The sequence below is a fragment of the Microbaculum marinisediminis genome, from assembly GCF_025397915.1.
GTDB lineage: Bacteria > Pseudomonadota > Alphaproteobacteria > Rhizobiales > Tepidamorphaceae > Microbaculum > Microbaculum marinisediminis.
Genome location: NZ_JALIDZ010000008.1, coordinates 56,346 through 285,905, shown reverse-complemented (window position 1 = coordinate 285,905; position 229,560 = coordinate 56,346). Strand labels below are relative to the sequence as shown.

At 66.5% G+C, this 229,560-nt stretch carries 205 protein-coding genes (1 of these 205 cut by a window edge); 122 read left to right on the top strand and 83 right to left on the bottom strand.

Annotation, left to right across the window (positions count from 1 at the left end; genetic code table 11):
- Window positions 1-30 precede the first annotated feature (30 nt).
- Both MUB46_RS18255 and MUB46_RS18250 read right to left on the bottom strand, forming a co-directional pair.
- Window positions 31-1,104: an ABC transporter substrate-binding protein gene (locus MUB46_RS18255; protein ID WP_261617385.1), complete on the bottom strand. Its 1,074-nt coding sequence runs from the start codon at window positions 1,102-1,104 to the stop codon at window positions 31-33.
- 43 nt (window positions 1,105-1,147) lie between these two features.
- Window positions 1,148-2,236 carry an ABC transporter ATP-binding protein gene (locus MUB46_RS18250; RefSeq protein WP_261617384.1) on the bottom strand — a complete coding sequence of 363 codons (1,089 nt, stop codon included), beginning with the start codon at window positions 2,234-2,236 and terminating at the stop codon, window positions 1,148-1,150.
- On the opposite strand from MUB46_RS18250, the gene MUB46_RS18245 reads away from it, so the two are divergent.
- Window positions 2,199-3,110 (top strand): TetR/AcrR family transcriptional regulator, encoded by a 912-nt coding sequence (locus MUB46_RS18245; protein ID WP_261617383.1) that lies wholly within the window; start codon window positions 2,199-2,201, stop codon window positions 3,108-3,110. The two genes, MUB46_RS18250 and MUB46_RS18245, sit on opposite strands and share 38 nt — an antisense overlap.
- Window positions 3,111-3,264: 154 nt before the next feature.
- A complete protein-coding gene (locus MUB46_RS18240; protein WP_261617382.1) occupies window positions 3,265-5,352 on the top strand; it encodes an ATP-dependent helicase in 2,088 nt (695 codons plus the stop codon).
- 58 nt (window positions 5,353-5,410) lie between these two features.
- Here MUB46_RS18240 and MUB46_RS18235 read toward each other — a convergent pair whose 3' ends face one another.
- Window positions 5,411-6,598: a DUF5624 domain-containing protein gene (locus tag MUB46_RS18235; RefSeq protein WP_261617381.1), complete on the bottom strand. Its 1,188-nt coding sequence runs from the start codon at window positions 6,596-6,598 to the stop codon at window positions 5,411-5,413.
- A 111-nt stretch (window positions 6,599-6,709) separates the two neighbouring features.
- A complete protein-coding gene (locus tag MUB46_RS18230; protein ID WP_261617380.1) occupies window positions 6,710-7,741 on the bottom strand; it encodes a ligand-gated ion channel in 1,032 nt (343 codons plus the stop codon).
- Window positions 7,742-8,028: 287 nt separating this feature from the next.
- Between MUB46_RS18230 and MUB46_RS18225 the strand changes: the two genes are divergently transcribed.
- On the top strand, window positions 8,029-8,721 hold the full coding sequence (locus MUB46_RS18225) for a substrate-binding domain-containing protein (RefSeq protein ID WP_261617379.1): 693 nt from the start codon (window positions 8,029-8,031) through the stop codon (window positions 8,719-8,721).
- Window positions 8,722-8,777: 56 nt separating this feature from the next.
- Here the strand turns inward: MUB46_RS18225 and MUB46_RS18220 are convergent, their stop codons facing one another.
- The 8 genes from MUB46_RS18220 to MUB46_RS18185 form a co-directional block, all read right to left on the bottom strand.
- The gene (locus MUB46_RS18220) at window positions 8,778-9,305 is read right to left on the bottom strand and encodes a hypothetical protein (RefSeq protein WP_261617378.1); all 528 of its coding nucleotides are present in this window, start codon (window positions 9,303-9,305) and stop codon (window positions 8,778-8,780) included.
- A gap of 28 nt (window positions 9,306-9,333) precedes the next feature.
- Window positions 9,334-11,475 (bottom strand): cation:dicarboxylate symporter family transporter, encoded by a 2,142-nt coding sequence (locus MUB46_RS18215; protein ID WP_261617377.1) that lies wholly within the window; start codon window positions 11,473-11,475, stop codon window positions 9,334-9,336.
- A 113-nt stretch (window positions 11,476-11,588) separates the two neighbouring features.
- Entirely contained in the window at window positions 11,589-12,620 is a 1,032-nt protein-coding gene (locus tag MUB46_RS18210) for a TAXI family TRAP transporter solute-binding subunit (protein ID WP_261617376.1), read from the bottom strand.
- Between the two features lie 123 nt (window positions 12,621-12,743).
- Window positions 12,744-14,387, bottom strand: coding sequence for a hypothetical protein (locus MUB46_RS18205; protein ID WP_261617375.1), 1,644 nt, complete (start codon window positions 14,385-14,387; stop codon window positions 12,744-12,746).
- Window positions 14,384-17,446, bottom strand: a complete 3,063-nt coding sequence (locus tag MUB46_RS18200) for a PEP/pyruvate-binding domain-containing protein (RefSeq protein WP_261617374.1) — start codon at window positions 17,444-17,446, stop codon at window positions 14,384-14,386. The genes MUB46_RS18205 and MUB46_RS18200 overlap by 4 nt, the downstream gene beginning before the upstream one ends.
- 207 nt (window positions 17,447-17,653) lie before the next feature.
- The gene (locus MUB46_RS18195) at window positions 17,654-19,732 is read right to left on the bottom strand and encodes a M13 family metallopeptidase (RefSeq protein ID WP_261617373.1); all 2,079 of its coding nucleotides are present in this window, start codon (window positions 19,730-19,732) and stop codon (window positions 17,654-17,656) included.
- Between the two features lie 29 nt (window positions 19,733-19,761).
- A complete protein-coding gene (locus MUB46_RS18190; RefSeq protein ID WP_261617372.1) occupies window positions 19,762-20,547 on the bottom strand; it encodes a CPBP family intramembrane glutamic endopeptidase in 786 nt (261 codons plus the stop codon).
- Between the two features lie 82 nt (window positions 20,548-20,629).
- The gene (locus MUB46_RS18185; protein ID WP_261617371.1) at window positions 20,630-21,562 is read right to left on the bottom strand and encodes an SH3 domain-containing protein; all 933 of its coding nucleotides are present in this window, start codon (window positions 21,560-21,562) and stop codon (window positions 20,630-20,632) included.
- Between the two features lie 288 nt (window positions 21,563-21,850).
- Here MUB46_RS18185 and MUB46_RS18180 point away from each other — a divergent pair, with 288 nt between their 5' ends.
- Complete coding sequence (locus MUB46_RS18180) at window positions 21,851-22,804, top strand: helix-turn-helix domain-containing protein (RefSeq protein ID WP_261617370.1); 954 nt, start codon at window positions 21,851-21,853, stop codon at window positions 22,802-22,804.
- Between the two features lie 134 nt (window positions 22,805-22,938).
- Window positions 22,939-23,484: a lipoprotein gene (locus MUB46_RS18175; RefSeq protein ID WP_261617369.1), complete on the top strand. Its 546-nt coding sequence runs from the start codon at window positions 22,939-22,941 to the stop codon at window positions 23,482-23,484.
- Window positions 23,485-23,512: 28 nt separating this feature from the next.
- Here the strand turns inward: MUB46_RS18175 and MUB46_RS18170 are convergent, their stop codons facing one another.
- Genes MUB46_RS18170 through dsbD form a run of 3 tightly spaced genes read right to left on the bottom strand, consistent with a single transcriptional unit; the run spans window position 23,513 to window position 26,846 of the window.
- Entirely contained in the window at window positions 23,513-24,118 is a 606-nt protein-coding gene (locus MUB46_RS18170) for a DsbA family protein (protein ID WP_261617394.1), read from the bottom strand.
- Window positions 24,119-24,135: 17 nt separating this feature from the next.
- Window positions 24,136-24,942 (bottom strand): TlpA disulfide reductase family protein, encoded by an 807-nt coding sequence (locus MUB46_RS18165; RefSeq protein WP_261617368.1) that lies wholly within the window; start codon window positions 24,940-24,942, stop codon window positions 24,136-24,138.
- A complete protein-coding gene (gene dsbD / locus MUB46_RS18160) occupies window positions 24,939-26,846 on the bottom strand; it encodes a protein-disulfide reductase DsbD (RefSeq protein ID WP_261617367.1) in 1,908 nt (635 codons plus the stop codon). The genes MUB46_RS18165 and dsbD overlap by 4 nt, the downstream gene beginning before the upstream one ends.
- 126 nt (window positions 26,847-26,972) lie before the next feature.
- Here dsbD and MUB46_RS18155 point away from each other — a divergent pair, with 126 nt between their 5' ends.
- From MUB46_RS18155 to MUB46_RS18145, 3 genes are all read left to right on the top strand, one after another.
- Entirely contained in the window at window positions 26,973-27,740 is a 768-nt protein-coding gene (locus MUB46_RS18155) for a L,D-transpeptidase (protein ID WP_425256284.1), read from the top strand.
- A gap of 67 nt (window positions 27,741-27,807) precedes the next feature.
- The gene (locus MUB46_RS18150) at window positions 27,808-28,473 is read left to right on the top strand and encodes a response regulator (RefSeq protein ID WP_261617366.1); all 666 of its coding nucleotides are present in this window, start codon (window positions 27,808-27,810) and stop codon (window positions 28,471-28,473) included.
- On the top strand, window positions 28,470-29,828 hold the full coding sequence (locus MUB46_RS18145) for an ATP-binding protein (protein WP_261617365.1): 1,359 nt from the start codon (window positions 28,470-28,472) through the stop codon (window positions 29,826-29,828). Before MUB46_RS18150 ends, MUB46_RS18145 begins: the two co-directional genes overlap by 4 nt.
- Window positions 29,829-29,929: 101 nt before the next feature.
- Here the strand turns inward: MUB46_RS18145 and MUB46_RS18140 are convergent, their stop codons facing one another.
- From MUB46_RS18140 to MUB46_RS18095, 10 genes are all read right to left on the bottom strand, one after another.
- A complete protein-coding gene (locus tag MUB46_RS18140) occupies window positions 29,930-31,315 on the bottom strand; it encodes an aspartate aminotransferase family protein (RefSeq protein ID WP_261617364.1) in 1,386 nt (461 codons plus the stop codon).
- The gene (locus MUB46_RS18135) at window positions 31,281-32,861 is read right to left on the bottom strand and encodes a M81 family metallopeptidase (protein ID WP_261617363.1); all 1,581 of its coding nucleotides are present in this window, start codon (window positions 32,859-32,861) and stop codon (window positions 31,281-31,283) included. The genes MUB46_RS18140 and MUB46_RS18135 overlap by 35 nt, the downstream gene beginning before the upstream one ends.
- Complete coding sequence (locus MUB46_RS18130) at window positions 32,858-34,378, bottom strand: aldehyde dehydrogenase family protein (RefSeq protein WP_261617362.1); 1,521 nt, start codon at window positions 34,376-34,378, stop codon at window positions 32,858-32,860. Before MUB46_RS18130 ends, MUB46_RS18135 begins: the two co-directional genes overlap by 4 nt.
- The gene (locus MUB46_RS18125) at window positions 34,375-35,151 is read right to left on the bottom strand and encodes an ABC transporter permease (protein ID WP_261617361.1); all 777 of its coding nucleotides are present in this window, start codon (window positions 35,149-35,151) and stop codon (window positions 34,375-34,377) included. Before MUB46_RS18125 ends, MUB46_RS18130 begins: the two co-directional genes overlap by 4 nt.
- Entirely contained in the window at window positions 35,148-35,846 is a 699-nt protein-coding gene (locus MUB46_RS18120) for an ABC transporter permease (protein ID WP_261617360.1), read from the bottom strand. Before MUB46_RS18120 ends, MUB46_RS18125 begins: the two co-directional genes overlap by 4 nt.
- A gap of 85 nt (window positions 35,847-35,931) precedes the next feature.
- A complete protein-coding gene (locus MUB46_RS18115; protein WP_261617359.1) occupies window positions 35,932-36,711 on the bottom strand; it encodes a transporter substrate-binding domain-containing protein in 780 nt (259 codons plus the stop codon).
- 38 nt (window positions 36,712-36,749) lie between these two features.
- The gene (locus tag MUB46_RS18110) at window positions 36,750-37,529 is read right to left on the bottom strand and encodes an ABC transporter ATP-binding protein (protein WP_261617358.1); all 780 of its coding nucleotides are present in this window, start codon (window positions 37,527-37,529) and stop codon (window positions 36,750-36,752) included.
- Window positions 37,530-37,686: 157 nt separating this feature from the next.
- Complete coding sequence (locus MUB46_RS18105) at window positions 37,687-38,484, bottom strand: IclR family transcriptional regulator domain-containing protein (RefSeq protein ID WP_261617357.1); 798 nt, start codon at window positions 38,482-38,484, stop codon at window positions 37,687-37,689.
- 60 nt (window positions 38,485-38,544) lie between these two features.
- Window positions 38,545-40,161 carry a phytoene desaturase family protein gene (locus MUB46_RS18100; RefSeq protein WP_261617356.1) on the bottom strand — a complete coding sequence of 539 codons (1,617 nt, stop codon included), beginning with the start codon at window positions 40,159-40,161 and terminating at the stop codon, window positions 38,545-38,547.
- Between the two features lie 18 nt (window positions 40,162-40,179).
- On the bottom strand, window positions 40,180-41,670 hold the full coding sequence (locus MUB46_RS18095; RefSeq protein ID WP_261617392.1) for a M81 family metallopeptidase: 1,491 nt from the start codon (window positions 41,668-41,670) through the stop codon (window positions 40,180-40,182).
- Between the two features lie 170 nt (window positions 41,671-41,840).
- Here MUB46_RS18095 and MUB46_RS18090 point away from each other — a divergent pair, with 170 nt between their 5' ends.
- The 4 genes from MUB46_RS18090 (at window position 41,841) to MUB46_RS18075 (ending at window position 46,358) form a co-directional block, all read left to right on the top strand.
- On the top strand, window positions 41,841-43,163 hold the full coding sequence (locus tag MUB46_RS18090; protein ID WP_261617355.1) for an aspartate aminotransferase family protein: 1,323 nt from the start codon (window positions 41,841-41,843) through the stop codon (window positions 43,161-43,163).
- 155 nt (window positions 43,164-43,318) lie between these two features.
- The gene (locus tag MUB46_RS18085; RefSeq protein ID WP_261617354.1) at window positions 43,319-44,107 is read left to right on the top strand and encodes an enoyl-CoA hydratase; all 789 of its coding nucleotides are present in this window, start codon (window positions 43,319-43,321) and stop codon (window positions 44,105-44,107) included.
- 14 nt (window positions 44,108-44,121) lie between these two features.
- Window positions 44,122-45,315, top strand: a complete 1,194-nt coding sequence (locus MUB46_RS18080) for an acyl-CoA dehydrogenase family protein (protein ID WP_261617353.1) — start codon at window positions 44,122-44,124, stop codon at window positions 45,313-45,315.
- Window positions 45,316-45,350: 35 nt separating this feature from the next.
- A complete protein-coding gene (locus tag MUB46_RS18075) occupies window positions 45,351-46,358 on the top strand; it encodes an acyl-CoA dehydrogenase family protein (RefSeq protein ID WP_261617352.1) in 1,008 nt (335 codons plus the stop codon).
- Window positions 46,359-46,388: 30 nt separating this feature from the next.
- Here MUB46_RS18075 and MUB46_RS18070 read toward each other — a convergent pair whose 3' ends face one another.
- Complete coding sequence (locus MUB46_RS18070) at window positions 46,389-47,162, bottom strand: IclR family transcriptional regulator (RefSeq protein WP_261617351.1); 774 nt, start codon at window positions 47,160-47,162, stop codon at window positions 46,389-46,391.
- A 451-nt stretch (window positions 47,163-47,613) separates the two neighbouring features.
- On the opposite strand from MUB46_RS18070, the gene MUB46_RS18065 reads away from it, so the two are divergent.
- From MUB46_RS18065 to MUB46_RS18025, 9 genes are all read left to right on the top strand, one after another.
- A complete protein-coding gene (locus MUB46_RS18065) occupies window positions 47,614-48,672 on the top strand; it encodes an ABC transporter substrate-binding protein (protein WP_261617350.1) in 1,059 nt (352 codons plus the stop codon).
- A gap of 145 nt (window positions 48,673-48,817) precedes the next feature.
- Window positions 48,818-49,936, top strand: coding sequence for an ABC transporter ATP-binding protein (locus MUB46_RS18060; RefSeq protein WP_261617349.1), 1,119 nt, complete (start codon window positions 48,818-48,820; stop codon window positions 49,934-49,936).
- Window positions 49,933-51,660, top strand: coding sequence for an ABC transporter permease (locus tag MUB46_RS18055; protein ID WP_261617348.1), 1,728 nt, complete (start codon window positions 49,933-49,935; stop codon window positions 51,658-51,660). Before MUB46_RS18060 ends, MUB46_RS18055 begins: the two co-directional genes overlap by 4 nt.
- 114 nt (window positions 51,661-51,774) lie before the next feature.
- Window positions 51,775-53,193, top strand: a complete 1,419-nt coding sequence (locus tag MUB46_RS18050; RefSeq protein WP_261617347.1) for a phenylacetate--CoA ligase family protein — start codon at window positions 51,775-51,777, stop codon at window positions 53,191-53,193.
- 14 nt (window positions 53,194-53,207) lie between these two features.
- Complete coding sequence (locus MUB46_RS18045; RefSeq protein ID WP_261617346.1) at window positions 53,208-54,002, top strand: CoA transferase subunit A; 795 nt, start codon at window positions 53,208-53,210, stop codon at window positions 54,000-54,002.
- Window positions 54,002-54,835, top strand: coding sequence for a CoA-transferase (locus tag MUB46_RS18040; protein WP_261617345.1), 834 nt, complete (start codon window positions 54,002-54,004; stop codon window positions 54,833-54,835). The genes MUB46_RS18045 and MUB46_RS18040 overlap by 1 nt, the downstream gene beginning before the upstream one ends.
- Window positions 54,836-54,847: 12 nt before the next feature.
- The gene (locus tag MUB46_RS18035; RefSeq protein WP_425256283.1) at window positions 54,848-56,596 is read left to right on the top strand and encodes an acetolactate synthase catalytic subunit; all 1,749 of its coding nucleotides are present in this window, start codon (window positions 54,848-54,850) and stop codon (window positions 56,594-56,596) included.
- A gap of 37 nt (window positions 56,597-56,633) precedes the next feature.
- Window positions 56,634-57,818 (top strand): acetyl-CoA C-acyltransferase, encoded by a 1,185-nt coding sequence (locus MUB46_RS18030; protein ID WP_261617344.1) that lies wholly within the window; start codon window positions 56,634-56,636, stop codon window positions 57,816-57,818.
- A gap of 53 nt (window positions 57,819-57,871) precedes the next feature.
- Window positions 57,872-58,633, top strand: a complete 762-nt coding sequence (locus MUB46_RS18025) for a TetR/AcrR family transcriptional regulator (RefSeq protein ID WP_261617343.1) — start codon at window positions 57,872-57,874, stop codon at window positions 58,631-58,633.
- A 73-nt stretch (window positions 58,634-58,706) separates the two neighbouring features.
- On the opposite strand, the gene MUB46_RS18020 is transcribed toward MUB46_RS18025, so the two are convergent.
- Genes MUB46_RS18020 through MUB46_RS18010 form a run of 3 tightly spaced genes read right to left on the bottom strand, consistent with a single transcriptional unit; the run spans window position 58,707 to window position 61,674 of the window.
- Entirely contained in the window at window positions 58,707-60,065 is a 1,359-nt protein-coding gene (locus MUB46_RS18020; protein WP_261617342.1) for a TRAP transporter large permease, read from the bottom strand.
- Window positions 60,062-60,601 (bottom strand): TRAP transporter small permease subunit, encoded by a 540-nt coding sequence (locus MUB46_RS18015; protein ID WP_261617341.1) that lies wholly within the window; start codon window positions 60,599-60,601, stop codon window positions 60,062-60,064. Before MUB46_RS18015 ends, MUB46_RS18020 begins: the two co-directional genes overlap by 4 nt.
- A gap of 32 nt (window positions 60,602-60,633) precedes the next feature.
- Window positions 60,634-61,674 carry a TRAP transporter substrate-binding protein gene (locus MUB46_RS18010; RefSeq protein WP_261617340.1) on the bottom strand — a complete coding sequence of 347 codons (1,041 nt, stop codon included), beginning with the start codon at window positions 61,672-61,674 and terminating at the stop codon, window positions 60,634-60,636.
- 221 nt (window positions 61,675-61,895) lie between these two features.
- On the opposite strand from MUB46_RS18010, the gene MUB46_RS18005 reads away from it, so the two are divergent.
- Window positions 61,896-62,660: an SDR family NAD(P)-dependent oxidoreductase gene (locus MUB46_RS18005; protein ID WP_261617339.1), complete on the top strand. Its 765-nt coding sequence runs from the start codon at window positions 61,896-61,898 to the stop codon at window positions 62,658-62,660.
- Window positions 62,661-62,669: 9 nt separating this feature from the next.
- Here MUB46_RS18005 and MUB46_RS18000 read toward each other — a convergent pair whose 3' ends face one another.
- Window positions 62,670-63,206, bottom strand: coding sequence for a winged helix DNA-binding protein (locus MUB46_RS18000; protein ID WP_261617338.1), 537 nt, complete (start codon window positions 63,204-63,206; stop codon window positions 62,670-62,672).
- Between the two features lie 65 nt (window positions 63,207-63,271).
- Between MUB46_RS18000 and MUB46_RS17995 the strand changes: the two genes are divergently transcribed.
- The 3 genes from MUB46_RS17995 to MUB46_RS17985 are packed head-to-tail and all read left to right on the top strand — an operon-like array spanning window position 63,272 to window position 67,400.
- Window positions 63,272-64,957: an AMP-binding protein gene (locus MUB46_RS17995; RefSeq protein ID WP_261617337.1), complete on the top strand. Its 1,686-nt coding sequence runs from the start codon at window positions 63,272-63,274 to the stop codon at window positions 64,955-64,957.
- Window positions 64,954-66,123, top strand: coding sequence for a thiolase family protein (locus MUB46_RS17990; RefSeq protein WP_261617336.1), 1,170 nt, complete (start codon window positions 64,954-64,956; stop codon window positions 66,121-66,123). Before MUB46_RS17995 ends, MUB46_RS17990 begins: the two co-directional genes overlap by 4 nt.
- Window positions 66,090-67,400: an SDR family NAD(P)-dependent oxidoreductase gene (locus MUB46_RS17985; protein ID WP_261617335.1), complete on the top strand. Its 1,311-nt coding sequence runs from the start codon at window positions 66,090-66,092 to the stop codon at window positions 67,398-67,400. The genes MUB46_RS17990 and MUB46_RS17985 overlap by 34 nt, the downstream gene beginning before the upstream one ends.
- A 53-nt stretch (window positions 67,401-67,453) precedes the next feature.
- Here the strand turns inward: MUB46_RS17985 and MUB46_RS17980 are convergent, their stop codons facing one another.
- Window positions 67,454-68,191, bottom strand: a complete 738-nt coding sequence (locus MUB46_RS17980; RefSeq protein WP_261617334.1) for a LuxR C-terminal-related transcriptional regulator — start codon at window positions 68,189-68,191, stop codon at window positions 67,454-67,456.
- A gap of 580 nt (window positions 68,192-68,771) precedes the next feature.
- On the opposite strand from MUB46_RS17980, the gene MUB46_RS17975 reads away from it, so the two are divergent.
- The 4 genes from MUB46_RS17975 (at window position 68,772) to MUB46_RS17960 (ending at window position 71,940) form a co-directional block, all read left to right on the top strand.
- Window positions 68,772-70,013 carry an acyl-CoA dehydrogenase family protein gene (locus tag MUB46_RS17975; protein ID WP_261617333.1) on the top strand — a complete coding sequence of 414 codons (1,242 nt, stop codon included), beginning with the start codon at window positions 68,772-68,774 and terminating at the stop codon, window positions 70,011-70,013.
- Between the two features lie 4 nt (window positions 70,014-70,017).
- A complete protein-coding gene (locus tag MUB46_RS17970; RefSeq protein ID WP_261617332.1) occupies window positions 70,018-70,596 on the top strand; it encodes an NAD(P)H-dependent oxidoreductase in 579 nt (192 codons plus the stop codon).
- 34 nt (window positions 70,597-70,630) lie between these two features.
- Window positions 70,631-71,434 carry an alpha/beta fold hydrolase gene (locus MUB46_RS17965; RefSeq protein ID WP_261617331.1) on the top strand — a complete coding sequence of 268 codons (804 nt, stop codon included), beginning with the start codon at window positions 70,631-70,633 and terminating at the stop codon, window positions 71,432-71,434.
- A 62-nt stretch (window positions 71,435-71,496) separates the two neighbouring features.
- Entirely contained in the window at window positions 71,497-71,940 is a 444-nt protein-coding gene (locus MUB46_RS17960) for a cupin domain-containing protein (RefSeq protein WP_261617330.1), read from the top strand.
- A 253-nt stretch (window positions 71,941-72,193) separates the two neighbouring features.
- Here MUB46_RS17960 and MUB46_RS17955 read toward each other — a convergent pair whose 3' ends face one another.
- Complete coding sequence (locus MUB46_RS17955; protein WP_261617329.1) at window positions 72,194-72,706, bottom strand: MarR family transcriptional regulator; 513 nt, start codon at window positions 72,704-72,706, stop codon at window positions 72,194-72,196.
- Between the two features lie 204 nt (window positions 72,707-72,910).
- On the opposite strand from MUB46_RS17955, the gene MUB46_RS17950 reads away from it, so the two are divergent.
- From MUB46_RS17950 to MUB46_RS17910, 9 genes are read left to right on the top strand one after another with little or no spacing between them, the layout of a single operon-like run.
- The gene (locus tag MUB46_RS17950) at window positions 72,911-73,558 is read left to right on the top strand and encodes a cysteine hydrolase family protein (RefSeq protein WP_261617328.1); all 648 of its coding nucleotides are present in this window, start codon (window positions 72,911-72,913) and stop codon (window positions 73,556-73,558) included.
- A 24-nt stretch (window positions 73,559-73,582) separates the two neighbouring features.
- A complete protein-coding gene (locus tag MUB46_RS17945) occupies window positions 73,583-74,755 on the top strand; it encodes a substrate-binding protein (protein WP_261617327.1) in 1,173 nt (390 codons plus the stop codon).
- A 3-nt stretch (window positions 74,756-74,758) separates the two neighbouring features.
- Complete coding sequence (locus MUB46_RS17940; protein WP_261617326.1) at window positions 74,759-75,520, top strand: ABC transporter ATP-binding protein; 762 nt, start codon at window positions 74,759-74,761, stop codon at window positions 75,518-75,520.
- Window positions 75,513-76,220 carry an ABC transporter ATP-binding protein gene (locus tag MUB46_RS17935; RefSeq protein WP_261617325.1) on the top strand — a complete coding sequence of 236 codons (708 nt, stop codon included), beginning with the start codon at window positions 75,513-75,515 and terminating at the stop codon, window positions 76,218-76,220. Before MUB46_RS17940 ends, MUB46_RS17935 begins: the two co-directional genes overlap by 8 nt.
- Window positions 76,221-76,231: 11 nt before the next feature.
- Window positions 76,232-77,077 carry a branched-chain amino acid ABC transporter permease gene (locus MUB46_RS17930; protein ID WP_261617324.1) on the top strand — a complete coding sequence of 282 codons (846 nt, stop codon included), beginning with the start codon at window positions 76,232-76,234 and terminating at the stop codon, window positions 77,075-77,077.
- A complete protein-coding gene (locus tag MUB46_RS17925) occupies window positions 77,074-78,069 on the top strand; it encodes a branched-chain amino acid ABC transporter permease (RefSeq protein ID WP_261617323.1) in 996 nt (331 codons plus the stop codon). The genes MUB46_RS17930 and MUB46_RS17925 overlap by 4 nt, the downstream gene beginning before the upstream one ends.
- 5 nt (window positions 78,070-78,074) lie before the next feature.
- Complete coding sequence (locus MUB46_RS17920) at window positions 78,075-78,656, top strand: amino acid synthesis family protein (protein WP_261617322.1); 582 nt, start codon at window positions 78,075-78,077, stop codon at window positions 78,654-78,656.
- Complete coding sequence (locus tag MUB46_RS17915) at window positions 78,653-79,237, top strand: amino acid synthesis family protein (protein WP_261617321.1); 585 nt, start codon at window positions 78,653-78,655, stop codon at window positions 79,235-79,237. The genes MUB46_RS17920 and MUB46_RS17915 overlap by 4 nt, the downstream gene beginning before the upstream one ends.
- A 23-nt stretch (window positions 79,238-79,260) precedes the next feature.
- Window positions 79,261-80,439, top strand: a complete 1,179-nt coding sequence (locus tag MUB46_RS17910; protein WP_261617320.1) for an amidohydrolase family protein — start codon at window positions 79,261-79,263, stop codon at window positions 80,437-80,439.
- 205 nt (window positions 80,440-80,644) lie between these two features.
- On the opposite strand, the gene MUB46_RS17905 is transcribed toward MUB46_RS17910, so the two are convergent.
- From MUB46_RS17905 to MUB46_RS17880, 6 genes are all read right to left on the bottom strand, one after another.
- Window positions 80,645-81,967, bottom strand: a complete 1,323-nt coding sequence (locus MUB46_RS17905; RefSeq protein ID WP_261617319.1) for an aspartate aminotransferase family protein — start codon at window positions 81,965-81,967, stop codon at window positions 80,645-80,647.
- A 35-nt stretch (window positions 81,968-82,002) separates the two neighbouring features.
- Window positions 82,003-83,043 carry a C-terminal binding protein gene (locus MUB46_RS17900; protein WP_261617318.1) on the bottom strand — a complete coding sequence of 347 codons (1,041 nt, stop codon included), beginning with the start codon at window positions 83,041-83,043 and terminating at the stop codon, window positions 82,003-82,005.
- Between the two features lie 21 nt (window positions 83,044-83,064).
- Window positions 83,065-84,351, bottom strand: a complete 1,287-nt coding sequence (locus MUB46_RS17895; protein WP_261617317.1) for a TRAP transporter large permease — start codon at window positions 84,349-84,351, stop codon at window positions 83,065-83,067.
- Window positions 84,348-84,839: a TRAP transporter small permease gene (locus MUB46_RS17890; RefSeq protein ID WP_261617316.1), complete on the bottom strand. Its 492-nt coding sequence runs from the start codon at window positions 84,837-84,839 to the stop codon at window positions 84,348-84,350. Before MUB46_RS17890 ends, MUB46_RS17895 begins: the two co-directional genes overlap by 4 nt.
- Window positions 84,840-84,905: 66 nt before the next feature.
- Entirely contained in the window at window positions 84,906-85,934 is a 1,029-nt protein-coding gene (locus MUB46_RS17885) for a TRAP transporter substrate-binding protein (RefSeq protein ID WP_261617315.1), read from the bottom strand.
- A 73-nt stretch (window positions 85,935-86,007) separates the two neighbouring features.
- Window positions 86,008-86,673 (bottom strand): RraA family protein, encoded by a 666-nt coding sequence (locus tag MUB46_RS17880; RefSeq protein WP_261617314.1) that lies wholly within the window; start codon window positions 86,671-86,673, stop codon window positions 86,008-86,010.
- An 85-nt stretch (window positions 86,674-86,758) separates the two neighbouring features.
- On the opposite strand from MUB46_RS17880, the gene MUB46_RS17875 reads away from it, so the two are divergent.
- Window positions 86,759-87,796, top strand: a complete 1,038-nt coding sequence (locus MUB46_RS17875) for a LacI family DNA-binding transcriptional regulator (protein WP_261617313.1) — start codon at window positions 86,759-86,761, stop codon at window positions 87,794-87,796.
- Window positions 87,797-87,885: 89 nt separating this feature from the next.
- Here MUB46_RS17875 and MUB46_RS17870 read toward each other — a convergent pair whose 3' ends face one another.
- From MUB46_RS17870 to MUB46_RS17860, 3 genes are all read right to left on the bottom strand, one after another.
- A complete protein-coding gene (locus tag MUB46_RS17870) occupies window positions 87,886-88,578 on the bottom strand; it encodes a fumarylacetoacetate hydrolase family protein (RefSeq protein ID WP_261617312.1) in 693 nt (230 codons plus the stop codon).
- 197 nt (window positions 88,579-88,775) lie between these two features.
- The gene (locus MUB46_RS17865; RefSeq protein WP_261617311.1) at window positions 88,776-89,531 is read right to left on the bottom strand and encodes an HpcH/HpaI aldolase family protein; all 756 of its coding nucleotides are present in this window, start codon (window positions 89,529-89,531) and stop codon (window positions 88,776-88,778) included.
- On the bottom strand, window positions 89,528-90,259 hold the full coding sequence (locus MUB46_RS17860; protein ID WP_261617310.1) for a GntR family transcriptional regulator: 732 nt from the start codon (window positions 90,257-90,259) through the stop codon (window positions 89,528-89,530). The genes MUB46_RS17865 and MUB46_RS17860 overlap by 4 nt, the downstream gene beginning before the upstream one ends.
- A 252-nt stretch (window positions 90,260-90,511) precedes the next feature.
- Between MUB46_RS17860 and MUB46_RS17855 the strand changes: the two genes are divergently transcribed.
- The 5 genes from MUB46_RS17855 to MUB46_RS17835 all read left to right on the top strand — a co-directional run bounded on the left by MUB46_RS17855 (window position 90,512) and on the right by MUB46_RS17835 (window position 97,293).
- Window positions 90,512-92,047 (top strand): ABC transporter substrate-binding protein, encoded by a 1,536-nt coding sequence (locus MUB46_RS17855; RefSeq protein WP_261617309.1) that lies wholly within the window; start codon window positions 90,512-90,514, stop codon window positions 92,045-92,047.
- Between the two features lie 250 nt (window positions 92,048-92,297).
- Window positions 92,298-93,308, top strand: coding sequence for an ABC transporter permease (locus MUB46_RS17850; RefSeq protein ID WP_261617308.1), 1,011 nt, complete (start codon window positions 92,298-92,300; stop codon window positions 93,306-93,308).
- Window positions 93,309-93,316: 8 nt separating this feature from the next.
- Window positions 93,317-94,174 carry an ABC transporter permease gene (locus MUB46_RS17845; RefSeq protein WP_261617307.1) on the top strand — a complete coding sequence of 286 codons (858 nt, stop codon included), beginning with the start codon at window positions 93,317-93,319 and terminating at the stop codon, window positions 94,172-94,174.
- Window position 94,175: 1 nt separating this feature from the next.
- On the top strand, window positions 94,176-96,020 hold the full coding sequence (locus tag MUB46_RS17840) for an ABC transporter ATP-binding protein (protein WP_261617306.1): 1,845 nt from the start codon (window positions 94,176-94,178) through the stop codon (window positions 96,018-96,020).
- A gap of 79 nt (window positions 96,021-96,099) precedes the next feature.
- Window positions 96,100-97,293, top strand: coding sequence for an alpha-hydroxy acid oxidase (locus tag MUB46_RS17835; RefSeq protein WP_261617305.1), 1,194 nt, complete (start codon window positions 96,100-96,102; stop codon window positions 97,291-97,293).
- Here MUB46_RS17835 and MUB46_RS17830 read toward each other — a convergent pair.
- Complete coding sequence (locus MUB46_RS17830) at window positions 97,287-98,072, bottom strand: GntR family transcriptional regulator (RefSeq protein ID WP_261617304.1); 786 nt, start codon at window positions 98,070-98,072, stop codon at window positions 97,287-97,289. The genes MUB46_RS17835 and MUB46_RS17830 overlap by 7 nt on opposite strands.
- Window positions 98,073-98,202: 130 nt before the next feature.
- On the opposite strand from MUB46_RS17830, the gene MUB46_RS17825 reads away from it, so the two are divergent.
- Window positions 98,203-98,757, top strand: a complete 555-nt coding sequence (locus MUB46_RS17825; protein ID WP_261617303.1) for an NAD(P)H-dependent oxidoreductase — start codon at window positions 98,203-98,205, stop codon at window positions 98,755-98,757.
- A 100-nt stretch (window positions 98,758-98,857) separates the two neighbouring features.
- On the top strand, window positions 98,858-100,165 hold the full coding sequence (locus MUB46_RS17820; RefSeq protein ID WP_261617302.1) for an LLM class flavin-dependent oxidoreductase: 1,308 nt from the start codon (window positions 98,858-98,860) through the stop codon (window positions 100,163-100,165).
- A 302-nt stretch (window positions 100,166-100,467) separates the two neighbouring features.
- On the opposite strand, the gene MUB46_RS17815 is transcribed toward MUB46_RS17820, so the two are convergent.
- From MUB46_RS17815 to atpD, 10 genes are all read right to left on the bottom strand, one after another.
- Window positions 100,468-101,046 (bottom strand): hypothetical protein, encoded by a 579-nt coding sequence (locus MUB46_RS17815; protein WP_261617301.1) that lies wholly within the window; start codon window positions 101,044-101,046, stop codon window positions 100,468-100,470.
- Between the two features lie 283 nt (window positions 101,047-101,329).
- Window positions 101,330-102,205, bottom strand: a complete 876-nt coding sequence (locus MUB46_RS17810; protein ID WP_261617300.1) for a F0F1 ATP synthase subunit gamma — start codon at window positions 102,203-102,205, stop codon at window positions 101,330-101,332.
- Window positions 102,202-103,752: a F0F1 ATP synthase subunit alpha gene (locus tag MUB46_RS17805; protein ID WP_261617299.1), complete on the bottom strand. Its 1,551-nt coding sequence runs from the start codon at window positions 103,750-103,752 to the stop codon at window positions 102,202-102,204. Before MUB46_RS17805 ends, MUB46_RS17810 begins: the two co-directional genes overlap by 4 nt.
- Complete coding sequence (locus tag MUB46_RS17800; protein ID WP_261617298.1) at window positions 103,733-104,482, bottom strand: F0F1 ATP synthase subunit delta; 750 nt, start codon at window positions 104,480-104,482, stop codon at window positions 103,733-103,735. Before MUB46_RS17800 ends, MUB46_RS17805 begins: the two co-directional genes overlap by 20 nt.
- 13 nt (window positions 104,483-104,495) lie before the next feature.
- On the bottom strand, window positions 104,496-104,741 hold the full coding sequence (locus MUB46_RS17795; RefSeq protein ID WP_261617297.1) for a F0F1 ATP synthase subunit C: 246 nt from the start codon (window positions 104,739-104,741) through the stop codon (window positions 104,496-104,498).
- Entirely contained in the window at window positions 104,738-105,445 is a 708-nt protein-coding gene (locus MUB46_RS17790) for a F0F1 ATP synthase subunit A (protein WP_261617296.1), read from the bottom strand. The genes MUB46_RS17795 and MUB46_RS17790 overlap by 4 nt, the downstream gene beginning before the upstream one ends.
- Window positions 105,442-105,726 carry an ATP synthase subunit I gene (locus MUB46_RS17785; RefSeq protein ID WP_261617295.1) on the bottom strand — a complete coding sequence of 95 codons (285 nt, stop codon included), beginning with the start codon at window positions 105,724-105,726 and terminating at the stop codon, window positions 105,442-105,444. Before MUB46_RS17785 ends, MUB46_RS17790 begins: the two co-directional genes overlap by 4 nt.
- Window positions 105,723-106,013, bottom strand: coding sequence for an AtpZ/AtpI family protein (locus MUB46_RS17780; protein WP_261617294.1), 291 nt, complete (start codon window positions 106,011-106,013; stop codon window positions 105,723-105,725). Before MUB46_RS17780 ends, MUB46_RS17785 begins: the two co-directional genes overlap by 4 nt.
- Entirely contained in the window at window positions 106,010-106,477 is a 468-nt protein-coding gene (locus tag MUB46_RS17775; RefSeq protein WP_261617293.1) for a F0F1 ATP synthase subunit epsilon, read from the bottom strand. The genes MUB46_RS17780 and MUB46_RS17775 overlap by 4 nt, the downstream gene beginning before the upstream one ends.
- Window positions 106,474-107,922 carry a F0F1 ATP synthase subunit beta gene (gene atpD, locus MUB46_RS17770; protein WP_261617292.1) on the bottom strand — a complete coding sequence of 483 codons (1,449 nt, stop codon included), beginning with the start codon at window positions 107,920-107,922 and terminating at the stop codon, window positions 106,474-106,476. Before atpD ends, MUB46_RS17775 begins: the two co-directional genes overlap by 4 nt.
- Before the next feature lie 417 nt (window positions 107,923-108,339).
- On the opposite strand from atpD, the gene MUB46_RS17765 reads away from it, so the two are divergent.
- From MUB46_RS17765 to MUB46_RS17725, 9 genes are all read left to right on the top strand, one after another.
- Entirely contained in the window at window positions 108,340-110,139 is a 1,800-nt protein-coding gene (locus MUB46_RS17765; RefSeq protein WP_261617291.1) for an adenylate/guanylate cyclase domain-containing protein, read from the top strand.
- 50 nt (window positions 110,140-110,189) lie between these two features.
- The gene (locus MUB46_RS17760; protein WP_261617290.1) at window positions 110,190-111,419 is read left to right on the top strand and encodes a phosphatase PAP2 family protein; all 1,230 of its coding nucleotides are present in this window, start codon (window positions 110,190-110,192) and stop codon (window positions 111,417-111,419) included.
- A gap of 33 nt (window positions 111,420-111,452) precedes the next feature.
- Window positions 111,453-113,498: a S8/S53 family peptidase gene (locus MUB46_RS17755; protein WP_261617289.1), complete on the top strand. Its 2,046-nt coding sequence runs from the start codon at window positions 111,453-111,455 to the stop codon at window positions 113,496-113,498.
- Window positions 113,499-113,740: 242 nt separating this feature from the next.
- Complete coding sequence (locus tag MUB46_RS17750) at window positions 113,741-114,553, top strand: alpha/beta hydrolase (protein ID WP_261617288.1); 813 nt, start codon at window positions 113,741-113,743, stop codon at window positions 114,551-114,553.
- 72 nt (window positions 114,554-114,625) lie between these two features.
- Window positions 114,626-115,660: a TRAP transporter substrate-binding protein gene (locus MUB46_RS17745; protein WP_261617287.1), complete on the top strand. Its 1,035-nt coding sequence runs from the start codon at window positions 114,626-114,628 to the stop codon at window positions 115,658-115,660.
- 81 nt (window positions 115,661-115,741) lie between these two features.
- Complete coding sequence (locus MUB46_RS17740) at window positions 115,742-116,203, top strand: TRAP transporter small permease (protein ID WP_261617286.1); 462 nt, start codon at window positions 115,742-115,744, stop codon at window positions 116,201-116,203.
- Window positions 116,196-117,482, top strand: a complete 1,287-nt coding sequence (locus MUB46_RS17735; RefSeq protein WP_261617285.1) for a TRAP transporter large permease — start codon at window positions 116,196-116,198, stop codon at window positions 117,480-117,482. The genes MUB46_RS17740 and MUB46_RS17735 overlap by 8 nt, the downstream gene beginning before the upstream one ends.
- A 29-nt stretch (window positions 117,483-117,511) precedes the next feature.
- Complete coding sequence (locus tag MUB46_RS17730) at window positions 117,512-119,227, top strand: thiamine pyrophosphate-requiring protein (protein WP_261617284.1); 1,716 nt, start codon at window positions 117,512-117,514, stop codon at window positions 119,225-119,227.
- Between the two features lie 19 nt (window positions 119,228-119,246).
- Entirely contained in the window at window positions 119,247-120,689 is a 1,443-nt protein-coding gene (locus MUB46_RS17725) for an aldehyde dehydrogenase family protein (RefSeq protein ID WP_261617283.1), read from the top strand.
- A 99-nt stretch (window positions 120,690-120,788) separates the two neighbouring features.
- Here MUB46_RS17725 and MUB46_RS17720 read toward each other — a convergent pair whose 3' ends face one another.
- Together MUB46_RS17720 and MUB46_RS17715 are read right to left on the bottom strand one after the other, a co-directional pair.
- On the bottom strand, window positions 120,789-121,472 hold the full coding sequence (locus MUB46_RS17720) for a helix-turn-helix transcriptional regulator (RefSeq protein ID WP_261617282.1): 684 nt from the start codon (window positions 121,470-121,472) through the stop codon (window positions 120,789-120,791).
- Between the two features lie 375 nt (window positions 121,473-121,847).
- Window positions 121,848-122,591: a response regulator transcription factor gene (locus MUB46_RS17715; RefSeq protein WP_261617281.1), complete on the bottom strand. Its 744-nt coding sequence runs from the start codon at window positions 122,589-122,591 to the stop codon at window positions 121,848-121,850.
- Between the two features lie 300 nt (window positions 122,592-122,891).
- Between MUB46_RS17715 and MUB46_RS17710 the strand changes: the two genes are divergently transcribed.
- The 3 genes from MUB46_RS17710 to MUB46_RS17700 all read left to right on the top strand — a co-directional run bounded on the left by MUB46_RS17710 (window position 122,892) and on the right by MUB46_RS17700 (window position 126,801).
- Entirely contained in the window at window positions 122,892-123,446 is a 555-nt protein-coding gene (locus MUB46_RS17710) for a hypothetical protein (RefSeq protein ID WP_261617280.1), read from the top strand.
- A gap of 54 nt (window positions 123,447-123,500) precedes the next feature.
- Window positions 123,501-123,920 carry a universal stress protein gene (locus MUB46_RS17705; RefSeq protein ID WP_261617279.1) on the top strand — a complete coding sequence of 140 codons (420 nt, stop codon included), beginning with the start codon at window positions 123,501-123,503 and terminating at the stop codon, window positions 123,918-123,920.
- A gap of 172 nt (window positions 123,921-124,092) precedes the next feature.
- Window positions 124,093-126,801: a cation-transporting P-type ATPase gene (locus tag MUB46_RS17700; protein ID WP_261617278.1), complete on the top strand. Its 2,709-nt coding sequence runs from the start codon at window positions 124,093-124,095 to the stop codon at window positions 126,799-126,801.
- A gap of 76 nt (window positions 126,802-126,877) precedes the next feature.
- On the opposite strand, the gene MUB46_RS17695 is transcribed toward MUB46_RS17700, so the two are convergent.
- The 4 genes from MUB46_RS17695 to MUB46_RS17680 are packed head-to-tail and all read right to left on the bottom strand — an operon-like array spanning window position 126,878 to window position 130,653.
- The gene (locus MUB46_RS17695; protein ID WP_261617277.1) at window positions 126,878-127,870 is read right to left on the bottom strand and encodes a CapA family protein; all 993 of its coding nucleotides are present in this window, start codon (window positions 127,868-127,870) and stop codon (window positions 126,878-126,880) included.
- A gap of 4 nt (window positions 127,871-127,874) precedes the next feature.
- The gene (locus MUB46_RS17690) at window positions 127,875-129,101 is read right to left on the bottom strand and encodes an aminotransferase class I/II-fold pyridoxal phosphate-dependent enzyme (protein ID WP_261617276.1); all 1,227 of its coding nucleotides are present in this window, start codon (window positions 129,099-129,101) and stop codon (window positions 127,875-127,877) included.
- A 19-nt stretch (window positions 129,102-129,120) separates the two neighbouring features.
- Window positions 129,121-130,119, bottom strand: a complete 999-nt coding sequence (locus tag MUB46_RS17685) for an L-threonine 3-dehydrogenase (RefSeq protein ID WP_261617275.1) — start codon at window positions 130,117-130,119, stop codon at window positions 129,121-129,123.
- Between the two features lie 39 nt (window positions 130,120-130,158).
- Entirely contained in the window at window positions 130,159-130,653 is a 495-nt protein-coding gene (locus tag MUB46_RS17680) for a potassium channel family protein (protein WP_261617274.1), read from the bottom strand.
- A 187-nt stretch (window positions 130,654-130,840) separates the two neighbouring features.
- Between MUB46_RS17680 and MUB46_RS17675 the strand changes: the two genes are divergently transcribed.
- The 3 genes from MUB46_RS17675 (at window position 130,841) to MUB46_RS17665 (ending at window position 132,821) form a co-directional block, all read left to right on the top strand.
- Window positions 130,841-131,476 (top strand): carboxymuconolactone decarboxylase family protein, encoded by a 636-nt coding sequence (locus MUB46_RS17675; protein WP_261617273.1) that lies wholly within the window; start codon window positions 130,841-130,843, stop codon window positions 131,474-131,476.
- Window positions 131,476-132,174, top strand: a complete 699-nt coding sequence (locus MUB46_RS17670) for a CBS domain-containing protein (protein WP_261617272.1) — start codon at window positions 131,476-131,478, stop codon at window positions 132,172-132,174. Before MUB46_RS17675 ends, MUB46_RS17670 begins: the two co-directional genes overlap by 1 nt.
- 119 nt (window positions 132,175-132,293) lie before the next feature.
- The gene (locus MUB46_RS17665; protein WP_261617271.1) at window positions 132,294-132,821 is read left to right on the top strand and encodes a cytochrome c; all 528 of its coding nucleotides are present in this window, start codon (window positions 132,294-132,296) and stop codon (window positions 132,819-132,821) included.
- Window positions 132,822-132,868: 47 nt separating this feature from the next.
- Here MUB46_RS17665 and MUB46_RS17660 read toward each other — a convergent pair whose 3' ends face one another.
- Both MUB46_RS17660 and dctP read right to left on the bottom strand, forming a co-directional pair.
- Window positions 132,869-134,818, bottom strand: coding sequence for a TRAP transporter large permease (locus MUB46_RS17660; protein ID WP_261617270.1), 1,950 nt, complete (start codon window positions 134,816-134,818; stop codon window positions 132,869-132,871).
- Between the two features lie 152 nt (window positions 134,819-134,970).
- Entirely contained in the window at window positions 134,971-136,011 is a 1,041-nt protein-coding gene (dctP, locus tag MUB46_RS17655) for a TRAP transporter substrate-binding protein DctP (protein ID WP_261617269.1), read from the bottom strand.
- A gap of 1,236 nt (window positions 136,012-137,247) precedes the next feature.
- On the opposite strand from dctP, the gene MUB46_RS17650 reads away from it, so the two are divergent.
- The 7 genes from MUB46_RS17650 (at window position 137,248) to MUB46_RS17620 (ending at window position 144,983) form a co-directional block, all read left to right on the top strand.
- A complete protein-coding gene (locus tag MUB46_RS17650) occupies window positions 137,248-138,348 on the top strand; it encodes an acyl-CoA dehydrogenase family protein (RefSeq protein ID WP_261617268.1) in 1,101 nt (366 codons plus the stop codon).
- Window positions 138,349-138,374: 26 nt separating this feature from the next.
- Window positions 138,375-139,616, top strand: a complete 1,242-nt coding sequence (locus MUB46_RS17645; RefSeq protein ID WP_261617267.1) for an acyl-CoA dehydrogenase family protein — start codon at window positions 138,375-138,377, stop codon at window positions 139,614-139,616.
- Window positions 139,617-139,625: 9 nt separating this feature from the next.
- Window positions 139,626-140,735 (top strand): CaiB/BaiF CoA transferase family protein, encoded by a 1,110-nt coding sequence (locus tag MUB46_RS17640; RefSeq protein WP_315902759.1) that lies wholly within the window; start codon window positions 139,626-139,628, stop codon window positions 140,733-140,735.
- 58 nt (window positions 140,736-140,793) lie between these two features.
- Window positions 140,794-142,077 carry a CoA transferase gene (locus MUB46_RS17635; RefSeq protein ID WP_261617266.1) on the top strand — a complete coding sequence of 428 codons (1,284 nt, stop codon included), beginning with the start codon at window positions 140,794-140,796 and terminating at the stop codon, window positions 142,075-142,077.
- Entirely contained in the window at window positions 142,077-143,297 is a 1,221-nt protein-coding gene (locus MUB46_RS17630; RefSeq protein WP_261617265.1) for a CaiB/BaiF CoA transferase family protein, read from the top strand. The genes MUB46_RS17635 and MUB46_RS17630 overlap by 1 nt, the downstream gene beginning before the upstream one ends.
- Before the next feature lie 23 nt (window positions 143,298-143,320).
- Complete coding sequence (locus tag MUB46_RS17625) at window positions 143,321-144,202, top strand: enoyl-CoA hydratase-related protein (protein WP_261617264.1); 882 nt, start codon at window positions 143,321-143,323, stop codon at window positions 144,200-144,202.
- A gap of 352 nt (window positions 144,203-144,554) precedes the next feature.
- Complete coding sequence (locus MUB46_RS17620; protein WP_261617263.1) at window positions 144,555-144,983, top strand: MarR family winged helix-turn-helix transcriptional regulator; 429 nt, start codon at window positions 144,555-144,557, stop codon at window positions 144,981-144,983.
- A 163-nt stretch (window positions 144,984-145,146) separates the two neighbouring features.
- Here MUB46_RS17620 and MUB46_RS17615 read toward each other — a convergent pair whose 3' ends face one another.
- A complete protein-coding gene (locus MUB46_RS17615; RefSeq protein WP_261617262.1) occupies window positions 145,147-146,640 on the bottom strand; it encodes a tripartite tricarboxylate transporter permease in 1,494 nt (497 codons plus the stop codon).
- A 4-nt stretch (window positions 146,641-146,644) separates the two neighbouring features.
- Window positions 146,645-147,139, bottom strand: a complete 495-nt coding sequence (locus MUB46_RS17610) for a tripartite tricarboxylate transporter TctB family protein (protein ID WP_261617261.1) — start codon at window positions 147,137-147,139, stop codon at window positions 146,645-146,647.
- A 230-nt stretch (window positions 147,140-147,369) separates the two neighbouring features.
- Here MUB46_RS17610 and MUB46_RS17605 point away from each other — a divergent pair, with 230 nt between their 5' ends.
- Window positions 147,370-148,302 (top strand): isocitrate lyase/PEP mutase family protein, encoded by a 933-nt coding sequence (locus MUB46_RS17605; RefSeq protein WP_261617260.1) that lies wholly within the window; start codon window positions 147,370-147,372, stop codon window positions 148,300-148,302.
- A 30-nt stretch (window positions 148,303-148,332) separates the two neighbouring features.
- On the top strand, window positions 148,333-149,289 hold the full coding sequence (locus MUB46_RS17600; RefSeq protein WP_261617259.1) for a tripartite tricarboxylate transporter substrate binding protein: 957 nt from the start codon (window positions 148,333-148,335) through the stop codon (window positions 149,287-149,289).
- Window positions 149,290-149,334: 45 nt separating this feature from the next.
- On the opposite strand, the gene MUB46_RS17595 is transcribed toward MUB46_RS17600, so the two are convergent.
- Window positions 149,335-149,976 carry a GntR family transcriptional regulator gene (locus tag MUB46_RS17595; RefSeq protein WP_261617258.1) on the bottom strand — a complete coding sequence of 214 codons (642 nt, stop codon included), beginning with the start codon at window positions 149,974-149,976 and terminating at the stop codon, window positions 149,335-149,337.
- A 170-nt stretch (window positions 149,977-150,146) separates the two neighbouring features.
- Between MUB46_RS17595 and acnA the strand changes: the two genes are divergently transcribed.
- The 4 genes from acnA to MUB46_RS17575 are packed head-to-tail and all read left to right on the top strand — an operon-like array spanning window position 150,147 to window position 155,365.
- Window positions 150,147-152,870 carry an aconitate hydratase AcnA gene (gene acnA / locus MUB46_RS17590; RefSeq protein WP_261617257.1) on the top strand — a complete coding sequence of 908 codons (2,724 nt, stop codon included), beginning with the start codon at window positions 150,147-150,149 and terminating at the stop codon, window positions 152,868-152,870.
- On the top strand, window positions 152,864-153,283 hold the full coding sequence (locus MUB46_RS17585; RefSeq protein WP_261617256.1) for a nuclear transport factor 2 family protein: 420 nt from the start codon (window positions 152,864-152,866) through the stop codon (window positions 153,281-153,283). The genes acnA and MUB46_RS17585 overlap by 7 nt, the downstream gene beginning before the upstream one ends.
- Window positions 153,280-154,635, top strand: a complete 1,356-nt coding sequence (locus tag MUB46_RS17580) for a dihydroorotase (protein WP_261617255.1) — start codon at window positions 153,280-153,282, stop codon at window positions 154,633-154,635. The genes MUB46_RS17585 and MUB46_RS17580 overlap by 4 nt, the downstream gene beginning before the upstream one ends.
- Window positions 154,636-154,648: 13 nt before the next feature.
- Complete coding sequence (locus MUB46_RS17575; RefSeq protein ID WP_261617254.1) at window positions 154,649-155,365, top strand: isochorismatase family protein; 717 nt, start codon at window positions 154,649-154,651, stop codon at window positions 155,363-155,365.
- A gap of 95 nt (window positions 155,366-155,460) precedes the next feature.
- Here the strand turns inward: MUB46_RS17575 and MUB46_RS17570 are convergent, their stop codons facing one another.
- Complete coding sequence (locus tag MUB46_RS17570; RefSeq protein WP_261617253.1) at window positions 155,461-156,024, bottom strand: tautomerase family protein; 564 nt, start codon at window positions 156,022-156,024, stop codon at window positions 155,461-155,463.
- A gap of 138 nt (window positions 156,025-156,162) precedes the next feature.
- On the opposite strand from MUB46_RS17570, the gene MUB46_RS17565 reads away from it, so the two are divergent.
- The 13 genes from MUB46_RS17565 (at window position 156,163) to MUB46_RS17505 (ending at window position 170,188) form a co-directional block, all read left to right on the top strand.
- Window positions 156,163-157,029 carry a GntR family transcriptional regulator gene (locus MUB46_RS17565; RefSeq protein ID WP_261617252.1) on the top strand — a complete coding sequence of 289 codons (867 nt, stop codon included), beginning with the start codon at window positions 156,163-156,165 and terminating at the stop codon, window positions 157,027-157,029.
- Between the two features lie 31 nt (window positions 157,030-157,060).
- A complete protein-coding gene (locus MUB46_RS17560; RefSeq protein ID WP_261617251.1) occupies window positions 157,061-158,296 on the top strand; it encodes an ABC transporter substrate-binding protein in 1,236 nt (411 codons plus the stop codon).
- Between the two features lie 126 nt (window positions 158,297-158,422).
- Window positions 158,423-159,295 carry a branched-chain amino acid ABC transporter permease gene (locus tag MUB46_RS17555; RefSeq protein WP_261617250.1) on the top strand — a complete coding sequence of 291 codons (873 nt, stop codon included), beginning with the start codon at window positions 158,423-158,425 and terminating at the stop codon, window positions 159,293-159,295.
- Entirely contained in the window at window positions 159,292-160,263 is a 972-nt protein-coding gene (locus MUB46_RS17550; protein ID WP_261617249.1) for a branched-chain amino acid ABC transporter permease, read from the top strand. Before MUB46_RS17555 ends, MUB46_RS17550 begins: the two co-directional genes overlap by 4 nt.
- Entirely contained in the window at window positions 160,260-161,006 is a 747-nt protein-coding gene (locus MUB46_RS17545; RefSeq protein ID WP_261617248.1) for an ABC transporter ATP-binding protein, read from the top strand. The genes MUB46_RS17550 and MUB46_RS17545 overlap by 4 nt, the downstream gene beginning before the upstream one ends.
- Window positions 160,999-161,700 carry an ABC transporter ATP-binding protein gene (locus tag MUB46_RS17540; RefSeq protein ID WP_261617247.1) on the top strand — a complete coding sequence of 234 codons (702 nt, stop codon included), beginning with the start codon at window positions 160,999-161,001 and terminating at the stop codon, window positions 161,698-161,700. The genes MUB46_RS17545 and MUB46_RS17540 overlap by 8 nt, the downstream gene beginning before the upstream one ends.
- Before the next feature lie 3 nt (window positions 161,701-161,703).
- Window positions 161,704-162,981 carry a 3-isopropylmalate dehydratase large subunit gene (locus MUB46_RS17535; RefSeq protein WP_261617246.1) on the top strand — a complete coding sequence of 426 codons (1,278 nt, stop codon included), beginning with the start codon at window positions 161,704-161,706 and terminating at the stop codon, window positions 162,979-162,981.
- Window positions 162,978-163,502, top strand: coding sequence for a LeuD/DmdB family oxidoreductase small subunit (locus MUB46_RS17530; RefSeq protein ID WP_261617245.1), 525 nt, complete (start codon window positions 162,978-162,980; stop codon window positions 163,500-163,502). Before MUB46_RS17535 ends, MUB46_RS17530 begins: the two co-directional genes overlap by 4 nt.
- Entirely contained in the window at window positions 163,499-164,368 is an 870-nt protein-coding gene (locus tag MUB46_RS17525) for an isocitrate lyase/PEP mutase family protein (protein ID WP_261617244.1), read from the top strand. The genes MUB46_RS17530 and MUB46_RS17525 overlap by 4 nt, the downstream gene beginning before the upstream one ends.
- Window positions 164,365-166,104 carry a hydantoinase B/oxoprolinase family protein gene (locus MUB46_RS17520; RefSeq protein ID WP_261617243.1) on the top strand — a complete coding sequence of 580 codons (1,740 nt, stop codon included), beginning with the start codon at window positions 164,365-164,367 and terminating at the stop codon, window positions 166,102-166,104. The genes MUB46_RS17525 and MUB46_RS17520 overlap by 4 nt, the downstream gene beginning before the upstream one ends.
- The gene (locus tag MUB46_RS17515) at window positions 166,101-168,167 is read left to right on the top strand and encodes a hydantoinase/oxoprolinase family protein (protein ID WP_261617242.1); all 2,067 of its coding nucleotides are present in this window, start codon (window positions 166,101-166,103) and stop codon (window positions 168,165-168,167) included. The genes MUB46_RS17520 and MUB46_RS17515 overlap by 4 nt, the downstream gene beginning before the upstream one ends.
- The gene (locus MUB46_RS17510; RefSeq protein WP_261617241.1) at window positions 168,160-168,774 is read left to right on the top strand and encodes a cysteine hydrolase family protein; all 615 of its coding nucleotides are present in this window, start codon (window positions 168,160-168,162) and stop codon (window positions 168,772-168,774) included. Before MUB46_RS17515 ends, MUB46_RS17510 begins: the two co-directional genes overlap by 8 nt.
- Window positions 168,775-168,778: 4 nt before the next feature.
- Window positions 168,779-170,188: an FAD-dependent oxidoreductase gene (locus tag MUB46_RS17505; protein ID WP_261617240.1), complete on the top strand. Its 1,410-nt coding sequence runs from the start codon at window positions 168,779-168,781 to the stop codon at window positions 170,186-170,188.
- Between the two features lie 39 nt (window positions 170,189-170,227).
- Here MUB46_RS17505 and MUB46_RS17500 read toward each other — a convergent pair whose 3' ends face one another.
- Window positions 170,228-171,310, bottom strand: coding sequence for an AI-2E family transporter (locus MUB46_RS17500; RefSeq protein ID WP_261617239.1), 1,083 nt, complete (start codon window positions 171,308-171,310; stop codon window positions 170,228-170,230).
- Window positions 171,311-171,666: 356 nt separating this feature from the next.
- Here MUB46_RS17500 and MUB46_RS17495 point away from each other — a divergent pair, with 356 nt between their 5' ends.
- Window positions 171,667-171,864 carry a CsbD family protein gene (locus MUB46_RS17495; RefSeq protein WP_261617238.1) on the top strand — a complete coding sequence of 66 codons (198 nt, stop codon included), beginning with the start codon at window positions 171,667-171,669 and terminating at the stop codon, window positions 171,862-171,864.
- A gap of 257 nt (window positions 171,865-172,121) precedes the next feature.
- Here MUB46_RS17495 and MUB46_RS17490 read toward each other — a convergent pair whose 3' ends face one another.
- The gene (locus MUB46_RS17490) at window positions 172,122-172,772 is read right to left on the bottom strand and encodes a Crp/Fnr family transcriptional regulator (protein ID WP_261617237.1); all 651 of its coding nucleotides are present in this window, start codon (window positions 172,770-172,772) and stop codon (window positions 172,122-172,124) included.
- A 234-nt stretch (window positions 172,773-173,006) separates the two neighbouring features.
- On the opposite strand from MUB46_RS17490, the gene MUB46_RS17485 reads away from it, so the two are divergent.
- Both MUB46_RS17485 and MUB46_RS17480 read left to right on the top strand, forming a co-directional pair.
- Window positions 173,007-173,426, top strand: a complete 420-nt coding sequence (locus MUB46_RS17485) for a hypothetical protein (RefSeq protein WP_261617236.1) — start codon at window positions 173,007-173,009, stop codon at window positions 173,424-173,426.
- A gap of 114 nt (window positions 173,427-173,540) precedes the next feature.
- Window positions 173,541-175,400 (top strand): sensor histidine kinase, encoded by a 1,860-nt coding sequence (locus MUB46_RS17480; protein ID WP_261617235.1) that lies wholly within the window; start codon window positions 173,541-173,543, stop codon window positions 175,398-175,400.
- Here the strand turns inward: MUB46_RS17480 and MUB46_RS17475 are convergent.
- The 5 genes from MUB46_RS17475 to MUB46_RS17455 form a co-directional block, all read right to left on the bottom strand.
- Window positions 175,378-176,691: a DUF2254 domain-containing protein gene (locus tag MUB46_RS17475; protein WP_261617234.1), complete on the bottom strand. Its 1,314-nt coding sequence runs from the start codon at window positions 176,689-176,691 to the stop codon at window positions 175,378-175,380. The two genes, MUB46_RS17480 and MUB46_RS17475, sit on opposite strands and share 23 nt — an antisense overlap.
- Window positions 176,667-177,035 carry a response regulator gene (locus tag MUB46_RS17470; RefSeq protein ID WP_261617233.1) on the bottom strand — a complete coding sequence of 123 codons (369 nt, stop codon included), beginning with the start codon at window positions 177,033-177,035 and terminating at the stop codon, window positions 176,667-176,669. Before MUB46_RS17470 ends, MUB46_RS17475 begins: the two co-directional genes overlap by 25 nt.
- Entirely contained in the window at window positions 177,032-179,020 is a 1,989-nt protein-coding gene (locus MUB46_RS17465; protein ID WP_261617232.1) for an HWE histidine kinase domain-containing protein, read from the bottom strand. Before MUB46_RS17465 ends, MUB46_RS17470 begins: the two co-directional genes overlap by 4 nt.
- A gap of 94 nt (window positions 179,021-179,114) precedes the next feature.
- Complete coding sequence (locus tag MUB46_RS17460) at window positions 179,115-179,666, bottom strand: sigma-70 family RNA polymerase sigma factor (protein WP_261617231.1); 552 nt, start codon at window positions 179,664-179,666, stop codon at window positions 179,115-179,117.
- Window positions 179,663-179,941, bottom strand: a complete 279-nt coding sequence (locus tag MUB46_RS17455; protein ID WP_261617230.1) for a NepR family anti-sigma factor — start codon at window positions 179,939-179,941, stop codon at window positions 179,663-179,665. The genes MUB46_RS17460 and MUB46_RS17455 overlap by 4 nt, the downstream gene beginning before the upstream one ends.
- A gap of 174 nt (window positions 179,942-180,115) precedes the next feature.
- Here MUB46_RS17455 and MUB46_RS17450 point away from each other — a divergent pair, with 174 nt between their 5' ends.
- The 13 genes from MUB46_RS17450 (at window position 180,116) to MUB46_RS17390 (ending at window position 191,976) form a co-directional block, all read left to right on the top strand.
- Window positions 180,116-180,916, top strand: coding sequence for a response regulator (locus tag MUB46_RS17450; protein WP_261617229.1), 801 nt, complete (start codon window positions 180,116-180,118; stop codon window positions 180,914-180,916).
- A 145-nt stretch (window positions 180,917-181,061) separates the two neighbouring features.
- On the top strand, window positions 181,062-181,226 hold the full coding sequence (locus MUB46_RS17445) for a DUF1328 domain-containing protein (protein ID WP_261617228.1): 165 nt from the start codon (window positions 181,062-181,064) through the stop codon (window positions 181,224-181,226).
- Between the two features lie 206 nt (window positions 181,227-181,432).
- Window positions 181,433-181,945 (top strand): Dps family protein, encoded by a 513-nt coding sequence (locus tag MUB46_RS17440; protein ID WP_261617227.1) that lies wholly within the window; start codon window positions 181,433-181,435, stop codon window positions 181,943-181,945.
- Between the two features lie 109 nt (window positions 181,946-182,054).
- Entirely contained in the window at window positions 182,055-182,195 is a 141-nt protein-coding gene (locus tag MUB46_RS17435; protein ID WP_261617226.1) for a hypothetical protein, read from the top strand.
- Window positions 182,196-182,208: 13 nt separating this feature from the next.
- Window positions 182,209-182,409 (top strand): PLDc N-terminal domain-containing protein, encoded by a 201-nt coding sequence (locus MUB46_RS17430; protein WP_261617225.1) that lies wholly within the window; start codon window positions 182,209-182,211, stop codon window positions 182,407-182,409.
- Between the two features lie 10 nt (window positions 182,410-182,419).
- On the top strand, window positions 182,420-182,656 hold the full coding sequence (locus MUB46_RS17425) for a hypothetical protein (protein WP_261617224.1): 237 nt from the start codon (window positions 182,420-182,422) through the stop codon (window positions 182,654-182,656).
- Window positions 182,657-183,256: 600 nt separating this feature from the next.
- Window positions 183,257-185,461 (top strand): NosR/NirI family protein, encoded by a 2,205-nt coding sequence (locus MUB46_RS17420; protein WP_261617223.1) that lies wholly within the window; start codon window positions 183,257-183,259, stop codon window positions 185,459-185,461.
- Window positions 185,462-185,497: 36 nt separating this feature from the next.
- Complete coding sequence (gene nosZ, locus MUB46_RS17415; protein ID WP_261617222.1) at window positions 185,498-187,432, top strand: TAT-dependent nitrous-oxide reductase; 1,935 nt, start codon at window positions 185,498-185,500, stop codon at window positions 187,430-187,432.
- Window positions 187,433-187,435: 3 nt separating this feature from the next.
- Window positions 187,436-188,704, top strand: coding sequence for a nitrous oxide reductase family maturation protein NosD (locus tag MUB46_RS17410; protein WP_261617221.1), 1,269 nt, complete (start codon window positions 187,436-187,438; stop codon window positions 188,702-188,704).
- Complete coding sequence (locus tag MUB46_RS17405) at window positions 188,701-189,609, top strand: ABC transporter ATP-binding protein (RefSeq protein ID WP_261617220.1); 909 nt, start codon at window positions 188,701-188,703, stop codon at window positions 189,607-189,609. The genes MUB46_RS17410 and MUB46_RS17405 overlap by 4 nt, the downstream gene beginning before the upstream one ends.
- Window positions 189,606-190,436 (top strand): ABC transporter permease, encoded by an 831-nt coding sequence (locus MUB46_RS17400; protein WP_261617219.1) that lies wholly within the window; start codon window positions 189,606-189,608, stop codon window positions 190,434-190,436. Before MUB46_RS17405 ends, MUB46_RS17400 begins: the two co-directional genes overlap by 4 nt.
- Window positions 190,433-190,966, top strand: a complete 534-nt coding sequence (locus tag MUB46_RS17395; RefSeq protein ID WP_261617218.1) for a nitrous oxide reductase accessory protein NosL — start codon at window positions 190,433-190,435, stop codon at window positions 190,964-190,966. The genes MUB46_RS17400 and MUB46_RS17395 overlap by 4 nt, the downstream gene beginning before the upstream one ends.
- Window positions 190,967-190,995: 29 nt before the next feature.
- A complete protein-coding gene (locus MUB46_RS17390; RefSeq protein ID WP_261617217.1) occupies window positions 190,996-191,976 on the top strand; it encodes an FAD:protein FMN transferase in 981 nt (326 codons plus the stop codon).
- Between the two features lie 38 nt (window positions 191,977-192,014).
- On the opposite strand, the gene MUB46_RS17385 is transcribed toward MUB46_RS17390, so the two are convergent.
- Window positions 192,015-192,704, bottom strand: coding sequence for a Crp/Fnr family transcriptional regulator (locus MUB46_RS17385; RefSeq protein WP_261617216.1), 690 nt, complete (start codon window positions 192,702-192,704; stop codon window positions 192,015-192,017).
- Between the two features lie 305 nt (window positions 192,705-193,009).
- Between MUB46_RS17385 and MUB46_RS17380 the strand changes: the two genes are divergently transcribed.
- The 3 genes from MUB46_RS17380 to MUB46_RS17370 are packed head-to-tail and all read left to right on the top strand — an operon-like array spanning window position 193,010 to window position 194,497.
- A complete protein-coding gene (locus MUB46_RS17380; protein ID WP_261617215.1) occupies window positions 193,010-193,489 on the top strand; it encodes a group III truncated hemoglobin in 480 nt (159 codons plus the stop codon).
- A gap of 10 nt (window positions 193,490-193,499) precedes the next feature.
- Entirely contained in the window at window positions 193,500-194,186 is a 687-nt protein-coding gene (locus tag MUB46_RS17375) for a 5-formyltetrahydrofolate cyclo-ligase (protein WP_261617214.1), read from the top strand.
- Window positions 194,183-194,497 (top strand): DUF6522 family protein, encoded by a 315-nt coding sequence (locus MUB46_RS17370; RefSeq protein ID WP_261617213.1) that lies wholly within the window; start codon window positions 194,183-194,185, stop codon window positions 194,495-194,497. The genes MUB46_RS17375 and MUB46_RS17370 overlap by 4 nt, the downstream gene beginning before the upstream one ends.
- Window positions 194,498-194,557: 60 nt before the next feature.
- On the opposite strand, the gene MUB46_RS17365 is transcribed toward MUB46_RS17370, so the two are convergent.
- From MUB46_RS17365 to MUB46_RS17320, 10 genes are all read right to left on the bottom strand, one after another.
- A complete protein-coding gene (locus MUB46_RS17365) occupies window positions 194,558-195,490 on the bottom strand; it encodes a hypothetical protein (protein WP_261617212.1) in 933 nt (310 codons plus the stop codon).
- A 116-nt stretch (window positions 195,491-195,606) separates the two neighbouring features.
- Entirely contained in the window at window positions 195,607-196,920 is a 1,314-nt protein-coding gene (locus MUB46_RS17360; RefSeq protein WP_261617211.1) for a TRAP transporter large permease, read from the bottom strand.
- 10 nt (window positions 196,921-196,930) lie between these two features.
- Entirely contained in the window at window positions 196,931-197,464 is a 534-nt protein-coding gene (locus MUB46_RS17355) for a TRAP transporter small permease (protein ID WP_261617210.1), read from the bottom strand.
- 64 nt (window positions 197,465-197,528) lie between these two features.
- Window positions 197,529-198,503, bottom strand: coding sequence for a TRAP transporter substrate-binding protein (locus MUB46_RS17350; protein ID WP_261617209.1), 975 nt, complete (start codon window positions 198,501-198,503; stop codon window positions 197,529-197,531).
- A gap of 229 nt (window positions 198,504-198,732) precedes the next feature.
- Entirely contained in the window at window positions 198,733-199,698 is a 966-nt protein-coding gene (locus MUB46_RS17345; protein WP_261617208.1) for a peptide ABC transporter ATP-binding protein, read from the bottom strand.
- Window positions 199,695-200,705, bottom strand: coding sequence for an ABC transporter ATP-binding protein (locus MUB46_RS17340; protein WP_261617207.1), 1,011 nt, complete (start codon window positions 200,703-200,705; stop codon window positions 199,695-199,697). Before MUB46_RS17340 ends, MUB46_RS17345 begins: the two co-directional genes overlap by 4 nt.
- A gap of 5 nt (window positions 200,706-200,710) precedes the next feature.
- Window positions 200,711-201,607, bottom strand: a complete 897-nt coding sequence (locus tag MUB46_RS17335) for an ABC transporter permease subunit (RefSeq protein ID WP_261617206.1) — start codon at window positions 201,605-201,607, stop codon at window positions 200,711-200,713.
- Window positions 201,608-201,610: 3 nt separating this feature from the next.
- Complete coding sequence (locus MUB46_RS17330) at window positions 201,611-202,621, bottom strand: ABC transporter permease subunit (RefSeq protein WP_261617389.1); 1,011 nt, start codon at window positions 202,619-202,621, stop codon at window positions 201,611-201,613.
- Window positions 202,622-202,901: 280 nt separating this feature from the next.
- Entirely contained in the window at window positions 202,902-204,494 is a 1,593-nt protein-coding gene (locus MUB46_RS17325; protein WP_261617205.1) for an ABC transporter substrate-binding protein, read from the bottom strand.
- Between the two features lie 437 nt (window positions 204,495-204,931).
- On the bottom strand, window positions 204,932-205,630 hold the full coding sequence (locus tag MUB46_RS17320; RefSeq protein ID WP_261617204.1) for a cyclic nucleotide-binding domain-containing protein: 699 nt from the start codon (window positions 205,628-205,630) through the stop codon (window positions 204,932-204,934).
- 272 nt (window positions 205,631-205,902) lie between these two features.
- Here MUB46_RS17320 and MUB46_RS17315 point away from each other — a divergent pair, with 272 nt between their 5' ends.
- The 9 genes from MUB46_RS17315 to MUB46_RS17275 are packed head-to-tail and all read left to right on the top strand — an operon-like array spanning window position 205,903 to window position 218,378.
- Window positions 205,903-208,638 (top strand): nitrate/nitrite transporter, encoded by a 2,736-nt coding sequence (locus MUB46_RS17315; protein ID WP_315902758.1) that lies wholly within the window; start codon window positions 205,903-205,905, stop codon window positions 208,636-208,638.
- A 16-nt stretch (window positions 208,639-208,654) separates the two neighbouring features.
- A complete protein-coding gene (locus MUB46_RS17310) occupies window positions 208,655-212,395 on the top strand; it encodes a nitrate reductase subunit alpha (RefSeq protein ID WP_261617203.1) in 3,741 nt (1,246 codons plus the stop codon).
- Entirely contained in the window at window positions 212,392-213,918 is a 1,527-nt protein-coding gene (narH, locus tag MUB46_RS17305) for a nitrate reductase subunit beta (protein WP_261617202.1), read from the top strand. Before MUB46_RS17310 ends, narH begins: the two co-directional genes overlap by 4 nt.
- On the top strand, window positions 213,918-214,673 hold the full coding sequence (gene narJ / locus MUB46_RS17300; RefSeq protein WP_261617201.1) for a nitrate reductase molybdenum cofactor assembly chaperone: 756 nt from the start codon (window positions 213,918-213,920) through the stop codon (window positions 214,671-214,673). Before narH ends, narJ begins: the two co-directional genes overlap by 1 nt.
- A gap of 15 nt (window positions 214,674-214,688) precedes the next feature.
- Window positions 214,689-215,396 (top strand): respiratory nitrate reductase subunit gamma, encoded by a 708-nt coding sequence (gene narI, locus MUB46_RS17295; protein ID WP_261617200.1) that lies wholly within the window; start codon window positions 214,689-214,691, stop codon window positions 215,394-215,396.
- 4 nt (window positions 215,397-215,400) lie between these two features.
- Window positions 215,401-216,240: a peptidylprolyl isomerase gene (locus MUB46_RS17290; protein WP_261617199.1), complete on the top strand. Its 840-nt coding sequence runs from the start codon at window positions 215,401-215,403 to the stop codon at window positions 216,238-216,240.
- Between the two features lie 20 nt (window positions 216,241-216,260).
- Entirely contained in the window at window positions 216,261-216,551 is a 291-nt protein-coding gene (locus tag MUB46_RS17285; RefSeq protein ID WP_261617198.1) for a hypothetical protein, read from the top strand.
- A complete protein-coding gene (locus MUB46_RS17280) occupies window positions 216,548-217,123 on the top strand; it encodes a hemerythrin domain-containing protein (RefSeq protein WP_261617197.1) in 576 nt (191 codons plus the stop codon). The genes MUB46_RS17285 and MUB46_RS17280 overlap by 4 nt, the downstream gene beginning before the upstream one ends.
- 49 nt (window positions 217,124-217,172) lie before the next feature.
- The gene (locus MUB46_RS17275; RefSeq protein WP_261617196.1) at window positions 217,173-218,378 is read left to right on the top strand and encodes an NnrS family protein; all 1,206 of its coding nucleotides are present in this window, start codon (window positions 217,173-217,175) and stop codon (window positions 218,376-218,378) included.
- Window positions 218,379-218,391: 13 nt separating this feature from the next.
- Here MUB46_RS17275 and MUB46_RS17270 read toward each other — a convergent pair whose 3' ends face one another.
- Window positions 218,392-219,153 (bottom strand): DeoR/GlpR family DNA-binding transcription regulator, encoded by a 762-nt coding sequence (locus tag MUB46_RS17270; protein ID WP_261617195.1) that lies wholly within the window; start codon window positions 219,151-219,153, stop codon window positions 218,392-218,394.
- 278 nt (window positions 219,154-219,431) lie between these two features.
- Between MUB46_RS17270 and MUB46_RS17265 the strand changes: the two genes are divergently transcribed.
- From MUB46_RS17265 to MUB46_RS17235, 7 genes are all read left to right on the top strand, one after another.
- Complete coding sequence (locus MUB46_RS17265) at window positions 219,432-220,391, top strand: ABC transporter substrate-binding protein (protein WP_261617194.1); 960 nt, start codon at window positions 219,432-219,434, stop codon at window positions 220,389-220,391.
- Between the two features lie 172 nt (window positions 220,392-220,563).
- Entirely contained in the window at window positions 220,564-221,619 is a 1,056-nt protein-coding gene (locus tag MUB46_RS17260) for a quaternary amine ABC transporter ATP-binding protein (protein WP_261617193.1), read from the top strand.
- A 49-nt stretch (window positions 221,620-221,668) separates the two neighbouring features.
- Entirely contained in the window at window positions 221,669-223,663 is a 1,995-nt protein-coding gene (locus MUB46_RS17255; protein WP_425256285.1) for an ABC transporter permease, read from the top strand.
- Window positions 223,664-223,671: 8 nt separating this feature from the next.
- On the top strand, window positions 223,672-224,547 hold the full coding sequence (locus tag MUB46_RS17250) for a choline/ethanolamine kinase family protein (protein ID WP_261617191.1): 876 nt from the start codon (window positions 223,672-223,674) through the stop codon (window positions 224,545-224,547).
- Window positions 224,548-224,648: 101 nt separating this feature from the next.
- Window positions 224,649-227,096 carry a GcvT family protein gene (locus tag MUB46_RS17245; RefSeq protein ID WP_261617190.1) on the top strand — a complete coding sequence of 816 codons (2,448 nt, stop codon included), beginning with the start codon at window positions 224,649-224,651 and terminating at the stop codon, window positions 227,094-227,096.
- A gap of 1 nt (window position 227,097) precedes the next feature.
- Window positions 227,098-229,512, top strand: coding sequence for a GcvT family protein (locus MUB46_RS17240; RefSeq protein WP_261617189.1), 2,415 nt, complete (start codon window positions 227,098-227,100; stop codon window positions 229,510-229,512).
- A 16-nt stretch (window positions 229,513-229,528) separates the two neighbouring features.
- Window positions 229,529-229,560, top strand: partial view of a choline kinase family protein gene (locus tag MUB46_RS17235; RefSeq protein ID WP_261617188.1) — the 5' end (the start) only. 892 nt of this gene lie beyond the right edge of the window; only the first 32 of its 924 coding nucleotides appear in the window; the start codon lies at window positions 229,529-229,531; its stop codon lies off the right edge, out of view.

Below are 229,560 nucleotides of genomic sequence, written 5' to 3'. Positions count from 1 at the left end.
GGCGCGCACGGCGCGCCGCCGTCGGTTCGCTTACTGGAGCAGCCACTCGCTCCAGCGTTCCTGGATCTTGTCGATGTTGTCGGCCCAGAACTGCTCGTTGGCCTCGAACTGCATTTCGGCGTTCGCAGGGGACGTCGGCATGGTGGCGACGAGTTCGGCAGGCATGCCGTCGAAGAGGCCGGGCGAGAAGTTCGGGTAGGGCAGCACCTTCAGGTATTCCCGCTCGAGGTCGGCTCGGGTGGTGCGGATGGCGACGTACTTGTTTGCGGCTTCCTTGTTGACGGCGCCTTTCGGAATGCCGACGTGCGAGAGGTGCAGCGCACCGCCGTTCCAGACGATCTCCGCGGGAATTCCGGAGTCCTGAAGCTTGTTCACGCGTCCGTTGTAGGTTGTCGAGTAGAACACCTCTCCGTCGGACAGGAGCTGCACCGATTGGGCGCCGGATTCCCACCAGACCGGGATGTGCTCGCGGATCTCGTCAAGCTTGTCGAACGCGCGATCGAGCCCTTCCTCGGTGGACAGGACGTCGTAGAGGTCTGCCTTGCCGACACCGTCGGCGAGCAGGGCGAATTCGAGATTGTACTGCGGCCTGGCATTGAGCGACCGCGGCCCGGGGAATGTCTCGACGTCCCAGAAGTCCGCCCAGGACTCCATCTTCTTGCCTTCGGGGTTCTTGTCGAGGCGCTGCACGAGCACCGTCGAGTAGCTCGCCCCGACGACGCCGAATTCCTTGCGAGCGGCGGCCGGCAGCTTGTTGTCGGGATCGACGATGGAATAGTCGATCGGCTCGAGCAGACCCTTTCCGACTGCGATCGGGTAGTCGGAGGCGGAGATTTCCGAAACGTCCCAGACGGTCTTTCCGGCCTTCACCATCGCCTCGATCTCGGCGATGCGCTTGCCTTCGGCGGACACCTGCCTGGCGGTCCAGCCGGTCTCCTTCTCGAACGCCGGAATGAAGATCTCGGCGGTGGCTTCGGCCACGACGCCCCCGGACCCGCTGATGACGAGAGTCTTTTCCTGCGCATGGGCAGGAAGCGTGAACGCGGCCAAGCCCAGGGCTAGGCCCAGGCCCCCGCGTGAAATTCGGCCAAGTCGGATACTCATTGTCTTCTCCCTTTTTCGTTTGACGGTCCGGGCGGACCGCCGGTCAGTCCTGTTCGGGTGCGCTCTCCCCCGTGACGACGAGCGCGTCCTCGAACCGGAATCCGATTGCGACGTCAGCACCGCGGCTCAGCATCGGTGCGTCGGGTCCCCTGTGTTCCTGGAAAAAGATGCGGACACCGTTGGCGGTGGCCGCCTCGTACTGAACGATGTCGCCGAGAAAGAGCGTTTCCTCGATGCGTACCGGGAAGGCGTGCGCGTTGGCCGTTCCCGGCTCCATCCGATGGAGCTTCTCGGGACGGATGCTGATCCGCGCCGGTGTCGCGGAGATCCTGGCGATCGCACCGGCGGGCAATGCGCCGCCGGTCTCCTCGACCCGCAGATCGTCCCCGGCGCCGGGCGTCAGCGTGAGGATGTTGGTCTTGCCTATGAACTCGGCGACGTAGCGGCTTTGCGGGAAGTCATAAATCCGTTCCGGCGTGTCGACCTGCGCGATGTGGCCGCCGCCCATCACGACGATCCGGTCCGAGAGCACAAGCGCCTCGCCCTGGTCGTGGGTGACGAACACGATCGTGCAGCCAAGCTGGGCGTGATAGCGCTTGATCTCGAGCTGCATCGCTTCGCGCAGCTTGAGATCGAGAGCGCCGAGCGGTTCGTCCATCAGCAGGACCGGCGGTTCGAACACGACGGCGCGGGCGAAGGCGACGCGCTGGCGCTGGCCGCCCGACAATTCCCTGGGCATGCGGCCGCCGAGCTCGGAGAGCCGCACCATCTCCAGGCTCTGCTCGACCTTTCGGCGGATCTCCGCCGCCGGCGCCTTGCGCAGGCGCAGCGGGAACGCGACGTTCTCGTAGACCGTCATGTGCGGGAACAGCGAATAGCTCTGGAACACCATGCCGAGCTGGCGCTTCTCGGGCGGCAGCGCGGCAACGGACTGCCCGGCGATCAGCACGTCGCCGCTGGTGGCATCGGTGAAGCCGGCGAGGACGTTCAGGGCCGTACTCTTGCCCGATCCGCTTGGCCCGAGGAAGGTGACGAACTCGCCGGGGGCTATATCGAGATCGAAGTCCGACAGAGCCGTCACCGAGCCGTATTGCTTGCTGACATTGCGAAAGCTGACTGCGGCACCGGCCATTCAATCCATTCCCCCATTTGTGTCGGCCCGGCTCTTAACGGCGGCGGTTTATGACACTAGCGTCATATATGACATTGATGTCAATTACGGACCGTGTCAAGTTGGTGTGATGAACAACGATGCCGATTCTCAGTCATTCCATCTCGCGACGGTTCTGGCCGAGCGCGTGAAGGCGGCTGCCCGCGCGCCGAAGCGCACACGGACTCGCCTGGGCTTGCTTGCCGCGACGGCCGCCGAGATGGAGATCGCCGGCTATCACGGTCTGACGACCAACGGGATCGTCGACCGGGCGGGGCTCGCGCGCGGCACGTTCTACCTCTATTTCGCCAACCGCGCCGAGGCGGCCTTTGCCGTCATCCGCGCCTTCAATGCCCTGATGCGTCGCAAGCGCCCGCGGGGAGGCAAGGCCCTCCCGCCATTCGACGCGATCTACCGGATGAATCTCTTCTACGTGGACTGTTACTGGCGCAACGCGGTCCTGCTCGCCGGGAAGGAAGCGCTGATGCGGGACAAGCCGGAGATGGCCCGCGAACGCGACTTCCTGAACCATCGTTGGGCGCGCGCGATCCTCCGCGATCTCGTCCAGCGAACCGGCGCGAGCGGTTCGGTTGGAAACGATCCGTCCGCCGTGCTCGCTGTCCGCATCGTCATCGCGATGGCGGATGAAATTCTCCGCGAGGCCTATATCTACAGGACCCCGCTTCTGGAGCCCCTGACCAGGGATCGCGATCAGTTCGCCAGGGTTCTGAGTTTCGTCTGGTATCGCGCGGTGTTCGGGTGCGACCCCAAGGGAGTCGAGGCGCCGCTTCCGAGCATCGCGAACTTGTTCGAGACGGTGTCCTCCGCGGGGTACTCGGCAGCGCCGCGGCGCTAGGTCGACCTACAGTGTGGGCTTTGTAGTCCGGCGTCTTGACGCAAACGGCGGTCAAGCTGCCCGCTGCCTCGCAGGCCCGGGCGATCCGTTCGAACCGGCGCCGCCCATGCGAAGGCAATTGCGGAAACCCGCCGGCCCGTGCTTGCTGGCAAGCATGTCACCGGCAAGTGATTCGGCCCCGATCGCGCACATCGACTATCTGGATGGATTGAATCCGGATCAGCGTCGTGCGGTCGAGCACGGACAGGACGCCTCCGCGATCCCGGGGCCATTGCTGGTTATCGCCGGTGCGGGCTCGGGCAAGACCAACACCCTGGCCCACCGCGTGGCGCACCTTCTGGTCCGCGGCACCGATCCGCGCCGGATCCTGCTGATGACCTTCACCCGCCGCGCCGCCGCCGAGATGACGCGCCGTGCCGAGGCGATCGCCGCGAAGGCCCTGGGAGCGAACGCCGCAGCGCTTGCCGGCGGCCTCGAGTGGGCCGGCACCTTCCATGGCGTCGGCGCCAGGCTGCTGCGCGAGTACGCCCACACCATTGGGCTCGACCCGGCCTTCACCATCCACGACCGCAGCGACTCCGCCGACCTGATGAACCTGGTCCGCCACGAGATGGGGTTTTCCAGGACCGAGAAGCGGTTTCCGGCGAAGGCGACCTGCCTCGCGATCTACTCGCGCACCGTCAACGCCAAGGCGGGACTCGACGAGATCGTCGTGCGGTATTTTCCCTGGTGCGCCTCGTGGCAGGAGGAGCTGCAGGCTCTGTTCGCCGCCTATGTCGAGGCCAAGCAGGCGCAGGGCGTTCTCGACTACGACGACCTGCTGTTGTGGTGGGCGCAGATGATGACCGTGCCGGAGCTGGCCGCCGACATCGGCGCGCGCTTCGACCACGTGCTTGTCGACGAGTACCAGGACACGAACGGCCTGCAGGCATCGATCCTGCTCGCGCTGAAGCCCGAGGGCAGCGGCCTCACGGTCGTCGGCGACGATGCCCAGTCGATCTATTCGTTCCGATCCGCGGACGTGCGCAACATCCTCGACTTTCCGGGTCACTTCACCCCGCCCGCGCGCCTGGTGACGCTCGAGCAGAACTACCGCTCGACCCGACCGATCCTCGCCGCCGCCAATGCCGTGATCGATCTTGCCGAAGAGCGCTTCACAAAGAATCTCTGGTCGCAACGCGGCAGTGGCGACCGCCCGTCGATCGTCTGCGTTCGCGACGAGACCGACCAGGCCCGTTTCGTGGTGGAGCGGATCCTGGAAAACCGGGAGAGCGGAACGCTACTCAAGTCACAGGCGGTCCTGTTCCGTGCGTCGCATCACAGCGGGCCCCTCGAGGTCGAATTGACCAGCCGCAATATCCCGTTCGTGAAGTTCGGCGGGCTGAAGTTTCTCGAAGCCGCGCATATCAAGGATGTGCTCTCGGTGCTGCGCTTCGCCGAGAACCCGCGTGACCGTATCGCCGGCTTCAGGGTGCTGCAGCTGATACCCGGCATCGGCCCGGCGAACGCATCCCGAATCCTGGAAGACATGGCGAGCGGCGTCGGAACCTTGCCGGCGGAACCGCCGCTGCGGGTTTCTCCCGAGGACTGGCGGCCCTTCGTCGACCTGATGGGCGGGCTTCGGGCCGGGCGTGTCGCATGGCCTGCCGACCTGGAGGAGGCGCGGCGCTGGTATCAACCCCATCTGGATCGGCTCTACGAGGACGCAAGCGTCCGGATGACCGACCTGGTCCAGCTCCAGCAGATCGCCACCGGCTATCCCTCGCGCGAGCGCTTCCTCACCGAACTGACGCTTGATCCGCCGCAGGCGACAAGTGACCTGGCCGATGCGCCGATGCTGGACGAGGACTACCTGATACTCTCGACAATCCATTCGGCGAAGGGGCAGGAATGGAAGTCCGTCTTCGTGCTCAATACCGTCGACGGATGCATTCCCTCCGACCTGGGTGTCGGATCCAAGGACGAGACCGAAGAGGAACGACGGCTGCTCTACGTAGCCATGACGCGCGCGCGCGACAGCCTCGACCTGATCGTACCGCAGCGGTTCTACACGTCCGGTCAGTCCGGGCGCGGCGATCGCCACGTCTACGCCGGCCGCACGCGGTTCATCCCCGATACGATCCTCGAGCACTTCACCATGACGGCATGGCCGGTCGCGGAGGAGACCGGCGGGACGAATTCGCCGATAACCAAGCCGATCGATATCGGCGAACGCATGCGGTCCATGTGGGCGCAGCGGTAGAACCGGGCGCGTGTGCAGCCAACCAGGCGACATCTTCGCTCAGCACGGTAGCCGTGCATCAGCCGCGTGGATCGTGTTTCCCGGGATAGGCAATGTTGGATAGACCCGGGATCTCGACCAATTCCGGGCGGCAATCGTGTTCGCACAGCCTGTCGATCACATAGTCGGCGACGCAGTTCGATATCAGTTGCCTCGGATCCTCGAGAACGAACCGCAGTCGACTGACGAAGGCGAACATGTCCAAAGGCGACGTGACCGGCGGCAGCTCGCTCACGGTTTCGGTCGCGCGATTAATCGCTGCGCCCGCGCGCGGCGTGAACGCGTAACGCGGATAGGTCTCGAACATGCGCGAGGCGAGCCGGACGTTCGCATATGTGTTGTACCAGATCGTCCGATAGTGCTGTTCGATGTCGTGCCATGGGTCGTCGCCGCCATCGCTCGCGGGAGCGAGATCGGGTGCGTGCGGCACGATGTAGAGCCTTTCGGAGGGAAGCCGCCCCTCGCTCGCACGCGACAGCAGGTGGCACATGTTGTTGCTCGACCAGGTCAATCCGGCGGTCGGACGTCCGGACTGCCCGACGATCAGGACCTTGAGCTGTTCCCAAGGCAGCGCCTGCGCGCGGAGCCACTGGATCATCCGGGTACTGATGTCTAGGGCGGTCAGGCAGAACGTCGCGATCATCACGTGGTTGAACGGGACGGGGGGCGCGCCGGATGCGGTCGCCTCGAGATAGTGGTCGCGCAGGTGGTCGAAGGTGAACGGTGACCGGTCGGCCAACGCCGTTTGCAGATAGTCCGATGTCATCGTGCAGGCATAATCGACGAGATCCACGATTTCGGTTTCGAAGCCTGCCCACGCGTCGACCGCTAAGGTGTCGCGCCAGAGCGCAAGCGTGTTCGCCTCCTTCACGACACGCAGCTGATCGGCAAGTCGCCGCGCATCGGCCCGCCATGTCGCGCTTTCGGGATCGAGTTCTCGCATCCGGACCAGCGCCGCGACGGCGGGACCGAGATGCGATATCGCGGCCATTTCCACGAACCCGCGGGTGCTCAGCCGGAAGCTCTCGACGACAGGAGGGTGATTGTCGCCGGAGAAGACAGCGATATCGGTGCCGGATACGACAAGGAGCTCGCCCGGTACATTGCCGATCTCGGCTGCCTGGGTGAGATGGCTGCCAATGCTGTCGCTGTCGGCCGTGTAGGTCTTGAAGAGCTGCACGAATTCGGGCGACTGCGTGACGGCCACGGTGGTTCCCTCCTCGATCCGGTCCAGGCGATGCCGCTTCGATAGTGCCGTGCATCGATCCGCGTTGTCACGCGAATACGCGGTGCGGCGTCGCACCGCCGCGCCTGGCGCTTAGATCAGGATGAACGTCCATATGGCGACGAGGGCGGTCGGAAAGAGCCAGCGACAGACGTGGTCGAGCCTCAGCGCGCTCTCCGTCTTTCCCTTGACGATCAGAACCGACGTCATTGTCGCCTCGACCAGGGATCCGAACACCAGGATCGTCGAGCCCAGGATCAACTGATCCAGAAGCGTGAAGTAACTGAGTTTCGGCAGCATGCTCGTCATCGCGAACTGGAAGGCGATCAGCGTCAGCATCGAGGTCGCGGCGAGCCCGATCTGCGGCCCGAAGCGCTCCGGCTCGATCCAGAAAACGGCAAAGGACATAAGGACGATCAGCAGCAACGGCAGCATGACCTTCCAGACGAAATACTGCCCGTTCCGGCTCGCGAGGATGTCGACGTAGAGCACGGAATAGGTGGTGTTGAACTCCGGAACAATTTCTTCGGCCACCGTCGTTTCGACGCCGTTGATCGACCAGTCGGGGATGTTCAGCAGCGCCGCCAGCCCGCCGAACTGTGGGTCCAGCCGGATCTGGACCCGGTCGGCCGGGTACTCCAGCATCGCGATCCTGATCCGCATCCGGTGGCTGTCGAAGGGAAAGTCGCGAAGGTTGTGGTAGGTCGCTACCGAGCCGAAGAAGCGCTGGTAGTACTCGACGTTGCCACTTGACTGAATATGGACTTGGTCGGCTCCGAACTCGCCGCGTGAGCGCCGGAGCTGGTTCGAGTTCAGAACGTCGGTCACGGGAAACCAGACCAGCGACCGGTGTAGCCGACATCCGCCAAGCCTCGCGAGGCGGGGGTCTCGCCAGGTTTTCCGGAGTATGAAGTCGCCTTCGAGAGACTGCCCCACGTCGTCGATCGCGGTGACGTCGGCGACCAGTATTCCGACCGTGATCACGATCGGTGCGCCCGCCCCGTCGGGCGCCATATCGGGATGATAGTCGGCTGGAAGGGCGCAGTTCTGCGCTTGCGCGGCCGCCAGGGGAAGCGCGGCGATAAAGACAAGCGTGAACAGACCGAAGGCGAGGATCCGGTTCAACGTCCCCTCCGGATTTCAGCCATCGCAACGCAACGCGTAGCCGAGAGCCAGATTCCGCACGGCTAGTTGGCGGCACCGCCGGACGATTTTCAAGTGCGATCTATGGCGCGGACGGATCTTCCGTTCGGTCGCTAATGGTTACGATTGCGCTCGAATCCGCTCCGATCAGCCGCCTATGCATTGATTTACGTGCGATGGCGACCGGCCTACGATCAGCCGACGCCGGTAGCAACCGAATTGCCGGCGAGGGGGCTCGGTTCCATAGGCTTCCGGGGGAAAGAACGCGGATGGCGAACGGGCTGCGCATCTTCGTGCCGGTGGCGATCCAGGCACTCATGGACCGTCTCAGGCCGCGCCTGGAGGCGACGGCGGGGCAGGCGCTGACACCGCTCGTCGACCTGAACCCTGTGATCCCCGAACGGATCGCCGCTGGAGAGGCATTCGATATCGGCCTGACCAATCCGCCCTATGTGGAGGCGCTGGTGGCGGCTGGCCGCGTCGACGGCGCGAGCCATCGGCCCTTCGGCCGGGTGCCGCTCGCCATTGGTCGCAGGGCTGGCACGGGCGAGTCGGTCCCGACCGGCGTGGCGGAGATCGCGGCGTTGCTCAGCGGTGCGGACAGCATCGGCTATACCGGCGCAGGGACGAGCGGGCGGACCTATCTCAACGTCATGGCGCGGCTCGGCCTGTCGGAGACGCTGGCGCCGCGCGGCCGGCCGATGGGGGCAGGCGAGCCGGTGGCCTCGGTCGTGGTGGGCGACACCGAACTCGCCGTGGCGCCGCTGACCACGATCCTGTCGAGCCCGGGCATCGGCGTCGCCGCCATCTTTCCGGACGCGCTCGGCGCGCACATCGACATGTCCGTCTTCCTGAGCCCCATGCCCGGGGCAGGCGCGGCCGCGGTTCTGGAGCGTCTGACAGGACCGGAACTCGATGCCGAGCTCGCGGCGGCAGGGGTGGTTCGGTTTGCGTTCGACTGACGGGAGATCGGACGACCCCTGGCGGCGCGCGCACGGAGTCGGGGGTGTCCGGGCCGCTATTTCTCGGGTGCGGTCAGGCGCTGGCCCTCGAAGCTGAAGGTCTCCAGGACCTCTCCGGGGTCGGATATCGGGTCGGCTGCTTCCAGGTCACCGGCCTCGGAGAACCGCAGCGAAATCGTGCCCGAGATTGCACCGTTCGTCGTATCCAGGCTTCCCTGATAGTCGACCCGGCCGAAGTTCGATCCGGCGCTTCCAGGCGGCGTCGTGAAGTTCAAGGAGGTCGCGGAGAAGGCGATGCCTCCAGCCTCGCCGGCACCGCACGACCATGCGCCCTGGCCGGCGGAGAACGGGTCGTAGACGCCGGTCTGGCCGCCCTGCCGGGAATCCGTCACCAGCAGGCTTCCCCCAGGCGCGAAGGTGACGATGCCGCGTGAGGCGAACACCCCTTCGATATCGGTGATCGTCGTCACGTAGGTCCCGGGCAGCAATCGGCAGTCGATCGGCTCCGCGGCGGCGGGCAGGGCCGCCGATGCGGCTGCGGCCAGTGTTACGGCGGACAATAGCATCCGGCTCAGGTGCTGCATTCGCGTGTCCTCCCCGCTCGCTCGGCTTTCAGTCGGTCCATTGCAGGACGTCGCGAACGACGCTCCAGCGCGGCATGGTCGGCTTCGCCCCCCTGCCGAGGATCCAGTACTCGTAAAGCCGGCGAAGCGTTCCATCGTTTCGCTTGAGTTGCAACCATGTCCCGATATCCGCGGCGATCTGCGTGTCGGCCCGGGCGAACAGGATCGCGATCGATGCGGATGTCTCGTCGTCGCGGGGGTCGATGACGGCGAATTCGGGATGGATCAGCGTCCAGGCGGATCCGCCCTCGGCCGTCGTCACCAACGCGTCCATGCGCTCCGGCGGTCCCTCGAAGAACTGGCTTTCGGACCACAATTCGACGATGCGCGCCTCTGGCAGGATCTGCCGGATATAGTAGCCGAAGTAGCTGCCTGTCTTGATCCCGAGCACAAGGCCGTCGCCGGCGCCCAGCGCCGCCATGCTGGCGAAATCGCCGCGCTCGTGGTCCGCGCTCACGAAGGCCAGGTTCACGTTCAGGTAGGGCTGGCTGTAGGTTGCATCCTCATAGACCCCGACATTCACCGGGATACCCGACACGGCGACGTCGAAGTGATCCTCGCGGAGCTGATCGACCAGCGTCAGGGCATTGATGGGCACGAACTCCAGTTCGAGACCCAGGTCCCGGGCCAGGCGATGGGCGAGATCGATGTCGTGGCCGACAAGGTCGCCGCGCGCGTTGTAGTACGAGAATGGCAGGTTGTCGGGGTCGAAGCCGATGCGGATGCGACGGCGGCGCTCGATGCGTTCCATCGGCGATTCGCCGGCAAGCAGGGCGTCGGTGTTCGGCCCGCTGACGGGCAGGATCGTGAACGGGCTGCGCTCCTGCATCAGGTTCATCTGGGCGATGACGTTCTCCCGGCTGAGGAAATCATCGAAGAGCCGGCTCAGGGTCAGATGGGTTGCCCCGACGGTTACGACCGTTGCCGCCAGACAAAGCACCGCCGTCCCCGCGATCCCGGCGCGTCTGAACACCAGGAGGCCGCTCATGGCGCAGGTCGTCAGCGACGTGAAGGCCAGCAGATGCGCCGCGCCGAGCATGTCGCTGAGCGGCCCGGCGACCGCGCTCGACATCAGGAACAGCCGGAAGATGTCGGCGGGAATCTCCTGCAGGTCCAGGAGGAACGGGATCGTGACCGTCACCTTGCCGAAGCTCAGGAAGAGGCCCGACGTCGCGAACGGTATGTAGTCGGCGGCGTCCATCGGCCGGCCGTAGAACCAGGCGGCAAAGGGTATGAAGATCAGCGTCACGATCTTGCCGAGATGGGGAAACGGGTAGGCAAGCGGAATGACGAGGTCGGCGGCGTGTTCGAGCTCCTGGCGGCTCGGCCGGGCGCCCGATGATCCCAGACGGTCCACCAGTCGCTTCTGGCTCTCCACCAGCAACGGGATCACGGCGAAAACGCTTCCGATCGCGAGCGCGGTGATCAGTACGTTGCCCTGCGTCGCGATGATATCGCCGTAGCGGAACGGCGTGACGGCCGAGACGATCAGCGGAAGCAGCACGAAGACAAGCAGGACCACCGCCGCGCCATAGATCACGAAATAGGCCTGAAGCCGGCCGAACTCCTCCAGCGTGATGGTCCCCGCCGCGCTGGCCGCGATCGCGAACACGCCGATCGGGCTCAGTCGGGTCACGTAGTTGCTGACGCGCCCCAGCGTGTCATTCAGCGTCTTGAACAGGGCGACGATCTCGGTCTTGTTCGGCGACTGCATCAGCGCGAAGCCGACGAGAATGCAGAACACCACGACGGCGGGGACGAAATTCTCCGACAGGGACCGGAACGGGTTCGATGGAACGAATATCTCCACGAAATCGAACTCGCGCGGCGGCGCGATCAGGCTGGTGCTGAAGAACGATCCCGAGGGCAGTACGGGCAACGCGCTGGCCAGCAGGGCAAGGGTCGCAAATCCGACGCCCCAGAGCACGAACAGGACCGCGAAGCTGATCAGCGCGAGCCTCTTGCTCTGGTCGATGGTCAGGCTGCCGATATTGCCGATGACCGAGCAGATGATGAACGGAAGCACCGTCATCTGCAGGAGGCCGACATAGACATCGCCCACCACGCGAAGCGGGGAGGCGATCTCGCCGAGAAAGATGCCGGTGCCGATGCCGAGCAGGAGCGCCAGCAAGATGCGTTGGAAGGGCGAGAGCGGCGCGCCGGTCCGCGGTGTCTCTCGCGATTGCGATCGTGCAGGCGCTGTCGGGCGTTGGTCCACCGGCGCCTCGCTTCAGGGTCTGGTCGTCATCGCCAGCCGCGCTCCGTGAAATAGGCCATCGCGCCGTCGTGGACGGGCGCGCCAAGACCTTCGGTGGCCATTTCGCGCGGTTGCAGCGATTCAAGAGACGGGTGGGCCGAACGCAGCAGCGGCAATTCCTCGAAGACTGCGGCCACGACATCGCGCACGACGTCGGCCGGCACCGCCTCCCGCGTCACGAGCCCGGCCCGTACGCCGACCGAGGGCGTCGGGTCGTGGATCCCCGGATAGACATTCGCGGGAATGACGATTTCGGTCAGGTCGGCGGTACCTGCCAGCCAGTCCTCGATCTCCGGCCCCTGCAGCGGCAACAGTCGGGCCCCGCAGCGGTTCGTCGCGTCGAGGACGCTTGGGGTCGGAACGGCGCTCACCGTAACGAAGGCGTCCAGCCGACCCGAGCACAGGGCGTCGGCGTCCAGCTCCATGGAAAACGTCTCGGCCATCGTTCCCTCGTCCAGCGACGCGCCGTAGGCTTCGACCAGTTCGTTGGTGAGCAAGCGGGTGCCCGACCCGCGATTGCCGGAATTTATGTGCCGTTCGGACAGGTCCTGCACGCGTTCGATGTCGGAGCCTCGTGGCAGCACGACCTGGAGAATTTCGGGTTGAAGCGAGAGAACCGACCGCAGGTCCGGAACGCTCTTCACGCGCTGGGGATCGATCCCTTCAACCGCGGCACGCTGATCGTTGGCCTGCACGATGGCGAAGGTGAACGCGCCGGACGCGACCTGCCGGACGTTAAAGACGGATCCTCCCGACGGCCCGGCGCGGCAAATGGTGACGATCCTGTCGCCTCTGTCGGCACGCCGTTTCGCCGCCCGGTTGACGGCCTCGCAGATCGCCTGGCCGGCGGCGTAGTAGACACCGGACGGGGAGCCGGTGCCCAACGTGATGAAACGGTGCTGGACCTGATCGCCGGCCGGGCGCGCAGGCGCGACCACCGGCACGGACAAACATGACAGTACAAGTGCGATGCAGGTGCGGAAGGGAGATGCCTGACCGAAGGATCCGTGACGTCTCATCCGGTGCGACATGTGGCGGCTCACCCGCGCGGCCGATGTCCGCCGAGATGCGGCGGCAGCGCGCGGCACGCCGCCCGGCCATGTGGCCGGCGCGGGTGCCGGGGGGGTCGGCAAAGCGGTCTCTCAGTCGAGGAACAGGGTCTTGGCATTCGCATCATACCCGATACCGAGACGCCGCAATTCGCGATTGAATTCCATCCCCGGCCGCGAGTCGAACGCGGCCGGCTTGAGCTGGTAGAACTGGATGGAGCCCGGCTCGAAGGGCGCCTCGTACAGGGGCACGTTGTCCAGCGAGCCGACTTCGTCGGCCTTCTTCAACCCTTCGAAGCGGCAGACGGGCACCGTCTTGAGGGCAGCGCCGCCATCGTCGGTGTAGACGACGTTGTCGCCATAGAGCCAGGCGTAGAAATCCTCCCGATTGTTCGGGCTGTACGCCTCGGTCGGCTCGTGCTTCTCGCTCTTGTAGGCGTGGAAATAGGCGACCCCCATGACCTCCTGCTGCCCGTCGCCGTCGATATCGAACACGTCGTAGCATTGGGGCAGGTTCCGGAAGACCGGGATCCCCGACAGCCCGTCGGATGTCGAGGGAAGGGCGTTGCGGAATTCGCTCATCTGGCCTGAGTCCATCCGCGTGCAGCCATGCGAGGCCGGCCCCCGGCTCACCAGCCAGAGCTGCTGATAGGGCTTGTCCGGGGTCACCTCTCCCGGCACGTTCCGCCACTGTTCAGGCAGAAAGCTGGTGCCCGCCGGCGTGCGGACGCCGGCATTGTGGAAGGCGTTGTAGTAGATGCCGCCGGCCGGCTGATAGGCGAGCAGGGGGATGAACCCGTAACCCGGGTTGGACGACAGGTAGTCCACCATTCCGGTGATGCCGCGCCCCTTGTCGCGTTCCGTCATCGGCCAGACGCCGGTTACGCCGAAGTCGGGCAGTTTGCCGTAGGCGGTATTCTTGTAGGCCTGCGCCGTGCCGACCGGATAGATCGCGGTGAACTCGATGGCGACGATGTGATCGTCGACGATCGCATACTGGCCGTTCTTCGCCATATCCAGAAACGCGAGGGCCGCATCGCGAAACCCTGGCGTGTCTGGGCCCGCCTTGGCTTCCTCTACAGCCCTGTCCAACGCCTGGTCGGCCTCGCCACTCAGTGTGAAGAGGTTCATGCGTCCGGGCAGCAGTGCGTTCGCCGCATCGAGGCGTCCCGAAGCATTCGACAGGTCTGCGCCGGAGAGGTAGGTGTGCCATTCGCCGAGGACGCGGGTCAGGGACATGCGAATCCGGAAGATGCGGCCCGGGTTCAGCCTCTCCATGACTTCGAGGGACGCCTCCCGATATTCGTTCGGCGCCAGGCTCTCGCGCGCCGCCAGAACGGAGCCCGCGCCCGCTTCGTTCATCTGCGAGACGAACCGTTCGAACGACCGGTTGGTGGTGAGTTCTATGACGCCTTTCTCCACCAGGGCTTCGATGGTGGTTCGGCGCAGTGCCAGATCGTCCAGGTAGGTATCGATCTCGGCATCCCCGAGGACGAGGGTAAACCGGGTCTGATTGCCCCGGGACAGCTCGATATGCGCCCGGTCCGGGTCCTGCGACTTCGGCGCGAAACCGGCGTAGAACGAAGGCTCGTACCAGTAGAACCAGATGCCCGGGGCGGGCTTGGAGCCGTCCCAGACGACCTTCCCTTCCGCCGGCGCCGTCAGCACCGGGATCGACAGGATGGCCGCGATCCCGACCGATGCGACGGCCTGCGCGAAACAGCGTGGAACGATCATTGGGGAACCTCGTCGAAGGCGACGGTCTCCGACACGCTGGGGGGCGTATCGTCCAGTCGCGACAGGGCGGGAAGATTGGCGACTTCGTCGGAGCCGATGAACGGACGTGTCTGAAACAGCCACAGCTTGCCGTCGGCGAAGCCGTATTCGATATCCCAGGGCCTCGGCGTTCCCGCGGCATTCAGGGTCGGCTCCAGGGACGCTTCGATCTTTCGGGCCGCGTCGGAGAGCGCGGCCACTTCCTCGTCGCTCAGGACATGTTCCCGTCCGGTGGACGCGATCACGTCGACGCCCCCTTCGGGCTTCAGCATGCGGCGGGTCGGCGACTTGAACATGGTGACCAGCTCGATGCCGTAGGCCGACCACAACAGCGTCTCGGCGGGCGTTCCGTCCACCGCCCCGCCGACGCCTTCCGACGTCGCCATCAGGATCGCGTCGGGATCACCGGAATTGATGTCCGCCGTGATCGCGACGCCGGATTTCTCGGACGGAACCGACTCCAGGATGATGACCGAGGGAAGGACCCACTCGGGATCGTCGATCAACGTCTGCCGCCAGGAAAACGAGCGGTAGCGGAAGGGCGAGGCCCAGACCTCCTTGACCCCGGCGTAGATGTCGTCGAGCGAGACGAGATTAAAGATGGTCAGGTTCAGGCCTGCTCCGTTGAAATTCTCCATGTCCTCGACATTGGTGTCGCTTCTGACAAAGCATCCGACCGTCATCGATGGGTCGTTCGGATCCAGCAGGCCCTGCTTGTCCAGTTCGGTGGCGATTGCCGCCTTCAGGCCTTCGTCGAGGGGCGTATCGATGATCGAGGCCACGATGACGTCGAGCCGCGGCTTGATCCAGTCCGACAGGTCCTTTTCGCCCAGTCCGCTCGGGATCATCTCGCCGAAGAATTGGGCATAGGTCGCGCGCACGAAGTCCGGCAGCGGTTGGCCCGGCTCGGCGATGTCCTTGCCCGCCAGGTTCTCGGGCACGGACACGCGTGCGCGCCTGTAATGTTCGTAATAGACGCCGAAGGGCAGGACGACGCCGCGTGCCACGTTATCGGGGAACAGGTGCTTGAGTTCCCCCAGGAATGCCGCCTTCGGCCCGCTCAGGATGCCCGAGTCCTTGCGGCGCAGGCTGGTGAGGGGCACGGGCGCCGTGACGGAGAGGTCGAGCCGGTCCTTGTCGATGTGGAGCTTTCCGGTTCCGCCGGCATCTGCCAGTTCGCCGTCGTCGTCGCGGGAGACATTGGCGGTGTATTCCGCGAGCACGTCCTTTTCCAGGTCGGTCATGTCGGCGGAGTTCTTGAGGATGACCCTGCCGTTGGGCGTCACCGCGTAGAACACGTCCTGCTGCGCCAGCGCGGCGACCGTATCGAACGGCTGCTTCGCCGCGACGGCGTTGGGAATCCCCAGCGCGCGCGCCAGGAGCTGGACGTGGCTCACCACGTTGCCTTCGCCCTGGGTGAGGATTCCGGCCGTCGGCTGGAGGTCTTCCGGGGTCGCCGCGAGCGCAACCAGCTCGGATCGGGAATAGCTGCCGCTTTCCGGGTTCAGGAGCAGCGGACCGACGGCGAGCCCGGGATTGAGGGCGCGGACGCCGCCGGTGACTTCTGTTCCCGCCAGCTCGTGTCGGACGGCCCCGAGCCCGACCGCGAAGTCGGACACGTCCTGGTGGGCGTCGGCGTAGAGCAGCAGCGGCGATCCCCTGACGATGTCGTCGGGCAGACGGCCGACCTCCGGCATCAGGTGCAGCCACTGGGACCACACTTCCGCGAAGGCGAGGACCGCGCTGTTCTGCGCCCATTCCACCACGCGGGCGGCAAGGGCCATACGGTGCTTGAGTTCGGCCCGTGGCACCGTGCCGCCCTCCAGCCCGCCTTCCAGGAGCAGGATTTGGAGGTTGTTCGAGGCTGACGCCCGCTCGCGCGACGACAGGAGGCCGACGCCGTAGGCGCCGTCCACCAGGGCCCGCATCATCGCAATCGTCTGCCCGATCGACATCTTGCCGTCGTCCCGCAGGCGGGATCCCTCGCTCTGCATGACGGCCGAGGCGACGATGTTCAGATCGATCGCGCGGCGCCGGTCGCCCGGCGAAAGCGTTCCGTCGGCCACCGCCTCGCGGGTGACGCGCATCATTTCGCCGAGCGCGGCCATGGTCTCGACTCCGTCGCTCGCCGCGGCCCGTACGGAAAGATTGGTCAGCAACTGCATGATGCGCTGGTTTTCGATCGCGCCGATATCGTTATCGAGCGCAGCAACGTCGAGCGAGGTGAGCGTCCGGATCTCGGCGATGAGCTCGTCGGTCAGTGCCTGGGTGCGCGCGTTGGCGCGGTTGTCGCGGTAGTCCTCCAGTATCGGGATGAGGGAGGCTGAGACCTGATTGTGCACCGCGTCGCGGAGCGGCTTGAAACCGCCGTCGATTCCCTGGATGCGCGACGCCATGTTGCGCACTTCCTGCATCTTGCCGAAGCCGCCGCGGGAAAAGTGTCGTTTCTGCAGTTCGTAGGCGAGCAGGAAATGGCGGAAATCGTTGTAGTCTTCCGCGGCGAGGAAGCGCTCGTAGAAATCGCGCTTGGCGACGATCTCGTATTCCGCACCGGACAGGCCGCCATACTGGCGCATCTGCGACAGCTTGTTCTCCGGCGACGTGTCGATGACGTAGCGTTCGAGAATGTAGCCGCGGACCAGGTCGAAGTGGTCGGCGATACGGTCCCATTCGTAGAGATCGCGCGAGAAGATGTTGGCGACGTAGACGCCGTCCGTCTCCAGATCCCTGCCCCAGTCCGCCTTGAACGCGGCACAGAACAGCGTCTCGTCGCCGCAGATGTTGCGGATCTCTCCGCTCTGGGTCAGGAGCGGTGCGCTGCGGCCGTCGTTGCAGACGCATGTATTCGGGCCAAACGGTCCCTTTATCTTCTGGCGGCTGATGGACCAGGCCTGGTCCAGACGCTCGGTCACGTCAGGCGCGAGCTTCTGTGCCTCGAACCCGGCGGCGGGGCCCTCCGGTGCCGCCAGGCCGATCGTCGCGACGAGGCAGGCCGCCATAACACCGGGAATCTTGCTCACTACCATCGTCGTCTCAATTCCAGTGGCTTTCTGGCATCGTCACGCGAACGGTTCGCCGCCGCGGCCGATGATGGCCGCAACCGGATCGTTGCGAGACGGCTTGAATACGGGGCGACCGCGCGCCGGCTAACAACTTATGCAGCCTAGAACGGCAGCGGATCGTCGGGCAAGCCGAAGCGGAGCGCGCTGCCTGTCCGACCGGCGGGATCACCAGGCACGCACCCGCTTCTCGGGCGGCAGCCACATGGGATCGCCGTCCTCGATTCCGAAGGCCTCGTAGAAGGCATCGACGTGCTGAAGCGCTGCGGTGGCGCGGTAGTTGTTCGGCGGATGCTCGTTGGTCGTGACCTGGTTCGTGACGTAGGCGTCGGTGGTCTTCTCCGTCCAGAGCTGCGTCCACGCGATAAAGCACCGCTGCTGGGGCGTGTATCCGTCGATCTCGACGTTCTGCTCGGGATGGTCCTGCAGCCAGGTCGTCAGGGCGTCATAGGCGAAGTTGATGCCGCCGACATCGGCCATGTTCTCGCCGACGGTCTGGGCGCCGCGGACGTTGAGGCCGGGCAACGCCTCGTAGGCGTCGGCTTGTTCGACCAGCTTCCGCGCTTCGGCGGCGAAGGCGGCCTCGTCCTCGGCGGTCCACCAATTGCGCAAGTTGCCCTTGGCGTCGTAGTTGCGGCCCTGGCTGTCGAAGCCATGCGTCATCTCGTGGCCCAGGACCGCGCCCAGCCGGCAGAACCACACTGGCGCATCCATCTCCGGCTGGAACACTGGTGACTGAAGGAAGGCGGCGGGCACCTGGAAGCCGTTTTCCGCGGGGATGTAGGCAGCGTTGATGACTTCGGGCAGGGTCGACGGTGCGCTGAACGGGTCGTGCTTCACCGGTCCCGCGAAATCGGCGACCGTTCGTTGCCAGTCGAAGCGCGCGATGTTGGTCAGATTGGCAACCGGATCGCTGCCGATCTCGACACCGGAAAAGTCGATCCACGCATCGGGGTACCCGACCTTGAAGTAGAGCGCCTCGGCCTTTTCCAGAGCCTCGGTTCGTGTGGCGTCGGTCAGCCAGACACGGGTCGGGATACGGGCAAGGAACGCGGCGCGGACGAGCTCGATCACCTGTGCCGCCCTTTCGCGCTGGGCCTTGGAAAAATGCGTGTCGACGTAGACCTGCCCCAGCGGCTGACCCAGGCTTTCCGTCGTCAGGGCCAGCGCCTTCTCTTCGCGGGTGGGCTCGATCTCGACGCCGGTCATCGCCACCCGGAACGCCTGGCTGGGTGCCTCGAAGTCCGTGCTCAGCACATTGGAGAACTGGTGGATCAGCCGGTAGGACAGGTAGTCGCGGATGTCCTGCATGTCGTGATCGCGCAGGACCTGCGAGAGCACCGGAAAGTAGCGGGGCATATAGAGCACGATCGTCTCAGGCTTCGAGAAGCCGAGGCTTTCGATGAACAGCGTCAGGTCGAGGTCCGGGATCTGCGACTGCAGCTCTGCGACGCTCATCGGGTGATAGCGGTTGCGCGGATCGATCCGCTCGGCCGGCGTTGGCTCGCCGGCGTGAATTTCCACCTCCAGCGCATCGATCATCCCGGCCAGGTCCGCCTCGCGCCCGGGGGCGTATCCCGCCACTTTCAGCGTGCCGGCGATATAGGCGCGATAGGCTTCCCGCTGAGGCGCGTGCTCGTGCTGGTCGTAGACAGAGGCCAGCAGCCGCTTCAGGGCGAGGCTACCGCCCACTGCGACGAGCGCGTAGCGTGTGTTGTCGGCCGCATCGGCGCTTGGGACGATGGCGGCGAGCGGAGGAAAGCCGGCCGTCTCGGTCCAGTGCGCGAGATACCGCACGAGATCGTCATTGCCGTCGATCGCGGCGATGGCATCGAGTTCAGCGCGTATGGGGTCCATTCCGGCGGCATCGCGGGCGGCGGTATCCATGTAGGCGGCGTAGAAGGCGCCGACCTGCTGCGCGGGGCTTCCCTTCGGGGCCGTTGCCGCCGCGTCGGCCGCCTTGGCCAGTGTTTCGCGCATTTGCGCGCCCAACCGCTCCTGCATCACGGCGGCCATTCCGAAAGCGGCGAGCTTTGCCGGCCGTTCGACGCGATCGATCCAGCCGCCCGCGGCGAAACGCTGGAAGTCCACCCGCGGATCCGCCGTGAGGTCCATATTCTGCACCGAGAATTCCAGCGCATCGGGACCGCTTTGCGGCACCGCGCCGTCCTGCGCGACCGCGATGACCGGCACCAGCGCCAATCCTGCGGCACAAGAGACGAGCCGGCTGGCTGCCTGCGTCTTCATGCTTCCATCCTCCGTACTCAGTGACGAAATCATGGTTCGTGCACCGTTGCGGCGCCGAGGATCGTGATCCCGAAGAAGATCCAGTCATTCAGGATATGCGCGCCGGCCGAGACCAGCAGGTTCTTGGTCATGAGGTAGGGGAGCAGCAGCACGATCCGCGCCACGCCCACGCCCATGAGCGTCTGGAGCAGGTTCCAGTCGTAGGTCGGCAGGTGTTCGGCGGCGAACAGGATCGCCACGACGAGTGTCGCGATCACGATCGCGGTCCTGCGGCTCATGCCGCCCCGCCCGCACAGCCAGTACAGGAGGGCCAGAAACGGCAGAATGGACATCACCTCTTCGCCGACAAGCTGTATTCCCGTCAAAGCGAAGAAGGCCAGGCGGTCGGTTCCGGCCAGTTGGCTTGCGTCTGCGATCGCCGAATTCGCCGTGGTGTCGATCAGCCTGACCGTGATCTGGCCGACGATCAGGGTGACCACGAGGTTCAACAGGGCAAATCCGGCCATCAGCGCGAAATCCATGGCTTTCAGCGGCCGGAAAAGCGCTGTCCAATGCCGGCCGGCGACGATCGCCAACGCCGTCAGCGGGATCGCGGAATAGAGGAGCGCGAGCAGGAATCGCGAGGGTGTCCCGCTCATCAGTCGGGGCCCCTGCGTGAGAACGAGGAACCCCAGGGCAACGCCGGCGAGCACGACCAGCCAGCCGCCGGTCGAAATCCCGACGGGCCGGCCCCGGTAGAACGGAAAATCGTCGTTGGGCCGTTCCAGCCAACCGAACCGCTCCGAACCGGCGGGCGATGTCTGTGTACCGGTCATCCGGGTACCTTGCCTATGCCACGGCCTGTGGCTGCGTATCGAGATCGCAATCGCCCGCGATCCGTTGGTGAGCGCATCCTCGCTATCGGAACCGCACGTAGCCGCCCGAGCCGCTCATGGTGCTGAAGGTCAACAGATAGCCGTCGCTTCTGGCGCCCAGGATCGCGCTTCCGGTTGCGCCATTGGTGCAGTTGATGGGGGTACTCATCGACTGGCGACTGCCTGGTGCCGCATCGAAGGAACCCGTGCAGGTGAAGCCGTCCTGCGAGGCCGAGATGATCACCGCATAGGTCCGGCCGTTTCGGGAGATGATCTGTCCCGTGGTCGATCCGCCACCGGTGACGGCTCCGAAGCCGCGCATATCTATCGTCCCGCCGGCGCCGCCTCCTTCGGCCGAACCGCCGCCCTGCTCCCGCAAGTATCGGGCAACCGCGTCGTCGGAGCGGCCGCGTTGCGATGTCGAGCAGCTTCCGCCCGACTGGATCCGCCCGCCGCGCGGGTTGTAGAGGATGGTGCAGCCCGAGGCCCAGCGTACTTCGATCTCGCCGGTGCTGCGGACGGCAAGTTCCGGTACCGTCGAGCCGCCGCTGCCGCCGCCTACGGTTCCGCCGCCACCGGTCTCGCGCAGATAGTGGCCGCTAACCCAGCCACGAAGGGCACCGTCGCGGGTCTCCACCTCGCACCAGCGTGTGCTGCCGGTCATGCGGCATCCGAGATTGCGAAAAACCTGACCGTTTTGCGCGCGTGCAATCACCGGGTTCGATGTCCCCGGTCCGCTGCGTACGTTCAGCGTGTCGCCTGCCGGTACACCGGTCACAGCCCAGAAGTCGGGCCCGTCGGCTTCTGCCAGGATCGTCGCCCCGCCGGCGCGGCCCTGCGCCACCGACTCGGCATTCGGTGGCGGGGTCGCATCGGTGTCTGCGGTGGCGAAGCTACGTGTCGTCACTCCCTGAACCGACAGTATGACCATCGAGATCCAGAGGGCCGAGGCAGCTATCAGGCGAACAGGGCCCATCTCGATTTCCTCGCATCGCGCTTTGCCCCCCATCGAACCGAAAAGCCAAGTCAGCAAACCAACTCAACACTAGGCCAGGTCAGACCTCCGGCAATCCGATTTGCGAAACCAATTTGTCCGCTTTGCGTAGGTTGGGCCGACAGGCCCCACGCAATTCCGGCCGATCACTGCGATCGGCACCGGATTTGTTGACGTCCATGATGCCAGCGAGCACTATGGTTTAGCGGCTAAGTTAATGGCGGCCGCAAGACGAAACGATCGTCTTCTTGTTTTGGGAGCGCGCGAGACTTGCGGCTGATCACGCGAGATTGCTCCGATCGGAGCGCGAGACCAGACTGGCAGCCTCCGCGCCTGTTCAGCCATGTCGAGCGGTTTGATTTCACGAACCGGCGCGAACACCTGATTGTTCGGTCCGTCCCCGTTGGCCCGCGCGGGTTCCGCGTTGTGGAGATCACCTCGTCGGGCCATCAATCCATGACGATGGAGTTCACCCGGACAGTCATCGTTTTTCCGATGACGGGAAAGCTCGAATGCACCGTCGGTCACAAGACGATACGCGCGGCGCGCGGCGATGCGGTGATGTTCGGGCCGATACGGCGGAAGACGACCGTGCATCCCGATGAGACGGGAACCTATCGGTCGCTATCGATCATTTCACCTGCGGCGGAAGACGGCAGGAGCGACGGACGCCGCACGAACAGCGCGCTCGCTGCCGGTGAGTGGAAGCTGCGCCGGGATCCCGAGGCGCTGGGGCCGATAATGGCCTTTCTCGACTACATGTTTACGGACCTCGCATCCGCGTCTTCCGTGCTCGCATCGAACCGGGTGCTCGCCGCCGCCGAGATCCTGATCAGCGGATATTTCGATCAACTCCTGCAGGGGCAGGTCGGAGGTGCCGCGAACGGTGCCGCGCTTTCGAGAAAGCAGGTCAGCACGGCCCGAGCGTACATGGTTGCGCACTATGCCGACCCGATATCGGTTTCGGACATCGCGAAGGCTTGCGACGTCAGTGTCCGGAATCTGCAGGCGACGTTCAAGTCGGTCGTCGGTCTGTCTCCGCGCCAGGTTCTCACCGCAATCAGACTGGAGCGTGCACGGCATGCGCTCGAACGGGCGACCGGCGGCGCATCGGTCGCCGATGCTGCTCTTGGCGCCGGTTTCTGCCATCTCGGTCGATTCTCGAAGACGTACCGCGCGACATACGGGGAGCTGCCGTCCGAGACTTTGCGCAAATCAAGATGAGGCCTGGATCGCGTCTCGCATTCCGAGCAACGCGGCCAAGGGCCGCGCTCGCTTCGCCGGCCCCTACGGGTTCGACGGCCGCGGGCACAGAGGGGCAACAGACAGTGAGTTCGAGTCGAGAGAGGAGACGACGGATGAAAAGGTCAATTGTCATAGCCTTTGCCGCGATTGCGCTCGCCGGGTGCCAGAGCGACACGACCGGCACGGCGCCGGTGGCGACTGCGACGAATGCGGCGGACCTGTCGGATCTGGTCGGCGCCAGGGGCTCGTCGGGGGAGATGGCGCTGCAGTCGCGCGGCTATGAACTCGCCCGCACCCAGGGCCTGACGGCGTTCTGGTGGAACAGCGCGTCGGGCACCTGCGCCCGCGTGGTTACCGGCGACGGGCGCTATCAGACGGTCGATACCGTGGCGCCGGCGGATTGTGGCCAGTCGGGCGGCGCGCCGGCCACGGCGACGGCTACGGCCGGCGGTCCGCCGGCGGACATCGCGGACATGGTCGGGGCCAAGGGCGGCCAGGCGGAGATGGGTCTCAACGCCCGCGGCTATGAGCTTGCCCGGACCAAGGGTCTGACGGCGTTCTGGTGGAATGCGTCGACGAGCACCTGTGCGCAGATCGTGACGTCGGACGGCCGCTACAAGACGATCAATTCGGTGGCGCCGAACAATTGCGGATCGTAGCGCGAGGCGCCGTCCGGGCGGCGAAGGCTCAGCTTTCGCGCGCCGCGGCGATGGCCTCGATCATGGCGGCTCTGTCTATCGCCCCGCGGTAGATCTTCGTGCCGACGATATAGACCGGCGTGCCGCTGAAGCCGAAGGCTCTCGCCTGGCTGGTGTTGCGGGCGAGAATGCCGTCGACGCGCGGCCGGTCCTTCTCGTAGCGGCCGTATAGCACGGCGGCATCGAGGCCGGCGTCCGCCAATGTCTCGTCGACCTCGTCCCGCGACAGGCGCGCCGGCGTGGCCATCAGGGCGTTGAGAGCCGTCTCGTAGTCTTCGCCGGCGGCAAGGACGAGGTTCGCCGCGTAGACCGAGGCGCCACCGAAGATCGGCCAGTCCTTCATGACCAGGCGAACCTTGCCGTCCTCGCGGACGAGGTCGAGGAGATCGCGGTGACCGCGCTTGCAGTAGGGGCACTGGTAGTCGAAATATTCCGCGATCGTAACGTCGCCGACGAGGTTTCCCAGTACCGGGATTTCGGAGTCGAACAGAACTTCCTGGACGCTCGGGTAGGCCTGCGCGTGCGACAGCGAGGGCAGCAGCATGGCCGCCGTTCCCGCCGCCGTGGTCTTCAGCATCTGTCTGCGGTTCATGATGGTACTCCGTTTTCGGTTCAATCCTGCCGGTCCCGCATCCTGGCGATACGGTCCATGAGCACCTCGCGCGAGATCTCGCCGAGATGGGCGTGGGACAGCGTTCCCTCGGCGTCCAGGAAGAGCGTGGCCGGCAGGCCGCGCGCGGCGTAGTGCCGGGCCAGCGCGCCGGAGCGGTCGAGCAGGACGGTCTCGAGCGAGATCCCGGCATCCGCCAGGTAGCGCCGGACCTGGTCGGCGGTCTCGCCCTGGTTGGCAAAGACGAAGCCGACGCCGTCGGTCGTGGCGGCGACGTCGGCCATCATCGGCATTTCGCGCCGGCAGGGCGGGCACCAGGTGGCCCAGAGATTGATCACCTGCGGCGTGCCGCGGCCGGCAAGGAAGCTGTGGTCCGCGCCGGAAAGCGTTTCGAACGTCTCCGTGGGCAGCGCGATCGCCCTGGTGCCGCCGACGAGCTGTGAGGTGGTGTTCCAGACGATGAAGGCCGCGGCAAGCGAGGCGAGGGCCCAGGCGCGCTGGCGATTGGTCCGCAGCACCAGGAGGACGCTGAGCGCGATGGCGGCAAGGCCCGCCGGCCAGTAGAACCCGCCCTGCCACAGCGCGAAGGCGCGCAGGGGCTCGTCGGCGAAGCTGCGCCAGTTGATCGCCACGTGGCCGAGCCGGGCGGCCGCGATTCCGCCGATCAACACCCACCAGGTCCAGGCATCGAAGCGGCGGTCGATCCGACGCGCGATCACCCCCGCCACGAGGATGAAGACAAGGGCGCCGAGAACCACCGCGAAGCGGTCCGCGGCAAGGACGAGCGGCCCGAGCGAGACGGCGTTCATCGACCGGCCTCGCCGAGGCGTTCGGCCGACCGCGTCAGCCGGGCGACGGTGACGTCGCCGACGAGCCGGGTGTCCGGCACCTCGCGCGCCTGGGCGTCGAAGAACAGCATGGTCGGGGGGCCGGCCACGTTCAGCTGTTCCATCAGCGCCGTGTTCGTCGCGTTGACGTCGGTGAGATCGGCCTTCACGAGCTGGAACCCCGACAGGCCGCGCCTGACGGCGTCGTCGGGCAGGACGGAGCGCTCGATGGTGAAGCAGGTCACGCACCAGTCGGCGGTGACGTAGACCATCGTCGGCCTGCCGTCGGCGGACGCCAGCCGCGCGCGCAGGTCGTCGGCGGACAGGACGGTGGCGAAGTTCAGGGGCTGCGTGGCCGGTGCGGTGCCGCCGCGTTGTGCGAACGGCGCGAGCGGCTTCAGCGGATCTGTCGCTCCCGACGTCGCGCCGACCATCAGGATTGCCCCGTAGATCGACGCCACCGCGCCGGCGGCGCGCGTTGCGGCCAGCACCGAACCGGCCGGCAGACGGGCCGTGAACGCGAAGCTCGCCAGGGCAATGAGCAGGATGGACCACAGGGCGAGGTCGAGGCCGGTCGGCAGCAGCGGCGTCGCCATCCAGATCGCGGTCGCAAGGAAACCGAAGCCGAACACGCAGTTCACGCTTTCCATCCAGGCGCCGGCCCGCGGCATTACCCGGCCGCCGAGCGTTCCCATGATGATCAGGGGGATGCCTTTGCCGAGGGCCAGACCGAACAGCGCCGCGGCGCCGAGCGCGACATCGGCGGTCTGGGCGATGTAGAGGAGCGCGCCCGCCAGCGGGGCGGTCACGCAGGGGCCGACGATCAGCGCGGACGAGAAGCCCAGCGCCGCCGCCGCGCGTTTCGATCCGCGTTTCGACCCATTCTGGCCGCCGGTGCGAGCCGCCACCCAATTCGTCCAGCGGGCCGGGAGCTGGAGCCTGAACAGCCCGAACATGGACAAGGCCAGCACGACGAACAACGCCGCCAGCACGCCGACCGTCACCGGGGATTGCAGGGCCAGTTGCAGGTTCCGGCCGGACCATCCGGCGATGGCGCCGAGGATCGCGAAGGCGGAGGCCAGTCCGGCGACGTAGACGGCGGACAGCGTGAAGCCGCGGCGCGCCGTCAGTCCTTCGCCCTCCCGGCCCAGCGCCGCCGCGAGGATCGGGTACATCGGGAAAACGCACGGCGTGAAGGCGAGCAGCAGGCCGAAGAGCGGGAACATGGCGAGCACCATGAGGGTGCCGCCGTCTCCCAGGAGCGACTGGATGAGGCCGGGGTCGTCCGCCAGCGCGAAGCCGGCCGCGGCCGCCGTGTCCTGTCGGGTGGCCTCATCGGCCGGGTCGGGCGCCATGCTCCACGCGACGTCGGGCGATGCCGCAGGGGAGGAAAGGCCGGAGGAAAGGCCGAAAGCCCGCCCGGGACCCGGGCGCGCCGCCGGATTGGAGACCGCCAGCGTGGCGACGTCGATGCGGCGGGTTTCGGGCATGTAGCAGATGCCGCCGTCCTGGCAGCCCTGATAGCCGATCTCGACCTCTCCGTCGCCGGGGTCGGCGACGATGGCCTCGGCCCGTTCGAGATAGATCTCCGTCTGCCCGAAGGTCGGGTCGTCCTTGCGGACGCCCGGGGGCGTTTCAATGGCAAGCGGCGCGCCGTCGGCGGCGCGGGCCGCGATCTGCTCGCGGTAAAGGTAGTAGCCGCTGGCAATGTCCCATCTCACCACGATGGCGCCGGCGTCACCGCGCGACACTTCGAGGGCGAATGCCTCGTCGGCGGGCAACGGCGTTCCCGGCGATGCCGCCGAAGGAGCGGCCGTCCAAATCGCGGTTGCGGCAGCTACCGCCAGCGCCAGCGGTCCGATCGCGGCCAGAATCGCCTTTTTCATCACCTCCGCCTCGCAACGTGTCCGATCACAAATCCGTTCGCGCCGTCTGCTGAGGGGCGCAGCTTAAGGCAGCCTTAAGCTTGAGGCGGTTCGGAGCGCGTCAGAGAAAACTAAAGAGGTAGCGAGATGACGCAGGATGCCAAGGACCCGGCGATCATGGGGCAGGCCGGCCTGGTGGAGGCCGGACGGACCGGAGCGACAATCGGCCGGCGCGCGTTCCTGTTGGGCGGGGGCGCGCTCGTGGTTTCGGGATGCGTCGCGTCCCCGGCCAAGCCGCCGTCGGCCGATGTCGCGCTGGCGGCGCCGACCAGGCCCTTAAGGCCGCCGATGTACGACGCCGTACCGACCGAGCCGTTTCCGATTCCCGCGGTCGACGTCGCCGAGATGGACCAGCGGTTCTGGCGCGCGGATGTCGACTACGCGATGTCCTACGCCCCCGGCACGGTCGTCGTCGATACGCCGAACCGGTATCTCTACCACGTCAAGGAGAACGGCCGTGCCACCCGCTATGGTATCGGTGTCGGCAGAGAGGGCTTCTCCTGGTCCGGGCGGGCGATCGTCGCCTACAAGCGCGAATGGCCGCGCTGGACCCCGCCGGACGAGATGGTGGCGCGTCAGCCGGAACTGGAACCGTACAGCATCGCCAATGGCGGCATGGACCCCGGCCTCAAGAATCCACTCGGGGCGCGCTCGCTCTATATCCACGAGGGCGGCAGGGACACGCTGTATCGGGTTCATGGTACGCCGGAGGCCTGGAGCATCGGCAAGGCCGTGTCGTCCGGGTGCATCCGCCTCGTCAACCAGGACATCATCCATCTGCATGGGGAAGTCCGGGACGGCAGCCCGATCGTCGTGATCCCCGATCCGTCGATGGGGCATCTGCTGGTCGGATAGCGGTCTGACGGCCGGGCCGTTAGGATGAAGACAGGGTGGTGCATGTCACTCCCTTGGAGATCACTCAATGAGGATTCTCGTCGTCGAGGACGACACCATGCTGCTCGACGGCCTCACCGTGGGGCTCGGGCTGAGCGGTTTCACGGTCGATGGGGTCGCGACCTGCGAGGACGCGCGGATCGCGCTCGAGACGCAGCCCTATGATGCCGTGGTGCTCGACCTGATGCTGCCGGACGGATCGGGCCTGGATGTCCTGTCCGCGCTGCGACAGCGCAAGGACGGCACTCCGGTGGTGCTGCTGACGGCGCGCGACCAGGTGGCCGACCGCATCGCCGGGCTCGACGCCGGGGCCGACGATTATGTCGGCAAGCCGTTCGATCTGGACGAACTGGCGGCGCGCGTGCGGGCCGTGGCGCGGCGGGGATCGGGCCGCTCGACGCCGACGCTCGAGTGGCGCGGCGTGATCCTCGACCCGGCGCGGCAGGAGGCGACGGTCGACGGAAACGTGTTGCCTCTCACCCGGCGCGAATTCGGCGTGCTGCGCGCGCTGATGGAGCGTCCGGGCGTCACGGTATCGCGCGCGGCCCTCGAGGAGACGCTCTACGGCTGGCAGGAGCAGGTGGAGAGCAACGCCGTGGAGGTGCACATCCATCATCTGCGCGCGAAGCTCGGGACGGATTTCATTCGCACGGTGCGCGGCCTCGGATACCGCCTGTCGGAGGAAGCGCCGTGAGGTCCATACGCGCGCGGCTGCTGGCGATCCTGCTCGGGTCGACCGGGCTGGTCTGGGTGCTGGCGGTGATCTGGATCTATCTGGGGACGCAGGCCGAGGTCGAGCGCGTTCTCGACGCCCGGCTGATGGAAGCCGCGCGGATGGTGAACTCGCTTCTGACGGACCAGCGGATCGAGCTGGCCGCAGCGGATGCCGACGGAAACCGGCCCGCGGTTTCGTTCGAGTTCAGCTCACCGCCCTATGAACGGCAGCTGTCCTGCCAGATCTGGTCTCTCGACGGGACGCTCGTGGGGCGGTCCGAGCACGCCCCTGAAGGGCGTCTGACGGAGGCGGTCGACGGGTTCTCCGAAACGGTCGTGGGCGACGAGACCTGGCGCGTCTACACGATCGAGAATCCCATTCTCGGCGTTCGCGTCATGGTCGGTGACAGCATCAGCATCCGCGACCGGCTGGTGAGCGACGTGATCACGGGCCTGGTGGTGCCGGCCGCGCTGATCCTGCCGTTCCTCGCGACCGCGATCTGGCTCAGCGTCAGGCGCGGAATGGCGCCGCTGAATGCGATGGCCGATGCCCTGTCGTCACGCCCCGCCAACGATCTGCGCCCGCTGCCGGACAGCGATCTGCCGCAGGAGATCGCGCCGGCGGTCCGCGCCCTCAATGGCCTGTTCACGCGCGTCGCCGACGCCCGGGACCGCGAGAAGACCTTCACCGCCTTCGCGGCGCACGAGCTGCAGACGCCCCTGGCGGGCCTCAAGACGCAGGCCCAGGTCGCGCTTGCCAGCGGCGACGGCGATGTCCATGCGAATGCGCTTCGCCAGATATCGACCGGTGTGGATCGCACCTCGCGTCTGGTCAAGCAGCTGCTCGATCTCGTCGCCGTGGAGGCCGAGGGGCAGGCGCGCGGAACCGTTGCCGGCCGGCCGATGGACATCGTCGAACGGATCGTGGTCGAGCTGCCGCCCGCGGCGTCCGGCAGGGTCGAGGTCGCGGACGGCGGGGCGGATCTGGAAGCGTCCCTGGACCCGATCCTGCTCACGCTTGCCCTACGCAATCTCATCGAGAACGCGATTAACCATTCACCCGATGGCGCAAAGGTCGTCGTGCACTTGTGCGAAACCGACGGTGGCGTCGACATCGTCGTCGAGGACACCGGGCCGGGGATGCCCGAGAACGAACTGCCAAGGGCCGCGGACCGTTTCTTTCGCGGTCGCGCATCCGCCGGCGCGGGAAGCGGACTGGGCCTGGCCATCGCCAAGGAGGCGGCGGACCGCATGGGGGGCGCGCTGCATCTGGAGAACCGCCAGCCGCACGGGCTCAGGGCCGTGCTGTCGCTGCGGGCGAAGGGCGCGCCGTAAGGCCGGCGACGGCGATGCCGCCGCCGGGTTGACGCATCAGGCCTGCCGCTCGAGGAGCCGTGCCGGCCTCCCGCTTCCGCGGGGCCGTGCCGGGACGCCGGTCAGAGCGCCTGGTCGATGGAGCGCCGCAGGATCGCGACAAGTTCGTCGACCTCGGCGCGCGTGATCACCAGCGGCGGCGAGAACACGAGGCAGTCGCGCACCGCGCGCGTCACCAGGCCGTTCTCGAAGCAGGCGTTGCGTACCGGCGTCGCCATGCTGCCGACCGGCTCGACCGGGGCGCGGCCGGTCTTGTCGCGGGTGAGTTCGACGGCGGCCATCAGCCCGACGCCGCGCACCTCGCCCACCAGCGGATGGTCGAGCAGGGTCGCGAGCCGCTCCTGGAAATAGGGGCCGATGTCATCGCCGACATAGTCGACGATGCCCTCGCGTTTCATGATGGCGATGTTCTCGCGGGCGACGGCGGCGGCGACGGGATGGCCGGAATAGGTGTAGCCGTGCGGGAAGCGGCCCGGGGCGTCGAACACGACCTCCGCGACGGCGTCGTGGACGACGCTGGCCGAGATCGGCAGGTAGCCGGAAGACATGCCCTTGGCGATCGTCATGATGTCGGGGGCGATGTCGAAGGTCTGGCTGCCGAACCATCGTCCGGTGCGGCCGAAGCCGCAGATGACCTCGTCAACGATCAGCAGAATGCCGTATTTCCGGCAGATGCGCTGGACCTCGGCCCAATAGGTCGCGGGCGGGACGATGACGCCGCCGGCACCCTGCACCGGCTCGCCGATGAAGGCGGCGACGCGCTCCGGTCCGACCGCGCGGATCGTCTCCTCGAGACCCCGCGCCGCCTCGATGCCGAATTCGTCGGCGGACAGGTCGCCGCCATTCGCCCACCAGAACGGGGCCGGCGCGTGGACGATGTCGGGAATGGGGACGCCCGGGATGTCGTGCATGCTCTCCAGCCCCGTCAGGCTGGCCGCGGCGATGGTGCTGCCGTGATAGGCGAGCTTGCGGCTGACGATGACGGTGCGCTGGGGCTCGCCGCGCTTCTGCCAGTAGCTGCGCGCGATCCGGATGTTGGTGTCGTTCGCCTCGGAGCCGGAATTGGAGAAGAAGACGCGGTTGAGCCCTTCCGGCGTCAGGGCCGCCAGCTCCTCGGCGAGCAGGACGGTCTCCGGCATCGTCGTCTTGAAGAAGCTGTTGTAGTAGGGCAGCTCGTTCATCTGCCGGGCGGCGACCTCGGCCAGTTCGCGGCGGCCGTAGCCGATGTTCACGCACCACAGGCCGCCCATGCCGTCGAGCAGGCGCTGGCCGTCGGTGTCGGTCAGGTGGCAGCCCTGGGCCGACGCGATGACGCGCGCCCCGCCTTCCTGCCGCAGTTCGCCGTGATCGGTGAACGGGTGGAGATGGTGCGCCAGGTCGAGCGCCTTGAGCGTGGCGGTCGCGGGGACGGGATCATTCCTCAGATCGGGATGCGGTGTCGAAGACATGAGCGTTTTCCAGCTTGCGGGACGGGTCCACGGGGGTCAGGGGCCAGACGGATCTGTCTATACGGCGATAGGGGATGTGCGACAGCCGCATCGTGGCGATGCCGCCGGCGTCGACGAGCACGACGCCGCGGGCGATCGGGCCGAAGGCGGCGCGCAGATGGTTGCGGCTCTTCAGGCCGATGGTGCGCAACGAGGCGGGTTCGATGCCCACCGTCCGGAACAGGTTCAGGTCGGTGACGGCGAGCGCGCGGCTGGCGACGACGATGCGCAGGCCGCAGGCTTCCAGAACCGCCATCGCGCCCATGTCGACGGTGAGGCCCCGCAGCATCGGCCCCTCGCATTCGAAGCAGCCGTCATGCAGGCGCGCGACCCTGACGCGGATAGCGAGCGGCGGGCCGATTTCCGGCGCATGCCGGCCGCCGAGCGACAGGTCGAGCGTCGCCCCCTCTCCGGCCTCCGCCGCAAGGCGCACCGCCTCGGGATCGGCAAGTGTCGCGAACGCGGCGTTCTCCAGCTCCGCCTCGACCATCGCCCGCAGCAGATTGGGGGAATCGCCGTAGGCGCCACCGGCGGGATTGTCGGCGAAATCGACCAGCAGGAGCGGCCGCGCGTCGTCGCTGTCCCGTTTCGCAAGGGCGATCGCGTCGGCGACCCCGGGGAAATCGAGCTGGGTCTGCGCTCGGCTCTCCCACAGGCGTTCGGCCAGGTCGCGCGCGAACGGCGCTGGATCTACTGGTGTCGGGGCGGTCGCTGTATCGGTGCGTACGGTCACGACCGCCGCCGGGCCGGCCTCGGCGACGTCGGACCAGGGGAAGCCGATCGTCAGGCCCGCCGAAACGACGCCGGGATGTCCCGCGATCTCGCTTGCGCGGGCAAGCAGCGCGTTCATCGGACCGGGCGGGTTGGTGCGGCCGTGATCGGCGGCGTCCAGCATCGGCGGGCGGGCGAGCACGCTTCGGGTCAGCCGGCCGCTGCCGGGCCGCCGCGCCGCCTCCATCAGGGCGTCCAGGGCCGCGGCGGCGTCGATCGCGCAGTCGGCGTGGTCGATGTGCGGATAGGTCCGATAGGGAAAGAAGGCGTCGGCGGCCGCGACCATCCGCGTGGAGACGTTGGCGTGCATGTCGAGCGTGGCGACGATGGGAACGCGGGCCCCGTGCCGTAGGCGCAGGGCGTCCAGCAGCTCGCCTTCGGGATCGAGGCTGTCCTCGGTGACCATGGCGCCGTGGAGCGCCAGCGCGACGCCGTCGAACGGGCCTTCGATATCCAGGAGCCGTGCCTTGAGCGCCGCCCAGTCGGACGCCTCCAGCGGTCCGGACGGGCCGCAGGCCGCGGCGACGGCGACGACGACGTCCCAGCCGTGCAGGTCCGCGGCGCGCAGCAGGCCGCCGATCTCGGTCGCCGTGCCGGCGAGCCGTGCCCGCGCCGCGTCGGTACCGTACAGGAGGTAGCGCCCGGCGAAATCGGCAAGGCGGGTAGGAATGGCATTGAAGGTGTTCGTCTCATGCAGGATGGCACCGGCAAGGACGCGTTTCCGCTTGAGGCTCATGACCGTGCCGAAAGGTCCACCCAGACGCTCTTGCGGTGGGTCACGTTGTCGAAGGCATGCAGGGACTTGTCGCGGCTGGTGCCGGAGGCCTTGGTGCCGCCGAAGGGCACGGTGATGTCGCCGACCCTGAGGGTGTTGATCCAGACGAAGCCGGTATCGAGCCGGCTTTCGGCGTCCAGCGCCTTGGCGATGTCCCGCGTCCAGATCGCGGCGGCCAGGCCGTAGTCGCTGTCGTTGGCGATGTCGATCGCCTGGTCCATGGTCTCCGCGTCGATGACGCTGAGGACGGGGCCGAAGATCTCCTCGCGCGCGATGGTCATGGCGTTGTCGACCCCGGCGAACAGGGTGGGGTGGATACAGGTGTCCGGCGAAAGGCCGTCCGGCGCGAGGCCGTCACCGGTGAGCCGGGTCGCGCCTTGCGCGAGACCCGCCTCGATATAGCCGCGCACCCGCGCGGCATGTTCGGCCGAGACCATCGCGCCGAACCGGGTCTCGGGCGACAACGGGTCCCCGGGCACGAACGACCGCGTCAGCGCGGTCAGCTTTTCCAGGAACGCATCGCGGATCGGCGTCTGAAGGATCAGGCGCGTTCCCGCGTTGCAGATCTGCCCCTGGTTCTGGAAGGCGCCCATGGCGCTCGCCTCGACGGCACGGTCGAGATCGGGGCAGTCGGCGAGCACGATGTTCGCCGACTTGCCGCCGCACTCCAGGCTCACCTTCTTCATGTTCGACTGGCCGGCATAGGTCAGCAGCAGCTTGCCGACGGCGGTGGAGCCGGTGAACGTGAGAGCGGCGACATCGGCGTGCAGTGCCAGCGCCTTGCCGGCTTCGGGGCCGATGCCGGGGACGACGTTGAAGACGCCGTCGGGCAGGCCGGCCGCGCTTGCCAGCGCACCGAGCCGGAGGGCGCTCAGCGGCGACAGCTCCGACGGCTTCAGGACCACGCTGTTGCCGGCCGCCAGCGCCGGCGCGATCTTGGTCATCGCGGTGACCAGCGGGAAGTTCCAGGGCACGATCGCGGCGACCACCCCGACCGGCCTGCGGCGGACCATGGCGAGCGTTCCCGACGCGGTCGGCGCGATCTCGTCGTAGAGCTTGTCGGTCGTCTCGGCGAACCAGCGCAGGCAGCGCACGGCGGCGGGCACGTCGATCGACAGGCTGTCGCGGATCGGTTTGCCCATGTCGAGGGTCTCGAGCAGGGCGAACGTGTCGGAGTCGGCCTCGATGAGGTCTGCGAAGCGCAAGAGGGTGGCCTTGCGGGCCGCCGGCGCGGCAGCCGACCAGCGGCCGGAGGCGAACGCCCGCGCCGCTGCGGCAACCGCATCGTCCACGTCCGCCGCGCCGCAGGCGGCGACCTCGGCGACGATCGCGCCGGTGGCCGGATTGACGGTGGCGAAGGTGGCGCCGGAGCGGGCGGGGCGATGGTCTCCATCGATGAAGGCCAAGGTCTGCGGTGCCAGGGCGCGCGCCTCGGCATGCCAGTCCTTGCCGGAGGCGGGGTGATGGGGAGCGTTCATTTCGTCTTGCCGGATGCAACGGGAAGGGGGTGGTCAGGGGGAAGGGATTGGTCGGGAACGGGCTGATCTGGAAGGGGGACGGCCGTGGGCGGCTGACGGCGGTCTCCCGACAGGAGGTATTCGATGACCTTGAAGGCGCGGGTGACCACGAAGGTCATCGCGAGATAGATCAGCGCGGCCATGGAGAGCAGCTCGACCGGCATGTAGTTCACCGAGCTGATGGTGCGCGCGACACCGGTAAGATCGAGCAGGGTGACGGTGCTGGCGAGCGAGCTCGCCTTGATCAGCAGGATCACCTCGTTGCCATAGGCCGGCAGGCCGATGCGGACCGCCTGCGGCATGACGATGCGGCGCAGGCGGGTCAGGCGCGACATGCCGATTGCCATCGCCGCCTCGATCTGGCCGCGGGGGACGGCCTGGATGGCGCCGCGCACGATCTCGGCGCTGTAGGCGGCGGTGTTCAGCGAAAAGGCGATCAGCGCGCACCAGAACGGTTCGCGCAGGATGACCCAGAGCGCGCTGTCCCGCACGGCGGAGAACTGCGACAGGCCGTAGTAGATCAGGAAGATCTGCACCAGCAGCGGCGTGCCGCGAAAGAAGAAGACGAAGCCGTAGGCGGGCAGCCACAGGAGCGGGGACCGCGACAGGCGCGCCAGCGCCACCAGGACCGCGATCACGAAGCCGATGACCACGGCGAGCCCGACCAGCTGGAGGGTCAGCCCGGCACCGCCCAGAAGGGCCGGGATGCTGTCGATCATGACGCTGATATTCATGCCGCGTCCATCGGCTGGTTGCCGCGCGCGGCCCGCTGCTCCAGCGCCTGCAGCACGAGCATGCTGACGATGGTCATGGCGAGGTAGATGAACGCGGCGGCGAGGAAGAAGGTGAACGGCTGGCGGGTGAAGCCGACGGCGTACTCGGTCTTGCGCATCAGTTCCTCCAGGCCGATGACGGACACCAGCGCGGTCTCCTTGAGGATGACGAGGAAGATGTTGCCGAGGCCGGGAAGGGCGATCCGCCAGACCTGCGGCAGCGAAATGCGGCGAAAGGTCAGCCAACGCCCCATGCCGAGCGCCCGGGCGGCGTCGATCTGACCCTTCGGAATCGACTGGAACGCGCCGCGGAACACCTCGGTGGCATAGGCGCCGAAGGCCAGCGACAGGGCGAAGACGCCGGCGACGAAGGCATTGAGTTCGATGTGCTGTTCGTGGCCGAACGACCGGGCGATCTCGTTGACCAGCCGGATGCCGCCGAAATAGATCAAGAGGATGAGCACCAGCGCCGGCACGCCGCGGACGATGGTCGTGTACGCGTCGCCGACGATCTGTGCGGTACGGCTCGAGGACAGCTTCATCATCGCCACGACGATGCCGATGAGAACGCCGAAGAACGCGCTGAAGAGCGCGACCTGGATGGTCATCAGCGCGCCTTGGGCGAGCATGGGGCCGAAGCCCTGCAGGTCAGGCATGAGGCGGTCCTCGGCGGTTGTCTGGGAGCGGCTGGCGCAGCGACGCGACCGGCGCGATGGCGCGGTCGCGTCGCTGTTTCCCGCCTTACTCGGCCGGCTTCATGCTGAAGGGGAAGAAGCCGTCGTTGATCTCGTCGTAGACGCCATTCTCCTTGATCGTGGCGAGCGCGGCATCGAGCTTGGCCAGAAGCTCCTCGTCGCTCTTGCGCACGGCGATGCCGGCGCCCTTGCCGAGGATATCGGGATCGAGCATGGCCTCGCCCTTCATCTCGAACGGCTTGCCATCCTCGGACTCCAGCCAGCGCGACAGGGCGATGCGCTGGGCGATCACGCCGTCGATACGGCCGGTCACGAGGTCGAGATTGTGGTTCTCGACCTTGTCGTAGAGGCGCACGCTCGCGTCCGGGAAACGGCTGTCGATCAGCGCGGCGTAGGTGCTGGCGCGCTGCACGCCGATGGACTTGCCGGCGAGGCTCTCGGCGGTCGGCTCGAGGTCGGAGTCCTTGGGAGCGACGAGAACGGCGCCGGCCTGGTAGTAGGGCTCGGTAAAGTTCACGGCTTCCAGGCGGGCCGGCGTGATCGACATGCTGGCCACGATGACGTCGTACTGGCCGGCATTCAGTCCGGCGATCATGCCGTCCCAGGCCTGGGCGGAGATCGTGCACTCGACTTTCATCTCGGCGCACAGGGCCTTGGCGATCTCGACGTCGAAGCCCTGGAGTTCGCCGTTCGCGTCGACGAAGTTGAAGGGCGGGTAGGCGCCTTCGGTGGCGATGCGCAGCGGCTCGGCCTGGACCGCGGCGGCGGTGAGGCCGACGCCACAGGCGGCGACGATCGACAGAAGCGATTTCCTCAACTTGGACATTCCATTTCTCTCCGGTTGGTTTGTTGGCGTTGTGGTGTTCAGGCGTCCGCGTAGGACTGTCTGACGAACTGCCGGCAGCGCTCCGAGCGCGGATTGTCGAAGACCTGGGCCGGCGTTCCTTCCTCCTCGACGCGCCCCTGATCCAGGAAGACGACCTTCGAGGAAACCTCGCGCGCGAAGCGCATCTCGTGGGTGACGATGATCATGGTGCGATGCTCCTCGGCGAGCGCGCGCATGACACGCAGCACCTCGCCGACCAGCTCGGGGTCGAGCGCGGACGTGGGCTCGTCGAAGAGCAGGACGTCGGGCTCCATCGCCAGCGCGCGGGCGATCGCCGCCCGCTGCTGCTGCCCGCCCGAGAGATGGCTGGGATAGTGATTGCGCTTGTCGTGGATCCCGACCTTCTCGAGCAGCGCCGCGGCCTTCTCGATGGCTTCGCTGCGCTTCATGCCGAGCACATGCACCGGCCCCTCGATCAGGTTCTCGATGACGGTGAGGTGGGACCAGAGGTTGAAGCTCTGGAACACCATTCCGACGCGGCGTCGGATGCGGTCGGCCTGCTTGTTGTCGATCCTGCCCTTCGGACCGACCCGCAGCGCCTCGCCGTAGACGCGGATCGTGCCGGAATCGTACCGCTCCAGCAGATTGATGCAGCGCAGGAACGTGCTCTTGCCCGAGCCGCTGGAGCCGATGATCGAGATCACGTCGCCCTTTTCGGCGCGGAGCGAAATCCCCTTCAGCACTTCCAGCGTGTCGAAGCGCTTGTGGAGGTCTTCCACGACAATCGGCGTGTCGGCTTCGGGCGTTTCGATGGTCATGCGGGTCCCCTCGTTCCGCATCGTATCGCGATCTGATATGTTCGCCTAGCGGTCAATGGTTCACTATACGTACACCGTAAAAAGGATGAGCGGGGCTGTCAAGCGCACGGCGGTGCGCTTCGGCGCCGGGGCTTGGAGCCGGCGGACGGCGTGCTGATCAGGGTTTGGAGCGGATCGCGAACTCGATTTCGCTGGCCGCGTCGCGGAGGATCGGCAGCAGGTGCGTGGTCAGGCTTTCCATGGTGTGCCGGGTCGCCGGCACGCCCATGTTGATGGCGGCAATGATCTTGCCGTCGCGCCCGCGCACCGGGACGGCGATGGAGCGGATGCCGATCTCGAGCTGGCCGTCGGCGGTGCAGTATCCGTCGGACCTGCCCTGCACGATGATGTCGCGCAGCTTGCGCTTGTCGGTCACCGTCTGCGGCGTGACCGGGCGGATCTCCACCGTGTCCAGCAGCGCGTCGAGCTCGGCATCGGACAGACCGCCGAGCAGCACGCGGCCGAGCGACGTGGACGTGGCCGGGTATCGGTTGCCCAGGGCGATGCTGATCGACATCATCCGATTGGCCGTGTGGCGCGCCACGTAGACCAGCTCGGTGCCGTCGAGCACGCCCATGGAGCAGGGCTCGCCGGCCTTCTTGGCCGCCGCTTCGAGTATAGGATTCGCGATATCGATGAACGAGAAGGAGCTGAAATAGGCCATGCCCAGCTCCAGCACGCGCGGACGCAGGCGGTATTCGCGCCCGTCGAAGCTCGCGTACTCCAGCGTGACCAGGGTCTTCAGGAAACGGCCGGCGGCGGCGCGCGGCAGCCCGGTCTTGCGCGCCACGTCGCTCAGCGTCATGGCAGGGGTGAAGCGGTCGAAGGCCTTGATGACGCTGAGCCCGCGCGCCAGAGAGCGGACGAAATCGGCGCTGTTGTCCGATGGCGCGGCAGCGCTGTCATCTTCGGCCATGGCGGGGTCTCCGAGAATCGTTATCCGACGGTCCTCGTTATCATGGCGCCCGCATGTTCGCTAGGTGAACTCCCGTCGCCGCTTGAGGATTTCCCGCGCCGCGTTCATACCGGGAAGGCCGGTGACGCCGCCGCCGGGATGGGTGCCCGATCCGCACTGGAACAGTCCCCGTATCGGGCTCGTGTAGGCGGCATGGCCGGCGGCCGGCCTGAGGCTGAAGAGCTGGTCGAGATGCATCTCTCCGTGAAAGATGTCGCCGCCGACCAGCCCGTATTCGGTTTCCAGGTCCAGCGGTGTTAGCGCCGAGTAGCCGAGCACCGACCCGGGGAAGTTCGGCGCGTAGTCGCCAATCGTGTCGATCACCAGTCTGGCGACCTCGTCGCGATGGTCGTCCCAGCTCCGGCCGTCGGGGAGGTCGGGATTGAAATGCTGGCAGAAGAGGCCGGCGATATGGGCGCCGTCCGGCGCGAGCTCGGGCTCGATGGTCGTGGGGATGCACATCGAGATCACGGGGCGGCGCGACCATCCCTGGTGCCGCGCGTCGTCGTAGGCGCGCTCGAGATAGTCGAGTGACGGCGCGATGGCGATGGTGCCGGTGTGATGGGCCTGCAGGTCGCGTCCCGGCCGCGCGGTGAAGTCGGGCAGTTCCGACAGCGCGACGTTCATCCGGAAGGTCCCCGAGCGACAGCGCCAGTTGCGCAGCCTACGCACGAACGTGCTGTCGAGCGTGCTGGTGTCCAGCATCTCGAGAAACAGCAGGCGGGGATTGACGCTCGACGCCACGATCGGCGCGCGCAGGACGGTTCCGTCGTGCAGGGTGACCCCCGCGGCACGGCCCTTCTCGACGATGACCTCGCGAACGCCGTCGCCGAGCCAGACGTCGCCGCCGCGCGCTTCCAGCGATGCCTGCATCGCCTGGGTGATGCCGCCCATGCCGCCGCGCGGCTGGCCCCACTTGCCGCGCTTGCCGTTGACCTCGCCGAAGACGTGATGAAGCAGCACATAGGCGGAGCCGATGGCGTAGGGGCTGGCCATGTTGCCGACCAGGCCCTTGAAGCCGTAGACGCCCTTGAAGGCCTCGTTGTCGAACCGCTCGTTCAGGAAATCGGCAAGGCTCTTCAGCATGAGCGCGGCGAAATCGGCGCGCTGCTTGGGCGAGAGGTGGCGCAGGTGCAGCCCGACCCTGCCGGTCTGCAGCAGCTGGCCCCAGCCGCCCGTCATTTCCGGCGGCCGTTCGCGCGCGACTGCGCGCATGACCGTGGCGGCGACATCGAGAAGACTGGACAGCTCGGCATAGGCGTCGGCGTCGGAGGGACTGGTGTGCGCCAGCTGGTCCATGATGCCGGCCTTGTCGGTGGTCAGCTCGATGGAACCGCCGTCGGGCAGGACGCTGAGCGTTCCTCCGGTCCGTTCCAGAATCTCCAGACCATGACGGTGCAGCTCCAGGTCGGCGATCACCTCGGGCGCCAGCAGGCCGACGAGATAGGAGCAGGAGGAGTTGCGGAAACCGGGGTGAAATTCCTCCGTGACGCAGGCGCCGCCGACGATGTGCCGGCGCTCCACGACCGCCACCTTCATGCCGGCCTTGGCGAGATAGCCTGCGCAGGTCAGGCCGTTGTGTCCGCCGCCGATGATGACGGCGTCATAGGTGTGGTTCCCGGGAGACGGGGTGTTCATGGCGGGCTGGGCTCGCTGTCAGGATGGGACGAGGAAGTGCGGGGGGACGTGCCGATAAGGCAGACGGGTCAGGTCTGTGGGGGCGGGGCCGGGGGTCTCGACGTCGACGATCGCGCCGCACAGGTGCTCGAAGCTCGCGCGGAAATGGTTCTTGGCCTTCGCGCAGAACAGCGCGATGTCGCCAAGGTCGATCCCGTGCAGGGCGCACCATGCCGGATCGTTGACGCTCTGCGGCGTCTCGCCGACGACCACCGAAATGTTGCCCGACCGCAGCAGCACGGTGCGCCCGATCGCCTCCGGCCGGCCGTATTCCATCGGGCCGGTGTTGGAAAAGCGCCCGTCGGTGAGCCGGACGATCTCGCCTTCGAAGGCAACGGGCGGACCGAACGCGTCGCTCAGCCGGCCGCCGAGGGTGACGTGCAGCGTCGTCCCGGGGCCCGCGGCGTGGGCCCTGGCGACGAGCTCCGGGTCGTAGAAACTGGCGAAGAGTGCGGGCCACGGCGGCCGCATGTCGACCAGGGCCTGGAACAGGCCGGGGGTATCGCAGGCACCGCCCGAAAGCGGGTTGTCGGCGTTCTCCAGCACGGCGACCGGCCAAGGCGTGCCGCGATCCAGCAGGTCGCGGGCGTGCTGTAGGCCGCGCGCTGCATCGGGTAGCGTCGACAGGAAGTCGGCGTGGCGGCGCTTGAGCTCCGCCGCGACCTCCCGCGCGGCCGCATGCGCGTCCAGGCCGGACGCCTCGCCTTCGTCGCGATAGCACACGGTCACCGAGGATGAGGTCCACGGGGTATCGGCATAGGCGAAGCCGCCGAACACGGTGATGTCTTGCAGGCCTCGCGCCGTCTCGGTCTCCGCCGCGAGGCGTACCAGCGCGCCCATCGGATCGCCTGCCGTGCGCATGGCGTGGCTCAGCGGCAGCATCGGCACGGGCAGGATCAGGGATTTCAGCCGCTCGCCGCCCCGCGCCATGCGATCGAGCAGGCCGAGGGCCTTTGCCGCCGTCTGTGCCATGTCGACATGCGGATAGGTCTTGTAGCCGACGATGATATCGGCGCATTCGGCGATCCGCGGGTCGAGGCAGGCATGCATGTCGAAGGTGACCGCGACGGGCACGTGCGGTCCGACCGCTGCGCGGACGCGCTCGAGAAGCGTGTAGTCGGGGCCGAGGTCCTCCGTTCCGGCGATGGCGCCGTGCAGCGAGATGTAGACCGCGTCCCAGGGGCCGTCGGAGATCCCCTGGACGATCTCGTGGATAATCGCATCCAGGGCCGCCTGCTCGACCGGGCCGCCCGGCATGGCGGAGGTGCAGCGCAGGAAGGTCCCGTCCCACGACGGATTGGCTTCCAGAAAGGCAACGGCTGCGCCCATTTCCGTCGCGGTGCCGCGGAAAACGTTGCGCGCTTTCGGCCCGGCCTGCCACTCGCGCAGGTGAAATCTGTCCAGTCCCGTCGGGATGGGGGAAAACGCACTGGCCTCGTGCCAGAGCCGCGCAATCGCCAGACGCCGCATCGGGCTCACGCTCGTCTTTCTTGGTGTCCGCCACAGCGAAGCCGGCCGCTTTGTGGCGATGGTTGTCCGTTCAGTGAATTTATGTTCACTATGCGGATGACCCTAATGGCGAACCCGCGTCACTGTCAATCGGCGCCGGCGTCGCCATGCCATTTCTGCGAGCCCTTGCGATGAGCCACGTCTTCCACCGTTCCGCCCGTTCCGTCCCGCCTCTCGCCCTGTCCGCCGAGGGCAGCTTCATCCTGGGCGCCGATGGCCGGCGCTATCTGGATGCCTGCGGCGGCGCGGCGGTCTCCTGCATCGGCCATGGCCGCGACGAGGTTGCGGAGGCGATCGCGGCGCAGGCGCGCGGGCTCGCCTATGCGCACACGGGCTTCTTCACCAGCGCGCCGGCCGAGGAACTGGCGGACCTTCTGGTCGCGGGCGCGCCCGCGGGCATCGACAAGGTCTACTTCGTGCTGAGCGGGTCCGAGGCGGTCGAGACGGCGCTGAAGATGGCGCACCAGTATCACCGCGAGCGTGGCGAGCCCGCACGCCGGCATGTGATCAGCCGTTGGCAGAGCTACCATGGCAACACGCTGGGCGCGCTTGCGGCCGGCGGCAATCGCGGCCGCCGGACGGCCTATCAGGATCTTCTGGTCGAGATGCATCATATCCCGCCCTGCTATCCCTATCGCGGGATGGCGCAGGGCGAGAGCGCCGAGGAGTACGGCCGGCGGGCCGCCGACGACCTGGAACGGGCGATCCTGGACATCGGTCCGGAGACGGTGTCGGCCTTCATCGCCGAGACCGTCGTGGGGGCGACTCTCGGCGCGGTCGCGCCCGCGCCGGGGTATTTTTCCCGGATACGGGAGATCTGCGATCGCTACGGCGTGCTGTTGATCCTCGACGAGGTGATGTGCGGCATGGGGCGGACCGGCCATCTGCACGCCTGTCTCGCCGAAGGGGTGGCGCCCGATGTGATGACGCTCGCCAAGGGATTGGGCGCGGGCTACCTGCCGCTCGGCGCGGTCTTGGTGTCGGGCCGGGTACATCAGGCGTTCGCGGACGGATCGGGCGGCTTTCTGCATGGCCAGACCTTCTGCGGCCATCCGGTGGCTTGCGCCGGTGCGCTGGCGACGCAGACGATCGTGCGCCGCGAGGGCCTGGTGGAGTGTGTGCGGGCGGAGGAACCGTTCCTGGAGGGCCTTCTGCGGGATGCCTTCGCACAGCATCCGCATGTCGGGGACATTCGCGGGCGCGGATATTTCTGGGCGCTCGAACTGGTCGAGGACCGGGACAGCAAGGCCCCGTTTCCGGCCGGCGCGCGCCTAGCCGCGCGCGTCAAGGCCGAGGCGCAGCAACTGGGCCTGCTCTGCTACCCGGGTTCGGGCACCGTCGACGGCCAGGTCGGCGACCATGTGCTGCTGGCGCCGCCATACACGGCCACGCGCGGTGAGCTGGAACAGATGGTGTCGTTGCTCGGCGAGACCTTCGATACGGTTTTCGACTAAGCGCCGGCTGGATCGGAGCGGGCTCCCGGCGATCAGGTCGCCGCGGCTCTTCCATATGGTGGAAACCTGCGGGCGGCCGGTCACTATTGCCGCGCTACACGGATGGCTACAGTCCTTCGAACAATTCCTGTTTCGAAGACTTGCGAGCCAGAAGCGTGTTCCAGAACATCGAATATCGTATCGACGGCGCCGTCGCCTACATCCTTCACGCGCGCCCGGAAGCGCGTAACGCCGAAAGCAGGACCCTGCTGGACGAGCTGGACGCCGCGCTGGCGAAGGCGGTCGAGGACAGCACGGTGCGGGTCATCGTCATCGGCGGCCAGGGAGATCATTTCTCCGCCGGGCACGATCTCAAGGAAGCTGAACGCGAACGGCAGGATTTCACCGTCGAACAGCGCTGGGCCTACGAGGAGCAGCGCTATTTCGACTACGCGCTCCGCATTTGGGATTGTCCCAAGCCGACGATCGCGCGGGTTCAAGGCGCCTGCATCGCAGGCGGGTTCATGGTCGCCAACATGTGCGACCTGGTGGTGGCGTCCGACGATGCGTTCTTCTGCGATCCGGTGACCCGCACGATGTCGGCGGCCGCCGTCGAGGTGCTCATTCACCCCTGGGTAATGGGGATGCGGCGCGCCAAGGAGTTCCTCTACACGGGCGAACGGATGCCGGCTGCCGAGGCCCATGCGATAGGGATGGTGAACCACGTCTATCCGCGGGCCGACCTGGACGCCCAGACGCACGCTCTCGCCGAAAAGATCGCGGCGGCGCCGCCGTTTGCGGTCAAGCTCGTCAAGCGGTCGCTGAACCGGACCTTCGATGCGCAGGGTTTCCGGACAGCGCTCTCGGCGCATTTCGACGCGCATCAGCTGTCGCACGTGTCCGATGAATTCGCGCGCATGCGCGGCGACGGCCTGTCCGGGGCGATCGGCCGGGGCAAGTCGTGATGCCGGTTGCTGCGATGACGCGCGGTCCCGGGTTTCTCCGCGAGACCGGCGACGAGGCCTTCCGCGCCGGCCTGCGCGACTGGCTCGCCGCCGCGCTGCCGGTCGCCGCCGGCGATCGGCTGGGAACCGCCGATCTGCACGGCCTCGCCTTCCGCCGGGAATGGGAAGATCACCTCTGCAGGTCCGGGCTTTCCGGTCTGGGGTGGCCGGAGGCGCTGGGCGGCCACGCTCTGTCCCTGACGCGCCAGGCGATCTTCCACGAGGAGTGCGCGCGGGCCGGGACACCCCTGCCGGTCAACATGATCGGCCACGGGATCGTCGCGCCGACGCTGATCGACTACGGTAGCGCGGACCAGAAACAACGTTATCTGCCACGGATCCTGTCCAACTCCGAGATCTGGTGCCAGGGCTATTCCGAGCCGGGGGCGGGGTCTGATCTCGCCGCGCTGGCCACAAGGGCGGAACGACGCGATGATGTCTATGTCCTGAACGGGCAGAAGATCTGGACGAGCTTCGCCGATATCGCCGACCGGTGTCTGCTGCTGGCGCGGACCGGTGGCGGCGAGTCGCCACGCGCGGGAATATCCGTGCTGCTCGTCGACATGCGCCTGCCCGGCATTACGGTCCGTCCCATACGCCAGATAACCGGCGAGGCGGACTACAACGAGGTCTTCTTCGATGATGTCGAAGTGCCGGCCGATTGTCTTCTCGGCGAGGAGAATGGCGGCTGGCGCATCGCCATGGCGGCGGCGAACTACGAACGCAGCACCTACTTCGTTCCGCGCATCGTGAGGATGCAGGCAGAGCTCGACGCGCTCGTTCTGCTTGCCGCCGGAACGTTCCGGCACGGGCAGCGCCTGATAGACGATCCCGCGGTCCGCTCGACGGTCACCGATCTGAGCCTGAACGTCCAGGCGCTTCGACTGTATGCGGACCGCATCCTCGAGATGGCCGAGCAGGGCGTGCCCCCGGGCGTCGACGGCTCTTCGGTCAAGCTCCTGTGGAGCGAAAATCACCAGCGTCTCCTGGATCTGGCGATGGATATCCTCGGCCCCGATGTCGTCCTTGGCCCGCAGGAACGGTCGGCGCCGGCGGAAGGGCGCTGGAACCGCGACTACCTCTGGACGCGGGCCGAGACGATTCTCGCCGGAACCTCGGAAATCCACCGCAACATCATTGCCGAACGTGGGCTGGGGCTGCCGCGATGACTACCGAAGCACATACGACCGCGTTTGCCGACCCGATGCTGCGGGAGGCGGTCGACAGCGCCCTCGCCAACGTCGTCCTGACACCCGCCGAACCGGATCCGCAGGCGTTGTCCCGCCGGCACTGGTCGCTGGCCGCCGAAATGGGGTGGACCGCAGCCGATATCGACGAGGCGCACGGGGGGCTTGGCCTCGGGCTCGCCTACATCGCTGACATCTGCGAGTCGGCCGGTCGGCACCTGTTTTGCGGGCCGTTCGCCGAAACCGCCGTCCTCCTGCCCTCTGTGGCGCGGGAGGTCGAAACCCTGTCTGCACTGCTTCCAGGCGTTGCCGCGGGCGACGTGCGGGTCGCCTATGCGGAAGCCAGCATACCCGACGGCAGCGGCGGGTCCGTCTCGTTCGCGCCCGTCGAACACGCGCTTCAGGCGACGCATCTGGCCGTGATCGAGGAAAGCGGCGGCGAACTGCGTGTGCTCATCACGGATCTCGATGGCGCGGAGATCAGTCCGCTGCAGTCCATGGATCTGTCGGTTTCCGTGGCGCGAGTCGTCCTCCCGGATCCTTCCCGATGCCCGCCGATCACACTTGGCGCGGAGGCCACGCGCCGGGTCCTTTCGGCAATGCACATTGCCGTCGGCGCGGACCTGCTGGGGGTCGGAGAAGCCGCGCTCGCGCGTACGGTCGAGCACGTGTCGAGCCGCAAGCAGTTCGGCAGGCCGATCGGTGCGTTTCAGGCGCTGAAACACCGTCTGGCCGATGTGCACACAGCGTTGCGCACGGCACGGCTGGCGCTCGCGCACGGCGTTGGCGATGGGGCGACGTTCCAGGATACGCGGGCCGCGCGGACGCTTGCCGCGGACGCCGCCATGCGGGCGACCGCAACCGCGATCCAGCTGCATGGCGGATCCGGGTTCTCCTGGGAGCTCGATCTGCATCTGTTCTTGAAGCGCGCCCGGCGGTTGAACGCGCGGACCGGTGGGACGAACCGCCTTCGCGCGTCGGCCGGGAACGATTACATCGAACGGACGATCGCCGCGCGCGCGTGATCGTCCGGCGTCTTCGGCGACCGTCTCCGCTCAGGCGCGGGCCATCATGTACCCGTTGGCCAGATCCCGTACCAAGGCGACGGTGGCGCTGCGTCGCGGCTCCGCGAACTCTGTCGCCGGTATTGCACAGGATATCGCCGTCGCGGGCGTGCTCGCCTCCGCGGGCAGGGCGAGGCCGAAGCCGACGATGCCCGGCGTCACCGGGCTGCGCCGGATCACGTAGCCGTTGCACCTGGCGGCCTCCAGGTGTTCTCGGAAGTTGCTTCCCGTCGTTCGCACGAACCGCGCATAGACCGGCTTGTTCGCGGCAATGATCCGTTCGGCTTCGTCTTCCGGAAGGGCGGCGAGAAGCGCCATTCCGCCGACCCCGGCGCCCAACGGTAACCGGGCGCCGACGGGCAGTGTGGTGCCTTTTTCCGGCGAAGCCGCCTCGACCCTGTCGATGCACACGCAATCCAGGCCGCTGCGCATGGACAGATAGATGGTCGCGTCCGTTCGCGCGGCGATATCCTCGATCAACGGCCGGAAGCGTTCCGCCTCGCCGGTGGCCTGGTTGGCCGACAACCCGAGCTCATAGGCGAATCTGCCAAGCGTGTAGCGATGGGCGGTGTGGTCCTGGGCGACGAGGCCGTGGTCGGCGAGCCGCTTCAGGATGCGCCGGACGGTCGGCGCGGGCAGTTCGGATTCCCGGGACAGGTCGGTCAGCCGCGCGCCCTTCGGGCAATAGGTGGCAACGAGCCGCATCAGCAAGACCGTCCTGTCGATCATCTGGGTGCCCTGGGCCGGTGTCGCCTGCACGTTCATTGGTGTCATCCTCCCTAAGCCGCGAAGCCGTCTGGTACCGCGTCACGACCGACCGGCCGTTCGCACGTGGGTTCGTTTCCGCACAAGGCATTCATACCGGCGAAATGCCGGAGTTTCCGCCTACGCGAAGGCCTGCGGACAGGCGCCTTCGCCATTGACCGAACTGCGCGTTATCGTACAATGTGTCGAAAGATCGATGCAAACGTCGAATCTTTTGCGCGCTCTCCCGTCCAGGCGGAACCGCTGTGAACAGAGTGTTAGTTGCCTTGGGGTGCGCGGAATTGCGTATTCCCGACGCATGTCTTTTGTTCGCTAGGCAATGTGTTCCATATCATGGAGTGTAAAATCGTATATCGCGATATTTCCGCTTTATGGATGTGCTTCCTTATAAGATAAGACTTGAAGTCTGGTGTTTGATGATCCGTTTGATTCCAATAAATGGGAGGAATACATGAGCCGATCTTACGCCTCGATCCGGGGCGCCGTCGCGGTGTCCGCGCTTGCACTCGCCGCGCTGTCCGTTCCCGCAGCGGCGGAAACCTTCGAGGAAATCCTTGAGGGCGCGAAAAACGAAGGGCAGCTCTTCGTTCTCGTCTCCAGTCCCGGCAAGCCCGAGACCCATACGGCCGTCGCGAAGGCCTTCAACGAGCGGTTCGGTCTCAACACCAGGATCGAATGGACCGCGACCAGCCCGGTACAGACTGGCTCGAAGCTGATCGCGGAGCAGGGTGGTGCCGGTTTCGCCGATGTCGTCGGTTCCGGCGGAAACCAGGAAATTTCGGTTCTGTTCGACCGCGACATCCTGAAGCCCTATCCCTGGGTCGAGACGTTCGGGGGCGAGCTCGAAGGTATCGGCGATGCGGTCGACCCGGTCATCGACGACATCAAGGGCGCCGGTTTGGTGATCGCCCATAACGCCTACGGTCTGGGGTGGAATCCGGACCTGATCTCGGAAGACGAGCTTCCCAAGTCCTACGCCGACCTGATGACCCCGGAATGGAAGGGACGGTTTGCGGTCAACGCGTTCTCGCTCAATCCGGTCGACTACTACTCCTTCGCGATCGGCGACGACAAGGCGATCGAAATGGCCGAGGGCATACTCGCCAACGAGCCGATCCTGGAGCGCGGAACCGGAGCGGTGACCCGGGCGATCTCCGTCGGTCAGGCGCCGGTCGGCATTTCGTCCTTTCATCAGGCCGGTCGCGTCGACAACGTGAACTTCAAGCTGTTCGAGGATTACCTGCCGATGGGGTCGCTGCATATCTATGTGCCCGAGAATGCGCCCAATCCCAACACCGCGCGCCTGTTCGCGGCCTGGTTAGCCACGGAAGGCCTCAAGGTCGTGAACGAGAACGAGCCACTGCCGCGTATCGGTGCGGGAACCGCGCTCGACGGGATGGTAGAGGCCTTCAATGCCGGCGGCGGCGAGATCCTGTCCGAACGGTCCCTGGAAGACACGGCGAACGCTCGGGCCCTGCGCAAGGCGATTGCCGAGAAGATGACCCAGTAAGTCGCCCCAATCCCGTCGCGCGCCTGTCCAAACTGCTTCCAGGGGCGCGCGACGGTACTCTGCCTATGTCGGCCTATGCCGGCAGGTTTCGCGCCACCGCGACCACGCCTGAACCAGGCTCGACCGGATCCTCGACGGTAATCTGATGCTCAAAATCGACAGTCTCAGGAAGGTCTTCCCCGGAAGCGAGGGGCGCGCGCCGACCAAAGCGCTCGACGGCGTCTCCTTCACGGTCGAGGAGGGTGCCTTCTTCACGCTCCTGGGCCCCAGTGGCTGCGGCAAGACGACAACGCTTCAGTGCATTGCGGGGCTCGAGGCGCCCGACAGCGGAACGATCCGCATGGGCGACACGGTGGTTTTCTCCGGTAGCGAACGCATACTGATTCCATCGAACAAGCGGCGACTCGGCATGGTGTTCCAGTCCTATGCGATCTGGCCGCACATGAGCGTGTTCGACAACGTCGCGTTCCCCCTGGTGCACGGATCCAGGCGGCCGCCAATGGCGGAGGTCAGGCGGGAAGTCGCCAAGGCGCTGGAGATGGTCGAGCTCGGGCATCTGTCCGACCGGCCGGCGCCGATGCTCAGCGGCGGTCAACAGCAGCGCGTGGCGCTTGCCAGGGCCCTGGTGCACCAGCCGCGCCTGCTGCTTCTCGACGAGCCCCTTTCCAATCTCGATGCCAAGTTGCGCGATACGATGCGTACCGAAATCCGCAATCTGGTAAAATCCGTCGGTATCACCACCCTGTTCGTCACCCACGATCAGGTCGAGGCCGTCGGCATGTCGGACCAGATAGTGCTGATGCGCGGCGGCTCCATCGTCCAGCAGGGGACGCCGCGCGAAATCTACCTGCATCCCAACAGCGTTTTCACAGCCGACTTCATGGGCCGCAGCAATCTCGTACCGGGCCGCGTCATGGCCGGCGGTTCGACGGGCCGTATCGAGGTTCCGTTCGGCGAACTCGCCGGTACAGTCGCATCGGGCCTGCAAGCCGGCGATCGCGCGGTGGCCGTTATCCGACCGCAAGCGGTGGAGCTGCTGAGCGAAGCGGACTCCACGTCACGCGAAAACTGTTTCTCCGCGCGCATCACCTCGCTGAGTTTCCTGGGTGATGTCGTGGAAACCGAAATCGATGCCGGCGGACAGAAGCTGGTGCTGATGCTCAATCCGTATGCGGGCTACGAACCGGGGCAGGAGATTTTTCTGCATGTCCCCGCTGACCGATGCGCGATCGTCCCTGCCGATACCACGGAGCAGAGCCAGTGACGGACGTCCCTGTTCAGGGCGGCGTGAAGCCGGCAACAGGATGGAACCAGCAGAAGATCACGCTGTCGATCCTGCTGCTCGTTGTCGGCATTCTGGTTCTCGGCCCGGTCCTGATCCTCATCCGTGCGTCGTTCGCCCCGGCGGGAACCATGCCGCTGGAGACGTGGCAGTTCAGCCTCGAGCACTACCGGGAACTGTTCAACAGCCCGACCACGTGGAAGCTTGTCGGCAACACCATGGTCTACGCGCTGTTCTCGATGGCGATCGGCGTGTCGATCGCCACCGGTATGGCCTGGTGTACCGAGCGCACGAACATGCCGGGCCGCTCGCTGGTGCGGATCCTGATGTTTTCGTGGATGGCGGTGCCGGCACTGGTCGTCGGCTTCGGCTGGATCCTCCTTATCAATCCGGGCAACGGCTTTCTCAATGTGCTCTACCGCGAGCTGTTCGCCGTGCGCGGGGTCCTGTTTCCGCTCTATTCATTCTGGGCGCTGACCATCATCACGGCCTTCGCGGTTGTGCCGACCGCCTACGTCATGATCTCCGGTCTGCTGCGCAACATGGACCCGCAGCTCGAGCAGGCCGCGCGGGTTCATGGTGGCCGGGCCTGGACGGTCATCCGCCACATAACCCTGCCGCTGCTCGTCCCGGGTCTGTTCTCGATCGGCATCTACATGTTCATGGCGGTCGTGCAGACATTCGACCTGCCGCTGATCATCGGCCTGACCGCCCGTTTCCCGGTGCTTTCGACGCGCGTCTATCTGCTGTCGTCGCCGGACAACGGGCTGCCGAACTACGGATTTGCGGCGACCTTCGGCGTGCTCCTTCTGGTCATCGCGCTGGGGTTGATGTGGGCGTATATGCGGTCGACGCGCGTTGGCGAGAAGTTCCGCGTCGTCTCCGGCAAGGCCTTCCGGCCGCGCCGTATCGCGCTTGGCGGCTGGAAGCCGGTCGCGATCGGCTTCGTGTTCTCCTACTGCCTGGTCATGGCACTGCCGTTGATGATGTTGTTGTGGGTCAGCCTCAACACGACCTTCGTCATGCCGAGCTTCGATGCGCTGTCCGGGCTGTCGCTCGACGTGTACCGCCGCGTGATCGCCAATCCGGTGATCATGCGGGCGGCGATCAACACCATCGTGCTGGTCGTGACCAGCGCCACGGTCGTGATGGTCCTGTCGACCCTGATCGGCTGGTTTACCACGCGATCGGGAAGCCGGATCGGCAGGGCGCTCGACGCGCTGTCGTTCGCGCCGATGGCCATTCCGCCGATTGTCCTGGTGCTGGCGATCGTGCTGATTTACCTGCGAACACCCGTCTACGGCACGATCTGGGTCATTGTAATCGCCCATTCGACCGTCTTCCTGGCGTTCGGCGTGCGGACCATGAGCTCCGCTCTGATCCAGCTGCACACCGAGTTGCAGGACGCGGCCCTGGTCAGCGGCGCGAGCTGGCTGACGTCGCTGCGCACCGTGGTGCTGCCACTCGTCTGGCCGCAGTTCGTCAATGGCTGGCTGTGGGTCTTCGCCCACAGTGCCCGCGATCTCACGGCGCCGCTGATGCTCTTGTCGACGACCAATGTCGTCGCCGCGTCGGCGCTGTGGAACATGTGGCAGTTCCCCGATCTACCGGGAACCGCCGCCCTATCGATCATGCTGATGCTGGCTCTCCTCGCGATCGTCGTGCCGTTCCAGATCTATACGGCGCGCCGGCTGGAATCCCGCTAGCCGCATGACCGACCCGTCAATCAGGACCGGACGACAATCCGGCCCCCGACTTCCGAGAAGTGAGGCGCCCCGCGCGCCGTGCAAGGACCGGCCCGGCCGGCAATGGATGCGACCGTGACGTTGGAAAAACCACACTACTACTGGCAATCCCTGGACTGGGCGGCGTTGACCAAGGCCTATCCCCCGCCGGGGCTGTTCGAGACGACCACCGGGCGCATGTCCGCCGACGAGATGCGGGCGCTTCAGAGCGCACGTTTCCTCGAGCGCGTCGCCGATGCCTGGAAGCTGCCCTTCTATCGCGATCGCTGGCGCGCCGTCGGCCTCGAGCCCGGCGACATCCGCAGCATCGACGACATAGAGAAGATCCCGGTCTTCACCAGCGACGATCTCAAGACCGCGATCGAAAGCGCGCCACCGTTCGGCAGCCACCAGCCCGGCTCACCGGAGTATCTGAGCGAGGCGCACGTGCGGATCCTGACCAGCGGCGGCACGACCGGCCTACCGCGGGTTACACTGTTCGACGCGCATGCGCTGGAAGTGCAGGGCATCCAGAGCGCGCGGGCGTTCTGGGCGCAGGGTCTGCGCCCCTCGGACATCATTCAGATCACCTATACGAACTCGCTGGCCAACGCGGCCTGGTGCACGCTCCAGGGCGCGTTCCACTGGATCGGCGCGATCCCGATGACGACCGGATCCGGAAACGTCACGTCGAGCGAACGGCAGCTCCAGTACGCCAAGGCATGGGGGACGACTGCCTGGTTCACCCGCGCTGAGTATCTGGCCCGTCTCACGGAGGTCGCGCGCGACACCGGATTCGACCTGCATCAGCTCAAGACCCGGCAGATCCACTCGCACATCGGACCGGATGCCGACGGCACGCGCCGCAAACGTCTCGAAGAGGCGTGGAACGCGCCCGTCTATGACAACTACGGCACCCACGAAATCGGCGAAATCGCCTTCGAGTGCCGCGAAAAGGCGGGGATGCATATCAGCGAGGACACGGTCTACATCGAGATCACCGACATCGCGTCGGGCAAGGCGCTGCCGCTCGGTGAAACCGGCAATCTGATCGCGACCAGCCTGTATCGCAGCGCTCCGCCGATCATCCGCTTCAACATGCGGGACCTTCTGGCGGTCTATCCGCGCGAGGAATGCGGCTGCGGGCTGTGCACCCATAAGCTTTCCAACTTCCGGGGGCGCAGCGACGAGATGGTGAAGCTGCGCGGCACCAACGTCTACCCGCTGGCCTGCATGGAAGCGGTCTCGCGCGATCCGCGCGCCAACGGCGAATACATCTGCGTCGTCTCGAACGAGGGCGAGGGGCTTTCGCTGCGCGAGAAGTTCGTCGTCCGCGTCGAACGCAAGTCGACCGACGTCGATGCGGAGGTGTTCCGGGCCGACATGGAGGCCGCGCTGCATCGCGACCTCGGCGTCCGCGTCGACGTCGAGATCGCCGATCCGGGAACGCTCGCGATCCACACCGGGCTTGGCGCCCAGAACAAGACCAAACGCCTCCTGGACTTGAGAAAGTGAAGAAGACGGACACCATGAGCAAACGCATTGATCTTCAGGAGATGGTCTCCTCGATCGGCAACGACGACCTGATTGGGTTTGGCGGCGGCGGGCTGCAGCGCAAACCGATCGCAGCGGCCGCGGCGATCGCGCGGTCCGATCTTGAGGACCTGGAAATCGCCTCCTTCCTCGGCGGTCCCGAGGTGGACCTGCTGATCGGTATGGGCAAGGTCCGGCGGCTGCATTTCTCCTTCGTCGGATTCGATCTCTTCGGGCTGGCGCCCAATTTCCGCGCCGCCCGTCAGGCCGGCGAGCTTGAGGCCGTCGAGTATTCCGAGGGCCTGATGATGACGGCCTACGAGGCCGCGGCGAAGCGGCTTCCGTTCCTGCCGTCGCGCTTCGGCCTGGGCACCGATCTGCTGACGACTGCGACCAATGTCTTCCAGCCGATGGCCTGTCCCCTGACCGGCGAACAGCTGCTCGCGGTGCCGCCGCTCGCCCCGGACGTGGCCATCGTGCACGTCAATGAGGCGGATGCCTCGGGCAATGCCCTCATTCACGGCGACTCCTTCGCCGACATGCTGCTGATCCAGGCGGCGTCGCGCGTCATTCTCACAGCGGAGAAGATCGTCGACGAGATCCCCGGCGAGCGCCGTGGCCGGTCGACCTTCATTTCGCGGCTGTGGGTGGATGCCGTCGTCGAGGCGCCGCGCGGCGGCGGCTTCTCGGCGGTCTTCCCCGACTACCGCTTCGACCTGCCGAAAGTCCTCGAATACCAGAAGAACGCCACCGACCATGCCTGGCTCAGCGAACACCTAGCGAGTGCCTGATGACTGATACAAACTATACGCTCGAAGAACTCATCATCGCCCGCATGTCGAAGGAGTACCGCGACAGCGGCCTCGGCGTCGGCGCGACGATCCTCGGGGATCTGTCCGCGCGTCTGGCCAAGACGCTGTACGCACCGAACCTGTTCCTGACGACGGCCTCGCGCGCGGCGGCAGACCCGGACGTCCACGCCAAGTCCCTGTCCGAGGAATGGACGCTCGACGCGACCGCAAAGATGGCGCTCGACTGGGAGCAGATGTTCCGGATGATCGCGCAGCAGAAGCTGCAGATCTGGATCGGCGCGGTCCAGATCGACCGGAGAGGGGCTTCCAACATCTCGGTCATCGGCGACTGGCGCAAGCCGCGTGCGCAGTTCATCGGCGCGCGGGGAATCCCGGACGACCTCTGGGGTTGCGAACGGCTGAACTTCCATATTCGCACACAGTCTCCACGTACGTTCGTCGAGAAGGTCGATTTTGTCTGCGGCTTCGGCCAGACGCCGGATCTCGGAGAGCAGATCATGCGTCCCGCGGCGCCCGGAATGGTCGTCTCGGATCTCGGCGTCTTCGATTACGGCGGCCCCGACGGGACCATGCGCGTGGTTTCGCTCCATCCTGGCGTGTCCTTCGAGACGGTGCAGGAGCGGACCGGCTTCGAGCTTCCCGATCCCGGCAAGGACGTTCCGGTCACCGCTGTCCCGACGCCGGAAGAACTTCACGTGATCCGCGAGGTCATCGACCCCAACGGATTGCGTCGCCTCGACAGCGCGACCGCGAGCCCGAAGCTGATGCTGGAGCTCTGGGAGCAGGAGCTTAAGGCCGCCGAAGCGGCCTAGAGGGAAACCGTCTTGCTTGTAGCCGACAACGTCACGACCGACCGGCATCGTGCCATTGCAGACAATGCGAACTCGGGCGGACATGCGTTCGCCCGGGCGTTCGCCCGGCACGGCGTCACCGTCGCGTTCGGCCAGAGCATCCCCTCTCTGTTCCATCTGGTGGCGCCGTCGCACGGCATCACGCAGGCGGTCTACCGGACGGAGCACGCCGGCGGCGCGATGGCGGACGCCTATGCGCGGATCACCAACCGCGTTGCGCTCGTCACCGCCCAGAACGGGCCGGCGGCAACGCTTCTGGTCGCCCCGCTCGCGGAAGCGCTGAAGGCCTCGATCCCTGTGATCGCGTTGGTGCAGGAGGTGACCGCCGACATGGCCGACCGCAACGCGTTCCAGGAGCTCGATCACCGTTCGCTGTTCGCCGGCGTCGCCAAGTGGGTGCGCCGGGTAGACGATGCCGATCGGATCGACGACTACGTAGACATGGCGGTGACTGCGGCCACGACCGGGCGACCCGGTCCGGCCGTGCTGCTCGTGCCCGGCAACGTCCTGGCCGCCGGCGTGCGGTCGGAGCCGATCCGGCGTGTCGCCCTCGGCGGCTTTCCGCTCGACCGGTGCGCGCCCGACGCCGCAGCCGTCCGGCGCGCTGCCGAACTGATCGCGAATGCCCGGCGGCCGTTGGTGATCGCCGGCGGCGGGGTGCATCTGTCGCAGGCGCACGCGGTGCTGGCGGACCTCCAGCAGCGGTTCCATCTGCCCGTGGCGACCACGCCGATGGGCAAGGGGGCCGTATCCGAGGATCACCCGCTGTCGCTCGGGGTCGTCGGCTATTTCATGGGCGAGGGCGCGCGGACCGAGCATCTGCACGATTTCGTCAGAGATGCCGATGTCATTCTGCTGGTCGGCAACCGCACGAACCAGAACGGCACCAATTCCTGGCGGCTGTATCCGCGCGAGGCCCGCTATATCCACCTCGACGTCGACGGCGAGGAGATCGGCCGCAACTATGAAGCCGAACGGCTCGTCGGCGACGCCCGATCGGGGCTCGAAGCGCTCGCCGGCGCGCTCGACGGGATGGATCTCACGGTCCGAAGCAAAAGCCGCACCGGCTTCGAGGCGGAGATCGGCAACGCCGTCGGTCAGTTCCGCGACCGGCTCCCCGGCCATCTCGAGACGACCGCCAGTCCGGTGCGGCCGGAGCGGGTGATGCTGGAGCTGGACAAGCGTCTGAGCCCGGATGCAACCGTTGTGTCGGACGCGAGCTATGCCTCCGTGTGGACCGGCAACTTCCTGACCGCCCGCAGGCCGGGAATGCGGTTTCTGTCGCCACGTGGCCTCGCGGGCCTTGGATGGGGGCTGCCGATGGCGATCGGGGCCAAGCTTGGCCGTCCCGAGGCGCCAGTGGTCTGCGTGACCGGCGACGGCGGATTCGCCCATTGCTGGGCCGAACTCGAGACGGCTGTCAGGCTGTCGCTTTCCGTCACGGTCATTGTCCTGAACAACCAGATCCTCGGATATCAGAAGGACGCCGAGGATGTCCTGTTCGGGGCGCATACCGAGGCCTGCCATTTCGCGCCGGTCGATCACGCAGCGATTGCAAGGGCTTGCGGCGCGCGGGGCATTCGCGCGGAAACGCCCGGCGATGTCGCCGACGCGATTGCGGACGCATTGGCCGCGACCGGCCCGACCGTGATCGACGTCGTTACCGACCCGAGCGCCCGACCGCCGATCACGCTGTATCGCGGCCGCTTCACCGATTCCTGACCCAGTACTCAGAGTTCAGACAGAAGGCATACCCGACATGAAAGACGCCGCCATCGTTTCAATCGCCCGTACGCCGGTGGGGCGCGCGTATCGCGGCGCGTTTAACGACACGCACGGCGCGGATCTCGCCGGCCATGCGATTTCCGTCGCGGTGCAGCGGGCCGGCGTTGCGCCGGATGAGGTCGAGGATGTGATTCTCGGCTGCGCCATGCAGGAAGGCACGACCGGTTACAATATCGCGCGCCAGGCCGCGATCCGCGCCGGGCTGCCGGTATCGGTCGCTGCCGCCACGCTGAACCGTTTCTGTGCTTCCGGCCTGTCGGCCATCGCGGCGGCGGCCAATGCGGTGCGCACCGGAGAGGTTTCGGTCGCTGTCGCCGGCGGGGTCGAATCGATCAGCCTCGTGCAGAACAAGCATAAGAATAACTATCGGCGCGAGAACGCCTGGCTGCTGGAGAACAAACCGAGCATCTACATGCCGATGCTGGAGACCGCCGAGAACGTCGCCAGCCGATATGGCGTTTCTCGGGACGCGCAGGACGCGTACGCGGCAAACAGTCAGAAGCGCGCAGTCGAGGCGATTGAAGCGGGCCGCTTCGACCGGGAGATCGCTCCACTGGAAACCTTCAAGATCGTCGAGGACAAGGAAACCAGCGAACGCCGGACCGAGATTGTCAAGCTCATGAACGACGAGGGCGTCCGGACCGGCACGACGGTCGAGAAGCTCGCCGGACTGAAGCCGGTGCACTCCGAGACGGGAACCGTCACGGCCGGCAATGCGTCGCAGTTGTCCGATGGCGCCGCCGCGGTGGTCGTGATGGACGCCGATCTGGCGGCGCGTCGCGGCATCAGCCCACTGGCGCTGTTCCGGGGCTTCGCCAATGTCGGCTGCGAGCCCGACGAAATGGGCGTCGGTCCGGTCTTCGCGGTGCCGAAACTGCTTGAACGTTTCGATCTGTCAACGGACGATATCGGCCTCTGGGAGCTGAACGAGGCGTTTGCATCGCAGACGCTCTATTGCCGGGATCGTCTCGGAATAGATCCGCAGCGGTTCAACGTCGATGGTGGCGCGATCGCAGTCGGTCACCCCTACGGCATGAGCGGCGCACGCCTGGCGATGCACGCAATCTCCGAGGGTGCTCGACGCAAGGAAAAACTGGCGGTAGTAACGATGTGCGTGGGGGCGGGAATGGGCTCCGCCGGACTGCTGGAAATTGTATGACAGAACCCGGGTAGCGGCGCCTCGCTGTTGCGGGTGCAGGAGAGGAACTAAGCGTGGCGGACAAGGCAGCCAAACCGTCCAGGCCGGAAAACAAACCCGCGCGCGGTTCCGCGAAACCCAAGCGGAGTGGCAACAATGTCCGCAAGGAGCTCGTGCGTCAGCAGATGCTGGAGAAATCCGCCGAACTGTTCTGCGCCAACGGGTTCGCCAAGACCAGCATCAACGACATCGCCGACTCGCTGTCGCTGAAACGCTCGTCCGTCTATCACTACTTCCAGAACAAGGAAGAGATCATCCGGGAGCTTTTCCTGGAGGAGTACGAGCGGCGCTGCTCCGAGCTCACCGCCCTGTTCGAGCGGAAGAACCTGACGGCGCTCGATCGGCTCGTTCTGGCGGTTGAGGGCGCGATCACCCAACGGCTCAGGGGGGGGAGCCGTTTCATGGTGTTCGACCGCCTCGAGGCCGAGGCGCCCGCGGAGCTGCGGATCAGCTACAATCGCAGCCGGAGACAGATCCTCGACCTCTACACCCGCCTCATCTCGGACGGCATCGAGACCAAGGAGTTCCGGTCGGTCGATCCGCAGCTGACCGCCTTCGCGGTCATCGGCATGTCCAACTGGACCGCGCTCTGGTATTCGCCGAGCGGCCGGATGACGCCGAACGAGGTCGCGACGACCCTCGTCAACCTGCTGGTCCGCGGGATCGAATTCCGTGACGGCGACCGGGACCAACCGGGTTCACTGGCGATGGCCATACGGTATCTGCGCGAGGACCTGGAGGGGCTGGAACGGCTGGCGGCTCAGGACAACGAGTAGCGGCCTCTCCGGAAACTGATCGGCACGGGCGGACCCGGGCGCTGCGAATGGACGCGGCTTGCGAACCGCGCGGTCAGTAGGCGATTTCCGGCAGCCACAGGGCGATCTGCGGAAAGAACCAGACGAGCGCCAGGCCGATCAGCTGCAGGATGACGAAGGGGATGATGCCACGGTAGACCTGTCCGGTCGTCACCTCGGCGGGCGCCGCGCTCTTGACGTAGAACAGCGCCATGCCCACCGGCGGTGTCAGGAACGACGTCTGCAGGCAGATGGCCATCAACATCGCGACCCAGACCGGATCGAAGCCGAAGGAGACGACCACGGGGATGGTGAGCGGCGCGATGATCAGCACGATCTCCATCCAGTCGAGGACGAAGCCGAGCAGGAACACCGTCAGCAGCACGACGGCCAGGATGCCTTCCGGCGGGAAGGGCAGCGCCGACAGCGATCCCTCGATGACTTCGTCGCCGCCGTAGCCGCGCAGGACGACCGAAAAGCAGCTTGCGCCGAAGATCAGGGCGAACAGGAACGCCGTGGTGCGGCCGGTGGCCTCGCTGACCTCCCGCAGGGTGGTCCAGGTCAGCCGGCGGTCGATCGCCGCCAGGATGGTCGCGCCGAGCGCGCCGACACCGGAGGCTTCGGTCGGCGAGGCAATGCCGAAGAAGATCGAGCCGAGCACGGCGAGCATCAGTGCGACGGGAGGGGCCAGCGCGCGCAGCAGTTCGTAGGCCGCGCCCGTGGTGTCGTCGCCCGCGTCCTCGGGAATGGCCCGCGCACGTGGCGCGGCCGACGGCCGCAGCGTGGCCACCGCGACGATATAGACCGTGTAGAGCAGCGCCAGCATCGCGCCAGGGATCACCGCCGCCATGAACAGGTCGCCGACCGACAGGCGCAACTGGTCGCCCATCACGATCAGCATGATCGACGGCGGGATCAGGATTCCGAGACAGCCGGAGGCGGCGACCGTGCCGAGGCTGAGCGGAATGTCGTATCCGGCCCGGTTCAGCGCGGGCAGCGCGACGGTGGCCAGCAGAATGACGGAGGCGCCGATGATGCCGGTCGACGCCGCCAGCACGAGCCCGATCATGACGACGGCGAGGCCGAGGCCGCCGGGCACGGTGCGCATGATGCGCGACATCGCGGCCAGCAATCGCTCGGCGACGCCGGACCGTTCCAGCATGTAGCCCATGAACACGAACATCGCGATCGGGACGAGGCTGTAGTTGGACAGCGTCGCGAATATCCGGTCGGTGGCGAAGCCGATGAAGTTCGTGCCCGCCAGAACCTTGATGCCGAACAGCGGCAGGACGTCGCCCAGGAGCGCGAACAGCACGCCGACGCCGCCCAGGACGAAGGCCACCGGATAGCCGGCGAACAGGCCCGCCGCGAAGGCGGCGAACATCGCGATGACGAAGATGACGTCCTGGGTCACGTGTCGGCTTTCTGGCGCGATACGCGCGGCGGCGCGTTGAGAACGCGGAGGCTGCGCAGGATCGCGGCGATGCCCTGGAGGCCGAGCAGCACGAAGCCGGCGAACAGCACGAACTTGATGACGTAGCGCGCCGGCAGGCCGCTGGGCATCGGCGAGCCCTCGCCGATCGAATAGGAATAGGCGAAGTTGCCCCAAGCAAACCAGGCGACGCCGATCACGAAGGGCAGCAGCAGCACCAGTCCGCCGATCAGTTCGATCCAGGCCTTGCGCCGGGTGGAGAACCGCGCGTGCCAGACGTCGACGCGCACATGGGCGTCATCGCGATAGGCATAGGCCAGGCAGCCCAGCACGACGATGGCGTTGATGTGCCACTGAAGCTCCTCGAATTCGACGAAGCCGAGGTCGAAGCCGTAGCGCAGGCCAACGTTGAGAACGATGACCGCCATGAGCAGCGGAAGCAGAAGCGACGACGCGCGCCCGACCGGAACGGTCACCCGGTCGATCAGGCTGGCGATGCGGGAGAGCGCGCGCGTCATGGTCGGATCCTAGCGGATTCGGGGCAGCGACATCAGTTCGAACGTGTGTCCGACCAGTCGGCGTTGCCGGCGCGGTAGGCCTGCAGCGACTCCCAGACGCGCTTGAAGTTCTCGTCCTTGTCGGCCTGTTCCTGCATCACCTCACCGGTGGCCGTGCGGAACTCCTCGATCAGCGCGGGCGGGAACTGCCGCACCTCGACACCGTTCGCCTTGAAGGCGGTCACGGCTTCCGCGTTCTCGCGGAAGGTCGAGGTGACGCCCCACAGCATCGTCTCGCGGCAGGTCAGCTCGATCAGCGCGCGCTGCGCGTCGCTCATGCTGTCCCACTTGGCCTTGTTGACGATCAGTTCGTTGATCGCGGCCGGCTGGTGCCAGCCCGGCAGGTAGTAGTTCTTCACGATGTTGTCGAAGCCGATCACCTTGTCGATCGCCGGCATGGAGAATTCCGTGCCGTCGATGACGCCGCGCTCGAGGTTCGGATAGATGTCGCCGCCGGACAGGAGAACCACCGAGGCGCCCATCTTCTTCATCACCTCGCCGGCCAGGCCCGCGAAGCGCAGCTTCATGCCCTCCAGGTCGGCTTTCGACTCGATCGGGGTCTTGTACCAGCCACCGGCTTCCGGCTCCATCAGGCCGCAGGGGATCGTCACGACGCCCTGCTGGCCATAGATGTCGCGCCAGATGTCCAGGCCGCCGCCGTTGTAGATCCAGCCGATGTATTCGATCGCGTTCGGGCCGAACGGCACGCCGCCGAACAGCTGGACCGCCGGGAACTTGCCGGCCACGTAGAGCGGGCTGGTGTAGCCGGCATCGAGGGTGCCGCGCTGCACGGCGTCGAAGATCTCGAGCGTCGGGACCAGCTTGCCGGCGCCGTAGAGGTCGACCTCAAGCGACCCGCCGGAGGCGGCATTGATCGTGTCCGTGAAATGCTGGGCGTCGCGGCCGCTGGCCGGCAGGGTGAGCGGCCAGGCGCTCTGCACCGTCAGGCTCGCGGTCTCCTGGGCCAGAAGCGGCGTCGAAATCAGGCCGGCCATCGCGACAGCGAGCCCGGCGGTTTTCATGGTGCGGATCATGGTTCCTCTCTAGCGTGTTCGATCCGGTCTGGCGGATGGCCAAAGACCGCGTATCTCTCTGGGTGTCTCTCTGGCAGGCTGTCGTCCAATCGGACAAGCTCCTCCCTGCCGGCGGACGCTGCCAATTTTCATATCATAATTTAACTTTTGACAAGTGGATTTTGTTCGGTAATTTTTTCAATGAGTTTTCGATAAGCCCGCAAGACCGAGGGTGCCCGCTCGTGAGCGAATCACATTCCGCCGTAGCCTTGGTTACGGGTGCCGCCGGCGACATCGGCCGCGCCTGCTCTGCCGCGCTTGCAGGCGCCGGACACCGGGTGGCGTCGGCGGACCTGGCGTTCGGCACGGCCGAGGCGCGGGAGGGAGCGGCAGGCGGTGTGGCCGGGCGATACGCCATGGATGTCGCCGGCGAAACGTCGGTCGAGTCCGTCTTCGCGGCCGTGGAGGCCGATCTCGGTCCGGTCTCCATCCTGGTCTGCTGCGCCGGCATCATGGCCGAGGGCAAGGACGCCGCGCCCACCATCGCCGACCTGTCGGTGGAGACGTGGGACCGCATTCATTCCGTCAATGCGCGCGGGACGTTCCTCTGCGTTCGCGAGATGCTGCGCCGGCGCGCGCGGGTTTCCGTTGCGGACGGACGGATCGTCACGTTTTCCTCCGCGGCCGCGCAGCTCGGTGGCTACCGTGGGGATGCCTGCTACGTCTCCTCCAAGGCGGCCATTCTCGGCTTCACCAAGATCGCCGCGCGGCAGGCCGCCGATCTCGGGATCACGGTGAACTGCGTCGCCGCCGGTCCCGTCGAGACGGGCATGTTTCACCGCGCGATGTCCCCGGACGCGGTTCCGGGGCTGGTCGAGAAGATCCCGCTGGGGCGCGTCGGCCGACCGGACGACGTGGCGGACGCGGTTCTGTACCTGACAAGCAAATCGGCCGGCTGGGTGACGGGGGCGACCCTCGACGTCAACGGCGGCTACCGGATGCAGTAGGCGATGCACTCAGGGCTGACGACTCATCACCATGTCGCTCGATTGATCGTAGAGCCCGATCATGACGTGCATCTGCATGATCAAGTCATCGAGGTCGCGCGACGAGGGGGCGACGTGCTGGAACAGGCGCAGCAGCACCTCGCGCCGCTTGCGCAGGTAGGCGTCGACGATCCGGCTGCCGTCCTCGGAGACCGAGTAGGTCATGTTCTTGCGCGAACTGCCCTGCTTCTCGATGAGCCCGAGCTGGCTGAGTTTCTTCAGCCCGTACTGGATGTTGGGGAGGTCGTCGCGATGCAGCAGCCGCGATATCTCCATCAGTCCCTTCGGATTGCCGTTCATGTGAATGGCGTGGAGCACCGAAGCCTCGGTGCTGGAGAGGCCGACGTCGGACACGGCGTCGAGGCAGTCGCGGCGCCAGCGCGCGAAGGCGGATCCGAGATGCCAGATCGCGTACTCGAACTCGGAGAACTTGGTTTCGTAGTCTTGCGGTGCGGCCGCGGCCGTCTCGTCGTCACGTCCGCCGCAGGCTTTTCGGGTGTCGGCCATACCCAATCCAATCTTCAAAGAAAGCACGTGCACTGAATCCTATGGCGCTGGAACAAGAAGCAACCATGATCGAAAGTCAACGCGGATCGCCCGACGGAATGCCGGACCGGAGCGGAAGCGCAGCGGTGGACGGCAGCGTCTACGCCCTGCTGCTCAGGCAGGCCGCCCGCTTCGCCGACCATGATCTGTTCGTCCTGCCGGAAGCGGTCCGCAGATTGTGGGATTTCGACCGGAAAGCCTGGTCCTACGCCGACACGCTGGCCCGGGTCGATGCCCTGGCGAACGCCTATCGCGAGTCCGGCTACGGCGTCGGACACCGGGTCGCCCTGTTGCTGGAGAACCGGCCGACGCATTTCTTTCACTGGCTGGCGCTCAACGCGATCGGCGCGAGCGTGGTTCCGGTCAACCCGGACTACACCCACGATGAACTGGTCTACCTGCTGAGCCACAGCGAGGCGGTTCTGCTGGTCTGTCTGCGATCGCGTCTCGACCAGGCCAGGCCGGCGGCCGAAGAGGTTGGCGTCGCGATCGTCGACGCGGCATCCGACACGCTGCCACGCTGTCCCGTGCCGGCGCAGGCGGGCGAGGTCGGCGAAGACAGCGAGTGCGCGCTCGTCTACACCTCCGGAACCACCGGACAGCCGAAGGGCTGCCTGCTGTCCAACGGCTACTTCCTGGGCTGGAGCGAGTGGTACACCGCGCAGGGCGGCCTGATCTCCCTGCGCGACGGCGAAGAACGGCTGATGACGCCGTTGCCGACGTTCCACGTGAACGCCATGGGCAACTCGTTCATGGGGATGCTCGGGTCCGGCGGCGCCCAGGTGATCGTCGACCGGTTCCATCCGCGAACCTGGTGGGAGATGGCGATCGAGACGCGGGCCACCTGCTTCCATTACCTCGGGGTGATGCCCGCCATCCTGCTCGCGGTGCCGCCGTCCGATCTCGATCGGTCGCACGGCTTCCGGTTCGGCATGGGCGGCGGCGTGCATCCCGACCACCACGGCGCCTTCGAGGCGCGGTTCGGTGTGCCGTTGCTGGAAGGCTGGGCGATGACGGAGACCGGCGCGGCCGGAATTCTGTGCGCCATGGAGGAGCCCCGCCATGTCGGCGCGCGCTGCCTCGGCCGGGCCGAGCGCGCCGGACCGCCAACCGAAATGCGGATCGTGGACGACGCTGGACATGACGTTCCAGACGGCACGCCGGGGGAACTGGTGCTACGGGCGCGCGGCGCGGATCCGAGGCGGCGCTTCTTCTCCGGATACCTCAAGAACGAGGCGGCGACCGCCGAGGTGTGGAGTGGCGGCTGGCTGCATACCGGCGATATCATGCGCCGAGGCGACGACGGCTGCCTCTATTTCGTCGACCGCAAGAAAAACATCATCCGGCGCTCGGGCGAGAACATCGCGGCCATCGAGGTCGAAGCCGCGATCGTCTCCCATCCCGCGGTTGCGCAGGTCGCCGTCGTCGCCGTTTCCGATCCGCTACGCGACGAGGAGGTGCTCGCGGCGATCGTTCTGGCTGAGGGCGCGGACAAGAGCGAGACGACGGCCCGCAGCATCTTCGATCACTGCGGCGCCCAGCTCGCCTACTACAAGCTGCCCGGCTACGTCGCCTTCGTCGACCGGCTGCCGACGACGTCGACGCAGAAGATCCGCAAGTCCGATCTTGGCGCGCTGGCCGAAACGCCGCTGGAGCAGCCGGATTGCCATGACCTGCGCGAGGCCAAACAGCAGATGCGGGCGCGGCGATGAGCGGGCGGCGTCAGGGCTACGACGGTGTCGTGCTCGCCGTTCCGGTAACGGTGCCTTACGAACGGTTCTCGATTCACGGCGCGCACCGGTTCTTCGGCCGGCTGATGCGCGGTCTGGTCGAGCAATCGGGCCTGCCGAAGGAGCGGATCGACGGCGTGTGCGCCGCGAGCTTCTCGCTGGCACCGGACAATGCGATCGGGCTCGTCGAGCGGCTCGGGCTGTCGACGCGCTGGCTCGACACGATCCCGCTTGGCGGCGTCAGCGGAATCGTGGCGTTGCGGCGGGCGGCGCGCGCGGTCCAGTGCGGTGATGCCGACATCGTCGCCTGCATTGCCGGGGAGACGAACCAGACCGATTCCTTCCGCCGCGGCACCGCCACGTTCAGCCAATCCGCGCAGGATGCCGTCTATCCGTATGCGTCGGGCGGGCCGAATGCGAGTTTCGCGTTCCTGACCGACAATTACATGCGCACCTACGGGGCGAAGGCGGAGGACTTCGGCCGCGTCTGCGTCGCGCAGCGCGACAACGCGACGGCCTATCCGCACGCCCTGTTCCGCACACCGTTGACGCTGGCGGATTATCTCGACGGTCCGATGGTCGCCGATCCGATCCGCCTCTACGACTGCGTGATGCCCTGCGCAGGCGCGGAAGGGTTTCTGGTCATGACCGAGGAGACGGCCCGCGATGAGGGATTGCCCTACGTTCGTCTGCTCGCCGCCATCGAACGGCACAACGCCTTCGCCGACGATCCGATCCAGGAGCGCGGCGGCTGGGCGAAAGACGGCGACGCGCTGTTCGCGCAATCCGGTGTGGGCCGCGACGCGATCGACTTCTTCCAGACCTATGACGACTACCCGGTAATCACGATGCTTCAGTTCGAAGACCTCGGGTTCTGCGGCAAGGGCGAAGCGAAGGACTTCGTCCGCCAGCACGACCTGACCGTTTCGGGATCCTTCCCCGTCAACACGTCCGGCGGCCAACTGTCTGTCGGCCAGGCCGGCGCGGCCGGCGGGTTCCTCGGCCTGGTCGAAGCGATCCGGCAGCTTACCGGCGAGACCCTCGGTGCCGCGGTGGCGGAGGCGCGCGTCGGCCTCGTCAGCGGCTTCGGTATGATCAACTACGACCGCGGCCTTTGTGCCGGCGCGGCGATCCTGGCGGCAGCGTGATCATGCGTGCGAGCCCTTTCCACCGTTCCGCAAGCGTCAAGCAGCCGGCCCCACAAGACGCCGGCAGTCGCGCCGGCGACGCGCCGGACCCGACACCGCAGCCGACCGTTCCGCCGCTCGCGCGCAGCCGTATCGGCCTCGGCTTTACTGCCGCAGCCGCCGAGGGGCGGCTGGCCATGCAGGTGTGCCAGGAGTGCGGCACGGTGCAGTACCCGGCGCGTGAAATCTGCACCGCCTGTCTGTCGGAAGCGCTCGAATGGCGCGAGCAGGCGGGGGCGGGGACGATACTCGCGTCCACCGTCGTGCGGCGGCCCTATGAGCTTTATTTCCGCGAGCGGGCGCCGTGGCGGACGGGCCTCGTCCGGCTCGACTGCGGCGTCACCGTGGTCGCGTTTCTGCACGGCGCCTGTCCCGAACCGCAGGGACGGGTGCGGGTGCGCGCGCAGCTCGACCGCGCCGGCCAGGGGATACTGGTCGCTCTACCCGAAAAGGATGATCCGGACATGGCGGACGATGCTTTGTTGCGCGAACTCTCGAATACGCCGAAGGGCCGGAGGGTTCTCGTAACCGACGCGGCCACCCCGCTGGGGGCTGCGATGGTGGCCGAACTGGTATCGGCCGGAGCGGCGCATGTGTGGGCCGGCGTCGCGTCCGAGAAGGACGGTGCCGTTGAATCCTTCGCCGGTTCGGGGTCTGTAACGGCGGTGCCGTTGGATGTCACGAAGCCGGACACGGTCGACGCGCTTGCCGGCCGGATTGGCGGCGAGGTCGATATCCTTATCAATACCGCCGAGTATCACGATACCGGATCGGGGCTGCCGGATCCGGCCCGTGCCGCCGCCGAAATGGAGACCAATTATTTCGGGCTCCTGCGTCTCTCCCAGGCGTTCGCCCCGGCTATGCGTGCGCGCGGCGCCGACACGCCCGTCAACGCGGTCGCGTGGGTGAACGTCCTGTCGGTCTTCGCGCTATCGAACTATCCGGCGCACGGAACGTTCTCGGCCTCGAAGGCGGCCGCCCTGTCGCTTGCGCAGACACTGCGGGCCGAGATGCGCCCCGCCGGGCTGCGCGTCGTGAACGTATTTCCCGGTCCGCTCGACGATCTGCCGAACCAGCTCGAACTGCCACCGAAGATCGCGCCGGGAAAGCTGGCGAAATCGATTGTGTCCGCCCTGGAGAAAGGGATCGAGGACCTTTATCCCGACCCGATCGCGCGCGAGTGGTACGCGCGCTGGCGCAGCGATCCCAAGGTCCTCGAGCGCGAACTGACGGGATAGCGCGCCGCGCCTTCCTCCTGCCGGGCAGGGCGTGACGCGCCGTGACGATGGCGCTACTGAACGGCCACCGTGCTCAGCAGCAGGGCGGCAAGTTCGGTGCGGTTCTGCGCGCCGAACCGGCGGCACAGGTTCGTCACGTGTTCCTTGACCGTCTGATCCGAGATCCCGAGCTGTCGGGCGATCATCTTGTTTGTCTGCCCCTTGCACACCAGCCGTGCGACCTGCGCCGAGCGGGGCGGGAGCGTGGCCAACAGCCGTCCTCCCGGCGCGAGGGGCGGCAATCCGGGGGCGGCAGGCTCCGCGGCCGTTTCGAGGTCGAGCCGGCCGTTGTGGACGAGATTTTCAAGAGCCAGCGAGCAGGCACGGCAGAGCATACTCATCTGTTGTTTGACGAGTGGCGTGTATGGCCGGCCCGCTTCGCGTGTCGCGGTGTAGAACACGCCGACGACCGCGTCGTCGCAGCGTAGCGGCCCGCACATGTTGCTGCGGAATCCCCAGAACCGGAGCAGTTCGTAGGTCAGGCTGTTGCGCCAGGACTGGGTACCGTACAGCGTCATCCCGTCGAGTACGCCGGCGCCATCGAGAATACTGTCGACGAAAGGGTCGGCCAAACCGAGTTCGCGCTCGTAGTCCTCCAGGAACCCGTCCGGCGTGTCGCTGCCGAAGATGAGATTCGGCTTGTCGGGGCTCAGCAGGTAGAGCCCGATCGTGCGGGATCCGCTGAGCCTGCCGATCGCGCGCCGGCAGGCCTCGCCAAGCACCTCGATGCTGCGGCTCTCGGCGATCGACATGATACTGTCGGCCAGCATCCCTTCCGCAGTCGCGCCGTACGCCTGAACTCGTGGCATTGCCCCCCCCTCCCGAGACCCAGAACCGCCAAGGGACGGCCTCGGCGGCGCTTAAAAAACTCTGCCGCCGGGATGCGGCTCCCCCCGTTCCCTCAGAAGGATCCCATCAGCCACGCCGCAGGGTCAAGCCGCAAACCGGGTTGGCCCGGTCATCGAATACACTCTACCCAACGTAGCGCAGAATAACGGTGTGTTTCCCGGGAACTGTACCCCCCCAAGCGGGGGGATTGTTGTCTCTCGGTCTCGCCCCGAGCATTGGCGCGCATAACCGACTGGACGGCGTCGGAGCCGGGACCCCGCCGAGCGGGCAACCCGGCCCACTGGATGCGCCGGCCGGCAGGAGGAAAACAGCGAAACGGCCGTACCGCCGCCGCGCCTCGATGGCGCGGCGCACATGGACGGCGTGTCCGCACTACCCGCCTCCTGCCGATCCAGATCAGTTCACGCCATCGCCGGCGCGCCAGACGGCGCGGGGCGCGTGTTCGAACCGACGTACGGAAAACCGTCAGGAGGAATTCCACCCATGAGTCTGTCCCTCGCTCCCAACGAAAACGCACCCAACGACAACGGAAGCGGACTTACGATCGCCGACTTTCATGCGCGTGTAGATGCGTTGCTGCCCTTGATCGAAGAGAAGGCCAACGAGGCCGAGGAACTCGGCCACATGAGCGACGAGGTGGTCGCCGCGCTGCGCGAGTCCGGTATCTACACGATGATGTTCCCGAAGGCCGTCGGCGGGGCGGAGGTCACGCCCTTCGAGGCGTTGACCGTCTTCGAGCGCCTGTCCTACGCGCATGCCTCCGCCGGCTGGTGCTCCATGGTCAACAACATGGAAGGCATGACGATGGCCATCTACATCGAAGACGAGGGCGTCGAAACGGTCTTCAAGAACGGTCCCGACATCACTATCGCCGGCAACGGCGTGCCGCGCGGCTTCGCCCGCCCGGTCGACGGCGGCTATATGATCAAGGGCAACTGGGCCTACGGCAGCGCCATTCATCACGCCGAATGGATCCACACCGGCTGCTTCATCACCGACGATGCCGGCAAAATGGTGATACAGCCGAACGGCCAGCCCAAGATCATCATCTGCCACCACCCGCGCTCGACCATCAGACTGCTCGGCAACTGGGACGTGCTCGGCCTGCGCGCCACCGGCAGCTTCGACTACACGATCGCGGATGCCGAGGAGCTCTTCGTTCCCCACTACATGACCTATGATTTCGATATCGGCGCGCCGCTTCGCGGCGGTCCCCAGGGCGTGCTCGGCCTTGCCGGTTACAGTGCCCTGGGCCATACCTGCTGGGCGCTCGGCGTCGGCCGCCGGATGCTCGACGAACTGATCAAGGTGATCGTCCAGCGCACCGACGCATTCGGCAAGTCGTCGGACAGCGCGAGCTTCAGGTTCCAGTTCGCGCAAGCCGAGGCCAAATTCCGGGCTGCTCGCGCCCTTGCCTACGAGAGCTGGCGGAGCGTGTCGGATACCTGCGTCTCTGGCGAAAAGCCGACGCAGCACCAACTGACGATGGTGAAGCTGACGCTCCGCCACATCCATGACGTCATCTCCGATGTCGCCACGTTCGCCCACCGGTCGGCTCGCGGCGCGTCGCTGCACAACACGCCGATGCAGCGCTTCTACCGCGACGTCCACTCCGGCACCCAGCACATCCTGATGGCGGATCAGATCTTCGAGGAGTGCGGCCGCGCCCTCATGGGTCTGACAGATCCGGACGCGCAGTGGACCGTGTTCGGCGTGGCCGACTGAAATCGTGCCTTCGGATAGGAACCGCCGGGCCGCGGCCGGCGACGCGTGCGTCGTCGGTTTCTGCGGCACAAGCTGGCGACCGGCCAAGGCGCGTACTCTCGTCGAGGCGGTCGCCGGCGACCTCGCGTCGCGCCACGGGATCGGGCTCGATATCCTCGATCTCGTGGACGCGGGCCCCGGCATTGGGGCCTTCTCGCGCGACGGCCTGGGCGCGGACGCGCTTCGGGTCGTCGAGGCGATCGAAGCCGCCGACGCCCTGGTGATCGGCGCTCCCGTCTTCCAGGGATCGTATCCGGGGCTCTTCAAGCACGTCTTCGATCTGGTGCGGCCGGATGCGCTGAAGAACAGGCCCGTCCTGCTGACCGCCTGCGGCGGCGGCCTGCGCCATTCGCTGATGGTGGAGCACCAGCTCCGCCCGCTGTTCGGCTTCTTCGAAGCCAGCACCGTATCGACCGCGGTCTACGCGGGCGCGGCGGAGTTCACGGACGGGCGGCTCGTCTCCCCCGCGGTGCATGCCCGCATCGCCGACGCGGCCGACCAGTTCGCCGCGCACCTGAAGAGCCGAAGCGCCGTGGCGGCGTGACACGGAACACGGAACACCCAAGGAAACCCAAACCATGAGCGAAAGCGAACCGAACGCGGACCCGAACATGAGCGGCTTCGACCGCAAGGCCTATGACATCAACGGAGTCGAAACCGTCGTCCTGTCGATCGGCAGCGGGCCGGTCCTGGTGTTCCTGCACGGCACGGGCACCTTCACCGGCTTCGAGGTGGCGCGGCAGTGGGCGGCGACGCACACGGTGCTGATCCCCTATCACCCGGGGTTCGGCGAGTCGGGTGACGACCCGTCGCTGACGTCGATCGAGGACTATGTCCTGCATTACGCCGACCTGTTCGACGCGTTGGACCTGTCGGGTTTCGACCTCGCCGGGTTCTCCCTCGGCGGTTGGATCGCGGCGGAGTTCGCCATCCGCCAGCCGGAGCGGATCCGGCGGCTCGTCCTCGTCGGGCCCGCGGGTCTGGTCGATGAGGAGACCCCGGCGCCGGACCTGTTCTCGATCGCACCGCCGGAGCTGCCGGCCTATCTGGCCCACGATCCGGCTGCGGCGCTGAAGTACTTCCCGGCGACGCCGGATCCCGATTTCGACGCCCGTCTCGGCCGCGAGGTCGGTGCGGTGGCGACGATCCTCGGCGGCAATCCACAGGGCAACCCGAAACTCGCCCGGTGGGCGCACCGGATTGCGATGCCGACCCTGCTGCTGTGGGGCGCGGAGGATCGGCTGCGGCCCGCCGGCCAGAGCCGGACCTGGCTGACGCTGCTGCCCGACGCACGTCTCGAACTCGTCCCCGCGACCGGACATCTCGTGTTCGAGGAGACGCCGGCCGCCGGCCGGATCGTCACCGACTTCCTGGCCGGTTGATCCGGCGCCTTTCAGCGCGGCCCGGATGACCGGGCCCAATCAAAAACGGAGGAGTGCCTACCATGATCGAAATGCCCGCCGGGATAACGGCTGCCGAAGATGCCTTCGACGACACCGTCTGGGAGATCCTCGGACAGACCTACAGCCTCAAGCAGGTGTCGCCGGATTCGATGGCCTGGCATGCCAACTTTCCGCCCGGCACCTTCGTGCCGCCGCACGTCCACCCGACGCAGGACGAGTTCGTCTATGTGCTGTCCGGCCGCTACGACCTCTGGCTCGACGGCAAGGAGTTCGTCGCCAACGCCGGAGACCTGGTCCGCATGCCGAAGGGACTTGCGCACGGCATCTTCAACAAGTCCGATGCCGATGCGACGAGCCTGTTCTGGGTCGCGCCGACGCGGTCGCTGAAGGAACTGTTCGAGCGCATTCACAACGTGCCGGATCCCGCCGAGGTCGTCCGGATCGCGGCCGAGCACGAGGTCGATTTCCTGCCGCCGCCCGCCTGAGTGACGTCCGGGGCGTCACGGGGGCGGCCGACGCCGCCCTCGAGGCGTCGCGGTTGGCGTGGGTACGGGTGGCCCCGGGGCGCGCGAGCCCAACCTGATCCTTAACAGGGCTGCGTGTTCGCGACGCCGCTTTGCGCGCAGCGGCATCCGGATTCGCCCGTGAATTTTCGGCTCGCGGCGCGCCGCTCGGGCTTCGCTGGCGTCTCTCGGTCGCGATGGAAGGCGCGGTGTGATCGGGGCTCGGCGGTGAAGCCTAGAGTCCCGCGCACATCTTCTTGAGCAACGTCTTCAGCCGCTTCAGCTCGTTCTCCGACAGGCCGGTGGAGATGAACTCCCCGATCCTGTTGCCGTGTTCGGTCAGATGGTCGGCCAGTTCCTCGCCCTCGGGCGAGAGGTAGGCGCTGCGCGATCGCTTGTCCCTCGGATTGACCTTCACCTGAACCAGCCCGCGCCTGGAAAGCCGGGTGATCATCGAAGCAAGCGTCGGCATGTCGATCGAGGTGAAGTCCGACAGGGCGCTGAATGACGTGCCGGGAAACCTGTGGATCGTCGTCAGGACGGCGAACTGCGTCGTCGTAAGATTCTCGATCTCAAGCACATGCGCGACATACCGGTTGAACCGGCTTACCGCGACCTGGTTCGTGGTCCGCAGGAGGAAGCCGATATTCTCCCGCAGGTCGTATTCCACGACATCATCGAGGCGCGTATCGCCTTCGCGGGACTCCGGCGGCCGGCTTTCCCGATGCGCGTCGAGGGATTCCGTCATCGCCCTATCACTTCCGGTTTCTACGAATAAGTTCGTCTACGTCATAGTATGTGGTGCGAGATGATGGTGCAACAAGCATAAGTATCTAATCGATTTGCGATTCTCGTTTTCGTTCCGAAATTTTTAGTTCGTGTACGAAATAATATTTGACTTGAGTCCGTGTCCGCCCCTAGCCTGTTTCCACAAGCAGGAGGGAGGGCTGAGATGGACGCATTCTCTGCGAAACGGAGCGGTCAGACCGGGATGGACATCGTCCCGGAGAATACCGCGGTCCTGATCGTCGACATGTTGCGGGATTTCTGCGATCCGGCCGGCGCGATGCCGCTGGGCGGCGCGGACCAGCTCTATCCGATCCAGAACGCGATCGTGTCGGCGGCGCGGTCGGCGGGCGCGATGGTCGGCTGGGTCGTGGACGCCCATCGCCCGGGCCTGCGTCGGGACCGAGAATTCCTGAAGCGCACGCCGCATTGCATCGAAGGCACCGCCGGAGTCGAGGTGATGCCCCAGCTCGACCGGCAGCCCGAGGACTTCACCTTCCTCAAACGTCGTTTCAGCGCGTTCTTCGCGACCGACCTCGACCTGACGCTCAAGGACAACCTGATCGACACCGTGATCGTCTTCGGCGTCGTCACCAATATCTGCGTCCGGTCCACCGTCCACGACGCGTTCTTCAACGGCTACCGGGTGATCGTTCCGCACGATGCCTGTGCCGCGACCGGGCCGCGGGAACAGGCTTCGTCGCTCTACGATATCGCAACCCATTTCGGCACCGTCACCGATGCCGCGGCCGTACAGGCCGCGTTCCGGGACGGGGCCCTGATCACTTCTCTTCCCGAATTCGAGACGAACTGAACATAACATCAAGGGAGAACGGACATGAACAGCAAGGCCAAGGGACTAACCCGCCGCGACGCGCTGGCGCTTGGCGGTGCGGCCGCGGTGGCGCTCGCGACGCCGGCGCTGGCACAGAGCGCCCCCATCCGGGTGGGTGTGCTGCAGCCGATGACGGGCGGGCTCGACGCGTTGGGCGCGCAGGGCACCAACGGCGCGATGATGGCGCTTCTCGATGCCAACGAGGCAGGCGGTGTGAACGGCCGGATGTTCGAGATCGTGAAGGCCGATACGGCCACCGATCCGAAGACCAGCGTCGAGCGGGCGAACGACCTCATCCGGCGCGAGAAGGTCTCGGCCATCATCGGGCCGGTGACCAGCGCCAACCGCGACGCGATGCGGCCGACCATCGAGCGGGCTAAGATGCCGCTGCTCTACGCGACCGACTACGAAGGCGGCGTCTGCTCGCGCTACGTCACCTGCTACAGCGCGCTGCCCGACCACTGGGTCGTGCCGATCGTCAAGTTCGCCAACGAGAACATCGGCGACAGCTTCTATCTCGTAGGCTCGGACTACATCTGGCCGCGCAAGATGAACGAGGCATTCGTCGGCGAAGTCGACAAGCTCGGCGGCACCGTCGCCGGCGAGGAGTACACCCCGTGGGGCGCGAAGGACTACACCGCGACGCTCCGCAAGATCCGCGATGCGGGCGTGAAGACGGTGGTGGTCACGATCGCAGGCGCCGATGCTGTCACCTTCGTCAAGCAGTTCTTCGCCGCCGGGATGAACAAAGATATCCGGATGATCTTCTTCGGGTTCTCCGAGAACTACCTGGCCGGCCTGTCGGCCGAGGAGAGCGACGGGATCATCGCACCGACGAACTTCACGTCGTCGCTGACGTCGGACGATGCCGAACATCTGAAGAAACTGGTCAGCGCCCGGTTCGGCGACGATGCCATCGTCAGCAACACGGTCGATGCGCACTGGACGCTGACGCGGATGTATATCGAGGCGATCCGGCGGGCCGGCGGCGACGACAAGGAAGCCGTGACCGACGCGATGGTCGATCAGCTCATCCGCTCCGGCAATGGCGAGGTCTATCTGCGCCCCAGCGACCGGCACACGGACCTGAACGTTCTGATCGTCGAGGCCCGGGGCGGAAAGATGGAGACGCTGGTCGATCTCGGCCGGATCTCCGCTGCGAACCAGTGCGGATAAGCGGTGTCTGCACCTAGACCCCTACTGAGTGTGCAGGGACTGGCCAAGCGCTTCGGCGGCGTGGTCGCCCTGGTGGACATCTCGTTCGAGATCGAGGCCGGGTCCCTGCACACGATCCTCGGACCGAACGGCTGCGGCAAGACGACCCTGTTCAACCTGATCGACGGATCGCTGAAGCCGACGGCCGGACAGATCGTCTTCGATGGCGAACGGATCGACGGCGAGGCGCCGCACCGGATCGCCCGCCGCGGAATTGCCCGCAAGTTCCAGGTCCCAGGGGTCTTCAACGAACTCTCCGTCGCGCAGAATCTCGAAATCGCGCTGGCGCGGGTCGGGGGCGGATACTCGGTATCGGCGCTCGTCACGGCTCGTCCGGACCGAGACCGGCGCGACCAACTGGCCGACCTCGCCGGCCTGACCGACAAGCTGGGATACAAGGTTTCCGAGATCGCCCATGGCGAACGCCAGCGGCTGGAGATCGCGATGCTTCTGGCGGGAGACGTGCGGCTTCTGCTGCTCGACGAGCCCACGGCCGGCATGTCGGTCACGGAAACCGAATCCATCGCCCATCTCGCGCGCCGGCTGTCGGAGGAGCGCAAGCTGGCGGTCCTGGCGGTCGAGCATGACCTCAGTTTCGTGCGCGCCCTCGGCGCGCCGGTGCTGGTCGCGAACGAGGGGCGGATCATCGCACGCGGCGACTATGAGGAAATCCGCAAGGACCCGCGGGTGATCCAGTCCTATCTCGGGATGGCTGCCGATGCTTGACATCAAGGATCTTTGCGCCGGCTATCCCAGCGGCGGCCGCGTGCTCGAGAATCTCAGCCTCTCGGTGCCCCAGGGGGCCATCGTCGCGGTACTTGGCCGCAACGGCATGGGCAAGACCACGCTGTTGCGCACGATCTGCGGGCTGATCCGCAGCAGCGACGGGGAAATCAGGCTCAATGGCACCGACATCGCCGGAAAGCATGCCTATCAGCGGGCGCGGCTGGGGGTCGGGTTCGTCCCGCAGGGGCGTGAGGTCTTCGAGGAATTCACCGTCGCCGAGAACCTGACCGCAGGGCGCATCGCGAAGCCGGGTTTCTCGGCCGGAGTTCCCGCCCACCTGCTCGAGATGTTTCCGATCCTGGCCGAGCGGGCGAAACAGAAGGCGGGCAGTCTTTCGGGCGGACAGCAGCAGCAGCTGGCGATCGCGCGCGCCCTTGCCGGCGAACCTCGCCTGTTGCTGCTGGACGAACCGTCCGAGGGCATTCAGCCTTCGATCGTCGCGGATATCGCCGCGAAGCTGAGGGACATCGTCGGCTCGACCGGGCTGACGGTGCTCATGGCCGAGCAAAACCTCGAGATGGTCGCCGCCTGCGCCGATACGGTCGCCTTCATCGACCACGGCGCGATCAAGGAAAGCGGGATCGACGCCGCCGGAATCCGCTCGGACCACGAGCGGCACGCGAAGTACCTCTCGATCTGAAGGGGCGCGCAGTGGAATTCATCCTCGACACACTCAACTACTTCTCGGTCCTGATGCTGGTCGTCCTGGGGCTGGTGGTGATCTTCGGGCTCATGAACGTCATCAACATGGCCCATGGCGAGTTCCTGCTGATCGGCGCCTACACGGTGGTCGCGGCAACCGGCGCGGGGCTCAACTTCTGGGTCGGGCTGCTGCTGGCTCCGTTGGTCGCCGCGCTTGTCGGGCTGATCGTCGAAGTGCTGGTGGTCCAGCGGATCTATCACCGCTTCCTCGACACTATCCTGGCCACATGGGGCATTTCGCTCGTCCTGAAGCAATCGGTCATTCTGATCTTCGGTCCGACGGCGCAAAGCGTGCCCAATCCTCTGCCCGGGTCGATGTCGGTGTTCGGCGTCGACTATCCGCGCATGCGCGTGGTGATCATCGTCGCCGCGATATCCCTGTCGGTCGCGCTCTACCTCGCGCTGTTCCGCAGCAATATCGGCCTGAAGCTGCGCACGGTCATCGCCAACCGGGACATCGCCGCCGCGCTCGGCCTCAACACCCGCGCGATGGATCGGGCGAGCTTCAGCCTCGGTGTTGCGCTGGCCGGCTTCGCCGGCGCGATCATGGCGCCGGTGATGAGCGTCGATCCGCAAATGGGCGTCGGCTTCCTGATCCCCTCCTTCCTCGCGATCCTCCTCGGCGGCGTGAACTCGCTGATCGGAGCGGTCGTCGGCGTCGGCGCGATCTCGGGAGCGACCAACTTCATCAGCGTCTGGCTGTCGCAGGCCGACACGCAGATCATCGTGTTCCTTCTGGCGATGGTGGTCATCCGGTTCTTCCCCGAAGGCATCCTCAAAGGGAGGAAGAAATGACCGCGGTGCGCCGTCACGGGCTCTTTCTCACGATCGCGATCTGGCTCGTGCTGCTGCTGGCGGGGCTGGTCGTCGACGAATGGGTGCTGGCCCTTCTCGCGACCTATTTCGCCTACGGGATCTTCGCCATGGGCCTGAGCCTGATCTGGGGGCAGGCCGGTGTGCTGAGCTTCGGACAGGCGATCTTCTTCGGTGCCGGCGCCTACAGTTTCGCGCTCGTCACCCTGGGAATGCTGCCGTGGTTGGGCGATTCCATTGCCATGGGGTTCCTCCTGGCGCTGGCGGTGCCGACGCTGCTGTCGGGCCTCGTCGCATGGGTGACGTTTGCCGGCCGCGGCCTTTCGGGCGCGCATTTCGCCATCGTCACGCTCTGCGCCGCCGCCGTTGCCGAAACCGCCGTTACGCGGGCCGACTTCCTGGGCGGCTACAACGGGCTCTTCGGTGTTCCGCCGATGATGATCGGCGGGGAAATGCTCGAAGTGAGCGCGCAGTACTTCATCATGCTCCTGGTGGCTCTGGGCGTATTCGCCGTGCTCAGCCTGATCATCCGATCGCCCTACGGGACGCTTCTGCAGGCGATCCGCGAAGATGAAAACCGCGTGGCCCATCTGGGCTACGACACCAGGTGGCTGAAGTCGGTCGCCTTCATCATCGCAGGCGCCCTGTCGGGTCTGGCCGGCGCCCTTTTCGCGATGCAGTTCGGCTTCGTCTCGCCGTCGCTCGTCGGCTTCGCGCTCAGCACCCAGGTGCTGATCTGGGTGGCGGTCGGCGGCCGCTCGGTGCTGATGGCGGCCTTTCTCGGCGCACTCATCGTCCCGGGGGCCGAGAACACCCTGTCGAACATCCTGGGCGATATCTGGCTGCTGCTGATCGGTGCGTTGTTCGTGTTGGCGGTCGTTGCGTCGCGCAACGGTGTTCTCGGCGCGCTCCTGCGGCTGCCCGACCCTGAGCGGTTCGGCAGAAACGCCGATTCCGAAACTCAGAAAGGCTAGAGGACATGGCAAAGGTCCAACCCCGCAAGATCCTGATCGCGGTCGAGGAGATCTACCACGAAGGCGGTCCGGTCGCGGAAACACCGCTTTTGCGCGGGGCGATCATGGCGGTGATCAAGAACCCCTTCGCCGGACGCTACGAGCCGGACATCCAGTGGTTCATGGAAGACCTCAAGCCCCTGGGCCGGGAGATGGCCTCTCGCCTGGTCGAGCGGCTTGGTGGCGCGGAGGCCATCGAAGCGTATGGCAAGGCGGCCCTGATCGGCGAGAACGGCGAGTTGGAGCATGGGGCGCTTTGGCATGCCCCCGGCGGCTATGCGATGCGCGAGACCCTGGGCGATGCCAAGGCGATCGTTCCCTCGTCGAAGAAGGTCGTGGGGGTCGGAGGGCGGCTCGACGTGCCGGTCACCCACATCAACGCGTCATACGTGCGCAGCCACTTCGACTCCATGGAGGTGTCGATCAACGATGCGCCGCGGGCGGACGAGATGGCGCTGGTGCTGGTGATGACCACCGGTCCGCGGATTCATTCCCGCTCTGGCGGGCTCGAGGCATGGGACATCAAGGGAGAGGACGGACTGAAATGAAGGCCAGGATCCGCAAGATCGCCGTACATGTCGAGGAAACCCATATCGAGATGGGTCGCGAAATCTCCCCTCCCACGCGCAAGGCCGTTGCCGCCGCGGTGATCGCGAATCCCTTCGCCGGCGCCTATCAGGAGGATCTCTCGGAGCTGATGGACATTGGTGCCGAGCTCGGAGAGCTTCTGGGCAACCGCTGCGTCGCGGCGCTGGGGATTAAACCGTCCGAGGCCGAGAGCTTCGGCAAGGCCGCGATGGTCGGCGAAGCCGGAGAGCTGGAGCACGCGGCCGCCATCCTGCACCCGAAACTTGGCGCGCCGCTGCGCAAGGCGGTGGAGAAGGGAGCGTCGCTGGTCCCCTCATCGAAGAAGATGGGCAGCCCGGGACAGGTGCTCGACGTGCCGTTGGGCCACAAGGACGCCGCCTATGTCCGCAGCCATTTCGACGGGGTCGAGATTTCGCTCAACGATGCGCCGCGCGCCGGAGAAATCCTGGTCGCCGTCGCCGTAACCGACAGCGGTCGCCCGCTGCCCCGCGTCGGCGGTCTCACCGCGGCCGAAGCCGAGGGCAAGGACGGGTTGCGCTGAGCCAGGACGTCAAGAAAACACCCATGACCGATACACCAACCAAACTCGTCATCCGCAATATCGGCCTGATCCTTTCGGGCAAGCTGGAAGAGCCGATCCATGATGGTGATTGCCTGATCGCCATCGACGGCCGGATCAGCGCCTGGGGGTACGAAAAGGACCTCGACACCGAGGGCGCGACCACGGCGATCGACGCCAATGGCGTCGCCCTCTGCCCGGGCCTGATCGACAGCCACGTTCATCCCGTCGTCGGCGACTACACGCCGCGCCAGCATCAGCTGCACTGGATCGACAGCACGCTGCACGGCGGCGTCACCACGATGATCTCTGCCGGAGAGGTCCACATGCCGGGCCGTCCGAAGGACATCGTCGGGCTGAAGGCTATGGCGATCGCGGCGCAGCGCTGGTACGAGAACTTCCGCCCCTCGGGCGTCAAGGTGCTGGCCGGCGCGCCGGTCATCGAGCAGGGCATGGTCGAGGAGGATTTCCGCGATCTCGCCGACGCCGGGGTCAAGCTGATGGGCGAGGTCGGACTCGGCAGCGTCAAGGACGGCAAGACCGCCCGGCAGATGGTCGAGTGGGCCCGGCAGTACGGCATTCAGAGCACGATCCATACCGGGGGGCCGTCGATTCCCGGTTCCGGCCTGATCGATGCCGATATGGTGCTCGAGACCGGCACCGATGTTGTCGGCCATATCAACGGTGGCCACACCGCGCTGCCCGATGACCAGATCACCTGCCTGTGTGAGAAATGCAGTGCCGGCCTGGAGATCGTCCATAACGGCAATGAACGCGCCGCCATTCTGACCCTGAACACCGCGCGCGAGCTGGACAAGCTCGACCAGATCATCCTGGGAACGGACGGGCCCGCGGGCTCCGGCGTTCAGCCGCTCGGCATCCTGCGGATGGTGGCGATGCTGTCGGCATTCGGCAATGTGCCCGCCGAGAAGGCGATCTGCTTCGCGACGGGCAACACCGCGCGCATGCGCGATCTGGACGTCGGATTGATCGAAGAGGGCAAGGCCGCGGATTTCGTCCTGATGGACAAGGCCCAGCACGCGCCGGGCAAGGACATGCTTCAATCGATACGCGAAGGCAACCTTCCCGGTATCGGCATGACCGTCATCGACGGAATCGTCCGCAGCGAACGGAGCCGGAATACGCCTCCGGCCGCGCGATTGCCGTTCGTCGTCGTGGATTGAACCCGGGTCGTTCGCGCGGACGCTTGAGCCGGCACCCGGCACTCGAGGGGCCCGTATCCAGGGCCCCGTGACATCCTGACCCGCCGGCCGATTGCGACGATGTCCGGCGGCGGGCATCGATCCTGTGATACCCACCAGGCCGACCGGGCATTTTAGCGCCCGGTCGGCAGGGTCAGATGGCGGCTATGCAGCCGCCTCGATAACCTCAGGCGCGCAGGTGCGCCAGGTCGGGGCCGATATCGGCCAGGGTCTTGCGCACCGCGGCGAGCGTCTCGTCCACCACGTCCTCGGTATGCTCGGTGCAGAGGAACCAGGCACCGCGTTCCAGCGCGCGCACGCCGTTGCCCAGGAGGGCGGCGGTGAAGTGGCGATAGGCCGCCCGATCAACCTTTGCCAGGCCGCGATAGTTCTCGGCAGGCTCCGTCAACCCGAGCGCGACGGTGAAGATCTGCGGATAACCCGTGACGGTCGCGGGCAGGCCGGCCTCCGCGAACGCTTCGGCGATCCCGTTCATCAGCCGCGTCCCGTTGCGTTCCATCGCCTCGAAGGTCTCGCTCTGTACGAGCCTGTCCATGGTCGCGATCGCGGCAGCCATGGCGACGGGCTGCGCGTTGTAGGTTCCGCCGTGCATGATATGGCCGCTCGACAGCTGGTCCATGATCTCGGCACGGCCCGCCACCGCAGCGACGGTGAAACCGTTTGCCATGGCCTTGGCGAAGGTGGCAAGGTCCGGCGTGACGCCGAGGCGCTTCTGAGCGCCGCCCGGGCCGACGCGGAAACCGGTGATGACCTCGTCGAATATCAGAATCGTGCCGTGCTTCGTGCAGGCGTCGCGGACGGCCTCCAGATAGCCCGGCTTCGCGAAAATGCCGCCGCTGTTGCACATGGTGGCTTCCATGATGACCGCGGCCACGTCTCCCTTGGCGATGCGGGAAACGATCTGCTCCTCCTGGTTCCAGGAGAGGACTTCCAGGTTCTCCCCAGTGGCGGGGTCCTGCCCGGCGCTGGCGCGGTACTTCGTCGGGCTTTCCTCGGGGCCGACCTGGTCGAAGGGGGTGCCGTTGCTCCAGAGAACGGAGTCGAGCCAGCCGTGGTAGTGCCCCTCGAACTTGATGACGGTCAGCCGCTCGGTCACGGCACGGGCGAGGCGCAGCGCCAGCTGGACGGCTTCCGATCCACTGCCGGCGAACCGCACGCGCTCGGCGCAGGGCACCATGGCGCTCACGCGGTGCGCGGCTTCGTATTCCAGCTCGCTCTGTCCACCGTAGAGCAGGCCCTTGTCGAGCTGGCCGTGGGCGGCGGCGATCACGTCGGCCGGGCTGTGGCCCAGGATCATCGGACCGAGCGCGAGGTAGTAGTCGATCAGCCGGTTGCCGTCGATGTCATGGAGATAGGGGCCCTCGCCACGCTCGAAGACCAGCGGCGTCGGCGCGACGCCGAGGCGGAAGTTGCTGTTGACGCCGCCCGGCACGATGGTCGCGGCCTCGCGGACACGCGCTTCGGAACGGGAGAAAGTGAAGTTGCTCATCATCAGGCTTTCAGTTTGAGTTCGGATGAGAATGGTCAGGCGCGCCGGCGCGCGGCCGCGGCCTGGTCGAGCAGGTCGCGGTTCACCAGGTCCCGGGAGTCGCCTTCCTGCAGATATCCGAGCGCGACCACGGCCGATTTCCGGCGCAGGTCGATCAGGCTGGACGGGCTGTAGAAGGCGGCATGCGGCGTCAGGACGAGGCGGTCGCGGATCGGGCTGTCGGGCGCGCGCCACGCGGCGATGAGCTTGCTGTCGGGAGACGGGGGCTCCTGTTCCAGCACGTCGAGGCCGGCCGCGGCGACATGGCCGGACAGGAGGGCGTCGGCAAGCGCATCGAGATCGACCGACGGGCCCCGCCCGGTATTGATGAGGATGGCTTCCGGTTTCATCTTCGCGAACGTCGCCGCGTTCATGATGTGCCGTGTCTCCTCGGTCAGCGGCGTGTGCAGCGAGACGATGTCGGCGGCGGCCAGCAGGTCGTCCAGCGTCGCGCACCGCTCCAGCCCGACGGCGAGTTCGGTGCCCGTGGGCTTGTAGGGATCGAAGAAGATCACGCGCATGCCGAGCGCCTTGGCGCGAAGGGCCGTCGCCGTTCCGATCCGGCCGAGACCGACGACCCCGAAGGTCTGGGTCGACAGCCGCCGCACCGAGGGTGCCGTGTCGAAGCGCCAGCCGGCCAGGGGATCGGCTTCGATGGCGCGGTTGTAGAAGGTGATGCCGCGCAGGAACGCCAGCGTCAGCGCGATGGCATGGTCGGCGACATCGGTGGTGCCGTAATCCGGCGTGTTGCACACCGCGATGCCGCGCTCGGCGGCCGCCCGAAGGTCGATATTGTCGAAGCCGACGCCGGCGCGCACGACGACGCGGCACTTCGGCATTCGGTCCATGACGGCGGCCGTGACCGCTACCTCATGGTAGCAGACGAGGCCCGACGCGCCCGCCCAGACATCGTCCGGGATCGAGGCCGTGTCCGCGGGCAGATAGGCGCGGACGCCGAACGCGCTGCCATAGACCTCCGCCTCGATATCCGCGGGCAGCGGAAACTGGGCATCAGGGTGCAGTATGTACTCAGACATTATTAGCCGTACTCCAGGGGATCAGCGGATCAGCCCCGCGACACGCGGTAGCCAAAGAGAGATGAATGGCACGTAGGTGATGATCGCCAGCGCCAGGATCTTCACCACGAAGAAGGGCATGAGGGCGCGGGCGATCGCTCCTATCGGCCGCTCCGTAACCGAAGAGATCACGAAGAGGTTCGTACCGATGGGGGGCGTGTTCAGGCCCACCATCAGGTTGACGATGACGATGATGGCGAAGTGGATCGGGTCTATGCCGAAGGCGACGGCGGCCGGCTGCAGGATCGGCACGAAGATCAGGATCGCCGGTACCGTATCGACGAAGCAGCCGACGACGATCAGGAACAGGTTGACCGCGATCAGGAAAACGATCGGGTTGTCGGTCAGCGTCATGAACATTTCGCGGGCGGCATTCGGCACGTTCTCGATGGCGAGGAACCAGGCGAACAGGCTCGATGTGCCGACGACGATCATCACCGTTGCCGTGGTCACGGCGCTTTCGCGAAAGACCTCGTAGAGGGTCGAGAAGCTGGTGCTGCGATAGAAAACGACGTTGAGGAAGACCGCGTAGGCGACCAGAACGGCGGCGGCCTCCGTGGTGGTGAAGACGCCGCCGCGCACACCGCCCACGACGATGAAGGGCGCCATCAGGACAGGCAGCGTTTCCACGGTGACGCGAAGGATCGACTTGTCACGGTTCCGCGGGACCGGGGGCGGTGCGATGCGGTTGGCGGACAGGAAGATGTAGAGCGCCAGCAGGCCGATGATCAGAAGTCCCGGAAGGATGCCGGCGAAAAACAGGGCGCCGATCGACAGCTTCGTCGGGATCGCATAGATCACCATGATGATGCTGGGCGGGATAATCGGCGCGACGATGGCGCCGGATATGGTCAGCGCGGCGGCGAAGTCGGCGGAATAGCCCCGTTCGCGCATCATCGGCGTCATGACGGAACCGAGAGCAGCCGTGTCGGCGGTCGCGGACCCCGAAAGCCCCGCCATCATCATGTTGGCGAGAATGTTCACGTAGGCGAGCCCGGCGCGCACGCCGCCAACGAGCAAATCGACGAATTCGACGAGTCGCCGGATGACACCGCCGGCAACCAGCAGGTTCCCGGCGAGGATGAAAAGCGGCAGCGCCAGCAGGCCGTAGCTGTTCATTCCGGCGAACATGCGCTGCGCGGAAATGGGCGCGTTGCCGATTCCCGTGAGCAACAGCCCGGCGAAGGCGATGAACCCTACGGCGAATGCGATCGGTGTCTCGACGGCCAGGAGGACCGCCAGCAGAAGCAGGATGAGTCCGACTATCACGGGTCAGCGTTTCCAGGGTTTTGGTCCTGGTCGCCTATCTCCGTGCCGAACAGGAGGTGTTTCGCGGAAACGGCGACGGCCACCAGCGACAGGGCGCAGGACACCGGGATGATCAGATAGGGAATGGCCATCGGCAGGCGGAGCGCCGTCGAGGGCTGGTTCCAGGCCGCGGCAGCCAGCAGGAAGCCGCCATAGCCGATGTAGGCCAGGAAGATCGCCACGGCGAGCAGCCCGTATGCGCGCAACAGCCTCAGGGCGAATGGCCTCTTGTCCAGCCACTGGATGCGGATGTGGGCCTGCTCGCCGAAGGCGCGATACATTCCGAAAAAGGAAATTCCCACCAGCAGGAACTGCGAGAGTTCCTCCGGCCAGGCAAGCGGTGCATGCAGCAGGTAGCGGAGCGCGACCTGGATGACGAGGACCGTCGCTATGATGGCTAGCGACAGCACGAGCGCCGCATCGACTACGCGATCGATGGTTCGAAACATGGATGCCTGCGCCTCATGTGTGGCCCGGTCCGGCCGCAGGCCGGACCGGGGTAATTGACCGCGCGGTTACTCGACGGCGGCGCGGGACGCGGCGCGCATCGACTCGATCTCGGAATAGACCGCGTCGACAAAAGCCGGGTCGAGTTCCTCCTGCAGGTAAGCCCGCATCGGCTCCTTGACGGCGGTGCGGAAGGTCTCGACTTCCTCGCCGGAAGGTGCATAGACCTCCATCCCCAGCTCACGCAGCTTGTCGACCGCGCTGACGCGGGCCTGGAAGTTGCGCTCGCCATACTCGGTGTTGGCCGCCATGCGGGCGCCCGTCACGACGATCTCGCGGAGATCGACGGGGAGGCTCTGGAAGAACGCCTCGTTCATCATGAGCGTGTTGAGGCCGAGCTGATGGCTGTCCAGGGTCATGTGCTTCTGGACCTGATAGAACGAGTAGTCGAGGGCAACGCCGGTCGGGTTCTCCTGACCGTCCACCACGCCGGACTGCATGGCGCCATAGAGTTCCACCCAAGGAACTGGGGTGGGCGAGCCGCCCATGGCCTCGACCATCTTCAGCGACATCGGGCTCGGCGGCACGCGCATGCGGATGCCTTCCATGTCGGCCGCGGTCTTGATCGGATGCACGTTGTTCGTGAAGTTGCGGAAGCCGTACGAGGCGGCCGCCAGCAGGCGCAGACCGGATTCTTCGGCCATCTTCTCGCGGGTTTCCATGAAGAAGGGCGTGTCCACGAACGCCATGCCTTCTTCATCGTTCGCGAACAGGTATGGCGTGGCGAGGATGAGCATGGGCTTGTAGAACGTGCTCATGGTCTGTTCGTCGCCGTGGGCCATCTGGATGGCGCCGCTCTTGGCCTGCTCCAGCGCGTCGGTCATGGAGCCGAGCTGTCCGGCCGGGGCGATCTCGACCGCGATCTTGCCGCCACTGGCACTTTCGACATAGGCCTCGAAGACCTGCCATCCCCTGTGCAGGGCGCTATCCGTGGATTCGCCGTGACTGGCGCGGATCGTGTATTCCTGTGCCGAGGCGGATGCCGCCCCAAGCACCATCAATGCTCCGGCGAGCGCCAATCCTTTTCGAATAGACATGTGTCTCCTCCACTTGTTGAGAGATTGGATGGTGGGAATCGTGGGTCCGGGTTCGTCCCGGATAGTCCAGGGCTCAGAGAACGCCGTATTTGTCGTAGACGTCCTTCAGCAAGGCACCCTGAAGCAGTTCGTCCCTGGTGCGGTTCTCGCTCTCGACCTTGTCGAGGGCGATCTCGATCGCTTTCTCGGCGACGGCAGCAGGAATGGCGATCACGCCATCCACATCGCCGAAAATGAGATCCCCGGGAGCGACCGCCGCGCCGGCGCACCGCACGGGAACATCCATATTCATCATCTTGCCGCGGCCCTTGGAATCGAGCGGGCCGATCCCGCCGTGAAACACCGGGAACCCGGCGGTGCGGATGTGGCGGACATCGCGGACCAATCCATCGGTGACGCACCCCACCGCGCCGCGCATCCGCGATGCCGTGGTCAGGAGCTCACCCCAGGGGGCTATCCGCGTGGTCGGGCCGTCGCATGCGAGCACCGGGACATCGCCCGGCTTCAGATCGTCGATGAGCGCGATCTCGACTTCATAGGGATTTTCGTCGGGAGAGACGGAATAGGTCGGCATGTAGAGGCCGGTCCGGGCACGACCGAATAATGTCAGGCCCTCATCCAGCGGGCGTACGAAGGGCGCCATCGCCTGGTTAGGATAGCCGAGACTGTCGAGCACATCCGACAGGACTGCCGTATAGAGTTGCGCCGCCAGCTTCTCGAAATCAAATAACGCGGGCATTTGATCCCTATTGCAGGGGTGTTAAACGTTTAACCAAGACGTTAGGGCAGTGCTTTTCGGGCGTCAACTGGAATATGAAATTGCCATGGCGAAACAGGGTGAACAGAAACGCAGCCGTCCGACCATTCATGGCGTCGCCGCGCGGGCGGGGGTCTCCACGGCAACCGTCTCGAAGGTTGTCAACGGCAAGAAGACCGGCGTTTCTGCGGAGACCCGACGCCGGGTCGAGGCGGCAATCCGGGAGATGGGCTACAGGCCCAACCGGATCGGGCGCAATCTGCGCACGCAGCGTCACGGTGCGGTCGGCCTGGCGATCGTAGACCCGTCTCCGCGCTTTCTGGCCGATCCCTTCACGACCAATCTGGTCGCCGGCCTTAGCAATCACCTGAGCAAGAACGATTTCGGCCTGCTGCTCTATGGCGTCCTGCCCGGGCGGCTGGCGGAATGTTCCCTGATCCGCATTTCCCAGGTCGATGCCATCTGCCTGAACCCCAGCGGCGATCGGGCGGAGCGCATCGAGTCCATGCGGCTTGTCGCCGGCCTGGGCCAACCTCTGGTGGTTTTCCAGGACCAGCCGGTGCCGGATCTGCCGGATGCCTGTTTCGTCCGTCAGGACGATCACGGCGGATCGGCGGCGATCGCGCGGGAACTCCTGCGCCGAAATCCGCGCCGTGCCGCCATGGTGATCACCGACATTCAATGGCCCGCGGTGGAGAATCGTGTCGCCGGGGTCTCGGAGGTCTTCGCCGACCACAATGTCACGTTGGATCTGATCCCGTGCGACGAGACCAGCGCGGTGGCGATTACGGATGCCACCACCCGCTATCTCGACCGCAACGGGATACCCGACGTCATTGTCGGCCAGAATGACCAGATCGCCATCGCCGCCATCCAGGTTCTGCGCAGCCGCGGCCTAAGGGTGCCCGAGGATGTGGCGGTCTCCGGCTTCAATGCCTTCCCCTTTACCGGCCTGGCCGTACCGCCGCTGACCACGGTCAAGTCGCGGGCCTACGAAATCGGGGTTACCGCGGCCGGGGCCATCATCGAGCGCTTGGAAAGCGGCATCTTCAGCGAGACGGATCATCTGTTGCCGCTCGAACTGGTGCACGGCCAGTCGATCTGAGCAGCCTGAGGAGAACCGCGCCATCGGGACCCACTGAACCGGCCCGGCGTGCAAGGTGCATTCACCGGCATTCCCGAGCCGCGCGGAGGCTAGCCTCCGACGGAGACTTCGAGCTTTCCGACGCCGGCGATGCTGGCGACGATCTCGTCGCCGGGTGTCACCGGGCCGACCCCGGCGGGCGTCCCGGTCAGGATCAGATCGCCGGGAAGAAGTCGAAAGCGGCGTGACAGGGTGGCGATGATCTCCGGCGTCTTCCAGATCATCTGCGCGAGGTCGCCGCTTTGCCGTTCCTCGCCATTGACCGACAGCGAGATCGCGCCTCGGTCCGGATGGCCGATCTGGGACGCCGGCGTCAGCGCGCCGCACGGCGCCGAGCCGTCGAACCCCTTGGCCACGTCCCAGGGGCGGCCGAGCGTCTTGGCCTCGGCCTGCAGGTCGCGCAATGTCATGTCGATGCCGACGCCGTAACCGAACACGCAGTCAAGCGCGGCATCCGGAGGGATATCCTCGCCGCCACCGCCCAGGGCGACGACAAGCTCGACTTCGTGATGCACCGCACCGGCATCGGCGGGATAGGGAAAGACGCCGCTGGTCACGATCGCGGTCGGCGGCTTCAGGAAGAAGAACGGCGGCTCCCGATCCGGATCGTGACCCATTTCGACGGCGTGAGCCGCATAATTGCGTCCGATGCAGAAGAGACGGGCCACGGGAAACCGTCCCGGACTTCCTTCAACCGCAAGCGAGACGATGGGGGCGGGCTCTACGACGTATTCGATGCTCATCGAATGCTCATTCGCAGTTTCAGGGGAACCGGGGAGAGCCAGTGCATGTGCCGCACCCCGGGGGGCGGATCACCGCCCGACGCCGATTAATCCTATGCCGTTTCCCAGTGACGTTGTCACGGCCCGCGTCCGCATTTTCGATCGTGTTCCGTCTTGGTCTTCCCTGCTGTCCGCATAAGCCGGAACGGACCTGACGCCTATCGTCCGGCTCCACGGTGCTCGGCGGCAAAGCCTTTGGCGACGACCGCGATATCGGCGGCCGCTACCGTCAGCGCATAGCCCTGTTCGCTGCGCGACAGCGCTTCCTCGCCGCTGGCACAATAGATTCCGCAGGGCAGGCGGGCGGCGACACAGGCCGAGCGCACCGCGTCGATCGCTGTCTCCAGCGCCGCTTCGACACCGTCAAAGCCGCCAAGCGACAGGGCGAGATCGCCGGTTCCGACGAAGACAAAATCGAGACCGGGCGTTACCGCGATCTCCGCCGCGTTGGCGACGCCCTCGGCGGTTTCGATCATGGCACCGACGACGGTCGTCTCGTTGGCCATCCGATAGTAGGCGGCAAAGTCGTGCAGCATTGGACGCACGCCACCACCGGACCGGCGGCCGTGTGGCGGAAAGCGCGCCGCCCTGACCAGCGCGGCCGCGTCGGCGGCGGTCTCGATCATCGGCGCGAGGACGCCAGCGGCGCCGGAATCGAGCGCGGTGCCGATCGTCTGGGGCAGCGAGTCGCCCGTGCGCACCAGGACCGGACGGTGGCCGCGCACCACCCCCGTGGCCTGCTCGATCGAGGTGCGATCCCACAGCCCGTGCTGGGCATCGATGACCACGACGTCGAGGCCGGTTGCGGCGGCGACCTCGATAAGCGCGGGCGAGCCAAGCGAGAACCACGCGAGCTTGATGGCCTCGCCGGCGCGCAAGCGCGCGCGCAATCCCGTTTCTGGGCCGTCTTTCATCTGCGCTGCCGCCGCTCCTCTGTATCGGACTGTCGTTTCTCCGCGTCGTTCGCCGTATCGCGGAAATAGCTTTTTTCGGCCTCGTACATGAAGGCCGCCATCCGGTCGTGCGCCGCCAGCGAATCCCGGCGGACGAAGGCATCCAGCAACAGCGCCAGGCCGTCGATCACGACCTTCTGGGTCTTTGGGTCGGCTAGCGTGCCGCGGCGGACGATCTGGGCCTGATCGGCAAAGCGCAGGATCGTGTCGGCAAGCCGACGATTGCGTAGCGCGGCGATCCAGGTCTGGCGAAACAGGGTATTGGCGAGGCCGAGCGCCTCGGCGTCACCGGCCGAGGCGGCCTGGCGCGCGTCCGCCTCTGCGCGACGCAGGATTTCGAGGCCGGCGTCATCCAGGTCGCGTGCCGCGTTCGCGGCTGCCCGCGGCTCGATCAGCTTGCGCACCTCGAAGATGTCGACGATGTCGCTCTCGTCCAGCGTCGGCAGCGCAAAGCCGCGCGTGGTGCCGACCAGATGGCCTTCGATGATGAGTTGCAGCAGGGCTTCCCGGACAGGCATCCGCGAGACCCCCGCCGAGCGGGCGATCTCGACGTCGACGAGGCGGTCCTCGGCGCTGATCTCGCCGCGCCGCAGCTTGTTGCGCAGATCCTCGTAAATACGATGGCGCAGATTGCCGCTGCCGGGGGCGGATTCGGGGCCGGCCGGAGGGCCGTCGGTCACGCTGGTCATCGCGAGGTTATCCACGAATCAGTATTCACTTGTGCATGCATGTTTCGTTCCCCATCGTTAGCCTCTTGCGCCTTGTTGGCGGAATTGTCAACGCGGCAGGGCTGAGTCTGGGCGGTTTCAGCGACATATACTGCAATTTCCGTTTCATAACTATATAGAAAAGCCTTGACAGTGTCGCTCCTGGCGCCCAGTGTTCCGAAAAATCAGTATACTAATTTGGCGATCTCGCTCGCGGATCAAGAGGAGGAAAGTATGACGAACCTGAACAGGCGGACGGCCCTGCAACTCCTGGGCGTCGGTGCCCTGGTCGCCGCGGGCGGCGTGCCGCTGGCGCATGGGACCGAGGCGCGCGACAGCGCCAGCATCGCCTGGCCGTCCGATGTGCCCTCCTGGGATCCCAATCAGCGCTTCGGGCCGGACGCCCAGCCGCTGTTCAAGATGGTCTTCGATCAGCCCGTCGGCCAGAATCCCGATCTCGATCTCGTCCCCGAACTGCTGGAGGAGTGGGAGCTGAGCGACGACGCGATGGAGCTGCGCTTCCGCGTGCGCGACGACGTCGTCTTCCATGACGGCACCAAGATGACGGCCGAAGACATCCGCTACACGTTCTTCGAGCGCATCAAGGCCGGGCACCCCATCGATATCGCCAATACGTGGCGCCGGGTCGAGGACATCGAGGTCCTATCGCCGACCGAAGGCGTCATGCGCTTCTCCGCGCCCATGCCGACGGCGCCGCAGTGGCTTGCCTTCCAGGGCGGGTTCGTGGTGCCCAAGCATTATATGGAAGAGGTCGGCCTGGAAGGCTTTCGCGAGAAGCCCGTGGGCACGGGACCCTACCGGCTCGTCGAATATCAGATGAATTCGCGGATGGTGTTCGAGCGCCACGACGCCTACTGGCGCGGCCCGGCGCCGCTGAAGCGCATCACCATCGAGGTCATCAAGGAATCGTCCGCCCGCGTGGCCGCCATCCAGTCCGGGCAGACCGATCTGACCATCAACGTGCCGGTGCGCGAGGCCGAACGCCTGGGCGAGAGCGGGGACCTGATCGCGGAACTCAATCCGATCACCCGCGTCATCCTCCTGCAGGTGCGCCACGATCTGGCCTTCGCCGACGAGAATGTCCGCCTCGCCGCGCACTACGCGATCGACAAGCAGGCGCTTTCCAAGGCCTTCTACGGCGGGGCGGCGGTGCCGCTGTCGGTGATGGCGCCGCCCGGCACGCCCGGTGATGTCGCGGACTTCGAGATCCCCTACGATCCCGAGAAAGCCAAGGCGCTGCTCGCGGAGTCCGGGTTCTCGCCGGACAACCCCGTCAAGCTGACGCTGGCGGCCACGAACGGCCATTTCCCGAGCGACTTCGACATTGCCCGCGCCTTGTTGCAAATGTGGAAGAAGGTCGGTATCGAGGCCGAACTCGACGTCATCGAGTACGCCAAGTACTTCGAGCTGAACCGCGGCGACAAGCTGCCCGAGGCGACGCTCTATTCGTGGGACAACGCCACCGGCGACCCGGAGATCTTCACCGGCTACATGCTCAATCCGGAGATGCCGTTTTCATCGTGGAAGGGCGACGAACCAGGTCCGCAGGTGCTGGAGCTGTTCAAAGAGCCGGACTACGAAAAGCGCATCGCCGGCTATCGCGATCTCAACCGCCGCGCCAGTGAAATGGGGGCCGTGATGCCGCTTCTGCAAAGCGTTCAGACCCTGGTGCGAAAGCCGGATTTGACCTACGAGAAGTTCGGCAACGGCTGGGTGCTCGGTCGCACGCTCGAATGGGACGCGGAGTGAAACGGGCGCAGTCAAACGGTGACGGGCGCATCGCGATGACGCCCGCCAACACCGGCCCGTTCGTCTCGCGGTGATCGTTGTCGGGTCCTGACGTCGTGTCGGCAGCGGCCCGGCGGGGCCAAGACAGCCCGGATCGGCCGGGCAGCCGATCGCGTCCCTCCTCGCCAGTAGGGCGCGACGGGGGCTCCGGCTCTCCGCCGGTCCATCCGCGCCGGTTGATGTCGCCGGTTGATGCCATTCTGGAGCGGCGATGTTCGCAACCATAGTCAAGCTTGTGCTGCGGCGGCTGTTGATCGCCGTCCCGACACTGGTTCTGGTGTCCCTACTGCTGTTCGTCATCCTGCGGCTGCTGCCGGTGGACCCGGCGGTCATGTCGCTGCCGCCCAACGCCAGCGTGGCGGATGTCGAGGCGAAGCGGCAGGAGATGGGCCTGCACCTGCCGCTGATCCAGCAATACGGCATCTGGCTCGGGCAGTTGCTGACCGGCGATTTCGGGACATCGATCCATTTCCGCAAGGACGTGTTTGACCTGATCCTGGCGACGCTTCCCGCCACGATCGAGCTGGCGACGCTGGCGATGCTCATGGCGGCGGTCCTCGGCGTCGCGGGCGGGCTTCTGCTGTTCTACACCCGCGACACGCGCAAGGAGCCGGTGATCGATGTCGGAACGATCGCCCTGCTGTCGGTTCCGGATTTTCTTTGGGCGCTGTTCTTCATGCTGGTCTTCGGCGTGATGTTCGACCTCCTGCCGTTCATCGGCCGGCTGAGCGCCGATGTAGAACGCCCGATGGTCACCGGCTTCCTGCTGCTCGACACGCTGCTAGTCGGACGGCTCGACGCTTTCTTCGACGCCAGCCGCCACATGATACTGCCCGCGTTGGCTCTCGGCCTGTCGGCGGCGCCGCCGATCATGCGGATCCTGAGATCGAGCCTGTTGGACGTCTATCAGGAGGACTATGTCCAGCAGGCCCGGCTGCGCGGCGTTTCGGAGCGTCGCATCCTCGTCCGCCACGCGCTCAAGAACGCGTTCCTGCCGACCCTCAGCCTCATGGGCGTCCAGTTCGGGTTTCTGTTCGGCGGCACTCTGCTGGTCGAGGTGATCTATTCCTATCCCGGCATGGGCAATCTGATGATCGATGCGATCCGCAACGCCGATCTGCCGATCATCCAGATCGTCGGCCTGACCTATTGCGTCATGGTGCTGACGATCAGCGTCGCCGTCGACGCGCTCTACCTGATCCTCAATCCCAAACTCAGGTGAGGACCGTCATGACCGGCCTACCGCTATGGCTGCGCTCGGGGCGCGTTCAGATCGGGCTCGTCCTGCTCGCTGTGGTGACGTTCTGCGCGCTTTTCGCGCCGTTTCTGGCGCCCAACGATCCCAACGAGCAGAACCTGCTGGCGACGCTGCTGCCGCCGATGTGGATGACCGGCGCCGATCCGGCCTATCCGCTCGGCACGGACAGCCTCGGCCGCTGCATCCTGTCGCGCTTGATCTACGGTGCGCGGGTAGCCCTGACCGTCGCGGTTTTCGCCTCTCTCGGTGCCATGATCCTCGGCGCCATCCTGGCGCATGTCGCCGGCTATTTCGGCGGCTGGGTCGACTGGCTCATCGGCCGCGTCGTCGATATCTGGCTGTCGTTTCCGCCGGTGATCCTGTCGCTCATCCTGATGGTCGGACTGGGCACCGGCCTGCAGAACGTCATCCTGGCGATCATCCTCGTCGACTGGACGCGGTTCTGCCGGGTCCTGCGCAGCGACGTGATGGTGGTCGCGCGCCGCGACTATGTCGCCGCCGCGCGCCTGCTCGGCTTTTCGCACTGGCGCACGATCACCCGGGAGATCGCCCCGGCCACCTGGCCGCTGCTCATCACCCTGCTCAGCCTGGAAATGGGCGTTGCCGTGGTCGTCGAGGCGATCCTGTCCTTCGTCGGCATGAGCGTCGGCGCCGATACCCCCGCCTGGGGGCAGATGATCGCTGACGCCCGCCAGGACCTCTACCTGGCGCCATGGACCCTGATCGCGCCGATCCTGGCCGTCTTCGCCACCGTGTTCGGGTTCAATATTCTCGGCGACGGCCTGCGCAGGAGCCTCGACACACGCCTGACGCAAACGGAGCGCGCCTGACATGGCCCTATTGGAAGCGGACAGCCTGTCGGTCGGCCTGCACACCAAGGACGGCGTGCTGGACGCGATCACCGAACTCTCGTTCCGCCTGGAGCGTGGCAAGACGCTGGGGCTGGTCGGGGAATCGGGTGCCGGAAAATCGATGATCGGGCGGACGATCGCACAGCTCCTGCCCAACGGCTTTGCCGTGACCAAGGGAACGCTGTCGTTCGACGGCGAGGACCTGGTGACGATGCCCCCCGCCCGGCGACGGGCGCTGCTCGGCCGCGACATCGCCTTCATTCCGCAGGAGCCGTTGTCGGCGCTCAATCCCGTGCTGACCATCGGCCAGCAGATGCGCGAGCACCTGCATCACATCGGCGGCGAGGACGGCCGACGCTGGCGCGATCGGGCGATCGCGGCGCTCGATGACGTGCATCTTCCCGATCCGGCGGGGCTCCTGGCGAAGTACCCGCACCAGCTATCGGGCGGCATGTGCCAGCGCGTCCTGATCGCCATGGCCTTCGCCAGCCGTCCCAAGCTGCTGATTGCGGACGAACCGACGACGGCGCTCGACGTCACCATCCAGGCGCGGATCGTCGCGCTGATCGGCGAGATGCAGCGCCGCGACCAAAGTGCGGTCCTGTTCATCACCCACGACCTGCGGCTGGCGGCCGAGATCTGCGACGAGGTCATGGTGCTCTACGCCGGCCGCCAGGCCGAGCACGGACCGGCCGGCACGCTCTTCACCGAACCGGCGCATCCCTATACGCGCTGCCTGGAACTGGCGGTGCCGGACATCGATGGCCCGGCCCGGGGGCTCTATGTGCTGCCCGAGCGGATGCCCGGCCTGCGCGCGATCGCCGGCCTGACCGGCTGCCGCTTCGCGGCGCGTTGCCCGCTGGCGGCGGATGACTGCCAGGCCAGGGAACCGGCCTTGTCGGAGGTGGCGCCGGGGCATCGTGCGGCGTGTTTCCGCTCCGGAGAGGTGCCCACCATCCGGCCGCCGGAGGCCGATAGCGCACCGCCGGCCGTCGGCGACGGCGTGCTTGAGGTCGCCGAACTGCGCAAGGACTACGTCACCCGCCGGCGCCTGATCAGGGCCCCGATCGTGTTCCCGGCCGTCAAGGCGGCGAGCTTCGAACTGCGCGATCGCGAGTTCGTCGGCATCGTCGGCGAAAGCGGCAGCGGCAAATCGACGATCGCGCGCATGCTGGTCGGCCTCGAACAGCCGACGGCGGGGCGGATGGCGCTGCTCGGCCGCGCGGTCGCCGGCAACGACCGCGATACGCGCGCCTTCCGCCAATCGCATATGCAGATCGTCTTTCAGGACCCGCAGTCGGCCCTGAACCCCCGCCGGCGGGTCGCCAGCATCATCACCCAGGCCCTGGAGGTGGCCGCAGAGCCGGTCAGCGCGGCCGAGCGGGCCGACATCGTCGCGCGGCTTCTCGCCGAGATCGGGCTGGCGCCGGAAACGGCGTCGCGCTACCCCTCGCAACTGTCCGGCGGACAGAAGCAGCGGGTCAACATCGCGCGCGCCATCTGCGGCGTTCCGCGTATCCTGGTGGCCGACGAGATCGCCTCCGGTCTCGACGTCTCGGTGCAGGCCCAGCTCATCAAGCTGTTGCTGCGGCTGCGCGAGGAGCGCGGCTTTTCGATGCTGTTCATTTCGCACGACCTAGCCGTGGTGCGCCACCTATGCGACCGCGTGCTGGTGATGTTCAAGGGCGAGATCGTCGAAAGCGGTCCGACCGACGACGTGTTCCTGAACCCGCGGCACGACTATACGCGCACCTTGGTGGCCTCGGTGCCGCGCGGCGCGTCGGCCGAGACGCCAGCGCCCCGGCGTCTGAGTGCGGTTCAATGACGGTGCTGGCGCCTGGGCGCGCCGTCGTCGCGCCGGCCGATCGCGACGGGGGCGGACAATGCCGCAAGATGCCGAGCCCATGATGAGTCGCCGCCACTATGGCGGGCGCAATCTGGCCCGGGCGGTCTCGTTTGCGGACCTGCGCCGGATGGCACAGCGGCGTCTGCCCCGGTTCGTGTTCGAATATCTCGAAGGCGGCGCCGAGCAGGAAGTCACGTTGCGTCGCAACCGCGCCGTCTTCGACGACATCCAACTGATCCCGCGCACGCTGGTTCCGCTCGATCGTATCGACCTCTCCACGACGTTGCTCGGAAGCCCGGTGCCGTTGCCGGTGGCCGCCGCGCCGACCGGATTCAGCGGTCTGCTCTGGCGTCACGGTGATGTTGCGCTGGCCAGGGCCTGCGCGCGGATGGGCGTTCCGTTCATCCAGAGCACCGTGTCGAACGCGCGCATCGAGGATGTCGCCGCCGTCCCCGGCCTGCGGCACTGGTTTCAGCTCTATGTGTTCCGATCGGAGGATTTCCTCGAGCGCCTTCTCGCCCGCGCCGAGGCGGCCGGATGCGAAGCGCTGGTCCTCACCGTCGACAGCAGCATCTTCGGCAACCGGGAATGGGACAAGCGCAACTATCGCTCCGGCACCGATCCGACGCTGGCGAACAAGATCGAAGTGCTGCGCCACCCGCGCTGGCTCGCCAGCGTTCCGGCCAAGGGCGTGCCGAGCTTCGGCAATCTGCTCGAGTTCCTGCCGGAGAACCGGCGCAAGATGGTGCATGCGGCGAACTGGGCCCGCGATGCGATCGACACCGGTCTCGACTGGGACAGGGTCGGCTGGCTGCGCAAGCGATGGACCAGGCCCCTGTTGATCAAGGGGCTGCTGTGCGCCGACGATGTCGCCATGGCGCTCGCGCAGGGCGCCGACGGTGTCGTCCTCAGCAACCATGGCGGGCGACAGCTCGACGGGGCGGTCTCGCCGATGTCCGTGCTGCCGGCGATCGCCGAGGCGTTCGCCGGGCGGCTGACGATCCTCGTCGACAGCGGGTTTCGACGGGGCACGGACGTGCTGAAGGCGCTCGCCCTGGGCGCCGATGGTGTCCTTCTCGGCCGGACGTTGCTGTATGGCCTGGCTGCCGGCGGCGAGGCCGGCGCGGGGCGGGCGTTCGACATCCTCTTCGAGGAGACGCGCCGGGCGGCCGCGCTGTCGGGCTGCCGGACGCGCTCCGAGATCGTCGCCGACCGGCTGGTCGTCCCTGCCAGGGGCGATCCCGCCTACTGAACCTCGTTGACGTAGCGGTGGCTCGTCGTGTCGGCGTGATGGATCGCCAGGATCGTCGGCGTGTTGGTCTGGTCGTAGGCCATCTCCTCGATGACGAGCACCGGCGCGTTCGGCGGAAGCTTGAGCGCGCGGGCGATCGTCTCATCGGCCAATTGCGCGCTGAGCTGCTCGCGCACCGCCGAAATCCGCACGCCGTAGGCCTCCGCGATATGGGCGTAGAGCAGGTGCGGCAGGTCCTCGGCCGGGCGCGATAGCCCGGGAAAGCGCGCCGCGTCCATGACGAAGCGGTCGTGCATCACCGGCTTGCCGTCGGCGTAGCGCACCCGGTCGATCCGCAGCACTTTGTCGGCTTCGCCCAGATGCAGTGCCTCGGCCTCCGTGGGCGTGGGCGACGCCACCTGCACCGAAAGCGGGCGGGACTCGGCGGTGGTGAGCGCGCCGTCGGCGCGGTGCAGCCGGAAGTACTTCATCAACAGCGCCAGGCTGTGCTGCGGCGTCCGGCCGGTGACGACCGTGCCGGTCTTGCGGCGGCGGCTCAAAAGGCCGTCATTGGTGAGATCGAGGAGCGCCCGGCGCACCGTGCCGGTCGCCACGCCGAACTGCTCGCCGAGCGCGATCTCGCTGGGCAGCACCGTGCCGGCCGGCCAGCGCCCGGACAGGATGGCTTCGGTGATCTGGCGCTTGACGACCTCGTACAGCGGCATGCTGTGCGCCGCGGCGGGCGTGGGCCAGGGCGCATCGCGACCCGTCGCGGGCTTGGCGTCGTCAGAGGCGGACATTCGGCTTGCATCCCTTATTTATATAAACTATATAGTAATACCACAAACAAGGCCAACCGACATGCGTTTCGGGCGCACCGGAGCTCCCGCGTGTGTCAGGGGGCGCCGGCAGCAGGAGGAGAAACCCATCATGCCGATTCGACAGAGTGTATTCGCCTTCAGCGGCAGCGCCAGCCGCCCGTCCAAGACGCGCGCGCTGGTGGAGACCGTGGTCGAACGCCTGGGGCGCCATGCCGACATCGACGCCCGCATCGAGGATTGCGGCAGCTTCATGAGCGAGCCGTTGACCTACGACCGTGGTCGCCTTTGCGAGGCGGGACGAACGATCCTGGACGGGATCGAGCAGGCCGACCTGCTGGTCGTCGGCTCGCCGGTCTACAAGGGGTCCTATTCCGGCATCTTCAAGCATGTCTTCGATCTCGTCGATCCGATCAAGCTCCACAACAAGCCGGTGCTGATCTGCGCGACCGGCGGGGGGCATCGTCACGCCCTCGTCGTCGAACACCAGCTTCGTCCGCTCTTCTCCTTCTTCTGCGCGCGCACCGCACCGGTGGCCATCTATGCCGGCGACAGCGATTTCCGCGACGGCGCGGTGGCGGCCCCCGATCTCAACGACCGGATCGATCAGGCGGTCGCGGATTTCGCCATGATGGCGCGCCAGCCGATCCTGCAGGTCGCCTGCTGAGCGGCGCTCGGCCCCTCTTTCCATCCCGAATCCGCCGTCGCCGGTACAGCCGGCCGGCTGTGCCTTTTTCGGCTCATCACTTTCGAAGACAGGAGCTGTCATGAAACAGATCAAACTCGGACTGTCGGCCTGGCGCATGGGCTATCACATCGCCGCCTGGCGGCATCCCAGCGTGCAACCCGACGGCTCCATGGATCTGAGCCATTTCAAGGCGGTCGCGCAAGCCGCCGAGCGTTACCGCTTCGACCTCATCTTCATGCCGGACGAGCTGGCCATTCGCGGCGAGGACAATCCCGAGGGCGCGCGCAGCCGCGGCAGCCATGTCGCCGAGCTGGAGCCGATCACCCTGCTGTCGGCTCTCGCCGCGCTGACGCAGCATGTGGGTCTGGTGTCGACCGGGTCGACCACCTACGCCGAGCCTTACAACACCGCCCGCCAGTTTCTGTCGCTCGATCATCTGAGCAACGGCCGTGCCGGCTGGAACGTCGTCACGTCCTGGGGCAAGGAAGACGCGCTGAACTTCGGCCATCTGGCCGCGCCCGACTACAACCTGCGCTACGAGCGTGCCTCCGAGTTCGTCGACGTGGTGCGCGGCCTTTGGAACAGCTGGGACGCGGACGCCTTCCTGCGCGACAAGGAGTCCGGCCTGTTCTTTGACCCTCAGAAAATGCACGTCCTCGATCATAAGGGCGACCATTTCAACGTTCGCGGCCCGCTGCACATGGCGCGCTCGCCGCAGGGCGAGCCGGTCATCTTTTTCGCCGGCGACTCGGAGGCCGGCCGCGATGTGGCGGCCAGGGCCGCGGACGTGGTCTTTACCGCCAAGCAGACCCTTGAGGACGCCCAGGCCTTCTATGCTTCCGTCAAGGGCCGCCTGGCCGCGAACGGTCGCACCGAGGACGAGCTGCTGATCATGCCCGGGCTGATGCCGATCGTCGGGCGCACGCGCGAGGAGGCCGAGGCGAAGCACGAGGCGCTGCAAAACCTCATTGACCCGCTGATCGGTCTGGCCTCGCTCTACGACCGACTCGGCGATCTGTCCGACTACGATCTCGATGGCCCGGTGCCCGAGCCGAAAGACCCGGCATTCCGCAGCCGCGCAGAGGTGATCTACAAGCTGGCGCAGAAGGAAGGCTACACTATCCGCCAGCTCTACATGGCGCTGGCATCCGGCCGGGGCCACCGCGTGGTGATCGGTACCGCCGAGGACGTCGCCGACGCCATGCAGGAATGGCAGGAAGGGCGCGCCGCCGACGGCTTCAACATCATCCCGACCCATCTGCCCGAGGCGCTCGACGATTTCGGCACCCTCGTCATTCCCGAGCTGCAGCGGCGCGGGCTTGTGCGAACCGAGTATGACGGTACCAGCCTGCGCGACAATCTCGGCCTGCCGAAACGGGGGCTGTAATGGCCTTGCCGGCGGTAGCCGTCAGCCGCCGGCGCTGAAAGATTCCATTGTCGGTGAGGCGCGGCCGGTCGAACGGCCGTCCTCGTCGACGCCGCGGCTCGCCGGAGCCAGCGCGAACAAGTGATCCCAGCCAATTATTGCCGCGGTTCGAACCGCGGTCCTAGCCGTGGCGCGCACCCGCCGGGATGCCCCGACCTTGGCCCGACGACGGTGCTGTCTCCGAAGAGCACCGATCGTCCGCCCGCTCGCGCTTTTCCCAATATGCCGGTCGTCGCCAAAATCCGCCGAAACGGCGGGAACGGTCATGACGGCCACTCGGGCGCATAACGCTTGAGCGTCTCGTAATACCGCTCGGCCGCCTCGGTCCAGGACCAGGGGCTGCCGACATCCGGCAGCGGCTCGGGCAGGGAAATCCATGGCCGCGGCTCCGGCGCCATGAAGTGAAGCTTCTGCGCAGCGAGCGCGCGGGCATCGACCCGATTGACGGCGGCGGCGACCTCGACCGGCGGAGGCCAGGCGAGGCCGAAGCGGGTGTGGATGGCGGCGGCGGCGCGCAACCGCAGCTGACGAACAGCGGCCAGTGCCATCGGTGCGAGCACGGTCATCGCGTTCACTTTCGGGCCCTGGTCGTCGCCGAGATACGCTTCGTGGCCGTCGTTCAGGAGACCGTAGGCGCGAAGGTCGCGTGGCAGCGCCTCGGCGACGAACACCGAATGCTGGGCGACCGAAATCACGATATTCGGCGTGGCGCCGGCGAACCGGGGGATCTTGGCGAGGTGCTCGGCCAGGTCGGCGGGATGTACCTGCTCGGGAGTCGGCTCGAGCAGGTCGAAGGCGCCGCCGCGCGCCGTCTGAACCCATGTGTAGGGATGATTCGTCATGCTCGACTGGCCTCCGCCTCCAGCCTCGATAGCCCCGCGGCGAACGCTGCCGCACTTCGCAATCTGACCCTTCTGGCCTTGTTATCCATGATCAATGAAGCTGCGGCATTACAGCGGTCTGCTGCGCCGCACACGAATACGGTCGCCCGCCGCACACCGTACGGCAGCCATCCGTCTCTGCATCCTGCGTCGGTCGTGGATAACGACCCGTAAATTTGGCGTGTCGTGACGCACCGAATTCCGTGATTGTGGAAAACCGGCCGCTCCATCGTCGCAAGCGGGCTCAACGGAGGCCGGACTCCTGTTCGGCGGTGGCGCCGGCGGCCAGTTCGACGATCTCGTTGGTGATTTCTTCCTGGCGCAGGCGGCGGTAGACGGCGGTCAGCTCGTCCAGCTTCTCGTCGACGTTGTCGCGGGCGGCGATCATGGCATGCATCCGCGCGTCGTTCTCGGCCGCGAACGACACCATGATCGCCTCGCACAGTTCGGCGAACAGGTACTCTTCGGCCAGTTGCGCGACAAGCGTCCCGGGTTCCTGCGTGACCAGCGGTGGCACCAGGCGAGGCGAGACGGGAAAGCGGCCGAAATCGAGCGGAACCAGAGCCCGGTCCACGATCTCGATTGCTCCACCCGAGGCCGGGGTGGCGTGAACGATGTCGGCGCGGGTCGCCCCTGCCGACAGCCTCTCATAGACGGCGTCGGCCAATCGATTGGCGAGCGACGGCACTTCGTCGGCATGGGCCGCCATGGGTGCCGACCAACCGACCGACAGCCCACGTTCCGCGGCAACCATGAGCCCGCGATCACCTGCCAGGAGCAGGTCGGTCGGCGCGCCGTCCGCAGCCTGCGTATGGCGCTCGACGGCGGCGAGCACCCGCTCGTTGAAGGTTCCGGCGAAGCCCTGCTCGGAGCACAGGGCGATGACGATGCGGCCCCCGGTACCGTGTCGGGGTTCGGCGGCAGTCGCGGAGGCGGGCAGAAGGGCGAGTGCTTCGCCGATTGCGTTGCCGACCGTGTCCGCATAGGCGCGAATGCCGGCAAGCCGCGCCCGGGCTTCGCGCGACCGGGAGGCGGCGATGCCGCGCATGGCCGTGATCACCAGTTCAAGCTGATGGACGCTGCCCATGCGCTGTTCGACGTCGTTCAGCCGTTCGGTCATGGCGCTGCGGCCTCGGCCTGCGATGCGGCCGTGACGTCTGCCACCAGGGACGAGACGGCCTCGACGAGCGCTTGCCGCACGGGGGCTTCCAGCGCACCCGCTTTCGTCACGGCGTCCACGGCCTGCGCCGCGTGAGCGTCGAGGTGGCCGGCGAGCCGCGCCCTGACGTCGTTCATCGTTTCGGTCGGGCAGGTATCGAAGATCCCGTCGGCCAGCGCGGCAAGCAAGGCCACCTGATCGGGCAGGCGCAGGGGCGAGAATCGCGGCTGGGCGAGCAGGGCGCGGATACGTTGGCCCCGGACGATCTGTGCCTTGACGCGGGTGTCGGATATGCCGCCGAAGCGGGTGAACATCTCCAGTTCGAGAAACTGCGCGTAATCGAGGCGCACGCGCCCCGACACATCGCGCAGGGCGGGTTTCTGCGCCTTGCCGCCGACCCGGCTGACGCTCAGGCCGACATCGACGGCGGGCCGCTGGTTGGCCGCGAACAGGCGGGAATCGAGGACGATCTGGCCGTCCGTGATCGAGATCAGGTTCGTCGGGATATAGGCCGACAGGTTGCCGGCATCGGTTTCCGCGATCGGCAAGGCGGTCAGCGACCCGCCGCCGAGCGCTTCGGAGAGCTTCGCCGACCGCTCGAGCATGCGCGCGTGCACGTAGAAGACGTCGCCGGGGTAAGCCTCGCGGCCGGGAGGTTCGCGGGTCAGCAGCGCCAGTTCGCGGTGCGTGGCGGCGTGTTTGGTCAGGTCGTCGATGACGATCAGCACGTCGCCGCCGCGATCGCGGAAGTATTCCGCGATCGTGAACCCGGCGAAGGGGGCGATCCATTGAAGGCCGGGGGCGACCGCGGCGGGCGCCGTCACGAACACGCAGCGTTCCGGTGCGCCGTGCGCGCGCACGGCCTCGATCACCCGTTCGATCGCGGAGGCGCGCTGCCCGATGGCGACATAGACGCAGACGATATCGGAGTCCCGCTGGTTGATGATCGCGTCGACGGCCAGCGACGTCTTGCCCGTCGCGCGGTCGCCGATGATCAGCTCGCGCTGGCCGCGCCCGAGGGCGAAAAGCGCGTCGACGGCGAGGATCCCGGTCTGGACCGGTTCGGAAACGAGGTCGCGCTCGATGATGGCCGGCGCCGGCCGCTCGATGGGGTGGCGCTCTTCGGCCGCGACCGGCTCGTCGCGGTCGAGCGGCCGGCCGAGAGGATCGACGACGCGGCCCAACAGGCCCGGCCCGACCGGAACGCGGACCACCTCGCCGGTGCCGGAAACCCGGCTGCCGGCCTCGATCTGCGTCACGTCGTCGAGAACGACGACGCCGATCAGGTCGGCGTCTAGCGTCATGGCGAAGCCGTAGCGATCTCCCTCGAACCGCAGCAGTTCGTCCAGCCGGGCGTCGGGCAGGCCGGAGACGAAGGCGATTCCGTCGCTGACCCGTTCGACGCGCCCGATGGTTTCGACCTGCGGCCCGAGCCGCGCGCTCGCGACAGCCCTGCGGCTCCGCTTGAGCCACTGCTTGTCGAGACCTTCAGGCTTGGTTTTCGTCATGGCGGTTCAGGTCGGCTAGCAGACGGTCGAGGTCCGCCCGGAAACTGTTGCGAACCTCGGCGTGCGGCCCGCGCAGCTCCAGGCCGGCAATCAGCTTCGGATCGACGGACACGGCGATCTCGACATCCCGGTCCAGCGCCTTCTTCAACGCGTCCCGGCAATCGGATCGCTCGCGGTCGGTCATCGGTCGCGCCGCGGCGATCTGCAACGGCGTCCCGTCGGCGCCGAGATCGGCACGGATGTCGTCCGGCAAGGCGGCGACGCCGTCCGCCAGGCCATCGACAAAGCCGGCGACGCGCGCCTGGTCGGGAAGGCGGTCGAGCAGCCGGGCGGCGATGTCGACGGCCAGGCTGCCGGCCTTCTCTGCGACCTTGTGCTGACCGGCGGCCTGCGCGCGCTCGATGTCCTTCTCCGCTTCCGAGCGGATCTTGTCGGCCTCCTCGCGCGCCGTCGCGATCAGGGCCGCCTTCCGCTTCTCGGCTTCCTCGCCGGCCTGCTTCAGGGCGTCACCGCGGCTTGCGGCGAGCCTGGCGGCTTCGGCCTGCGCCTTCGCCTTTTCGTCTTCCGCGGCCGCCTTCGCGGCCTCGGCCTGATCGACGATCCGGTCCGCGGCGGCCTGTCGCCTGGCGAGGATATCGGCGACCGGCTTGAACAGGAACCGGCTCAGCAGCCAGACGAGGACCAGCGCGTTGATCGCCTGGAGCCCGAGCGTCCACCAGTCGATCCGCATGTCCCGACCGCCGCTACTGGACGAACGGGTTGGCGAACAGCACGAGCAAGGCGATGACAAGGCAGTAGATCGCCATCGTCTCGATCATCGCGAGGCCGACGAACAGGGTGCGCGACAGCGTCCCGGCGGCCTCCGGCTGGCGCGCGATCGCGTCCATCGCCGCGGCCACCGCGCGCCCTTCGGCCAGGGCCGGCCCGATCGCGCCGAACGACACGGCGATCGCGGCCGCGAGGATGCTGACTATCTCGATCCAGTTCATGACTTGCCTCGTGGTTGGTCGTCGCCGTCGGATCGGCCGGATTGCGTCTCGCTCACCGCCGCGCCGATGAAAACCGTCGCCAGGACCGCGAAAATATAGGCTTGCACGGTGCCGGTCAGCAGATCGAGCGCCATCAGCGGAATGGGTACGAGCAGGCCGGCGAGCGACAGGATGATCCCGATGATGAAGACGCCGCTCATGATGTTTCCGAACAGACGCACGATGAGGGAGAAGGTGCGGGTGAACTGCTCGACGACGTTGAGCGGGATCATCACCCATGTCGGTTCGGCGAACGTCTTGAAATAGCCGGCGGGACCGCGGGTGCGGATGCCGAAATAGACGGTCGCGCCCAGCACGATCAGGGCAAGGGCCGCGTCCGTCTCCAGATGCGCCGTCGGCGGTTCCACCCCCGGCACCAGCGAGGACCAGTTGGCGATGAGCACATAGACGAAGATGGTGCCGATGAGTGCCCGATAGGGGGCGGGGGCGACCTGCATCGTGTCGCGGATCTGGCCGTCTATGGCGTCGACGAGAAGCTCCAGCGCCGCCTGGGCCCTGGAGGGGCGAAGCGACAGGTGGCGTGTGGCGATGAAAGAGAAGGCGACCAGCAGCACCATGATCGCCCAGGTCACGAGCACCGGTGCGGTGATCGGCATCGGGCCGATGTGGAAGACCGGTTCGAGGACGAAGGGAGATGCGGTCATCCGACGGGTCCCACGCGCTTGATGACGGCCTGACGGGCAACGAGCAGTCCCAGTGCGCCGGCCAGCAGCGGCAGCGCGCCCAGCCGCGACAGGAGGACGAAGACCGCGGCCAGCAGGCCAAACCGGCCGAACTGGATGGCGAGCGCCATGACCATGGACCCTGATCGCGCGAAGATTTGCGTGTTCCACCACAGCGACCCGAAGTGCACGGCGCCGACGCCGAGGCCGACGAGCAGCCCGAGGCCGGACTGGGCGATCAGGGACATGGTCGATGCGCTCATTGCCTGTGCATCCATCTCCATGCGGACCAGAAACCGAAAGCCGCCCCCAGCATCAGCAAGGGCGCGGAAAAGAACACGCCGGTCTCGAATACCCGATCGAGCCATCGCCCGGCAAAGAGGCCGACCAGCGTCGGTACGACGATGGTCCAGCCGAGGATACCGATCTGCCCGAACCGCATTCCGAGCGAGGGTTCGGGATCCTCGCGCGCCCCTTGCGTGCGTGCGGCGGCCCGCCGGGCGGCTTCCGCCAGCTTGCCGGATTCGTTCGGGCCGTCGGTCTCGCTCACGGCGTACCTTTCTCCCGATCCGTCGACATCCGGTCGGGCTGTGGCCAATCCTGCTGTCGTTCCGGTCGAAGATACCGCATGAGCTGGCGCACGGCACGGGCGTGGAGGCGCGTCTGCTCGACGCGGGCACGCCGGTCGGCGTCGGACTCCTCCGCGCGCCGGGCACGGACCATGGCCGCCAGCTTGCCGAGGTCGTCGCCAAGGACGCCCTGTCGGCAGGCGATCGCCACCTTTTGGCCGTCGCTGACCGACAGGACGCCGCCGCGGACCGCGCAGAAATGTTCGGCATCGTCGGGCGTGCGCCAGCGAACGACCGAGGCCGGCAGCACCGTCAGCATGTCGGTATGGTTGGGAAGTATCCCGAAACTGCCGCTCAGGTCCTCGGCGCGCACGGACCGGATGTCGCCGCGGTCGACGAGCACGGCCGCCGGCGTGGTGATGACGAGATGCAGCGCCCCGCTCACCGCTCGGCGCCTCCGGTTCGCGGCGCGTTCGCCGTGGTCCTGGCCGACTTCTCCTTGTCGCGGCCTTCCGCGAGCGTGCCGATCATGTAGAGCGAGCTTTCCTGCCAGTCGTCGCACTCGCCGGCCAGGATCGCCTTGCAGCCGGCGATCGTATCGACGACGTCGACCGACCGGCCCGGAACGCCGGTGAAGGCCTCGGTGACGCCGAAGGGCTGGGTGAAGAACCGCTGCAGCCGCCGCGCGCGTTCGGCAATGCGGCGGTCCTCGGCCCCCAGTTCCTCCATGCCCAGCAGGGAAATGACGTCCTGGAGCTCTCGGTAGTGCTCAAGCGTCTGGCGCACCTGTACGGCCACGTCCGCATGCTCGTCGCCGACGACGAGCGGATCGAGCAGGATCGAGGACGAGCCGATCGGGTCGATGGCCGGGTACATCCCCTCGGCGGCCATGGACCGCGACAGCACGACCATGCTGTCGACATGGGCGGCGATCGTCGTCACCGCGGGATCGGTGAAGTCGTCGGCGGGCACGTAGACCGCCTCGATGGCGGTGACGGACGCGCCGCCGACCGAGGCGATGCGCTCCTGCAGCGCGCCGACCTCGCTGGCCAGCGTCGGCTGGTATCCGACCCGCGAGGGAAGGCGTCCGAGCAGTCCGGAAATCTCCGCACCGGCCTGAACGAAACGGAAGATGTTGTCCATCAGCAGGAGCACGTTGCGATGGCCCTCGTCGCGGAAATACTCGGCGACCGTGAGGGCCGACAGCGGCACCCGCCACCGCGCGCCGGGCGGCTCGTTCATCTGGCCGTAGACGAGCACGGTCCGGTCGAGCACACCGGACTCCCGCATGTCCATCAGCATTTCGTGGCCCTCGCGGGAACGTTCGCCAACGCCTGCGAAGACGGAAATCCCCTGGTAGCCGGAGACCATGGCGTGGATCAGCTCCATCACCAGTACGGTCTTGCCGACGCCCGCGCCGCCGAACATGGCGGCCTTGCCGCCCTGCGCGATCGGGGCGAGCAGGTCGATCACCTTGATGCCGGTCGCAAACAGGTCGGTCGTCCCGGCCTGCTGCGCGAGCGGGGGCGGGCGGCGATGGATCGGACGTCGCGGCACGTCACCGGGCAGCGGCGCCCCGCCGTCGCCGATTTTGCCCGTCACATCGAGAAGGCGGCCGAGAACGGCATCCCCGACCGGCATTTCCAGCGGGCCGCCGGAGAGCCGGGCCCGGGCGCCGCGCTGGAGCCCGGTGGTCGGCTGAAGCGCGACGGCGCGCACGACATGCTTGTCGCGATGGGCCTGCACCTCGGCGACGATCGGCCTCGAGCCCGGTCCCTCTATGACAAGGGAATGATCGATCGGCGGGAGCGGCGCGGCGGCGAACGATACATCAATGACAGCGCCGCGCACCGCGACCACGCGCCCAGAGACCTGTTCCTCACTTCCCATCGAAGTGTGCTCTTCGCCAGTCGGTTGGGCATTCGGACGGAGTCCGCCGGACAACCGTCCGTCGACATGGTGCCGAGGTGCGTGACGCTGGTCAAATCGTTGTTACCGAACCGATGGTCAGGCGCCGACGTGCGGCGGTCTCGGAAGTCGGCTTAACGGTTGATCATGGCCCGTCGGGGCCCGAGTTATCGTCAGGGAAGGGCCGCGGCGCCGCCGCCTCGCCCAGTGATCACGGGCGTTCAAGCGAAACAGGGATCTCGGTTCGGGACTGTCGCACCACCCGGTATCCCCGCACGGCGCACAGGGTAGCCCGGACCGTGAGCACGGTAACCCTTCGACTCGCGGGTGCTTTGAAAGACGGCTATAGTTCGGGTTTGCGGCCATGGCGGGCTGGGCGTGCCCGTAGCGAGTTGTGCGATGCGAGCAGCCCCTGAGAACTCGAAAATCGACGGTCTCTTCGACAAGATGGAAAGCAGGGCGAAGGCCGTGCTCTTCGCCGATGTCGTCGGGTCGGCGCGGCTGTTCAAGACAGACGACGACGATGCCATTCGCTCCTGGCTGACTCTCCTCGAGCGTGTGCAGGCGGACCTTCTGCCCGAGCATCGCGGCCGGCTGGTCAAGAACCTGGGCGACGGAATTTTCGCGGAGTTCCAAGAGGTTGCCGACGCGGTGCGCTTCGCGTTCGCGATCACCGTCGAACTCGACCACGTGAACGCCTCGCTTCCCTCCGGCCGCAAGATGCATCTGCGCGTCGGTATCGATGTGGGTGATGTGCTCACCACCCAGGACAACGACCTCTACGGTCAGCACGTCAACATCGCCGCGCGCCTGATGTCCGTCGCCCGCCCGGGTGAGATCGTCGCGACCGCCGAAGTGCGCGATGCGCTGTCGAACGAACTCGATGCAGAATTCGAGGATATCGGCGAGTGTCATCTTAAGAACGTCGCTCATCCGGTGCGCGCATTCCGGGTTCACCCGATAGGAACGCATCCCAGCGTTGTACCGCTGCTTCGGTACGAGGACCTTCTCCCCACCGTCGCCGTCATTCCGTTCGCGCCGCGCAGCCGGTCGCGGGACCACTATACGCTCGGCGAGGTGCTTGCCGAGGAGCTGATCGTCGCCCTGTCGCGCTCGTCGGAACTGAACGTTATTTCCCGCCTGTCGACGACCGGTTTCCGGATGCGAGAAAGTCCGCTGGCCCAGATCGGACAAACCCTGAAGGCCGACTTCGTCCTGTCCGGCACCTATAGCGGCGATCGCGATCACGTCGTTCTCGATATCGAGCTTGCCGAGGTGAAGAGCGGCCGGGTGATCTGGTCGAGCCGGATCAGCGAGAGCGTGCCCGACCTGCTGAAGGACGCGGCCGCCATCTATCAGATCGCCAAGGATTGCCAGAACGCGATCCTTCGCACCGAGATGCAGCTTGCCCTGTCCAGCCCGATGCAGACGCTGGAAGCCTATTCGCTGCTGATGAGCGCCGTCGGCCTGATCCACAGGCTGTCACGACGCCATTTCGGCTATGCCGGCGAACTGCTGGAGGAACTGATACAGCGGTCGTCCAGCCAGCCGGCGACCGCCCTGGCGTGGAAGGCCAAGTGGCACGTTCTTTCCGTGCAGCAGGGCTGGACGGACTCGCCGGCCCGCGAGACGGCCCTGGCCCTTCAGTGCACGCAAAACGCCCTGGACTACGATCCCACGAACGTTCCCGCGCTGGTCGCCGAGGGCTTCGCCCTGACCAATCTGGCGCATCGGCTCGACGAGGCCGAGCACCGGTACGACATGGCGCTCGACTACAACCCGAACGACGCGATGGGGCGGCTGTTGCGGGGCACGCTCTACGCGTTCAAGGGGCAGGGCGAGGCGGCGATGAGCGACACGGAGCTGGCCCTGCACCTGTCGCCGATCGACCCGCACAGGTATTTCTACCTGTCGCTTGCCGCGTCGGCCGCCGTCGCCGCGGAGAACTACGAGCGCGCGCTCGAACTTTCGAAACTGTCGCTACGCTCGAACCGGGCCCATACGTCGACGCTGCGCGTCAAGGCGGTCGCCGAGATGCGCCTCGGCAAGGCCCCGGAAGCGAAGCTGACGGTCCAGGAACTTCTCACGCGACAACCCGATCTGACGGTCCATCGGTGGCTTGAGACCTCACCGAGCGCGTCATTCAAGATCGGGCGCGAGTTCGCCGAAACGCTGAAGCAGGCCGGTCTGCCGCCGTAGGCAGACACGGCGGCATAGACAGGCCGAGGATAGAGCCAAGGGAGGGCGCCATGACTGGTCCGGAATCCGCATCGCCGGAAGGTGGGTTTGGGGGCTTTGGAGGCTTCGGGGGATTTGGTGGTTTCGGAGGCTTTGGCGGCTTCGGCGGTTTTGGCGGATTTGGTGGGTTCGGTGGCTTCGGGGGATTTGGCGGATTCGGTGGCGCGCCGGCCTTCGACTCGCCGCTCGTCGTCAATGCCCTGATCACCAATCGCGACGGCATCGCCGGCACCTGGATACCGGTCACCGCCGCCATCCAGGAGAACGAACAGGAGTACGACGCGTATCTCGGTCGACTCTCGCCGGCCGTGCGCGGCAGTCTGTTCATGTTCGAACTGGCCTCGCGGCTCGGCTATACCTTCGAGCCGACAGGCGCCGACACCGGCGCGGCCCATGTCTGGCACCTGCAGTTGACGCAGGGCGGGACCGGGCTGGTGCCGCCCGACGCGGCGTACAAACCGCTCGCGACGCTGATCCGTCCCACGATGGCGACCTTCAAGGCTCAGCTGAACCTGATCGCCAACTACGCCGACCTGCGGCCGGATCGCGCCGCGGAGGTCATCTCGCAACTCGCTACGCCGACCGAGTTCCTGCGGTCGATCGCGTATATCAATCCATCCCGGACCCCCTACACGATAGAGCTTCTGTCGGTGGCGCAGGGGCTCGCCAACCTCGTCGAGATGCGGTTCAAGTACGCACTTGCCTGCAAGCGGCCGATCGAGTTCTCGCCGCAGATCCAGCCGATGATCCTGACGCCGACCCACGGGTCGCTGCCCAGCGGTCACGCCACGGAGTCGTTCACGCTCGCGCGCACTCTCCTGCTGCTGCTCCGGGACGCAGGCGTCGTGCCCTACGACGACACCATCTGGTCCGTCATGCTAATGCGGCAGGCCGCGCGGATCGCGATCAACCGCACCGTCGCCGGCGTACACTTCCCCGTCGACAGCGTTGCCGGCGCGATCCTGGGACTCACGCTCGGTGTCTATTTCGCCGGCCGGTGCACCAGTCTCGGCAATGCGCTGAAGGGATGGACCTTCAACGGGACCGAATATCCCGCCACCGCCGATTTCGATTGGACGCTGCTCTACAACACGGCCACCGAAACCCAGACCGGCCAGGACGACTGGGCCACCGAAACGACCTCGGCACTGGATGCCAACGATCTTCGCTCCGCGCCGCTCGCGTGGCTTTGGCACCACGCGAAGCAGGAGTGGCTCGATCTCGTGGACGAGGGGGCCTGAGGCGGGGCGGATCGCTGAAGGGAGGGCGTTGCCATGTTGCGCTGGCACAACGAGAAGAAGCCCGAGGACATCGTCAATCCGATCGCGGATTTCCGCCTGACATTGGCGACCCAGCTCAAGCCGGGCCTCAAGGACCCCTGGTGGAGCGTCCTCTTCGAACTCGAGGACACCTCGCTGGACGATCTGATCAGGGCGGTCGATGCCAGGGAGGACCTCAAGGGATCGTTGTTCGTTCCCAGCCTCTACGGAAAGGAAGACCGGGAGGCGACTCCCCGGCTCCAGTATCCGACCGTCTATGCGAAGGAGGTCTTGATCCGCGAGGCCAACGACCGCAACAACGAACTCGGCGTGAACCGGATCGTGCTGGGAACGATCGCTCCGCCGGGCGTGATCGACTTCGGGGCCGAGACCCTGGCCGCCGGCCTGCCCGAGATCGAGGTGCCGGACGGAACCGTTGTTACGGCCGTCATCGACAACGGTATCGCCTTCGCGCATGAGCTGTTTCGCACGTCGCAGCTCGACAAATCGCGTGTTGCGGCGTGCTGGATCATGGACGCGCCGCCGGACCCCGCCCTGGCGCTTGCGGTGCCGCAGGGCCGCGCGCTGACCGGCGGGGAGATCGACGGGATGCTGGCCACCAACATGATGGCCGGCCTGCTGGACGAGGATCGGTTCTACCGGGACGCCGGATTGATCGACTATGCCGTTCCGGGCTTCAAGCCCGCCGCCCTGCGCGTCTCGCACGGAACCCATGTCATGGGGATCGCCGCGGGATATGTTCCCGGCCAGATAGACGAGACGCGGCCGATCGTGTGCGTGCAGCTACCCACGGAGGTGACGATGGACGTCACCGGCGCGGATCTGTCGCCGCTCCTCGGGCTGGCGATCCAGTTCATCAAGAAGCAGGTGCGGCGCTTCCGCTTCCCCGGCGATCCGGGCCGGCGGGTCCCGCTCGTCGTCAATTTCAGCTACGGCAATTTCGCGGGCCCCCACGACGGTACCGGCGTGGTGGAGCGCATGATCGACAAGAAGCTCCGGCCGAATGCCCCCTACGAGCGGCAGGTGACGCTGCCGGCGGGAAACGGCAATTTGGCCCGGGCCCACGCCGAGATCCGGTTCCGGAACGAAGGGGACGTGGCGGAGCTCGACTGGCGTATCCAGCCCGACGACCTGTCGGCGAGCTACGTCGAGATCTGGCTGCCGTACCGGGACAATCCGGCGGATATGGTGGAGGTGCGGGTCACGCCGGCCGGCGGGCCGCGGAGCGATCCCGTCGTCACCTCCCCCGGGTCGGCCCATGATCTGCTGTCGGGCCAGAACAGCATTGTCGGCCGGCTCTGGTATGCCTTTCAGCCGCACCCGACGCGACGCGGCCTCGTGACCGTCAGCGCCCTGCCGACCTATAGCCACGACGATCCGGCGACCGTCGCGCCGGCCGGAGTCTGGAAAATCGAGATCAAGAACCGCTCGCTGACCGAGACGGAGCCTGTCCGGGTCTGGATCCGTCGCGACGAGACGCTGCCCGGCTTCCCCCATTTCGGCCGCCAGTCGTATTTCGACAACGATTGCTATGTCCGGTTCGATGCTTTCGGCGCGCCCCTGCCGACGGACCCGCCAGGATCCACCTGCCCGGTCAAGCGGAGCGCGACGCTGAGCGGGTTCGCCTGCGGCGAACGGCCTTCGGTGCTCGCCGGCTTCGTCGAAGCGACCGGTGAGCTGGCGGACTATTCCGCCGCCGGCCCGATCACGGCAGCGTTCAACGAAGTGAACCCGAACCGGACCGGACCCGACGCCGCGGCGGTCAGCGACGATACCCCGGTGTTGCGCGGCGTGCTCAGCGCCGGATCGCGCAGCGGCTCCTTCGTGGCGCTGAACGGGACGAGCGTCGCCGCGCCGCAGGCGGCGCGATGGATCGCCGGAAGGCTCGCCGCCGGCCAGAGCGGCGACCGGGTGGCGGTCAACGCGTGGGGCGCAGCCGAGGACGGCAACTTCGTTCCTCCGCCGAAACCGGCCCTTCCGCGCGTCGGTGGCGGGCGGACGCTCCGCGTCGTCCGTTTCGGCCCGGACCGCAAGGCGTGATAGCGCCTGATTGTCGTAGCGATCGCCTGTCTGACGGCCGCGGCCTCTTCGGTCCGCCGCGCGGCGACGTGAGCCGTTCCACGCCTCGTCGTGATAACCGCAGCCTATGATCCCCAGGGATGATTTACGGCCGACGGGCCCGCACGCATAAGTCCATCGATCGTTGATCGCTGGAGGATCCCGTGTCGGGTAAAGACGTGCCGTGCGCCGCAGAGCCGGCCTTTTCGGGGACGGATGACGCGATGGCCTACGATCGTCGGGCGCGCGCGCTGTCCGACGCGTCGACGCTGACGCCCGAGGCGGTGCTGCGCTACGGCGACGACCCGGCCGAGGCGGTCGAGCTCTATGTGCCGGCCGGTGCTGCCCGCGGCGACGATCTGCCCGTTCTCGTGTTCCTGCATGGCGGCGCCTGGATTGCCGGCGGGTTCGAATGGCTGCGGTTCATGGCCGAGGCCGTCGTCGCGCAGCCCGCGATATTCGCCGCCGTCACCTATCGTCTGGCCCCCGATCACAAATGGCCCAGCCAGCTGGAAGACGGGATCGGCGCATTGCGGTCGATCCAGGCGCGGATCTCCGATTATGGCGGCGATCCCGATCGCATCGTGCTGGGCGGGCATTCGGCGGGCGGCCAGATCGCTGCCATGACCGTTCTGTCCCGGCAGGCCGCGCCGGTCCACGCGTGCATGCCGGTCAGCGCTCCGATGGATCTGCGCTACGGCGGGGTCGCGTCCGACACCGGCAAGGGGCGGGTGTACCGATTTCTGTTCCGCGCGGCGCAAGACGATGCCGGCGCGAGCCCGATATGCGCGCTCGCCGGCAATCGAACGCCGTTTCACCTCATGTGGGGCGAGAACGATTTCGACCATATCCGCGATTCGAACGCGCGGATGTGCGACGCCTTGCGCGACGCCGGCCAGCCCATCACCAGCACTATCGAGCCGGGTGCGGGGCACTTCGACACGCATTTGCGGCTGAACAGCCGCAATGACGACTGGTACCGGGCCTTTCGGGATCTTGCCGGTCGGTCCGGCAGGTCCGTCGGCGCGTGCGGATAGAGACGAAACAACGCAAGGGCAAGCCGCGGATCACGGTTGCCTTGCGCGATCCAATCGTAAAGGAGGAAGACCATGAAATCTTTGTTTGAGACCATATCGGTTGCCGCGGCGGCCGCTTTCCTGACGGTCTGCGTGTCCGGTTCGGCCGCGGCCCAGACGGTGCTGACCGTGTCGGGCTGGACGCCGCCCAAGCATCACTTCACGCAACTCATGCAGAACGACTGGGCCGAGATGGTCGAGCGTGAATCCGGCGGCCTGCTGAAGATCCGCTATTTGCCCAAGGCGCCCATGGGCGCCGCCCAGACGTTCGACGGCGTGCGCGATGGCCTGGTCGACATCAGCTTCATCTCCCACGGCAACAACGCTGGTCGTTTCCGGCTGACCAAGATCGCCGAATTCCCGCTGCTCGCGAACGATGCCGAGACGCTTTCGGTGGCCTATCAGCGCGTCTTCGAGCGCAGCCTGGCCGATGCCAACGAACATGACGGCGTCGTGCCGCTTGCGATGTTCACGCCGGGCCCGGGCCATCTGATGTCGCCGAAGACCGCCTATCTGGACAAGGCCTCGCTGCAGGGCCAGAAGCTGCGCGCGCCCGGCGGCATGGCGTTCGAGCTCGCCACCGTCCTCGGTGCGGCTCCGGTGTCCCGTCCGGCCTCGGAGCTGTACGAGCTGCTGAACGGCGGGATCGTCGATGGTGCCTTCATGCCGGCCGACGTCTTCGGCGGCTGGCGGCTGGAGGACCTGATCCAGAACGTCGTTTCGGCTCCCGGCGGCTTCTACAACGCCAGCTTCGCCCTGGTCATGAACGAGGACAAGTACAACGCCCTCACCGACGAGGAAAAGGCGGCTTTGGCCAAGGTGACCGGCGAGACCTTCTCGCGGATCGCCGGCCGTGCATCCGACGAGGCCGATGCCCGCGGCTGGAAGATCTACGAGGAGAAGGGCGGCGAGGTGCATCAGGCCCCGGACGCGTTCGTGGAGGAAATCCGCGCCTCGATCAGCCCGCTCGAAGCGGATTGGGCAAAGTCGGTCGAAGATACCAAGATCGACGCCGCCGCCGCTCTGGCTGACCTCCGCGCCGAGATCGAGAAGATGAACGCCGAATAGGGGTTCATCGCGATCGCAGGGCGACCCAGCGTGACTTCAACGAAGCAATCCGGCCGGATCCGGCTGGTATGGCGACGTGTCGTGCAGGCACTCGAATATGCGGCGGCGCTCATCCTCGCGGGGATCATGCTGCTGACCGTAGTCGATGTCGGGGCACGGTACGCGTTCCAGCGGCCGATCGCCGCCGGCTTCGAGGTCACCGAGATGGCCATGCAGGTGATGATCTATCTCTGCATCGCGGTCGCCGTTGCCAGCAACGATCACATAAGGGTCACCCTTATCGACCCGGTCCTGAAGCGGGTGTCATGGCTCAAGCGAACGATCGACGGTGTGTCGGGCGTGGCGATCGCGATGGCACTCGCGGGAATGGGCATCGCCATGATCGGGCTGGCCGCCGGCAAGTCCGGCGAGGTCACCCTCGTGCTGGGACTGCCGGTCGCGGCCGTGGCCTGGACGATCGCCCTGACCCTGATCCTTTCGGCGGCCCTGGCGGCCTATGCCGTCGTGGCCGGTCCCACCGACGACGAGGCCGAGGATGACTGAGTTCGTCATCGGCCTCGTTGCCCTTGTCGGCTTCATCCTGATCCGGATCCCCGTCGCGCTGGCGATGGGGATCATCGGGTTTGTCGGCTACGCCCACTACATGGGCTTCTCCGTCTCCAGCAAGATGGTGGCGGGCTCGGCTTTCGAGCTGGGCAGCTACATGCTGACCGTCATTCCGCTGTTCGTGCTGATGGGCAATTTCGTTGCCTCCAGCGGGCTCGGCCGCGACCTGTTCCGTGCGGCCTATGCCTTCATCGGCAGGATGCCCGGCGGGCTGGCGATCTCGGCCATTCTCGCGTCGGGCGGATTCGCGGCGATTTCCGGGTCCAGCGTGGCGTCCGCCGCCACGATGGCGAAGGTGTCCTATCCGCCGATGCGCTCGTTCGGCTATTCGGAGTCCTTCTCGCTGGCCACGATCGCCGCCGGCGGAACCCTGGGAATCCTCATTCCCCCGAGCGTCGTGCTCATCATCTACGGGATCCTGGCGGAGCAGAATATCGCCAAGCTCTTCCTGGCCGGCATCGTGCCCGGTCTGTTGGGCATGGTTCTCTACACCCTGGCGGTGGGCTTCGTCGTCGCGCGCGACCGGGATGCGGGGCCGCGCGGCGAGTACGTTCCCTGGTCCGAGAAGTGGCGCGCCCTGCGCGAGGTCTGGGGCGTGATCGCCCTGTTCGTGCTGGTCATGGGCGGGCTCTACGGCGGCGTTTTCACGGCCACGGAAGGTGCCGGCATCGGGGCGTCCGGCGCACTGCTTCTCACGTGGATCCGGGGGGCGATGACCCTGGCGGTGTTGCGGGATGCGTTCCTCGGCGCCGTGCGCACGACCGGCGCCCTGTTCCCCATCCTGCTCGGTTCGACGATCCTGGGGAACTTCATCGCCATGACCGGCGCGCCCGAAACGCTCGCCGACTGGATCGGCGACATCGACCCGCATCCGGCGATGCTGCTGTTCATTGTCGTGCTGCTCTACCTGTTCCTCGGCTTCTTCTTCGAGAGCTTCTCGACGCTGTTCATCACGATGCCGATCATTCTGCCGCTGATCGACGCGGCGGGTTTCGACCTGATCTGGTTCGGCATCATCGTCGTGGTGACCATCGAGATCGGTCTCCTGACCCCGCCCTTCGGAATGAACGTCTTCGTGCTGACGTCGGTGTTCCGGAACATCGCCCCCGGACCCGTCTTCAGGGCGCTGATCCCCTTCATCGTCGCCGACTTCATTCGAGTCGCGCTGCTCGCGCTGTTTCCGGCGCTCGTCCTTTTCCTGCCGTCCCAGATGTGACGCTCACGAACCGCATCCAGGAGTTTTCCATGCCCGAAGTCATCCGCTCCGTCGAAACCGTGGGCGAGGCCATCCTCGAAATGCTGCAGCTTCGCGGTGTGGACACCGTGATCGGCGGCGCGCCGACCTCGATGATCGAGGCGTTCGCGAAGTACAGGGCGCAGGGAAAGCCGGCGCCGCGGGCCATTCTCACGCCGCATGAACAGACCGCCGTGGCCATGGCGCACGGCTATTTCGCGGCAACCGGTCGCCCCCAGGCGGTCTATCTCTATTCCACGGTCGGTACTGCCAACGGCGTCGGCGGCATCATAAACGCGGCGCGGGCGCGCGTTCCCATGGTCATTCTGTCGGCGCGGTCGCCGATCGCCGAGCAAAGGGGCGTCGCCGGCGCGCGCGACATCCACGTGCAGTGGTCGCAGGAAAGCTACGACCAGGCCGCGATGGTGCGCGAGTACGTCAAGTGGGATTACGAGATCCGCCGGGCGGACCAGGTCGCCGACGTGATCGATCGCGCGTTCGAGGTCGCGATGGCCGAGCCCCAGGGGCCCGTCTACATCTCGATCCCGCGCGACGTGCAGGCGGCCGCCATGGACGAGATCCGCGCGAGCGCGGCATCGCGGCGGATCACCGATGCGCGGATGATGCCCGACCCGGCCCGTCTCGATGAGGCGGCGGACCTTCTGGCGTCGGCCGAAAATCCCGTCATCGTGACGTCCGAGCTCGGCAAGAGCGCGGCCGGCCGCGCGGCGCTGGCGCGTCTCTGCGACGTCGGCGGGTTCGGTGTCCTGGAGGCCAGCCCGGTCTACAGCAATCTCGATCCCGAGCATCCCTGCCACCTGGGCTATATCTTCGCGTCCCAGGTCAGCCCCGACCTGGAAAAGGCCGATGTCATCTTCGTCATCGAGTCCGATGTGCCGTGGTTCACCGCCCGCGTCACCGTTCCGGACAGCGCGAAGGTCATCCAGCTCGGCATCGATCCGTTCTACCAGCGCCTGCCGATGCGCGGGTTTCCGTGCGACGTACCCCTGATCGGGCACGCGGAGCCCGCGCTGGAAGGGCTGGGCGCAAGGCTGGAGAGCCGCATTCCGGCCGACCTGCGCGACCGCCGGATCGCCGCCCATCGCAGCCGGCGCCAGGACCAGCAGGCGCAGCTGCGGGACGCGATCGCGCGCGAGGGACAACTGTCCGAAATCACGCCGCTTTGGGCCAACCATTGCATCTCGCGGCTTCTCGACAACGACACCATCGTCGTGAACGAATATCCGATCGACCTGCGCATCGTGCAGCCCGGCGCCGCCGGCAGCTATTTCGGTCCCTCCCATGCCGGCGGGCTTGGCTGGGGCTTCGGAGCCGCCCTCGGCGTCAAGGCCGCGCGGCCCGACAAGACGGTCATCTGCACGCTGGGGGACGGATCGTACTATTACTGCGTGCCCGCCTCCTGCCATCAGATCGCGGCGGCGGAAGACCTGCCGATGCTGGTCGTCGTCTTCAACAACGGTGGCTGGAACGAGGTCCGCAAGAGCGTCGTCAGCACCCATCCGCAGGGATGGGCGTCGAAGGCGAACGAGGTTCCCCTGACGCGCTTCGGCGTCCGGGCCGGCTTCGAGAAGATCGCCGAGGCCTTCGGCGGTTTTGGCGCCGTGGTCGAGGATCCGGCCGAGCTTCTTCCCACACTCGAGGCGGCGTTGCGCGCGGTCAAGGACGAGGGCCGGCACGCCCTCGTCAACGTCGTCGTCAGCGTTTGACGTCGTGAAGGGACATAAGATGAGCGTCATCATCGAAGACATTCTGGCCGGGCAGCGCGCGGCCTTCCGGGCCGAGGGGTTCGCGTCCGCGGAGACCCGGCGCGATCGCCTGACGCGGCTGTCCCGCGCGGTGCTCGTCAGCGAAGCGGAGCTCGTGGATGCGCTGCAGGCCGATTTCACCAATCGCTCGCCCTTCGCGACGCGAGCCGGCGACATCCTCGGCAGCGTCGCCGCGATCGAGTATCACCTTGACAACCTTGAAAGCTGGATGACGGCCGAGCGCGTGCCGCTGTCGCCCGAGGTCGAGGCGCACGGCACCTTCGCCGAAGTGCAGTATCAGCCGCTGGGCGTGCTCGGCGCCATCATCCCCTGGAACGGGCCCGTGCTGATGGGCTGTCTGGCCGCGATGGGCGGCTTGGCCGCCGGCAATCGCGTCATGCTGAAAATGTCGGAACTGGCGCCTGCGACGGGAGAGGCCTTCGCGCGCGCGATATCGCGGTATTTCGACCGCTCTGAACTCGCCGTGATCAACGGGGACGCCACCGTGGCGGCCGCGTTCTCCAGCCAGCCCTTCGACCATCTGCTGTTCACCGGCTCGACGGCGACGGGCCGCAAGGTCATGCGCGCGGCGGCGGAGAACCTGGTCCCGGTCACGTTGGAACTCGGCGGTAAGAGCCCCGTCATTATCGGCGAGAGCGCGGACCTGGGGGCCATCGCCAACAGGCTCGTGGCGGGCAAGCTGGCGTCAGCCGGCCAGGTCTGCGTGTCGCCGGACTACGTGCTGGCGCCCGCGGGCAAGGTCGAGGCCCTGGTCGGCGAATGCCGGCGGGCGGCCGAAGAGATCTTCCCGCAGATGATGCGGAACTCCGACTACACCTGCCTGATCGACGGCCGCGCCAATGCGCGCATGAAGGCCCTCCTGGAGGAGGCCCGGCAGAAGGGCGCGCGCCTCGACTTCGTTCCCGCCGACGTGACCTTCGATGACCTTCCCGCCGAAGGACGCTTTCCCTTCGTGCTGGTCACCGGTGTCAGCGACGACATGGCGGTGATGCAGGAGGAGATATTCGGGCCCGTGTTGCCCATCGTCGGCTACGAGACCGTCGATCTCGCGCTGGAGCGGGTCGCGTCCGGCGAACACCCCCTGTCCGCCTATTACTTCGGCGAGGACGAGGCGGAGGCGGCCCGCGTCGCCGCCGCGATTCAGACCGGAAGCGTGGTCATCAACGACGTCAGATGCCAGCTCGTCTACGAGGCCCTGCCGTTCGGCGGGGTCGGCAAGAGCGGGATGGGGCGCTATCGCGGCAGGGCCGGGTTCGTCACCTTCAGCAACCGCAAGACGGTCCTGCACCAGAAAGCGCCGGAAGCGGCGCTGGCGCGCGGCAGGCCGCCCTACTCGTCGCAGGCCCACGAGACGATTTGCCAGGCGATCGCGCTGAAGAAGGCCCAGTACGAACTGGAATGAGACCGGTCGGTCGTGCCCCGTCGTACGCATGGAATTGCGCCACGGGGCCCGTCTGCCGGGTATCTTAAAACCGGAAATCCGGATCCCGTCTGCTGGACCTCACCGCGAGCCGCGCAGGACATGGCCCGCGCGATACAGCGCGGCCAGAAGCTCGGACCGGTTCGCATAGCCGGTCTTGGCGAGGATCGCCTTCACGTGGTTCTTGACCGTGGGCAGGGCGATCGCCAGCAGGCGTGAGATATCCTGGTTGGGATAGCCGGACAGCAGCAGATCGAGGACCTCTCGTTCGCGCCCGGTCAGGCCATTGAGGATCCGGCCTTCTATGTTGTGCACGAGCGCCGTGCACCACAGGTTGGCGAACATCGGCTGCATCTTCGACAGGCGGGCCATTTCCTCGGCCGTGAATTCCCGTTCTCCGTTCAGTCGCACGTAGCGGAGGCCGGCGCGGATGCTGCCTTCGGCATCGCGCAGGAACACCTCGGCTTTGTGCTTGATGCCCAGAACCTTGCGGAAGCCATCCACGTATTCCTGGCTTTCCGCATCGACGCCGAAGCCGGGCGTTGTTCCGAAAACGCTTTCGTTCAACCGGGCGAAGTACCGCGGATGATACGGGTCCAGTGTGACGAACTTCGAATAGAGCCCGCCCCAGTACTCGTTCGTGGCGCTGCTTATGTGGCCGAATGGTTGAAGCCGATCATCGACTTCGTACAAAACAATACGTTCGGCCGGCACGATAAGGCGGGCCGTGTCGAGTATGTAGTTCTTGGCGGAAAGAATATCCATTGTCGTGGAGCTGTCTCGTGACGGCTTGTCAGACGTGCCAATGGCCAGTTCTGGTCGGGACTTAAGCGAGCCGTCGCAAGGCTGTCAACCGATCGCCGGTTGGTCGCTTCGTTCCGGGAATGCAAAGGTTCGCGGGTATCTTCAGCCTTGCCTGCAGGTGCCGTTGGCGACTGTGCGATATTCGCGAGCCGACTTGCGCTGCGGCCTGGTTTCTGCCGGGCGCGGGCCCGTTGTTTGATCCGACCCGGGTGCGCGCTTCACCTTCGAGCGGGATCGGATCACGCGGCGCGCGACCCTTTCGAGATCAAGGCGACGGGCCCTGCCCGAGCAAGGCACGTCCCGCCGCCTCGATGTGGTGGTATCCGGCGGTACGACCTAGTTGCCGACGCCGGTCGAATTCTCGCTCAGCATGGCCTGGTAAAGATAGGCGACCTGGGTGCGGTTGGTCGCGTTGAGCTTCCGCATGAGATTTCGGATATGCACCTTGACGGTGCTTTCCCGCATGTTCAGTTCGTACGCGATGATCTTGTTCGGCTTGCCTTCGCGCAGCTTCTCGATGACCGCGTGTTGCCGGTCCGTGAAGAATGCGTTCGGAGAGCGCTCGCTCGCCTCGGCCGCGTCCTTCGCCATGTGCCGTGAGGCGATCAGGGCGCTCGCGGGGACATAGGTGCCGCCGGCCAACACCAGGTGCAAGGCCTCGACCGCCACCTCGAGCGACACGCTGGAGGGGACATATCCCTTGGCGCCGACATCGAGGGCGTCGAGGACATGGGCCGGATCTTCATTGTCAGCGACGATGATGATCGGCGGTACGGCGTCGTGGTCCGAAAAGACCTCGGTCACGGTCTCGATTGCCGAGCGGACGCTGGCCGTGGCCGGAACGTACAGAAACACGGCGCTGGGGAGCGACTGTCGGTCGGCCATGCGAATCCATTCGGCGATATCGGGGATCGCCACGATCCGCGCTGCCGCCGCCGAAAGGCGGAAGCACTCTTCGAAACACTGACGCAGCAGCGTTCTGGGTTCCACGAATAGAACCGGCGCCTCGGCGCGGACATCCTTTTCGGTCTGCGCGGCGGAGCCGTTATCCTTCAGGTGTTCATCGTTACTGACGTTCATAGTTTCCTCTCCGCTCTTTCGACGAACGGTTCCCGCTTTTGGCGGTTGTGAACCGGAACCAATTGGCGGCCTCACCGAACGACTAACACCATTGTTTCGAAGGCGACTAATCGAATTCCATGAAATGTTTAATCGTTAAGTTTAACTTCCGAGGCGGAACCGATCCGTTGCTCGTTGATTTCGCAAGATCTGCCGGGCAATTTACCTTTTTGCCCGAAATACTTTGGCTGGTAAGTTGCGCCGGAGCCCGTCCACGGAGGACGGGAAGGCCGCGGCCGCTAGGCGTCGGAGACGCGGGACATGAGCGCCAAGGCCACGCAGAAGCGGAAGAAACGGCATTGGCTTGAGATCAATCGTGCGCCGGTTCTCACCTTGTGGGCCGGCGTCGTCGCCGAATGTCTCGGCTTCGATCCCGACGAAGCGCTGACGCTCGGCCGTGCGGTCGCGGGCCTGAAAGCCTATTCCAAGGGAGTCTCGATCGGCCTGTTCCAGCCGACACCGCACGAGATCAAGGAAAAGCGCAGATCGCTGCGGAAACACGAAGCCCTGACGGTCGATCTTCTGGGGCGGGCCGTCCCCGTAACGCAGACCGATGCCGGGCTTCGAGCCCTTGGCAAGGACAGGCCGATCAAGCCGGACAGCGTTCAGCGGTACCTGGAGAGCAAGTTCGGTGATGCCCTCGACGATGCCCGCGAAGCCATGATGGGTCTGGCCCTGTCCATGAGCGGGGCCGACCTCGCCGAGTACGCCTACCGTCTCTACGAGGACTTCCGGCCGGACGTGCCATCCGGGGCGAAGGGATGGGGGGCTGCGGGGCGGCTCGATCTTGATAAGATCCGGCATATGGCAGACTGAGAGGCGGCGTCCGGCCCGTTCCCGAACACCGCGAAGGGAGGAGATCGACGTCCGATGTTTAAGCTGATCCTGGTTCCGATCGACCTGTCCGATCCCGAATTGTACCAGCGCGCGGTTCAGGTCGGCGCCGATATGGCCCGGCAGTCCGACTGCAAGATCCGATTGATGACGGTCGTCTCCGCGGTGCCGCCATCGGTTTCGCAGTATGTTCCGCCCGAAATCCACGGACAGGTCGTCGATGAGGCGAGAACGCGACTGAACCTGCTCGCTACGGAGATCGGCCTTGGCGATGCCGCGTCGGCGATCGTGCGCGAAGGTGCCGTCTATCACGAAGTGCTGGCCGAAGCCGAAGACGCTGGCGCCGATCTGATCGTCATGGGGTCTCACCGCCCAGCGATGGCGACGTATCTGCTTGGATCGAACGCGGCGCGCATCGTCCGCCATGCGACCTGTTCGGTGATGGTCATTCGCTGAGGCCGCCGCTGTCGAGTGGCGGGCGCGGAGCCGAAGCCCCGCTTGTCGGCGGAGCAGCGGCCAGCTTACCTTGCCGATCGGCCAGCCTGGTCCCGAGACCGAGGCTGGCCCGAGCGGCTGGAACACGACCATCGCGACGCCACCGGGCAGCCAGAGGAGCGGAGCAGCCCACATGATGCGGGATTATCACGCCGCCGAGATCGACGCCTGTCTGGACACGCTCGGCGCGACGGCAGGGGGGCTCTCGACCTCGGACGCCGCGCAGCGGCTGGAGACGCACGGCGCCAACAGGCTTCCGCAACCGCCGAAGCGGCCCGCGATCCTGCGGTTCCTGTCGCACTTCCACAACATCCTGATCTACGTTCTGCTCGGCTCCGCCGTGATCACTCTGGTGCTGCAGCACTACACCGACACGGCCGTCATCCTCGCCGTCGTGATCGCCAATGCGGTGATCGGCTTCATTCAGGAGGGCAAGGCCGAACGGGCGATGGAATCGATCCGCGGCATGCTCGCGCCCCACGCGGCCGTGCTGCGCGACGGCGAACGCCGCAGCATCCAGGCCGAGGAGCTGGTGCCCGGCGACGTCGTGTTGCTGGAGGCCGGCGACAAGGTTCCCGCCGATCTGAGGCTGATCCGGGCACACGGCCTTCAGGTGCAGGAAGCGATCCTGACCGGCGAATCCGTCCCGGTCGAGAAGGCCACCGCGCCCGTGGCGGGCGACGCGGCGCTCGGGGATCGTTCCTCGATGGCCTATAGCGGAACGATGGTGACCAGCGGCCAGGGGCGCGGCCTCGTCGTTGCCACCGGCGCGCATACCGAGATCGGGCGCATCAGCGGCCTTCTGGCGGAGGTCGAGGTTCTCGCCACGCCGCTCGTGCGCCAGATGAACGTGTTCGCCAAATGGCTGACGATCCTGATCCTGCTGATCGCCGCCGTCCTGCTCGTCTACGGCTATTTCGTCGAGCACCACGACTTCACCGAGATGTTCATGGCCGTGGTAGGCCTGTCCGTGGCCGCCATTCCCGAAGGCCTGCCGGCGGTGCTGACGATCACGCTGGCCGTGGGCGTCCAGGCCATGGCGCGGCGCAACGCGATCGTGCGCCGCTTGCCGGCGATCGAGACGCTGGGCTCGGTCTCGGTGATCTGCACCGACAAGACCGGGACGCTGACGCGCAACGAGATGATGGTGGCGTCGGTGGCGGTGACCGGGCATCTGTTCTCGTTCGAGGGGACCGGGTACGAGCCCGAAGGTGCCGTTCTCCTCGCCGACAGCCGGGTCAACGGGCTGGACCACCTGCACCTGATCGAACTGGCGCAGGCCGCGGCGTCCTGCAACGACGCATCGCTGCATCTTCGCGACGGATTCTGGACCGTTGAAGGCGATCCGATGGAGGGCGCGCTTCTGGCGCTCGCCGGGAAGGTCGGCGTCGATGTCAGCCAGGAGCTGTCGGCGCGCACGCGCACGGACGAGATACCCTTCGACTCGCGCCACAAGTTCATGGCCACCCTGCACCACGACCGTCCGGGCCACGCCGACATCTTCGTCAAGGGCGCGCCGGAGCAGATCCTGGCGATGTGTGCCGAGCAGCGCGGCGCATCGGGCGACAGCGCGCCGCTGGACGAAGCCTTCTGGACGGACCGTGCCGACAGCATGGCCGCGCAGGGCCAGCGGGTGCTGGCCATCGCGACGCGGCAGGTCGCGCGCGACCAGACCGCGATCGATTTCGACGATGTCGAGGGCGGGCTCGTCCTTGTCGGCCTGGTCGGGCTGATCGATCCGCCGCGGGCGGAGTCCATCGAGGCGGTCGCCGAATGCCGCCGGGCGGGCATACGCGTCAAGATGATCACCGGCGACCATGCCGGAACCGCCGCGGCGATCGGCAAGCTGATCGGCCTGGAGAGCACCGGCAAGGTGCTCACCGGCCGCGATCTGGACATGATGGACGACGCGGAACTTGCCGTGGCCGTGTCCACGGTCGACATCTTCGCGCGCACCAATCCCGAGCATAAGCTGCGGCTGGTCATGGCCCTGCAGTCGCTGGGCATCACGGTGGCGATGACGGGTGACGGCGTCAACGACGCGCCGGCGCTCAAGCGCGCCGACGCCGGCATCGCCATGGGCCGGAAGGGCAGCGAGGCGGCCAAGGAGGCGGCGGAGCTGGTTCTCGCCGACGACAATTTCGCGTCCATCGTCGCGGCGGTGCGCGAAGGCCGCACGGTCTACGACAACATCAAGAAGGTCATCAGCTGGACCTTGCCGACCAATGCGGGCGAGGCGATGACCATCGTCGTGGCGCTGTTGTTCGGCATGACGCTGCCGATCACGCCGGTCCAGATCCTGTGGGTCAACCTGATTACCGCGGTCACGCTGGGCATCGCCCTGGCGTTCGAGCCGACCGAGGACAACACCATGCGCCGGCCGCCGCGGCCACGCGACGAGCCGCTGCTGACCGGCACGCTGGGCTGGCACATCGTGTTCGTGTCGATGCTGTTCCTGGGCGGCGTCTTCGGGATCTACGCCTATGCCGTCGATCGCGGCTACTCGGTCGACCTGGCCCGCACGATGGCGCTCAACACGCTGGTGGTCATGGAGATATTCCACCTCTTCTTCATCCGGAACATCTACGGCACCTCGCTGACGTGGAAGGCGGTGCGGGCGACGCCGGTGGTCTGGGCCACGGTGATCGCGGTCACCGCGGCGCAGTTCGCGATCACCTATATCGGGCCGTTGCAGCGGGTCTTCGCCACCGAGGCGGTGCCGCTGTCCGACGGCGTGCTGATCGTGGCGACGGGCGTCATGCTGTTCGCGATCATCGAGGCGGAGAAGCAGGTGCGCCTGAGCCTTACCGGGCGGACCAGGTATCGCGCCGGCGTCGAGTAGGACACGGGTCGGTCCCGCCGCATACCATGCCGCGAGCGCGCTTCACTCCCGCGCATCGAGCCTCGAGCAATAGGGGTCAATCCGCGAGATCCAGCTCGAGCCGGCCGTCGACCCGACGGAACCGCGTGCCGAAGGGCTCGGACAGCGCCTCCATCCGGTCGCAAATCGCAGCGGCTTCCGGCCCGTCGGCGCGCCGCGTCGTCGCGAACTCCAGCCGCACCGGATGCAGCACCAGCCGTTTCAGGCCGGTCTCGTCTGCCTCGACGACGAAGACGAACGACCAGTCGTTGCGCAGCTGCGGATCGACGGCATAGTCGTCCAGATAGTCGCCGGTGTCGTGCAGGATCAGGCCGTTGCCGCGCCGCTCGACGCCCTGGAAGACATGCGCCGAGTGGCCGTGGACGATATCGACGCCGCTCTCGCACAGGCGCTGCTTGTAGCCCCTGAGCGGCGGCGAGGGCTGCAGCACCATGTTGGGCCCGAGATGGAGGCTGGCGACGACGAGATCGGCGCCGTCGGAGCGGGCCGCCTCGATGTCGCGCGGTGTCGGCCAGACCGGTTCGTCGCGGTACGGATCGACATGTTTCGTCCCCGGTGCCTCGTCCGTCGCTGCGAAGTCCGGCTCGTTGTCCGTCGCCGCGAACAACGCGACGCGCAGGCCTTTGACATCGACGAAGGCGGCGCGCTCGGCCTCGTCGCGCGTCCGGCCGGCGCCGGCATGGGGAATGCCCGCCGAGTCAAGCAGCGACAGCGTCTCGAGCAGCCCCTCGGTCTCGAAATCGAGCACGTGGTTGTTGGCGAGACAGGCGAAACGGACCCGGGCTGCCTTCAGCACATCGATCGCCTTCGGCACGGCCTTGAAGTGAAAGACCTTCTCGGTGCGTCGCCACGGCTCGGGATTGCCGGTGACGGCGCATTCCAGGTTGACGAACACCGCATCGGCGCCGTGCAGCAGGGACAGGGCATCGCCCCAGAAGAACGCCGGCGGCCGCCTGCCGATCTCGTCGCTGACGAGCCGGCCGAGCATGACATCGCCGAGAAAAGCCAGTGTCCTGATGGGGGCGGCCATCGCCCTAGCCGGCGAAGGCGCGGACCGCGGCGAGCGCCTCATCGATGTCGGCCGGCGTGTGGTCGGCGGAAATCTGGAAGCGGATCTCCTCGTCGCCCTTCGGAACCACCGGAAAGCCCAGCCCGGTTGCCAGCACGCCGCTCTCGAACAGATGCGCCACCAGCTGCGTCGTCTTCGGCGTGTTGCGCACCATCAGCGGCACCACGGGATGCTCGCCGGGGATGGTTTCCCAGCCGAGATCGACGAGCCCCTGCTCGAAACGCCGGGTCATGGCGCGCAGATGGGCAAGCATGTCATGCCCGCGCGCGCTGTCGACGATGTCGACGGCCTTGACGGCGGCGGCCGCCTCGCCGGGTGTGATCGGGTTCGAATAGATGTAGAATGGGGCGGTCTCGCGCAGGTAGTCGACGAAGGTCCGGTTTCCGGCAACGTAGCCGCCGTTGACGCCGAACGCCTTGCCGAGCGTGGCGACCAGCAGGTCGCAGGGGCCGGAGGCGGTAACTTCCTCGGTGCCGCGGCCGGTCTTGCCGAAGGCGCCGACGCCGTGGGAATCGTCGACGACGACGAGCACGTTCTCGGGATAGTCGCGGTCGTATTTCTTCGCCAGAGCCAAGATCCGGTCGAGCGGGGCGTGGTCGCCGCGCATGCTGAAGATGCCGTCGGTGACGACGATCGCGCGCCTGCACGCGCCGCTCGCCTCGCGAAGGTGGCGCTCGAGCTCGTCCATCGCCAGATGGGCGTAGATGCGCTTCTCGCCGGGCTCGGAAAGCCGGATGGCGTTGATGATGCAATTGTGGTTCAGCGCGTCGCTGATCACCGCCGTCTGCGGTGTGATGAGCTGCGGCAACAGCCCCATCACCGTGGCATAGGCGGAGGAAAAGATCATCGCCGCTTCGCGGCCGTGGAAGGCGGCAAGCCGTTGTTCCAGCGCGACATGCGGCGTCCAGGTGCCCGAGATGAAGCGCACCGCGCCCGGCCCGGTGCCATAGGCGCGCACGGCCTGCTCCTCCGCCGCGATCAGATCGGCGGTGAACGACAGGCCGAGATAGCTGTTGGCGTTCATGCGCAGGAACGGCCTGTCGCCGTGGCCTTCCAGCAGGAAGCGCGGGCCCTTCCCGTCCGCGGGAGGAACGACCGCACGGGTCACGCGCTCGAGGCCCTTGCGCGTGCCCGCGGTCGTCAGCGTGTCCACCTTGGCGTTCAGCAGGTCCAGCAGCCGGTCATGGGGCATGTCGTGTCTCCCGGTTCGCTCAGGCCCGGCTGGCGGGCTTCAGTCGCGCGCCGAGCTTTTCGATCATGTCCGCGCACATGGCGTCGAGGTCGTAGCGCGGCGTCCAGCCCCAGTCGGTGCGCGCGGCGCTGTCGTCGAGCGATCGCGGCCAGGACTCGGCGATCGCCTGGCGCACCGGATCGACCTCGTAGTCGATGACGAAGCCGGGGATCTGTCGTTCGATCGCCGCCGCCAGCTCGGCCGGCGTGATGGTCATCGCCGTGACGTTGTAGGCGTTGCGGTGATTGAGCCGCGCGGCGTCCGCCTGCATCAGCTCGATCATCGCGCGTATGGCGTCGGGCATGTACATCATGTCGAGCCGTGTGTCGGCGCTCAGAAAGCAGGTGTAGTGGCGGTAGCGGATCGCCTGATGGAAGATCTCCACCGCATAGTCGGTGGTGCCGCCGCCGGGCGGGGCGGAATAGGAGATCAGGCCGGGCAGCCTCAGGCCGCGCGTGTCGACGCCGAAGCGCTGGGCGTAGTAATCGGCCAGAAGCTCGCCCGACACCTTGGTGACGCCATACATGGTGGTCGGGCGCTGTACCGTGACCTGCGGCGTGTGATCGCGCGGCGTCGAGGGGCCGAAGGCGCCGATGGAACTGGGGAAGAACACCGCGCATTCGTATTGGCGGGCGACCTCGAGGACGTTGTAGAGCCCGCCCATGTTGACGCTCCAGGCGATCTGCGGCTTGTCCTCGGCGACCGCGGAGAGCAGGGCGGCCATGTGATAGATCGTGCCGATGTCGTGGCGGCGCATGACCTCGTGGATCTGGTGTGGCCGCGTGCAGTCGACATGTTCGTAAGGGCCCGCCGATCCGCCGTTGCCGGGCTGCAGCATGCGGATGTCGGTGGCGATGACGCGCTCCGCCCCGTAGTGGGCCCGCAGCGCGGGAACGAGCTCGCTGCCTATCTGGCCGAGCGCGCCGGTGACCAGGATGTTGCGCACGATCGTCTCGCTTGCCTGCCTGCAAACCAGCATTGCACGAAACCGGCGATGCCGGCGCGAATAAAATCCCGGTTAGCCCGCGCCGCCGGGGATGCGGTCCGGTCGCTTCGGCTGGACGCAGCGTTCCCACGGCCACAGCCGGCCCATGGCCAGGTAGATGAAGGAGCCGGACCAGGTAATCAGCAGCAGCCCGTTCAGGGCCTCTATGCCGGCGATGAAACGCAGATGGCCTCCGGGGAACACGTCGCCGAGCCCGAGAGACGTGTAGGTGACGATGGAGAAGTACAGGTAGTCGAGTTCGCTTGAGACCGGGCGGCCGCCGAAGTCGCCCAGCCGCAGGACGTCGACCGAGACCGCATAGGCCGCGGCATACAGCACGATCTCGCCGATATGGGCCATCAGCGTGATGAAGACGATGGACAGCACGCGCCGTCGCGGCCGCATCGCGAAACGCGCCATCCCGCTCGAAAGCCAGTGCAGGGTCGAATAGTGAAATCCGGTTGTCGCCAGGACCAGGCAGACCGAAAGGATCACAGCGATACCGATGGCGAACCTCCCTGCTTGCATCCATTGGGTCGTTCGCGTCGGCGCCGCCGCGCCGATCAACCGTCGCGACCTTGCCCCACCGCGCGATCGAATTGATTGATGCGCGTTAAAGAATGAGGGCCGCGGGAGCGGGTAAATGTTCCCCGTGTGGCGGTAATCGAGAAGCCCTGCTGCGGCAGTTGTTTCGCTTCGCGGTGGAGGGGAGTCGATGCACATCGAGCCGAGACCCGAGCAGCAGACGTCCTGGTATCTGCGGCCCTTCTTCTGGAACCAGCGCCGCAAATACGGACAGGTTCTGGATGCCGCGCGTCTTTGGGCCCGATCGCCGAAGCTGTTTGTCGCCGTCGCCACCCTATACGGGGTCATCGACCGGAGAGGCTCGCCGATCGAACCGTCGCTGCGCTCGCTGATCACGGTCCGGGTCTCGCAGATCAACCATTGCCCGTTCTGCGTCGATCTGAACTCCGCGACGCTGCTCAAGCGGGGCGCGGGGTGGGACAAGGTCGTGTCTCTCCGCGACTGGCGGGACAGCCCGATCTACAGCGACCGGGAACGGAGCGCCCTCGATTACGCCGAGGAGATGACGGTCTCCGGGCCGGGCGTCCGCGACGAAACCGTGGACGCGCTGCGCGATCACTTTTCCGATGATGCGATCGTCGAACTGACCGCGCTGATCGCGTTCCAGAACCTGTCGAGCAAGTTCAATGCGGCCCTCGGTGTCCCGCCGCAGGGGTTCTGCGAGCGTCCCGCCACCGCCACTGCCGCCGCCACTGGCACCGTCGACGGCGAGGCGGCCTCGGACACCGCACGTTGGGTAAGCGAACAGAACGCGGGAGAGATCTGATGCTCGCCAGGGATGTCATGACGCGCGACGTCGTCACCGTCGGGCCGGAGACCTCGGTCCGCGATATCGCGAGACAGCTGGTGACGTCTCGCATCAGCGCGGTGCCCGTGGTGGATGACGGCGGTCAACTCGTGGGCCTCGTCAGCGAAGGAGACCTGATGCGGCGGCCCGAAACCGGCGCCGAGCGTCATCCGTCCTGGTGGCTGCGGCTGCTCGCCGAACCGGAGACCAGCGCACGCGACTATGTGAAGTCGCACGGGCTCAGCGCCCGGGACGTCATGACGCGCGACGTCGTCACCATCGCCGAGGACGCCTCGCTGGAGGACGTGGCGACGCTTCTGGAGGGGCATCGGATCAAGCGGGTGCCTGTCATTCGCGACGGAAAAATCGTCGGGATCGTCAGCCGCGCGAACCTGCTGCACGGTCTGGTCGCGCGCGGACCGGTCAAGGCGCCCTCGCTCGACGATCGCGCGCTTCGCGACGCGCTGGACAAGGCGGTCGCGGAAACCGGCATTCGCAAGGAATTCATCAATATCGTCGTGAACGACGGGGTCGTCCGGCTCTGGGGCGCGGTGGAGACTAATGCCGAAAAGCAGGCGCTGCGCGTCGCCGCCGAAGGCACACCTGGCGTGACGGGCGTCGAGGATCATGTCGGCGTCCTGCCGCAAATGGTCCGGGCGGTGATCTGGGCCGAGTGACCGCAGGGTCGCGGTGGTATCGCGGGCGCTGGCCGTGTCGTCCGGCATGACCGTACGGGTCTCGCGGCGCGGGTGTCGTTTCAGGTTGTCCAGCGGGAGATCAGGGGAGGGAGATCGTGATGAAATGTCCAACAGGGATCGCCGCCGCCATCGTCGCCGTCGGCCTCGTTGCCTGGGGCGGAGACGGAGCGCTCGCCAAGAGCCATGGTGATCCAGGTGACGCGCTGGAGGAACAGGCCATCGCGCCCGGCCTGACCATGCCGCAGATGGACCCGGTCCGCGGCCGGGACCTGTTCGCCAGCAAGGGATGCGTCGTCTGCCATGCGATCAACGGGGTCGGCGGCGAGGATGCGCCCGCGCTCGACGCGGATACGATGCCGGTGCCGATGAACCCGTTCGAGTTCGCCGCCAAGATGTGGCGCGGCGCCGAGGCGATGGTCTATCTGCAGCGTGAGGAACTGGGCGAGCCGATCGTCCTCGACGGCGCGGAGCTCGCCGACATCATCGCCTTCGTCCACGACGCCGAGGCGCAGCGACGGTTCTCGGATGCCGATATCCCGTCGGGAATCCGGAACCTGATGCACCACATGGAGGAAGACGACGAGCACCACGAGGACGACGACGATCGCGAGGAGGCGCACGACTAGCGCCCCGCGATGGCTTAGGTCGGTTGCACGTGGTCCGGCGCCGTCGGTCAGCTCAGGCCCGGTATCCAGAGGATCAGGGCGGGGAACGCCATCAGGGCGATGATCTTGACGAGGTCGATCAGCACGAAGGGGATGACGCCCCGGTAGGCCGTGCCGACCGGGAGGTTGCCGGCGATGCTCTTCAGAATGAAGATGTTGATCCCGAAGGGCGGGGTCAGCACGCCGAGTTCGACCAGCAGCACCATGATCACGCCCCACCACAGCAGGTCGAAGCCCAGCGCCTGGACGATCGCCGCGGACGTCGAGGCGGTGATCATCATCACCGTCGTGCTGTCCATGAAGGCGCCGATGAGGATGTAGAAGCCGACCATCAGGCCGAGCACGCCCCATGTCGGCAGGCCCAGATCGACGACAGCATCGGTGATCGTCTGGAGCAACGCGGTGGAGGCCAGGAAGAAGGTGATGATCAAGGCGCCGATGATCATGAAGTAGATCATCGACGTCGAGCGCGTCGCGGCGGCGGCGATCGACCAGAATGCGCCGTTGGCGAGCTTCCTGCGCCACAGGGCGACGACGAAGGCGAACACCGCGCCAAGCGATGCGGCCTCGGTCGCCGTCATCACCCCGAAGAAGATCGATCCCATCACCGTGGCGAACATCAGGAACACGGGCAGGCAAACGACCGCCGAGGCGCGCAGTTCCTCGAGGTCCCAGCGTTCGCCGGCCGGCGCGGCGGTCTTGTCCAGGCTCACCCAGATCAACACGACCGCGGCGTAGCACAGGATCGTGATCGCGGCGGGCACCAGGATCGCGAGGTACAGCGCGCCGATCGATTCCTCGACCAAGAGGGCGTAGATCACCACCACCGTCGACGGCGGGATCAACTGTCCGAGCGTGCCGCCGGCGGCGATGACGCCGGACACCAGGGTCCGGGCGTAGCCGCGGCTGGTCATCTCGGGATAGGCCGCCGATCCGATGCTGATGATCGTCGCCATGGAGGAGCCGGTCAGCGCGCCGAATCCGGCGCAGCCGCCGATGGTCGCCAGCGCCAGGCCGCCGCGGAACGGGGCGAACAGGGCGTGGGCGAAGCGGTAGATGTCGTTGGACATGCCGCCGGCGATCGCGAACCCGCCCATCAGCAGGAAATAGGGGATGACGCCGAGATCGCTGCTGCGCAGCAGGCCCAGCGTCTCGGACCCGGCGATGTTGAAGGCGGCGTTCGGCCCGAAGGTCGCGGTGATGCCAAGCATGGCGGCGCCACCGAGGACGGCGGCCAGCGGGACGTAGAACACCAGCGCGCCCCAGACCAGCGCGATCACGATCACGCTGGCCGTCAGCATGTCGGACTGGAACGCCGGCCGGGGGAGCGAGATCGCGGCGACGACGAGGGCGAGGGCGAGCAGCGTTCCGCCACCGATCACCAGCGTGGACCGGACCGGGCGTCCCACCCTGCCGGCAAGCTCCAGGGCGGCGACGGCCTGCGCGGGAATGCAAAGCAGGAAGAGGACGAAGATGAAGGAGTAGAACGGCCACAGCTTCCACTGGCGGATCGGCGTTTCCATGCCGCGCTCGTAGGACAGCACCAGCTGGTCGAAGACGGCCACCGCGAGGCAGACGATCAGGAACAGGTAGAGGAAGGCGCCGATCGCCCGAAGGATCGTCTGCTGGCGCTGGGAGAAGATCGCCGACAGAAGATCCACCTCGAGATTGGCCCGCTGCGACAGCCCGCTGGCCAGCACCGAGGCGATCGCCACGGAGAACAGGGTCGAGAACAGCTCGTTGGAACCGGTGATCGGGGCGTTGAGCAGCCAGCGAAAGACGATGATGTCGATCAGGTTCAGGATGCCGATCGCCAGCATGATGACGACGCCGAAGGAGGCGATCTTCTGGTTCGCGGTCCGCAACGCAGTGTCGATGCGCTGAAGCAGGCTGTCGCGCTGCCCGGCGTCGGCGCTATCGGCGTCGCCGTCCGCGGCGTGGTTCAAAGACGGTTCCATGTGCTCAACGTCGTCCACTTGCTTTCGACCTGCTGGAGCGATGCGGGATTACCGATCCGAAAGGGGAGCCGGCCCGAAGGAACCGTCCGGCCAGGGGGAGGGCCAAACGGTTCCGGCGACGCGCGCCGACGACGGGCATGGCCCGGGGCGCGTCAGTCCGACGCGGCGGCGTACTCCGCCTTGAAGGCATCGAGGACGGTCTGGCCGTCGGGGGTGCGTTCGATCCACGACTCGATAACCGGCGATATCAGGTCCCGGACCTTCTCCAGTTCCGCTTCATCGAAGCGACTGGCGGAATACTGAGGCTCGTTGGCGGAGCTGGCCGTGATCCCGTCGATGAAATCGGCATAGGCCTGCCCCAGGCGGCGCGTACCGTCTTCGCCGGTGAACGAGTCCAGCACGGCCCTGCCCTTGGGGCTGAGGCCTTCGTAGAAGGACTTGTTGATCACGACCGCGGTCGGAACGCCACCAAAGGTCACGTTGACCAGATGCTGGTGCAGAAGCTCCGTCAAACGGAACGATTGAAACGTGTCGGGGCTGGTGATGACGGCATCGACCACGCCTCTGCTCGCCGCCTGATACATCTCGGTGGGTGAAATGAACGCGGGCGAAGCCCCGAGGGCGGACATCGCATCGGCGGTGTTCTTGTCGCTTACCCGGACCTTCAGTCCGGCGAGCGACTCCAGCGACGTGATCGGTTCGCGCGCGCGAAGCGTATTGGAGGCGAGCACGCCGAAGAGCAGCAGCTTTCCCTCGGCGAATTCGTCGCCAAGCAGGCCCTTCTCCTGAAGTTTCCACAGCGCCAGGGAGGCGCGCGCCGGGTCGCCGCCGACCAGCGGCAGCGTGGTCACGGTCGAGCGCGGGAAGGGCTGGCCGGTGGCGGGCAGAACCCAGATCCCCATTTCGGCGACGCCGGTGACCACCCTGTCGACGACGTTCGCCGTGTTGGCGAAGGTCGGGCCGAGGATCTGTATCTCGAATTCCCCGTCCGCGGCCTCGTTGATCTCCTCGGCCCAGGGCCGGTAGACCTCTTCGATCAAAGGGCTCGTCTCGGGCAGCGTGGTGGCGAAGCGGACGACTGTCTGCGCCCATGTGGGCGAACCGAAGGACGCCAACCCCAAAGCCAGAAGAGACGTTGTCGCCTTCGCCTTCCACCAGGCCTTTGCCGAACGGGCGTCTGTATTGATGACCATCACGGTTTTTCCTCCACTCGATGATGCATTGCGTCTTGCCGCCCACCTGCCGTGGCTTGTTTCCAGGTGAACGCCACTAGGATCTTGTCGTTGTCGGGAACGGACGCCCTTTCATCTGCGGTGATGGGACGACCGGCTCCTTGCTGGCGCGCGTTGCGCGGATGGCAAAGCGCGCCGTGCACCCTCCGGCCGGGCCCGTGCGTGGCGTCGCTCCGAGCGGCGTGAATGTCTTGGAGGTGTGAGCGCTCACCGGCGTGGCTATGCGCCCGAAGGCGTCCCGTTTCGCCAGGGCGGGTAGCGTGGCGCCGGGCAATGCGGCGTCCCACACTGTCGCAACGTGCGCTGCCATCGAACGAATATCCCCCCTGCTCTCGAATGGAGCAGATTTCATTTGCTTTAGCCGATGTCGCCGGCTTCAGTTCGTATCGACCCGGCGGTATCGGCGGCCCCTAAATATCTTTAGGTATAAAATATCATAGTTGGATTGGTTTCCGCATGCAACAGCCTTGTCCGCCATGCGCTCGGGGCCGGCGTGCCGGCGGCTAGATCGCGGGGCGTGGATTGACCGAAACGGCGCCCGGGCGGGCGGGGGCGATCGTGCGGTCAGATAGGCTCGGCGTCTCGTTGTCGATGCTCTCATCCGTGTCCTAAACGCGCGCCAGATAGGGCAAGGCGCGATTCCGGAAATCGCCGGGAAAGAATGGGGTGATTATAATATCCGTTTATTATCAATGGAATATTTGAGTCCTGGTAGCCGGTTTGGGTGGGCCATGGCTCGAGGCGGTGCGCCGGGCTGTTTCGGTCGGCCGCGCATCCATACTTGCGGGCGATAGAGGCCGGAGCTGAGGTCAGGCTGTCACGCGCCGCGCGGGGTCTCAGGCGTTGTCGCCGGTGGCGACGGTGCCTGCTTCTCGGCGTGCGCCACCGTAATGGCTTGCGAGGAAATCGCCGCCTGTCGATCGCCGGCGTGGGCAGCGGGTGTTGGCGCCATAAGGAGGCGCGCATTCCCGCCCCGGCGCGCCGGGGCATTCTCGGGATATCTCTGAAAGTCTATATATTTCAGGTTAAAAGCCATTCTCTCCGAGGCGGCTTTTCGCACCGCAACCGGTGCGCCCGATATCCTTTATATATAAAATAAGTTGACGCTCGTTGGGCGCGATGGTTCAATCTTTCCCGACACGGGCTGATTCAGCCTGCTCGCCAGCCGCAGTACCGCTAGCCGCAGAGACCTCGCAGATGAATTTTGACTTCTCGGAAGACCAGAAACAGCTCAAGCACGTCGTCAATCGACTGCTGGCCGACAATTGCGCCGTCTCCGTCGTCCGGTCCGCGATGGAAAAGGACGATGGCGTCGACTGGGCTTTGTGGGAAACGATGGCGGGCATCGGGCTCATGGGGACGAACATCCCGGAAGCCTATGGCGGATCGGGCTTCGGCTATCTGGAGCTTTGCGTTGTCGCCGAGGAGTTCGGCCGGGCGCTCGCGCCGGTCCCGTTCGCCAGCAGCGTCTACCAGTTCGCCGAATATCTTGTGCAGGGCGGCACGGAGACGCAGAAGTCGGATCTGCTTCCGCAGGTGGCGGCCGGACAGCTCGTCGGCACGGTCGTACTCGATGGCGGGCGAGGGCACGGCGGCGCGCCGATGTCGTTCGCCAATGGCAGGCTGTCGGGCGCGTCTCCGATCGTCGTCGATGGCGGGTGCGCGAGCTGGGCCATCGTCAGGGCATTGGATACGCGGTCCGACCAGGACGGCTTGTTCCTGGTCAACCTCACGGCACCCGGCGTCACCCGCACGCAGGTGCAGTTATTCGACCGGATGCACAAGGGCGTTCGCCTCGAGCTGTCTTCGGCAGAGGCCGAGCCCCTGGCCGTCAGCGGGCTTCTGGATCACGTCCGGGACGCGACAGCGGTGCTTCTTGCCTTCGAGCAGGTCGGGGGGGCGGAACGCTGCATCGACATGGCCACGGACTACACGCGCCAGCGCTTTGCCTTCGGGCGGCCGGTCGGCTCGTTCCAGGCGATCAAGCACATGCTCGCCAACATGTTCATCACGGCCACGCTTGCCCGCTCCAACGCGTATTACGGCGCCTGGGCCCTGGCAACGGACTCCGATGAATTGCCGGTGGCCGCCGCGACGGCCCGTGTCAGCGCGACCTATGCCTTTCAGGAGTGCGCGATGAACAACATCCAGGCGCACGGCGGCATCGGATTCACCTGGGACATCGACTGCCACCTCTACTACAGACGGTCCAACTTTCTCGCGATCGCATTGGGAGGCCTTTCCGACTGGGAAATCGCGCTCGTCGACAGACTATCCGCGCGTCCGCATTCGATCTGAAGATCCCGAACAGAAGGACCCAGACAGTGGATTTCAACGATTCCCACGAAGAAGCCGCATTCCGGCGCGAGGCGCGCGACTGGATCGAGGCGAATGCCCCCGTGGAGCACCTGAGCGCCTTGAAGCGCTCCAGTTTCGGCCTGCTGGAGATCGACGCGACCGAGGCCGAGAAGGTGGCCCTGGGGCGCGACTGGCAGCGAAAGAAATACGATGCCGGCTGGGGCTGCATCCATTGGCCCGAGGCCTATGGCGGGCGCGACGCGAACCCCGTTCAGAACATCATCTTCCATCAGGAAGAGGGGCATTACGCGAAACTGACCGAGCGCCTCACCGTCGGCCTCAGCATGTGCGCGCCGACGCTGATGGTTCATGCCAGCGAGGATATCAACAAGACCTTGCTGCCCAGAATGGGGCGATCGGACGATATCTGGTGCCAGCTCTTTTCGGAGCCGGGCGCGGGCTCGGATCTGGCGGGAATCCGGACGCGGGCGGAACGGGCCGGCGACGGCTGGCGCATCAACGGACAGAAGATCTGGACCAGCGGCGCGCACTACTCGCAATGGGGCCTGCTACTGACGCGCACGGATTCGGAGCTGCCGAAACACAAGGGGCTGACGATGTTCATCGTCAGGATGGACACGCCCGGCATCGAGGTGCGGCAGATTCGTCAGATGAGCGAGCAATCCGGCTTCAACGAGGTGTTCTTCACCGACGTCCATATCCCGGACGAGCACCGCATCGGCGACGTCAACGATGGCTGGCGCGTCGCGCTGACGACGCTGATGAACGAACGCATGTCCGTCTCGACAACGATGACGACGGGGTTCGAGGAGCTGTTCGACTTCTGCCGAACCTGGCAGATCGACGGCAGGCCGGCGGTCGAGAACGACCTGGTCAAGGGGCGTCTGGCGTCCCTGGCGGTCCGCGCCAGCGGGCTCAAATACACCGCGATGCGCGCGATCTCGCAATTGTCCCAGGGCAATACGCCCGGTCCCGAGAACTCCGTGCTGAAGCTCGTGGCGGCGGCGACGCGACAGGAGGCGGCCAAGTTCGCGCTGGACCTGCAGGGCAATATCGGGCTGGGGATCGGCGCCGACGCGCATGACGAAGGGCGGTTTCAGGCGATGCTCATGCGCGCGCCGGGAATGCGGCTCGAGGGCGGCTCCGACGAGATCCAGCGGTCGATCCTGGCCGAGCGCGTGCTGGGGATGCCGGGCGACCCCAGGGTCGACAAAGACATTCCCTTCTCCCGCGTGCCCACACGGTAACGCCGAGCCATGCGTGGCATGAGGGACGAGACGATATCGGGGCCGCTCGCCGACGTTCGCGTCGTCGAACTCGCCGCAATCGGTCCCGTCCCCTTCTGCGGCATGATGCTGGCCGATCTCGGGGCGCGTGTCGTGCGCATCGATCGCAGTATGGCCGGCCCGATGGACCGATACGCGCCGGAAAATCGGGGCCGTACCGCGCTCGCGCTCGACCTGAAGTCAGAGGCGGGCAGGACACGGGCTCTCGACCTGATCGCTGCGGCCGACGTCGTGATCGAGGGGTACCGTCCGGGCGTGATGGAGCGACTTGGTCTCGGTCCCGAGGCCGTCCTTGCGGCCAATCCCGCGCTGGTCTACGGGCGCATGACCGGCTGGGGGCAGGACGGCCCCTATCGCGACGTCGCCGGCCACGACATCAACTATATCGCCGTCTCGGGGGCGCTGCACGCCACGGGGCCGGCCGAGCATCCGGTGATCCCGCTGAACCTGGTCGGAGACTATGGCGGCGGCGCGATGCATCTGGTGGCCGGGGTCCTGGCGGCGCTGCATCACGCCCGGCGCACGGGCACGGGCCAGGTCGTTGACTGCGCCATGAGCGATGCGGCGATCTCCCTGATGAGCATGATCTACCAGAAGCGCGCGGAGGCCGAGTGGCGGGACAGCCGCGCCGTGAACGTCATCGACGGTGGTGCCCCTTTCTACAATGTCTACCGGTGTCGCGACGGCGCGTGGATCGCGATCGGGGCGATCGAAGATCGCTTCTATCGGTTGCTCCGGGACAAGCTGGACCTGCGGGACCCGCTGTTCGACCGGCAGTTCGATCGGTCGGCCTGGCCGGCGCTGAGGGGCCGGCTGTCCGAGATCTTCGCGCGGCGCACCCGGGCCGAATGGTGCGCGCTGCTGGAGGGCAGCGACGTCTGTTTCGCGCCGGTGCTGAGCATGGACGAGGCCGCCGGGCATCCCCACAACGTGGCGCGCGGCGCCTTCCTCGAGCGCGATGGCAGGCTCACGACGGCGCCGGTGCCGCGGCTGTCCGCAACGCCGGCTTCGATCCGCCCGGGCGCGGCGGTCGGGCCGGCCGACACGGCCGATTTCCTGAAGGACTGGGCCATCCGATGACGACGATCGCGTGCAGGGGCGGCGGCACCATTTGCCGGCGCGGCAGGAGGAGCTGACCTTGGATACGACATCCCGGAGGGGATATCTGAACGGCTACCGGGTCGTGGATCTCACCGATTTCAGGGGGCTCCTGACCGGACGGCTGCTTGCTGATCTCGGCGCCGAGGTGGTGGCGGTCGAGCCGCCGGGCGGCGCCGCCGCGCGGACCGCGCCGCCGTTGCTGGGCGGAACCGGGGTCTCCCGCCTCTGGGCCGCCCTGTCCCACAACAAGAAGAGCGTGACCTGCGACATTCACAGCGCGGACGGCCGGGCGCTGCTACTGCGCCTGTGCGCGGCGGCGGATTTCCTGCTCGTCTCCGGCACAAGACGGGAGGTCGACGCCCTCGGCCTCGATGCCGACACGCTGCGGTCGCTCAACGACCGCCTGATCCACGTGACGATGACGCCGTTCGGCCGGACCGGGCCGAAGGCGGGCTACGCCGACAGCGACCTCGTCATCTGGGCGGCCTCGGGGGCGCTCGAACGCAACCGCGTCGACGGCCGCGTGCCCGTCCGCATCGGCACGTCCTACCAGGCGTATTTCCATGGCGCGTCGGATGCCGTCGTCGGCGCCCTGCTGGCGCTGGCCGAGCGCGCCCGGTCGGGGCGCGGGCAGGGGGTCGACATCTCCTTCCAGGAATCCCTGGTCGCCGCCAACCAGGGCCAGGGGCTCTATCCGCTGGTCAACGACGTGGCCGCCGGCCCCCAGGACGGGGTCACGATCTTCCCGACGGTCTGGAAAACCAGCGACGGCTACGTCCAGTTCACGCTGACGAGCGGACCGGCCACGGGCCATTTCAGCAACAACTTCATGGCCTGGGTCGCCGAAAGCGGGCTGCTGCCGGACCATCTGGCCGCCGTCGACTGGCGCGACCTGCCGCAGACCTCCGGCTCCGGCCTCTCGGCCAGCGGCGCGACCAAAGACAAATACGCCGAGAAGGGCATGGGCGATGCCGAGCGGGCCCAGATCGAGGCGATCATCGCGCGGTTCTTCTCCACCCGTGGCACGGACGAGATCCTGACGACGGCGCGCGACCGGCGGCTGCTGCTGGCGCCGATCCTCTCGGTCGCCGATATCATGGACAACGACCACCACGACGCCCGCGGCACCTGGTTTCCGACGGGCGATGCCGATGCATCCGGCCCATGCCTGCCGGGGCCGTTCGCGCGCATCCGGCCCGAAGCCTTCGTCAATCACGGCGGCAGCGGCGCGGCCGGCGCGGCCAACGGCGATGTCTATGGCGGATGGCTCGGGATGACCGGCGCCGACGTAGCGCTCCTCCAGACCAACGGGGTGATCTGATGCGCGAAGCAGCATTGGCGGGCGTCAAGGTCGCTGATTTCTCATGGGTGCTGGCCGGCCCCACGGTGGGCAGGGCGCTCGCCGACCACGGCGCGACGGTGGTGCGGGTCGAGTCGGCGCGGCGGGTCGATCTGGCGCGCGCGTTGTCGCCGTTCACCAATGGCGAGTCGCGGCCCGACAACTCGGCGCTGGCGAGCGACCTCAATGCCGGCAAGCTCGGCCTGGCGCTCGACCTGGCAATCCCCGAGGCCCGCGAGGTCGCCCGCACGCTGTGCGACTGGGCCGATATCGTCCTGGAATCGTTCAGCCCTGGGACCATGAAGGCCTGGGGCCTGGACTACGACTCGCTGCGCCAGTCGAACCCCGGCCTGATCATGCTGAGCACGACCCTGATGGGGAATTTCGGCCCGCTCTCCAAGCTCGCCGGCTTCGGCAGCGCCGGGTCCTGTCTGTCGGGGATCCACAATGTCACCGGCTGGCCCGATATGGTGCCGACCGGCTATTGCGGCCCCTACACCGATTTCGTGGCGCCGAAGTTCAGCCTGATGGGGCTGCTGGCCGCGCTCGACCGGCGCGCGCGAACCGGCGAGGGCGCCTATATCGATCTGTCCCAGGTGGAAGCCGGCCTGCAATACATGGCTCCGGAAATCCTCGAGTACTCGACGAGTGGCAGCGTTGCCGAACGGCAGGGCAACGCCGATCCCGCGCTGTGTCCGAACGAGGTCTATGTCTGCGCCGCCGGCGATGGGCGCGAGCGCTATGTCGCGATTTCGATCCGGACCGAGGCCGAATGGACGGCCCTGATCGATGTGCTGCGGTTATCGGGTGTCGATGATCTGATCGATGCCGATGTCGATGCGCGCAAGGCGCACAGGGAGCGGATCGATGCGGCCATCGCCAAGGCGGTGGCCGACGAGCCAGCCGAGCGTGTCGAAGAGCTGCTCCAGACGGCGGGAATTCCGGCCTACGTGGCGCTGCACGGAAGCGAATTGCCGCACGATCCGCAGCTCAAGGACCGCAATCATTTCGTCGCCGTGGAGCATCCCCGGCGCGGGTCGACATACGTCGAGGCGACCCGCATTCAGCTATCGGAGACACCGGGCCGGCCCCATGGTGCGGGGCCTGATATCGGCGAGCATCAGACGATGGTTCTCAAGGAAATCCTGCAGATTCCGGATGATGTCATCCGTTCGTGTCAGCAGGCCGGCGCATTTTTCTGAAAACAGACGAAAGGCAAATCAACGTGGATATTCCCAAGTTCGAAACCCTTCTGCTCGAAGTCGACGGGCCTGTTGCGACGATCACCCTCAACCGGCCGGAAAAGCTCAACAGCATCAGCCTGACGCTGCGCGAAGAGTTCCTTCGCGTGCTGGAGCTTCTGAATCCCGGCGATGCCATTCGCGTGGTTCGGCTGAAGGGCGCGGGACGGGCGTTTTCGACGGGCTATGATCTGGAGGGCGGCTACGACGTCATGTCGGGCCAGACCCGATTGCCGGTCGAAACCGAGGACGAAGTAAGCCGGATCGGCGAGTCGTTCATCGCGCAGGATCGCGACAACCTGCGCCAGGTGGCCGTCTGGCTCCATCGAATCCGGCGGTTCCGCAAGCCGATCGTTGCCCAGGTCCATGGGTACTGTCTTGCCGGCGGCCTGGACCTGATCGGCGTCTGCGATACGGTCATCGCCGCCGAGGACGCCCAGTTCGGGCATCCCGCGTCACGCGCGCTGGGGCTGCCCACGACGATCGGCCTGTTGCCCATCAAGGCCGGTCCTCTGAAGACGAAGGAAATGCTCTTCACCGGCGACAACATCAGCGGGACCGAGGCGCAGCAGTGGCAGATCATCAACCGGGCGGTGCCGGCTGACGAGCTCGACAAGCAGGCCATGAAATACTGCCGCCGCATCGCGCTGCTGCCCCTGGACATGCTGACGGTGCACAAGGACGTCGTGAACCGGTGGGTCGACAATATGGGATACGGACCGTCGGTCGACACGACCACCGATCTCAATACCATCTCGCACCAGAGCCCGTTCACTGCCGAGTTCATCCGCAAGGCGACGACGGAATCGCTCAAGGCGGCCCTGGATTGGCGCGACGGTCGCTTTAAGCGGCAGGCCGAGGAATGACATCGGTCCGGCGGTGAGCCGATTTTCCGATCGGCCTGGATACGGAACAAGGGGATGGCCGACAGCGGCCATCCTCCACGCGCTATAGCCGAAGGGCGGGAAACAGTTCGGTCGTCCTTCGACAGCGGGCCAGGACCCGACCTCCCCCGGGCCCGCCGAATGAATTGGAAGCCGAACTCCGAAGGTGCCAAACTCGCTGTTCGATTCGTGACCGAAAGCTTCCGGACACTACATCAGCAGACTTCGGGAGACGGGAAGCGATTTTTTCCAAAGGCAGACAATGGCGCGCGCAAAGTCGAAACAATTAGCCGGCACCCCGCCAGCATCCATCCGTGTCAGGACCTGGCTTCGTATGGCCAGTCTCTATCGCATGGTGGACAAGCATCTGAAGAAAAGACTGCATACGGAGTTCGGCACCACGCTGGTCCGGCTCGATATTCTTTATACTCTGGATATGAATCCGGAGGGCCTGAGCATGGGGAGCCTGTCTTCGGAACTCTTCGTGACCAACGGCAATATCAGCGGCATCGTGAAGGATCTGTCGAAGAGCGGGCTTGTCGAGATGGCGCCGGCGCTGACGGACCGCCGCTCCATGATCGTCACGATCACCCCCGAAGGGCGGGACTACATCAAAGAGATCGTCGAGAGCCACCACGAATGGGTGGAAGACCTCCTGGCCGACATGTCGCAAACGCAAGTGCTGCAGCTGTCGGAGCTTCTCCGCGCCTTGAAGAAGTCGGTCGCCCCCAAACTCGAAGAGCGTTTGCTACAGGACGACTGATCAGCCGACCGGAGGCAGCGAAAGGCCGCATCGGACGGGCGGCGGGCGCGCACTGCCGGACCCGATATCCCGCGTTAGTGCGATAGACGGGGCCGGCCGGGCGACAGGGGCGGCCCGGCGTGCGCCCGTCGGTCACCGGGGCGAGACGCCGTCCGGGCGCCGATCATGCGGCCCGTCTTTTGCGCAGAAGCGGCAAGGCAATCGATGCGATCAGCAGAAGCGTCAGCACGAGGAAGGTCGCGCTGATCGGCCGCTCGATGAACGTTGCCATGTCTCCGCGCGAAAACAGCAGCGCGCGACGGAAGTGCTGCTCCAGCAGCGGTCCGAGAATGAACCCCATCAGCATGGGCGCGGGCGGATAGCCGTACTGGCTCATCACATAGCCGATGAGGCCGAACGCGATGACGACGTACACGTCGAACGCGCTGTTGTTGACGCTGTAGACGCCCACGCAGATGAAAAAGATGATCAGCGGAAAGAGCACCCGCTTGGGGACGGTGAGGATACGCACCCAGACGCCGATCAGCGGGATGTTCAGGATGAGAAGAAACAGGTTTCCGATCCAGAAGCTGATGACCAGCCCCCAGAACAGATCCGGATTGGTGGTGAAGAGCTCCGGTCGCGGAACGATGCCGTGTATCAGCATCGCGCCCATGAGGACGGCCATCGTCGCGTCGCCGGGAATGCCCAGCGCCAGGGTCGGGATGAACGCGGCCTGGGTCGAGGCGTTGTTGGCGGCTTCGGGCGCCGAAATGCCCTCGATGGCGCCGCGCCCGAACCGCTCCGGCGTCTTCGAGCTGCGCTTCTCGATCGCGTAGGCCAGAAACGCGGCAAGGGTCGGTCCGGCGCCCGGCAGCACGCCGATGAACGAGCCGACGATGGACCCGCGCACCGTGGGCTTCACGGCGAGCCGCAGATCCTCGCGCGTCGGTATCAGGTCGCGCAACCGTACCTTCGAAACGGCGCTCTTCGGACGCTCCGGCGTTCCGGCGTTCTTCAGAATCTCCGCGACCCCGAAGAGCCCCATCGCCATGGCGACCAGGTTGATGCCGTCCTGCAGGCGGAGCACGCCGAACGTGTAGCGCACCTCGCCCGACGTGCTGTCGATGCCGATCGTGGACAGCAGCAGGCCCGCCACCACCGCGAGGATGCCCTTGATCGGCGAGCCCAGCGACATCGTGGCCGCAGCGACGAGGCCCAGCAGCATGATCGAAAAGTACTCGGCCGAGGAGAAGGCCAGCGCCATCTCCCCGAGCTTCGGCGCGAAGCTCATCAGCAGCACGATCGCAAAGGACCCGCCGACGAAGGAGGTGATCGTGGTGATGAAAAGGGCAACCCCGCCGCGCCCCTGCTTCGTCATCGGATAGCCGTCGATGGCGGTGACCGCCGTCGTCGACGTGCCGGGCAGGTTGAGCAGGATGGAGGCGGTCGATCCGCCGTACTGCGCGCCGTAGAAGATGCCCGCCAGCATGATCAGGGCGCTCATCGGCTGCAGGTGGTAGGTGACGGGCAGGAGCATGGCGACGGCGGCCAGGGGACCGATGCCCGGCAACACGCCGATGAACATGCCCACCGTGACGCCGATCAGGCAGAACAGCAGGCCTTCGGTTGTTACCGCGGTCTGTATTCCAAGGCTGAGGCCGGAGATGAGATCCAAGGTACTACCTTCCGAAGGGTGTCAGCGGAATGCCGATGAGGGTGACGAAAAGGACGTAGCCTCCGATCGCGGTGAGGGCGGCGACGATCAGGCCGTGCTTCCAGGTGTTGTCCGGCTGCGCCATGCCGGCGAGCAGGACCATCGGCACTGTGGCGACGAAGAAGCCCGCCGTGTCGATGAGCAAGGCCCATGTCACGATGCCCATGAGGATGAAGGCCGCCGCGCGCAGATGCAGGCCTTCTGCCGGCTCGTCGGTCTCGTCGTCCTCGATGAACATGGCGATGACGGCCAGAAGCACCAGTCCGACGGACAGTGCCAGGGGCACGAAGCCCGCGCCCATGCGCGTAATCGTACCCAGCGGATAATCGACATAGGCCTTCACGCCCGCGGCCACGCCCGCGATCGCGAAAACACCGGCCACCATCCTGTTTCCGGTCACGTGTGCGATCCATCCGGATCGCGGCGTCGGACCGGTACTGCCCTTGCGGATTTCGGTCATGGCTGCTCATCCTAAATTGTCAACAGTTTAGATTTGCGTGGTCGCGCTGGCAAGCGTCAAACATGCGCCGCGTTGCAGATATTCGACTGGAATGCAGGGTTTCCGCATAAACTCTTGAGAATTGAGCCGTGAAAGGGGCTGTCAAATTCGCGGCCAAGTGTTGACACTCAGGTCGAATGGGCTAAAAATGTCGACACTTTTTAATATCACGCAGGGCGGAGGTCGTCTCTATGTCGAAAGCGCGTCGATTTCGCGAACTTCTGAATTCCGACGACCTCGTCGTTTCGGTCGGAGCCTATGACGGCTACAGCGCTCGGCTGATCGAGCAGGCCGGCTTCAAGACCGTGGCCACCACGGGCGCGGCGATCGCCAATGCGCGCCTGGGGCTGCCCGACATGGGCTACATGGGGCTGGCCGAGAATCTCGACCAGTGCCGTGCGATCGTCCGCGCCGTCGCGCTGCCGGTCACCTGCGACGCTGATACCGGCTACGGCAATCCGCTCAACGTGCATCACACGGTTCGCGAGTTCGAGGCGGTCGGCGCGGCCGGCATCAATATCGAGGACCAGGTCAGCCCGAAGCGGTGCGGCCACATGAAGGGCAAGGAAGTCGTCTCGCGCGGCGAGATGGTGAAGAAGATCGACGCGGCCTGCCTGGCGCGCCGGGACGACGACTTCGTCGTGATCGCCCGCACCGACGCCCTGGCCGTGGAGGGCCTGGAGCCGACCCTGGAGCGCATCAGGGCCTATGCGGGCGCGGGCGCCGACGTCATCTTCGCCGACGCGGTCGACAGCGAGGAGACCATCAAGCGGGTCGTCGAGGCGGCCGGCGTCCCGGTGTCCGTCAACATGGGCTTCGGGATCCGCGAGCGGCCGACCACGCCGCTCATCCCGCTGCCGCGGCTGAAGGCGCTCGGGGTCAGGCGGGTCAGCCTGCCGCGCATGCTGCCCGCCGCCGCGATCATGGCCATGCGCAACGCCCTCGTGGTGATGAAGGAGGTCGTGGAAACCGGCGAGCCGGTCAACCGCACCGACATGCTCGTGGGCATCGACGAGATCTGGGAGCTGATGGGCTACAGCGACGCGCGCGCGCTCGAAGACCGGCTTCTGACGCTCGAGTCCCTCGACTCGAAGTACGGCCGCCCGTCCAGCGCGGCCGAATGAGGTTTGACCACAACCAAACGGAGGAACTGCATGTTCAAGGTATTCAAGGCCCTTACGGCGGCCATCGCCCTCACGGCGGCGGCGGGTGCTGCATCGGCGCAGGATTATCCGAACCGCTCCATCTCTGTCATCGTTCCCTATTCGCCGGGCGGCACCGACACTCTCGCCCGCACGATCGCCCAGGGGCTCTCCAATGAGCTCGGGCAGACCGTCGTCGTGGAGAACAAGCCCGGCGCCGGCGGAACGGTCGGGGGCTCGTTCGTCGCGAACGCCGAGCCGGACGGCTACACCTTCCTCTTTGCCGTGAGCTCAGTCCAGACCGTTGCCCCGCATCAGCGCGATCTGCCCTACGGGTTCGACGCATTGCGCGGGGTCGCGCGCGTCTCGGTCGGACCGAACGTCATGGCGGCACGCAAGGACGCGCCGTTCAAGACCATGGAAGAGATGGTCGCCTACGCCAAGGAAAACCCGGGCGAGGTGAGCTATGGCAGTGCCGGAACCGGCGGCGCGACGCATATCGCCTCGGAGGCGGTTGCGCGTGCGGCCGACGTCGAGCTGTTCCACATCCCGTTCCAGGGCGTGACGCCGGCGGTCGCCGCGGCCGTGGCCGGTGAAGTCGATCTGGTGCTCGGGTTCGCGTCCGCGATCCTGCCGCAAGCGGAAGCCGGCAAGGTGACCGTGCTGGCGCAGCTCGGCGAAGGTCGCGCCAAACTGCTGCCCGACGTGCCGACGCTCAAGGAGAGCGGCATCGACCTCGAACTGCCGGTCAACATCGGCTTCTGGGCCCCGGCGGGAACGCCCGACGAGGTCGTGGACGCCTTTGCCGCGGCCGTCGAGAAAGTCATCACCAGTGATGAGCTGCAGGAATACGGCAAGAATACGCTCAGCGAGCTGCAGTTCGCCGGCCCTGCGGACTTCGATGCCATGCTGGCGAAGGAAGACGCCTTCTACGAGGAGCTTCTTTCGACCATCGACTTCTCGAAGTAAGCCCTTTCGACAACGAAGAAGCCCGCGCCTGGTGCGCGGGCTTTTTCACGCCTGCTTGTCTTCATCGAGGAGCGTCTGCAGCGTCTCCGTGGCGCGGGCGATATGCGCCTGCATCAGCGATGCGGCCAGATCGGCGTCGCGCGCGCGCATGGCGCGGAGGATCTGCCAGTGCTCGGCATAGGCGTTCTCGCGACGGCCCGGTGTGCGTCCGGACTGCGAGCGGTAAAGGCGCAGCAGATAGTAGAGCTCGTCGCACAGCAGCGAGCGGATCCGCTCGTTGCCGCACCCCTCCGCAATTCTTACATGAATGTCGAGCGCGGGGTGCCGGTTCTTGTTCTTGGTGCCGGTGAACTCCTCGAACAAGGCCTCGAGCGCCTCGTCGGACATGTTCAGGGTCGCGAGGCGGACGGACATGGCCTCGACGGCCTCGCGGAGCTGGAACACCTGCACCATGTCCTCCACGGTGAGGGAAATGACGCGGGCCTTCAGGTACGGTTCCTTGACGATCAGGCCGGTGCCCTGCATCCGCTTGACGGCCTCGCGCACCGGCCCGCGGCTCACGCCCAGTTCCGCCGCGAGCCCGAGCTCGTTGACCGCACCGCCCGGCGGGATATCTCCCTCGAGGATCTTCGACAGCAGCGTCTCGAAGACCTCGTCAACAATGGTGCGCGCCGTGCGATCGAGCATCCGGACCTCGTCGTGTGTCAACAATTGAAGTTGGAAGTACCGCAATTCGCCGGATTTCTCAACGATCATGCGCGCAAACAGACGTGATAATGATCGAAGTGTTGACACTTTTTGGCGTGCCTCTACAATGAACGGCAATGATGACCCAATCGTCCAAACCGCGAAACGTCGTGAAGAGCCTGCCCGCGGATGGCCGGGACGATCTTCATTGCGTCGACCTCGATGGGCTGACATCGGCGCGAGCGACACCGTTGCCGCGATGCCTTCTGCCCGTTCTGGAAAACATCGTCGTCCAGTCGCTGAACGACGACGGAAATGCGGCTGAGCTTGCCGCCGTGGCCGGCTGGTCTCCGGGCGATGGCGAACTTGTCGTCACGCTGGCGCCCAATCGGGTGATGTTCCCGGACAGCAGTGGATTGCCGGCGCTTCTCGATCTGGCCGCGGCCAGGGACCATGCGGCGGAGCGGGGCCTCGACCCTGCGGCGATCGAACCGGTGATCCCGGTCCAACTCGTGATCGATCATTCACTGATTGTCGACAGTTACGGCCGGCGCGATGCGATCCGCATAAACGAGCGACGCGAATTCGAGCGCAATCGCGAGCGCTACGCGTTCTTCAAGTGGGCCGAGCAGGCATTCCGGAACCTCACGATCGTTCCGCCCGGCTCGGGGATCATCCATCAGGTCCATCTCGAAAAGCTCGCCGAACTGATCGTTGAAAGGGACAGCCCGGCCGGCAAGCTCGTACAGGCCGAATTCGTGATCGGCTGCGACTCGCACACGACGATGATCAACGCCATCGGCCTGCTGGCCTGGGGCGTGGGTGGCATCGACGGGGAAATGGCCGCGCTCGGGCAACCCTACTCGGTGCGGATACCGCGCATCGTGGGTGTCCGGCTGAAGAACAGGCTCGCGACCGGCGCCATGCCGACCGATCTCGTTCTCGCAATCACCAAGACGCTGCGCGAGCACGATGTCGTCGGGGCCTTCGTCGAATTTTTCGGGGAAGGGCTGGACCATCTGCCCGTGCCGGACCGCGCGACCATTGCCAACATGGCACCGGAATACGGCGCCACCGTCGGCTTCTTTCCGATCGACGCGCACACGCTCGCCTATCTCCGGCAGTCCGGGCGGCCGGGCGATCACGTGCGCCTGGTCGAGGCGCATGCGCGCGCGACCGGGATGTTCCGCGAGGCGGGCGCTCCGGATGCCGAGTACAGCGAAGTCGTCGAGATCGATCTTGCGGCTATTTCGCCCGCCGTGGCCGGGCCGCGGCGTCCACAGGACCTCGTGCCGCTCGCCGGGTTGAAGGACAGCTTCCGCAACAGCCTGACGGCGCCGCGCGCCGAGGGCGGTTTCGACGTGCCGGCGGACGAGGCGCAGAAGCGCGTCGCGTTGGACCTGCACGGAACCCGGCATGAGATCGGACACGGTGCTGTCACCGTGGCGGCGATCACGTCCTGCACCAACACGTCCAATCCGACCGTGATGATCGCGGCCGGCCTGTTGGCCAGGAACGCGGTCGCGCGGGGCTTGACGGTGCCGCCGTGGGTCAAGACCTCCCTGGCGCCCGGATCGCGGCTCGTCACCGACTACCTGTCCGAACTGGACCTGATGCCGGCCCTCGAGGATCTGGGCTTCCATCTGGTCGGCTACGGCTGCACCACGTGCTCGGGCAAGTCCGGCCCGATCGATCCCGCCATCATGGAAGCGGTCGCGGATGGCGGCCTCGTGGCGGCCTCGGTCCTGTCGGGCAACCGCAACTTCGAAGGGCGTATCCACAAGAGCTGTCGCGCCAACTACCTGGCCTCGCCGCCGCTTGTCGTGGCGTTCGCGCTGGCCGGACGGGTCGACATCGACTTCGATACCGAACCGCTGGGCCACGATCGCCACGGAGAGCCCGTCTTCCTGCACGACCTGTGGCCGGCGCCCGGCGAAATCGAGGACCGCGTTTCCAGAAGCCAGAACCCGGACCGGTTCCGGTCCAGCTATGCCAGCGTCTTCGAGGGCTCGCCGTTCTGGACCGAATTGCCGTCGGCCGGCGGCGTGCTGTTCCCGTGGGATCGGGAGTCCACCTATATCAAGCGGCCACCCTTCTTCGAACTGGAGGGCGACGGGATGCCGGACCGGATCCGTGATGGCAGGGTCCTCGTCATGGCCGGCGACTTCACGACCACCGACCATGTCACACCGAGCGGCGAAATCCTGGCCGACAGCCTCGCCGGCCGCTATCTGGTCGAGAGCGGCGTCGCGCCGAAGGACTTCAATGCGGTGACCCAGCGGCGCGGCAACCACGAATTCATGGCGCGCATCACCTTCGCCAACCAGCGCATGCGCAATCTGCTGGTCCCGGACAAGGAGGGCGGCGTGACGCGCCTGGAGCCGCAAGGTGACCCGATCACGATCTACGAGGCCGCCGAGACGATGAGGAACGATCGGCAGACGCCGATCGTGATCGCCGGGCGCAGCTACGGAATGGGCTCGAGCCGCGACTGGGCCGCCAAGGGACCGATGCTGCTCGGCGTGCGGGTCGTCCTGGCGGTTTCGTTCGAGCGAATTCACCGCTCCAACCTCATCAGCCTGGGCATCCTGCCGCTCTGCTTCAAAGCCGGCGAGACCGCCGATACGCTCGGCCTGAGCGGGTTCGAGACGTTCGAGTTTTCGGGCATCCGCAAGGCGCTCGAAGACGGCACGCCGGTGACCGTCACCGCCAATCGCAACGGTGAAGAAATCCGCTTCGAGGCCGTTGCCGACGTGGCGAGCGCGCACGAGCGCGACCTGCTGCTCGGGGGCGGGGTTTTTCGCAAGCTCATCGCCTCGATGCCCGACGCCCCGCATTCGGCCAGCATTTCAGATACGGCCAGCACTTCAGATTCGGAAAGACACGCATGCTGACTCCTGCTTCGAACGAAACCGCCTGTCGCACCGTTCTCGACTATCTGCGCGCGATGGAAGCCCGCGACCTCGATGTGGCGCAGGGCTTTCTCGCCGCCGGTGCCGTGCTCGTCTTTCCGGGTGGGCGGCGCCTGACGTCGGTACACGAGGTCGCCGCGGGGTCGGCGCGGCGCTATCGCCACGTCGCCAAGACCATCGATCGGTGCGAAGCCTGGCCCACGGCGGATGGCGTTTCCGTCCTCGTGACGGGAACGCTCTACGGCGAATGGGCGGATGGTAAGGCGTTCGATGGGATCCGGTTCATGGATCTGTTCGACCTGGCGGATGGCCGGATCACCGGCCAGTACGTCCTCAACGAAACGGCGGAATTTGCCATCAAGCGGAATTCCGGAGATCTCGGGAGCGTTTCATGACCTACGACCTGGTCCTGAAGGGCGGCGAGGTCGTCTTTCCCGGGCAAGGCGTCGAGCAGGCCACCCTGGCCGTGCGCGACGGGCGTATCGCGGCGGTTCTCGATGCGTCCGAAAGGCCCGCCGCCCGGCGCGTCCTGGACTGCCGGGGCAAGCATGTCTTTCCGGGCCTGATCGATCCGCACACCCATATCGGCTTCGGCGACAAGGAAAACGACTGGGATACCGAAACCCGGACGGCCGCCTTGGGCGGCGTGACCGGGTTGATGAGCTTCTGGCGCGGCAATGAGCTGCTGCAGTCGACCGGGACCTGGCGTGCGGAAGCCGACAAGCACGCGGCCGTGGATTTCGGGTTCCATTTCGGCATCACGTCCCACGCCCACGTGGCCGAGCTCAAGTCGGCAATGGCCACCCATGGGGTGCTGTCGATCAAGGTCTACCTCATGTACAAGGGGGCGACCGGGGCGGCCAAGGGCTTCACCGAAGTCGACGACGGGCTGCTCTATGCGGCATTGGCGACGGGCGCGAGTATTCCTGGTGCCGTGGTCGGCGTTCATTGCGAGAACACCGAGGTCATCCCCTTTTTCCGCGAGCCTCTGAAAAGCGCGGGGCGCGACGACCTGCGCGCCTGGGACGAACAGTCGCCGGGCTTCCTGGAAACGGAAAACGTGTTCCGCGTGGCCTATTTTGGCGAGAAGGCGGGCTGTCCGGTCAATATCGTGCACATGTCGAGCGCCGAGAGCCTCGACCTGGTGCGCCGGATGCGCCATCCGAACCGACCGCCGATTCATGTCGAGACTTGCATCCACTATCTGAGCCTGTCGCATGACGAGCCGATCGGCGCGATCGGCAAGGTCAATCCGCCCTTGCGGTCGCAGGCCGATATCGACGGCTTGTGGGAAGGCGTGCGCGACGGCGCGATCTCGACGATCGGGTCCGACCACGTGCCGCGCAAGAAATCGACCAAGGGCCCCAGTATCTGGGAGGCGACCGCGGGGTTTCCCGGCATCGCGCAGATCCTGCCCGTGATGATCGAAGAGGGGTACTTCAAGCGCGAGATCGCGTTGGAGACCCTGGCGGCCGCCACCAGCAGCAATGTCGCCGCGCTCTACCGCCTTCCCAGGAAGGGCCGTATCGCACCGGGATACGATGCCGATTTCGCCGTCGTCGATCTGGATGGCGTGACGCAGGTGCAGGCGTCCGATTACCCGTCCAACTCGGATTACTCACCCTACGAGGGAAAGCGGCTGCGCGGCCGGGTCGAGGCCACCGTCCTTCGCGGAACGGTTCTGGTCGACAACGGCCAGTGGGTCGACGAGCAGGCCCCGTCCGGCCGCTATCTCCACAGGCGATAAGAAAGGTAACGCAATGACTGAACGCGTCTGGGATAAGTTCCTCACCGACAAGGACAAGCGGGTCTACCAACTGGCCGGCTATGGAAAACGCGGCGGCTTCGGAACCCGTCCTGCGCTCTTCATCATCGACGTGCAGTACAATTTCTGCGGCGATGCCCCGGGCGAAGACGTCGAGGACGGACTCAAGACGTACCGGACCCACTGCGGCGAGGCCGGGTGGAAGGCCGTGCCGCATATCGAGAGGCTGCTGAAGCTCGCACGGGCGAAGAACTTGCCGGTCTTCTACACCCAGTCGGAGCGTCGCCCGGACATGATCGACAGTGGTGTCCAGGTCGGCAAGAACCACCGGGGCGGCGAGAAAACGGGCATCGAGGGAACCCACGCCACCCAGACCGTGGCGCCGATCGCCCCCGAGCCGCAGGACATCCTGATCGGGAAGCGCAAGCCGTCGGCCTTTTTCGGCACGCTGTTCATGAGCCACCTGAATTTTCTCGACGTCGACACGCTCATCCTGACCGGCTGCACGACGTCCGGCTGCCTGCGTGCGACGACCGTGGACGCCTATTCCTACAACTTCAAGGTCGTCATCCCGGAGGAGACCGCCTTCGACCGGTTCGAGGCGAGCCACGCCATCAACCTGTTCGACCTGAACTGCAAATATGCCGACGTCATTCCGGTCGACGAGGTCGCCGACTATCTCCAGACGGTCGACGGGCGCGAGGCGGCATAGGATTGCCCGGAACGGCCCGTCCATCCCTGGATGGACGGGCCGTTCCAGCGTAGGGAATGGCGCGACCCCGCGGCAACCGCAGAGCGCCGCGCCGACTATTCTCGCCGACCGGATTCGGCCAGATCGTTCCATACCTTCTGGTCGGCGAGCAGGCCGTCGCGGATTGCGAACCGGTCGATGAAACGGATGCCGCTGAAGGCGGCGCCGTCCAGCCATTCGCCCGACAACGTGCCGAAACAATAGACGACCGGGCCGTCGGCGTCGGCGGTGACGTCGAAGCGGTCATAGGTCTTCCGCACGAAGCGGTAGCGTTCCCGCGCCCATTCGACCAGCTGCTCGAGCCGGCCGAATTCGGCGCCGCCGGGAAAGGACATGCGGAAATCGTCGGCCAGGAAGCCCCTGGCGCCGTCCAGGTCGCGCGCTTCCATCGCCGCGAGAAAGGCACGGACGAGGTCGACGGGATCGGCCAGCGGCTTGCCGGGCTGCCGCTGCTGCCGGCCGCGCATGTAGCTTTCGGCCTTCACCTCATGGATCGCAACCGTCACGCCGTCGAGAGGCGCCGCGATGACGGTGCGAACCGCATCCGTCAGGCGCTCGCCCAGACGCGTCCTGGTCTCGGCGTCGTATCCCTCGATCAACGTCAGTTCGACTACCGGCATTCCCGTGCCCTCCGTTTCTTGTGCGTACCCTCTTGCGCTCTCGCGCGATGAGCTAATAGTATATCTATATACCATTAAGAAAACGGGTGGCGACGCATCACCCGTCGGGAGAGCGGAAAGTCGGGAGAGCGGAAAACGGTGACAACGGCGTCTGTCTCGGGGCAAGCGAAAGCACCGCGCAAACGGCTTAGAGCCTCCAGCGCCGTCGATCCCGAGTCGCGCGTTCCGCTCTATCACCAGATCTACGTCGTCCTGCGGAATCTCATCTATTCGGGCCAGCTTGGCGCCGGCGAACTCGTCCCCGGCGAACAGGAACTGGCCGAGAGCTTCGGCGTCTCGCGCATCACGGCGAAGCGGGCGCTGAACGAGATGGCCGCCGCCGGTCTCGTCGTACGCGAGCGGGGCCGCGGCACGCGGGTCGTGCACCGTCCGCCGGCGCCGCCGGTGACGGCCTCCTTCGAAGGATGGCTGGAAAACATCTCGCTGATGGGCATCGCGACCGAGGCGCGCGTCCTGGAATTCGATTACGTCGCGGCCAACGAGGACGTGGCCGGAGCGCTCAAGATCGCGACCGGCGACCTCGTGCAGCGGTCCGTGCGGGTACGCAGCGTCGACGACGAGACGATGTCGTATCTCGTCACCTGGCTTCCCGAAGACATCGGCCGCGGCTTCGAACGCGAGGATCTCAGCCGCTACGCCCTGCTCACGCTGCTGGAGCGGGCCGGCATCCGCGTGGCATCGGCCCGGCAGACGGTCAGCGCCACGGTGGCCGATCCGGCCGTGGCCGCGGCGCTCGGTATAGATCCAGGGGCGCCGCTACTCGAGGTTCGCCGCCTGGTGCTCGACGCCAGCGACCGGCCCGTCGAGTACATCCGGGTTCTGTACCGACCCGACCGGTATCGTTTCGAGATGAACCTGGAGCGGGTTCATCGCGCCGAAGGCATGCGGTGGACGGCGCAGCCGACCGCCGCGCCGGAGGTCGTGATCAACAACAAGCAAGCGTAACGCACTAAACCAGAAGGGAGTGGACAAAACGATGGCTGACAAACGCAAGACCAGCGGACTGAGCAAACGCGATTTCATGGCGGCCGCCGGCGCGACGGCGATGGTGGCCGGCGTGGGCGGATTCCCGGCGGTGCTCCGCGCGCAGCCGGCGAATGTGAAGATCGGACTGATCCATCCGGTGAGCGGCTTCATCGCCTTCTCGGGCACCCAGTGCCGCGAGGGCGCCCTGATGGCGATCGAGGACATCAATGCCGCCGGCGGCATCAAGTCGATGGGCGGCGCCAAGCTGGAAGCCGTGCTGGCCGACAGCCAGGGCAAGCCGGATATCGGCGCGGCCGAGGTGGCGAAGATGGCCGAAGCAGGGATTGACGGCATCGTCGCCGGCTATTCCTCGGCGATTTCGCTGGCGACCAGCCAGGAAGCGGCGAAAAGCAACACGCCGCATGTCGTCGACGTCGGCGTGTCCGACGAGATCATCAAGCGCGGGCTGCCCAATACCTTCCGGTTCAGCCCGGGCTATGGCGTGATCGCCAAGTTCGCGGTCGACAACCTCGACAAGATCAACAAGGCTGCCGGCTCGCCCGCCAAGACCGCGATGATCATCCACGAGGAGTCGCTGTTCGGAACGGGTTCCGCCGGCCTCCTGCAGAAGGAACTGCCGGGTATCGGCATCGAGGTCATCGAGGTGATCAAGCACGCCAATCCGACGCGTGACTTCACCAACATCGCCCTGCAGATCAAGGCGAAGAATCCGGACCTGGTTATCCCGGCAAACTATTACAACGAGTACGTTCTTCTCGCCCGCACGATGCGCCAGCAGAAGGTGCAGCCGAAGGGCATCTACTCGGTGCTGGGCGGCGCGGCATCCAGCTACAAGTTCGTCAACGAGTTCCCGGAAGCGGCCCAGTACATCATGGACTGCAATCACTGGTTCAACCCGAAGTCGGACATCGCGCTTCAGCGCAAGGCGGCCGCGGAGGCCAAGGGGCTCATCTACACCTACGAGGTGTTCCTGGCCTACAACGCCGTCGCGTTCCTGGCCGACGCCATCGACCGGGCCGGCTCGACCGACAAGGACGCTGTGATCGCCGCGCTCGGCAACTCGACCTGGGACAAGCACGGCATGCCCTACGGCCCGACCAAGATCGTCGGCGGTCAGAACGAGGGCGGACAGCCGGTCAACACGCAGGTGCTCGACGGCGACATCCAGGTGATCTTCCCGGAGGAGTTCGCCTCGGCCGCCCCGGTCTTCCCGATGCCGGCGTAAGGCGACGGGCCATCACACAGATCGGCTGGCGGGCACGGTTGCCCGCCAGTCGTCTCCGCCCCCGGTCTTTTCCGGCACCGGTCTATTCCGCCGCTGTCCTCGATGCCGCTGTTCTCGATGTAGCCAATGAGCGAGTTCTCGATCCTTCTGCCGTCGCTGCTGAACGGCATTACCACCGGCGCCCTCTACGCGCTGGTGGCACTCGGGCTCACGCTGATCTACGGCGTGCTGCACATCATCAATTTCGCGCATGGCAGCCTGTTGATGGTGGCGTTGTACGGCGTCTATTTCCTGGCCGTCGGCTTCGGGGTGGGGCCGTATCAGGCATTGATCGTCATGCCGGCCGCGATGTTCGCGATCGGCTACCTGCTGCAACGCTACGTCATCGGCAAGGCGAGCCACGAGCGCGACGAGAACATCCTGCTGGTGACGCTCGGCCTGTCGATCGTGATCGAGAACCTGGCGCTCTACTGGTTCCGTTCCGACACCCGTATCGTCGACACGCCCTGGTCTTTTGAAACCGTCGAGTTCCTCGGCGCTTTCCTGCCCCTGCCGAAGGTCATCGCGTTCTTCGGCGCGCTGCTAACGGCGGCCGCGCTCTGGGGTCTGATGACGCGCACGGATCTCGGCAAGGCGATCCGCGCGGTGGCGAAGGAGCGCAAGGGCGCGCGCCTCGTCGGCATCGACGTCGACCATGTCTTCGCCATGAGCTTCGGCATCGGCATCGCCTGCCTCGGCATCGCCGCCTGTCTGCTGATGCCCAGCTACTACGTCACGCCGCAGGTCGGCCACGGGTTCGTGCTGATCGCCTTCACCATCGTCGTGCTCGGCGGCATGGGCTCGTTCGTCGGCGCGCTGATCGGCGGGCTCATCATCGGCGTGGTGGAATCGCTCGGCGGCCTGTTCCTCGGCGAAAGCCTCGGCCAGATCGGCATCTTCGCCATCTTCATCCTGATCCTCCTGTTTCGCCCGACCGGGCTGCTCGGGCACAAGGTATGAGCGGAATGAGAAATCTGGCCGCCCTCGTTGTCGTCTTCGCCGGCCTCGGCGCGGCGCCGTACTTCATCGGCTCCGACGTCTGGCTCAACAGCCTGATCATGGTGCTGTACGCCGCGCTGCTCGGCCAGGCCTGGAACATTCTCGGCGGCTATGGCGGCCAGTTCTCGTTCGGCCACGCCGCGTTCTTCGGAACTGGCGCCTATACGGTGGCGGTGCTGCAGGTGCAGCTCGGTGTGAACCCGTGGATCGGGCTCGTCGCGGGAACGATCCTGGCCGGGCTGGTCGCGGCCTTCGTCGGCGCGGTCAGTTTCCGCTACGGCCTGCGCGGCTCCTATTTCGCGCTCGTCACGCTCGCGTTCGCCGAGGTGCTGCGCATCCTGTCCAACACCGTGCCGTTCACCGGTGCGGGCGTCGGCATCCTGATACCGCTCGACCCCGGGGTCGCCAGCCTGCAGTTCACCGAGAAGAGCGGCTACTACTGGATGATCTGGGCGATGACTCTGGCCGCGTTCCTGGCGACGTGGTGGCTCGGCAATTCGCGCTTCGGGGCGCGGCTGATGGCGGTGCGCGACAACGAGGACGCGGCGCGCGCGCTCGGTGTTGGGGCGCTGCGCGTCAAGCTTGGCGGCATCGTCCTGTCGGGTTGCTTCTCCGGTCTCGCCGGCGTGTTCTACGCCCAGTACTTCCTTTATCTCGATCCAAGCATCGCCTATGGCCCCGCCATCTCGGTCGAGTCGCTGCTGGTGCCGATCGTCGGCGGGCTGGGAACGCTGTTCGGGCCCCTGCTCGGCGCCGTCTTCCTGCACGCGCTGTCGGAGATCACCCGCGACTTCGTCGGCGACGCGCCGGGTATCTCGCTCGTCATCTATGGCGCGCTGCTGGTCTTCATCGTGATGTTCCTGCCGCGCGGCCTTGCCGGTCTCGGTCGCGTCTCCGTCCGCAAGCTCCTGCGTGCGAGGGCCGCATGATCCTGTCGGTCCAAGGTGTGTCGAAATCCTTCGGCGGACTTCAGGCGGTGCGGGACGCGAGCCTGGATGTCGAAGAGGGCCGGATCGTGTCGCTGATCGGGCCGAACGGGGCCGGCAAGACGACGCTGTTCGCGCTGATCACGGGCTTCCACAAACCCGATGCGGGCGTCGTCCTGTTCAACGGCGCCGACATCACCGGCGAGGCACCGGAACGGATCGCCACGCTCGGCATGGTGCGCACCTTCCAGATCGTACAGCCCTTCGCCGGACAGACCGTGCGCGACAATATCGCCGTCGGCGCGCATCTGCACCGCGCCTCGCGACGGGAGGCGCTGGCGAAGGCCGAAGACGTCGCGCGACAGGTCGGACTCGCCGACCGGCTCGACCAGGACGCCGCGTCGCTGACGGTGGCCGGGCGCAAACGGCTCGAGGTCGCCAAGGCGCTGGCGACCGATCCGAAACTGATCCTGCTCGACGAGGTGATGGCCGGCCTCAATCCGACCGAGGTGCGCGATGTCATCCCGATCATCACGCGGATTCGCGACAATGGCGTTACCATCGTGCTGATCGAGCACGTTATGCAGGCGGTGATGAGCCTCTCGGAGCACTCGTGGGTGCTCAATCAGGGCGAGATCATCGCCAATGGGCCGCCAGCCGAGATAGCCAGGGACCCGGCGGTCATCGAAGCCTATCTCGGGCACGGCATGGCTGCCCGGATCGCCGAGGGGACGGGCCATGCTTGAGGTTGCGGGGCTGCGTGCCGGCTATGGCGAGACCGAGATCCTGCGCGGCATCGACCTGGCGATCGCGGACTCCGAAATCGTCGCCCTTTTGGGATCGAACGGCGCCGGCAAGACCACCTTCAATGCCGTCCTGTCCGGCCTCATTCGCCCGTCGGCCGGGCGGATCCGCTTCGACGGCGCCGACATCGCCGGGTCCGATCCGGCGACGATCGTCAAGGCCGGCCTTGTCCAGGTCCCGGAAGGGCGCCATGTCTTTCCCAACCTGTCGGTCAAGGAAAACCTCGAACTCGGCGGCTACCGCCGCGGGCGCGAACGGCGCAGCCACAATATCGAGCGCGTGCTGACGATCTTCCCGCGCCTGCGGGAGCGCATGGCGCAGAAGGCGGGCACGCTATCGGGTGGCGAGCAGCAGATGCTCGCCATCGGACGCGGCATGATGTCGGAGCCCAAACTGCTCGTTCTCGACGAGCCGTCGCTCGGCCTGTCTCCGATGCTGGTGGAAGAGATGTTCGCGCTGATCGGCAAACTGAACGAGGAAGGCCTGACGATCCTGCTGGTCGAGCAGAACGTGCGCCAGTCGCTGGACATCGCGACGCGGGCCTTCGTCATGGAGAACGGCGCGATCGGCCTGTCCGGCCCGGCCGACGACCTGATGCGCGATCCGCAGCTGCAGCGCTCGTATCTGGGAATCTGAACCATGCCGATGACGCTCGCCGAAAAGATCATCGCTCGCGCCTCGGGCCGGTCCGCGGTCAGCCCCGGCGAGATCGTGACCGCCAGGGTGGATCTCGCGATGATCCACGATTCGGGCGGCCCGCGTCGCGTCGAGCCGATCCTCAAGCGGCTCGGCGTGGGGTTGTTCGACCGCTCGAAGGTGGTGCTGATCTCCGATCATTTCGTGCCCGGTGACGACGAGGCCGGGCGCGAGATCCTGGACCTGACGCGCCGCTGGGCGGCGGAGAAGCAGGTTGCCTTCTATGACGGCGTGGGGATCTGCCATGTGGTGCTGCCGGAGCGCGGCCACCTGAAGCCGGGCATGTTCGTCGTCGGCGGCGACAGCCATTCGCCGACCGGCGGAGCCTTCGGCGCCTACATGTTCGGCGTCGGCGCGACCGAGATGGCGGGCGTTCTGGCGACCGGCGAGATCTGGATCCGGGTGCCCGAGACGATCTTGATCGAGTGGCGCGGACGGCTCGGCGACGGCATCGCGGCCAAGGACATCATGCTCGCCCTGTGCGGCCGGCTCGGCATGGACGGCGGCCGGTACCAGGCCGTGCAATATACTGGCGAAGCGATCGAAAGCCTCGGCATGCAGGAGCGGATGACGCTGTCGAACATGGCGGCCGAGCTTGGCGGCCAGACCGGTCTGATCGCCCCCGATGCGACGACCGCCGCGTACATTCGAGAGGCCGGCGGCGAACCCGGCGACATCTCGGACTGGCAGGGCGATGCGGACGCGGCGATCGCCGAGCATCACGTCTTAGACGCTGCGGCGCTGCAGCCGCAGGTCGCGGCGCCGCACTCGCCGGCGAACGCCGCCGATGTCGACGCCTATCCCGACACCCCGGTCGACGTCGCCTATATCGGCGCCTGCACCGGCGCGAAATACGTGGACCTGGAACGGGCGGCGCGGATCCTGCGCGGACGCAAGGTCGCGTCGGGCGTGCAGTTGCTCGTCGCGCCCGCCTCCCGGCGCGACCAGGAGCGCGCCGCAGCGGACGGCATCATGGCCGTGTTCGAGGAGGCCGGCGCCAAGGTCCTGACGAACGCATGCGGCATCTGCGCCGGCTACGGCAATGCGCGGCTCGGCGAGGACATCACCTGCATCTCCTCGACTGCCCGCAACTTCAAGGGCCGCATGGGCGCCGCGTCGTCTCGGGTCTATCTCGCCTCGCCGTTCACGGTCGCCGCCTCGGCCGTCGCCGGGCGTATCGCCGATCCGCGGCCAATGCTCGCCGAGGGAGGTCCGGCATGACGACGGGACGCGCCTTCGTCTATGGCGACGATATCGATACCGACCAGCTTGCGCCGGGACAGTACATGGCCGCGCCGATCGAGACGCTCGCCGCCCATTGCCTCGAAGCCGTCGACCCTGCATTCGCGAGCACGGTCGGGCCGGGCGACGTGATCGTCGCGGGCCGGAACTTCGGCATGGGCTCGTCGCGGGAACAGGCGGCGCAGGCGTTGAAGGCGCTCGGTGTCGCCGGAATCGTCGCACGATCCTTCGCCGGGATTTTCCACCGCAACGCGATCAATGTCGGTTTGCCGGTGTTCACGGCGGATGTGGGGGGCCCGATCGCCGCCGGCGACGCGGTGAAGCTCGACGTCGCCGGCGCCTGTCTCGTCAACGAGACGCGGGGGGGCACGATCGATCTCGATCCGCTGCCGGCGTTCCTGCTCGAACTGATCAATGACGGCGGCCTCGTCCCGCACCTCGAGAAGCGGTTCGCCAAGACCAGGGCGGACGCACGTGTACAGAAGGAGTCCCGCGTATGACGCGTCTCAAGACGCGCCTCGGCAACGGCAAGATCCTTGTCGCACCCGGCATCTACGACGGCCTGTCGGGCCTCGTGGCGGAGCGGGCGGGGGCGGAAGCCGTCTATTTGTCCGGCGCCAGTATCGCCTATACGCGCTTCGGCCGCCCCGATGTCGGCCTCGTGTCGATGAGTGAGGTCGCCGACACGATCGCGGCCATCCGCGACCGGATCTCGACCCCGATCGTCGTCGACGCCGATACCGGCTTCGGCAACGCCATCAACGTCAAGCGGACCGTGCGCCAGTTCGAGCGGGTCGGCGCGAGCGCGATACAGCTCGAAGACCAGACCCTGCCGAAGCGCTGCGGCCATCTCGACGGCAAGACCCTGGTGTCGGTCGGCGAGATGGTCGGCAAGATCAAGGCCGCCCTCGACGCCCGCTCGGGTGAGGACACGCTGATCATCGCCCGCACCGACGCGGTGGCCGTGGACGGGCTTTCGGCGGGCATAGACCGCGCAGCGGCCTACGCGGAGGCGGGCGCCGACGTGCTTTTCGTCGAGGCGCCGAAGAGCGTCGAGGACATGACCGAAATCGTCGCCGGCCTCGGCGACGGGACGCCGCTTATGGCCAACATGGTCGAAGGCGGCAAGACGCCGGCGATGACGGCGGCCGATCTGGAGGCACTCGGCTTCGCGCTCGTCATCTTCCCGGGCGGGGCCGTGCGCGCGATCGCGGCGACGCTGGAGGGCTACTATTCGAGCCTCGTCGCCCATGGCAGCAACGAGCCGTTCCGCAAGAACATGGTCGATTTCGAAGGGATCAACCGAATCGTCGGCACGCCGGAACTGCTGGAGGAAGCGCGCCGCTACGACGAGGAGCAGCAGTGATGGCGATCGATCCGATCACGCTGGCGATCCTCAAGGGCCGGCTCGAGCAGATCGCCGACGAGATGGACGCGACGCTGTTCCGCTCGGCCTTCAACCCGATCATTGCCGAAGCGCACGACGCCTCGCACGGCATCTATGATGCGGCGAACGGCGACACGCTGGTGCAGGGCAAGTCCGGGCTGCCGATCTTCGTCGGCGTCATGGCCTTCGCGGTGAAGGCGGTGATCGAGAAGGCCGCGGCGCAAGGCGGCCCGCGCGATGGCGACGTCTGGATCTTCAACGATCCCTATGCCGGCGGCACGCACCTGTCCGACTTCCGGCTCGTGCGGCCCCTGTTCGCGAACGGCGAGGTGTTCTGCTACCTGGCCTCGGTCGGCCACTGGCACGACGTCGGCGGCAACGTGCCCGGCAACTACAACCCGGTCGCCACCGAGTGCTTCCAGGAAGGCATGCTGATCCCGCCGGTGAAGCTGTTCGACCAGGGCGCGCTGCGCCAGGACGTGATCGACATCCTGTCGGCGAACTCGCGGCTGCCGACATCGCTCTACGGCGACCTGAACGGCCAGATCAACGCGCTCGATCTCGGCGTCCGCCGCATGCAGGAACTGCTCGGCGAATACGGTGCGGAGACCGTGGCCGAGGCCCTGGGCGAACTCAAGGTTCGCGCCGCCCGGCTGATGCGGGCGCAGATCCGGGACCTGCCCGACGGCACCGTGTCGGCGGAGGATTTTCTCGACAATGACGGCATCGTCGACGAACCGTTGAAGATCGCGCTCGACCTCACCATCGAGGGCGAGCGGATGCGCATGGATTTCTCGCGCTCGGCGGTTGCCTGCAGCGGGCCCCTGAACATCTCGCGGGCGACCACGGTCGCCGCCTGCTACGTCGCGCTCAAGCACGTCTTCGGCGACGTGCCGGCGAATGCGGGCGTGCTCGAACCGGTCGATTTCGACATCCCGGAGGGCTCGATCCTGGCGGTCGACGCCCCGAAGCCCGTCGGAGGCTACACCGAGACGATCCTGCGGCTGATCGACGTCGTCTTCCAGGCCGTGGCGACGATCGCGCCGGAGCGGTCGAACGGATGCGCCTACGGCACGATCAACGCGCTGTCGCTTGCCGGACACCGCGGCGACGGGCGGCGCTGGGTCATGTTTTCCTTCTTCGGCGGCGGCCACGGCGGCCATCCCAAAGGCGACGGCCTCAACCACGGCAACGCGCCGATCTCGACGGCGACGATCCCGCCGCTGGAAATCCTCGAAGCGGCCTATCCCGTCCGGTTCACCCAATGGGCGCTCAGGCCGGATTCGGGCGGCCCAGGCAATCATCGCGGCGGTCTCGGCGCCGTCTACGAAATCGAGCTTATCGAGGAGAGCGCCGACGCGTTCCTGTTCGGCGAGCGCGGCCGCTTCGCGCCGCCCGGCGTCGTCGGCGGCAAGCCGGCCGCTTTGAACCGGTTCGTCTACGACACCAACGAGGGAGAGAAGTCGCCTGCGATGACGTCCAAGATGGTGGGTGTGAAGCTGGCACGCGGCCAGCACGTACGGCTCGAGACGCCGGGTGGCGGCGGCTACGGCGATCCGATGACGCGGCAGCCGGATGCGGTCGCGCGCGACGTCGGCCTCGGCTTCGTGTCGCGGGAAGCGGCCGAGGCCGACTATGGCGTCGTGATCGACGGTGACGGCAAGGTCGACGAAGCCGCGACGCGTGCGCTTCGCCAGGCGAGTGCGGCGGCATGAGCGGGCGGCGCTACGCGATTGGGGTCGACGTCGGCGGAACCTTCACCGACATCTTCCTGTGGGACGAGGCGACGGGGCGTGTCACCACGGCGAAGGTGCCGTCGACGCGCGGCGACCAGTCGATCGGCTTCGTCGAGGGGATTTCGGCCGTCGCTGACGACTTCGCCGATATCGCGACGGTGGTGCACGGCACGACGGTGGGCACCAACGCGCTGCTGGAACGCAAGGGGGCGCCAACCGGGATCATCACGACCGAGGGCTTCCGCGACGTTCTGGAAATGCGGCGGCGCGACCGGCCGACGACCTGGGGGCTGTGGGGCACGTTCACGCCGATCGTGCCGCGCGACCGCCGCGTTGAGGTCCGCGAGCGGGTGCTGGCCGACGGCAACGTTCTGCAGACGGTCGATCCGGGCGAGGTCGCCGAACGCGCCGAGGCCCTGCGGGCGGCCGGCTGCGAGTCGGTCTGCGTTTTCTTCATCAACGGTTACGCCAACAACGACAACGAGGCGATCGCCGTCGAGGCGGTGCGGTCGATCTGGCCGAACGACTACGTGACGGCGGCGACCGAGATCATCCCCGAGATCCGCGAGTTCGAACGGCTGTCGACGGCAACGCTCAATGCCTACCTGCAGCCGGTCGTCTCCAGCTATCTCGACCGCCTGGAAACGGCACTGGACGACCGCGATTTCTCCGGCGACGTGCTGATCGTCCAGTCGAACGGCGGCGTCATGTCGGTGGAAACGGCCAAGCGCTATCCGGTGCGCACCGCGCTGTCCGGCCCGGCGGCCGGTGTCATCGCGGCGAAGGCGATCTCGGCGGCGGCCGGGTTTCCCAACGTGATCACGTGCGACATGGGGGGAACGTCCTTCGACGTCTCGCTCATCGCGGGCGGCGAGGCGGCGCTCGCCGCGCAGACGGCGATCGACTTCGGCATGGTCGTGCGCACGCCGATGATCGAGATCACGACGATCGGCGCCGGCGGGGGATCGATCGCCCATGTCGACGAGGGCGGTCTCCTGCAGGTAGGCCCGGAATCGGCCGGCTCCAACCCGGGGCCGGTCTGCTATGGCCTTGGCAACGATCGCCCGACCGTCACGGACGCCAATCTCGTGCTGGGGCGCATCAACGCCGCCCGGCCGATCGGCGGCAAGCTCGACGCGCTCGATGTCGAAGCGGCGCGCGCGGCGATCGCGCGCGAGATCGCCGCGCCGCTCGGCATCGACGCGATGGAAGCGGCGGAGGCGATCCTCAAGGTCGCCAACGCCAAGATGGCCGGCGCGATCCGGCTGGTGTCGATCGAACGCGGCTACGATCCCGACAAGTTCGCGGCCATGCCGTTCGGCGGCGGCGGCGCGCTGCACACCGGCGCGCTCCTCAAGGATGTCGGCCTGCGCTCGGCGCTGGTGCCGCGCTATCCCGGGGTCACCTCGGCGCTCGGCTGTGTCGTCGCCGACATGCGCCATGATCGCGTGCAGACCGTCAACCGGCTGCTCGACGAGGTCGACGCGCCCGCTCTCGGCAAGGAAATGCAGGCGGTCGCCGCGGAGACGGAAATGCTGCTGGCGCGCGCCGGTGTCGCCTTCGAGCGGATCGACCGGGTGTTCGAGCTCGACATGCTCTATCTCGGCCAGACCCATACGGTCACGGCGCCGGTCGAGATCCCGTCCGGCGGCCTGACGGTGGAGGCGATCCGCGCGGCGTTCGAAACCGCCTATCGCCGTGCGTTCGGGCGCCTCCTCGCCGGCATTCCGGTGCGGGTGATGAACTACCGTGTCGCGGTGATCGGCCGGCGGCCTGCCTTCGACATGACCGTGTTCGCCCCGTCCTCCGATCGGGGGCTCGAGGACTGCCGCGTCGGTTCCCGGCGCGTGCGCGTCGACGGCGTCGATATCGACACGCCGGTCTACGAGCGGCTCGATCTGTCGGAAGGGACCGAGATCGCGGGGCCGGCGATCCTCGAACAGCCCGACACCACGATCTTCATCGATCCCGGCCTAGTCGGGCGCGTCGACCGTTTCGGCAATGTGGTGATCACCCGGCAGGTGAGGGCGGACGATGCGTGAGGCCGGTTTCGATATTGCGCGCACGGGGCTGCTCATCGTCGATCTGCAGAACGACTTCCTGCATTCCGACGGCGCATATGGTCGCGCTGGCCAGTCGGCGGCGGACATCGCGGCATTGCCCGAGCGGATCAAACCGCTTGCCGATGCCTTGCGCGCGAAGGGCGGCTGGATCGTCTCGACGCAATTCACGCTGGTGCCCGGCAAGGGCGGTGAGCCCTTCATCTCGCCGCACCTGAAGACGCTGCGCCCGTTCCTCGCCAGGGGCGACTTCGAACCGGGCGCATGGGGCCACCAACTCGTCGACACCTTGCAGCCGGCCGACCTGACGGTCGAGAAGGTCGCCTATTCCGCCTTCTTCATGAGCCGGCTCGAATATGTGCTGCGGCGCGCCGGCATCGACAGCCTCATCGTCTGCGGCATCGTGACGAATGGCGGCGTCGCCTCCACCGTGCGGGACGCCCATGTCCGCGACTTCGGCGTCACGGTGCTGTCCGACGGCTGCGCCGCGTTCCGCAGCGACGTGCACGAGACCGCGCTGGCCGATCTTTCGAGCATCGTATCGGTGCGCACCTGCGCTCAGGCCATGCAGTTGATCGAGGCGGCTTGAGATCATGAGCCCGCGCATCGCGCCAGCGGCGAACGTCGCCTTCGAGACGCGCTGCGATGTGCTGGTGATCGGCGCGGGCGCCTGCGGGCTGGTGGCGGCCCTGCGGGCGGCCGATGCCGGGGCCGACGTCATCGTCGTCGAGCGCGACCACAGTCCGACCGGATCGACCTCCATGTCGTCGGGGTTCATTCCGGCGGCTGCGACGCGGTTCCAGGCGGCGCTCGGCATCGTCGATTCCGCCGAACGGTTTTCCGCGGATATCCAGAGGAAGGCCGGCAACGAGGCCGACCCGGCAATCGTCGCGGCCGTGACCCGCGAGATCGGGCCGACGCTCGAATGGCTTGCCGACAGCCACGGCCTAGACTGGCTGGTGCTCGACGACTTCCTGTATCCCGGTCACTCGGTCCATCGCATGCACGCGGTTCCCGAAAAGACCGGCGCCGGGCTGATGGCCCGGCTTCTCGCGGCGGCCGAGGCGGCGGCCATCCCGATCGTCACGGACGCGCACGTGACCACGCTGTTCGCCGAGCCGGACGGGACGGTCGCCGGACTCGAGATCGTGCGCCCGGACGGCGGGGCGGAAAGGATCGGTTGCGGCGCGCTGGTGCTTGCCTGCAACGGCTACGGCGGCAACCGCGACCTGGTTCGGCAGTACATCCCGGTGATGGCGGACGCGCCTTACTACGGCCATCCGGGCAACAAAGGCGACGCGGTGCTGTGGGGCGAAGCGCTCGGGGCGGCGACGCGCCACCTGGGCGCGTGCCAGGGCCACGGCTCGCTCGCGCATCCGCACGGCGTGCTGATCACCTGGGCGCTGATGATGGAAGGCGGTATCCAGGTCAACGTGGACGGTGCGCGCTTCTCCAACGAGCATCAGGGCTATTCGGAGCAGGCGACCCGCGTCCTGGAGCAGCCCGGCGGCATCGCCTGGGACGTCTATGACGGGCGACTGCACGAACTCGGTCTCGCTTTTCCGGATTACCGGGACGCCGACAGTGCCGGGGCCATCCTCAGCGCCGACACGGTTGCCGGGCTGGCCGCGCTGATGAAGGTGCCCGCCGAGGCACTGGAAAATACACTTGCCGACGTCGAGCGGTTTCGCCGCGGCGCGCAACCCGATCCTTTCGGCCGGGATTTCAGCCGGCAACCGGGGCTGAAGCCGCCCTACCATGCGGTCCGGGTCACCGGCGCGCTGTTCCACACGCAGGGCGGTCTTGTCGTCGACGGATCCGCACGCGTTCGAAAGAATGACGGCACGCCGATCGCCAATCTGTTCGCCGGCGGCGGCGCGGCATGCGGCGTCTCCGGAAGCCGGATCGAGGGATATCTGTCCGGCAACGGCCTGCTGACGGCCGTCGCGCTGGGTTCGATCGCGGGCCGAGCCGCCGCCGATCGGGTCCGGGGAGCGAGTTAGGCGCAGAGCCCGATGCTTGGTCGCGGGGCGCGTACCGGGTCAGCCGGCCGTGCGGGGCGTCGCGACGGGTTCCTCCGGTTCGTCGGGGGGCGGGCGAGCGCCGGACAGAAACTCGCCGAGCCCATGCAACCCGTCCACGTGATCGCAGAAAACCTTGAGGACGACGAGCAGGGGGACGGCGATCAGGATACCGATGACGCCCCATACGAAACCCCACAGCAGGACCGACAGCAGGATGGCCACGGGATTGAGTTCCAGCCGACGTCCCAGGATCGCCGGGGTGATGAAGTTGCCTTCGAGCGCGGTGACGCAGAGATAGACGAGCGGCGCAACGAGTGCCTGGAGAATGGAATCGAAGGTGACGAGCGCGACGGCGGCGGACACCAGGACGCCGACGGCGGCGCCGATATAGGGGAGAAAGTTCAACAGCATCGCCGCAAGCCCCCACAGGATCGGGTTGGGCATGCCCGCAAGCCACATCGAGATGCCGATGATTATCCCGAGGACCACGTTGATCGAGGCAACCGTCAGCAGATAGCGGGAGACAATCCGTTCGACGTCATAGGCAATCCGCAGCGCGCGCTTCTTGTCGCTCAGCCGGGGCAGGACGCGAACGACCTTTTCGTAGAAGGTCGAGCTGTAGGCCAGCATGTAGAGCGTCAGACCGAAAGTGACGAGGATCGTCGCCCCGATTCCGGCAACGTGGTTCGCCGCGCGGTTTAGAAGGCCAGGCTGGCGGACGCTGACTTCCTGAACGGTCGGATCCTCAGATTCGGCGATCTTCTGGACCTCCTTTCCTGCTTCGTTCACCGCTTCCACCGGTTTCCGTATGCTTTCGAGCCGATCGCGCAGTTGCCGCCCGATACTGGGCGCGTCGTCGATCCAATCCATGATCGGCTGGGTCAGGGTCAGCGATCCGACCAGCAGCGTCGTCGCCAGGCCGACCACGAGGACGCTGGCCGTCAGTCCTGCGGGAAGGCCCCGGCGGCTTGCCGTGCGGACGATCGGGCTCAGGGTCAGCGACAGCACCAGGGCGATCGCGATCGGCATGAACAGCCCCCGGCCGAAATACATGCCGAACAGGACGGCCGCGCCGGCGATGATGAACAGGGATGCGCGCACGGGCCCGGACAGTTGAACAACGTCGGATCCTGCGGAGTCACGTGGGATGTCCGCCGGTGCTTCCGGCGCGGGTGATTGGGTCATGGTCGCCTCGAAACGATGATCGATATTAACGCGCAAGCCGGCTAACTGGTTCCGGTCGCACGGGGACATTTCGAAACGATCACGCAGACCGCGAATTGCGATGTTTGTCGGAACCATCCGGCCGGTTCGCCGTTTTCCCGGCAGGCCGGTCCGACAGCGAAATCGTCGCTGACCGGACCGGAAAGCCATCAACGGCAACACGCAGCCGCGCGTGTCGCGACACGAAGACGCCGTCCCCGCGGCGCCCGGCCCGCGCGTCGGAAAGGAGACCCATGAACTGGGATCAGATCGAAGGCCAGTGGAAGCAGTTCACCGGCAAGGTGCAAACCGAATGGGGCAAGCTGACGGACCGCGATCTCGATGTGATCGACGGCAATCGCCAGCAGCTCGTCGGCCGGATCCAGGAGCGCTACGGAGTGGCGAAGGAAGATGCCGAACGGCAGGTCGACCGCTGGCTCAACCGCCACTGACGACGCGGTTTCCTGCGGCGAGGCTCCAATTCGTACCCAGATACAGGAGCTCGCAGTGAAACGTGATCGTGGGACTTCGGGCGGCGGCGCCAGTCTGCCGCGCCCGAAGTCGTCGCCATCTGTTTCGGGATGATCGCCTGGGCTGCTTTCTCGGCCCCGGCAAGGATGTATCCGGCCATCGACGAAGCTCGCGGACCTCCGGTCCCGCGAGTTTTCTCGTCTTTCAGGTCCTGGTGCGGTTTTCCATCCGATCGGGATCAGAGAAACGGGCGTGGAGCCTCGTCTGTATCCTCGACCTGGGCGATCTCGAGAAGGCCCGCCTTGTCGCGAATCTCCAGGGTCCGCTCTTCCCAGGAAATGCATCCCCGCGCCTTGAGCTTCTTCAGGGTCTTGTTGGTGTGGACAAGGGACAGGCCGAGCGTATCGGCAAGATGCTGCTGGGTGATCGGAAGGTCCAGCCTGCCGCCTTTGGTCAGCCCCACGCTCCGGGCACGTTTGTAGAGATGCCAGATCAGGAAGGCGATGCGCTCGAGCGCGGTGCGGCGACCGACCGTCAGCAGGTTCTCGTCCAGAAGCCGCTCCTCCCGTGAGGCGAGCCACGTCACGTCGAAGGCGAGCCCGGGATGGCGCGTATAGAGGTTCCACAGCTTGTCGCGCGGGAATACGCACAGAAGCATGTCGGTCAGCGCCTCTACGCCATGGCTCATGACCTCGAACACCGAACTCTGCAGGCCGACGAGATCGCCGGGCATGGCGTAATTGAGGATCTGGCGACGGCCGTCGGGCAGGGTCTTGTACCGGAAGGCCCAGCCCTCCAGCACCGTGTAGAGGTGCGGGCTGTTGGATTCCTCGAGTACGATCGGCGCGCCGGGGGCGATGGTCAGTTCGCCCTGCTTGAACTCCTCCATGAACCCGAGTTCCTCGTCCGTGAACGCACGGAAGCAGTCGTGTTTTCGGAGCGGGCATTGCCCGCATCGAACCTTTATCGCGATATCGCTTGCGGCCACCTTGCGCCCTCTTTCGGATGTGTCTTTTTTCAATGACAAAGTCCCGCCTCGGTTCCATCATAGCCAATAAAACAGCCTTCCGGCGGTGCTCGCCGCACGGATGATGGCTGGCAAATGGTGGCAGGAGGTAGGGACGTGGCGGCTTCGCGATCCCGCGCGGCGCTTTTTCTGATGGACAGCGACGCGCTGGCTCTGGAACTGGAGGGCGTCTTGCGCGCCGGCGGGGCCGAATGGATGGTCATGCTGACCCGGGCCGTCGACTCCGCCAGGGCCGCCTTGCTGACCGGACCCGTTGATGTCGCCGTCCTGGTTCCCGGAGCCACCGAGGCGATCGACGACCTGCTCGCCGGCCTGCACGATCTCGGTACGCCGACGATCCTCGTCGCGACTGCGGATCGCGACACGGCCGACCCCGTCGACCGCTCCCCCAGAGACCTTCTCACCCGGCTTGTCCATCCGCTGGACCCGGACGTGCTGAAAACCGCGTTGCACGTCTATGCCTTAGGAGGCGGTGACGCTTCGCGTCCGCATGGCTTTCCTTCGCAAGTCCAATAGTGGACTGCAACGAATTCTCCCGGATTCGCGTTCCCGATGCGGCGGCATCAGGCCCGATAGAGGTATCGGAGCCAGTCCCGACCGCCGTTTGTCTCCGTTCTTCAGGGGCCGGTAATGGACCAGATCGTTGAGTATGTCTTCGGCGCGGCAAACTTCGTGCCGCACGGTTATTGCCTGACGTGGCGGCCGGACCTCGTGGCGCTGCATGCAGTATCCGATGCCGGCATCGCGGCCGCCTATTTCGCCATTCCGCTGGCCATCGTGGTCTTCGCCAGGCGCAGGGGCGACATCACGGGGGAGGCCAGGCAGATCGCGATCCTGTTCTCGGCCTTCATCGTCCTGTGCGGCATCACCCATCTCGGCGGTCTCTTGACGCTCTGGTATCCGTATTACGGTCTCGACGGGATGGCCAAGGCGGCGACCGCCTTCGTGTCGATCCTGACCGCGATCGTCGTGTGGCGGATGTTGCCGCGGCTCGTGGCCATTGCCTCGCCGCGCCAGATCGAGGTGATCAACCAGCGGCTCGTGGAGGAGGCTGCGGCGCGCGACCGCGCCTATGGCGACCTGGAGGCGGCCCGGCGCGACCTGGAGCGGCAGGTTGCCGAGCGGACGCGGGAACTGGCCGAGGTGCGGCAGCTGTTCGAGGCGGCCACGCGCGGCGCGCAGATCACGGTGTCCTCCCAGGACCGGGACCTGCGCTACACCTGGATCCACAATCCCTGGCTCGGCATGCGCGAGAGCGATGTCGTCGGCAAGGCGGACGATGCGCTGTTCCCCGAGCTGGCATGCGCGACGATCGTGGCCCACAAGCGGCGCGCGATCGAAGCGAGCAGGCCCGATACCTTCGAGGTGGAGATCCCGAACGGCGATGCCTCCTCCTGGTTCCGCATCGATGTCACGCCGCTGACCGACGGCGAGGGGGGCGTCACGGGGATCGCCTGCACCGCCATCGATATCACCGGGTCGAAGCGACTGGAGGAAATGCGCGCCGATCTCAGCCGGCGTCTGTCGGAATCGGTGCAGCGCTTCAACGTTGCGCTCAGATCGGGCGACATTGTCGTCTTCTCGCAGGACACCGATCTTCGCTACATCTGGACGAACAGAAACGATACCGTGCTCCGGCCGGTCGTCGGCAAGACTGACGCCGACCTCCACAAGGAGCCCGACCTGACGCCGATCGTGGCGCTGAAGACCGAAGCGATGGCTGCGAAAGAGCCGCGCTCGGGCGAGATCCGGGTCGACGGCGGTGACGCGGTTCGCTGGTTCGATCTTTTCGTCGAGCCGACCGTTGCCGTCGACGGGGTCGTCACCGGCGTCACCTGCGCGGCGATAGACATCACCGATGCAAAGCGCAGCGAAGAGCAGATGCGCCTCGTCATGCGCGAGCTGACCCACCGCTCCAAGAACCTGCTCGCCGTGGTGCAGGCGATCGCGCGGCAAACGGCGCAGCAGGCCGGCACGGTCGGGGAGTTCGTCGACGGATTCGGGGAACGGCTGCGGGCGCTTGCCGGCGCGCAGGACCTGCTGGTCGCCGAGAACTGGTCGGGTGTCCGCCTGGAACAGGTCATTCGCGGCCAGATCGGCCACTACATGCCGCAGGACCGCTCGCGCGTCGTCGTCGAGGGGCCGGAGGTGACACTGACGCCCGAGGCGACGCAGGTGCTCGCGCTGGCGCTGCACGAACTCGCCACCAACGCCGCGAAGTACGGGGCGCTGTCGAACGACGCGGGCATCGTAACGGTCACGTGGCGGCTTGAGGTCGCGGATGACGACGTCGCCTTGCGTTTCGATTGGCAGGAAACCGGCGGGCCGCCGGTGGAGCCGCCGACGCGCCGCGGCTTCGGGCGGATCGTCGTCGAGCAGAACGTGGCGCGTTCGCTGGACGCCCATGTCGACCTGCAGTTCCCCCAGCAGGGGGTACGGGCGACGTTCGTCATTCCGCTAGAGCAGCTCAATCCGCCGGCGCGGCGTTGAGATCTTCCAGCGCCGCGGCCGCGGCCGTCTCGACCTCGTTCAAATCGGCCTCGTTGCCGATCTCGCGACGGGCGTCCTCGAGGATCAGCGCGATATGCTTCTCCAGGAGGCCATGGTGCGAGGCATGTGCGACGCCCGCCAGGCGGCCGATGGCGCGGATCAGGCGCAGCGTCACGGTCACGTTGCCGGCCGACGCGCGGCGCAGCGGATGCAGAGCGGTGCCGACCAGGGTCTCGACCGAGACCCCGTCGAACCAGAGCCTCGGCGTGCCTTCGCTGTCCTTGGTCAGCGGCGGCGGTGCGTAGCCGCGCACCGGCAGGGCCAGGGCCGCCGAAAGCTGGTCTATGCAGGCGATCGCGGTATAGCTGTCGTTGATCCCGGGCGAGAGGGCGCGCATCGCGATCTCGACAAGGAGGTGCACGGAGAACTCCGCGTCGGACTCCGATGTTCGCCGGCGCTCGAGGAACATCGCCGAGCGGATGACATCGTCGAGGCCCTCAAGATCCTCCGCCCCGGTGACGACGGCGATTTCCTGTCCCGCAATCACGAAGTCGCCTTGCCGGACCTTCATTTCGACGAAGGCGTCGGTCTCGCGCGCCGCAGCGGTGATGGCGTAGGCGTCGAGCGCGGTCACATAGCCGTCCGCGGTGCTGGAGACGGCAATGGCCCCGCCGTCCCCTCGCAGCTCTTCGAGCGCCGGGTCGTCAGCGGTTTCGCGGGCCCCTATTTTCTCCAGCTCTTCGATGAGTTGGGCGGACACCCGACCGATCTCGTTGTCGATCGAGACCCGTTCCGCGACCGAGCGGATGAAGACGATGAGGGACGCCAGCGTCACGCCGGTCAACAGGAGCGCGCCGAAGGTGGCGCCGCGCGGCACGGTCTCGGCGTCGATGCGGCTCAGGACAATCACGGTGTAGCCGAAGGTGCCGACGAGAAGGCCGGCGGTCACCTGGGTGGTGCGGTCGTTGGTGAAGCGTTCGATCAGGCGCGGGCCGATATTGCCGGCGGCCAGGGTGAAGACGATCAGGGTGAGCGAGTAGACGAGGCTCAACACCGTCATCATCGAGCCGGCAATGACCGACAGCAGCGTCCTGGCGGTGTCCGGATTGAGCGGCGGCAGCACGCGGTCGATCGTGCCCGACACATGGTCACTGCCGAGATGGAGCTGCAGCATGCCAACGGCCAGCAGAACCGCCAGCAGCGCAAAGAAGGCAGGCACGGCCACGAAGCTGCGGGCCAGACGGACCCAGGGGCGCAGAAGCCCGGTCAGGGAGACGGAGACATCAGGCATCGCAGCACCTCGACGAGCTTCACCGCGTCCACCGGCTTTTGCAGGATCGGTACGGTATCGCCATAGCGCTGGACGAGTTCGGAGGTCTGGTAGCCGGTACACAGGACGAAGGGGACGGAAAGATTGCCCAGTCGTTGCGCGACCGCCGCGCTGGTTTCGCCGCGCCCGAGGTTGACGTCGAGAACCCCTGCGTCCGGACACTCGGTATCGATCAGGCCCATCGCCGTGCCGACATCCGCCGCCGGGCCGACGACGCCATACCCGGCGTCGAGCAGTACCGTCTCGAACTCCATCGCGATCATGAACTCGTCCTCGAGAATGAGGATGCGCGCCGGCTCGTTCATGCCATTGCCCCCTTGGCGAGGCGTTCGCGGAAATGGACGCTCGCGGTCATCGGCCTGATCCGGTCCCACGGAATCTCTATACGGCAATTCACGCCTTCCGGCGCGAATTCGAGATAGGTGCTGCCGTCGAGATCGTAGGTGATGCTACGCTCGAGCAGCAGCGACCCGAAGCCCCGCCGCTCCGGGACCCGGACCTTCGGTCCGTCGCTCTCGCGCCAGTGAAAAATCAGCTTGCGATCGTCATCGTCGCCTTCGAGCGACCAGTCGATATCGAGCCGTCCCTCCGCCACAGAAAGGGCGCCATACTTGATCGCGTTGGTGCCGAGTTCGTGCATGGCCAGCGCGAAAGCGAGAGCGCCCTTCGGATTGATCCGGATCGGGGCGCCTGTGACCGTTATCGAGCGACCTTCCTCGAAGGGCTGGATCTCCTGCAGGACGACGGTTCTGAGATCGGCGCCGAGCCAGCGCTCGCGGGCGAGCAGGTCGTGGGCGCGCGCCATGGTCGTGATCCGCCCGAGCAGAGACGTCTCGAAGGCGTCGACCGTTTCGTGGCTGCGTGCGGTGCGCCGGACGACACCCTGGACGACCTGCAAGGTGTTCTTCATGCGATGGTCGAGTTCGCGCATCAGCAGGCGTTCGGTTTCGGCGGCCTCGACACGTTCGGTGACATCGAGGGCGGACACGACGAGGTGGGTGATCTCGCCGTTGACCGCGGCGATGGGCCTGACCGAGACGTCGTACACGGACTGTCCCGACTCCGTTTCCGTGGACAGAACGTCGAGGCGCCTTTCCTCTCCTTCGGCGGCGCGGGCGATCGCCAGATGCAAGGCGTCCTTGTTGGCCGGATCGCTGTCCCACAGCGGCAGCTCGTCGATGGTCTTGTCGACGAGATCGGCCTCGCCGTTCGCGGCGTGATCCAGCGCGGTGCGGTTCGCGGTGATGACCCGGCCGCGCGGGTCCGTCATGAACACCAGCGGCACCAGGCCATCGAGGGTCCGGCGCAACCGCGTTTCGGCGGACAGCAGGTCGCGGCCGCGCCGCGCCGCCGTCGAATATCCGATGACGGCGGCGGCGGCGCCCAAGCCGGCCAACAGCACCAGTGTCATCAGCGCGTAGCCGCGGGCATAGTCGGTTATGCGGGGGCCACCGCTGACCCTGATCTGCCACAGCCGGCCCGAATGGTTCTGCTGGTCGACGACGAGAAATGGTTCGGAATCGTCGGTCACGTTCGGAGAATCCACCGGCGCGCCGCCGGCGAGTTCCAGCGGGCCGATCTCGACCTCGACGTCGCGAATGTCGGGGGATGTGGACCTGGCGATGGTGATGAGCTGGTCGAGCTCGATGCTGCCGCTGACGATGCCGACGACCTCTCCGCCGACGACCACGGGCTTGTAGAAAATGACCCCACGCACAGGTTCTTCGCCGCTGGTGACGAAGGTCACGACCTCGGTCGACGTGCCAAGACCGTACTGGGCGGCCATATCGACGGCGAACCGGCGTTGGGGATGGGAGCGGATGTCGAACCCGTAGACCGGTGCCACGTCGGGGAAGAAGTAGGATGCGGCCACGGGATAGTAGACGGGATTGTCACCGGCGGGGACGCGCCGGCCGTCCTCGAGTGTCCAGATTCCGGACGTGCTCTTGCCGCTGCGCTGCAGACCGACCTCGAACGCGGCGCGACCCTCGGCCGTCACGCGCGGATGATAGACCAGCGAGCGCAGGCCAAGGACCGGCCCCATGCCCTCCACGAAACGGGTGAGGTCGCCTTCGCTGGCCTCCGGCCGGCTGGCGTAGAGGCCCTGGGCGGCGCGCACCGTCAGCAGCGCGCGATCGAGGACCAGATCGACATTCGCAAGGGCCGCCTTGGCCGAGGCCGCGAACGCGGATACCTGGCTCTGGCGCCACGACATATAGGCGAACGCCGACGCGGCGATCGCTATCGCCACGATTGCGAAGGCTGCAAGGCGACTTTGCGCGGCTGTCATGCGAACACACCCATACCCTCGCCGCAAACGCGCGACGCCGCGAAAGGTTCCGCATCGGGCATCATTTCGCGGCGGATGCAGGCGTGGCGATTGTTCAAGCCACGGACCGGGTCGTGGATGATGGGGTGACGATCGGCTGCGATGTTTCGTCGGGGCCGAATTCCGCCACCGATTCCACGGCAAGAATTTCAGCCAGTTTCTGACGCGCCCGGTTCACCCTGCTCTTGACCGTGCCGACCGCGCATTCGCAGATTTCCGCAGCCTCGTCGTAGGACATGCCCGATGCACCGATAAGGATCAGCGCCTCGCGCTGATCGGCGGGAAGCTGTTCGAGCGCCACCCGGAAATCCTTGAAGTCCATATGGCCGGACTGGGCGGGATGGGTGGCGAGCTGGGCGGCCATGGCGCCATCGGCATCCTCGACTTCACGACGCCGTTTGCGCAGCTCGGAATAGAAGCCGTTGCGCAGAATGGTGAACAGCCAGGCGCGCATGTTGGTGCCTTCCTCGAAGCTGTCGAGTTTGCTCCAGGCCTTCACCAGGGCTTCCTGCACCAGATCGTCGGCGCGGTCGGGGCTGCCGCACAGCGACATCGCGAAGGCGCGGAGATTGGGGATGTGCTCGAGGAGTTCCTTGCGCGGGTTCATTCGTCAGACCCTCCGCGTGACTCTTCGGGCCGGCGCCGGCGACTGTCATGGCGGCTGTCCGGGTGCTCGTCCGGGCCGGGGTCCCGGGAAACCCGGTCGAGCTGTTCGAGCAAGTCGACGAGCCGGTCGGGGATCGGTTCGTTCAGGTAGGAGTCGTACATGGACTTGAGCTGCACGCCGATATGGGCCTGCAGACGCTCGTCCAGAGCGGCATTCGCTTCGGTCTGCGGTTCTGGCTCGGTCACTTCGCGCTTGCTTTCGTCGTTACTGGACATAGGTGCTCCCCAAGGCTGCCGGATCGATGGTCAGGCGGCTGCCACTCCCGAAGACGAAACGCGATCGCCACAAAATGGTTCCAAGGCTCCGAGAAAATAACCGGATCGGCGGGAACCAGAGGCCGAATTCCGCGTTTAGAGAACAATAGTCAGGGGTTTTCAGAGGGAGTCCATATGTCGATCGCCATGACGATTGCGCCGCATCTTCCGTATTTGCGGCGGTTTGCCCGTGCGTTGACGGGCACGCAGGCGGGCGGCGACGCCTACGTCGCGGCCTGCCTGGAAGCGATCATCGCCGATCAGGACCTGTTCGATACCGCGCTAGAACCGCGCGTCGCGCTCTACAAGGTGCTGGTCGGGATCTGGGACACGATCGACATCAACCACCAGGGCGACGGGCCGGCGACGCCGTTCGAGCGCAACCTCGATGCGATCATGCCGCGGGCACGCCAGGCGTTCCTATTGACGACCGTGGAGGACTTCTCGCTGCCGCAGGCGGCCACCATCCTGAACAGCGACGAAGACGGCGTCCGCTCGCTCATCGACGAAGCCGGGCGCGAAATCGCCGCCCAGGTGTCCACCAACGTGCTCATCATCGAGGACGAGGCGATGATCGCCATGGATCTCGAGGCGCTGGTCACGGGGCTCGGTCACGAGGTGTCCGGCCTTGCGCGGACGCATCGCGAGGCGATCACCGCAGCGCGCGACCGACGTCCCGGGCTGGTGCTCGCCGATATCCAGCTCGCCGACGGCAGCTCGGGCATCGACGCGGTGAACGAGATGCTGACGGAGATCGACGTGCCGGTGATCTTCATCACCGCCTATCCCGAACGTCTCCTCACCGGCGAAAGGCCGGAGCCTGCCTTCCTGATCACGAAGCCGTTCCAGACCGACACCGTGAAGGCGGTGATCAGTCAGGCGCTGTTCTTCGACACGCGCGCGGGTTCGGAGCCGCAAGCGGTGGCCAACGGCTGAGACTTCCAGCGCAAACTTCCGGACTTCGATCAGCGGGCGCCTCGGCGCCCGTTTTTTGTTGTCGCTGACGATCGGGCGGAAACCATTTCCGCGCTCCGGCGTTCAATTCTCAGCACGGCATACAATCGATAGAAAGGAGAGCAGGATGCTTTACTGGGCCTTGGTCTTTCTCGTTGTCGCACTGATCGCCGGTGCGCTGGGGTTCGGCGGAATCGCGGGTACGTCCGCAGGTATTGCGCAGATCCTCTTCTTCATCTTCCTCGTGGCCCTGGCGGTGTCGGTGGTGATGCATCTCGCCCGTCGGGCATGACGCGATAAGACCCTTCCGACAAGGGGGCTGGCCGCCGGAAACCGCGGCCGGCCCCTTTTGTTTCCGCGGTCGTGCCCAGTGATCTGCGGGCCGACCGGGAGGAACCAACGGCGATCGCGCGCGTTGGTCGGGTGTGGCGCCTCGCGGTTCGTCGCGGGACGCGAAATTCGATGCCCCACCTCAAGGCACCAACAGGGAGAAGAACAATGACCCGCGCCAGTAACGTTCTGAAGGTCAAGCCACACAGGGAAGACGTGCACACGGGTATCCCCGCGGCGGATCGCAAGACGATCGCCGAGGCGATCTCCGGCATCCTTGCCGATACGTATGTGCTCGTCATCAAGTCGCACGTCTATCACTGGAACGTGGTCGGCCCGCTGTTCCAGCCGCTGCACGAGATGACCGAAGACCACTACCAGAACCTGTTCGAGGCCTGCGACGACCTCGCCGAGCGGATTCGCGCGCTGGGGCATACGGCACCCCTGACGGACCGCCAGGTACTCGGCGACAGTGCCATCCGCATCGACAAGACGGCGCCGACGGCCGGCGAGATGATCAAGGACCTGATCGCCGACCACGAGGGCCTGTGCCGCAAGATGCGCGAGGCCGCCGAGACGGCCGAGCAGAAGGGCGACTTCGTCAGCCACGATCTTCTTACCGGACGCCTGACCTACCACGAGAAGGCTGTCTGGATGCTGCGCGCGATCATCGCGGACTGAGCCGCCCAACCCGACCGACATCGATTCAGGACAGAGAGGAGACGACGACATGGGACAGAAATCACCAGTTCACGCACCGCGAGGCACGGCCCGATATGGGGCGGATGCGGTGGCGGCGCAGCGCCGGAACGGGCCCGGGCACAGCGACGAGGTGGCCAAGGCGATCGCGCGCGTTCACGCCCGGGTCGATCAGACCGGCATTGGCGACCAGGCCGTCTACAAGGGAAACCCGCGTTCGGCGCAGAATTGAGGAGGACAGGCAGATGGGCGTTGAAGTTGGTGGCCTGTTCGGCCTCGTCGTTCTGGTGCTCGACATCTACGCGATCGTGAAGACCGTGGGGTCGGGTGCCTCCACCGGATCCAAGGTGCTTTGGATCCTGCTGATCCTCGTCCTGCCGGTGGTCGGGTTCATCCTGTGGCTGCTGCTTGGCCCCTCCAGGCCGGCCCGGCCCGTATCGACATAGGGAGATGACCATGATCGACCGCCTGCCGCAGACACCGATCGACACGCCCGGCAACGCCGCGTGGGGCGCCTATGCCCACCCGATGGACGTCGTCGGCGATACCGGGCTCACCAAGGTCGAAAAGCGCCGGATCCTGACGGAATGGGCTGAGGATGCCCGGGCCCTCAAGCGTGCGTCCGGCGAGGGCATGTCGGGTGGTGAGAACGCAAATCTCGCGGAGATCGAGCGCGCCCTCGACACGCTGTGATCGTAGGCAGGGCGATCTCGGCGATGGCGGAGCGAGGGCTCGCGCGACATCCTGCATCGCCAATCCCGCTCTTCTCCCCGTCCGGATCCCGTTTGGTCAACCGGGGCTTTCGGCCGTGACCATACGCAGGCTTTGTCAAATGATGTCTGCCTATCCGATGCGCAGATTGCTCGCAAAGTGGGCGCCAGGTTGCTCAAAGTATATTCACTAACCTCGGGAAATGTGATCGGATTGAGAAAAGGTATCCCGGCCACGGGCCGGACATCTGGCTAAACGGTGACGCGGTACGTGGTTCGACTGTATGGGCCTTCCTTCGATACCCTTAGCGCGGCCCCCCGGCGCCGCGTCATTCCCGCCGTGTTCGCCTGGCTTCTCCCGAATTTCGCGTCCCGTTTCATTCGGGCCCAAACGGCACCGAATGCTTCTCCATCCGCGTCGATCAGCAGAGTTCTGCCCTGCGAAAATACTTAACCAAAGTCAAGGCATCCGGCCCCCCTCCATCCTATTGGAGTCCGGTCGGCGCGGTCGAAATTCAGACCGCGTGGGATGTCGCTGATCGATCCGCGATCCGCACCACACTGTCGGGCCAAGGCTGATTAGATGCTCCAATTATCGCCGCGATTTTCGGGACTCTGGGCAATCGCGGCGATGTTCGTCGCGCTGACGCTGTTGGCGTCCACCGCGGGGCACAGTGCGCCGATCGTCACCACCTTCACGACCGAAGTGCCGGTCGGCGAGCTTGTGCCCGGTGCCGATGATTACGGCCCGGTCGATGAGACGATCCCGGTCGTTCCGGCGCTCCGCGACGGCGAGACGATCGGCTACGTCTTCCTCACGTCGGACTTCGTCGAGACGACGGGTTATTCGGGCAAGCCGATCCACACCTTGGTCGGCATCGACACGGACGCGGTGCTGACCGGCGTCCGGCTCGTCAAGCATTCCGAGCCGATCGTGCTGATCGGCATTCCCGATTCCCGCATCAAGGCGGTCACCGAGGGCTACGCCGGCCTCGATCTCAAGAAGGAAGCGGCGGCCGGCGGGTCGGCGCACGACCTGGATATCGTCTCGGGCGCGACCGTCACGATCATGGTGATCGACGACTCGATCGTCCGGGCGGGGCTGAAGGTGGCCCGCGCGCTGGGCCTCGGCGGCCTGAGCGGCGGCACCGCGGCCGCAGGGCCGACCAAGGCCATCGACATGGACAAGCCCGTCGAGGTGCTGGACTGGCAGACGCTTGTCGGCGACGGCTCGGTCCGGCGTATGTCGCTCGACATCGGCCAGATCAACGAGGCCTTCGCCCGGCACGGCGATGCCCGCGCCCGCAAGCATCCCGAGAAGGGCGCGCCCGAGGACAGCTTCATCGACCTCTATGTCGCGCTGGTGAGCGTGCCGACCATTGGCCGCAGCCTCCTCGGCGAGGCGGAGTATCGCAACCTCGAAGCCTGGCTCGAGGAGGGCGAGCAGGCGATCCTCGTCCTTGGCCGCGGCCGGTATTCGTTCAAGGGCTCGGGCTATGTCCGCGGCGGCATCTTCGATCGCATCCAGCTCATCCAGGGCGACGTCTCGGCGCGCTTCTTCGACCGCCAGCACCGGCGGCTGGGCACGCTGGCGACGGACGACGCGCCGACGTTCTCCGAGCTCGACATCTTCAAGATCCCGGCCGGGATCGGGTTCGATCCGGCAAAGCCGTTCCGTCTGCAGCTCCTGGCCCAGCGACCGGTCGGGGCGATCGAGAAACTGTTCCTGACCTTCGATCTCGGATACCAGACGCCGGCGACCTATCTGAAGCCCATCGCCGCGCAGCCGCAGCCGGAGACGGCGCCGCTCGCCCAGGCGGAGGCTTCGGAATCGAACGAATTGTGGCGCCGGATCTGGGTGACCAAGCGTGTCGAGGTCATTGTCCTGGCGGCGATGCTGCTGGTGCTGACGGGCGGGTTCTTCTTCCAGATGCAGCTCACGCGCTACGAGCGCCTGACGTTCTGGTTCCGCATCGGCTACCTGACGGTGACGCTCTTCTTCCTGGGCTGGTACGCGAACGCGCAGCTCTCCGTGGTCAACGTGCTGGCGTTCTTCAACGCCCTCGTTCACGACTTCTCCTGGAGCGCGTTCCTGATGGACCCGCTCGTCTTCATCCTGTGGTTCTCGGTGGCGGCCGCCCTTCTGTTCTGGGGGCGCGGCGCCTATTGCGGCTGGCTCTGTCCGTTCGGGGCCCTGCAGGAGCTGACTAACCGGATCGCCAAGCTGATCCGGATCCCGCAATACGCGGTGCCATGGGGCCTGCACGAGCGCCTGTGGCCGGTGAAGTACCTGATCTTCCTCGGGCTGTTCGGGATGTCGCTGTACTCGCTTGAGCTTGCCGAGCACTACGCGGAGGTCGAGCCCTTCAAGACGGCGATCATCCTTAAGTTCATGCGCGCCTGGCCGTTCGTGCTGTTCGCGGTCGGGATCCTGGCGGTTGGCCTGTTCGTCGAGCGGTTCTATTGCCGCTATCTGTGCCCGCTGGGGGCGGCGCTCGCCATTCCCGCGCGGCTGCGCATGTTCGACTGGCTGAAGCGCTACCGCGAATGCGGCAATCCCTGCGCCCGTTGCGCCAACGAGTGCATGGTCCAGGCCATCCATCCGGAAGGCCACATCAACCCCAACGAATGCCTCCAGTGCCTGCATTGCCAGGTGCTGTACCAGCACGAGAAGAAATGCCCGGTCGTCATCGCGAAGCTCGCCAAGCGCAGGCGCTTCGAGGAGCGCACCGGTATCGCCAAGCCGACGGCAAAACCCGCCAAAGAGGCGCCTGCCGCCGCCGGATGAAGACTGCACCCACGTTCCAGAAGAAGGAGACGGGAAATGACGGATGAACACAACAAAGAGGGGATCTCCAGACGGACCCTCTTGTCTGGTACCGCGACTACGGCCTTCGTCGCCGGCGGCGCGGCTGTTGGTGGAACCGGCGCGCTCTTGTCGACGACATCGGTCACACCCGCCGTGGCCCAGGGCAGCACGCCCAAGTACGCGCTGTCGCCGGGCGAGCTCGACGAGTACTACGGCTTCTGGTCGAGCGGGCAGACGGGCGAATTGCGCATCGTAGGCGTTCCCTCGATGCGCGAGCTGATGCGGGTTCCGGTGTTCAACCGTTGCTCGGCCACCGGCTGGGGGCAGACCAACGAGTCGCTGAAGATCCTCACCGAAGGTCTTCTGCCGGAAACCAAGGCGTTCCTCGCCGCGCACGGACTCCAGACCTATCAGAACGGAGACCTGCACCACCCGCACATGTCGTTCACCGACGGCACCTATGACGGCCGTTACCTGTTCATGCAGGACAAGGCCAATACCCGTGTCGCGCGCGTGCGCTGCGACGTCATGCGCTGCGACAAGATCATCGAGATCCCCAACGCCAACGACATCCACGGCATGCGGCCGCAGAAATATCCGCGGACCGGCTACATCTTCGCCAACGGCGAACATGAGGCGCCGCTGGTCAACGACGGCAAGATCCTCGACGATCCGTCGCAGTACGTGAACATCTTCACGGCGATCGACGGCGACACCATGGAAATCGCCTGGCAGGTGATCGTCAGCGGCAACCTCGACAACACCGACTGCGATTACCAGGGCAAGTACGCCTTCTCGACCAGCTACAACTCGGAGATGGGGATGAACCTCGCCGAGATGACCGCGAACGAGATGGACCACGTCGTGATCTTCAATATCAAGGAGATCGAGAAGGGCATCGCCGAGGGCGACTATCAGGAGCTGCAGGGCGTCAAGGTCATCGACGGGCGCAAGGGCAAGAACAAGAAGTACACCCGCTACGTGCCGATTCCGAACAGCCCGCACGGCTGCAACACGGCGCCGGACAAGAAGCACGTCGTCATCAACGGCAAGCTGTCGCCGACCTGCTCGGTGATCGATGTCGAGAAGGTCGATGCCCTGTTCGACAGCGACGCGGATCCGCGTTCGTGCATCGTCGCCGAGCCGGAACTGGGCCTTGGACCGCTACACACCGCCTTCGATGGCAAGGGCAACGCCTTCACGACGCTCTTCCTCGACAGCCAGGTCGTGAAGTGGGACATCGAGAAGGCCGTTCGCGCCTATGCCGGCGAAGATGTCGACCCGATCATCTCCAAGGTCGATGTCCACTATCAGCCGGGCCACAACTCGACCAGCATGGGCGAGACCGCGGAAGCGGACGGCAAGTGGCTGATATCGATGAACAAGTTCTCCAAGGACCGGTTCCTCAACGTCGGCCCGCTGAAGCCGGAGAACGAGCAGCTCATCGACATCTCGTCCGATGACATGAAGATCGTGCATGACGGTCCGACCTTCGCCGAGCCGCACGACAGCATCATCGTGCATGCGTCGAAGGTGAACCCGAAGATCGTCTGGGACCGCGACGACCCGACATGGGAAGATGCGCGCAAGCAGGCGGAAGCCGACGGTGTCGACCTGGAAGACGGGGCCGACGAGCCGATCCGGGACGGCAACAAGGTGCGCGTCTACATGTACTCGGCCGCGCCGACCTTCTCGATGGAGTCGTTCACCGTCAAGCAGGGCGACGAGGTGACGATCTACGTCACGAACATCGATGACGTCGACGACCTCACGCACGGCTTCACCATGTCCAACTACGGCGTGGCGATGGAAGTCGCGCCGCAGGCGACGGCCTCGGTCACCTTCATCGCCGAACGGCCGGGCGTCCACTGGTTCTACTGCCAGTGGTTCTGCCATGCTCTCCACATGGAGATGCGCGGCCGCATGTTCGTCGAGCCGCGGAGCGCCTGACCCATGCTGCGCCGCCTGACACTGTCTTCGTTGCTCGCTGCCACGCTCGCGGCTGTTTCGGCGCAGGCCGCCGAAACCGTCGTGGCGCCGGCGCCGGGCGCGTTGCAGGCGGCCATCGACAATGCGCAGCCGGGGGATGTCCTCCGGCTGCGCCCCGGCGTCTACTCCGGCGCCATCGTGATCGACAAGCCGCTCACCGTGGAAGGGGCGGAGGGCGTCGAGATCCAGGGCGGGGGAACCGGCACGGTGATTACCGTGACGGCGCCGGACGTGGTCGTCTCCCGGGTGCGGGTGTCCGGCTCGGGGTCGTCGCACCAGTCGATCGATTCCGGCATCAAGCTGACGAAGACCGCCGATCGCGGTGTGGTCCTGGACAGTGAATCGATCGGGAACCTCTATGGGATCGACATTCACGGCGCCAGGGATGCCCGGGTGGCGGGCAATCTCGTGGTCGGCCGCACGGATTTCCGCATGAACGAACGCGGCAATGGCATCTACGTGTGGAACGCGCCCGGCGCGGCCATCGAGGGCAACACGATCCGCCAGGGCCGCGACGGGATCTTCGTCAACACGAGCGCGCGCAACGTCATTCGCGACAACCGGTTCCAGGACCTGCGCTTCGCGGTCCACTACATGTATGCCGGCGACGGCGAGATCGTCGGCAACGTTTCGGTCGGCAACCATCTCGGCTACGCCCTGATGTTCTCGGACGGGCTGACGGTGCGCGACAACATTTCGATCGACGACCGCGACTACGGCATCATGCTCAACTATGCCAATGGCGCGACGATCGAAGGCAATTACGTGCGCGCGGCGGCCGAGAAGTGCCTGTTCATGTACAACGCCAACAAGAACCGGCTCGCCGACAACCGGTTCGAGGCGTGCGAGATCGGCATCCATTTCACCGCCGGCTCGGACCGCAACACCATCGTCGGCAACGCCTTCATCGGCAACCAGACCCAGGTGAAGTATGTCGGCACGCGCTATCTCGAATGGAGCGAGGCGGGCCGCGGCAACTACTGGAGCGATCACGCCGCCTTCGACGTCAACGGCGACGGCATAGCCGACAGCGCCTATCGCCCCAACGACATCATCGACCAGGTCCTGTGGACGCAGCCGGCGGCGAAGCTCCTGCTCGGCAGCCCGGCGGTCCAGCTGGTGCGCTGGTCGCAATCCCAGTTCCCGGCGCTGCTGCCCGGCGGAGTCGTCGACAGCGCGCCGCTCATGACACCGGTGGACATTCCGGTGCCCGGCGAAGGAAGCCGGTCATGACCGCGATTCTCGAATCCCGCTCCGTGTGCCGGGACTTCGGCCGCCATCGCGCCGTCGACCGGGTGAGCCTTTTGGTCTCGGCCGGCGAGCGTGTCGCCCTGCTCGGCCACAACGGCGCCGGCAAGACCACGCTGTTCAAGATGATCCTCGGCTTCCTGCGTCCGTCGGAGGGCACGCTCCTGGTCGCCGGCCATCCGCCCGGTTCGGCGGCGGCGCGGCGGGCGGTCTCCTATCTGCCGGAGAACGTGGCCTTCCAGAAGTCCCTGACGGGGCGCGAGATCATCCGCTTCTACGCGAAGCTGAAGCGGGCCGACCGGGCGGCGGCGGAGGCGCTGCTCGACCGGGTCGGCCTCGGGGTGGCGGCCGATCGGCGCGTCGGCACCTATTCCAAGGGCATGCGGCAGCGGCTCGGGCTCGCCCAGGCGCTGATCGGCGCACCGCGCCTGCTCCTGCTCGACGAGCCGACCAGCGGCCTCGATCCGATCTCGCGGCAGGAGTTCTACGAGATCGTCACCGAGATCGCTGCGCGCGGCACCGCCGTCTTCCTGTCCTCGCACAGCCTGACCGAGCTGGAGGCGAAGACCGACAGGGTCGCGATCATGCGGTCCGGCCGGCTCGTCGCCGATGCGCCCCTGGCGAAACTGCGGGCGGAGGCAGGGCTGCCGATCCGCATTCGCGTCGAGGCGACGTTCGCTGACACGGATGCTCTGGCCAAGCAACTCGGCGGCAGCCGCGTCAACGGCTGCGCGGTCGAGATCCTGTGCTCGGCCGACCGGAAGGTGGAGCGGCTGAACGCCATCGGCGCGCTCGGCGCCGCCATCACCGACATCGACGTCACCCCGCCGAGCCTCGATGACGTCTACCGCCATTTCTCCGGCGAGACGGATCAGGGGGAACAGTCATGATCGTCAACATTCTCGCCATCGCTCGTCTCGAGCTCAAGCTCGGCATTCGCAACCGCTGGGTGATCCTGTCCGTCCTGATCCTGACCCTGTTCGCCGGGATCCTGGCGTTGGTCGGCTCGGCGCCGACGGGGACGGTCGGAGTCGACCGCCTGACGGTGACGGCGGCGAGCCTGGCGACGCTGTCGGTCTACCTCGTGCCGCTGATCGCGCTTCTGCTGGCTTTCGATACGGTGGCCGGGGAGATCGACAGGTGCACCTTGCAGCTCGTCCTTGCCTGTCCCGTCTCCCGCTTCGAGATCCTCGCGGGCAAGTTCCTCGGCCACCTCGCGGTTCTGTCGATCGCCGTGGTCGTCGGCTACGGCGTATCGGGCGCGGCGGTCGCGTTTACCAGCGACGGCGGCTTTGCCGGCCTCGGCGTGCTTGTCCGCCTCATCGCCACATCGATCCTGCTGGGGGCGGTCTTCCTCGCGATCGGCTACCTGGCGAGCGCGCTGGTGCGCCAGACCGGAACGGCCGCCGCGCTTGCCGTCGGCGTGTGGCTGGTGGCGGTCGTGCTCTACGATCTGGGCCTCCTTGCCATCGTGGTCGTCGAGCGGGAAGGCGTGTTCGCGACGACGCTGTTCCCCTGGCTTCTGGTCGCCTCGCCGGGCGATGCGTTCCGGCTGTTCAATCTGGCGATGCTTGGCGCGGCGAAGACGCTGACCGGGATGGCGGGTATCGCCGAGGCGCTGCCGTTCCCGCCGGGCGTCGCGCTGGCAAGCCTTATCGCCTGGCTGGTGGCCGCGTTCGCCGCCGCCTGGTTCGTGTTCAGGAGGATCGAGCCATGATCCGGGCCGCGATGATCGCGATGCTGTCCCTGTCCGTTGGCGGCTGCTTCGAGGACGCGGTGGTCGAGAAGCCGGATCCCGTCGCCATGACGGCGGAGGCGGTGGGGCATTACTGCCAGATGAACGTGCTCGAGCACGAAGGTCCCAAGGCGCAGATCCATCTCGCCGGGCTTCTCGCGCCGCTGTGGTTCTCTCAGGTGCGCGACGCGGTCGTCTACACCCGGTTGCCGGAGGAGACCGCCGAGATCACTGCGATCTACGTGAACGACATGGGGCGGGCCGAGAGCTGGGCGGAGCCGGGCGACGCCAACTGGGTGGACGCCGACGAGGCCTATTTCGTCATCGACAGCCGGCAGACGGGTGGAATGGGGGTGCCGGAAACGATTCCCTTTGGCGTGCGAAGCGCCGCCGAGACTTTCGTGAGCCAGCACGGTGGCAAGATCGTGCGCTTTGCCGAGATTCCCGAAGACTATGTGCTCTCACCCGTCGACACCGTGTCGTCGGGGGAGTCGGGCGTCCCGGCACAATGACCGGCGCAATGACCCGCGCGGAGAAGACAATGCTTACCAGACGCCGTTTGATCGAGATTTCCGCCGCTGCCGCCGTCGTTCCGTTTGCGGCGGGCCGGGCGCCGGCCGCGGCGCGGCTGACCCGCTGGACCGGGACCGCCATGGGGGCGCAGACGTCGATCGTTCTGGCGCACCCCGACGAAGCTGAAGCGCAGCGGATCATCGAGACGGCGCGTGCCGAGATCGCGCGCCTGGAGGCGATCTTCAGTCTCTATCGGGACGACAGCGTCGTCAGCCGGCTGAACCGTGAGGGGCGTGTCGATCTTCCGCCGTTCGATCTGTTGTCGCTGCTGTCGCTTGCCGACGGCATCCACGGCGCGACGGGGGGCGCGTTCGATCCGACGATCCAGCCGCTGTGGCAGCTCTACGCGCGCCATTTCGCCGAACCCGGGGCGGCGCCCGGCGGGCCGGACCCGCAGGCGGTTGCGGCGGCGCGGGCAAGGACGGGCTGGAAAAACCTCGCGATCGACGACGCGACGATACGCTTTTCCAGGCCGGGCATGGCCGTGACGCTGAACGGCATCGCGCAAGGCTATGCCACGGATCGTGTCGCCGAGCTCCTGCGCGCGGAAGGGCTGCGGAACGTCCTCGTCAATGTCGGCGAGATCCGGGCGCTCGGCTGCCATCCCGATGGCCGCCCGTGGAAGGCCGGACTGGCCGAGCACGGGGACGGCCCCGCCGAGGAACGGCTGGATATCGCGGAAACGGCGCTCGCCACCACGGCGCCGCGCGGAACCGTGCTGGATGCCGCCGGCCGCGTCCCGCATCTCATCGATCCGGCCACGAGCAGGCCCGGCGGGGTGTGGCGACGGGTCTCCGTGCTGGGGCCTTCGGCGGCGATCGCGGACGGGCTGTCGACCGCCTTCGCGGTGATGCCGCAAGCTGCCATCCGCGAGGGCCTGGAGCAGTATCCGGGCTATCGGGTGATCGGCGTCGACGCGGCGGGCGTCCGTCTGGACCTTTCGGCCTGAGCACGGGCGCCGAACGGGGCGGCAAACGGGGCGCGCGGTCAGGCGCGCGAGCGAAACACCTCGGCGCGGTCCTGTTCCACGAGCTGCTGCAGATGCGCGATGTCGTCCACGATCGCCATGTCGCGGCGGATCGACAGGCCGCACGCTTTCAGGCGCTGAAACGCCCGCGACAGGCTCTCCGGCTTCATGCCGAGTTTGCCGGCGAGCAATGCCTTGTCGTACGGGATCGCGATCGTGCACGACCCCGACCGGACGGGCGCCAGCGACAACAGGAACCGGGCCACGCGCTGCGTGCCCGTATGGGCCTTCAGCTCCTCGATCTGATTGACCAGCATATGCAGGTGGCGCGAAGTCGAGGCGAGCATCGCCAGGCCGATCTCCGGTGACTCCATGACCAGGTCCAACAGGTGCCGTGACGGAATGTGCAGGAGGCGGGCGTCCGACACCGTTTCCCCGGTCGCCGGGTACTTTCCGGACACGAACGCGGCCGCCTCGGCGAAGCTCTCGCCGCGGTGAAAGACGCCGATGACCGCTTCGTCGCCGGACGGCGTGGTGCGGAAGATCTTCACCCAGCCGTCCAGGACCACGTAGAACGCCTGCACGGGCTCATCCTGCAGGAAAAGCATTTCGCCGCGCGCATGCGTGTTGATCCTGGCGTGCTTCAGGAGCTTGGCCAGTGTTTCGTCGTTGAGCCCGCTGAACAGCGCGGTGTTTCGAAGAGCCGCCAAGTCATTGGCCTGCAACGTGATTCCCATGGACGTCGTTTTACCTTTCGGTCCCGCGGTGACGCATCGTGCAGGCTAAGACGATCCGGCGATGTCCCAGTGATGTCGCAGCCTGATTTTGGATACAGGTTTGTCGCGCCAAACGCCAGCCGAAGCCGTCCAATCGGGAGCGACACAATAGCCCGGACCGCGGCACGCGGGCTGGCGCCGGCAGCCGGCGTCACCGGCACGTCCGCATCGGATTTCGGGGTGGCAATGCCGCGCGTCAAATGATAAATAGGTATTTGAAATACCTATTGGGACATGCCATGACACATGCTGAACGACGCGCCCGGATAACCGAAGAGATCAGACAGCGGACCGGCATCGACGAAGCGCTGATCGGACGTCTCGTCGACACGTTCTACGGGAAGGTCCGCAACGATGACCTGCTTGGGCCGGTTTTCGAGGCGCGCATCGCGGACTGGCCCGTTCACCTGGAGCGGATGCGGGCCTTCTGGTCTTCGGTCGCGTTGATGAGCGGTCGCTACCACGGCCAGCCGATGGATGCGCATCAGCCCCTGCCGGTCGACGCGCGGCATTTCGATCGCTGGCTCGCCCTGTTCGAGGAAACAGCTCAGGAGATCTGTACCGACGTTGCCGCCGACCATTTCATCGAGCGCGCGCGCCGGATCGCGGATAGTCTCGAGCTCGGAATCGCGGCCTTCAATGGCATGCTGGTCATGAAGGGGCAGCGGCTGGTGCGGCCCGACACGGACGTCGCCCTGCCGCAGGGCGCCGGCAGCTAGGGGATAGGCCATGATCGCGGACGACCCGCCGTCGAACTACGCTTCGCCGCCCTGTTTCATGCACGAGGCCGGCGACGACGGCCCCGCGGAGGCAGCCGGCGGCGCAATTCCCCTGCGAACCGACGTCAAGCGCTGGCGCAAGGCGGAACGCGAGAGGCTGATCGCCGAGAGGATGGCGGTCCCGAACGCGGTGCGGTCGGGACACGGGAGCCGGATCGCGGCCGCGCTGGAAGCCGCGATCGGCGGCGTCTCGGGGGTGACGATCAGCGCCTACTGGCCGTTCAGGGGCGAGCCGGACCTGCGCCCCTTCATGGAGCGAATGACGTCCCTCGGCGCACGCTGCGCCCTGCCGGTCGTGGTCGAGAAGGCGGCGCCGCTGGTATTTCGCACCTGGCGTTCGGGCGACCGGCTGGAACGGGGCATCTGGAACATCCCCGTACCCGCCGACGGCGCCGACGTGCTGCCGGACATCGTCATCGCCCCCGTCGTCGGATTCGATCCGTCCTGCTACCGGCTCGGCTATGGCGGCGGGTTCTTCGACCGCACGCTGGCCGCCTTGCCGCGCAAGCCGCGCGTGTTCGGCGTCGGCTACGAACAGGCCGCCATCCGGACCATCCATCCGCAACCCCACGACATCCCGATGGATGCGGTGATCACCGAGGGCGCCGTGTACTCCGCGGCCGAGGCATCGTCATGAGACCGAGAGACGACGCCCTGGCGGTTGAGTTCGAGAACGGCGAGATCAGCGTCGATGCCCGCGTGATCGGCAAGAGCCTCGGCCTGGAACCGGCGACCGTGCTGACGCGCATGCGCGAGGGGGCCATCACAAGCCTTTGCGAGCGGGGCGTCGACGAGGACGCCGGCCACTACCGCCTGACGTTCTTCCACAAAAGCCGCCGCTGCCAGATCGTCGTCGACCGGGACGGCCGGATCGTACGGCAGTCGACGCTGGATTTCGGCGACAGGCCCCTGCCGCGATCGGCGCGAACGAAACGCTCCCTGCCCTGACGGCCGAACCGGCCCCGTCCGTTCACGGGGCGTCACAATCCCCGGGCAGGGCACGGCCGATCAAGTCGGCTGGTAGAGGCGGCGCAGCAGGAACGGCGTCAGATACATCGGGATCTGGTAGCAGCCGATAAAGAGGAGCAGGGGATCGGTCGTGCTTGCGGGCAGGGCGACCAGGAACAGGGCCATGTTCCGGTTTCCGGCGACGATGCTGTAGGCGGCCCGGCTGTCCTTCAGTGCCGAATTGCGCAGCGCGACGGCGACGGAGACCTGAAGCCCGAGATTGGCGGCGCACGCGACCGCCAGCCAGAACAGGAAGGTGGCGGGCGTTTCGACGATCGCCGGACCGACGGCGGACATCAGGCCGACCACCAGTACCGCCATGGCGATGGCCGAAAGGCCGTCGATTGCCCGCAGCGTTTCGGGCGCCGGCTGCGGCAACAGGAAACCCCGGATCAGGAAGGCGACCCCGCCGGCGATGGCGATGACACCCAGCAGGCGTCCTGCGGCGCGCAACACCTCGCTGGCCGCCCCCAGTTCGGGCAAGAGCCAGAGCGGAACCAGCACCGTCGCCGGCAGAACCGCGGTCCCGAAGATCAGCAGCCGCAAGGCCGGTGCCGGGTCGTTGCCGGTCAGCAGCGTCAGGTTCGGGCTGCCCGATATGGAAGACGCCGACAGCATCAGGGCCAGTGACAGCGCGATCGGGTGGTCGAGCCAGCCGCCCGCCATCATGACGAGGATGGCCGCGATCGGCATCGCGAACTGGAACAGCACGGTGAGTCCCGCCGTGACCGACAGGTCGCGGACTGCCCCCAATGCCTGGCGCGGGCCGATGCGAAGCGCGGCGATGAACAGCAGGAACGCGACCAGTTCGGGCAACCAGGCCTTCAGGACGACGGCGGTGCCCGGCAGGGCGATGCCGGCGACGAGGCCGGCGATCAGAAGGATGCGCCCGTGCCGGGCGGCGTATCCCAGCAGCGATACCAGTCTCGTCACATCAGTCCTCTGGGGTTCAATACCGCCGCGGCCGAGCCGCTGATCGCGAGCGAGGCGGAGCGATAGCGGGCCAGGGGCGGCGACCTGAGCATCGCGAGGCCGGTATCCGACAAAGCCTAGCCTCCCGGACGCTGGCGCATGTTCTCGGGCAGCCACGTCGCCAGGTCGGGGAAGGCGATCAGAACGAAAACCATCAGCACCATGATCAGGAACATCGGTACCGCCGCGCGGGCGATGAAGTTCATTTCGTGACCGGTCATCCCCTGCAGGACGAAGAGGTTGAAGCCGATCGGCGGGGTGATCTGCGCCATCTCGACGACCACGACGATGAATATGCCGAACCAGATGATGTCGATGCCGGCTTGCCGGATCATCGGTTCGACGACCGCCATCGTCAGCACCACCGACGATATGCCGTCCAGGAAACAGCCGAGCACGATGTAGAAGACGAGCAGCGCCATCAGCAGTTCGAAGCGCGTCAGGTTGAGCGAGTCGATCAGCGTTGCCAGGCCCCGCGGCAGGCCGGTGAAGCCCATCGACAGCGACAGGAACGCGGCCCCGGCGAGGATCAGGGCGATCATGGCCGATGTCCGCACCGCCCCCATCAGGCTTTCGACGAAGGTGCCGAAGTTCAGCGATCCCTGGCCCGCGGCGAGCGCCAGCGAGCCGAGGACGCCGAAGGCCGCGGCTTCGGTGGCGGTCGCAAATCCCAGGTACATCGACCCGATCACCACGAGGATCAGGCAGATGACGGGAATGAGGAAGCGCGAGTTCCGCACCTTCTCGATAAACGTCATCTCCGGCTCGGGCGTGGGGTGATAGCTCTTCGAGACCTTCGAATAGATCGCGACATAGGCCATGAACATCGCCGCAAGGACGATGCCGGGAACGATGCCGGCGATGAAAAGCTTGGTGATCGACTCGTTGATCGTGACGCCGTAGACGATCAGCGTGAGAGACGGCGGGATCATCAGGCCGAGCGTCGCCGCGCCGGCCAGGGTGCCGATGATCATCGGCTCCGGGTAGTCGCGCCTGCGCAATTCGGGAACGGACATCTTGCCGACCGTCGTCAGCGTCGCCGCCGACGACCCCGAGACGGCGGCGAACACCGTGCAGCCGACGATATTGGTGTGGACCAGCCCGCCCGGCAGCCGCGCCATCCAGGGCGACAGGCCGCGGAACATGTCCTCCGACAGGCGTGTTCGATAAAGGATCTCGCCCATCCAGATGAACAGCGGAAGCGCGGTCAGCGACCAGGACGACGACGACGTCCAGATCGTCGTGATCATCGCGTCGCCGGCCGGCCGCGTGGTGAAGAGCTCCATGCCGACATAGGCGACGCCGAGAAGTGCGAGCCCGACCCAGACACCGCTCCCCAGAAGCAGGAACAGGACGAACAAGAAGATCGCGATCGGAGCGAGTTGTTCCATCGGTCCGCTCCTATTCCGCGTGGCTCTGATCGATGAGATCGGTCTTGATCCCGTGCGAGCCGGTCACCAGCAGGCGGATGAGATGGTCCCAGAAGCACAGCGCCAGCAAGACCGTGCCGGCCGCCATCGACAATTGCGGTATCCAGATCGGCGTGGCGTCGAGACCCTGGCTGATATCCTGAAGCTTCCAGGACCAGTACGTTCCCCGGACGGCGTACCAGGCGAAATAGGTCGAGGCCGCCGTTCCGATGGCGAAGCACCAGATCTCCAGCCATCGGCGGTGTCTGCCCAGGGCGTTCAGCACGATCGAGACCCGGATGTGGGCGCCGTGATTGAGCGCGTAGGCGAAGGCGAAGAAGGACGCCCCGGCCATGCAGTAGCCGGCATAGTCGGTGGCGCCGGGAAACACCTGCCCCGTCCACCGCGCCAGCATCTGCAGCACGATCAGGACCAGGATGCCGACCGTGAACAGCGCCGCGACGACGCCCCCGGCGAGGTAAAGTGCGTCGAGGACGCGCCGCAACATGCGCCCTGTCGCCAGCATGGCCAAATCCCCCCTGATGGAAAGAGGCGCCGGAACCGGACGGTGCCCGGTCCCGGCCGCGCGATCACATGGACTTGTAGGTTTCCACGATCTCCTTGCCCTGATCGCCGGCGGTTTCCAGCCATTCGTTCGTCATGATCTCGCCGAGCGCCTGCAGTTCCTTGACCAGCTCGGGGTTGGCGCGTTCGACGGTCATGCCATTTTCCTTCAGGCCGTCGACCGTGAACTGGGTGTATTCCTGGGAGCGCGCGAGGCCGTTGGTCTGGGCCTTGGCGGCGCAGTTGCTCACGACCGTCCTGGTGGCGTCGTCCAGGCCGTTCCAGGCATCCATGTTGACGAAGACCGCATTGCGCGGCAGCCACGCATCGACCTCATAGAAATGGCTGAGATGCTCCCAGACCTTGCGGTCGTAGCCGGTCGCTCCGGACGAGATGAAGGCTTCGGCCACGCCGGTCGCGAGCGCCTGCGACAGTTCCGCGGCCTCGACCTGCACGGGCAGCATCCCGGTCAGTGCCGCCATGCGGGCCGTCGCGGTCGAATAGGAGCGGAACTTGGTTCCCTTCATGTCCGCGACCGAGCCGATCGCCTTGTTGAAGTAAAGGCCCTGCGGCGGCCACGGCACCGAATACAGGTAGTGCAGATTGTCCTCGGCCAGCGCTTCGGTGATCTTCGGTTCGGCGATTTTCCAGAGCTTCTCGTGCTCGTCGAACGACGACACCAGGAAGGGAATGGAATCGACGCCGTAGAGCGGGTTCTCGTTCTGATGCGCCGAAAGTAGCCGCTCGCCGATCGGCGCCTGGCCGGTCTGCACCGCGCGCTTGATCTCGTTGCCCTTGAACAGCGAGCCGGACGGATGGGTCACGATCTCGAGCTTGCCACCGGTGCCGTCGGTCACGCATTTGGCGAAGTCGGCGCCGATCTCGGAATGGAAGTTCGTGGCCGCGTAGGCCATCGGCATATCCCATTTCTCGGCCGTCGCCGCGCCGGCGCCGACGATCGTGACGGCCGTTGCCGCCATCAGTGTCCACACTGCTTTCATGACGTCTCTCTCCCTTTGTTTAACCGTTTTAGTCTTCTCCGTTCCTATCGAAACCGGGTCGGGGCATAGGGCGCAAGGTCAATATTCGGACCGCGCCCGGAAACGCGCCGCGAGATCAGCCGCCCGGGGCCGCCGTCAGGCCGCCGAAACCGACGGTGCCGCTCAGTCCGCGCGGCTTTCGCCGCGAGATCCGGCCGACCTCCCGGATCGGCGGGAAACCCCGTGGTCCTCAGGACTCCACGGCGAAACAGGCCACCTGCGACCGGCCTCGGGGTTCCAGGAGAGGCCGTTCGACGCGGCAGCGATCGAAGGCGAGCGGGCAGCGGGGATTGAACGAGCAGCCCGGCGGCGGGTTGATCGGCGAGGGCAACTCGCCCTTCAGCGTGATGCGCTCCTTGCGGCGTTTGGGATCGGCGACCGGGGTCGCCGCCAGCAGCGCCCGCGTATACGGATGGCGCGGATGATCGAAGATCTCGTCGCGCGGGCCGACCTCGACCGGCCGGCCGAGATACATGACCATGATGTCGTCGGCGACATGGCGGACGACCGACAGGTCGTGCGAGATGAACAGGTAGGCGAGGCCGAATTCCTCCTGCAGCTCGGCAAGCAGGTTCAGAATCTGCGCCTGGATCGACACGTCGAGCGCGGACACCGGTTCGTCCAGCACCAGGATGCGGGGCCTGAGCATCAGCGCCCGGGCGACGGCGATGCGCTGGCGCTGGCCGCCGGAGAACATGTGCGGGTAGCGCCCGTAGTGCTCGGGCCTGAGGCCCACCCTGGCGATCATGTCGAGCGCCTTCTGCCGGCGGGTGGCGGCGTTGTCGCTGGTGTTGATCTCGAGCGGTTCCTCCAGCGTCGCGCCGATCTTCTTGCGCGGGTTGAGCGACCCGTACGGGTCCTGGAAGACGATCTGCACGGCGCGGCGCAGCTCGGCGGAGCGGGCGCCGCCGGCCTCGTCCACGTCCTTGCCGTCGATCTTCAGGATCCCTTCGCTCGGCTGTTCGATCATGGTGACGAGGCGGGCGAGGGTGGACTTGCCGCAGCCGGATTCCCCGACAACGGCGAGGGTCTTGCCCGGTTCCAGCGTGAAGCTGACGCCGCGCAGGGCCTTGACCTCGGCAGGCTTGGAGAACATGCCGCCGCTGACCGTGTAGTTCTTCTGCAGGTCGCGGGCTTCGAGGACGGCCATGCTCATGCCATCGCCTCCTTCACCTCGCCCGGCGCCGGGTGGCCGAGGGGGACGCCGTGTTCGAGCGGATAGTGACACAGGGCCGCACCGTGCGCCGCGTCGGCGTGCGGCGGAACGGTCGTGCGGCATAGGTCGGTGGCGAAGCGGCAGCGCGGGTTGAACAGGCAGCCGTTCGGCCGGTCGCCCTGTCCCGGCACGACGCCGGGGATCGACGGCAGATGGCGGCCGGTGGCGCGTTCGGGCAGGGCGGCGAGCAGCGCGGCCGTATAGGGATGGTGCGGGTCCTCGAACAGGCCTTCGACGCCCTGCTGCTCGACCTGTTGGCCGGCATACTGGACGACGACCCGCTCGGCGGTCTCGGCGACGACGCCCATGTCGTGGGTGATCAGGACGAGCGCCATGCCGGTGTCGCGCTGCAGGCCGATGAGAAGGTCGAGGATTTGCGCCTGAATGGTGACGTCGAGCGCGGTGGTCGGCTCGTCGGCGATCAGGAGCTTCGGCCGGCAGGCCAGCGCCATCGCGATCATGGCGCGCTGCGACATGCCGCCGGAGAGCTGGTGCGGAAAGGCGGCGAGCCGCCGCTCGGGCTCGGGGATGCCTACCTCGTTGAGGAGCTCCACGGCGCGGGCGCGGCGCTCCTGCCGGTTGAGGCCGAGATGCACCCTCAGCGTTTCCATGATCTGGAAGCCGACCGTGAAGCACGGGTTGAGGCTCGTCATCGGCTCCTGGAAGATCATGGCGATGTCCTTGCCGACGATCGAGCGGCGCCGGGCCGGCGAGATCGTCAGCAGATCGTGGTCGCCGAAGCCCATCCGGTCGGCGGTGACGGTCGCCGTCCACGGCAGCAGCCCCATGACGGCGAGCATGGCCACGGACTTGCCGGAGCCGGATTCGCCGACGATCGACAGCACCTCGCCGGTGTCGACGGTGATGTCGACGGAATCCACGGCGCGGAAGGTGCCGACCGCGGTCTTGAATTCCACGGTGAGGTTGCGGATGTCGAGCAGAGGCATCTCGGTCAGCTCCGCTTCAGCTTGGGGTCGAGCGCGTCGCGCAGGCCGTCGCCCATCAGGTTGATGGCGAGCACGGTGATCAGGATCATCAGGCCGGGGAACGTGACGACCCACCAGGCGCGCAGGATGAACTCGCGTGCCTCGGCGAGCATGGTGCCCCATTCCGGCGTCGGCGGCTGGGCGCCCATGCCGAGGAAGCCCAGGGCGGCGGCGTCGAGGATGGCGTTCGAGAAGGACAGCGTCGCCTGCACGATCAGCGGCGCGGTGCAGTTCGGCAGGATGGTGCGGAACATCAGCCGCATGCGACCGGCGCCGGCGACGCGCGTCGCGGTGACGTAGTCGCGGTTGCGCTCGCTCAGGACCGCGGCCCGGGTCAGCCGGACGAAGTGCGGCTGCAGGACGACGGCGATCGCGATCATCGCGTTGGTCAGGCCCGGCCCGAGGATCGCCACCAGCACCAGGGCGAGAAGCAGGCTCGGGAAGGCGAGGATGACGTCCATCACGCGCATGATGACCGTCTCCACCGCGCCGCGCATGAAGCCGGCGACGAGGCCGAGCACGATGCCGACCGACAGCGCCAGGGCGACGACGAAGGTGCCGATGAACAGCGAGAACCGGGCGCCGTAGATCAGGCGCGAGAGAAGGTCGCGGCCGACGGCGTCGGTGCCGAGGATGAACCGCGGGTCGGAGCCTTCCTGAAAGAACGGCGGCTTGAGGAAGGCGTCGCGGAACTGCTCGTCCGGATTGAAGGGGGCGATCAGCGGCGCGAAGACCGCCATCAGCACGAGGGCGATGACGACGAACAGGCCGATCACCGCGCCGCGGTTCTCGCTGAAGTAATGCCAGAACTCGGCGAGGACCTCGAATTCCGCGCGGCGGCCGTTTCGGGTGATATCCGACATCGCCTACCTCTCGTAGCGGATACGGGGGTTGATCAGGCCGTAGAGCAGATCGACCATCAGGTTCACGATCATGACGATCGCGGCGATCATCAGCAGGCCGCCCTGGACGGAGGGATAGTCGCGCCGCGAGATCGAATCGACCATCCACTTGCCGACGCCGGGCCAGGAGAAGATCGTCTCGGTGAGGATCGCACCGGCAAACAACAGGCTGGTCTGCAGGCCGATGACGGTGACGACCGGGATCAGCGCATTGCGCAGGGCGTGGACGCCGATGACCCGCGCCGGCGCCAGCCCCTTGGCCCGGGCGGTGCGCACGTAGTCCTCCGACAGCACCTCGAGCATCGCCGAGCGCGTCTGCCGCGCGATGACGGCAAGCGGGATCGTGCCGAGCGCGATCGAGGGCAGAATCAGGTGCGACACGGCCGAGGCGAAGGCGCCCTTCTGGCCGGAGAGCAGCGAGTCGATCAGCATGAAGCCAGTGACCGGCTCGAAGAAATAGATCAACGAGATGCGCCCCGACACCGGCGTCCAGCCGAGCCAGCCGGAGAAGACGATGATCAGCAGCAGCGCCCACCAGAAGATCGGCATCGAATAGCCCACCAGCGCCGTCGACATGACCGAATGGTCGAAGGCGGAACCGCGCTTGACGGCCGCGACGATGCCGGCGGGAAGGCCGATGAGCGTGGCCAGGAACATGGCGCACAGCGCCAACTCGACGGTCGCGGGGAACAGGGTGAGGAATTCCTGGAGCACCGGCTTCTTGGTGACGATCGAGGTGCCGAGATCGCCGTGCAGGAGCTGGTTCAGATAGGACAGGTACTGCTCCCACAGGGGCCGGTCGAAGCCGTAGGAATGCAACAGCTCGGCGTAGCGGTCCGGCGTGATGCCGCGCTCGCCGGCGAGCAGAAGCACCGGATCGCCCGGGAGCATGCGGATGAACAGGAACGCGACGATCGTCACGCCGATGAAGGTCGGGATCAGGAGGCCGATACGGTTGATCAGGAAGCGCAGCATGGCGGTCAGGCGGCCTCGCGTGGCATCGGGATCATAGGCATACCGTGGCCGGGACACCCGCCGGAGGCGTCCGGCGCATCTGCGTCGCCCTGAACACCGCCGCGGTCGTGCCGGCCTTCGATGAGATAGAAACGGATGACACGGCCGTTGTCGACCGAATACCGGAGGGACGCATCGCTCTTGTCCGCAGCCTTCGGTCGGGCCGGTCGGTTGGTCAGGCGCATGGTGGCGGACGGAAAATCGGGGCGCCGGTCATCCCGGCGCCCCGCGAATGGTGTCGTCACTCGGCGAGATCGACGCCGTCGAAACGATGGCTGCCGAGCGGATCCATCTTGTAGCCGGTGACTTCCTTGCGCATCGGCATGAACACGACCGAATGGGCAATGGTCGCCCAGGGCGCCTGTTCCTTGAACACCACCTGGGCGTCCTCGTAGAGCTTGGCGCGGGCTTCCTGGTCGCTGATGATCTTGGCCTTCTGGACCAGCGCGTCGAAGTCCTCGTTGCACCAGTGGGCGCGATTGGCGCCGCCGACGCCGTCGCAACCCAGCAGCACGGCCAGGAAGTTGTCCGGATCGCCGTTGTCGCCGGTCCAGCCAAGCAGAACCGCGCCGTCGCGGTCCGTCTCCTTCGACAGGTTCAGGTACTCGCCCCACTCGTAGGAGACGATCTCGACGCCCACGCCGACCTTGGCGAAATCGGCCTGGATCAGCTCGGCCATGCGGCGGGCGTTCGGGTTGTAGGGCCGCTGCACCGGCATCGCCCAGATCTTCATCTTGAGGTCCGTCACGCCGGCCTCGTCGAGCATCGCCTTCGCCGCGTCAGGATCGTAGGGGTCGTCCTGGATGGCGTCGTTGTAGCCCCACATGGTCGGCGGGATGGGATTCTTCGCCTTCGTGCCGGCGCCCTGGTAGACCGCCTCGAGGATGGCGTCCTTGTTGATCGCCATGTTGAGCGCCTTGCGGACCTTCGGGTTGTCGAAGGGGGCCTGCATGGTGTTGTAGGCGAGGTAGCCGATGTTGAGTCCGGGCTGTTCCATCAGCTGCAGGTTCGCGTCCTGCCCGATGTCGGCGATGTCGGCGGGGTTCGGGTAGGGCATGACGTGGCATTCGCCGGCCTTCAGCTTCTGCAGGCGTACCGCGGCGTCGGTGGTGATGGCGAAGACCAGGTCGTCGATCGGCTGCTTGCCGCCCCAGTAGTCCGGATTCGCGGCAAAGCGGATCACGGCGTCCTTCTGGTAGGCCACGAACTGGAACGGACCGGTGCCGATCGGCTCCTGGTTCAGCATCGCCAGATTGCCGTCGGCGTTGAGCTTCTCGGCATACTCCTGCGACAGGATCGAGGCGAAATCCATCGCCAGGTTGGCGATCATCGGTGCCTCCGGCCGGTTCAGCACGAACTTGACCGTATAGTCGTCGACCTTGTCGATCGACTTGACCAGGTCGGGCATCGACATGGCATTGAAATATTCCCAGGTACCGCCGGCATAGGAGAAGTACGGGCTGCCCTCGTCCATCTGACGCGTGAAGGTGAAGATCACGTCGTCGGCGTTGAAGTCGCGGGACGGGGTGAAGAAATTCGTCGTATGAAACTTCACGCCTTTGCGCAGGTGGAAGGTGTACTCGAGGCCGTCCTCGGAAACCTCCCAGCTCTCGGCGAGACCGGGAATGACCTTGGTGCTGCCGGCTTCGAACTCGACAAGGCGGTTGTAGACCGGCTTGGAGGAGGCGTCGAACGTCGTGCCGGCGGTATACGGCGCCGGATCGAAGCCTTCGGGGCTGCCTTCGGAGCAGTAGACAAGCGTTTTCGCCTGCGCGGCGCCCGCGAACAGGGCGGCCATGGCGGTGGTGGCAAGCAGAGTCCTCACAATACCCATTGGTGCAGATCCTCTCGAGTGGTGCGACGCCAAACCCGGGCACACTGCCAGGCGGCGTTTCTAAGCCGATTCAGTAGCACGTCGTCGCGCGTGGTGGAATGGCGCGATTTTGCCATTTTCAACCTCTGGTTTCGGTGTCGCGAGGGCATGTGGACGGCGATTGTCGACCCCGGGGGCCGGCGGACGCCGAGGGGTGGCGGTTGTCCGATTGGCGGCGGTGAGTTCGTTCGAAGCGCCACGTACCCGGCCCAAGCGGCGATGCGATACGGGCCATCAAGGCTTCACACGTGACGATCCCGCGCGGCCGCGATGCGGCAGGGCTTTACGGCACCACCGTTGTCGCCGGTCCCGGCGGTGGCGATCCGGTCGCCACCGATGCGCGCAATGCGCGACGTCTCGTCGCGGGGCTTATCCCGACCGGTCGCGGGACGGCCGTCTCAGGTCGAATAGTCGTCGATCAGCGGGCTCGGTTTGGCGAACTTCGTCAGGTCGTCCACGTCGCGCAGGTGGATTGTCGGGCCGTCGACCTCGACGCCGTAGGCGCCCAGGGTGGCGAAGGCGCGCGACAGGTTTTCCGGGGTCATGCCGAGGCGGGAGGCAAGCACGCGCTTGCCGACCCTGAGTTCGACCGTTCCGGACGCGCCGTCGGCGCGGTCGGCGCGCAGCAGCCAGTTGGCGAGGCGTTCGGTCCCCGTCCGCAGCTTCTGGCATTTCAGGTCCTTGACGACGCTGCGATAGCAGGTCGCGAGTTCGGTCACGATCGCGTTCATGAAGGCGGTGTCGTCGCGCATCGCCGCGCGCACGTTTTCCGCCGGGATCATCAGGACCCGGGACTTCTCGAGCGTTCGGGCCGACTGCAGGTAGACCTGATCCTTCAGGACGGCGGCAAGGATGAAGGTCCCTATCGGCTCGATGAAGCCGATCGTCGTCTCGCGGCCGGCCTGGGTGGCGAACATCTCGACCATGCCTTCGACGACGATATAGAGGAAATCGGCCGGATCGTTCTCGTGGATCAGAACGACGCCGGGCGGGAATCGCTGGAGGAAACCGGCCCGGATCAATGTGTCGAAGGTGTCGTCGCCGCAGTCCCGGAAAAGCGCCAGCCTGCGGATTTCGTCGGTGTCCTCGAGTCGCATCCCTGTCGCCCCGCCCCCAATTCGGTTTTCCTGATCTTGAAATACTTATTGATAAATGTCAATTGGGAAGGAATATTGCATCAAAATCGCGCATCTTCTGCGTCAAACAGAATAAACGAATTTCTACTCCATGTATTTATTTCAGTCCTGTGCGGTTGAAACTTGACATACGTCAAGTTCAACTCACTCCAAACGTAGCGTCGTGTATCCGCGTACCCGCGCGGTCGTGTCCCGCGGCCGTCGATGAACCGTCAAGAACGGGGACTGAAACGATGCACCATCTCGAAGGCGTGAGCCGCAGCCAGCAGACCCAGATCCTTGGCATGAGCACGTTCGCTTTTGCCGTCTGTTTCGCCGTCTGGACCATCTTTTCGATCATCGGCGTCCGCATCAAGGCCGACCTGGGGCTGAACGACAGCCAGTTCGGTCTGCTGGTCGCAACGCCCATCCTCACCGGGTCGCTCAGCCGGATCTTCCTCGGCATCTGGACCGACCAGTATGGCGGCCGCCGCGTCTTCACGCTGGTCATGCTCGCCTCCGCGGTGGCGGCGTGGCTGCTGTCCACGGTTTCCACCTATCCGATGTTCCTGGTGGCCGCGCTCGGCGTCGGCCTCGCCGGCGGGTCGTTCGCGGTCGGCGTCGCGTACATCTCGCGATGGTATCCGCGCGAGCTGCAGGGCACGGCGCTCGGAATCTTCGGCGTCGGCAATGTCGGCGCCGCCGTCACCAACTTCGCCGCGCCGTTCGTCCTCGTCGCGGTCGGCTGGGAACGGACAGCGCAGGTCTATGCGATCGTGCTCGTCATCACGGCGATCATCTTCTATCTGACGACGAAGGAAGATCCGGTGATCGTGCAGCGGCGCAAGACCGGCCAGAAGCCGCGAAGCACGCTGCTGGAACTGGCCCCGCTGCGCAATCTGCAGGTCTGGCGCTTCGCGCTCTACTACTTCTTCGTGTTCGGCGCCTTCGTCGCGCTGGCGCTGTGGCTGCCGCGCTACCTGATCGGCGTCTACGGCCTCGACATCAAGACGGCCGGCATGCTGGCGGCCGCCTACTCGGTTCCCGCCAGCCTGTTCCGCGCCTATGGCGGCCACCTCTCCGACAAGTTCGGCGCCCGCGCGGTGATGTACTGGACGTTCGGCGTGTCGCTGCTGCTGACGTTCATGCTGTCCTATCCGAACACCGACTACGTCATTCACGGCATCAATGGCCCGATCACGTTCTCGACCAGCATGGGACTGGTGCCGTTCGTGGTGGCGATCTTCGTGCTCGGCTTCTTCATGTCGCTGGGCAAGGCCGCCGTCTACAAGCACATCCCGGTCTACTATCCCGATCACGTCGGTGCGGTCGGCGGCCTCGTCGGCATGATCGGTGGCCTTGGCGGCTTTGTCCTGCCGATCGCGTTCGGCGTGATGAACGACGTCACCGGCGTGTGGACGAGCTCTTTCATGCTGCTGTTCGCGATCGTCGGCGTCTCCCTGCTGTGGATGCACTTCGCGATCCGCAGGATGGAGCGCGGCGCGCTGGAAACGGAGCTCGGCGCGCTGCCCGAATTCCCCGAGATGCAGGAGATCCATACCCCCGAGACGGCCATGCGCTCGCATGTGCTGGAGGAATGGGCGCCCGACGACCCGACCTTCTGGGAGAAGACCGGCCGGCGGATCGCGCAGCGCAACCTCTGGATCTCGATCCCCTGCCTGCTGCTCGCCTTCTCGGTCTGGCTGGTGTGGAGCGTGGTGGTCGCGAAACTGCCCGCGATCGGTTTCGACTACACCACCGGCCAGCTGTTCTGGCTGGCGGCGCTGCCAGGATTGTCCGGCGCGACGCTGCGCATCTTCTACTCCTTCATGGTGCCGATCTTCGGCGGCCGGCTGTGGACGACGCTGACGACCGCGTCGCTGCTCGTCCCGGCCTTCGGCATCGGCTACGCCGTGCAGAACCCGGACACGCCCTACCTGATCTTCCTGGTGCTGGCCCTGCTGTGCGGCCTTGGCGGCGGCAACTTCGCCTCGTCGATGGCCAATATCAGCTTCTTCTTCCCCAAGAACCAGAAGGGCAACGCCCTGGCGCTCAACGCCGGGCTGGGCAATGCCGGCGTCAGCGTGATGCAGTTCCTGGTGCCGATCGTCATCACCGCCGGCGTGTTCGGCATGCTCGGCGGCGAGCCTCAGTCGACCAGCGACGGAACGCTGCTGTGGCTGCAGAACGCCGGCTTCATCTGGGTTCCGTTCCTGATCGTCGCGACGATCGCGGCCTGGTTCGGCATGAACGACATCGCCTCGGCCAAGGCGTCGTTCCGCGAGCAGTCGATCATCCTCGGCCGGATGCACAACTGGGTGATGTGCTGGCTCTACACCGGCACCTTCGGTTCGTTCATCGGCTATTCGGCCGGCTTCCCGCTGCTCGCGAAGACGCAGTTCCCCGAGGTGAATTCGCTGCAATACGTCTTCCTCGGTCCGCTCGTCGGCGCCCTGTCGCGCGCGGCCACCGGCTGGGTCTCGGACAAGTACGGCGGCGGCCGGGTGACGTTCTGGACGTTCATCCTGATGATCGCGGCGGTCGGCGGGGTCCTGTACTTCATCGCCATCAAGGACCAGCCGGGCGCGTTCTGGGGCTTCTTCGCGATGTTCATGGTCCTGTTCCTGGCAACGGGCGTGGGCAACGCGTCGACCTTCCAGATGATCCCCGTGATCATGCGCAAGGACATGGATCGGCTGATGCCGGACGCCCTGGCCAAGGACCGGGTGCGGCAGGCGGAGAAGGAATCCGCGGCGATCATCGGCTTCACCTCGGCGATCGCGGCCTACGGCGCCTTCTTCATCCCCAAGAGCTACGGCACCTCGATCGCGATGACCGGCGGTGCGTCTGCGGCGCTGTGGGGCTTCCTGATCTTCTACGTCACCTGCGCCGTCGTCACGTGGTGGTTCTACACGCGCAAGGGCGGCTTCCTGCACGACATCGAGCGTGGGGGAACCAGCCCCGCCGCCCGGCCCGCGCCCGCCGCGTAAAGAAAGGAATTCAACGATGTCCCACTTTCTCGACCGCCTGACATTCCTGGAGAAGAACGTCGATACGTTCGCGGACGGGCACGGCGTCACCACCCGCGAGGATCGCAGCTGGGAGGAGGGCTACCGCCAGCGCTGGCAGCACGACAAGATCGTGCGCTCCACGCACGGGGTGAACTGCACCGGGTCGTGCTCGTGGAAGATCTACGTCAAGGGCGGGATCGTCACCTGGGAAACCCAGCAGACGGACTATCCCCGCACGCGGCCGGATCTGCCCAACCACGAGCCGCGCGGCTGCTCGCGCGGGGCGAGCTACAGCTGGTACCTCTATTCCGGCGCCCGGCTGAAGTATCCGCTGGTGCGCTCGCGGCTGATCAAGCTGTGGCGGCAGGCGCGCACCACGCGGACGCCGGTCGCCGCCTGGGCCTCGATCGTCGAGGATCCCGAGAAGCGGGCCGACTACATCAAGGTGCGCGGGCACGGCGGGTTCGTCCGGTCGACCTGGGACGAGGTCAACGAGCTGATCGCCTCGGCGAACGCCTATACCGCCAAGGCCCACGGCCCGGACCGCATCTTCGGCTTCTCGCCGATCCCGGCGATGTCGATGGTCTCCTACGCGGCGGGCGCGCGCTACCTGTCGCTGATCGGCGGCGCCTGCGGCTCGTTCTACGACTGGTACTGCGACCTGCCGCCGGCGAGCCCGCAGACCTGGGGCGAGCAGACCGACGTTCCGGAATCGGCCGACTGGTACAACGCGGGCTTCCTGATGATCTGGGGCTCGAACGTGCCCCAGACGCGGACGCCGGACGCGCATTTCTATACGGAAGTCCGATACAAGGGCACGAAGTCGGTCGTCGTCTCGCCCGACTATGCCGAGGCGACCAAGTTCGCCGACCTGTGGCTCAACCCGAAGCAGGGCACGGACGCGGCGCTGGCGCTGGCCATGGGCCACGTGATCCTGCGCGAGTACCACCTCGACCGGAAGGCCGCGTATTTCGAGGACTACGTCCGCCAGTACTCCGACTTCCCGATGCTGGTGCGGCTGGAGAAGAAAGGGGACAGCTATGTCCCAGGCCGGCTCCTGCGCGCCGGTGAGTTCAAGGACGGTCTCGGCGAGACCAACAATCCGGACTGGAAGACGGTCGCCTTCGACGAGGAGACCGGCGACCTCGTCGCCCCGCATGGCTCCGTCGGCTATCGCTGGGGCGAGACCGGCAAGTGGAACCTGGAGGAGAAGGACGGCAAGGGCCGCGAGACGAAGCTCCGGCTGACGCTTGCCGAGGACCACGACGAGATCGTCAGCGTCGGCTTCCCCTATTTCGGCGGCCGCGCGACGGAGAACTTCGTGGCGACCGAGCACGGCGAGGTGCTGGAGCGCAACCTGCCGGCCAAGGCGGTGACGCTGGCCGACGGGAAGGCGCTCGTCTGCACCGTGTTCGACCTGTTCTGCGCCAACTACGGCCTCGACCGCGGCTTCGGCGGCAAGAACGTGGCCAAGTCATACGACGAGGACGAGCCGTTCACGCCTGCCTGGGCTGAGCGCGTGACCGGGCTCGACCGCGACAAGATCATCACCGTCGCCCGCGAGTTCGCCACCAACGCCGAAAAGACCAACGGCCGGTCGATGGTGATCCTCGGCGCCGGCCTGAACCACTGGTACCACATGGACATGAACTACCGGGGGATCATCAATCTCCTGGTCATGTGCGGGTGCATCGGCCAGTCGGGCGGCGGCTGGTCGCACTATGTGGGACAGGAGAAGCTGCGTCCGCAGACCGGCTGGCTGCCGCTCGCCTTCGGGCTCGACTGGAGCCGGCCACCACGCCAGCAGAACTCGACGAGCTTCTGGTACGCCCATTCCGACCAGTGGCGCTACGAGGCGCTGAACGTCGACGAGATCCTGTCGCCGACGGCGCCCGACGGCGACTGGTCGGGCACGCTGATCGACTACAACATCCGCGCCGAGCGCATGGGCTGGCTGCCGTCGACGCCGCAGCTCAAGCAGAACCCGCTGACGATCGCTGAAAAGGCGGAGAAGGCGGGCATGGAGCCGAAGGACTATATCCCGAAGGCGCTGAAGGACGGCGAGCTGGACCTGTCCTGCGAGGACCCGGACGATCCGGCCAACTGGCCGCGCAACCTGTTCGTCTGGCGCTCCAACCTGCTCGGCTCGTCGGGCAAGGGCCACGAGTATTTCCTCAAGCACCTGCTTGGCACCACGCACGGGGTGCTCGGCAAGGATCTGGGCGAGGAGGGCGCGCAGCATTCGAAGGAGGTGACGTGGCACGACAAGGCGCCGGAAGGAAAGCTCGACCTGCTGGTCACGCTCGACTTCCGGATGTCGACCACCTGCGTCTATTCCGACATCGTCCTGCCGACGGCCACCTGGTACGAGAAGAACGACCTCAACACGTCCGACATGCACCCCTTCATCCATCCGCTCACCGCGGCGGTGGATCCGGCCTGGGAGGCGCGCAGCGACTGGGACATCTACAAGGGGATCGCCAAGGCGTTCTCCGAGGTGGCCCCCGAGGTACTCGGCGTCGAGAAGGACGTGGTGCTGGTTCCGATCCAGCACGACACGCCGGCCGAGATCGCCCAGCCCTATGACGTGAAGGACTGGAAGAAAGGCGAGGTCGAGCCGATCCCCGGCAAGACCATGGCGCAGGTGGTGGTGGTCGAGCGCGACTATCCGAACACCTACAAGCGCTTCACCTCGCTCGGCCCGCTGATGGAGAACGTCGGCAACGGCGGCAAGGGCATTTCCTGGAAGACCGAGCACGAGGTGGAGAACCTGCGCGCCCTCAACGGCGTCGTCACCGAGGACGGCGCGTCCAAGGGGCTGGCCAGGATCGAAACCGACATCGACGCCAGCGAAGTGATCCTGATGCTCGCGCCGGAGACCAACGGTGAGGTGGCGGTCAAGGCCTGGGACGCGCTGTCCAAGGCCACCGGCCGCGACCACGCCCATCTGGCGATCCCGAAGGAGGACGAGAAGATCCGCTTCCGCGACGTGGCCGCCCAGCCGCGCAAGATCATCTCGTCTCCGACCTGGTCGGGCCTGGAATCCGAGAAGGTCTGCTACAACGCCGGCTACACCAACGTGCACGAACTGATCCCCTGGCGCACGCTGACCGGTCGCCAGCAGCTCTACCAGGATCACAAGTGGATGCTGGCCTTCGGCGAGGGCTTCTGCACCTGGAAGCCGCCGGTCGACCTGAAGACCGTCGCCAAGATCCGGGGCAAGCACCCGAACGGCAACGGCGAGGTGGTGCTGAACTTCATCACGCCGCACCAGAAGTGGGGCATCCACTCTACCTATTCGGACAACCTGCTGATGCTGACGCTGAACCGCGGCGGACCCGTGGTGTGGCTCAGCGAGACCGACGCCCAGCAGGCGGGCATCGTCGATAACGACTGGGTCGAGGTCTACAACCTCAACGGCGCGCTGACGGCGCGCGCGGTTGTCTCCCAGCGGGTCAATCCGGGGATGGTCCTGATGTACCACGCCCAGGAGAAGATCGTGAACACGCCGGGGTCGGAGATCACCGGTAACCGCGGCGGCATCCACAACTCGGTGACGCGCGCGACGATCAAGCCAACCCACATGATCGGCGGCTACGCCCAGCAGGCCTACGGCTTCAACTACTACGGAACCGTCGGCTCGAACCGCGACGAATTCGTCATCGTCCGCAAGATGAACACGGTCGATTGGCTCGAGCGGCCATACTCCGACCGCAAGAAGGAGGCCGCAGAATGAAGATCCGCGCCCAGATCGCGATGGTGCTGAACCTCGACAAGTGCATCGGGTGTCACACCTGCTCGGTGACCTGCAAGAACGTCTGGACGAACCGCGAAGGCATGGAATACGCGTGGTTCAACAACGTCGAGACGAAGCCCGGCATCGGCTATCCCAAGGAATGGGAGAACCAGAAGAAGTGGAACGGCGGCTGGGTGCGCACGCCCGGCGGCAAGATCCAGCCGAAGATGGGCTCGAAGTGGCGGATCCTGGCGAAGATCTTCGCCAATCCCGACCTGCCCGAGATCGACGACTACTACGAGCCGTTCACCTTCGACTACGAGCACCTGCAGACGGCGAAGGAGAGCGAGGCCTTCCCGACCGCGCGGCCGCGCTCGCAGATCACCGGCGAGCGGATGGAGAAGATCGAGTGGGGGCCGAACTGGGAGGAGATCCTCGGCGGCGAATTCTCGAAGCGCTCGAAGGACGTGAACTTCGAGGGCGTCCAGAAGGACATCTTCGGGCAGTTCGAGAACACCTTCATGATGTATCTGCCGCGGCTGTGCGAGCATTGCCTCAACCCGGCCTGCGTCGCCGCCTGTCCGTCCGGCGCGATCTACAAGCGTGAGGACGACGGCATCGTGCTCATCGACCAGGACAAGTGCCGGGGCTGGCGCATGTGCGTCTCCGGCTGCCCCTACAAGAAGATCTACTACAACTGGTCGTCGGGTAAGTCGGAGAAGTGCATCTTCTGCTTCCCGCGCATCGAGTCCGGCCAGCCGACTGTGTGCTCGGAGACCTGCGTCGGCCGCATCCGCTATCTCGGCGTCATCCTGTACGACGCCGACGGCATCGAGAAGGCCGCCTCGGCGCCGGACGACAAGCAGCTGTACGAGGAGCAGCTCAAGCTGTTCCTCGATCCCAACGACCCGGAGGTCGTCGCCCAGGCCAGGGCCGACGGCGTGCCCGACGCCTGGATCGAGGGCGCCCAGCGCTCGCCGATCTGGAAGATGGCGATGGACTGGAAGGTCGCCTTCCCGCTGCATCCGGAGTACCGCACCATGCCGATGGTCTGGTACGTGCCGCCGCTGTCGCCGATCCAGTCGGCGGCGGAGGCCGGCAAGATGGGCATCGACCGCGACATGCCGGACGTGCGCAGCCTGCGCATCCCGCTGAAGTATCTCGCCAACCTGCTGACCGCCGGCGACGAGGAGCCGATCGCCAAAGGCCTCGAGCGCATGCTGGCGATGCGTGCCTACATGCGGGCGAAGACCGTCGACGGCGTCATCGACGAGGAGATCGCCGCCCGGGTCGGGCTCACGGGGCAGGACATCGAGGACATGTACCAGCTCATGGCGATCGCCAACTACGAGGACCGCTTCGTCATCCCGACCGCGCATCGCGAGGCGGGCGAGGATACCTACGACCTGCGCGGGTCGTGCGGCTTCTCGTTCGGCAACGGCTGCTCGGACGGCATCAGCGAGGTCGGCCTGTTCGGCGCCCGCAAGAAGGGCAAGGCCCGCAATCCGATGGAGGTCGCGTGATGGCCAAGACATACAAGGCCCTGTCGGCGCTGTTGACCTATCCGACGGCGGAGCTGCAGCGGGCGGGCGAAGAGATCCGCCAGGCGATCGCGGAGGAGGGGCTCGTGCCGCCCCGCGACCGCGCCGCGCTCGACACGCTGATCGAGGAGATCGCCACGCGCGACCTCTACGATCTGCAGGAGCGCTACACGCTGCTGTTCGACCGCTCGCGCTCGCTGTCGCTGCATCTCTTCGAGCACGTGCACGGGGAAAGCCGCGACCGCGGCCAGGCGATGCTGGACCTCGCCCAGCTCTACGAGCAGCACGGCTTCCACGTCGCGGCGAACGAATTGCCCGACTACCTGCCGATGTTCCTGGAGTTCCTGTCGCTGCTGCCGGCGGCGGAGGCGCGGGACCTGCTCGACGAGGCCGCCCACATCCTCGCCGCGCTCGACGAGCGGCTGAAACGGCGCAAGGCCAGCTACGCCGCCGTGTTCCGCGTCTTGAGGGCGCTGGCGCGGGGAAAGTTCAGCGCGGCTGAGATCGCCCGGCGCGCCGTCGGCGGCGGTGATGTCGGATGGGCCGACGAAGCCGACGTCGCCTGGGACGAAGACGACGACGACCCGGAGGATCTCGAGGCGCTCGACGAGGCGTGGGAGGAGACGGCCGTCACCTTCGGCCCCGGCGATCCGATGGCGGGCGCCTGCGGGACGCCGCGGCTGGCGACGCGGCTTCGCGCGGCGGCCCGCAACGTTGTCGGACAAGGCAAGATCTGAGAAGGACCGAGAACGATGCTGGACTACATCAACTACGCCGTGTTCGGCTGGTATCCCTATCTCGCCCTCACGGTGTTCCTGCTCGGCAGCCTCGTGCGCTTCGACCGCGAGCAGTATTCGTGGCGCTCCGGCTCCAGCCAGCTGCTGCGCCGCCGGCAGCTCATGTGGGGCTCGAACCTTTTCCATGTCGGCATCCTGGTCATCTTCCTAGGCCATTTCTTCGGCCTGCTGACGCCGATCTGGGTGTTTGACGCGATCGGCATCAGCCACGGCGCCAAGCAGGTTATGGCGATCGTGGTCGGTGGCGTGGCGGGCATCGTCTGCTTCGTCGGCCTGAGCATGCTGCTGCATCGCCGGCTGTTCGATCCGCGCATCCGCCGCACCTCCAGCTTCGGCGACATCGCTGTCCTGATCCTGCTCTACGCGCAGCTGATCCTGGGACTGCTGACGATCACCGTGTCGCTGCAGCACCTCGACGGCGAGGAGATGGTGAAGTTCATGCGCTGGGCCCAGGGAATCCTGACGCTGCAGCCCTCGGCCTCGCAATATGTCGCCGATGCCGCGCCGATCTTCCGGGCGCACCTGTTCCTCGGCCTGACGATCTTCCTCGTCTTCCCGTTCACTCGCCTCGTGCACATCTGGAGCGCGCCGGTCTGGTATCTGGGCCGGCAGGGCTACCAGATCGTCCGCACCACGCGGCGCGGCGTCCATCCAGCGGAGTAGGGCCATGCGTCTGTTCGACGTCAACGATCGCAAGGCCGTCGCCGAGCCGGCTCCGGCGGTCCGGATCAACGGGGTCGAGATCTCCCGAGCGGCGATCGCCCGGGAGATCCAGAACCATCCGGCAGACACGCCGGGCGCGGCCCGCGAGGAGGCCGCCCGGGCGCTCGCGGTTCGCGAGCTGCTGCTGCAGGAGGCGCGCCGCCGCGGCATCGCTGCGGAGGCCCGAACCGACGAGACCGGAAGGACCGAGGCGGACGAGGAGGCGCTGGTCCGCGCGCTGATCGAGGCCGATGTCGCCGTGCCGAGCCCGACCGAGGCGGAGTGTCGCCGCTTCTACGACACCAATGCCGAGCGGTTCCGCAGCGCAGACATCTACGAAGCGGCGCATATCCTGTTCGCCGCGCCGCGCGAGGACGACGATGCCTATGCCGCCGCGGACAGCGCGGCGCGCGAGGCGATCGACAGGCTTAAGGCCGCCCCGAACCGGTTCGCCGCGATGGCGGCCGACCTGTCGGCCTGTCCCTCGGGCAAGACCGGGGGCAATCTCGGACAGATCTCGACCGGCCAGACGACGCCGGAGTTCGAGGCCGCGCTCGCCGCCATGGACGCCGGCGTGATTTCGCCGGAGCCGGTGCACACGCCCTACGGCGTGCATGTGGTGCGCCTCGACCGCAAGATCGCTGGCCAGACGCTGCCGTTCGAGGTGGTCGGCAGGGAAATCGCCGACTATCTCGCCGACGCCGTGTTCCATCGCGCGGTGCACCAGTACATCGCGATCCTCGCGGGTCGTGCCGAGATCGAGGGAATCGATCTGAAGCGGGCGGAAGGCGGGCTCGTGCAGTAGGCGGGCGGCGGGAGGGAGCCATGCTCGGCGATATCATAGCGCGGTTGGGGGATAAGGGGACGGCCGAGGCGGTCCTCATCGAGGCGGGCGAGCTCGCTCTCCTGGCCGAAGTTCGCGAGGCCGCGCGATCGCTCGATATGGAGGCCGACGCGTTCGCCTCGCTCGCCGTTCGACGGTTCGTGGAACGGGCCGACGACGATGCGTGGCTGCATCTCGTCGGCGTCATGGGGCGCAGCGAAACGCCGGGGCTGGACGCGCTGTCGACGATCCTCCGACGCGCTGTCGCCGACGCACGGGAGGCGGTCGCGTGACCTCCCCCGGCAATCGGAAGCAGTCGCTAGAGCCGCTTCCGGCGCGCCTCCTCGCCCAACCGCTCGATTTCATCGTCGCCGACCACCATCGACACAGGGTGCTGTGCCATCTGTGCGAGAAGCTGGCCGAGGACGAGGCCTTCGATCCCGATCTCGCCGGGGCGATCGCCGATCATATCGAGACCGAGCATGCCGCCCACATCGCCGACGAGGAGCAGGACCTGTTTCCGCTGTTGAAGCGCCGCGCCAAACGCGAGGACGAGATCGGCCGGGTGCTCGAGCAACTGACCGAAGATCATGCGGAGGACGAAAGGCTTGCCGCCAGGATCGTCAACGGCCTGCGACGGCGGATCGCGCACCCGGAGATTCCGATGTCGGCGGGGCTGAGGCGGACGCTGCGGTCGTTTGCCGTCTGCGAACGGCGGCACCTGGCGATCGAGAACGCGATCGTCATTCCGCTGGCGAAGGTCAGGCTGTCGGCGCAGGACCGGGCCGATCTCGCCGGGCGGATGACGGCGCGTCGGCAGGCGCGCGCCGCCAGGCGGTCGGATACGCCGCGCGACGACCCCTAGTGCGGACCCTGTTTCGCACGGACTTCCCGATGGAGACCTCGATAATCCGATGAACGCCACCACTTCCGCGCAGCGCGCCAGGCAATGGACCGGACCGGCGCTGTTCAGTTACGGCTTCCGCCCCTTCTTCCTCGCCGGCGCGCTCTACGCCGCGATCGCGGTCGGCGTCTGGGTGCCGTGGTATCTAGGCGCCGTCACCCTGCCGACCGATTGGCCGCCGATCGCCTGGCATGCGCATGAGTTGCTGTTCGGCTATGTCCCGGCGGTCGTCGCCGGATTCCTGCTGACCGCGGTGCCGAACTGGACGGGACGGCTTCCGGTGGTCGGCTGGCCGCTCGCCGGATTGTTCGCGTTCTGGCTTCTCGGGCGGTTCGCCATCGCGACGTCGGACTGGTTCGGTGCCGCCCTGACGGCGATCGCGACGTTGTCGTTCCTGGCCGGCCTCGGCGCGGTTATCGGCCGGGAGATCCTCGCCGGGCGCAACTGGAAGAACCTCAAGGTGCTCATCATCGTCGTGATGCTGTTCGCGGCCCAGGCGCTGTTCCAGTGGGAGGTGCTCAACGATGGCCACAGCGTCTACGGCGCCCGTCTGGCGATTGCCACGACGATCACGCTGATCGTGCTGATCGGCGGGCGCATCGTTCCCAGTTTCACCGGCAATTGGCTCAGGCAGCGCGGCGGCCAGACGATGCCAGTCCCGTTCTCGCGGTTCGATGCCATCGTTATCGCGGTCAGCGTGGTTGCGCTTGCGGCGTGGATCGTCGCGCCGTCCTTCGAAGGCGTCGCGATCGCGGCGGCCCCGCTCCTGCTTCTGGCCGGGATCCTGCAGCTCGTCCGCCAGGCGCGGTGGCGGCCGCTGCGCACCTTCGCCGAGCCGCTGGTGACGATCCTGCATGTCGCCTATCTGTTCGTTCCGCTCGGCTTCCTCCTGGCCGCTGTCGCCGCCGCATCCGAAAGCGCCGTGCCGAACACCGCGGCTATACACGCCTGGACCGCCGGGGCGATCGGGACGATGACCCTCGCAGTCATGACCCGCGCCACGCTCGGTCATACCGGCCGGACATTGACCGCCGGCGCGGCCACCGTGGCGATCTATGGCCTCGTGGTCCTGGCTGCGCTCACCCGGATCGGCGCGGCCGTCTTCCCCTCTGGCATGGACTGGCTGCTCTCGGTTTCGGCCGTGGCCTGGATCGGCGCGTTCGCCGGCTTCTCGCTCGTTTACGGCCCGCTCCTGGTCCGCCGTCGCGGAGCGTGAGAGCCTCCAGTCTCTAGTCGGCCACCTCGATCCGCGCGCCGGCCGCGGTCAGCGAGTCCGCGAGGGCGGCCGGCGGCCTGCGGTCGGTCACCAGCACGTCCATGCGTTCCGGGCCGCAGATGCGCACCAGGCTCGGCCGGCCGAACTTCGACGCGTCGGCGGCGACGATCACCTGCTCGGCCTGGTCGATGACGGAGCGGGAAAACTCGGCCTCGGCCAGATGGTAGACCATCAGCGAGCCGTCGATCTCCATCGCGCCGATCGACAGGATGGCGTGGCGCACGCGGAACTGGCGGGCGAAGGTCAGGGCTTCCGGTCCCAGTGCCGCGGTATCGTCGGACCGCAGCTCGCCGCCGGCCATGAAGACGCGGTTCGACGTGTTCGTGGCCAGCGTGCGCGCGATCTCCGCCGAGTTGGTCACGACGGTCAGGCTGGAGTGCTGGCTCAGCGCCCGGGCGACGAAGGCGGTGGTGGACCCGCAGTCGAGCATGAGGCTGTCGCCGTTCGAGACGAGACTGGCGACCCGCTCGGCGATGCGGCGCTTGGCCTCGGCGTTCTCGAGCATGCGGTTCTGGAACGGTGGCTCGCGGCCGGCGTCGGGAAGGGTGATGCCGCCATGCACCTTGGCTAGAAGTCCCTCGGAGACGAGGGGCTTCACCGTTCGGCGGATCGTTTCGTCCGATACCTCTAGGCGCTCGGCCAGGTCGCCGATCGAGCAGGCACCGCGAAGCTGAACCAGCCGCAAAATCTCCGTCTGTCGCTGGGTCCGGTGCACCCTTGAGCCCCTTGAGCGTTCGTTTCCGGTGCGCGGGTCGGTTGCCTGCTCTCGCTTGCCTGCTTCTGCGCCGCGCCTGTGCGTAGAGCATATCCATCCAATTCCAAAAATCTAAGCGCCAATTCAACATCAATTCCACAAATTGTGTGATTTCCTGTTGACGTGGGCCCGATTATCGCCGGATCATTCCGTTGGGTCGGGCTTTCCGTCTGCGTATGTCCCGGCACCAGGGGAACAGGCTACGCGCTCTTACGAAAACAGAACGGAGGTGAGCGACCATGACATTTCCACGCATCGCCGCAGCGCTCGCGGGTGCCGCATTGCTCGCCACGGTCAGCGCGCCCGCGCTTGCCGAGGCGGAATCCAAGGATCCGATCAAACTGACCCTGCACGACTGGACCGGTCAGCTCATCACGACCCAGATCATGGGCGAGGTGCTGAAGCAGGCGGGGTACAACGTCGACTACGTGCAGGCCGACTACCTGGCCCAATTCGCGGGCCTGAAGACCGGCGACCTGCACCTGGCCATGGAGATCTGGGAGACCACCGGTCGCGAGGCGCTCGACGAGGCGGTCGGCACGGGCAACGTCGAGAACCTCGGCGAGACCGGCATGCTCGCCATCGAGGAGTGGTGGTACCCCGAGTACATGAAGGAAAAGTGCCCCGGCCTGCCGAACTGGGAAGCGCTGAAGGACGAAGCCTGCGCCGAGGCGTTCTCGACCCCTGAAACCGCGCCGAAGGGCCGGTATCTCGGCGGACCCGTGACCTGGGGCGGGTTCGACGACGAACGCGTCGAGGCGCTGGACCTTCCCTTCGAGGTGATCCACGCGGGCACGGACGCCGCCCTGTTCGCCGAGCTGGAGTCCGCCTACCAGCGGCAGGCGCCGGTCCTGCTGTGGGTCTACGCGCCGCACTGGGCGCCGATCAAGTACAAGGGCGAGTGGGTCGATTTCCCGAAATACGAGGCGGCCTGCTACGAGGATCCGAGCTGGGGCTCCAACAAGGACATGGCCTACGATTGCGGCAAGCCGCGCGGCCCGATCTGGAAGGCCGGCTGGGTCGGCATCAAGGACAAGTGGCCGGGCGCCCACGCCGCCATCAAGGCGTTCAACGTGACCAACGAGGAGATGGGCCAGATGGTCGCCGACGTCGACCTTGACGGAAAGTCGGTCGAGGACGTCGTCGCCAACTGGATGGCCAGCAACGAAGACCGCTGGAAGACCTGGATCGGGAACTGACGTTTCCGCTTGCCGGGGGGCGGGCGCGGGCCCGCTGCTCCCTTGGGCTGCGTCCTTCCCCGGCCGGTCCGCTCGAACGATAGTGTTACCGAGCGGACCATCCCGACCTTCCGACCCTGATCCTCGTCCGGACGGGGCGGTGCGATCCGCCGCCATCCGGAGGCAAGCCACGATGTCCGACTCCGAAACAAAGCTGTCCTGCCGGGGCGTGTGGAAGCTGTTCGGCAGCGATCCCGAAGCCTTTCTGGCGTCCAGGTCGGCGCCCCCGAGCCTCGAGGACATCAGGGCCGCGGGCCTGATCGGCGCTGTGCGGGACGCCAATCTCGACGTCCGCCAGGGCGAGATCTTCGTCATCATGGGCCTGTCGGGGTCGGGCAAGTCGACGCTGGTGCGCTGCCTGTCGCGGCTGATCGAGCCGACGGCCGGCGAGATCATCTTCGAGGGGCGCGACCTGCTGCGGGCGCGCGAGCGCGAGATGATCGAGATCCGCCGCCACCGCATGGGCATGGTGTTCCAGCACTTCGCGCTGCTGCCGCACCTCACCGTGCTCGGCAACGTCGCCTTTCCGCTGGAGGTGCAGGGCATCGACCGCAAGACGCGCGAACTGCGGGCGCGGCGGGTGGTCGAGCTGGTCGGCCTGGAGGGCCGGGAGACCTACTATCCGCGCGAGCTGTCAGGCGGCCAGCAGCAGCGCGTCGGCATCGCCCGCTCGCTCGCGGTGGAGCCGGAGCTGTGGTTCCTGGACGAGCCGTTCTCCGCGCTCGATCCGCTAATCCGGCGCGAGATGCAGGACGAGTTCATCCGCCTGCAGAACAAGCTCAGGAAGACTATCGTCTTCATCACCCACGATTTCGACGAGGCGATCCGGCTGGCCGACCGCATCGCCATCATGAAGGACGGCGCTATCATCCAGACCGGCACGCCGGAGGCGCTGGTGCTGGCGCCGGCGACCGACTACGTCGCCGAGTTCACCCGCCACATTCCCCGCGCCAAGGTGATGACCGCGCGCTCGGTGATGACGGCCTGGCGCGACGGCGCCGAGGTCGCCGGCGCGGTCGGGGCGGGCGAGCGGATCGGCGATATCGCCGACAAGGTGGAGGCGGCGGACCGTCCCTTCGCCGTTCTCGACGCGGACGGCCGCCAGGCGGGGCTGATCGACGCGCGGGCGGTGGTCGACGTGCTGGTCGGCCGCACCGGGCACAACCCGGCGGCGGGGGGTGACGCATGAGACGGGAGGACGCATGACGGCGCGGTCTTCCGCCCTGGCGACACCCGCGATGCGGTCTGCCTGGATCGGCCCGACGGGCCTGTTCTGGCTCGCCGTCCTGGTCCTGTCGCTGTTCGCGGCCTCGTGGGGCAAGGACGTCACGCGGGCCCTCGACATCGCCTGGGCCTACGACTGGCCGCGCGCCTGGACGGTGCCGCTCGCCAGGTGGATCTCCGCGTTTATGTCGTGGCTGATCGACGATGCCACCTTCGGGCTGTTCACCTTCCTCGAGCTCACACGGTTTCTGTCCTGGCTGCTCGACATCCCGCTGACGATCGCCACGAGCCTGCTGTCCACCGGCTTCCTGCGCGGGCAGGGCTCCGACGCGGTGCAGGTGCTGCCGGCCCTGTCGTGGATCGCGGTGATCGCCGTCGTCGTGGCGATGGGGCATTACGCGCGCGGCTGGAAGCTCGCCGCCTTCGTCGGCGCCTGCTTCCTCTATCTCGCCGTCTTCGGCCAGTGGGACAGCGCCATGGTGACGCTGTCCTCGATCGTCATCGCGGTGCCGTTCGGCGTCGCCGGCGGTCTGCTGCTGGGCATCGCCGGCTACCGGTCGGCCTGGGTCGAGCGGGCCCTGTCGCCGGTGCTCGACATCATGCAGACCGTGCCGGTCTTCGCCTATCTGGTGCCGATCCTGTTCCTGTTCGGCTTCGGCCCCGTCGCCGCGATGATCGCCACGATCGTCTACGCGATGCCGCCGATGGTGCGCGTCACCATGCTGTCGCTGCGCGGCGTGCCCGAGGAGATCCGCGACTTCGGCCGCATGGCGGGCTGCACGCGCCGCCAGATGACCTGGAAGGTGCTGGTGCCTTCGGCCCGCGACGGCCTGATGGTCGGGGTCAACCAGGTGATCATGCTCTCCCTCAACATGGTGATCATCGCCTCGATGATCGGCGCCGGCGGCCTGGGCTACGACGTGCTGACCTCGCTGCGGCGGCTCGATATCGGCGGCGGCATCGAGGCCGGCGTCGCCATCGTCGTCCTGGCGATCGCGCTCGACAGGCTGAGCCAGGCCTTCGCCAACCGGCCGCCGCCGGCCCACGGCGGCCTGCCGGCCGGCCATGTGAGGCGGCATCCGTGGACGACGACCGTGATCGTGGTGATCCTCGGCACCGCGCTGGTCGGCCTCGTCTTCCCGCCGGCCCAGAGCTATCCCGAGGCGATGGAGATCTCGACGGGCTCCTTCTGGGAAGGCCTCGTCAAATACATCAACGTCAATTTCTACGACCAGCTCGAGGCGGTGAAGACCGTGATGCTGGTCAATTTCCTCGTGCCGGTGAAGCGCTTCCTCACCGAGCTGCCGTGGATCTGGACGGTCGGCCTCGTCGGGATCGCCGGCTGGCAGCTCGGCGGCTGGCGTCTGGCGCTCGCCGCCGTGGCGCTCGCCATGTTCATCGTCGTCACCGGCCAGTGGGAAAAGGCGATGATCACGGTCTATCTGTGCGGCATCTCGGTCGTCATCGCCTCGCTGATCGGCATCCCGCTGGGTATCGTCGCCGCCGAGAACGAGCGCGCGGGCCGTATCCTCGGCGGACTGGTCGACACCCTGCAGACGCTGCCGAGCTTCGTCTACCTGATCCCCGTGGTCATGCTGTTCCGGGTCGGCGACTTCTCCGCGATGATCGCCGTCATTCTCTACGCGCTCGCGCCGGCGATCCGCTATACCGCGCACGGCATCCGCCAGATCGACCCGCAGCTGGTCGAGGCCGGCGTCGTGTCCGGCTGCACCCGGCGCCAGCTTCTCTCCAAGATCAAGTTGCCGCTGGCCCTGCCGGAGATCATGCTCGGCATCAACCAGACGATCATGCTGGCGATCTCGATGGTGGTCATCACCGCGCTCGTCGGCACCCGCGACCTCGGCCAGGAGGTCTATATCGCGCTGACCAAGGCCGATACCGGCCGCGGCATCGTCGCGGGGCTTGCCGTCGCCTTCATCGCCATCGTCGCCGACCGGCTGGTTTCCGCCGGCGCCCGGCGCACCCGGCACCGGCTCGGACTGGCGTGAGGACGACGATGACGGACGCCCGCACCAAAGCCGCCTCGCTGTCCCTGTGGTCCGGACCCGTGGATCCGGTCCCGCTCGGCGGCGGCATCACCAACACCAACTTCGTCGTCGCGGACGGGGAAGAGAAATACGTCGTGCGCATCGGCGACGACATCCCGGTGCACCAGGTGATGCGCTTCAACGAGCTCGCCGCCTCCCGCGCGGCGGCCGAGACCGGGGTATCGCCCGAGGTGGTGCATCACGAGCGCGGGGCGCTGGTGATCCGCTACATCGACGGCAAGACCTACGCCGAAGACGACGTACGCAAACAAGAGAACCTGGAGCGAATCCTGCGGGTCCTCCTCAGGTGCCACCGCGACATGCCGAACCATGTGCGCGGCCCGGTTCTGATGTTCTGGGTGTTCCACGTGGTGCGCGACTATGCCGGCACCCTGCGTGACGGCGGCAGCGCCCATATCGACAGGCTGCCCGGTCTGCTCGACACCGCCGCCACCCTCGAAAAGGCCGTCGGGCCGATCGATATCGTCTTCGGCCACAACGACCTGCTGCCGGCGAACTTCATCGACGACGGCAGCCGCATCTGGCTGATCGACTGGGATTATGCCGGGTTCAACTCGCCGCTGTTCGATCTCGGCGGGCTTGCATCCAACAACGGCCTGACGCCGGCCCAGGAAGACTGGCTGCTGGAAGCCTATTTCGACCGCACCGTGACCGACGACCTGCGCCGCCGCTACACGGCGATGAAGTGCGCGTCGCTTTTGCGCGAGACCATGTGGAGCATGGTCTCGGAGATCCATTCCGAACTCGCCTTCGACTACGCCGCCTATACGGCCGAAAACATGCAGCGCCTGGATGCGGCGCTGGCGACCTTGAACGAGATGTGAGGACGCGATGCCGCTGAGCCACGATCCTCGCCGCGACCACCGCCTGAATCCCGATACGGCCCGCGTGCCGGATGCCACGCTACGACTGAGGAACCGCGTCAATGGCTGACCTGCCGACAGAAGCAAGAGCCGTCGTCATCGGCGGGGGCATCGTGGGATGCTCCACCGCCTATCATCTCGGCAAGCTCGGCTGGACCGATACGATCGTGCTGGAGCGTGCCAAGCTCACCTCGGGCTCGACCTGGCACGCGGCCGGGCTCGTCGGCCAGCTGCGCACCAGCGCCAACATCACCCAGCTCCTGGGCAATTCCGTCGCCCTCTACGACCGCCTCGAGGAGGAAACGGGACTGGCCACCGGCTGGAAGATGAACGGGGGGCTGCGGCTCGCCTGCAACGCCGACCGCTGGACGGAAGTGCGCCGCCAGGCGACGACGGCCCATTCCTTCGGTCTCGAAATGCACCTGCTGACGCCGAAGGAGGCGCAGGATCTCTGGCCGCTGATGGATATCGGCGATCTCGTCGGCGCCGCCTACCTGCCGACCGACGGCCAGGCGAGCCCGTCCGACATCACCCAGGCGCTGGCCAGGGGCGCGCGCATGTCGGGCGTGACGGTCTTCGAGGATACGCCGGTCACCGGCATCCTGATCGAGGACGGGCGCATCAGGGGTGTCGAGACGCCGCGCGGGACGGTGAAATGCGAGGTCGTCGTCAACTGCGCCGGGCAGTGGGCGCGGGACATCGGCCGGCTCGCCGGCGTCAACGTGCCGCTCGTCTCGGTCCAGCACCAATATCTGATCACCGAGGCGATCGATGGCGTTGCCGCGAACCTGCCGACGTTGCGCGATCCCGACCGCCTGACCTACTACAAGGAGGAGGTCGGCGGTCTCGTCATGGGCGGCTACGAGCCGAACCCGATCCCCTGGGCGAACGACGGCATTCCCGATGGCTTCGAGTTCACCCTGCTCAATTCCGACTGGGACCACTTCTCCGACATCATGGAACTGGCGCTCGGCCGCGTGCCGGCGCTGGCCAATGCCGGTGTCAAGGAACTCCTGAACGGTCCGGAGAGCTTCACGCCGGACGGCAACTTCATTCTCGGCGAGGCGCCGGAACAGCATGGCTTCTTCGTCGGCGCCGGATTCAACGCCTTCGGCATCGCCGCCGGCGGCGGCGCCGGCATGGCGCTCGCCGAATGGATCGTCGCGGGCGAGCCGCCGTTCGACCTGTGGCCGGTCGACATCCGCCGCTTCGGTCGCCCGCATTTCGATGCCGACTGGGTGCGCACGCGCACGCTCGAGCTCTACGGCAAGCACTACACCATCGCCTGGCCGGGCGAGGAGCACGACAGCGGCCGGCCCTGCCGCCGCTCCGCGCTCTACGACCGGCTCAAGGCCGCCGGCGCCTGCTTTGGCGAGAAGCTCGGCTGGGAGCGGCCGAATTGGTTCGCCGATCCGTCCGCGGGCGAAGCGCCGAAGGACGTCTACAGCTTCGGCCGGCCGAACTGGTTCGAGGCGGTCGGGCGCGAGCACGCGGCGACGCGCGAGGCCGTGACCGTCTTCGACCAGTCCTCGTTCGCCAAGTTCCTGGTCGTCGGCCCGGACGCGGAGGCCGCGCTCACCTGGATCTGCGCCGGCAACGTCGCGCGGGCGCCGGGCAGGCTCGTCTATACCCAGATGCTCAACCCGCGCGGCGGGATCGAATGCGACCTGACCGTCGCCCGCCTCAGCCCCGACCGCTACTACATCGTCACCGGCACCGGGTTCGCGACCCACGATCTCGACTGGATCCGCCGCAACATTCCCGCGGGCCTCAACGTCCAGGTCGTCGACGTCAGCTCGGGCTACGGCGTGCTGTCGGTCATGGGGCCGAATGCGCGCACGCTGCTGTCGCGGCTGACGCGCGACGATCTCTCCAATGACGGTTTCCCCTTCGGCACGGTGCGCGAGATCGGCATCGCCGGGGCGCCGGTGATGGCGCTGCGCGTCACCTATGTCGGCGAGCTCGGCTGGGAACTGCATGTTCCCACCGAGTATGTCGTCAATGTCTACGAGGCGCTGATGGACCGGGGCGGCGACCTGGGCGTGCGCCCGGCCGGGTATCGCGCCATCGAGTCGCTGCGCCTGGAGAAGGGCTACCGCGCCTGGGGCTCCGACATCGGCCCGGACCACACGCCGCTGGAAGCCGGGCTCGGCTGGGCGGTGAAGCTGAAGTCCAACCAGCCGTTCCTCGGCCGCGAGGCGCTCGACGCGCAGGGTCGGGCGCCGCTGAAGAAGCTGCTTGCCGGTTTCACGGTCGATCCCGCCATCGTGCTGCTCGGCCGCGAGACCATCTATCGCGACGGCGAGCGCGTCGGCTGGCTGACCAGCGGCGGCTACGGCTACACGGTCGGCCAGTCGATCGGGTACGGCTATGTCCGCAACCCCGACGGCGTCGACGAGGCCTATGTGGCGTCGGGCGCCTACGAGCTGGAGGTCGCGACCGAGCGCGTTCCCGCCAGGCTGTTCCTGCAGCCGCTCTACGATCCGGCCATGAGCCGGGTGAAGGCGTGAGATGAGCGATACCCAGGCCCGCATCGTCATCATCGGCGGCGGCGCGATCGGCTGCGCCATCGCCTATCATCTGGCCCGCGCCGGCGAGCGCGACGTGGTACTGCTGGAAAAGGCGCAGCTCACCCACGGGTCGACATGGCACGCGGCTGGGCTCGTCGGCCAGCTGCGGTCGAAGAAGAACCTGACGCGGCTGATGCAGAACTCGGTCGCGGTCTACGACCGGCTGGAAGCCGAATCCGGCCAGGCCATCGACTGGAAGAAGGCCGGCTCGCTGCGCATCGCCGCGAGCGACGAACGGCTCGCCGAGATCCGGCGCTCGCTGACCCAGGCCAAGGGCTTCGGCTTCGAGGCCCACGAGATCGCGCCGCGCGAGGCGATGGAGCGCTTTCCCTGGATGACGGGCGACGGCGTGGTCGGTGCCGCCTGGATCCCCAGCGACGGCTATATCGACCCCTATGCGCTGACGCAGGCCTACGCGAAGGTGGCGCGGGCCGGCGGCGTGAGGATCCGCGAAGGCGTTCTGGTCACCGGCTTCGAGCGGGAGGGGCGGCGCATCACCGGCGTCGTCACCGACCACGGAACCATCGCCTGCGAGATCGTCGTCAACGCGGCCGGCATCTGGGCCAAGAGGATCGGCGAGATGGCCGGCGTCGCGCTGGCCGCCGGCGCGGTCGAGCATCAGTACGTCGTCACCGAGAAGAAGATCGACGTCACCGCAGAGACGCCGACGTTCCGCGACCCCGACCGCATCTTCTACCTGAAGCCGGACGTGAAGGCGTTCGCCATCGGCGGCTGGGAGCAGGGGGCGCCGGCGTGCTGGCCGCAGGGCGTGCCGTTCGACTTCGGCCGCGAACTGTTTCCCGAGGCCCTCGACCGGCTGGAGCTGTTCATGCTGCCCGCCGCCGAGCGGCTGCCGATCCTGAACGAGATCGGCATCCAGACCGTCATCAACGGGCCGATCCCGGTGTCGGCCGACGGTGAGCCGGTCATGGGCCTCGCGCCCGAGCGCGACAATTTCTACGTCGCCTGCGGCTTCACCGCCGGCATCGCCGCGTCCGGCGGGGCGGGCGAGGCGATGGCCAACTGGATCCTGCACGGCGATCCGGGCATGGACCTGTGGCCCTTCGACGTGCGCCGGTTCTCGCCGCATCAGGCCAACCGGCGGTATCTGGCGCAGCGGTCGAGCGAAGCCTATGGCGATTACTATGCGATCCACTGGCCGGGCGCGGAACTGCACTCGGCGCGCGGCGGACGCCTGAGCCCGATCCACCATCTCCTGACGGCGAACAAGGCGGTGCACGGCTCCAAGGCCGGGTGGGAGCGGCCGCTGTGGTTCGATACCAGCGCGGTGGCCGCGTCCGAGACCCCGAGCTTCGAGCACAAGCCGGGCTGGTTCGAGGCGGTCGGCCGCGAGCATGCCGCCGTGCGCGAGGGTGTCGCGCTGATCGACCAGACGTCGTTCTCCAAGTTCGAGGTGACCGGTTCCGGCGCCTTCGCCGCACTGCAGCGCATCGCCGCCAACGACCTCGATAGAGCCGACGGTACCTGCGTCTATACCCAACTTTGCAACGACCGAGCCGGCGTCGAAGCCGACCTCACGATCATGCGCCTGGACGCGGAGCGCTTCTATATCGTCACCGGCAGCCAGTTCGGCGTGCGGGATTCCGGCTGGATCGCACGCCATCTGCCCGGCGACGGTGCGGTGCAGCTTCGCGACGTGACCTCGGCCTACGCCGTCATCAACCTCGTCGGCCCGAAGGCGCGGTGCGTGTTGCAGGAGACCACGGACGACGACGTATCGAACGAGGCCTTCCCGTATCTCGCCGTGCGCGACATCGAGATCGGCCTCGGCCGCGTCCGTGCGGCCCGCATCGGCTATGTCGGCGAACTCGGCTGGGAGCTGCATGTTCCGTCCGAACAGGCGCCGCATGTCTACCAAACCCTTCGCAACGCTGGCGAAAAGCACGGCATCGCCGATGTCGGATACCGGGCGATCGAGTCGCTCAGGCTGGAGAAAGGCTATGTCTACTGGTCGGCCGAGGTGACGCCGGACACCAACCCCTACGAGGCGGGGCTCGGCTTCTGCGTCGCGCTCGACAAGGGCGATTTCATCGGCCGCGAGGCGCTGGCGCGGATCAAGGCGGACGGCCCGTCGCGGCGGCTCGTGACGCTCACCGTCGACGGCTATGCGCCGCTGATAGGCGGCGAGGCGGTTCTTTGCGAGGGCGCGGTCGTCGGCACCACGACGAGCGCCGGCTACGGCTACACGGTCGGCAGGACCATCGCCTTCGCCTACGTGCCGGCCGCGCTGGCCCGGGCGACCGACTTCGTCGTCGAGGCCTACGGCAGGAGCTATCCCGCGACCCGCGGTCCGCGCACGCTGCATGATCCGAAATCGGAACGACTGAAGAGCTAGCAGAAAAGGGGGCACCATGAGCGAAACCGACGCGGTCCGGACGGCGCT

Bases quoted from the DNA above. Each gene is read 5' to 3' on its own strand.
- MUB46_RS18255 (WP_261617385.1), bottom strand. From the start codon at position 1,104: ATGAGTATCCGACTTGGCCGAATTTCACGCGGGGGCCTGGGCCTAGCC.
- MUB46_RS18250 (WP_261617384.1), bottom strand. From the start codon at position 2,236: ATGGCCGGTGCCGCAGTCAGCTTTCGCAATGTCAGCAAGCAATACGGC.
- MUB46_RS18240 (WP_261617382.1), top strand. From the start codon at position 3,265: ATGTCACCGGCAAGTGATTCGGCCCCGATCGCGCACATCGACTATCTG.
- MUB46_RS18225 (WP_261617379.1), top strand. From the start codon at position 8,029: ATGGCGAACGGGCTGCGCATCTTCGTGCCGGTGGCGATCCAGGCACTC.
- MUB46_RS18220 (WP_261617378.1), bottom strand. From the start codon at position 9,305: ATGCAGCACCTGAGCCGGATGCTATTGTCCGCCGTAACACTGGCCGCA.
- MUB46_RS18210 (WP_261617376.1), bottom strand. From the start codon at position 12,620: ATGAGACGTCACGGATCCTTCGGTCAGGCATCTCCCTTCCGCACCTGC.
- MUB46_RS18205 (WP_261617375.1), bottom strand. From the start codon at position 14,387: ATGATCGTTCCACGCTGTTTCGCGCAGGCCGTCGCATCGGTCGGGATC.
- MUB46_RS18195 (WP_261617373.1), bottom strand. From the start codon at position 19,732: ATGAAGACGCAGGCAGCCAGCCGGCTCGTCTCTTGTGCCGCAGGATTG.
- MUB46_RS18190 (WP_261617372.1), bottom strand. From the start codon at position 20,547: ATGACCGGTACACAGACATCGCCCGCCGGTTCGGAGCGGTTCGGTTGG.
- MUB46_RS18185 (WP_261617371.1), bottom strand. From the start codon at position 21,562: ATGGGCCCTGTTCGCCTGATAGCTGCCTCGGCCCTCTGGATCTCGATG.
- MUB46_RS18175 (WP_261617369.1), top strand. From the start codon at position 22,939: ATGAAAAGGTCAATTGTCATAGCCTTTGCCGCGATTGCGCTCGCCGGG.
- MUB46_RS18165 (WP_261617368.1), bottom strand. From the start codon at position 24,942: ATGAACGCCGTCTCGCTCGGGCCGCTCGTCCTTGCCGCGGACCGCTTC.
- dsbD (WP_261617367.1), bottom strand. From the start codon at position 26,846: ATGAAAAAGGCGATTCTGGCCGCGATCGGACCGCTGGCGCTGGCGGTA.
- MUB46_RS18155 (WP_425256284.1), top strand. From the start codon at position 26,973: ATGACGCAGGATGCCAAGGACCCGGCGATCATGGGGCAGGCCGGCCTG.
- MUB46_RS18150 (WP_261617366.1), top strand. From the start codon at position 27,808: ATGAGGATTCTCGTCGTCGAGGACGACACCATGCTGCTCGACGGCCTC.
- MUB46_RS18140 (WP_261617364.1), bottom strand. From the start codon at position 31,315: ATGTCTTCGACACCGCATCCCGATCTGAGGAATGATCCCGTCCCCGCG.
- MUB46_RS18135 (WP_261617363.1), bottom strand. From the start codon at position 32,861: ATGAGCCTCAAGCGGAAACGCGTCCTTGCCGGTGCCATCCTGCATGAG.
- MUB46_RS18130 (WP_261617362.1), bottom strand. From the start codon at position 34,378: ATGAACGCTCCCCATCACCCCGCCTCCGGCAAGGACTGGCATGCCGAG.
- MUB46_RS18125 (WP_261617361.1), bottom strand. From the start codon at position 35,151: ATGAATATCAGCGTCATGATCGACAGCATCCCGGCCCTTCTGGGCGGT.
- MUB46_RS18120 (WP_261617360.1), bottom strand. From the start codon at position 35,846: ATGCCTGACCTGCAGGGCTTCGGCCCCATGCTCGCCCAAGGCGCGCTG.
- MUB46_RS18115 (WP_261617359.1), bottom strand. From the start codon at position 36,711: ATGTCCAAGTTGAGGAAATCGCTTCTGTCGATCGTCGCCGCCTGTGGC.
- MUB46_RS18110 (WP_261617358.1), bottom strand. From the start codon at position 37,529: ATGACCATCGAAACGCCCGAAGCCGACACGCCGATTGTCGTGGAAGAC.
- MUB46_RS18105 (WP_261617357.1), bottom strand. From the start codon at position 38,484: ATGGCCGAAGATGACAGCGCTGCCGCGCCATCGGACAACAGCGCCGAT.
- MUB46_RS18100 (WP_261617356.1), bottom strand. From the start codon at position 40,161: ATGAACACCCCGTCTCCCGGGAACCACACCTATGACGCCGTCATCATC.
- MUB46_RS18095 (WP_261617392.1), bottom strand. From the start codon at position 41,670: ATGCGGCGTCTGGCGATTGCGCGGCTCTGGCACGAGGCCAGTGCGTTT.
- MUB46_RS18090 (WP_261617355.1), top strand. From the start codon at position 41,841: ATGAGCCACGTCTTCCACCGTTCCGCCCGTTCCGTCCCGCCTCTCGCC.
- MUB46_RS18080 (WP_261617353.1), top strand. From the start codon at position 44,122: ATGACGCGCGGTCCCGGGTTTCTCCGCGAGACCGGCGACGAGGCCTTC.
- MUB46_RS18075 (WP_261617352.1), top strand. From the start codon at position 45,351: ATGCTGCGGGAGGCGGTCGACAGCGCCCTCGCCAACGTCGTCCTGACA.
- MUB46_RS18070 (WP_261617351.1), bottom strand. From the start codon at position 47,162: ATGAACGTGCAGGCGACACCGGCCCAGGGCACCCAGATGATCGACAGG.
- MUB46_RS18065 (WP_261617350.1), top strand. From the start codon at position 47,614: ATGAGCCGATCTTACGCCTCGATCCGGGGCGCCGTCGCGGTGTCCGCG.
- MUB46_RS18060 (WP_261617349.1), top strand. From the start codon at position 48,818: ATGCTCAAAATCGACAGTCTCAGGAAGGTCTTCCCCGGAAGCGAGGGG.
- MUB46_RS18045 (WP_261617346.1), top strand. From the start codon at position 53,208: ATGAGCAAACGCATTGATCTTCAGGAGATGGTCTCCTCGATCGGCAAC.
- MUB46_RS18040 (WP_261617345.1), top strand. From the start codon at position 54,002: ATGACTGATACAAACTATACGCTCGAAGAACTCATCATCGCCCGCATG.
- MUB46_RS18030 (WP_261617344.1), top strand. From the start codon at position 56,634: ATGAAAGACGCCGCCATCGTTTCAATCGCCCGTACGCCGGTGGGGCGC.
- MUB46_RS18015 (WP_261617341.1), bottom strand. From the start codon at position 60,601: ATGACGCGCGCGCTCTCCCGCATCGCCAGCCTGATCGACCGGGTGACC.
- MUB46_RS18010 (WP_261617340.1), bottom strand. From the start codon at position 61,674: ATGATCCGCACCATGAAAACCGCCGGGCTCGCTGTCGCGATGGCCGGC.
- MUB46_RS18000 (WP_261617338.1), bottom strand. From the start codon at position 63,206: ATGGCCGACACCCGAAAAGCCTGCGGCGGACGTGACGACGAGACGGCC.
- MUB46_RS17995 (WP_261617337.1), top strand. From the start codon at position 63,272: ATGATCGAAAGTCAACGCGGATCGCCCGACGGAATGCCGGACCGGAGC.
- MUB46_RS17990 (WP_261617336.1), top strand. From the start codon at position 64,954: ATGAGCGGGCGGCGTCAGGGCTACGACGGTGTCGTGCTCGCCGTTCCG.
- MUB46_RS17980 (WP_261617334.1), bottom strand. From the start codon at position 68,191: ATGTCGATCGCCGAGAGCCGCAGCATCGAGGTGCTTGGCGAGGCCTGC.
- MUB46_RS17975 (WP_261617333.1), top strand. From the start codon at position 68,772: ATGAGTCTGTCCCTCGCTCCCAACGAAAACGCACCCAACGACAACGGA.
- MUB46_RS17965 (WP_261617331.1), top strand. From the start codon at position 70,631: ATGAGCGAAAGCGAACCGAACGCGGACCCGAACATGAGCGGCTTCGAC.
- MUB46_RS17960 (WP_261617330.1), top strand. From the start codon at position 71,497: ATGATCGAAATGCCCGCCGGGATAACGGCTGCCGAAGATGCCTTCGAC.
- MUB46_RS17955 (WP_261617329.1), bottom strand. From the start codon at position 72,706: ATGACGGAATCCCTCGACGCGCATCGGGAAAGCCGGCCGCCGGAGTCC.
- MUB46_RS17950 (WP_261617328.1), top strand. From the start codon at position 72,911: ATGGACGCATTCTCTGCGAAACGGAGCGGTCAGACCGGGATGGACATC.
- MUB46_RS17945 (WP_261617327.1), top strand. From the start codon at position 73,583: ATGAACAGCAAGGCCAAGGGACTAACCCGCCGCGACGCGCTGGCGCTT.
- MUB46_RS17935 (WP_261617325.1), top strand. From the start codon at position 75,513: ATGCTTGACATCAAGGATCTTTGCGCCGGCTATCCCAGCGGCGGCCGC.
- MUB46_RS17925 (WP_261617323.1), top strand. From the start codon at position 77,074: ATGACCGCGGTGCGCCGTCACGGGCTCTTTCTCACGATCGCGATCTGG.
- MUB46_RS17920 (WP_261617322.1), top strand. From the start codon at position 78,075: ATGGCAAAGGTCCAACCCCGCAAGATCCTGATCGCGGTCGAGGAGATC.
- MUB46_RS17915 (WP_261617321.1), top strand. From the start codon at position 78,653: ATGAAGGCCAGGATCCGCAAGATCGCCGTACATGTCGAGGAAACCCAT.
- MUB46_RS17910 (WP_261617320.1), top strand. From the start codon at position 79,261: ATGACCGATACACCAACCAAACTCGTCATCCGCAATATCGGCCTGATC.
- MUB46_RS17905 (WP_261617319.1), bottom strand. From the start codon at position 81,967: ATGAGCAACTTCACTTTCTCCCGTTCCGAAGCGCGTGTCCGCGAGGCC.
- MUB46_RS17900 (WP_261617318.1), bottom strand. From the start codon at position 83,043: ATGTCTGAGTACATACTGCACCCTGATGCCCAGTTTCCGCTGCCCGCG.
- MUB46_RS17890 (WP_261617316.1), bottom strand. From the start codon at position 84,839: ATGTTTCGAACCATCGATCGCGTAGTCGATGCGGCGCTCGTGCTGTCG.
- MUB46_RS17885 (WP_261617315.1), bottom strand. From the start codon at position 85,934: ATGTCTATTCGAAAAGGATTGGCGCTCGCCGGAGCATTGATGGTGCTT.
- MUB46_RS17880 (WP_261617314.1), bottom strand. From the start codon at position 86,673: ATGCCCGCGTTATTTGATTTCGAGAAGCTGGCGGCGCAACTCTATACG.
- MUB46_RS17875 (WP_261617313.1), top strand. From the start codon at position 86,759: ATGGCGAAACAGGGTGAACAGAAACGCAGCCGTCCGACCATTCATGGC.
- MUB46_RS17870 (WP_261617312.1), bottom strand. From the start codon at position 88,578: ATGAGCATCGAATACGTCGTAGAGCCCGCCCCCATCGTCTCGCTTGCG.
- MUB46_RS17865 (WP_261617311.1), bottom strand. From the start codon at position 89,531: ATGAAAGACGGCCCAGAAACGGGATTGCGCGCGCGCTTGCGCGCCGGC.
- MUB46_RS17860 (WP_261617310.1), bottom strand. From the start codon at position 90,259: ATGACCAGCGTGACCGACGGCCCTCCGGCCGGCCCCGAATCCGCCCCC.
- MUB46_RS17855 (WP_261617309.1), top strand. From the start codon at position 90,512: ATGACGAACCTGAACAGGCGGACGGCCCTGCAACTCCTGGGCGTCGGT.
- MUB46_RS17850 (WP_261617308.1), top strand. From the start codon at position 92,298: ATGTTCGCAACCATAGTCAAGCTTGTGCTGCGGCGGCTGTTGATCGCC.
- MUB46_RS17845 (WP_261617307.1), top strand. From the start codon at position 93,317: ATGACCGGCCTACCGCTATGGCTGCGCTCGGGGCGCGTTCAGATCGGG.
- MUB46_RS17840 (WP_261617306.1), top strand. From the start codon at position 94,176: ATGGCCCTATTGGAAGCGGACAGCCTGTCGGTCGGCCTGCACACCAAG.
- MUB46_RS17835 (WP_261617305.1), top strand. From the start codon at position 96,100: ATGATGAGTCGCCGCCACTATGGCGGGCGCAATCTGGCCCGGGCGGTC.
- MUB46_RS17830 (WP_261617304.1), bottom strand. From the start codon at position 98,072: ATGTCCGCCTCTGACGACGCCAAGCCCGCGACGGGTCGCGATGCGCCC.
- MUB46_RS17825 (WP_261617303.1), top strand. From the start codon at position 98,203: ATGCCGATTCGACAGAGTGTATTCGCCTTCAGCGGCAGCGCCAGCCGC.
- MUB46_RS17820 (WP_261617302.1), top strand. From the start codon at position 98,858: ATGAAACAGATCAAACTCGGACTGTCGGCCTGGCGCATGGGCTATCAC.
- MUB46_RS17815 (WP_261617301.1), bottom strand. From the start codon at position 101,046: ATGACGAATCATCCCTACACATGGGTTCAGACGGCGCGCGGCGGCGCC.
- MUB46_RS17810 (WP_261617300.1), bottom strand. From the start codon at position 102,205: ATGACCGAACGGCTGAACGACGTCGAACAGCGCATGGGCAGCGTCCAT.
- MUB46_RS17805 (WP_261617299.1), bottom strand. From the start codon at position 103,752: ATGACGAAAACCAAGCCTGAAGGTCTCGACAAGCAGTGGCTCAAGCGG.
- MUB46_RS17800 (WP_261617298.1), bottom strand. From the start codon at position 104,482: ATGCGGATCGACTGGTGGACGCTCGGGCTCCAGGCGATCAACGCGCTG.
- MUB46_RS17795 (WP_261617297.1), bottom strand. From the start codon at position 104,741: ATGAACTGGATCGAGATAGTCAGCATCCTCGCGGCCGCGATCGCCGTG.
- MUB46_RS17790 (WP_261617296.1), bottom strand. From the start codon at position 105,445: ATGACCGCATCTCCCTTCGTCCTCGAACCGGTCTTCCACATCGGCCCG.
- MUB46_RS17785 (WP_261617295.1), bottom strand. From the start codon at position 105,726: ATGAGCGCATCGACCATGTCCCTGATCGCCCAGTCCGGCCTCGGGCTG.
- atpD (WP_261617292.1), bottom strand. From the start codon at position 107,922: ATGGGAAGTGAGGAACAGGTCTCTGGGCGCGTGGTCGCGGTGCGCGGC.
- MUB46_RS17765 (WP_261617291.1), top strand. From the start codon at position 108,340: ATGCGAGCAGCCCCTGAGAACTCGAAAATCGACGGTCTCTTCGACAAG.
- MUB46_RS17760 (WP_261617290.1), top strand. From the start codon at position 110,190: ATGACTGGTCCGGAATCCGCATCGCCGGAAGGTGGGTTTGGGGGCTTT.
- MUB46_RS17755 (WP_261617289.1), top strand. From the start codon at position 111,453: ATGTTGCGCTGGCACAACGAGAAGAAGCCCGAGGACATCGTCAATCCG.
- MUB46_RS17750 (WP_261617288.1), top strand. From the start codon at position 113,741: ATGGCCTACGATCGTCGGGCGCGCGCGCTGTCCGACGCGTCGACGCTG.
- MUB46_RS17745 (WP_261617287.1), top strand. From the start codon at position 114,626: ATGAAATCTTTGTTTGAGACCATATCGGTTGCCGCGGCGGCCGCTTTC.
- MUB46_RS17735 (WP_261617285.1), top strand. From the start codon at position 116,196: ATGACTGAGTTCGTCATCGGCCTCGTTGCCCTTGTCGGCTTCATCCTG.
- MUB46_RS17730 (WP_261617284.1), top strand. From the start codon at position 117,512: ATGCCCGAAGTCATCCGCTCCGTCGAAACCGTGGGCGAGGCCATCCTC.
- MUB46_RS17725 (WP_261617283.1), top strand. From the start codon at position 119,247: ATGAGCGTCATCATCGAAGACATTCTGGCCGGGCAGCGCGCGGCCTTC.
- MUB46_RS17720 (WP_261617282.1), bottom strand. From the start codon at position 121,472: ATGGATATTCTTTCCGCCAAGAACTACATACTCGACACGGCCCGCCTT.
- MUB46_RS17715 (WP_261617281.1), bottom strand. From the start codon at position 122,591: ATGAACGTCAGTAACGATGAACACCTGAAGGATAACGGCTCCGCCGCG.
- MUB46_RS17710 (WP_261617280.1), top strand. From the start codon at position 122,892: ATGAGCGCCAAGGCCACGCAGAAGCGGAAGAAACGGCATTGGCTTGAG.
- MUB46_RS17705 (WP_261617279.1), top strand. From the start codon at position 123,501: ATGTTTAAGCTGATCCTGGTTCCGATCGACCTGTCCGATCCCGAATTG.
- MUB46_RS17700 (WP_261617278.1), top strand. From the start codon at position 124,093: ATGATGCGGGATTATCACGCCGCCGAGATCGACGCCTGTCTGGACACG.
- MUB46_RS17695 (WP_261617277.1), bottom strand. From the start codon at position 127,870: ATGGCCGCCCCCATCAGGACACTGGCTTTTCTCGGCGATGTCATGCTC.
- MUB46_RS17690 (WP_261617276.1), bottom strand. From the start codon at position 129,101: ATGCCCCATGACCGGCTGCTGGACCTGCTGAACGCCAAGGTGGACACG.
- MUB46_RS17685 (WP_261617275.1), bottom strand. From the start codon at position 130,119: ATGCTGGTTTGCAGGCAGGCAAGCGAGACGATCGTGCGCAACATCCTG.
- MUB46_RS17680 (WP_261617274.1), bottom strand. From the start codon at position 130,653: ATGCAAGCAGGGAGGTTCGCCATCGGTATCGCTGTGATCCTTTCGGTC.
- MUB46_RS17675 (WP_261617273.1), top strand. From the start codon at position 130,841: ATGCACATCGAGCCGAGACCCGAGCAGCAGACGTCCTGGTATCTGCGG.
- MUB46_RS17670 (WP_261617272.1), top strand. From the start codon at position 131,476: ATGCTCGCCAGGGATGTCATGACGCGCGACGTCGTCACCGTCGGGCCG.
- MUB46_RS17665 (WP_261617271.1), top strand. From the start codon at position 132,294: ATGAAATGTCCAACAGGGATCGCCGCCGCCATCGTCGCCGTCGGCCTC.
- MUB46_RS17660 (WP_261617270.1), bottom strand. From the start codon at position 134,818: ATGGAACCGTCTTTGAACCACGCCGCGGACGGCGACGCCGATAGCGCC.
- dctP (WP_261617269.1), bottom strand. From the start codon at position 136,011: ATGGTCATCAATACAGACGCCCGTTCGGCAAAGGCCTGGTGGAAGGCG.
- MUB46_RS17650 (WP_261617268.1), top strand. From the start codon at position 137,248: ATGAATTTTGACTTCTCGGAAGACCAGAAACAGCTCAAGCACGTCGTC.
- MUB46_RS17640 (WP_315902759.1), top strand. From the start codon at position 139,626: ATGCGTGGCATGAGGGACGAGACGATATCGGGGCCGCTCGCCGACGTT.
- MUB46_RS17630 (WP_261617265.1), top strand. From the start codon at position 142,077: ATGCGCGAAGCAGCATTGGCGGGCGTCAAGGTCGCTGATTTCTCATGG.
- MUB46_RS17620 (WP_261617263.1), top strand. From the start codon at position 144,555: ATGGCCAGTCTCTATCGCATGGTGGACAAGCATCTGAAGAAAAGACTG.
- MUB46_RS17610 (WP_261617261.1), bottom strand. From the start codon at position 147,139: ATGACCGAAATCCGCAAGGGCAGTACCGGTCCGACGCCGCGATCCGGA.
- MUB46_RS17605 (WP_261617260.1), top strand. From the start codon at position 147,370: ATGTCGAAAGCGCGTCGATTTCGCGAACTTCTGAATTCCGACGACCTC.
- MUB46_RS17600 (WP_261617259.1), top strand. From the start codon at position 148,333: ATGTTCAAGGTATTCAAGGCCCTTACGGCGGCCATCGCCCTCACGGCG.
- MUB46_RS17595 (WP_261617258.1), bottom strand. From the start codon at position 149,976: ATGCTCGATCGCACGGCGCGCACCATTGTTGACGAGGTCTTCGAGACG.
- MUB46_RS17585 (WP_261617256.1), top strand. From the start codon at position 152,864: ATGCTGACTCCTGCTTCGAACGAAACCGCCTGTCGCACCGTTCTCGAC.
- MUB46_RS17580 (WP_261617255.1), top strand. From the start codon at position 153,280: ATGACCTACGACCTGGTCCTGAAGGGCGGCGAGGTCGTCTTTCCCGGG.
- MUB46_RS17575 (WP_261617254.1), top strand. From the start codon at position 154,649: ATGACTGAACGCGTCTGGGATAAGTTCCTCACCGACAAGGACAAGCGG.
- MUB46_RS17570 (WP_261617253.1), bottom strand. From the start codon at position 156,024: ATGCCGGTAGTCGAACTGACGTTGATCGAGGGATACGACGCCGAGACC.
- MUB46_RS17560 (WP_261617251.1), top strand. From the start codon at position 157,061: ATGGCTGACAAACGCAAGACCAGCGGACTGAGCAAACGCGATTTCATG.
- MUB46_RS17555 (WP_261617250.1), top strand. From the start codon at position 158,423: ATGAGCGAGTTCTCGATCCTTCTGCCGTCGCTGCTGAACGGCATTACC.
- MUB46_RS17550 (WP_261617249.1), top strand. From the start codon at position 159,292: ATGAGCGGAATGAGAAATCTGGCCGCCCTCGTTGTCGTCTTCGCCGGC.
- MUB46_RS17545 (WP_261617248.1), top strand. From the start codon at position 160,260: ATGATCCTGTCGGTCCAAGGTGTGTCGAAATCCTTCGGCGGACTTCAG.
- MUB46_RS17540 (WP_261617247.1), top strand. From the start codon at position 160,999: ATGCTTGAGGTTGCGGGGCTGCGTGCCGGCTATGGCGAGACCGAGATC.
- MUB46_RS17535 (WP_261617246.1), top strand. From the start codon at position 161,704: ATGCCGATGACGCTCGCCGAAAAGATCATCGCTCGCGCCTCGGGCCGG.
- MUB46_RS17530 (WP_261617245.1), top strand. From the start codon at position 162,978: ATGACGACGGGACGCGCCTTCGTCTATGGCGACGATATCGATACCGAC.
- MUB46_RS17525 (WP_261617244.1), top strand. From the start codon at position 163,499: ATGACGCGTCTCAAGACGCGCCTCGGCAACGGCAAGATCCTTGTCGCA.
- MUB46_RS17515 (WP_261617242.1), top strand. From the start codon at position 166,101: ATGAGCGGGCGGCGCTACGCGATTGGGGTCGACGTCGGCGGAACCTTC.
- MUB46_RS17510 (WP_261617241.1), top strand. From the start codon at position 168,160: ATGCGTGAGGCCGGTTTCGATATTGCGCGCACGGGGCTGCTCATCGTC.
- MUB46_RS17505 (WP_261617240.1), top strand. From the start codon at position 168,779: ATGAGCCCGCGCATCGCGCCAGCGGCGAACGTCGCCTTCGAGACGCGC.
- MUB46_RS17495 (WP_261617238.1), top strand. From the start codon at position 171,667: ATGAACTGGGATCAGATCGAAGGCCAGTGGAAGCAGTTCACCGGCAAG.
- MUB46_RS17490 (WP_261617237.1), bottom strand. From the start codon at position 172,772: ATGGAGGAGTTCAAGCAGGGCGAACTGACCATCGCCCCCGGCGCGCCG.
- MUB46_RS17480 (WP_261617235.1), top strand. From the start codon at position 173,541: ATGGACCAGATCGTTGAGTATGTCTTCGGCGCGGCAAACTTCGTGCCG.
- MUB46_RS17475 (WP_261617234.1), bottom strand. From the start codon at position 176,691: ATGCCTGATGTCTCCGTCTCCCTGACCGGGCTTCTGCGCCCCTGGGTC.
- MUB46_RS17470 (WP_261617233.1), bottom strand. From the start codon at position 177,035: ATGAACGAGCCGGCGCGCATCCTCATTCTCGAGGACGAGTTCATGATC.
- MUB46_RS17465 (WP_261617232.1), bottom strand. From the start codon at position 179,020: ATGACAGCCGCGCAAAGTCGCCTTGCAGCCTTCGCAATCGTGGCGATA.
- MUB46_RS17460 (WP_261617231.1), bottom strand. From the start codon at position 179,666: ATGAACCCGCGCAAGGAACTCCTCGAGCACATCCCCAATCTCCGCGCC.
- MUB46_RS17455 (WP_261617230.1), bottom strand. From the start codon at position 179,941: ATGTCCAGTAACGACGAAAGCAAGCGCGAAGTGACCGAGCCAGAACCG.
- MUB46_RS17450 (WP_261617229.1), top strand. From the start codon at position 180,116: ATGTCGATCGCCATGACGATTGCGCCGCATCTTCCGTATTTGCGGCGG.
- MUB46_RS17445 (WP_261617228.1), top strand. From the start codon at position 181,062: ATGCTTTACTGGGCCTTGGTCTTTCTCGTTGTCGCACTGATCGCCGGT.
- MUB46_RS17440 (WP_261617227.1), top strand. From the start codon at position 181,433: ATGACCCGCGCCAGTAACGTTCTGAAGGTCAAGCCACACAGGGAAGAC.
- MUB46_RS17430 (WP_261617225.1), top strand. From the start codon at position 182,209: ATGGGCGTTGAAGTTGGTGGCCTGTTCGGCCTCGTCGTTCTGGTGCTC.
- MUB46_RS17425 (WP_261617224.1), top strand. From the start codon at position 182,420: ATGATCGACCGCCTGCCGCAGACACCGATCGACACGCCCGGCAACGCC.
- MUB46_RS17420 (WP_261617223.1), top strand. From the start codon at position 183,257: ATGCTCCAATTATCGCCGCGATTTTCGGGACTCTGGGCAATCGCGGCG.
- nosZ (WP_261617222.1), top strand. From the start codon at position 185,498: ATGACGGATGAACACAACAAAGAGGGGATCTCCAGACGGACCCTCTTG.
- MUB46_RS17410 (WP_261617221.1), top strand. From the start codon at position 187,436: ATGCTGCGCCGCCTGACACTGTCTTCGTTGCTCGCTGCCACGCTCGCG.
- MUB46_RS17405 (WP_261617220.1), top strand. From the start codon at position 188,701: ATGACCGCGATTCTCGAATCCCGCTCCGTGTGCCGGGACTTCGGCCGC.
- MUB46_RS17400 (WP_261617219.1), top strand. From the start codon at position 189,606: ATGATCGTCAACATTCTCGCCATCGCTCGTCTCGAGCTCAAGCTCGGC.
- MUB46_RS17395 (WP_261617218.1), top strand. From the start codon at position 190,433: ATGATCCGGGCCGCGATGATCGCGATGCTGTCCCTGTCCGTTGGCGGC.
- MUB46_RS17390 (WP_261617217.1), top strand. From the start codon at position 190,996: ATGCTTACCAGACGCCGTTTGATCGAGATTTCCGCCGCTGCCGCCGTC.
- MUB46_RS17380 (WP_261617215.1), top strand. From the start codon at position 193,010: ATGACACATGCTGAACGACGCGCCCGGATAACCGAAGAGATCAGACAG.
- MUB46_RS17375 (WP_261617214.1), top strand. From the start codon at position 193,500: ATGATCGCGGACGACCCGCCGTCGAACTACGCTTCGCCGCCCTGTTTC.
- MUB46_RS17370 (WP_261617213.1), top strand. From the start codon at position 194,183: ATGAGACCGAGAGACGACGCCCTGGCGGTTGAGTTCGAGAACGGCGAG.
- MUB46_RS17360 (WP_261617211.1), bottom strand. From the start codon at position 196,920: ATGGAACAACTCGCTCCGATCGCGATCTTCTTGTTCGTCCTGTTCCTG.
- MUB46_RS17355 (WP_261617210.1), bottom strand. From the start codon at position 197,464: ATGCTGGCGACAGGGCGCATGTTGCGGCGCGTCCTCGACGCACTTTAC.
- MUB46_RS17350 (WP_261617209.1), bottom strand. From the start codon at position 198,503: ATGAAAGCAGTGTGGACACTGATGGCGGCAACGGCCGTCACGATCGTC.
- MUB46_RS17345 (WP_261617208.1), bottom strand. From the start codon at position 199,698: ATGAGCATGGCCGTCCTCGAAGCCCGCGACCTGCAGAAGAACTACACG.
- MUB46_RS17340 (WP_261617207.1), bottom strand. From the start codon at position 200,705: ATGCCTCTGCTCGACATCCGCAACCTCACCGTGGAATTCAAGACCGCG.
- MUB46_RS17335 (WP_261617206.1), bottom strand. From the start codon at position 201,607: ATGTCGGATATCACCCGAAACGGCCGCCGCGCGGAATTCGAGGTCCTC.
- MUB46_RS17330 (WP_261617389.1), bottom strand. From the start codon at position 202,621: ATGCTGCGCTTCCTGATCAACCGTATCGGCCTCCTGATCCCGACCTTC.
- MUB46_RS17325 (WP_261617205.1), bottom strand. From the start codon at position 204,494: ATGGGTATTGTGAGGACTCTGCTTGCCACCACCGCCATGGCCGCCCTG.
- MUB46_RS17320 (WP_261617204.1), bottom strand. From the start codon at position 205,630: ATGCGACTCGAGGACACCGACGAAATCCGCAGGCTGGCGCTTTTCCGG.
- MUB46_RS17315 (WP_315902758.1), top strand. From the start codon at position 205,903: ATGCACCATCTCGAAGGCGTGAGCCGCAGCCAGCAGACCCAGATCCTT.
- MUB46_RS17310 (WP_261617203.1), top strand. From the start codon at position 208,655: ATGTCCCACTTTCTCGACCGCCTGACATTCCTGGAGAAGAACGTCGAT.
- narH (WP_261617202.1), top strand. From the start codon at position 212,392: ATGAAGATCCGCGCCCAGATCGCGATGGTGCTGAACCTCGACAAGTGC.
- narJ (WP_261617201.1), top strand. From the start codon at position 213,918: ATGGCCAAGACATACAAGGCCCTGTCGGCGCTGTTGACCTATCCGACG.
- narI (WP_261617200.1), top strand. From the start codon at position 214,689: ATGCTGGACTACATCAACTACGCCGTGTTCGGCTGGTATCCCTATCTC.
- MUB46_RS17290 (WP_261617199.1), top strand. From the start codon at position 215,401: ATGCGTCTGTTCGACGTCAACGATCGCAAGGCCGTCGCCGAGCCGGCT.
- MUB46_RS17285 (WP_261617198.1), top strand. From the start codon at position 216,261: ATGCTCGGCGATATCATAGCGCGGTTGGGGGATAAGGGGACGGCCGAG.
- MUB46_RS17275 (WP_261617196.1), top strand. From the start codon at position 217,173: ATGAACGCCACCACTTCCGCGCAGCGCGCCAGGCAATGGACCGGACCG.
- MUB46_RS17265 (WP_261617194.1), top strand. From the start codon at position 219,432: ATGACATTTCCACGCATCGCCGCAGCGCTCGCGGGTGCCGCATTGCTC.
- MUB46_RS17260 (WP_261617193.1), top strand. From the start codon at position 220,564: ATGTCCGACTCCGAAACAAAGCTGTCCTGCCGGGGCGTGTGGAAGCTG.
- MUB46_RS17255 (WP_425256285.1), top strand. From the start codon at position 221,669: ATGCGGTCTGCCTGGATCGGCCCGACGGGCCTGTTCTGGCTCGCCGTC.
- MUB46_RS17250 (WP_261617191.1), top strand. From the start codon at position 223,672: ATGACGGACGCCCGCACCAAAGCCGCCTCGCTGTCCCTGTGGTCCGGA.
- MUB46_RS17245 (WP_261617190.1), top strand. From the start codon at position 224,649: ATGGCTGACCTGCCGACAGAAGCAAGAGCCGTCGTCATCGGCGGGGGC.
- MUB46_RS17240 (WP_261617189.1), top strand. From the start codon at position 227,098: ATGAGCGATACCCAGGCCCGCATCGTCATCATCGGCGGCGGCGCGATC.